This is a genomic window from Saccharopolyspora spinosa NRRL 18395, assembly GCF_000194155.1.
Classification (GTDB): Bacteria; Actinomycetota; Actinomycetes; order Mycobacteriales; family Pseudonocardiaceae; genus Saccharopolyspora; species Saccharopolyspora spinosa.
In genome coordinates this window covers 856974-1050364 of the sequence record NZ_GL877878.1, presented here as the reverse complement: position 1 = coordinate 1050364, position 193391 = coordinate 856974, and the positions used below count along the sequence as shown (strand labels likewise).

The 193391-nt window shown below is 69.3% G+C and carries 190 protein-coding genes, 1 tRNA gene, 14 pseudogenes and 1 riboswitch; of the genes and pseudogenes, 107 read left to right on the top strand and 98 right to left on the bottom strand.

The features are described from left to right. Positions 1–65 precede the first annotated feature (65 nt). Together SSPN_RS42530 and SSPN_RS0105210 are read left to right on the top strand one after the other, a co-directional pair. On the top strand, positions 66–512 hold the full coding sequence (locus tag SSPN_RS42530) for a siderophore-interacting protein (protein ID WP_010692737.1): 447 nt from the start codon (positions 66–68) through the stop codon (positions 510–512). Positions 513–637: 125 nt separating this feature from the next. After that, positions 638–1618, top strand: coding sequence for a sigma-70 family RNA polymerase sigma factor (locus tag SSPN_RS0105210; RefSeq protein ID WP_010692736.1), 981 nt, complete (start codon positions 638–640; stop codon positions 1616–1618). 16 nt (positions 1619–1634) lie between these two features. Here the strand turns inward: SSPN_RS0105210 and SSPN_RS0105205 are convergent, their stop codons facing one another. After that, positions 1635–1841, bottom strand: a complete 207-nt coding sequence (locus SSPN_RS0105205; RefSeq protein ID WP_010692735.1) for a hypothetical protein — start codon at positions 1839–1841, stop codon at positions 1635–1637. Between the two features lie 122 nt (positions 1842–1963). On the opposite strand from SSPN_RS0105205, the gene SSPN_RS0105200 reads away from it, so the two are divergent. The 5 genes from SSPN_RS0105200 (at position 1964) to SSPN_RS0105175 (ending at position 7043) form a co-directional block, all read left to right on the top strand. After that, positions 1964–2056, top strand: a tRNA-Sec gene (locus SSPN_RS0105200). A gap of 36 nt (positions 2057–2092) precedes the next feature. After that, a complete protein-coding gene (gene selD, locus SSPN_RS0105195) occupies positions 2093–3061 on the top strand; it encodes a selenide, water dikinase SelD (protein ID WP_010692734.1) in 969 nt (322 codons plus the stop codon). A gap of 295 nt (positions 3062–3356) precedes the next feature. After that, positions 3357–4511, top strand: a complete 1155-nt coding sequence (locus tag SSPN_RS0105185; RefSeq protein ID WP_029534988.1) for an LLM class flavin-dependent oxidoreductase — start codon at positions 3357–3359, stop codon at positions 4509–4511. Then, complete coding sequence (locus SSPN_RS0105180) at positions 4508–5875, top strand: NtaA/DmoA family FMN-dependent monooxygenase (RefSeq protein WP_010692732.1); 1368 nt, start codon at positions 4508–4510, stop codon at positions 5873–5875. Before SSPN_RS0105185 ends, SSPN_RS0105180 begins: the two co-directional genes overlap by 4 nt. A 25-nt stretch (positions 5876–5900) precedes the next feature. Next, entirely contained in the window at positions 5901–7043 is a 1143-nt protein-coding gene (locus SSPN_RS0105175; protein WP_044573395.1) for an MsnO8 family LLM class oxidoreductase, read from the top strand. Here the strand turns inward: SSPN_RS0105175 and SSPN_RS0105170 are convergent. Next, positions 7040–7783, bottom strand: coding sequence for an SDR family oxidoreductase (locus tag SSPN_RS0105170; RefSeq protein ID WP_029534987.1), 744 nt, complete (start codon positions 7781–7783; stop codon positions 7040–7042). The two genes, SSPN_RS0105175 and SSPN_RS0105170, sit on opposite strands and share 4 nt — an antisense overlap. Before the next feature lie 321 nt (positions 7784–8104). On the opposite strand from SSPN_RS0105170, the gene SSPN_RS59300 reads away from it, so the two are divergent. After that, positions 8105–8305: a hypothetical protein gene (locus SSPN_RS59300; protein WP_237710457.1), complete on the top strand. Its 201-nt coding sequence runs from the start codon at positions 8105–8107 to the stop codon at positions 8303–8305. A 501-nt stretch (positions 8306–8806) separates the two neighbouring features. Here SSPN_RS59300 and SSPN_RS50425 read toward each other — a convergent pair. After that, a complete protein-coding gene (locus SSPN_RS50425) occupies positions 8807–9181 on the bottom strand; it encodes a group II intron maturase-specific domain-containing protein (RefSeq protein ID WP_083821604.1) in 375 nt (124 codons plus the stop codon). A gap of 237 nt (positions 9182–9418) precedes the next feature. Here SSPN_RS50425 and qcrB point away from each other — a divergent pair, with 237 nt between their 5' ends. The 7 genes from qcrB to SSPN_RS42520 all read left to right on the top strand — a co-directional run bounded on the left by qcrB (position 9419) and on the right by SSPN_RS42520 (position 16012). Further along, complete coding sequence (gene qcrB, locus SSPN_RS0105160; RefSeq protein WP_029534986.1) at positions 9419–11083, top strand: cytochrome bc1 complex cytochrome b subunit; 1665 nt, start codon at positions 9419–9421, stop codon at positions 11081–11083. 36 nt (positions 11084–11119) lie between these two features. Next, complete coding sequence (locus SSPN_RS0105155; protein WP_010692726.1) at positions 11120–12037, top strand: ribonuclease Z; 918 nt, start codon at positions 11120–11122, stop codon at positions 12035–12037. A gap of 52 nt (positions 12038–12089) precedes the next feature. After that, positions 12090–13118 (top strand): CobW family GTP-binding protein, encoded by a 1029-nt coding sequence (locus SSPN_RS0105150; protein ID WP_010692725.1) that lies wholly within the window; start codon positions 12090–12092, stop codon positions 13116–13118. A gap of 67 nt (positions 13119–13185) precedes the next feature. Continuing rightward, positions 13186–14028 carry an SAM-dependent methyltransferase gene (locus SSPN_RS0105145; protein ID WP_010692724.1) on the top strand — a complete coding sequence of 281 codons (843 nt, stop codon included), beginning with the start codon at positions 13186–13188 and terminating at the stop codon, positions 14026–14028. Between the two features lie 86 nt (positions 14029–14114). Continuing rightward, entirely contained in the window at positions 14115–14627 is a 513-nt protein-coding gene (locus SSPN_RS0105140; RefSeq protein ID WP_010692723.1) for a mycothiol transferase, read from the top strand. Between the two features lie 40 nt (positions 14628–14667). Beyond that, entirely contained in the window at positions 14668–15150 is a 483-nt protein-coding gene (locus SSPN_RS0105135) for a DnaJ family domain-containing protein (RefSeq protein ID WP_010692722.1), read from the top strand. Between the two features lie 298 nt (positions 15151–15448). Beyond that, positions 15449–16012, top strand: a complete 564-nt coding sequence (locus SSPN_RS42520) for a winged helix-turn-helix domain-containing protein (RefSeq protein ID WP_010692721.1) — start codon at positions 15449–15451, stop codon at positions 16010–16012. On the opposite strand, the gene SSPN_RS57525 is transcribed toward SSPN_RS42520, so the two are convergent. Continuing rightward, positions 16000–16161, bottom strand: coding sequence for a hypothetical protein (locus SSPN_RS57525; RefSeq protein ID WP_010692720.1), 162 nt, complete (start codon positions 16159–16161; stop codon positions 16000–16002). The genes SSPN_RS42520 and SSPN_RS57525 overlap by 13 nt on opposite strands. Further along, positions 16151–16330 (bottom strand): hypothetical protein, encoded by a 180-nt coding sequence (locus SSPN_RS57520; protein ID WP_010692719.1) that lies wholly within the window; start codon positions 16328–16330, stop codon positions 16151–16153. The genes SSPN_RS57525 and SSPN_RS57520 overlap by 11 nt, the downstream gene beginning before the upstream one ends. A gap of 56 nt (positions 16331–16386) precedes the next feature. On the opposite strand from SSPN_RS57520, the gene SSPN_RS0105115 reads away from it, so the two are divergent. The 5 genes and pseudogenes from SSPN_RS0105115 (at position 16387) to SSPN_RS56420 (ending at position 20858) form a co-directional block, all read left to right on the top strand. After that, entirely contained in the window at positions 16387–16665 is a 279-nt protein-coding gene (locus tag SSPN_RS0105115) for a DUF6343 family protein (RefSeq protein WP_010692718.1), read from the top strand. A 285-nt stretch (positions 16666–16950) separates the two neighbouring features. Next, positions 16951–18120 (top strand): 4-hydroxybenzoate 3-monooxygenase, encoded by a 1170-nt coding sequence (locus tag SSPN_RS0105110; RefSeq protein WP_010692717.1) that lies wholly within the window; start codon positions 16951–16953, stop codon positions 18118–18120. A gap of 366 nt (positions 18121–18486) precedes the next feature. Beyond that, on the top strand, positions 18487–19614 hold the full coding sequence (locus tag SSPN_RS0105105; protein ID WP_203218557.1) for an ISL3 family transposase: 1128 nt from the start codon (positions 18487–18489) through the stop codon (positions 19612–19614). Between the two features lie 192 nt (positions 19615–19806). After that, positions 19807–20356: pseudogene (locus SSPN_RS42515) on the top strand (heme-binding beta-barrel domain-containing protein). 349 nt (positions 20357–20705) lie between these two features. Next, a complete protein-coding gene (locus tag SSPN_RS56420) occupies positions 20706–20858 on the top strand; it encodes an MYXO-CTERM sorting domain-containing protein (RefSeq protein WP_010692714.1) in 153 nt (50 codons plus the stop codon). A 94-nt stretch (positions 20859–20952) separates the two neighbouring features. Here the strand turns inward: SSPN_RS56420 and SSPN_RS0105090 are convergent, their stop codons facing one another. The 11 genes from SSPN_RS0105090 to SSPN_RS0105040 form a co-directional block, all read right to left on the bottom strand. Next, positions 20953–21156, bottom strand: a complete 204-nt coding sequence (locus SSPN_RS0105090) for a cold-shock protein (protein WP_010692713.1) — start codon at positions 21154–21156, stop codon at positions 20953–20955. A gap of 363 nt (positions 21157–21519) precedes the next feature. Beyond that, the gene (locus SSPN_RS42510) at positions 21520–22497 is read right to left on the bottom strand and encodes an ABC transporter substrate-binding protein (protein WP_044572585.1); all 978 of its coding nucleotides are present in this window, start codon (positions 22495–22497) and stop codon (positions 21520–21522) included. A 14-nt stretch (positions 22498–22511) separates the two neighbouring features. Next, entirely contained in the window at positions 22512–23300 is a 789-nt protein-coding gene (locus SSPN_RS0105080) for an ABC transporter ATP-binding protein (RefSeq protein WP_010692711.1), read from the bottom strand. Positions 23301–23334: 34 nt separating this feature from the next. After that, positions 23335–24102, bottom strand: coding sequence for an ABC transporter permease (locus SSPN_RS0105075; RefSeq protein ID WP_029534984.1), 768 nt, complete (start codon positions 24100–24102; stop codon positions 23335–23337). Then, the gene (locus SSPN_RS0105070; protein ID WP_010692709.1) at positions 24099–24920 is read right to left on the bottom strand and encodes an ABC transporter permease; all 822 of its coding nucleotides are present in this window, start codon (positions 24918–24920) and stop codon (positions 24099–24101) included. The genes SSPN_RS0105075 and SSPN_RS0105070 overlap by 4 nt, the downstream gene beginning before the upstream one ends. Continuing rightward, on the bottom strand, positions 24917–25636 hold the full coding sequence (locus tag SSPN_RS0105065) for a GntR family transcriptional regulator (protein WP_010692708.1): 720 nt from the start codon (positions 25634–25636) through the stop codon (positions 24917–24919). The genes SSPN_RS0105070 and SSPN_RS0105065 overlap by 4 nt, the downstream gene beginning before the upstream one ends. Then, complete coding sequence (locus tag SSPN_RS0105060) at positions 25633–27144, bottom strand: class I adenylate-forming enzyme family protein (RefSeq protein WP_010692707.1); 1512 nt, start codon at positions 27142–27144, stop codon at positions 25633–25635. The genes SSPN_RS0105065 and SSPN_RS0105060 overlap by 4 nt, the downstream gene beginning before the upstream one ends. 10 nt (positions 27145–27154) lie before the next feature. Then, a complete protein-coding gene (locus tag SSPN_RS0105055; RefSeq protein WP_010692706.1) occupies positions 27155–27568 on the bottom strand; it encodes a PaaI family thioesterase in 414 nt (137 codons plus the stop codon). Further along, positions 27568–28596: a zinc-binding dehydrogenase gene (locus tag SSPN_RS0105050; RefSeq protein WP_010692705.1), complete on the bottom strand. Its 1029-nt coding sequence runs from the start codon at positions 28594–28596 to the stop codon at positions 27568–27570. Before SSPN_RS0105050 ends, SSPN_RS0105055 begins: the two co-directional genes overlap by 1 nt. Before the next feature lie 40 nt (positions 28597–28636). Beyond that, positions 28637–29257 (bottom strand): VOC family protein, encoded by a 621-nt coding sequence (locus SSPN_RS0105045; protein WP_029534983.1) that lies wholly within the window; start codon positions 29255–29257, stop codon positions 28637–28639. A 189-nt stretch (positions 29258–29446) separates the two neighbouring features. Beyond that, complete coding sequence (locus tag SSPN_RS0105040; protein WP_010692703.1) at positions 29447–30067, bottom strand: L-threonylcarbamoyladenylate synthase; 621 nt, start codon at positions 30065–30067, stop codon at positions 29447–29449. 176 nt (positions 30068–30243) lie between these two features. Between SSPN_RS0105040 and SSPN_RS62480 the strand changes: the two genes are divergently transcribed. Together SSPN_RS62480 and SSPN_RS0105030 are read left to right on the top strand one after the other, a co-directional pair. Next, complete coding sequence (locus SSPN_RS62480) at positions 30244–30672, top strand: tripartite tricarboxylate transporter substrate-binding protein (RefSeq protein WP_083821602.1); 429 nt, start codon at positions 30244–30246, stop codon at positions 30670–30672. Positions 30673–30708: 36 nt separating this feature from the next. Further along, positions 30709–32628, top strand: coding sequence for an acyl-CoA dehydrogenase family protein (locus tag SSPN_RS0105030; protein WP_029534982.1), 1920 nt, complete (start codon positions 30709–30711; stop codon positions 32626–32628). Positions 32629–32818: 190 nt separating this feature from the next. Here the strand turns inward: SSPN_RS0105030 and SSPN_RS0105025 are convergent, their stop codons facing one another. The 3 genes from SSPN_RS0105025 to SSPN_RS0105015 form a co-directional block, all read right to left on the bottom strand. Next, positions 32819–34153 carry an MFS transporter gene (locus SSPN_RS0105025; protein ID WP_029534981.1) on the bottom strand — a complete coding sequence of 445 codons (1335 nt, stop codon included), beginning with the start codon at positions 34151–34153 and terminating at the stop codon, positions 32819–32821. A gap of 232 nt (positions 34154–34385) precedes the next feature. Then, positions 34386–36269: an AMP-binding protein gene (locus SSPN_RS0105020; protein ID WP_010692699.1), complete on the bottom strand. Its 1884-nt coding sequence runs from the start codon at positions 36267–36269 to the stop codon at positions 34386–34388. Between the two features lie 37 nt (positions 36270–36306). Continuing rightward, complete coding sequence (locus SSPN_RS0105015) at positions 36307–37482, bottom strand: phenylacetate--CoA ligase family protein (protein WP_203218558.1); 1176 nt, start codon at positions 37480–37482, stop codon at positions 36307–36309. Between the two features lie 228 nt (positions 37483–37710). Between SSPN_RS0105015 and SSPN_RS0105010 the strand changes: the two genes are divergently transcribed. The 12 genes and pseudogenes from SSPN_RS0105010 to SSPN_RS0104965 all read left to right on the top strand — a co-directional run bounded on the left by SSPN_RS0105010 (position 37711) and on the right by SSPN_RS0104965 (position 48292). Then, complete coding sequence (locus SSPN_RS0105010; protein ID WP_010692697.1) at positions 37711–38850, top strand: acetyl-CoA hydrolase/transferase C-terminal domain-containing protein; 1140 nt, start codon at positions 37711–37713, stop codon at positions 38848–38850. 24 nt (positions 38851–38874) lie between these two features. Continuing rightward, entirely contained in the window at positions 38875–39726 is an 852-nt protein-coding gene (locus SSPN_RS0105005) for a cyclase family protein (protein WP_010692696.1), read from the top strand. Next, entirely contained in the window at positions 39723–40907 is a 1185-nt protein-coding gene (locus SSPN_RS0105000; RefSeq protein WP_010692695.1) for a thiolase family protein, read from the top strand. Before SSPN_RS0105005 ends, SSPN_RS0105000 begins: the two co-directional genes overlap by 4 nt. Next, positions 40904–41020: pseudogene (locus tag SSPN_RS62475) on the top strand (zinc ribbon domain-containing protein); the annotation flags it as partial. The gene SSPN_RS0105000 and the pseudogene SSPN_RS62475, both read left to right, overlap by 4 nt. Before the next feature lie 12 nt (positions 41021–41032). Beyond that, positions 41033–41287, top strand: coding sequence for a hypothetical protein (locus SSPN_RS50415; protein ID WP_237710456.1), 255 nt, complete (start codon positions 41033–41035; stop codon positions 41285–41287). A 32-nt stretch (positions 41288–41319) separates the two neighbouring features. Further along, positions 41320–41718, top strand: coding sequence for an AtuA-related protein (locus tag SSPN_RS0104995; RefSeq protein ID WP_010692694.1), 399 nt, complete (start codon positions 41320–41322; stop codon positions 41716–41718). Beyond that, positions 41715–43091, top strand: coding sequence for an acyclic terpene utilization AtuA family protein (locus SSPN_RS0104990; protein WP_010692693.1), 1377 nt, complete (start codon positions 41715–41717; stop codon positions 43089–43091). The genes SSPN_RS0104995 and SSPN_RS0104990 overlap by 4 nt, the downstream gene beginning before the upstream one ends. Further along, positions 43084–43848: an enoyl-CoA hydratase/isomerase family protein gene (locus SSPN_RS0104985; RefSeq protein ID WP_010692692.1), complete on the top strand. Its 765-nt coding sequence runs from the start codon at positions 43084–43086 to the stop codon at positions 43846–43848. Before SSPN_RS0104990 ends, SSPN_RS0104985 begins: the two co-directional genes overlap by 8 nt. Beyond that, complete coding sequence (locus tag SSPN_RS0104980; protein WP_044572579.1) at positions 43845–44786, top strand: phosphate acyltransferase; 942 nt, start codon at positions 43845–43847, stop codon at positions 44784–44786. Before SSPN_RS0104985 ends, SSPN_RS0104980 begins: the two co-directional genes overlap by 4 nt. Then, positions 44783–45958, top strand: coding sequence for an acyl-CoA dehydrogenase family protein (locus SSPN_RS0104975; protein WP_010692690.1), 1176 nt, complete (start codon positions 44783–44785; stop codon positions 45956–45958). The genes SSPN_RS0104980 and SSPN_RS0104975 overlap by 4 nt, the downstream gene beginning before the upstream one ends. Before the next feature lie 96 nt (positions 45959–46054). Beyond that, complete coding sequence (locus tag SSPN_RS0104970) at positions 46055–47854, top strand: flavin-containing monooxygenase (RefSeq protein ID WP_044572578.1); 1800 nt, start codon at positions 46055–46057, stop codon at positions 47852–47854. 111 nt (positions 47855–47965) lie between these two features. Further along, the gene (locus SSPN_RS0104965) at positions 47966–48292 is read left to right on the top strand and encodes an SDR family oxidoreductase (RefSeq protein ID WP_010692688.1); all 327 of its coding nucleotides are present in this window, start codon (positions 47966–47968) and stop codon (positions 48290–48292) included. A gap of 442 nt (positions 48293–48734) precedes the next feature. Here SSPN_RS0104965 and SSPN_RS0104960 read toward each other — a convergent pair whose 3' ends face one another. Next, complete coding sequence (locus tag SSPN_RS0104960) at positions 48735–49385, bottom strand: TetR/AcrR family transcriptional regulator (RefSeq protein WP_010692687.1); 651 nt, start codon at positions 49383–49385, stop codon at positions 48735–48737. 37 nt (positions 49386–49422) lie between these two features. Next, the gene (locus tag SSPN_RS57515; protein ID WP_187764613.1) at positions 49423–50028 is read right to left on the bottom strand and encodes a PaaI family thioesterase; all 606 of its coding nucleotides are present in this window, start codon (positions 50026–50028) and stop codon (positions 49423–49425) included. 230 nt (positions 50029–50258) lie between these two features. Here SSPN_RS57515 and SSPN_RS61465 point away from each other — a divergent pair. The 5 genes and pseudogenes from SSPN_RS61465 to SSPN_RS0104935 form a co-directional block, all read left to right on the top strand. Next, positions 50259–50851 (top strand): annotated as a pseudogene (locus SSPN_RS61465) (aldehyde dehydrogenase family protein); the annotation flags it as partial. A 24-nt stretch (positions 50852–50875) separates the two neighbouring features. Beyond that, a complete protein-coding gene (locus SSPN_RS61460; RefSeq protein ID WP_272941748.1) occupies positions 50876–51535 on the top strand; it encodes an aldehyde dehydrogenase family protein in 660 nt (219 codons plus the stop codon). Positions 51536–51686: 151 nt separating this feature from the next. Further along, positions 51687–52874 (top strand): acyl-CoA dehydrogenase family protein, encoded by a 1188-nt coding sequence (locus SSPN_RS0104945; protein ID WP_249028315.1) that lies wholly within the window; start codon positions 51687–51689, stop codon positions 52872–52874. Positions 52875–52878: 4 nt separating this feature from the next. Continuing rightward, on the top strand, positions 52879–53901 hold the full coding sequence (locus tag SSPN_RS0104940) for a phosphotransferase family protein (RefSeq protein ID WP_010692683.1): 1023 nt from the start codon (positions 52879–52881) through the stop codon (positions 53899–53901). An 8-nt stretch (positions 53902–53909) separates the two neighbouring features. After that, positions 53910–54677, top strand: coding sequence for an SDR family NAD(P)-dependent oxidoreductase (locus tag SSPN_RS0104935; protein WP_010692682.1), 768 nt, complete (start codon positions 53910–53912; stop codon positions 54675–54677). 357 nt (positions 54678–55034) lie between these two features. Here the strand turns inward: SSPN_RS0104935 and SSPN_RS42495 are convergent, their stop codons facing one another. The 4 genes and pseudogenes from SSPN_RS42495 to SSPN_RS59285 all read right to left on the bottom strand — a co-directional run bounded on the left by SSPN_RS42495 (position 55035) and on the right by SSPN_RS59285 (position 57235). Then, positions 55035–55436: an HNH endonuclease family protein gene (locus SSPN_RS42495; RefSeq protein ID WP_010692681.1), complete on the bottom strand. Its 402-nt coding sequence runs from the start codon at positions 55434–55436 to the stop codon at positions 55035–55037. A 365-nt stretch (positions 55437–55801) separates the two neighbouring features. Beyond that, entirely contained in the window at positions 55802–56290 is a 489-nt protein-coding gene (locus SSPN_RS59295; RefSeq protein WP_237710455.1) for an MFS transporter, read from the bottom strand. A 154-nt stretch (positions 56291–56444) separates the two neighbouring features. Beyond that, positions 56445–56906: pseudogene (locus tag SSPN_RS62470) on the bottom strand (MFS transporter); the annotation flags it as partial. 194 nt (positions 56907–57100) lie between these two features. After that, complete coding sequence (locus SSPN_RS59285; RefSeq protein WP_010692678.1) at positions 57101–57235, bottom strand: acyl-CoA dehydrogenase family protein; 135 nt, start codon at positions 57233–57235, stop codon at positions 57101–57103. 392 nt (positions 57236–57627) lie between these two features. Between SSPN_RS59285 and SSPN_RS0104910 the strand changes: the two genes are divergently transcribed. After that, positions 57628–58170, top strand: coding sequence for a PadR family transcriptional regulator (locus tag SSPN_RS0104910; RefSeq protein WP_010692676.1), 543 nt, complete (start codon positions 57628–57630; stop codon positions 58168–58170). A gap of 51 nt (positions 58171–58221) precedes the next feature. On the opposite strand, the gene SSPN_RS0104905 is transcribed toward SSPN_RS0104910, so the two are convergent. Next, positions 58222–58677: a MarR family transcriptional regulator gene (locus SSPN_RS0104905; RefSeq protein WP_010692675.1), complete on the bottom strand. Its 456-nt coding sequence runs from the start codon at positions 58675–58677 to the stop codon at positions 58222–58224. Positions 58678–58726: 49 nt separating this feature from the next. Between SSPN_RS0104905 and SSPN_RS0104900 the strand changes: the two genes are divergently transcribed. Then, complete coding sequence (locus SSPN_RS0104900; RefSeq protein WP_010692674.1) at positions 58727–59578, top strand: alpha/beta fold hydrolase; 852 nt, start codon at positions 58727–58729, stop codon at positions 59576–59578. Between the two features lie 69 nt (positions 59579–59647). On the opposite strand, the pseudogene SSPN_RS50410 reads toward SSPN_RS0104900, so the two are convergent. The 3 genes and pseudogenes from SSPN_RS50410 to SSPN_RS0104885 all read right to left on the bottom strand — a co-directional run. After that, positions 59648–59761 (bottom strand): annotated as a pseudogene (locus SSPN_RS50410) (endonuclease); the annotation flags it as partial. Between the two features lie 49 nt (positions 59762–59810). Beyond that, on the bottom strand, positions 59811–60935 hold the full coding sequence (locus SSPN_RS0104890; protein ID WP_010692672.1) for an MFS transporter: 1125 nt from the start codon (positions 60933–60935) through the stop codon (positions 59811–59813). Positions 60936–60991: 56 nt separating this feature from the next. Then, positions 60992–61930 carry an LLM class flavin-dependent oxidoreductase gene (locus SSPN_RS0104885; RefSeq protein ID WP_010692671.1) on the bottom strand — a complete coding sequence of 313 codons (939 nt, stop codon included), beginning with the start codon at positions 61928–61930 and terminating at the stop codon, positions 60992–60994. A 576-nt stretch (positions 61931–62506) separates the two neighbouring features. Here SSPN_RS0104885 and SSPN_RS0104880 point away from each other — a divergent pair. Continuing rightward, positions 62507–63028: a lytic polysaccharide monooxygenase auxiliary activity family 9 protein gene (locus SSPN_RS0104880; RefSeq protein ID WP_010692670.1), complete on the top strand. Its 522-nt coding sequence runs from the start codon at positions 62507–62509 to the stop codon at positions 63026–63028. On the opposite strand, the gene SSPN_RS42485 is transcribed toward SSPN_RS0104880, so the two are convergent. From SSPN_RS42485 to SSPN_RS0104860, 4 genes are read right to left on the bottom strand one after another with little or no spacing between them, the layout of a single operon-like run. Beyond that, complete coding sequence (locus tag SSPN_RS42485) at positions 62992–63786, bottom strand: DUF2071 domain-containing protein (RefSeq protein WP_010692669.1); 795 nt, start codon at positions 63784–63786, stop codon at positions 62992–62994. The two genes, SSPN_RS0104880 and SSPN_RS42485, sit on opposite strands and share 37 nt — an antisense overlap. A 3-nt stretch (positions 63787–63789) precedes the next feature. Further along, entirely contained in the window at positions 63790–64830 is a 1041-nt protein-coding gene (locus tag SSPN_RS0104870; RefSeq protein ID WP_010692668.1) for a type III polyketide synthase, read from the bottom strand. Then, complete coding sequence (locus SSPN_RS0104865) at positions 64827–66026, bottom strand: acyl-CoA dehydrogenase family protein (protein ID WP_010692667.1); 1200 nt, start codon at positions 66024–66026, stop codon at positions 64827–64829. Before SSPN_RS0104865 ends, SSPN_RS0104870 begins: the two co-directional genes overlap by 4 nt. A 6-nt stretch (positions 66027–66032) precedes the next feature. Further along, positions 66033–66749, bottom strand: coding sequence for a class I SAM-dependent methyltransferase (locus SSPN_RS0104860; protein ID WP_029534976.1), 717 nt, complete (start codon positions 66747–66749; stop codon positions 66033–66035). 27 nt (positions 66750–66776) lie between these two features. Between SSPN_RS0104860 and SSPN_RS0104855 the strand changes: the two genes are divergently transcribed. Beyond that, on the top strand, positions 66777–67580 hold the full coding sequence (locus SSPN_RS0104855) for a UbiA family prenyltransferase (RefSeq protein WP_010692665.1): 804 nt from the start codon (positions 66777–66779) through the stop codon (positions 67578–67580). A 223-nt stretch (positions 67581–67803) separates the two neighbouring features. On the opposite strand, the gene ilvA is transcribed toward SSPN_RS0104855, so the two are convergent. Next, entirely contained in the window at positions 67804–69057 is a 1254-nt protein-coding gene (gene ilvA, locus SSPN_RS0104850) for a threonine ammonia-lyase IlvA (RefSeq protein WP_010692664.1), read from the bottom strand. A gap of 141 nt (positions 69058–69198) precedes the next feature. Here ilvA and SSPN_RS0104845 point away from each other — a divergent pair, with 141 nt between their 5' ends. Further along, positions 69199–69999, top strand: a complete 801-nt coding sequence (locus tag SSPN_RS0104845) for a universal stress protein (protein WP_337466315.1) — start codon at positions 69199–69201, stop codon at positions 69997–69999. Positions 70000–70005: 6 nt separating this feature from the next. Here the strand turns inward: SSPN_RS0104845 and SSPN_RS0104840 are convergent, their stop codons facing one another. After that, the gene (locus SSPN_RS0104840) at positions 70006–70404 is read right to left on the bottom strand and encodes a DUF5313 family protein (RefSeq protein WP_010692662.1); all 399 of its coding nucleotides are present in this window, start codon (positions 70402–70404) and stop codon (positions 70006–70008) included. Between the two features lie 58 nt (positions 70405–70462). Here SSPN_RS0104840 and SSPN_RS61455 point away from each other — a divergent pair, with 58 nt between their 5' ends. The 3 genes from SSPN_RS61455 (at position 70463) to SSPN_RS0104825 (ending at position 73016) form a co-directional block, all read left to right on the top strand. Further along, a complete protein-coding gene (locus SSPN_RS61455) occupies positions 70463–70597 on the top strand; it encodes a hypothetical protein (RefSeq protein ID WP_010692661.1) in 135 nt (44 codons plus the stop codon). 174 nt (positions 70598–70771) lie between these two features. After that, positions 70772–71338 (top strand): GNAT family N-acetyltransferase, encoded by a 567-nt coding sequence (locus tag SSPN_RS42480; RefSeq protein WP_010692660.1) that lies wholly within the window; start codon positions 70772–70774, stop codon positions 71336–71338. 172 nt (positions 71339–71510) lie between these two features. Next, a complete protein-coding gene (locus tag SSPN_RS0104825; RefSeq protein WP_010692659.1) occupies positions 71511–73016 on the top strand; it encodes an LCP family protein in 1506 nt (501 codons plus the stop codon). A 309-nt stretch (positions 73017–73325) separates the two neighbouring features. Here the strand turns inward: SSPN_RS0104825 and SSPN_RS62070 are convergent, their stop codons facing one another. From SSPN_RS62070 to SSPN_RS0104815, 3 genes and pseudogenes are all read right to left on the bottom strand, one after another. Then, positions 73326–73796: an MFS transporter gene (locus tag SSPN_RS62070; RefSeq protein WP_337466339.1), complete on the bottom strand. Its 471-nt coding sequence runs from the start codon at positions 73794–73796 to the stop codon at positions 73326–73328. A 170-nt stretch (positions 73797–73966) separates the two neighbouring features. Then, a pseudogene (locus tag SSPN_RS62065) lies at positions 73967–74491 on the bottom strand (MFS transporter); the annotation flags it as partial. A 37-nt stretch (positions 74492–74528) separates the two neighbouring features. Continuing rightward, entirely contained in the window at positions 74529–75059 is a 531-nt protein-coding gene (locus SSPN_RS0104815) for a Chromate resistance protein ChrB (protein WP_010692658.1), read from the bottom strand. Positions 75060–75197: 138 nt separating this feature from the next. Here SSPN_RS0104815 and SSPN_RS0104810 point away from each other — a divergent pair, with 138 nt between their 5' ends. The 5 genes from SSPN_RS0104810 to SSPN_RS0104795 all read left to right on the top strand — a co-directional run bounded on the left by SSPN_RS0104810 (position 75198) and on the right by SSPN_RS0104795 (position 79980). Then, positions 75198–75827: a carbonic anhydrase gene (locus SSPN_RS0104810; RefSeq protein ID WP_010692657.1), complete on the top strand. Its 630-nt coding sequence runs from the start codon at positions 75198–75200 to the stop codon at positions 75825–75827. A gap of 142 nt (positions 75828–75969) precedes the next feature. Further along, a complete protein-coding gene (locus SSPN_RS0104805) occupies positions 75970–78345 on the top strand; it encodes a wax ester/triacylglycerol synthase domain-containing protein (RefSeq protein WP_010692656.1) in 2376 nt (791 codons plus the stop codon). Beyond that, positions 78342–78998, top strand: a complete 657-nt coding sequence (locus tag SSPN_RS42470; RefSeq protein WP_010692655.1) for a DMT family transporter — start codon at positions 78342–78344, stop codon at positions 78996–78998. Before SSPN_RS0104805 ends, SSPN_RS42470 begins: the two co-directional genes overlap by 4 nt. Positions 78999–79027: 29 nt before the next feature. After that, positions 79028–79264 (top strand): hypothetical protein, encoded by a 237-nt coding sequence (locus tag SSPN_RS59265; protein WP_237710451.1) that lies wholly within the window; start codon positions 79028–79030, stop codon positions 79262–79264. Beyond that, positions 79255–79980, top strand: coding sequence for an SDR family NAD(P)-dependent oxidoreductase (locus tag SSPN_RS0104795; protein ID WP_010692653.1), 726 nt, complete (start codon positions 79255–79257; stop codon positions 79978–79980). The genes SSPN_RS59265 and SSPN_RS0104795 overlap by 10 nt, the downstream gene beginning before the upstream one ends. A gap of 10 nt (positions 79981–79990) precedes the next feature. Here SSPN_RS0104795 and hpnH read toward each other — a convergent pair whose 3' ends face one another. The 7 genes and pseudogenes from hpnH to hpnC all read right to left on the bottom strand — a co-directional run bounded on the left by hpnH (position 79991) and on the right by hpnC (position 87624). Further along, complete coding sequence (gene hpnH / locus SSPN_RS0104790; protein ID WP_010692652.1) at positions 79991–80992, bottom strand: adenosyl-hopene transferase HpnH; 1002 nt, start codon at positions 80990–80992, stop codon at positions 79991–79993. After that, positions 80992–81624: a phosphorylase family protein gene (locus tag SSPN_RS42465; protein ID WP_049887574.1), complete on the bottom strand. Its 633-nt coding sequence runs from the start codon at positions 81622–81624 to the stop codon at positions 80992–80994. Before SSPN_RS42465 ends, hpnH begins: the two co-directional genes overlap by 1 nt. A gap of 1 nt (position 81625) precedes the next feature. Continuing rightward, positions 81626–83484: pseudogene (gene shc / locus SSPN_RS42460) on the bottom strand (squalene--hopene cyclase). Between the two features lie 32 nt (positions 83485–83516). Then, the gene (locus SSPN_RS0104775) at positions 83517–84515 is read right to left on the bottom strand and encodes a polyprenyl synthetase family protein (RefSeq protein WP_010692650.1); all 999 of its coding nucleotides are present in this window, start codon (positions 84513–84515) and stop codon (positions 83517–83519) included. Beyond that, positions 84512–85846: pseudogene (gene hpnE, locus SSPN_RS50405) on the bottom strand (hydroxysqualene dehydroxylase HpnE); the annotation flags it as partial. The gene SSPN_RS0104775 and the pseudogene hpnE, both read right to left, overlap by 4 nt. A gap of 23 nt (positions 85847–85869) precedes the next feature. Next, positions 85870–86752: pseudogene (gene hpnD, locus SSPN_RS59260) on the bottom strand (presqualene diphosphate synthase HpnD). After that, positions 86716–87624 carry a squalene synthase HpnC gene (gene hpnC / locus SSPN_RS0104765; RefSeq protein ID WP_010692648.1) on the bottom strand — a complete coding sequence of 303 codons (909 nt, stop codon included), beginning with the start codon at positions 87622–87624 and terminating at the stop codon, positions 86716–86718. The pseudogene hpnD and the gene hpnC overlap by 37 nt, the downstream one beginning before the upstream one ends. 365 nt (positions 87625–87989) lie before the next feature. Between hpnC and SSPN_RS0104760 the strand changes: the two genes are divergently transcribed. The 11 genes from SSPN_RS0104760 (at position 87990) to SSPN_RS0104710 (ending at position 99428) form a co-directional block, all read left to right on the top strand. Then, positions 87990–89822, top strand: coding sequence for an AMP-dependent synthetase/ligase (locus SSPN_RS0104760; protein WP_010692647.1), 1833 nt, complete (start codon positions 87990–87992; stop codon positions 89820–89822). After that, entirely contained in the window at positions 89819–90457 is a 639-nt protein-coding gene (locus tag SSPN_RS0104755; RefSeq protein ID WP_010692646.1) for a TetR/AcrR family transcriptional regulator, read from the top strand. Before SSPN_RS0104760 ends, SSPN_RS0104755 begins: the two co-directional genes overlap by 4 nt. Positions 90458–90484: 27 nt before the next feature. Further along, the gene (locus tag SSPN_RS0104750; protein ID WP_010692645.1) at positions 90485–91294 is read left to right on the top strand and encodes an MlaE family ABC transporter permease; all 810 of its coding nucleotides are present in this window, start codon (positions 90485–90487) and stop codon (positions 91292–91294) included. After that, entirely contained in the window at positions 91294–92145 is an 852-nt protein-coding gene (locus tag SSPN_RS0104745; RefSeq protein WP_010692644.1) for an MlaE family ABC transporter permease, read from the top strand. Before SSPN_RS0104750 ends, SSPN_RS0104745 begins: the two co-directional genes overlap by 1 nt. Positions 92146–92147: 2 nt before the next feature. Continuing rightward, a complete protein-coding gene (locus tag SSPN_RS0104740; protein WP_010692643.1) occupies positions 92148–93359 on the top strand; it encodes an MCE family protein in 1212 nt (403 codons plus the stop codon). Beyond that, complete coding sequence (locus SSPN_RS0104735) at positions 93356–94357, top strand: MCE family protein (protein WP_010692642.1); 1002 nt, start codon at positions 93356–93358, stop codon at positions 94355–94357. The genes SSPN_RS0104740 and SSPN_RS0104735 overlap by 4 nt, the downstream gene beginning before the upstream one ends. Further along, positions 94354–95331, top strand: coding sequence for an MCE family protein (locus SSPN_RS0104730; protein ID WP_044572573.1), 978 nt, complete (start codon positions 94354–94356; stop codon positions 95329–95331). Before SSPN_RS0104735 ends, SSPN_RS0104730 begins: the two co-directional genes overlap by 4 nt. After that, positions 95328–96401 (top strand): MCE family protein, encoded by a 1074-nt coding sequence (locus tag SSPN_RS0104725; protein WP_010692640.1) that lies wholly within the window; start codon positions 95328–95330, stop codon positions 96399–96401. The genes SSPN_RS0104730 and SSPN_RS0104725 overlap by 4 nt, the downstream gene beginning before the upstream one ends. Continuing rightward, entirely contained in the window at positions 96398–97423 is a 1026-nt protein-coding gene (locus SSPN_RS0104720) for an MCE family protein (RefSeq protein WP_010692639.1), read from the top strand. Before SSPN_RS0104725 ends, SSPN_RS0104720 begins: the two co-directional genes overlap by 4 nt. After that, on the top strand, positions 97420–98631 hold the full coding sequence (locus SSPN_RS0104715; RefSeq protein ID WP_010692638.1) for an MlaD family protein: 1212 nt from the start codon (positions 97420–97422) through the stop codon (positions 98629–98631). Before SSPN_RS0104720 ends, SSPN_RS0104715 begins: the two co-directional genes overlap by 4 nt. A gap of 278 nt (positions 98632–98909) precedes the next feature. Then, positions 98910–99428 carry a hypothetical protein gene (locus SSPN_RS0104710; RefSeq protein WP_010692637.1) on the top strand — a complete coding sequence of 173 codons (519 nt, stop codon included), beginning with the start codon at positions 98910–98912 and terminating at the stop codon, positions 99426–99428. Between the two features lie 44 nt (positions 99429–99472). Here SSPN_RS0104710 and SSPN_RS0104705 read toward each other — a convergent pair whose 3' ends face one another. From SSPN_RS0104705 to SSPN_RS0104695, 3 genes are all read right to left on the bottom strand, one after another. Continuing rightward, positions 99473–100135, bottom strand: coding sequence for a TetR/AcrR family transcriptional regulator (locus SSPN_RS0104705; protein ID WP_010692636.1), 663 nt, complete (start codon positions 100133–100135; stop codon positions 99473–99475). After that, on the bottom strand, positions 100132–101022 hold the full coding sequence (locus SSPN_RS0104700) for an oxygenase MpaB family protein (RefSeq protein WP_010692635.1): 891 nt from the start codon (positions 101020–101022) through the stop codon (positions 100132–100134). Before SSPN_RS0104700 ends, SSPN_RS0104705 begins: the two co-directional genes overlap by 4 nt. A 115-nt stretch (positions 101023–101137) precedes the next feature. Continuing rightward, a complete protein-coding gene (locus SSPN_RS0104695) occupies positions 101138–102331 on the bottom strand; it encodes a dipeptidase (protein WP_010692634.1) in 1194 nt (397 codons plus the stop codon). Positions 102332–102476: 145 nt separating this feature from the next. Between SSPN_RS0104695 and SSPN_RS0104690 the strand changes: the two genes are divergently transcribed. The 14 genes from SSPN_RS0104690 (at position 102477) to SSPN_RS0104610 (ending at position 114959) form a co-directional block, all read left to right on the top strand. Next, a complete protein-coding gene (locus tag SSPN_RS0104690) occupies positions 102477–102731 on the top strand; it encodes a hypothetical protein (RefSeq protein ID WP_010692633.1) in 255 nt (84 codons plus the stop codon). A gap of 1075 nt (positions 102732–103806) precedes the next feature. Next, positions 103807–104439: an NUDIX hydrolase gene (locus SSPN_RS0104675; protein WP_010692630.1), complete on the top strand. Its 633-nt coding sequence runs from the start codon at positions 103807–103809 to the stop codon at positions 104437–104439. Between the two features lie 68 nt (positions 104440–104507). Beyond that, positions 104508–105476, top strand: a complete 969-nt coding sequence (locus SSPN_RS0104670; protein ID WP_044572569.1) for a DUF3048 domain-containing protein — start codon at positions 104508–104510, stop codon at positions 105474–105476. A gap of 9 nt (positions 105477–105485) precedes the next feature. Further along, positions 105486–106607: a CapA family protein gene (locus SSPN_RS0104665; RefSeq protein WP_010692628.1), complete on the top strand. Its 1122-nt coding sequence runs from the start codon at positions 105486–105488 to the stop codon at positions 106605–106607. A gap of 56 nt (positions 106608–106663) precedes the next feature. Then, positions 106664–107110: a TSCPD domain-containing protein gene (locus SSPN_RS0104660; RefSeq protein ID WP_010692627.1), complete on the top strand. Its 447-nt coding sequence runs from the start codon at positions 106664–106666 to the stop codon at positions 107108–107110. 460 nt (positions 107111–107570) lie between these two features. Further along, positions 107571–108056: an NUDIX domain-containing protein gene (locus SSPN_RS0104650; RefSeq protein WP_010692625.1), complete on the top strand. Its 486-nt coding sequence runs from the start codon at positions 107571–107573 to the stop codon at positions 108054–108056. 617 nt (positions 108057–108673) lie between these two features. Continuing rightward, positions 108674–109495 carry a CoA transferase subunit A gene (locus SSPN_RS0104645; RefSeq protein WP_010692624.1) on the top strand — a complete coding sequence of 274 codons (822 nt, stop codon included), beginning with the start codon at positions 108674–108676 and terminating at the stop codon, positions 109493–109495. After that, entirely contained in the window at positions 109492–110265 is a 774-nt protein-coding gene (locus SSPN_RS0104640; protein WP_010692623.1) for a CoA-transferase subunit beta, read from the top strand. The genes SSPN_RS0104645 and SSPN_RS0104640 overlap by 4 nt, the downstream gene beginning before the upstream one ends. Before the next feature lie 71 nt (positions 110266–110336). Then, positions 110337–111086, top strand: a complete 750-nt coding sequence (pcaH, locus tag SSPN_RS0104635) for a protocatechuate 3,4-dioxygenase subunit beta (RefSeq protein ID WP_010692622.1) — start codon at positions 110337–110339, stop codon at positions 111084–111086. After that, positions 111086–111658, top strand: coding sequence for a protocatechuate 3,4-dioxygenase subunit alpha (pcaG, locus tag SSPN_RS0104630; RefSeq protein ID WP_010692621.1), 573 nt, complete (start codon positions 111086–111088; stop codon positions 111656–111658). The genes pcaH and pcaG overlap by 1 nt, the downstream gene beginning before the upstream one ends. Then, positions 111630–112988 (top strand): 3-carboxy-cis,cis-muconate cycloisomerase, encoded by a 1359-nt coding sequence (pcaB, locus tag SSPN_RS0104625; RefSeq protein ID WP_187764614.1) that lies wholly within the window; start codon positions 111630–111632, stop codon positions 112986–112988. The genes pcaG and pcaB overlap by 29 nt, the downstream gene beginning before the upstream one ends. Beyond that, positions 112985–113746: a 3-oxoadipate enol-lactonase gene (pcaD, locus tag SSPN_RS0104620; protein ID WP_010692619.1), complete on the top strand. Its 762-nt coding sequence runs from the start codon at positions 112985–112987 to the stop codon at positions 113744–113746. Before pcaB ends, pcaD begins: the two co-directional genes overlap by 4 nt. Beyond that, positions 113746–114141 (top strand): 4-carboxymuconolactone decarboxylase, encoded by a 396-nt coding sequence (gene pcaC / locus SSPN_RS0104615; RefSeq protein ID WP_010692618.1) that lies wholly within the window; start codon positions 113746–113748, stop codon positions 114139–114141. Before pcaD ends, pcaC begins: the two co-directional genes overlap by 1 nt. 26 nt (positions 114142–114167) lie before the next feature. Next, a complete protein-coding gene (locus tag SSPN_RS0104610) occupies positions 114168–114959 on the top strand; it encodes an IclR family transcriptional regulator (RefSeq protein ID WP_010692617.1) in 792 nt (263 codons plus the stop codon). A 4-nt stretch (positions 114960–114963) separates the two neighbouring features. Here the strand turns inward: SSPN_RS0104610 and SSPN_RS0104605 are convergent, their stop codons facing one another. After that, positions 114964–115719: a FadR/GntR family transcriptional regulator gene (locus SSPN_RS0104605; protein WP_010692616.1), complete on the bottom strand. Its 756-nt coding sequence runs from the start codon at positions 115717–115719 to the stop codon at positions 114964–114966. 165 nt (positions 115720–115884) lie between these two features. On the opposite strand from SSPN_RS0104605, the gene SSPN_RS0104600 reads away from it, so the two are divergent. From SSPN_RS0104600 to SSPN_RS56415, 6 genes are all read left to right on the top strand, one after another. Then, entirely contained in the window at positions 115885–116619 is a 735-nt protein-coding gene (locus SSPN_RS0104600) for a (Fe-S)-binding protein (RefSeq protein ID WP_010692615.1), read from the top strand. A 17-nt stretch (positions 116620–116636) separates the two neighbouring features. Next, a complete protein-coding gene (locus SSPN_RS0104595) occupies positions 116637–118064 on the top strand; it encodes a LutB/LldF family L-lactate oxidation iron-sulfur protein (protein ID WP_044573374.1) in 1428 nt (475 codons plus the stop codon). Next, entirely contained in the window at positions 118061–118705 is a 645-nt protein-coding gene (locus tag SSPN_RS0104590) for a LutC/YkgG family protein (RefSeq protein ID WP_010692613.1), read from the top strand. Before SSPN_RS0104595 ends, SSPN_RS0104590 begins: the two co-directional genes overlap by 4 nt. Positions 118706–118786: 81 nt before the next feature. Next, positions 118787–119965: an acyl-CoA dehydrogenase family protein gene (locus SSPN_RS0104585; RefSeq protein WP_010692612.1), complete on the top strand. Its 1179-nt coding sequence runs from the start codon at positions 118787–118789 to the stop codon at positions 119963–119965. Between the two features lie 148 nt (positions 119966–120113). Beyond that, positions 120114–120326, top strand: coding sequence for a hypothetical protein (locus tag SSPN_RS0104580; RefSeq protein ID WP_010692611.1), 213 nt, complete (start codon positions 120114–120116; stop codon positions 120324–120326). A 121-nt stretch (positions 120327–120447) separates the two neighbouring features. Further along, complete coding sequence (locus tag SSPN_RS56415; RefSeq protein ID WP_010692610.1) at positions 120448–120615, top strand: hypothetical protein; 168 nt, start codon at positions 120448–120450, stop codon at positions 120613–120615. On the opposite strand, the gene SSPN_RS0104570 is transcribed toward SSPN_RS56415, so the two are convergent. The 3 genes from SSPN_RS0104570 to SSPN_RS0104560 form a co-directional block, all read right to left on the bottom strand. Next, the gene (locus SSPN_RS0104570) at positions 120616–121182 is read right to left on the bottom strand and encodes a GNAT family N-acetyltransferase (protein WP_010692609.1); all 567 of its coding nucleotides are present in this window, start codon (positions 121180–121182) and stop codon (positions 120616–120618) included. Next, positions 121172–122650 (bottom strand): APC family permease, encoded by a 1479-nt coding sequence (locus tag SSPN_RS0104565; RefSeq protein ID WP_010692608.1) that lies wholly within the window; start codon positions 122648–122650, stop codon positions 121172–121174. The genes SSPN_RS0104570 and SSPN_RS0104565 overlap by 11 nt, the downstream gene beginning before the upstream one ends. Before the next feature lie 120 nt (positions 122651–122770). Further along, positions 122771–123469, bottom strand: coding sequence for a GPP34 family phosphoprotein (locus SSPN_RS0104560; RefSeq protein WP_049887573.1), 699 nt, complete (start codon positions 123467–123469; stop codon positions 122771–122773). A gap of 305 nt (positions 123470–123774) precedes the next feature. On the opposite strand from SSPN_RS0104560, the gene SSPN_RS0104555 reads away from it, so the two are divergent. Then, positions 123775–125652 carry an ABC transporter ATP-binding protein gene (locus SSPN_RS0104555; protein ID WP_010692606.1) on the top strand — a complete coding sequence of 626 codons (1878 nt, stop codon included), beginning with the start codon at positions 123775–123777 and terminating at the stop codon, positions 125650–125652. 1 nt (position 125653) lies between these two features. Here the strand turns inward: SSPN_RS0104555 and SSPN_RS0104550 are convergent, their stop codons facing one another. Beyond that, on the bottom strand, positions 125654–126145 hold the full coding sequence (locus SSPN_RS0104550) for a MarR family winged helix-turn-helix transcriptional regulator (protein WP_010692605.1): 492 nt from the start codon (positions 126143–126145) through the stop codon (positions 125654–125656). A gap of 93 nt (positions 126146–126238) precedes the next feature. Continuing rightward, complete coding sequence (locus tag SSPN_RS0104545) at positions 126239–127228, bottom strand: PHP domain-containing protein (RefSeq protein WP_010692604.1); 990 nt, start codon at positions 127226–127228, stop codon at positions 126239–126241. Positions 127229–127313: 85 nt separating this feature from the next. Here SSPN_RS0104545 and SSPN_RS0104540 point away from each other — a divergent pair, with 85 nt between their 5' ends. Continuing rightward, positions 127314–128426, top strand: coding sequence for a tartrate dehydrogenase (locus SSPN_RS0104540; protein WP_083821599.1), 1113 nt, complete (start codon positions 127314–127316; stop codon positions 128424–128426). A 318-nt stretch (positions 128427–128744) separates the two neighbouring features. Here SSPN_RS0104540 and SSPN_RS62465 read toward each other — a convergent pair whose 3' ends face one another. The 4 genes from SSPN_RS62465 to SSPN_RS0104525 all read right to left on the bottom strand — a co-directional run bounded on the left by SSPN_RS62465 (position 128745) and on the right by SSPN_RS0104525 (position 132050). Next, positions 128745–128954 (bottom strand): histidine kinase, encoded by a 210-nt coding sequence (locus tag SSPN_RS62465; RefSeq protein WP_202798791.1) that lies wholly within the window; start codon positions 128952–128954, stop codon positions 128745–128747. Between the two features lie 24 nt (positions 128955–128978). Then, a complete protein-coding gene (locus SSPN_RS0104535; protein WP_010692602.1) occupies positions 128979–129746 on the bottom strand; it encodes an ABC transporter permease in 768 nt (255 codons plus the stop codon). 41 nt (positions 129747–129787) lie between these two features. Next, on the bottom strand, positions 129788–130735 hold the full coding sequence (locus tag SSPN_RS0104530; protein WP_029534968.1) for a S1C family serine protease: 948 nt from the start codon (positions 130733–130735) through the stop codon (positions 129788–129790). A 628-nt stretch (positions 130736–131363) separates the two neighbouring features. Next, positions 131364–132050 carry a GntR family transcriptional regulator gene (locus SSPN_RS0104525; protein WP_010692600.1) on the bottom strand — a complete coding sequence of 229 codons (687 nt, stop codon included), beginning with the start codon at positions 132048–132050 and terminating at the stop codon, positions 131364–131366. A gap of 295 nt (positions 132051–132345) precedes the next feature. Between SSPN_RS0104525 and SSPN_RS59255 the strand changes: the two are divergent. Further along, positions 132346–132492 (top strand): annotated as a pseudogene (locus SSPN_RS59255) (phosphotransferase); the annotation flags it as partial. A gap of 252 nt (positions 132493–132744) precedes the next feature. Here SSPN_RS59255 and SSPN_RS0104515 read toward each other — a convergent pair. Continuing rightward, a complete protein-coding gene (locus tag SSPN_RS0104515; protein WP_010692598.1) occupies positions 132745–133578 on the bottom strand; it encodes a class I SAM-dependent methyltransferase in 834 nt (277 codons plus the stop codon). Next, positions 133575–134492, bottom strand: a complete 918-nt coding sequence (locus tag SSPN_RS0104510) for an NAD(P)/FAD-dependent oxidoreductase (protein WP_010692597.1) — start codon at positions 134490–134492, stop codon at positions 133575–133577. Before SSPN_RS0104510 ends, SSPN_RS0104515 begins: the two co-directional genes overlap by 4 nt. Positions 134493–134545: 53 nt before the next feature. On the opposite strand from SSPN_RS0104510, the gene SSPN_RS0104505 reads away from it, so the two are divergent. Beyond that, a complete protein-coding gene (locus tag SSPN_RS0104505; protein ID WP_010692596.1) occupies positions 134546–135112 on the top strand; it encodes a helix-turn-helix domain-containing protein in 567 nt (188 codons plus the stop codon). Positions 135113–135506: 394 nt separating this feature from the next. After that, positions 135507–135632 carry a hypothetical protein gene (locus SSPN_RS61445; protein WP_272941725.1) on the top strand — a complete coding sequence of 42 codons (126 nt, stop codon included), beginning with the start codon at positions 135507–135509 and terminating at the stop codon, positions 135630–135632. A gap of 3 nt (positions 135633–135635) precedes the next feature. Here SSPN_RS61445 and SSPN_RS0104495 read toward each other — a convergent pair whose 3' ends face one another. From SSPN_RS0104495 to SSPN_RS42450, 4 genes are all read right to left on the bottom strand, one after another. Continuing rightward, positions 135636–139601, bottom strand: a complete 3966-nt coding sequence (locus SSPN_RS0104495) for a HAMP domain-containing protein (RefSeq protein ID WP_010692594.1) — start codon at positions 139599–139601, stop codon at positions 135636–135638. Between the two features lie 17 nt (positions 139602–139618). Further along, positions 139619–140275 carry a response regulator gene (locus SSPN_RS0104490; RefSeq protein WP_010692593.1) on the bottom strand — a complete coding sequence of 219 codons (657 nt, stop codon included), beginning with the start codon at positions 140273–140275 and terminating at the stop codon, positions 139619–139621. 143 nt (positions 140276–140418) lie between these two features. Then, positions 140419–140838 (bottom strand): CBS domain-containing protein, encoded by a 420-nt coding sequence (locus SSPN_RS0104485; protein WP_010692592.1) that lies wholly within the window; start codon positions 140836–140838, stop codon positions 140419–140421. 81 nt (positions 140839–140919) lie between these two features. Next, positions 140920–141876, bottom strand: a complete 957-nt coding sequence (locus tag SSPN_RS42450) for an FAD-dependent oxidoreductase (RefSeq protein WP_083821598.1) — start codon at positions 141874–141876, stop codon at positions 140920–140922. A 304-nt stretch (positions 141877–142180) separates the two neighbouring features. Between SSPN_RS42450 and SSPN_RS0104475 the strand changes: the two genes are divergently transcribed. Beyond that, positions 142181–143575 carry an IS1380 family transposase gene (locus tag SSPN_RS0104475; RefSeq protein ID WP_029534967.1) on the top strand — a complete coding sequence of 465 codons (1395 nt, stop codon included), beginning with the start codon at positions 142181–142183 and terminating at the stop codon, positions 143573–143575. A 265-nt stretch (positions 143576–143840) separates the two neighbouring features. On the opposite strand, the gene SSPN_RS50390 is transcribed toward SSPN_RS0104475, so the two are convergent. Both SSPN_RS50390 and SSPN_RS48620 read right to left on the bottom strand, forming a co-directional pair. Further along, positions 143841–144431 carry an ABC transporter permease gene (locus SSPN_RS50390; RefSeq protein ID WP_272941747.1) on the bottom strand — a complete coding sequence of 197 codons (591 nt, stop codon included), beginning with the start codon at positions 144429–144431 and terminating at the stop codon, positions 143841–143843. A 106-nt stretch (positions 144432–144537) separates the two neighbouring features. Further along, a complete protein-coding gene (locus tag SSPN_RS48620; protein WP_010692588.1) occupies positions 144538–144795 on the bottom strand; it encodes a hypothetical protein in 258 nt (85 codons plus the stop codon). 101 nt (positions 144796–144896) lie between these two features. On the opposite strand from SSPN_RS48620, the gene SSPN_RS0104460 reads away from it, so the two are divergent. Next, positions 144897–146402 (top strand): ArnT family glycosyltransferase, encoded by a 1506-nt coding sequence (locus SSPN_RS0104460; RefSeq protein WP_010692587.1) that lies wholly within the window; start codon positions 144897–144899, stop codon positions 146400–146402. Between the two features lie 3 nt (positions 146403–146405). Here the strand turns inward: SSPN_RS0104460 and SSPN_RS0104455 are convergent, their stop codons facing one another. Beyond that, positions 146406–147761 carry a PrsW family intramembrane metalloprotease gene (locus SSPN_RS0104455; protein WP_010692586.1) on the bottom strand — a complete coding sequence of 452 codons (1356 nt, stop codon included), beginning with the start codon at positions 147759–147761 and terminating at the stop codon, positions 146406–146408. Between the two features lie 169 nt (positions 147762–147930). After that, a pseudogene (locus tag SSPN_RS50385) lies at positions 147931–148514 on the bottom strand (aldehyde dehydrogenase family protein); the annotation flags it as partial. Positions 148515–149083: 569 nt separating this feature from the next. Between SSPN_RS50385 and SSPN_RS0104445 the strand changes: the two are divergent. Then, positions 149084–149317: a hypothetical protein gene (locus SSPN_RS0104445; RefSeq protein ID WP_010692584.1), complete on the top strand. Its 234-nt coding sequence runs from the start codon at positions 149084–149086 to the stop codon at positions 149315–149317. 54 nt (positions 149318–149371) lie between these two features. Here the strand turns inward: SSPN_RS0104445 and SSPN_RS0104440 are convergent, their stop codons facing one another. The 5 genes from SSPN_RS0104440 to egtA form a co-directional block, all read right to left on the bottom strand. Then, positions 149372–149710: a hypothetical protein gene (locus SSPN_RS0104440; protein ID WP_010692583.1), complete on the bottom strand. Its 339-nt coding sequence runs from the start codon at positions 149708–149710 to the stop codon at positions 149372–149374. A gap of 120 nt (positions 149711–149830) precedes the next feature. Continuing rightward, on the bottom strand, positions 149831–150802 hold the full coding sequence (gene egtD, locus SSPN_RS0104435) for an L-histidine N(alpha)-methyltransferase (protein ID WP_010692582.1): 972 nt from the start codon (positions 150800–150802) through the stop codon (positions 149831–149833). Continuing rightward, positions 150799–151551 (bottom strand): ergothioneine biosynthesis protein EgtC, encoded by a 753-nt coding sequence (egtC, locus tag SSPN_RS0104430; RefSeq protein ID WP_029534964.1) that lies wholly within the window; start codon positions 151549–151551, stop codon positions 150799–150801. The genes egtD and egtC overlap by 4 nt, the downstream gene beginning before the upstream one ends. Before the next feature lie 3 nt (positions 151552–151554). Then, a complete protein-coding gene (gene egtB / locus SSPN_RS0104425) occupies positions 151555–152892 on the bottom strand; it encodes an ergothioneine biosynthesis protein EgtB (RefSeq protein ID WP_010692580.1) in 1338 nt (445 codons plus the stop codon). 17 nt (positions 152893–152909) lie between these two features. Beyond that, positions 152910–154139 (bottom strand): ergothioneine biosynthesis glutamate--cysteine ligase EgtA, encoded by a 1230-nt coding sequence (gene egtA, locus SSPN_RS0104420; RefSeq protein ID WP_010692579.1) that lies wholly within the window; start codon positions 154137–154139, stop codon positions 152910–152912. A gap of 269 nt (positions 154140–154408) precedes the next feature. Here egtA and SSPN_RS0104415 point away from each other — a divergent pair, with 269 nt between their 5' ends. The 5 genes from SSPN_RS0104415 to SSPN_RS0104400 all read left to right on the top strand — a co-directional run bounded on the left by SSPN_RS0104415 (position 154409) and on the right by SSPN_RS0104400 (position 160378). After that, the gene (locus SSPN_RS0104415) at positions 154409–154999 is read left to right on the top strand and encodes a TetR/AcrR family transcriptional regulator (RefSeq protein ID WP_010692578.1); all 591 of its coding nucleotides are present in this window, start codon (positions 154409–154411) and stop codon (positions 154997–154999) included. Positions 155000–155179: 180 nt separating this feature from the next. Further along, entirely contained in the window at positions 155180–157270 is a 2091-nt protein-coding gene (locus SSPN_RS0104410) for an FUSC family protein (protein WP_010692577.1), read from the top strand. A gap of 182 nt (positions 157271–157452) precedes the next feature. After that, on the top strand, positions 157453–157674 hold the full coding sequence (locus tag SSPN_RS59250) for a hypothetical protein (RefSeq protein WP_010692576.1): 222 nt from the start codon (positions 157453–157455) through the stop codon (positions 157672–157674). Next, a complete protein-coding gene (locus SSPN_RS42440; protein WP_010692575.1) occupies positions 157656–158768 on the top strand; it encodes a pyridoxal phosphate-dependent decarboxylase family protein in 1113 nt (370 codons plus the stop codon). Before SSPN_RS59250 ends, SSPN_RS42440 begins: the two co-directional genes overlap by 19 nt. A gap of 137 nt (positions 158769–158905) precedes the next feature. Next, positions 158906–160378 carry an alpha/beta hydrolase gene (locus SSPN_RS0104400; protein ID WP_010692574.1) on the top strand — a complete coding sequence of 491 codons (1473 nt, stop codon included), beginning with the start codon at positions 158906–158908 and terminating at the stop codon, positions 160376–160378. A gap of 91 nt (positions 160379–160469) precedes the next feature. Here the strand turns inward: SSPN_RS0104400 and SSPN_RS61440 are convergent, their stop codons facing one another. From SSPN_RS61440 to SSPN_RS59240, 3 genes are read right to left on the bottom strand one after another with little or no spacing between them, the layout of a single operon-like run. Continuing rightward, positions 160470–160760, bottom strand: coding sequence for a POT-type proton-dependent oligopeptide transporter (locus tag SSPN_RS61440; RefSeq protein ID WP_010692573.1), 291 nt, complete (start codon positions 160758–160760; stop codon positions 160470–160472). Beyond that, positions 160739–161233 (bottom strand): POT-type proton-dependent oligopeptide transporter, encoded by a 495-nt coding sequence (locus tag SSPN_RS61435; RefSeq protein ID WP_272941724.1) that lies wholly within the window; start codon positions 161231–161233, stop codon positions 160739–160741. Before SSPN_RS61435 ends, SSPN_RS61440 begins: the two co-directional genes overlap by 22 nt. After that, entirely contained in the window at positions 161163–161882 is a 720-nt protein-coding gene (locus SSPN_RS59240; RefSeq protein WP_237710449.1) for a peptide MFS transporter, read from the bottom strand. Before SSPN_RS59240 ends, SSPN_RS61435 begins: the two co-directional genes overlap by 71 nt. A 269-nt stretch (positions 161883–162151) precedes the next feature. On the opposite strand from SSPN_RS59240, the gene SSPN_RS0104390 reads away from it, so the two are divergent. The 3 genes and pseudogenes from SSPN_RS0104390 to SSPN_RS0104380 all read left to right on the top strand — a co-directional run bounded on the left by SSPN_RS0104390 (position 162152) and on the right by SSPN_RS0104380 (position 165351). Further along, a complete protein-coding gene (locus SSPN_RS0104390; RefSeq protein ID WP_010692572.1) occupies positions 162152–162712 on the top strand; it encodes a TIGR03086 family metal-binding protein in 561 nt (186 codons plus the stop codon). A gap of 179 nt (positions 162713–162891) precedes the next feature. Further along, positions 162892–164314, top strand: a pseudogene (locus SSPN_RS42430) (hemolysin family protein). After that, complete coding sequence (locus SSPN_RS0104380; RefSeq protein WP_010692571.1) at positions 164311–165351, top strand: hemolysin family protein; 1041 nt, start codon at positions 164311–164313, stop codon at positions 165349–165351. Before SSPN_RS42430 ends, SSPN_RS0104380 begins: the two are co-directional and overlap by 4 nt. Before the next feature lie 85 nt (positions 165352–165436). On the opposite strand, the gene SSPN_RS0104375 is transcribed toward SSPN_RS0104380, so the two are convergent. Next, positions 165437–165817, bottom strand: coding sequence for a winged helix-turn-helix transcriptional regulator (locus tag SSPN_RS0104375; protein WP_010692570.1), 381 nt, complete (start codon positions 165815–165817; stop codon positions 165437–165439). A gap of 413 nt (positions 165818–166230) precedes the next feature. Here SSPN_RS0104375 and SSPN_RS0104370 point away from each other — a divergent pair, with 413 nt between their 5' ends. Continuing rightward, the gene (locus tag SSPN_RS0104370) at positions 166231–166812 is read left to right on the top strand and encodes a TIGR03086 family metal-binding protein (protein WP_010692569.1); all 582 of its coding nucleotides are present in this window, start codon (positions 166231–166233) and stop codon (positions 166810–166812) included. A gap of 274 nt (positions 166813–167086) precedes the next feature. After that, positions 167087–167560 (top strand): MarR family winged helix-turn-helix transcriptional regulator, encoded by a 474-nt coding sequence (locus SSPN_RS0104360; protein ID WP_010692557.1) that lies wholly within the window; start codon positions 167087–167089, stop codon positions 167558–167560. 65 nt (positions 167561–167625) lie between these two features. Here the strand turns inward: SSPN_RS0104360 and SSPN_RS0104355 are convergent, their stop codons facing one another. The 12 genes from SSPN_RS0104355 to SSPN_RS0104300 form a co-directional block, all read right to left on the bottom strand. Continuing rightward, positions 167626–168405 (bottom strand): energy-coupling factor ABC transporter ATP-binding protein, encoded by a 780-nt coding sequence (locus SSPN_RS0104355; protein WP_010692552.1) that lies wholly within the window; start codon positions 168403–168405, stop codon positions 167626–167628. Further along, positions 168393–169160: a cobalt ECF transporter T component CbiQ gene (gene cbiQ / locus SSPN_RS0104350; RefSeq protein ID WP_010692550.1), complete on the bottom strand. Its 768-nt coding sequence runs from the start codon at positions 169158–169160 to the stop codon at positions 168393–168395. The genes SSPN_RS0104355 and cbiQ overlap by 13 nt, the downstream gene beginning before the upstream one ends. 2 nt (positions 169161–169162) lie before the next feature. Continuing rightward, the gene (locus SSPN_RS0104345; protein ID WP_010692548.1) at positions 169163–169504 is read right to left on the bottom strand and encodes a PDGLE domain-containing protein; all 342 of its coding nucleotides are present in this window, start codon (positions 169502–169504) and stop codon (positions 169163–169165) included. After that, on the bottom strand, positions 169501–170172 hold the full coding sequence (locus SSPN_RS0104340) for an energy-coupling factor ABC transporter permease (RefSeq protein WP_044573369.1): 672 nt from the start codon (positions 170170–170172) through the stop codon (positions 169501–169503). Before SSPN_RS0104340 ends, SSPN_RS0104345 begins: the two co-directional genes overlap by 4 nt. A 177-nt stretch (positions 170173–170349) precedes the next feature. Continuing rightward, on the bottom strand, positions 170350–170619 hold the full coding sequence (locus tag SSPN_RS0104335; protein WP_010692546.1) for a hypothetical protein: 270 nt from the start codon (positions 170617–170619) through the stop codon (positions 170350–170352). Positions 170620–170785: 166 nt separating this feature from the next. Next, the gene (gene gcvP, locus SSPN_RS0104330; protein WP_010692545.1) at positions 170786–173680 is read right to left on the bottom strand and encodes an aminomethyl-transferring glycine dehydrogenase; all 2895 of its coding nucleotides are present in this window, start codon (positions 173678–173680) and stop codon (positions 170786–170788) included. Between the two features lie 174 nt (positions 173681–173854). Beyond that, positions 173855–173956, bottom strand: a riboswitch (glycine riboswitch). An 88-nt stretch (positions 173957–174044) separates the two neighbouring features. Further along, positions 174045–174617 carry a MerR family transcriptional regulator gene (locus SSPN_RS0104325; protein ID WP_010692544.1) on the bottom strand — a complete coding sequence of 191 codons (573 nt, stop codon included), beginning with the start codon at positions 174615–174617 and terminating at the stop codon, positions 174045–174047. Positions 174618–174856: 239 nt separating this feature from the next. After that, complete coding sequence (locus SSPN_RS0104320) at positions 174857–175333, bottom strand: bifunctional nuclease family protein (RefSeq protein WP_029534961.1); 477 nt, start codon at positions 175331–175333, stop codon at positions 174857–174859. Positions 175334–175696: 363 nt separating this feature from the next. After that, entirely contained in the window at positions 175697–176191 is a 495-nt protein-coding gene (locus SSPN_RS0104315; RefSeq protein WP_010692542.1) for an FHA domain-containing protein, read from the bottom strand. Between the two features lie 133 nt (positions 176192–176324). Beyond that, the gene (gene gcvH, locus SSPN_RS0104310) at positions 176325–176708 is read right to left on the bottom strand and encodes a glycine cleavage system protein GcvH (protein ID WP_010692531.1); all 384 of its coding nucleotides are present in this window, start codon (positions 176706–176708) and stop codon (positions 176325–176327) included. Positions 176709–176898: 190 nt separating this feature from the next. Beyond that, positions 176899–177612, bottom strand: a complete 714-nt coding sequence (gene clsA, locus SSPN_RS0104305) for a cardiolipin synthase ClsA (RefSeq protein ID WP_010692529.1) — start codon at positions 177610–177612, stop codon at positions 176899–176901. Between the two features lie 171 nt (positions 177613–177783). Next, positions 177784–178044, bottom strand: coding sequence for a hypothetical protein (locus SSPN_RS0104300; RefSeq protein ID WP_010692528.1), 261 nt, complete (start codon positions 178042–178044; stop codon positions 177784–177786). A gap of 333 nt (positions 178045–178377) precedes the next feature. Between SSPN_RS0104300 and SSPN_RS0104295 the strand changes: the two genes are divergently transcribed. Next, positions 178378–180258 (top strand): propionyl-CoA synthetase, encoded by a 1881-nt coding sequence (locus tag SSPN_RS0104295; protein WP_010692527.1) that lies wholly within the window; start codon positions 178378–178380, stop codon positions 180256–180258. A 10-nt stretch (positions 180259–180268) separates the two neighbouring features. Here SSPN_RS0104295 and SSPN_RS0104290 read toward each other — a convergent pair whose 3' ends face one another. Beyond that, positions 180269–180466, bottom strand: a complete 198-nt coding sequence (locus SSPN_RS0104290) for a hypothetical protein (protein ID WP_143539649.1) — start codon at positions 180464–180466, stop codon at positions 180269–180271. A 145-nt stretch (positions 180467–180611) separates the two neighbouring features. Here SSPN_RS0104290 and SSPN_RS0104285 point away from each other — a divergent pair, with 145 nt between their 5' ends. Next, entirely contained in the window at positions 180612–182198 is a 1587-nt protein-coding gene (locus SSPN_RS0104285; RefSeq protein WP_010692525.1) for a beta-N-acetylhexosaminidase, read from the top strand. Between the two features lie 62 nt (positions 182199–182260). Here SSPN_RS0104285 and SSPN_RS58205 read toward each other — a convergent pair whose 3' ends face one another. From SSPN_RS58205 to SSPN_RS0104255, 7 genes and pseudogenes are all read right to left on the bottom strand, one after another. Beyond that, entirely contained in the window at positions 182261–182506 is a 246-nt protein-coding gene (locus tag SSPN_RS58205) for a phosphopantetheine-binding protein (protein ID WP_010692521.1), read from the bottom strand. Between the two features lie 22 nt (positions 182507–182528). Further along, complete coding sequence (locus SSPN_RS42420; RefSeq protein WP_010692514.1) at positions 182529–183194, bottom strand: isochorismatase family protein; 666 nt, start codon at positions 183192–183194, stop codon at positions 182529–182531. A 34-nt stretch (positions 183195–183228) separates the two neighbouring features. Continuing rightward, the gene (locus tag SSPN_RS0104275) at positions 183229–184860 is read right to left on the bottom strand and encodes a (2,3-dihydroxybenzoyl)adenylate synthase (protein WP_010692513.1); all 1632 of its coding nucleotides are present in this window, start codon (positions 184858–184860) and stop codon (positions 183229–183231) included. A gap of 69 nt (positions 184861–184929) precedes the next feature. After that, a complete protein-coding gene (dhbC, locus tag SSPN_RS0104270) occupies positions 184930–186174 on the bottom strand; it encodes an isochorismate synthase DhbC (protein WP_010692510.1) in 1245 nt (414 codons plus the stop codon). A 33-nt stretch (positions 186175–186207) separates the two neighbouring features. Next, the gene (locus tag SSPN_RS0104265; protein WP_010692508.1) at positions 186208–186993 is read right to left on the bottom strand and encodes a 2,3-dihydro-2,3-dihydroxybenzoate dehydrogenase; all 786 of its coding nucleotides are present in this window, start codon (positions 186991–186993) and stop codon (positions 186208–186210) included. A 236-nt stretch (positions 186994–187229) separates the two neighbouring features. Next, a pseudogene (locus tag SSPN_RS42415) lies at positions 187230–188559 on the bottom strand (carboxyl transferase domain-containing protein). After that, positions 188552–190000, bottom strand: coding sequence for an acyl-CoA synthetase (locus tag SSPN_RS0104255; RefSeq protein WP_044573359.1), 1449 nt, complete (start codon positions 189998–190000; stop codon positions 188552–188554). Before SSPN_RS0104255 ends, SSPN_RS42415 begins: the two are co-directional and overlap by 8 nt. 202 nt (positions 190001–190202) lie before the next feature. On the opposite strand from SSPN_RS0104255, the gene SSPN_RS0104250 reads away from it, so the two are divergent. The 4 genes and pseudogenes from SSPN_RS0104250 to SSPN_RS0104225 all read left to right on the top strand — a co-directional run bounded on the left by SSPN_RS0104250 (position 190203) and on the right by SSPN_RS0104225 (position 192919). Beyond that, positions 190203–190913, top strand: a complete 711-nt coding sequence (locus SSPN_RS0104250) for a FadR/GntR family transcriptional regulator (RefSeq protein ID WP_010692503.1) — start codon at positions 190203–190205, stop codon at positions 190911–190913. A 194-nt stretch (positions 190914–191107) separates the two neighbouring features. Further along, positions 191108–191602, top strand: a complete 495-nt coding sequence (locus SSPN_RS0104245; protein WP_010692502.1) for a VTT domain-containing protein — start codon at positions 191108–191110, stop codon at positions 191600–191602. A 71-nt stretch (positions 191603–191673) separates the two neighbouring features. After that, positions 191674–192677 (top strand): annotated as a pseudogene (locus SSPN_RS42410) (catalase); the annotation flags it as partial. A 56-nt stretch (positions 192678–192733) separates the two neighbouring features. Then, positions 192734–192919, top strand: a complete 186-nt coding sequence (locus SSPN_RS0104225) for a hypothetical protein (protein ID WP_010692498.1) — start codon at positions 192734–192736, stop codon at positions 192917–192919. Between the two features lie 90 nt (positions 192920–193009). Here the strand turns inward: SSPN_RS0104225 and SSPN_RS0104220 are convergent. Next, the coding region (locus tag SSPN_RS0104220) for a transposase (protein WP_148271990.1) at positions 193010–193391 on the bottom strand (382 nt) is incomplete at its 5' end.

The window sequence follows — 193391 nt, the reverse complement described above, 5'->3', positions numbered from 1 at the left end:
CCAGAACATGACGACCAGGCCGAGTTGATCAACCCTCATGTGCGGAATGCCCGGCTAGCCACCTGGTGCTCGCCGGCGACGAGACCGCCGTACCCGCCGTCGCCGCGATCGTCGAAACGCTCCCGCCGTGCGCGCGCGGCATCGTCTGCCTCGAAGTACCCGAGGAGCACGACCGGCAGGACTGGCGCGTGCCCGACGGCGTCGAAGTGCGCTGGTTCCCCCGCCGCGCGGCACAGCCGCACGGCAAGCTGCTGGAGGAAGGCGTCGCCGCGGCGCTGGACGAACTGCACCCGCGAACGCTCGGCGGCGCGGCCGAACTCGACGATGTCGACGTGGACGTCTCGCCGTTGTGGGAGGTGCCCGAGGACACCGCCTCCCCCAGCCGCTTCTACGGCTGGCTGGCCGGCGAGGCGGCCGTGATCAAGCGCCTGCGCCGGATGCTGGTGAGCGACTACGGCATCCCGAAGCAGGCGGTCGCGTTCATGGGCTACTGGCGCGAAGGACGCTTCTGACGCTCGGCGAATCGGACCGTCCTGTCGGTGGTATCCGATACTGTGCCTTTCGACACCCCATCTGCCGGTCGGCGCAGTACGGGGCGTCCCGAAGCAGCAGCACAGGAAGCCGAAAGGGCGTAGTCATGGCCGCCACCACCACGGTCACCGACGATTTCGTCGCGCAGGCCGACCCGTACCGGCGGGAACTGCTGGCGCACTGCTACCGGATGCTCGGCTCGCTGCACGACGCCGAGGACCTCGTGCAGGAGACCTACCTGCGCGCTTGGCGCGGCTACGACCGGTTCGAGGGCCGGTCGTCGCTACGCACCTGGCTCTACCGGATCGCCACCACCACCTGCTTGACCGCGCTGGAGAACCGGAAGCGCCGGCCGCTGCCGACCGGCCTGGGCGGTCCCAGCGACCCATCCCGCGACGAGCTGGTCGAGCTGCCCGAGGTGCCGTGGCTGGAGCCCATCCCGGACGCCATGATCACCGACGACCACACGGACCCGGCGGCGATCGTCAGCGCGCGGGAGAGCACCCGGTTGGCCTTCATCGCCGCCCTTCAGCACCTGCCCGCCCGGCAGCGCGCGGTGCTGATCCTCCGCGACGTGCTGAAGTGGAAGGCCGCCGAGGTTGCGGAAGCACTCGACACCAGCACCGCCGCGGTCAACAGCTCCCTGCAGCGCGCCCGGGCGCAGCTGGACCAGGTCAAGCCGTCCGAGGACGACACCCGCGAGCCACTGACCGCTGAACAGCGGCGGATGCTGGAGCGCTATGTGGCGGCGTTCGAGGCCAAGGACATCTCCCGCATCGTGCAGATGTTCACCGAGGACGCCATCTGGGAGATGCCGCCGTTCACCAACTGGGTGAGTGGTGCCGAGCAGATCGGCGTGCTGGTCGACCTAAAGTGCCCGGCCGGCCCGGACGACATGCGGCTGCTGCCGGCCCGGGCGAACGGCCAGGTCGCCTTCGGCGTCTACATGCGCCAGCCCGACGGCGTGTTCCGCCCGTTCCACCTGCAGGTGCTCGAATTCGACGGCGCGAAGGTCAAGCACGCCGTCACGTTCTTCGACGTCAGCCTGTTCCCGTCCTTCGGGCTGCCCGACACCTACCCCCAGTGAGCGCGGCTGGCCGGGATCACCGCGGGCCGCGGCGCGTCGAACAGGCGTGCAATCGTTCTTGACACGTCAACGGCCAACGGCGTTGCGCCGCCTGCTTGTTCCGTTGGCGGTTGTCCCACCAGTGGTGCGTGTTCGCCTGCCCGCTCAACAGCACCAGCGGTTCGCCAGAACTCCGCGCCTGGTAGTAGATCTCGGCTTGGTCGGCAGTCTTTGCGAACGGCACGCCGACATCCTAAGATCGCCGACGCGGCACCAGCCGGAAGTCGCCGAGCTCACCGACGTTCGTCCACAAAGGACACCGTCGACCGGCAGGTGCGCGGGCGCACGCGGGGCTACAGTGGCGGCGGAGACGTATGGGCGCCTGGTGGCCCCCTCGGCCTTCAAAGCCGATGGCACCGAGCACCTCGGTGCGGCGGGTTCGATTCCCGTCCGTCTCCGCCTGTGGAGCAGGCTCCGACGTGCTGCAATGGGGACATGACCGGGTCCGAACCGATTCGCCTGACCCAGTACGCGCACGGCGGCGGCTGCGCCTGCAAGATCCCGCCCGGCGAGCTGGAGTCGATCGTCAGCGGCCTGGCCCCCGCCGTCGAACGGCCGAACTCGGACCTGATCGTCGGTCTGGCGACCGGTGACGACGCGGCAGTGGTGCGCGCCGACGGCGGGCTCGCGATCGTGGCCACCACGGACTTCTTCACACCTGTCGTCGACGATCCCTACGACTGGGGCCGCATCGCCGCCGCCAACGCACTGTCCGATGTGTACGCGATGGGCGGCACTCCGGTCCTCGCGGTCAACCTCCTGGGCTGGCCGCGCGGTGTGCTGCCGTTCGAGCTGGCCGCCGAGGGGGGCTGCCACATCGGCGGTGGGCACAGCGTCGACGATCCCGAACCGAAGTACGGCCTGGCGGCCACCGGCATCGTCGACCCCGATCGGTTGCTGCGCAACGACACCGCGCGGCCGGGCCTGCCGCTGTCGCTGACGAAACCGCTGGGCATCGGCGTGCTCAACACCCGGCACAAACGCACCGGGGAACGCTTCGAGCAGGCGATCGAGGCGATGACGACGCTGAACCGCGACGCCGCGGTCGCTGCGGTGCGGGCCGGGGTGGTGTGCGCGACCGACGTCACCGGGTTCGGTCTGCTGGGCCACCTGTTCAAGACCATGCGCGCGTCCGGGACCGCCGCCGAAATCGACGTCGCCGCCGTGCCGTACCTCGACGGCGCGCGGGACGCGGTGCGGGCCGGGTTCGTCAGCGGCGGCACCCGCCGGAACCTCGACTGGGTCCTCCCCCACCTCGATCCCGGTTCGACATCGGGAGAAGACCTGCTGCTCCTCGCCGACGCCCAAACCTCGGGCGGCCTGCTCGTGGTCGGCGAGATCCCGGGCGCGCCGGTGATCGGCCGGGTGCTGCCCGCCGGTACCGCGACGATCTCGCTGCGCTGAGCATTCCCCGCCCACATCGTGGGCAGTCGGGGCGATCCGTTGACGCTTACCCACGACGCTTCTAGCGTTCATGTCATGGCGCAGTCGGTGCAGTTGGTCACCAGGGACCACGTCGACCTCCTCCGGGTCACCTCCGCCGCCTGTCCGCGGCACTGAGCTCCCGAAGCCCCGCACATCATCCCGGCCTCTTTCGCCGGTCACCGTTCGCCGCCGGTTCCCGGCGCCGCTTCGCGAACGCTCCCCCACCTGACGATCCACTGTGGATTCGTCTTCGCGCGGCAGGAAGGACCTGCAGATGGCACCACGACCGAACCTGCACCTCGCGGTGGCGCTGGACGGCACCGGCTGGCATCCAGCCGCGTGGCGGGATGAATCCGCTCGCGGTGCCGAGATCTTCACCGCCGGGTACTGGGTCGACGTCGTGCGGGAAGCTGAGCACGGCCTGCTCGACTTCGTCACGATCGAGGACTCGCTCGGCCCGCAGTCGACCCTCGGCGACGGCCCGGACGACCGGACCGACCAGGTGCGCGGGCGGCTCGACGCGGGCCTGATCGCCTCTCGCGTCGCGCCCCGCACCACGCACATCGGCCTGGTGCCCAGCGCCGTCGTCACACACACCGAGCCGTTCCACATCTCCAAGGCGGTCGCCAGCCTGGACTACATCAGCGCCGGCCGCGCGGGTTGGCAGGTGCAGGTTTCGGACCGACGCAGCGAGGCCGCGCACTTCGGTCGGCGCGAGGTGGACCCCGCAGAGCTCTTCGACGAGGCCGCCGACTACGTCGAGGTGGTCCGCCGGCTGTGGGACAGCTGGGAGGACGACGCCGAGATCCGCGACGTCGCGACCGGCCGGTTCATCGACCGCGAAAAGCTGCACTACATCGACTTCGCCGGGAAGTGGTTCGACGTCAAGGGGCCGTCGATCACGCCACGTCCGCCGCAGGGCCAGCCGCTGGTGACGGCCCTAGCCGCGGAGGCCGCCGCGCACCGGTTCGCCACCCGCGCCGCGGACGTCATCTTCACCACCCCGCACGACGCAGAGCAGGCGCGGATCATCACCGACCGAATCCGCGCCGAACAACCGAATTCCGGGCGCGGCCCGCAGGTGTTCGGCGATCTGGTCGTGTTCCTCGGCGAACGCGCGGCCGAACGGAAGGACCGGCTGGACGAGCTCGATGGCGCGGTGTTCACCTCGGACGCCGCGGTGTTCACCGGAAGCGCGGCCGGACTAGCCGATCGGCTGCTCTCCTGGGCCGAGGCGGGGCTCTCCGGATTCCGGTTGCGGCCCGGCGCCATCCCGCACGACCTCACTGCGATCACCCGCGGCCTCGTCCCAGAGCTGCAACGACGCGGAGCCTTCCGCACCGCCTACGAGGCCAGCACGCTGCGCGGGTTGTTCGGCCTGCACCGGCCAGCCAGCCGCTATGCCGCTACCGCCGGAGGACACCTGTGAGCAAGCAGATTCACCTGGCCGCGCACTTCCCAGGCGTCAACAACACCACGGTGTGGAGCGATCCGGCTTCGCTGAGCCAGATCGAGTTCTCCTCGTTCACGCACCTGGCCCGAACCGCCGAGCGCGGGAAGTTCGATTTCCTGTTCCTCGCCGAGGGATTGCGGCTGCGCGAACACGCCGGGAAGATCTACGACCTGGACGTCGTGGGCCGCCCGGACACCTTCACAGTGCTCGCCGGGCTGGCCGCCGTCACCGAGCATCTCGGACTGGCGGGCACCATCAACTCGACGTTCAACGAGCCGTACGAGGTGGCCCGGCAGTTCGCCAGCCTCGACCACCTCTCCGGCGGCCGGGCGGCCTGGAACGTCGTCACGTCGTGGGATGCGTTCACCGGCGAGAACTTCCGGCGCGGCGGCTTCCTGCCGGAGGACCAGCGCTACGAACGCGCCGAGCGGTTCCTGCGCTCCGCGTGCGAGCTCTTCGACTCCTGGCGAGGCGACGAGATCATCGCCGACAAGGGCTCCGGGGTCTTCCTGAAAGACCCGCGGGCCGGCTCCTTCGCGCTCCGCGACGCGCACTTCGACATCGCGGGCCGCTTCAACGTGCCCCGCAGCCCGCAGGGCCGTCCGGTCATCTTCCAGGCCGGGGATTCCGATGCGGGCCGCGAGTTCGCCGCCTCGGCCGCTGACGCGATCTTCACCGGCCACGGAACCCTGGAGGCGGGCAAGGAGTTCTACGCGGACGTCAAGGGCAGGCTTGCCCGGCACGGCCGGTCCCGCGGCGAGCTCCTGGTGTTCCCGGCGACAACCGTGGTACTCGGGGACACCGACGCGGAAGCCCACGAACGCGCCGCGCACATCCGGCACCAACAGGTCAGCGGCCAGACCGCCATCCGATTCCTGGAACAGCTCTGGAACACCGACCTCGGCGGCTTCGACCCCGACGGACCGCTGCCCGAGTTCGATCCGGTGGTCGGCGCCGATGCGATCACCAAGGGGCGGGCCAGCTCCCGGCGACACCGCGACCCGATCGCCATCGCCCGGCGGTGGCGCGAAGTCGCCGAGGCCAAGCAGCTGTCCATCCGGGAGCTGATCATCGAGGTCACCGCCCGGCAGTCGTTCATCGGCACGCCGGAGACCGTGGCCGAGACGATGAACCGGTTCGTGCAGGAAGACGCCTCAGACGGCTTCATCCTCGTCCCGCACCTCACCCCCGGTGGCCTCGACGAGTTCGTCGACGCCGTGGTCCCGCTGCTGCAGGAACGGGGCGTGTACCGCACCGAGTACCCGGGCACGACGCTGCGCGAGAACCTCGGGCTGCCGCCAGGGGCAGACCCCCACCGCAGCACGAAGACCGCCTCATGACCGGGTCGGCTTGGAGGTCGCACTGATGCCCACCCCGCTGTCCGTCCTCGACCTGTCGCCCGTCCCGTCCGGGCAGACCTCGGCCGACGCCTTGCGCAACACCATCGACCTCGCGCAGCGCACCGAACACCTCGGCTACCGCCGCTACTGGGTGGCCGAACACCACCTCGTGCGCGGCGTCGCCTCCTCGGCGCCGGCGGTGCTGATCGCGCTGATCGCGGGCGCGACCAGGCGGATCCGGGTGGGTTCGGCGGCGGTTCTGCTGGGGCACCACCCCCCGCTGGTGGTCGCCGAGCAGTTCGGCACGATCGCCCAGCTGCACCCGGGCCGCGTCGACCTAGGGCTGGGGCGCTCCGGCCTGCTGCGCAGCCGGGAGCTGGTGCGCCGGTTCGCCGGTCCCGCCGACGGGCCGGCGCCCGAGGCCAAGGTGGTGGACGGGCTGCTGATCCCGCCCAAGCCGCGCGCGCTGGCCAGATCGGAGCGGTTCGTGGCGCGCATCGAGGAGCAGCAACGGCTGCTCAGTACCGGCGAGCCCGCGGAATCACCACTGGACTACCGAGCCCAGGTCGAGCAGATCCTCCAGTTCGTCGAGGGCGGATTCCGGTCCGCAAGCGGCGAACCGCTGCACGCGCTGCCGGTCGAAGGTGCCGATCTCGACGTCTGGGTCCTCGGGTCCAGCGCCGGGCAGAGCTCGGCCGCGGCGGGTTCGCTGGGCCTGCCGTTCGCGGCGAACTACCACGTCAGCCCATCAACGGTGTTGGAGGCGGTCGCCGCCTACCGGGACGACTTCACCGCATCCGCGAAGCTGGCCCGCCCGCACGTCGTGGTGTCGGCGGACGTGGTGGTGGCCGACACCGACGAGCAGGCCCGGGAGCTCGCCATCCCCTACGGGCCGTGGGTGCACAGCATCCGCGCCGGAGAGGGCGTGATCCCGTACCCCAGCCCGGCCGAAGCAGCCGAGTTCCCGTGGACAGTCCAGGCGCGGGAAATCGTCGCCGACCGGCTGGACACGCAGGTCGTGGGCTCGCCGGAGACGGTGGTGCGCAAGCTTGCGACGTTGCGCGACGCCACCGCCGCCGACGAGCTCGTGATAACCACGACCACCCACGACCACGCCGACCGGGTCCGCTCCTACGAACTGCTCGCCAAGGCCTGGCTGGAGTCCTAACCGCGTCCGATGAAGGGCATCGCGGTGGCGGTGATGGTCAGGAACTGCACGTTCGTGTTCAGCGGCAGACCCGCCATGTAGAGCACGGCGTCGGCGACGTGCCGGGCGTCGAAGGTCGGTTCGGGGCGCACCGAGCCGTCCGCCTGCACCGCGCCGGTGGCGATGCCCGAGGTCATCTCGGTGGCCGCGTTGCCGATGTCGATCTGCCCGCAGGCGATGCCGTAGGGCCGACCGTCCAGCGAGATCGACTTGGTCAGGCCCGTGATGGCGTGCTTGGTCGCGGTGTAGGCGACACTGCGCGGCCGCGGGCTGTGCGCGGAGATGGAACCGTTGTTGATGATCCGGCCGCCCTGCGGATCCTGGTCCCGCATGATCCGGAAGGCCTGGTGCGCGCACAGGAACGAGCCGGTCAGGTTGGCCTGCACGACGTCCTGCCAGTCCGGATAGGACAGTTCGCCGACCGAACCGGCGGTGCCGAAGGTGCCCGCGTTGTTGACCAGCAGGTCGACCCGGCTCCACGCGTCGCGCACGCCCTCGAACAGCGCGGCGACCGACTCCGGGTCGCTGACGTCGGTCGGTACCACTCGGGCGGCGGCGGAGCCCTGCGCGGTCTCCTGCAACGGCTCCGGCCGTCGGCCCGCCAGCGCCACCCGGTAGCCCGCGCCGAGCAGCGCCTGCGCGATCTCCCGCCCCACACCGGATCCGGCCCCGGTCACCACTGCGACTCGCATGTCGTTCATCAGCCCTCCCGTCGCGATTGCCAACGGGCTCATTGATACCTCACGCAGCGACCGCGCCCGGAAGCAACGATCGGTGACCCGACCATCCCCAGTGGACCTTCGACGGAGTTCGGACGGTTGGCGCGGGCCGCACCCGGGCACACCCATAACGTGCGCACTGTGCTTCTGGGGCCACCAGCTTCGCGGACCGCCTGGTGCTACCCGGCGTTACTCGCCACGCTCATCGCGGTTGCAGGCTGCGGCGAGCCGCCCGCGAATCCCCCGAACAGCGCGCCCGCCGCGTCGCCGCCCGTCGCTCAGGTGGCGGGAACGGAGGTGACGGTGCGCGGCGAAGTGCGGAACGGAGTCGAACACAGCTGCCTGGTCCTGAGCGCCGACGACCGGGAGTACCTGCTGGTGCACCCGCCGCCCGAGCTGCGTCCTGGTGTGACGGCAGTGGTCCGCGGCAGGATCGAGCCGGGCATGGTCACGACCTGCATGCAGGGAACCCCGCTGGTGGTGTCGGAAGCGCACACAGCCTGAGCGCCGCTCCACTAGCCAGTCGCCTCAGTCCAGACCGCGAGGCACCGAGACCCGACCAGCCGTGGTCCACTATCTCACCGCACTGAAGGCAGCCGCCGCACAACAACACCGACCCCACAGGTACCGACCGAGAACACTGAAGGGCGTCGTGGTTCGCCCGCCGGGCGCCGCTGTGCGGGGATGAGGTCCCGGAGGTGTTCGCGGTGTTGGGTGGGTAGGGCTCTACCGCCTGGTCGCGGTATTCGCCTGGGGTCCACTGTGGGCGGTGGGATGAACACCGGTCGCCGGTCTCTTATTTCGATTTCCCATCGCTGGGTGTGCAGGGTCCGGTGATGGTGACTGCAGAGCATCACCATGTTGCCCAGCTCGGTCGCCCCACCATCCACCCGGTGGGGATCGACCCCCGGGCGCAGTGTCCGGATTGCTCCGGGTCTGTTTCCCGGGGGTCGCCCTCCCGAACCCGGCGTGCGAGTTTCCCCGCACCGGGCTCTCCACAAGTCCTCAGTGGGCGAGTTCCGGTGTGGTCCACGGGGTTGGGATACGGATACCGCGATAACGGTATCGTTTGATCGTCATCCTGGTGGGTTCGTAGAGCCTGACCCCGTTGAATTCCGGTTTCCATCCGTTGTAGTAACGGCGGATGATACGGCGTTTGCTGGTTTTCGGATGTTTCTTCCCGAACCAGCGCCAGACCCGCCACCACATGTAGTTCTGCAGGTGGTTGTAGGCGGTGCTGGATGAGCCGTGCCGGAAGTATTGGCACCAGCCTCGGGTGATGGAGCCGAGTTGGCGGAACAGGCTGTCCGCGCTCTGGTGCGTGACCCCGGTAGGCGCCGTCCTGGTCGAGCAGGTAGCGGATGCGTTTCGGCGAGTCAGACGTCAGATGTCGGATGTATGTCGGATGTCGGATGTCCAGACCGCTATCGGGTCCGGCCGGAGCTGACAAGTGCCCCGGGCGAAGCAATCGGACGCCCATTCGGCTGCCGGGGGCCCACGGACGCAGTACGCTCGTAGCCGCGCAATGTCGTTTCGCCCAGCCGTTCGGCGGGAGTTCGCGGAACCGGCAGCACAGGATCCCCATCGGCGGCTCGGGACGCGGTGCCGGGAGCCGACATGAGCAGGTTGACGCAACCGACCAAGCCCGAGAGCAAACTGTTCCGGAGGATCCGCGACCAGGCGGACGAGGCGGACCAGCGATTCCGCCTGGCTCCCGGGTTGCGGCGACAGATCAGCAAGGTCTTCCCGTCGAACTGGTCGTTCCTGCTCGGCGAGCTCGCGCTCTACAGCTTCGTCATCCTGGTGCTCACCGGCACCTACCTCGCCTGGTTCTTCGACCCGTCGATGACCGAGGTGACCTACAACGGCGTGTTCAACAACCTGCGCGGCGTGACGATGTCGCGGGCGTTCGAGAGCACGCTCGACATCTCCTTCGAAGTCCGCGGCGGGCTGTTCGCGCGCCAGCTGCACCACTGGGCCGCGCTGATCTTCATGGCCGCGATCGTGGCGCACATGTTCCGGATCTTCTTCACCGGCGCGTTCCGCCGCCCACGCGAGGTGAACTGGACCATCGGCATCCTGCTGTTCTTCCTGGGCATGTTCGAGGGCTTCATCGGCTACTCGCTGCCCGATGACCTGCTGTCCGGCACCGGGCTGCGGATCGCCTCCGGCATCGTGCTCTCCGTCCCGGTCATCGGCACCTGGCTGCAGTGGATGCTCTTCGGCGGGGAATTCCCCGGAACCGAGATCATCCCGCGGTTCTACCTGTTCCACGTGTTCCTGCTGCCCGGCCTCATCCTCGGCCTGGTGGCGGCGCACCTGGCGATCGTCTGGTACCAGAAGCACACCCAGTACCCCGGCCCGAAGCGCACTGAGTCCAATGTGGAGGGCGTGCGGATCATGCCGGTGTTCGCGGTCAAGAGCACCGGGCTGTTCCTGATCATCACCGGCGTGCTGGCGATCATGAGCGGCATCTTCCAGATCAACGCGATCTGGAACTTCGGCCCTTACGTGGCATCGATGATCTCGGCGGCCTCCCAGCCCGACTGGTACATGATCTGGACCGACGGCATGGGGCGGTTGTGGCCGCCGTGGGAGGTCTACCTGGGCCCGTACATGATTCCGGCGGTGTTCTTCCCGCTCGTCGTCGGGCTGGGCCTGGTGTTCACCGTGGCGATCATCTACCCGTTCCTGGAGCGCAAGCTCAGCGGCGACACCGGGCACCACAACCTGCTGCAGCGACCGCGCGACGCGCCGGTGCGGACCGCGCTGGGCATGATGGCAATCACGTTCTTCCTGGTGGTGCTGCTGTCCGGGGTGAACGACGTCATCGCCTTCCAGTTCGGGTTGTCGTTGAACATGACCACCTGGGCGGGCCGGATCGGCGTGCTGCTCGCGCCGCCGATCGCCTACTACGTGACCTACCGGATCTGCCTGGGCCTGCAACGCACCGACCGCGAGGTCCTCGAGCACGGCGTGGAGACCGGCATCATCAAGCGCCTACCGCACGGCGAGTTCATCGAGGTCCACCAGCCGCTCGGCCCCGTCGACGAACACGGCCACCCCGAGCCGCTGCCTTACCAGGCCACCCCGGTGCCGAAGAAGATGAACCAGCTCGGTGCCGCCGGCCGGTCGGTGCCCGGCAGCCTGCTGATACCGGATCCGCGCGAGGAGACCGAGGCGCTCGACTCCGCCCGCCGCGGGGAGGCCGAGGAGGAGCGCGCCGCCAGGGAGGCCGAGGTCGAACTCCGTTCGGGCCGCCCGCAGGCGCCCGAACGGTGATCGGCGTTGTCCCGGCCGTTGCCGTAGGGTGCGCGCGTGTCCAATCGGGAACTGGTGGTGCTCGGCACGGCGAGCCAAGCGCCTACGCGGTCTCGCAACCACAACGGCTACCTGCTGCGCTGGGACGGCACCGGCTTCCTCTTCGATCCCGGCGAAGGCGCTCAGCGCCAGATGATCCACGCTGGGGTCAGCGCGCACGACATCGACCGGATCTGCATCAGCCACTTCCACGGCGACCACTGTCTGGGGGTGCCGGGAGTGGTCCAGCGGCTCTCGCTGGACCGGTTGCGGCGGCCGGTGCACGCGCACTTCCCGGCCGGCGGCGCCGGTTTCTTCCGCAACCTTCGCTACGCCTCAGCGTTCGACGAGGTCGTTGACCTGCAGGAGCGGCCGATCGAGCAGGAGGGCACGATCGCCACCGGCCCGTTCGGCAGGCTGGAGGCGGTGCGGCTGGACCACCGCATCGAGACGTTCGGTTACCGGCTGGTGGAGCCGGACAGCCGGCGCATGGCGCCCGAGCGGTTGGCCGAGTTGGGAGTGCGCGGGGCCGCCATCGGGAAGCTCCAGCGGGAGCGCACGCTCCGCTTGGACAGCGGCCGCCTGGTCGCGCTGGAGGAGGTCAGCGAGCCGCGCCCCGGTCAGCGGTTCGGGTTCGTGATGGACACCCGGCTGTGCGATGGCGTGTTCACCGTCGCCGACGGCGCCGATCTGCTGGTGATCGAATCCACGTTCCTGGACGAGGACGCGCGGCTGGCCGACGAGTACCGCCACCTCACCGCCGCCCAGGCGGCCCGGGTCGCCGCCGAGTGCGGTGTGCGCTGCCTGGTGCTGACGCACTTCTCGCAGCGCTACTCGGACCCGCAGCGCTTCCATGACGAGGCCGCGGCGGTCTTCGACGGCACGGTGGTCGTGGCCGAAGATCTGCAGCGGGTCCCGGTGCCGCGGCGCCGTTGAGGCGTGCCGATATGCTGCCGGGCGGGCAGTCATCGCGCGGAAGGCAGGTTCCTTGGTTCGGCAACCGATCCCGGTGGTCATCGTCGCGGGGTTCCTCGGAGCCGGGAAGACCAGTCTCCTGAACCACCTGCTGCGCAACCCGCAGGGTGCCCGGATCGGCGTCGTGGTCAACGACTTCGGGAAGATCAACATAGATGCGCTGAGCGTCGCGGGCCAGGTCGACTCCACCGTCTCGCTGGGCAACGGCTGCCTGTGCTGCGCCGTCGACGCCCGCGGGCTCGACGATCTGCTGGCCAAGCTCGCGCGGCCCGGCAGCGACATCGACGTGATCGTGATCGAGTCCAGCGGGCTGGCCGACCCGCGCGGCATGGTCCGGCTGCTGCTGAACAGCGCGAACCCCCGCCTCGGCTACGGCGGGCTGGTCGAGGTGGTCGACGCCGCGGAGTTCGACACCACCCGGCGGCGGCACCCCGAGATCGACCAGCACCTGCGCTTCGCCGATCTGGTGTTGCTGAACAAGATCGATCGCGTCGACGAGTCCGACCAGCGGCGGCTGGCGGAACTGGTGCGCGGGCTCGCCGACGGGAAGCCGGTCCTGCCGACCGACCACGGCCGCGTCGACCCGACGTTGCTGTTCGACCGCGAAGCGGTCCGGGAACGGCGGGACACCGCGCGCCAGCTGTCCTTCGACGAACTGCTGGCCGACCCGGTCGACGACTGCCACGAGCATCTGCACGCCGCGTACGAGAGCGTGGAGTTCACGGCCGACAGCCCGGTGGATCCGCGGGCGCTGATGCGGTTCCTGGACGACCGCCCGGCCGGGATCTACCGGATGAAGGGCCAGGTCCACTTCGGCGCGCCGGGCCACGGGCAGAAGTTCACCCTGCACACCGTCGGCGACTTCCTGCGTTTCCACCGCACGCGCTGGCGCCGGGACGAGCCGCGGCGGACCCAGCTCGTGGTGATCGGCTCTGGCCTCGACCAGGACCGGGTCCGCAGCGGCCTGACCGCTTGCCTGGGCGAACCGGACCGGTCCGACGAGCACAGCATGCTGGACGTGCTGAAGTACACGCGCTCCTGACCTTGCGGAAGCGGACTCGCGCGGGCAGCCTACAGACGATCAAGACGCGACACTGGGAGGGGCGGCCATGCAGGGCTATCCGGGGCAGGATCCCGCCCAGGCCGAGCTGTTCGCGAGCCTGGCCGGGGTAAACCGCAGCCGCGCCAATCCGGCCCGCATGTACGACTACTACCTGGGCGGGGCGCACAATTTCGCCGCGGACCGCGAGGCCGCCGACCGGGTGCTGGCGGTGCTGCCCGAGACCCGCACGTTCGCGCAGGAGAACCGGGCGTTCCTGCAGCGCGCGGTGCGGAACCTGGTCGAAGAGGCGGGCGTCAGCCAGTTCCTCGACCTCGGTTCCGGCATCCCGACCGTCGGCAACGTGCACGAGATCGCCCAGGGCCTGGACCCCGCGGCGCGGGTCGTCTACGTCGACCACGAGCCGGTGGCGGTCGCTCAGTCGCAGCGGATGCTCGCGGGCAACGACCTGGCCACCATCATCCGCGCGGACCTGCGGCACCCGGACCTCGTGCTGGGCCACCCCGACGCCCGGCGGTTGCTTGATCTCTCCCGGCCGGTGGCGGTGCTGATGATCTCCGTGTTCCCGTTCATCCCGGATGCCGATGACCCGACCGGGATCATCGCCAGTTACCGGCGGGCGTGCGCACCCGGCAGCTACCTGGCGCTGTCGCACAGCCTGACGCCGGAGTACTGGCCGGGCGAGGTCGTGGAGGCCATCGAGCTATACCAGTCCAGCACCCACCCGTTGCACCTGCGCAACCCGGAGCAGGTCGCGGCCCTGTTCGACGGCTACGAGATGGTCGAGCCGGGCCTGGTGTTCACCTCGGCCTGGCGGCCCGACCGGCCGGTCACCGACAAGCAGGCGCGGGAGAGCCGCGCGGTGGCCGGGGTGGGCGTGCTGCCCGGGTAGCGTCCACTGTGGATCTGCTGCCGGATCCCGGCGGCGGTCGTACCGTGGCGCAGACCGGTTCCGACTCGCCGACAGGAGCGTGCCGAATGTCCAGCGCCGAGGTGCTCGTCGATGCGTTCAGCCGAATCCGCGAAGTGGTGCACGAGACCGTCTCGGGCCTGGCTCCCGACCAGCTGACGTACCGGGTCGATCCGGAGGCCAACTCCATCGCCTGGCTGGTGTGGCACCTCACCCGGGTGCAGGACGACCACGTCTCGGACGTCGCCGAGGCGGAGCAGGCCTGGACCGCGCAGGACTGGCTGGGGCGCTTCGGGTTGCCGTTCACGCATGAGGACATCGGTTACGGCCACGACCCCGACGAGGTCGGCGAGGTGCGCGTCGACTCCGGTGAGCTGCTGACCGGCTACCACGACGCCGTCCACGCGCAGACGGTCGCCTTCGTCTCGGAGCTGACCGACGACGGCCTGGCCGAGGTCGTGGACGCCGGGTGGACTCCCCCGGTCACCCTCGGTGTGCGGCTGGTCAGCGTGATCGCCGACGGCCTCCAGCACGCCGGCCAGGCCGCCTTCATCCGCGGCATCGTCGAACGCACCGGATAGCGGGTGGCACCGGGGCAGCGCGGTGGCGGACAATCGCGTCATGACCGAGCGCAAGCCACCCGGTGTCACGTTCGAATCATGGATCGAGAAGCAGATCCGCACCGCCCAGGATCGCGGTGACTTCGACGACCTGCCCGGCGCGGGCAAGCCGCTGCCCGGTGCGGGCGCACCGCTCGACGACCAGTGGTGGGTCAAGGAGCACATCCGCCGTGAGGGGGTGTCCGGCGATGCCCTGCTGCCCACTCCACTGCAGCTACGCAAGGAGGTCGAGCGGCTGCCCGAAACCGTTCGCGACCTGACCACCGAGCGGGCCGTCCGCGACGTGGCAGCGGACCTGAACCGCCGCATCGTCGAATACCTCCGCGCACCGACCGGACCGCAGGTGGCCGTCGGACCGGTGCACGTCGACGACGTGGTGGCCCGGTGGCGCGCCGACCGGCCCGAGCCGCAGCGGAGCCCAGCATCCGCACCGAACGAGCCCGCACCGCGGAAAACCCCTTGGTGGCAACGCTTCCGCCGCTGATCCGGCCAGCCGTTTCCCACCTTTTGAACGGCTTTGACGGAAGTTGTCGCCGGTGCTTTGATCAATGTCATGACGCCTGGACCGCTGCTCGTGCAGCGCGCGCACATCGACCTGTTGTGGGTCGCTTCCGCGGCTTGTCCGCGCACTTGATCTCCCCTGCCCCGGCGTTGCCCCGCTGCTCGTCCGAGCCGCATGCCGCCGGGTTGCCCTCGCCTCGCCGGTGACCTGCCGCCGAGGTGCTGTTGTTCGCATCGGTGCCGGTGGACCCCGGCATCGCGATGAGACGGAGAGCTGTGCCATGACGCTGGAAGCTGCTTTCCGGGAGCCGGTGGGTCCGGAGTCCCCGGAGGCGCGTCCGCTGGAGGACGGTGCGGTGATCGAGGTGACCGCCCGGTTCGTCGTCCCGCAACGAGATCTCGCCACGCTGGAACGCGATTTCGCCCGGAAACTGCGCTCCTTGGCGGACGTCCCCGACCAGTCCACTGTGGAGATCCAGGCCAGGCCGGAGGCGCCGCGGTTGCGGTCGCTGCCCGCTCCGACGGAGGCCGCCCTGCGCATCCTGGTCGCCCCGCGCCGGGTGGTGCGGGCCGACGGGACGAACATCGACTTCACGCGGCTGGAGTTCGACCTGCTGCTGTTCTTGTGCGAGAACCCGGGGCGGGTGCACCGGCGGGGCTCGCTGCTCAACGCCGTCTGGCACCTGAACAGCACGCCGAGCACCCGCACGGTGGACGTGCACGTCCGGCGAATCCGCAGCAAACTCGGGCCGGACCTGGACCTGATCACCACGGTTCGCGGGGTCGGCTACCGGATGGATCGCACCACGGACGTCCACATCGAGCCCGACCCCTACGCGTCCTGAGCCCGCGACAGCTTCCGGGCGACGCTTTCGATTGCCGCGCGGTGGCCGCCGTTGTCGAGCACCGGGATGCTGCCGGGCCGGAACCGCGGGCCCAGCGGGATCCGTCCGAACGTCGCCAGCACCGACCAGAACCGGGAGTCACCGGGCACCGGCTCGTTCGTGGCGTACCGCACCGGCTTTCGGGTGGCCAGGCTGACGCGCGCGTGCGGCAAGCTCCACAGCGATCTGCACCACCAAATTGCCCGCGCCCACCACGACCACCTGCTGTCCGGTGCGGATCTCGAAGACCGAGGAGCGGGCGCGCAGGTACTCGACCACGTCGTCGCGAACCGGGTAGCGGTTCGGGTCGCCGGGGAAGCGGGTAGCCGGGAGGCGTGCCGAAGCGCAAGCGCGAGGACTACGAGCGAGGGCTGCCCGGCTACCACGACCCGATGGCTGGCTTCGCCGGAGCGCCCTACGCGCGCAGCGCCCTGACCCTGCGGCTCTGGCTGGCCGGATTCGGCGTGGTGTTCTGCACTGGTGCGGCCGTGCTGGTGTTCCTGTTCGTGCCGGAACTGGCCTGGCTGGGCTGGGCGCTGATCGTGCTGGCCGTGACCGCCCTCGTCGACTTCGGCTGGGTCGCCCACCGCAAGAGCCGCGGTGAACCCGGCTGATCCGTTTCGGCAAGGGTGTTGGCAAGCATTTGCGCGCCCTGGTCTTCCGGTAGGCGAACGGCACCTGCCGCGCAAGCATCGGCTGCCCACCCAGCTCGTCGTGCGCGGTTCGACCGGTCCTGCCGCTACGCGCTGAAACACCCTGTTCAGCGACGGGGTTTCCGGTGAACGGAAAGGGGCGTTCCTTCTCCACGGCTTTCCAATCGATGGTTGGGTTCGACCTGCGGCGGCGGTCACATCTGGGTGCACCGCCTTCGGCAGGGGCGTGGAGAAAGGAAACGGCTAATGCAGATCCAGGTCGGGATCGTCGGGGCGGGACCCGCGGGGCTGATGCTCTCGCACCTGCTGCACCAGCACGGCGTCGACTCCGTCGTCATCGACACCCGCAGCCGCGAGGAGATCGAGGGCACCATCCGCGCGGGCGTGCTGGAGCAGAGCTCGGTGGACCTGATGACCGAGACCGGCGTCGGCGACCGCGTCCGGCAGCTGGGCATGGTGCACGAAGGCATCGAGCTGCGCTTCTGCGGCCGTGGCCACCGCATCGACTTCACCGACCTCACCGGCGGCCGCGGTGTCACTATCTACCCGCAGCACGAGGTCCTCAAGGACCTGATCGCCAAGCGGCTCGCCGACGGCGGCGACATCCGCTTCGGCGTCTCCGGCGTGCAGGTGAAGGGCATCACCGGCGACGCGCCCACTATCGGCTTCACCCAGGACGGCGTCGAGCAGGAGCTGACCTGCGGGCTGGTCGCCGGTTGCGACGGTTCGCGGACCATGACCCGCTACCTCATCCCGTCCCCCGAACCCCGGCAGGACCACTTCCGCCAGTACCCGTTCGCCTGGTTCGGCATCCTCGCCGAGGCGCCGCGGTCCTCCGACGAACTGATCTACGCGCACCACCGCAACGGCTTCGCGCTGATCAGCACCCGATCCGCGACCGTGCAGCGGCACTACCTGCAGGTCGAGCCGAACGACAACGTCCACGACTGGTCCGACGACCGGATCTGGCAGGAGCTGCGCACCCGGGTCGACGGCGCGGAGATCAAGGAGGGCCCGATTTTCTCCAAGTCGGTGCTGCCGTTCCGCAGCTTCGTCTGCGAGCCGATGCAGCACGGTCGCCTGTTCCTGGCCGGCGACGCCGCGCACACCGTGCCGCCTACCGGTGCGAAGGGAATGAACCTGGCCATCGCCGACGTGCACGTGCTCTCCCGCGCCATGACCCGCTTCTTCGCCGCTGGCGTCCGCACCGCGCTCGACGCCTACACCGACACCGCACTACCCCGGGTCTGGCGGGCGCAGCACTTCTCGTGGTGGATGACGTCGATGCTGCACCGCATGCCGGAGGCCAGCGGCTTCGACCTGAACCGGCAGATCGCGGAGCTCGACACGGTCACCCGCTCCCGCGCCGGGCGCACGCTGCTCGCCGAGAACTACGTCGGCACCCCGTTCGACTGACCCCGGACGACGAACCGTTCCCGGTCCCAAAAGCCCGGGCCAGTTGCGTTTCCCGGACGAGCGGTGAGCGCCGCGCCGTCAGCCGACCGGGTCAACCAGCCCGCAGGCCGGGGCCGAACGTCAGTCCCTCTCCTCGGCTTTCCGTGGGTGTAAGTCGGCGAGGAGCAGACGGATTATCATTGCTTGGTAACGGAATGTGCGGGTGCGACCTGCGGGAATTAGGGCGCACGTGAGCGGCTAGGTTCGGAGGTTGCCTATACCATCCGTACCCGAAGGGCTCACGTGCGCGTTACTACTGTATTCAACCGGGTTCTGGCCTTGCCAGGGGCGTCTGTGGAGTCGGTGTCGTTCACAGATCAGGGAGTCGTGCTGGGGCTGCGGCGGCGCCGTCGGCTGCTGGTCTGCCCGTGCGGCCGTAAGCAGCGCGGCCGCTACGACACCTCCCGCCGCCGGTGGCGGCATCTGGACTTCGGTGCCTGCCAGGTATGGCTGGAAGCCGATATCCACCGCATCGACTGCCGGGGCTGCGGGCGGGTGCGTACCGAGGAACTCCCGTGGGCCAGGCCCGGTGCCCGGCACTCCCGTGATTTTGAGGATGTGATCGCCTGGCCGGCCCAGCGTATGGACAAGACCAGCGTGTCCCGGCTGATGCGGTGTTCCTGGGAAGCTGTCGATCGCATCGTCGGCCGGGTTGTGGTCGAGCATGTCGATGACGCGCGGTTGGAGGATGTCTACCGCATCGGTGTGGACGAGATCTCCTACAAGCGCGGCCACAAGTATCTGACCGTCGTCGCTGACCACGACACCCGGAAGGTCATCTGGGTCCAAGAAGGACGGGATAAGGAAGCCTTCGAGAAATTCTTCGACACCCTCGGCGACGAACGCAGCGAGCAGGTGGAGGCCATCACCATGGACGGTAGCGGCATCTACCGGCCGGTCGCCGAGGGCCGGGCCCCGCAAGCAGAGATCTGCATGGATCCTTTCCATGTCATCAAATGGGTCAACGAGGCCGTTGACCGTGCCCGTACCGCGCAGGCGGCTGAAGCACTCATCCCCAGCGCCCAATGGCGATCCACCCGCGCCGCCCTGCGTAAAGGTGCGGAGAACCTCACCGACAAACAACGCGACATCATCAACCAGCTACGCCGGACACGCTACCGGCTCTGGCGTGCCTGGGAACTCAAAGAAGAATTCCGCGACGTCTACCGCGTCATCGACCCCGACGAGGCCCGCACCTACCTGAAATCCTGGTGTACTCGAGCGCTCCGCAGCCGCATCCCTTCCATGCGAAACCTGGTCCAGCGCATCCGAAACCACTTCGACGCCATCATCGCCGCCATCGAACTCGGTCTCTCGAACTCCTTGCTGGAAGGCATCAACAGCAAAATCCGCGTCATCCAGCGCCGCGGCTACGGACATAGCCCCGAATCACTGTCCACAATGATCTACCTCTGCCTCAGCGGAATCACCATCACACTACCCACAGAAAGGTGAGGAGAGGGACGTCAGTTCGTTCGAAGACATCGACGGCGTTTTCGAACACGCCCTGGCGCGCAACCTGGACGGCCTCCACGCCAGGCTGCAACGCGGCTCCGATTCGGGGCAGCGATGTCCCTGACCGCTTGCCCGACGAGGAGATCGATCCGAGCGCGGAGGAATCCGCAACGGAACCTCTACCCTGCCCGCATGGGTTCTTCCAGTGAGCGCGCTCAGCTTCCCATTCCGGCCGAGACCACTGACCTGTGCTACGGGCCGCCGCTACAACGACGCTTGTGCCCCGCTGCGGGCGTTGGTCGGCGTGTGGCGCGGGGGCGGCGAGGTCGACTACCCGAGCATCGAGGGTCCGTACCGGTTCGGGCAGCAGGTCGCGATCTCCCACGACGGGCGGCCGTTCCTGCGCCACGAGGCGCGGGCCTGGCTGCTCGACGCCGAGGGCGACGTCCTTCGCCCGGCGGCGTGGGAAACCGGCTGGTGGCGTCCGCAGCCCGACGGACGCCTGGAACTGCTGATCAGCCACTGCACCGGAATCCTGGAGCTGTTCTACGGCGCGGCGTACCCGCAGCGCTGGGACCTGTCAACCGACACCGTGGTCCGCGCCGCAACCGCGAAGGACGTCGAGGCCGCGGCGCGCAGCTACGCGCTCGACGACGACGGCACCCTCCACTACGCCGAGAGCCGCGCAATGGTCGGCCTGCCCATGACCCCGCACGTCACCGCCCGGTTGCACCGCAGCTGATCTGATCGTCACCCCGGGGCTCGAGTTCCCCACGTGGCGGAAAGACACCTCCGATAAATACAGCTCTGCTGGCCGAGCGCGACCTCGACCCGGCCGACCGCCGGACCGCCATCATCCGGATCACGGAGGCGGGCCGCCGCAGGGCTCTGCAGGACCGGGGCAAGCGCGAGGCGTGGTTGACATAGGCGATGACCGGGCTGACCGACGTCGAACGGGAGCTGCTGGCGCTCGCGGCCAGGCTGCTGGACCGGCTCGCCGACTCCTGACACCGGCTTCTACGCGGGATCGGACCGATGCCTCGAACGACGCACGAATCCCCTCTAAAAAAGACAGCAGCGCTGAAGATCTGTTGCGATCGACGGACCTCAAGCCGGAGTTACCGGGCAAGTTCATCACCCCGATCGCCCTCGGCACGATCCTGCAACCGCTGAACTCGTCGATGATCGCGGTCGCGCTGCTCGCCGCCTCACTGGTCGGCCTGCTTCGCCGCCGACACGCCTGAACACGGGCGAAGGCCCCGCACCTGGTGGGGTGCGGGGCCTTCGCGAGCTTAGGGGCCGGCCCGGGATCCCGGTACCGGCCGGACAACCCGAAACTCAGACGATTCGGACGTCGCTGGCCTGCGGGCCCTTCGGGCCCTGGGTGACCTCGTAGGTGACCTTCTGGTCCTCGTCGAGGCTGCGGAAACCGCGAGCGTCGATCGCCGAGTAGTGGACGAAGACGTCCGCGCCACCGTCGTCAGGCGCGATGAAGCCGAAGCCCTTTTCCGAGTTGAACCACTTCACGGTTCCCTGTGCCATGTCTCTCTCCTTCTGGGAGCCGGTACTACTACAGGCACTCACACTGCGTGACCGCCTGGGTCGCGGATCTCGAACGGCGACTTCTCCAGCTACAACCAGATAGCAGCACGCTCGCATCACCATCCTGCGAGTGCGCGCGAACACGACCCCAGAAAAATACGACCGTCGTAGACACTACACGCTCGGCAGCGATCATGTCGTGTTGGTTTGCCCTGTGTGTCGCACGATCGAGCGAACTTCGCCAACGGCCGCCGGGACCACTCGCCGGTTCCGACGTTTCGCGATGGGCTCAGGAGAAAGAGCAAGGGCACCGCCGGGCGAATCTATCGCTCGAAGGTGCCCTTGAACTGGTGAATCCGGCGGTCAGTTGCCGGGCCCGGACCAGAAGAGCTCGTCCAGGTTCGGGGCCTTCTCGACGGCTCCGAACCTGACCGCGTAGGTCGCGTACTCTTGGGCGCTGGCGCGGTCGAGGCCCTGCGGGTAGGTCGGCAGGTTCGCGGTCGACACGATCTCCGGGTTGAACTTCAGGTTCGTCACGACCGCTTCGCGCGCCTTGTCGGGGTGCTCGGTGGCGAACCGGTTCGCCTCGTCCAGGGCGTCCGAGAATGCCTTGACGACCTCCGGGTTCTGCTTCGCGAACGCGCCGCTGGTGAGGTAGTAGCCCAGCGTCGCCTCGGGGCGGGCCTCGACGAAGTTGGAGATCAGCGGGGTGAACCCGGCGGCGAGGGCGGCCTGCACGTTCGGCTCGACCTGCCAGATGGCGTCCACGTCACCGCGCTTGAGCGCGTCGTTCATGTCCGAGTACGGCATCGGGGTGAACCGGATGCCGGAGACGTCCACGCCGCGCTTCTCCAGCGCCATTTTGATGCTCACCTCGCCGATGTTGTGCAGCGAGTTGACCGCGAGGTTGGCGTGGGCCAGGTCGTCGACCGAGCGGATCGGGCCGTCCGGCTTGACCAGCACCCGCGAGACGTCCTTGGCCGGGTCCGAGCCGGTGCCGCAGCAGTTGTGGATCAGCTTGATGTCCAGCCCCTGCTCGGCGGCCTGGAAGTCGCTGATCACGTTGGCGTAGCCGATCTGGTTCTCCTGCTTGATCGCCGCCGGGATCAGCGCGGCACCGCTGTCGGCGACGTGCACCGACACGTCGAGCCCGTGCTTGGCGAAGATGCCTTCGCTCACGCCCAGGTACAGCGGTGCGGCGTCGATCGTCGGGATGATGCCGACGCGCAGCGCGGTGCGGCCGTCGGCGGACTTGGTGAGTTCCGGCCCGCCGCAAGCGGCCAGCGCAGTCACCGCGAACAACGCGACCAGCGCCGCCAAGATCCTTGGAATTCCCCGCATGTTTCCTCTCCAACCTAGTGCGCGGACGCGGGCTCGGTGCTGTTGACCATCACCCTGATCCGGCTGAACACGTGCGCCCGCAGGCGGGCGAACTCCGGTAGCTCCTTGGTGCCGATCTGGTCCCGTTCGGCGGGCAGGTCGATCGGCACGATCTCGTCGATGCGGCTGGGGGAACGGCTCAAGATCGCCACCCGGTCGCTGAGGTAGACCGCCTCGTCCACGTCGTGGGTGACGAACACCAGCGCCAGGTCGGTTTCGTCGCGCACCCGCAGCAGCAGGTCTTCGAGGTCGGCGCGAGTCTGCGCGTCGACCGAGGCGAACGGCTCGTCCATGATCAGCACCTGCGGCCGGTAGGCGATCGCGCGGGCGATCGCCACCCGCTGCTGCATGCCCCCGGAGAGCTGCCACGGGTACTTCGACCCCGCCTCGGCGAGGCCGACCTGCGCCAGCGCGGTGTCGACGCGCTGGCGCCGTTCGGCGGCGGACAGCCCGAGGTTGCGCAGCGGCAGTTCGACGTTGCGCCGCACCGTGAACCACGCCATCAGCGAGCGCGCGTAGTCCTGGAACACCACCGCGAACTCCGGTGGCGGACCGGTGACCTCCTTGCCGTTGAAGCGCACGCTGCCTTCGGTGGGCTTGGCCAGCCCGGTGAGGCAGCGCAGCACGGTCGTCTTGCCCGCGCCGGATGGGCCGACGATGGTGAAGAACTCCCGCTCGCCGACGGTGAAGCTGACGTCGTCGACGACCCGCGCGGTTCCGGTGCGGGTGGGGAATTCCTTGGCAATGTTGGTTACTTCGAGCATGTCGTCCTCACCGGTGTCCGAAGTGCAGCGTTGCTCATAGCGCCCGCTCCGCGCGTTTCTCCCAGGGCAGGAGCAGTTTCTCGGCCAGACCGAACAGCCAGGTCAGGGCGAAGCCGAGCACCCCGAGCAGCAGCACCCCGGACCACATGTCGGTGATCCGGAAGGTGTTCTGCGCGTCGACGATGACGAACCCGATGCCCTGGTGGCTGCCGACCATCTCGCTGGTGACCGTCAGGATCAGGCTCAGCGGGATGGCGACCCGGATGCCGCTGGCGATGCGCGGGGCGGCCGAGGGCAGCACGATGTTCAGCTGCCTGCGCACGCCGGTGATGCCGTAGACGCTGGCGGTGTCGCGCAGCGTGGGCTCCAGCGAACGCGTGCCGTCCAGCGCGTTGAGCAGCACCGGCCACACGCAGCCCAGCGCGATCAGGAACACCTTCATCTCGGTGCCCAGCCCGAACAGCATCATCGCGAACGGCAGCAGCGCGGTGGCCGGGATGGCGCGGACGAACTCGATGCTCGGCGACAGCGCCCGGTGCAGCAGCGGGACCTGGCCGAGCGCCACGCCGACCACGATGCCCAGCACGACGCCGATCGCGAGCCCGCTGAGCAGGTTGCCGATGCTGGCGGCGATGTCGGCCCGTCCTTCGGCGGACAGCCAGTGTTCCCAGGCGGTTTCGAGGATCCGGCTCAGCGGCGGGAAGTAGACGCTGGTGGAGTTCTCGGTTGCCAGCCACCAGATCGCCACGGTGGCGACGGCACCGACCACGCCGAGCAATGCGGACAGGGTTCGTCGGTTCATCGCGAGCCCCGATTCGCCGCATCCCGGTTCGCATCGTCCCGGTTCGCCGCGTCCCAGTGCAGCAGCCGCCGCTCCCCCGCGGTCAGCCCGATGTTGATCAGCCAGCCGAGCAGCCCGGTGACGATGATGTAGGCGTACATCAGGTCGGGCGAGCCGCCGGCCCGGGTGAGGCTGATCTGCGCGCCCAGGCCCGGGACGCCGATGAGGATCTCCGTCGTGACGACCAGGATCAGCGAGGTCGCCGAGGCGACCCGGATGCCGGTCATCAGGTACGGCAGCGCCGAGGGCAGCGCCACCCAGCGCAGCGTTTGCACTCTGGTCAGCCCGTAGCAGCGGGCGGTTTCCGCGGTGACCCGGTCAACCGCTCCCGCGCCCGCCGTGGTGGCGACCAGCAGCTGCCAGAACGCGGCGAAGGTCGCCAGGAACAGCTCGCTCTGCTTGCCCGTGCCCAGCGCGAGCACCACCAGCGGGATCAGCGCCACCGACGGGACGGGGCGGAGGAACTCCACGATCGGTCGGGTCAGCCCGCGCACCCACCACACCGTGCCCAGCAGCAACCCGAGCGGCACGGCGAGCGCGGTCGCCAGCAGCAGCGCCACGAACCAGCCCTGCAGCGTCTGGCCCACTTGGGTCCACAGCTGCGCCCCGGCCAGCTCCGGCAGCAGCGCCGCCCCGATCTGGCTGACCGGCGGGAAGTAGTCCGCCGGGAGCACCCCGGTGCGTGTGAGGACCTCCTCCAGCACCAGCAGGATCACGACGGTGCCCGCGGCCAGCTGCCAGCCCGGCCGGGCGGTTCGGGCGGCGTGCACGGCGGTCATGACGATCCCCCGCGCCGTTCGGTCGCGTGCAGGCTGCGGGCGAACTCGGCCACCCGGATCTGCCGCACCCTGGTGAGGTGGTCGGCCATGATCTCGCGTGCCCGGGCCGGGTCGCGGTCGCGCAGCGCGGCTACCAGTTCGTGGTGCTGCTGCTGGCCTTTCGAGATCTCCGCCAAGTCGTGCACCTTCATCAGCGGGTTGTAGATCTTCTGCACGTCCATCAGCTGGTTGATCATCCGGATCAGCGTCCGGTTGCGGCTGCCGGCGCGCAGCGCCTCGTGCCAGCGCACGTTCGCGGCGAGGATCTCGTCGCCGATGGCGGTCTGCTTGTCGGTGTCGCCGTTGTCGATCGCGGTGCTCAGCGTCGCAATCAGCTCGTCGAGCTGCTCGGTGAGCTGCTCGAGGTGGGCCAGCCGGAAGTCGTCGCAGTCGGTGGCTGCCTTCTCCACGGCGGTGCACTCGAGCAGGATCCGGACGTCGAAGACCTCGATGATCTCCTCCGGGCTAAGCTCGTCCACGACGTAGCCGCGCTTCTGCTTGGTGATCAGGCCTTCCTGCGCCAGCCGCGCCAGCGCCTCCCGGACCGGTGTGCGGGACACGCCGAAGCGGGCCGCCAGCGCGGTTTCCAGCAGCAGCGTGCCCGGTTTGAGCTGCTGCTCCAGGATCAGCCTGCGGAGGTTGGCGTACTGTTCGGCGGCAGCGTCAGCGGTGCTCATGTCGCCCCTTCCCCGAGCAGTTCGGCCGCGCGACTGGTCAGCGCGTTGCGGTCGATCTTGTTGGTCGACGACAGCGGGAGCTCGTCGACGATCCAGACCTGGCGCGGGTGCGCGTACGGTTCGGCGTTTTCCAGCACGTGTTTGCGCAGTTCGTCGGGGCTGGCCTGGGCCGCTGGGCGGAGGCTGACGAACGCGACGGGTTTGCGGCCCTTGATCTCGTCCGGCACCCCGATCACCGCGGCTTGGCGGACGGCGGCGTGCGATTCGAGGATCTCCTCCACCGCCGCCGGGTAGACGTTCTCGCCGCCGCTGGTGAACATGTCGTCCTCGCGGCCGGTGAAGAAGTAGAACCCGTTGCCGTCGATGCGGAAGACGTCCTTCGTATGGTAGAAGCCGTCCGCGGTCACCGGGCTGGCCAGGTCGGGCCGCCGGTGGTAGCCGGTCATCAGCGCCGGGCAGCGGATCTCCAGCACGCCCTCGCCAGCGACGGCCGTGCCGGTCGAATCCACCAGCCGCAGCTCGACGTTGGGATCGGCCACGCCGACCGAGCCGTCCGGGGTGGGCAGGCCGTCCGGGTGGTCGGTGAACGCAACAGGGCCGGATTCCGTCGTCCCGTAGCCGAAGTGCAGCTCCGCACGCGGGAACAGGGCTCGCACGTCGTGGAAAAGCGCCTGCGAGGCGGGCGCGGATCCCATGAACACGTCGATGACGCTGCTGGTGTCCACAGTGGCCACGAGGTCGTCCTCGCGGAGCAGCAGCGCGAACATCGGCGGCACGCCGGTCACCCGGGTCACCCGGTGCTCCCCCACCGCCTGGAGGAACTGCCGCGCGGAGAACTTGGGCAGCAGCACCACGGTCGCGCCGACGCCGAACGCCTGCTGGCAGTTGGCCAGGGCATTCATGTGGTACAGCGGCGCGGCCACCAGGTAGCGGGCATCGGTGGGACCGGGGGTGCTCGCCCGCAGGCCCAGCACCCACAGGTGGCTGCGCTGGGAGAGCACGACGCCCTTCGGGCGACCGGTGGACCCGGACGTGTAGAGGATCATCGCCGGGTCTCCGGGATCGGGCACGACCGAGGCGAACTTCCCGTCGATGCGGGGCGTCCGCTCGATCAGGCCGTCGAGGTCCCACACCTCGACACCGGTGCCCGCGACGAGTTCGCCGCCGCGCGCGTCCGCGAAAACGGCCTGCGCACCGGCGTTCTCCAGCACGTACGCCACACCGTCCCGGGGCAGTTTGTAGCTGATTGGAACCGGCACCAGCCCGGCGCGTTGCAGCGCGTAGAACGCCACCAGCCACTCCGGGGTGTTCTCGCCGACGATGCCCACCGCGTCGCCCCGGCTCAGGTCCTGCCCCGACGTCCAGGCGGCGACCGCGTCGACGGCTGCGTCGAACTCGCGGTAGGTCACCTGGTGGGCACCGCTGTCGGTCACCGCGATGATGGCCAGCGAGTCCGGGCGGTCGCCGGTGACGACGTCGCCCTGGTTGCGGTGTTCGGAGTTGCTCATGTTCCTGTCCTCACTGCGCCACGGCGGACAGGAACGTGCCCCTGCCGATGGCGACGGTCTTGCCGTCCTGGTCGAGCACCTCGGCCTCGGCCACCGAAACCTGCCGGCCGGGCCGGATCAGCCGGCCGATCACCCGCAGGTCGCCGGGCAGCGCCGCGCGCAGGTAGTTGACGGTCAGGTCCACTGTGGGCACTCCGCGGCCGGTGGTGCCGGTCAGCGCCCAGTCGGCGGCGAGATCCAGCAGCGATGCCAGGATTCCGCCGTGCGTGGCGCGACTTTCGGGGTTGCCGATCCACTCCTCGCGCCAGCTCGCGGTCAGCTCGATGCGGTCCTTGGTCAGCTCGACGACCCGCAGGTCCAGCCACCGGTGGTAGGGGGCGGCCCGCAGCAGTTCTTCGACGTCGGAAGCGGTCAGCCCGGCCATCACTCGTCGCCCCACGGGTCGACGACGATCTTGCCGATGAACTTGCGGTCCTCCAGCCGGGCCAGGCCCTCGCGGGCCCGCGACAGCGGCAGCACCTGGTCGATCAGCGGCTCGTAGTCGCCGACCGCGACGCCGGCCAGCAGCGCGCGGAAGTCGTCGCCGGTGAAGCCGTTGGAGCCGATCACCTGGATCTCGAAGCTCCAGATGTAGCGCAGGTCCTCGGTCGGGTCGTAGCCCGCCGTCGCGCCGCAGACCAGGATCTTGCCGCCGAGCTTCACGCAGCGCAGCGTCGGCGCCCAGGTGTCCCCGCCGGTGTAGTTGATCACCACGTCGACGCCGGTGTCGTAGCTGTGGCGCTGCGGCTTGCCGTGGTGCTTCTTGACGTAGTCAAGGAAGTTCTCGGTCTTGTAGTTGACTACCTCGTCCGCGCCGATCGCCTTGAGTTTCTCGCCCTTGTCGTCGTCGCCGACGGCGGCGATCACATGCGCGCCGAGCTTCTTGCAGAGGATCACCGAGGCGGTGCCGACGCCGCCGGAGGCGCCGAGGATCAGCACCTTGTCACCGGCCTTGACGGTCTCCTTCGTGACGATCATCCGGTGCGCGGTGCCGTAGGCCACCGGCAGCGCCGCAGCCTGGGCGTACTCGACCTCCTTCGGCAGCGGGATCAGCTGCTCGGCCGACACCAGCGCGTACTGCGCGAGGCCGCCGTCGAGCGTCTCGCCCATCAGGCCCCGCTCCGGGTGGATCGGGTGCACCAGCACGCGGTCCCCGAACGACCAGCCGGTCACGCCCTCGCCCAGTTCGACGACGTCACCCGCCAGGTCCAGGCCGATTACCACCGGGAACGGGATCTTGATGCCCGGCATGCCGCGGGTGGTGAAGATGTCGTGGTAGTTGAACGACGTCGCCCGCACCTTGATCACGACGTGGCCGGGGGTGGCGGTGGGCTTCGGGTAGTCGTCGCGCAGGCGGAGCCGGTCGAGGTCGCCGTGGCCTTCCAGGACCAGTGCGCGCATCGTGTCGGTCATCGGTGGTGCTTCCCCGTCCGTGTTCGGTTTTCATGGCTGTTCAGCGGAATTCGACGAGCCCGTGCTCGCCGGAGACGGTGAGGGCGAGCCCGGCGGGACCGGTGTCCAGCCGCAGCGAGGTCCCGATCGCCCGCAACACCGGGCGCACCGCACCGGGGTCCGGGTAGCTGCCGGTGAACGACACCAGCTCCACCGCCGGCAGGCCGACGGCTGGCGAGGTCGTGGTGCCCCAGTCGATGAGGAAGGGGACGACGCCGTCCGGCAGCCCGTTCGGCTCGGTGAGGCGCCATTCGAGCAGCTCGCCCGAGGTCGTGCGGCGTTGCCCGGGGCCGACGGGGCCGATGTGCGCCGCGGCGGCGTATATGTCGGCGGGGTGCACGGCCCAGGCCGCGACGCGGGGTTCGCGCAGGGCCGCCAGGCCGAAGGTGAGGGCGTCGTCGCCGACCGTGCGGTCCGGGTCCGGGCCGATGATCTCCAGGTAGCTGTCGGCTCCGAGGCTGACCAGGTAGTTGCGGGTGCCGCGGTCGGGGTGCGCGCCGCCCGGGGCGGGCCGCACGCCGGTGCGGGCGGCGAAGTCGGCGACCGTCTCGTCCAGCGTCGGGGTCGCGATCACCACGTGGTCAAGTCGCGGCGGGATCGCCGGTGTCTCCTGCTCGCCCATCGGTCCGTCCTCCGCTCCGGGTTCGTCGCTGCAATCCTCGATCGCGAATGTGTACACGTCAAAGGTTTATGTATACGTTCCACGATGTGAACGTCGCCAACGTCGGATGCGAACTAATCCACTGGTCAGAGCAATGAGAAACGGCTCCCGCCAGATGGCGGGAGCCGTGTACTCGCGGTGTTCGGGGCGTTACTCGAAGCGAGAGGTGTCACCCGCGCCGCGGCGGATGATCTCCGGCTCGAGGCCGGAGAAGTCGATGACGGTGGTGGGCTCGGTGCCGCATTCGCCGGAGTCGATCACGGCGTCCAGGACGTGGTCGAGCTCGTCCTTGATCTGCCAGCCCTGGGTCATCGGCTCCTCCTCGCCGGGCAGCAATAGCGTGCTGGACAGCATCGGCTCGCCGAGCTCGGCCAGCAGCGCCTGCACGACGACGTGGTCCGGGATGCGCACGCCCACGGTCTTCTTCTTCGGGTGCATCAACCTGCGTGGCACTTCTTTGGTGGCGGGCAGGATGAACGTGTAGCTGCCCGGTGTCGACGCCTTGATCGCTCGGAACACCGCGTTGTTGATGATCACGAACTGCCCCAGCTGCGCGAAGTTCTGGCACACCAGGGTGAAGTGGTGGCGGTCGTCGAGGTGCCGGATGGACCGGATCCGTTCTATGCCGTCCTTGTTGCCCAGCTGGGCACCGAGCGCGAAGCACGAGTCCGTCGGGTACGCGATGAGCCCGTTGTCGCGGACGATGTCCACCACCTGGTTGATCGCGCGCCGCTGCGGGTTCTCCGGATGCACGTCGAAGTACTTCGCCATGCACCGAGCTTAGGATCACCCGCAAGTCGGGGACCACCGGCATGGCGGAGTCGATTGACCAGCGGGAATACGACGTCGACGCGGTTCGCCGGCCCACGGCCGGCTAGAGAGGCTCGCGGCGAGTTCGCCAGGATCCGGGCTGGGTAAGCGGAACTCGTGCGTGCGCCTTCGCCGGGATGCCCGCGCTTCAACGGCGATGCCGAGGCCGTCGTGACCCTGCCCGGTGCCGACTCCGGCGCTTTCTTCGGATCCTCCGGCGACGTGGTGATGTCGCGGATTCGCTCCGGCGAATTCCGGGCGCTCACCGTGGGTTCCGCGCAGCGCCTCAGCGCCAGCCGTACCTGCCGGACACACCGACGTTCACCGAACTCGGCTTCGCGGGGCTGACGCTGAGCGCCTCGACGTACGGCCTCATCGCGCCCGACGGCACGCCGCCGGAGATCACCAAGCGGCTTGAAGATGCCGCCGTCCGAGGTCGGCTAACGGTTCCGCGCAGGGCGTCGCCGATGCCAGCGGCGCTGCGCGCCGCCCGATCGGCTGACGCGCGGGGCAGCCACCCAGCCGTCGAGTGTTGCCGGTTACCGATCAGTAGTATCGTTATGTGACCGACATCACCAAGACTCGAACCGTTGGGGGCATCGATGACCACAGTGGACAGAAGTCGCGAGGTTCGGGTCGACGCCGCGCAGGCCCGGCAAGTGGCCGAGGAGGCCCGCGAATCCCGCTGGGACCGGCCAAGCTTCGGCAAGGAGCTGTTCCTCGGCAGGCTGCGGCTCGACCTGATCGACCCGATGCCCGAGGGCCAGAGCTCACCCGAGGGTGCGGCGTTCCTCGAACGGTTGCGGGAGTTCTGCGAGGCGGAGGTCGACGGACGCCAGATCGAACGGGACGCCCGGATCCCAGACGAGGTCATCAACGGCCTGAAGGACATCGGCGCCTTCGGCATCAAGATTCCCGCGGAGTACGGGGGCCTGGGACTGCCGGCGGTCTACTACCACCGGGCGCTAATGCTCGTCGCCACGGCCAACCCGTCGATCGGCGCGCTGCTGTCCGCGCACCAGTCCATCGGCGTGCCGCAGCCGGTGAAGATGTTCGGCACCGCCGAGCAGAAGCGGCAGTTCCTGCCGCGCTGCGTCCGCGAGATCACCGCGTTCCTGCTCACCGAGCCCGACGTGGGCAGCGATCCGGCGCGACTGGCCACCAGCGCGGTGCCCAGCGCGGACGGCCGGAGCTACACGCTCAACGGGGTCAAGCTCTGGACGACCAACGGCGTGCTCGCCGACCTGCTGGTGGTGATGGCGCGGGTGCCGCGCTCTGAGGGGCATCGCGGGGGCGTGACGGCATTCGTCGTCGAAGGCGACGCCGACGGCATCACCGTGGAGAACCGCAATTCGTTCCTCGGGCTGCGCGGCATCGAGAACGGCGTGACCCGGCTCCACGACGTCGTGGTACCCGCGGAGAACCGGATCGGCCGCGAGGGCGATGGCCTGAAGATCGCGCTGACCACGCTGAACACCGGGCGCCTGTCGCTGCCCGCGATGTGCGCCGCCGCCGCGAAGTGGTGCCTGCTGATCGCCCGCGAGTGGTCGGCGCAGCGGGTCCAGTGGGGTAGGCCGATCGGCGAGCACGAAGCGATCTCCGACAAGGTCTCCTTCATCGCAGCCACGGCTTTCGCCCTGGAGGCCGTGCTCGAACTCTCCGGCCGGCTGGCCGACGCCGACCGGCACGATATCCGCATCGAAGCGGCCCTGGCCAAGCTCTACGCCTCGGAAATGTCCTGGCTGGTCGTCGACGAACTGGTGCAGATCCGCGGCGGGCGCGGCTACGAGACGGCCGACTCGCTGGCCGCGCGGGGCGAGCGCGGGGTGCCCGCCGAGCAGCTCCTGCGCGACCTGCGGATCAACCGGATCTTCGAGGGCTCCAGCGAGATCATGAAGCTGCTGATCGCCCGCGAAGCGGTCGACGCCCACCTGTCGGTGGCGGGCGACATCATCGACCCGAAGGCAGACCTCTCCCGCAAGGCGCGCGCGGCCGCCCGCGCCGGTGGCTTCTACGCTCGTTGGCTGCCGACGCTGGTGGCTGGCAAGGGGCAGCTGCCGGGCGGTTTTGGCGAATACGGGCCGCTGGCCGAGCACCTGCGGTTCGTGGAGCGGGCCAGCCGGCGGATCGCGCGCCAGACCTTCTACGGGATGTCGCGCTGGCAGGGCAAGCTGGAGCACCGGCAGCTGTTCCTCGGCCGCATCGTCGACATCGGCGCGGAGCTCTACGCGATGAGCGCCAGCTGCGTCCATGCCCGCTCGGCAGGCCAGGACCCGTCGGCGGTGGAGCTGGCCGACGCGTTCTGCCGCCAGGCTCGCCGCCGCGTCGAGACGCTGTTCCGGCAGCTCTGGCACAACACCGACGCCGCCGACCGGGGCCTCGCGCGGAAGGTGCTGGACGGCCGCTACTCGTGGCTGGAGGAGGGCATCCTGGACGCCTCTTCGGACGGCCCGTGGATCGCGGAATCAACACCGGGACCGTCACAGCACGATAACGTCCGCCGGACCGTGCCGCGCATTTGAAAATCCACTGTGGACCGATTTCCGGGAACCGCACCGCCTGCCGCACGAACGCGCCTATTGACCACGAATCACTTCGGATGCCACCGCACCCCCGGCAGAAGCGCGACCAGTGGGTTCACCGATCTAGTGAACCCACTGGTCATAGCTCGATCGAGGCCACGGGTTTCAAGCGGTGCGCGGCCAACAAGCACTAATCGAGCAGCGGCTTCTTGGCGGTCTCGGACACGTAGAAGGAAGCGATCAAGGAGGGAAGGATCGTGATCATCAGGTAGAACCCGGGCGCTAGAGGACTTCCGGTCGCTGTGGTCAGGTAGGTGGAGACGTAGGGCGCGGTACCACCGAACAGCGCGGCGAGGAGACCTAACGTGGCCGCCGACGCGGTGAACCGGACGTTGGTGTGGAATCGCTCGAGGGCAGGCGTGAGGTTGTTCGCTTGCGCTGCGGCCGTGGGGATGGCGAGCAAGGTCAGGCCGCCGATCGCCAATGCCAGCTCGCCGCTGTTGAGAAGGACGAACGCCGGGTAAGTCAGCAGGATGAACGCGCCTGTGGTGAAGCGGAGCAGCATCCGCCGTCCGATCAGGTCGGAAAGCTTCCCGAAGATCGGAACACTGATCAGCTGGATGACTCCGGCAACCGCGATAATGGATAGAGAGGTCGCAGTGTCGAACTTCATCTCGCTTTTAAGGTAGGTCGGCATGAACGTCAGCAGCAAATAGAAGCTGACAAGGACCGGCATGTAGTAAGCAGCTGCGAAACCCATCTCCTTGAGGTTGCCGGCACCGCGCATGGCGGTGACCAACGGGTTGCGAGCTTCTCTCCCCTTTCGTTTGACCTCCTCGAAGCTCGGCGTCTCGTCCACCTTCAACCTGATGTACAGGCCTACAACGCCGATGGGCCCGGCGAGCAGGAACGGAATCCGCCATCCCCACGAATTCATCTCTTGCTCGGACAGCAGGCTGGACACAGCCGCGGAAACGAAGACGCCTGACAGGAGGGCGCCGGTCGTGGCGACCTGCAGCCAGCTAACGAGGAATCCACGGCGCTTGTTGGGAGCGTGTTCGGCGATGAAGATCGCTGCTCCAGCGATCTCGCCGCCCGCGGACAGCCCCTGCGCGAGTCGAAGCACCACGAGCAGGATCGGTGCCGCGATACCGATCGTGCGGTAGTCGGGTGTCAGCCCAATGAGCACCGTTGCAACCGAAATGGTAACAATGATTAAGGAAAGTGTGCGCCTTCGTCCGATACGGTCGCCGACTGGCCCCCAGACGAGCCCTCCGAGCGGTCGCGCGACGAAGGCGAGTGCGAACACCGCAAAGGTGCTCAGCAAGGCGATGGCCGGGGCGACATTGGGGAAAAATGTCTTGGCGATGATCGGGGCCATAGCCCCGTAGATCGCGAAATCGTAGTACTCCACGAAGGTGCCAGCTGTCGCCGACCCCACGACCTGTCGCAGCGAGCTGCCGCTTCCGGTGTCGCTGTCGACTTGGGAATGAGGGGAACTATCGAGATTCGGGGTTGTATTCATGACCTCTCCGGGGCATTGGTGGCACTCGAAACCATCGGCCGACCGATGTTTCCGAACGGATACGGTGCGTTGCGAAGAAACTACTTGACCTATTCATCGAGAATCGGCCACTGCGCTGCGAGCGGAGATCCTGTCGGCAAGTTATTCCTGCGGCGAAACAAGACTCGCCGCTATGCCGGTAAGAGAACGACAAAAGGCGACCGAGCGTGGAATCGGGGGCCAGCTTCTCGCCCTAACAGGTAGAAATAGAATCCGGTTTACTTGTCTCTGGAATCCTGGCGATGCGCGTTTCGTAGCTCTGGCGGACCCCTCGTTCGCCGCCACCCGCATCAAGGTCGAACGAAACGAGGTCGTCGGGCGAGTTGTACATCGTATCGATTAGCTGCGCATAGCGTCGCAGAACCTCTGCGCGGCGCAGTTTCATGCTGCGCGTCAGCTCCCCGTCCTCAGAGGACAATTCCTTCGGCATCAAGGCCAGCAGGGCGATGTTCTGGGTCTCCGTCTCGTGATCCGCGAGCCGATGCAGCTCGTCAGTAAGGAGCCGAATGACAGCCGATTCCTTGGCCAGCACGGCGTGGTCGGCTGAAACGGCATGGTCGGGATCAAGGTGGGAGGCCACCGCCGACGCGTTCAGCTGGACCAGCGCACCGATGCGCGGATCGTTGCCATGTCCGCCGATCAGTACGATGTTGCTGATGTAAGGGCTGCGCAGGGCGTTGATCTCGATGGGTTGTGGAGCGAAGCGGGTGCCATCGGGCAACCGCTTGATGTTGTCAACCCGGTCGTAGATGCGCAGGACCTGCCCGTCCCACTCGCCTGCGTCACCGCTGCGGATCCAGCCATCCGCGGTTAGGGAAAGGGAATGAAGATCGTCCCAGTATCCGGAACACGTTACACCACCAGAGATTTCGACCTCGTCGAGTGGCCCCACCCGCAGGGCGATGGGTTCATTGCCATAGGGCGAAGGGAGTGGATGTCCGACGTTGTCGAAGCCATCGCCGTCCCGGGTACCGGTCACGATGCCGACTTCAGCGAAGCCGTAGACGCTGCGAATGTTTAGTCCGATGTCGCTGAAGAACTCGAAAACCTCGGGGCTGAGCGAGCCGCCGGCACTGATGCCAGCCTTAACGTTGCCCAGTCCCAGCTCTTCGCGCACTTCAACGGCTTGCTCGCGCAAACGGACCGAATTCTCAAGGAGCTCCGCCGGCACTCGGGCCCGGATCTCCTCCCACTGTCGCGGCCCGAGGAATCGGAACCGCGCTTCCGCGGAAACGAAGTCGCGTTCGGCTGTGGCGGGGGACTCGGCGCAGGCGACGTTAAGCGGCAACGCTGCGGCAAGGGCCATTCCGCAGTACTGCTCGACCGAGAACGCGGCCGGCAGATAACTCAGGTAGCTATCGAAAGGATCAGCCTGGTAGAGGGTTTTGTACCGGTAGGCGATGTCGAGCACGTAGCGGTACGACCCGAGCACGCCCTTGGATTTGCCGGTCGTTCCCGATGTCAGAATGATGCAAGCGATATCGTCCAGGGTACAGCGGTCGATCCGGTCTTTGACTTCCCGGTCCGACCGCGAGCGGTATGCACGTCCCCGTTGGCGCAGCTCGGCGAACGTCACGACTCGATCGTCCGGGACGGGATCGGAGCACCATTGCACGACGGTGCGCAAGCCGATCTCGTCGGCGACCTGGAGCAGCCGCCGGGTTAGATCGGCTGAGCCCGCGAAGGCGACCGGCGCTTGGTACTCATCCAGCGTGTTGCGCATTTCCTCGACCGTCATCTGCTCGAACAGTGGAAATGAGGTCGCGCCAATGGCTTGCACCGCGTATTCGGAGACGAAGAACTCGGGCTCATTGCTGCCAAGGACGTAGGCGCATCGTGCGTCGCCGAATCCGAGGTCGAGCAACCCTGCCGCGAGTTCTGTCATCATCTCATCGACTTGCGACCAGCTCAGCGTTGCCCATTCGGTTGCTGTTCGGGTCCGGAATGCTGTGCGCTCCGGCCACCGTTGCGCGTTCCGGCGCACAAACTGCGGCACCGTCTGCACGTTCGCATCGTCGCCGGGATGAGCGAACGGGGCCAGGAGCGTCGGCGTCGCCGACTCGCTCGGCACAGTCATGATTGAGCTGCCCTTTCGTCTGATGTGGACACTGGAATCATTGGTTTTGGAAGGCTCTGCGGTCGCGAAGAAGCCCGGAACCGGATGGCAGTGAGTCGACGAAGCGGACGTCGCAGCGGATCCGCAGGGCGTCGGACACCGCAGCGGCGACCACCGGGACGTTGCCGCGATGAGCCCCCACGATGAGGACCTCGATGAGGTCGCGTCCTTCGGTGCGGTCGATGACGATGCAGTGTTCGTCTTCGATACCGAACTGGCCCAGCGTCCGTGTGACAAGCTGCGGGATAATGAACATGCCACGTACCTTCGTGATGTCGTTGGCACGTCCGATGATCCGCGGGATGCGGGGAGCCGGATTGCCGCAGGCGCACGGGTCCGTGATCAGCTCATCGATCAGGTCGCCGCTTCGCAGCCGGATGATCGGCATCGCCCTACGAGCGAAATCGGTGACCACGATCTCCGCCGGGTCGCCCTTTGCCGGCTCCTTGATGCCTCCGGTGGCTGGGTCGACGAACTCAATCAGCAGATCTCGACGCAGGTGCATGCCCTGGCCCAGTGCACATTCGTAGGCCACGGCACCGACATCGCCGACTCCGTAGAACTCGCGCGCCCACACGCCGTAACGCTCCTCGATTCGGGTCTTAGCGTCGGCGTCCCGTAGCTCGCCCATGATGACCGCTTTCCTCAGCCGATGCGGCCGGTCGCCCAGGACTTCCAGCAGGTGCTCGAGAAACGAGGGCATAGCCACGATCCCCGTGATTCCAGAGCGGCGGATGTGGTCGGCGTGCTGTTCGGTACCTCCTGGGCCGCCGGGAACCACGGCACAGCCCAGCGAGCGCAGGCCACGGTCGACCATGCTGGCTGCGATCACCCAGTTGTAGAGCAGCGTCTGGTCGACGATGTCCTCGTCTCCCAGGCCGCATGAACCGAGTGCCGCGCCGTATGCGGCTGCGACTCGGTCCATGTCTCCGGCCGTGTAGGGCATGTAGACCGGGCCGGGGGCCGCGAAGATCCACGCCAGCTCCGAGCAAGAGACCGAAAGGCGACCACCGAAGGGATCCTCATCGGTGACCGAGGCGATCAGGCGCTCCTTGTCCAGGAACGGGATCGTTTCCCAGGTCTGTGCCGTCACCTCTGCCGCGGAACGGTGCCACTCCGAGGCGTATGCGGATGTGGTGAGGGCGAGCCGCGCCATCTCCACGGCCCTGCACATGGTGTCCTCATTCGAGTGAGCCATATCCGCGAAACCTCCTGGCTGGTGGCGCCGTGGACACGGCCGCCCCGTTGCGATGTGAACCGTCGCGTGCATGTTAGGCACCTCACAAAACGACAGTCAACACTCTTGTTGAAAACTCTTCAACACACCTGTTGACGGCGGTTTGTTAGCCGCTCTACCTTGGGCTTCGACAAGAACGTCCCTCGTCGGAACGGGGTAGCAGTCATGACACGCGTCGTGCTGTGCGCCGAGGGCGCAGTGGAGCCGACCGCTGGAATCGAGCGCTACCTACACCGGTGGCCGCCGACCGCGGATGATCCGGTGCGGCTGCTTTTGGGTGTGCGGCGCACCCCTCTGCCTCGGTCCGTCGTGGAATCTCCACACGTGTCGTTCGCCTCCTTCGTGCCTGGCCGGGGGCTGCGGGCTGTGGGCGAGGTGGCGTACGAGCGTCTGTCATACCGCGAAATCTGCGGTCTGCTGCTCGACGGTGGACTCGACCTGGACGGCGTGGTGGTCGCGACCGGAGCGCAGGACGAGGCCGGGCGACGTCATCTCGTGGCGATCGACGGCTACTTGCAGCTGGCTGTGAACCGGGCGCGCCGAGTGGTGATCGAAGAGCACCCCACCGCGCCAGTTGTGGCCGGCAGTGCCTGGACGGAGCGCACCGACGACATCGTCCGCGTCCAGCCGGGACCCGCCACGTCGTTCGCCGCACTATCAGGCCAACCCGATCCGGTGAGCGCGGCGATAGCCGGCTATGTCGCTGGACTGCTACCGGACCGCGCGCACCTGGCGCTTGGCGTCGGCAGGGTCGCCGAGGCATTGGCGGAGATCCTTGCGGAGAGAGACGACTTGACTCTGGTCACGGGCGCGCTCACCGACGCGGCCAGGCGGCTCGATGCGGCCGGTGCACTCCTGCCCGATGCCTTGATCCAGGCCATGTCAGTGGTGGGCGACAGCGACCTTGTCGCCTGGGCCGCCACACACCCACGGGTGCGGCTCTCTCCGTCCACTGTGATCCATGATCCGGCTTGGCTGGGCCGGCACGACCGGCTGTTCACCGTGCTGGGTGCCCTGAACGTAGACACCGAGGGCAACGTTAACTCCGAGACGGCCGGCGCAAGGCTGGTCTCCGGTTTGGGCGGAGCTCCAGATCTCGCCCGGGGCGCAGCGCTAAGTCGCTGTGGCCAATGTGTCGTGGCTCTTCCGTCCAGGGATCGCGATGGCGCTTTGACCTTGCGCGCGACGGTGGAGGCTGTCTCGGTTCCCGGCCGGTTCGTGACTGCGGTGGTCACCGAGCGTGGCGTGGTCCGTCGTGAAGGCAATAGCGCCGGCTGGGAACGCCCGCTGCGCGAGATCTTCTGAGTCAACAGATCGGAGAAAACTGTCATGAATTCCTGGGGAACATGGGGCCAGGAAGACGAACGGGGAGCACTCAACCGCATCGACGCTGAGGCGACGTTGCGGGGTGTGGCGACGGTCCGAGACGGTAACGCCCTAACGCTGGCGATTCCGATCTCGGAGAAGTCCGTTCCATTTGCAGGCATGCGCACGCCACCCTTGCACATGATGGTTCGCGACGGGGGAGATTACGCTGCGGGGAAGGCCGAGACGGGCGGTTTCGGCTTCAGCGACGATTACCTGTTTGTGGCCTGCCACGGCACGACGCATCTCGACGCGCTGTCGCACGTGTGGCAGGACGGTCTGATGTGGAACGGCTTCTCTGCGAACGAGGTGACCAGCCGCGGCGCCCGTAGGTGCGGCATCGAGAAGACCGGCCCGATTGTCACGCGTGGGGTCTTCCTCGATTTCGCGAACTCCGGCAGCGATGTCTTCGGAATCGACGAGCTGACCGTGGCGCTCAACTCGGTTGGGATCACACTGCGTTCCGGCGACGCGTTGCTGATCCGTTCCGGCTGGTTGCGCCGCTGGCGCGAGGGCCACGCCAGCACCGACACGTGGCCCGGCCTCGGTGCCGAATGCGCCGAATGGCTCGACGAACAGGGCGTGAGCCTAGTCGGCGCGGACAACATTGCGGTGGAGCCATTTCCGTCCGGAGTCGACGAGGTTCAAGTTCCCCTGCATATCGCGTTGATGCGCGATCGAGGAGTGCATTTCATGGAGTTGCTCGATTTGGAGAAACTCGCCGAATCGGGGCGGCACGAGTTCCTTCTAGTCGTGTCACCACTGCCGATCGTTGGTGGCGTGGGCAGCCCAGTGGCACCGGTGGCCGTGCTGTGAGCGGCGCGAGGTCACGCACAGCCGTCATCTCGGGAATCGGGTCGGTAGCGCCCCTCCGGCAGTCCGGCCGCACCGCGCTCGACATGATCGCCGAGGCGGTCTGCGCTGCGCTGCGGGACGCAGACATCGATGCGGCGCGGGTGGGCGGAGTGGTCACCGAAGCGTCGATCACGCCTGGCATGGCGAAAGTGGCCGACGTGGCCGCCGCCACCGGGATGAGCGGACTCGCGATGACCGCTACCTCGAGCCCGACCGGCGCGGGCATCCTGCAAGCCGTCGGGGTGGCTGCGGCCGTGGTGGAGGCCGGGGTTGCCGATCACGTGGTGTCCTTCTTCGGGGTCGACTGGGGTAGCCGGCGATCGGGTGCAAACGACTACCACGCGGCGATGGACGCGAAGTCGGCGATCGAGCGGCCTGCCGGGTTCGCCGGTCCCCCGCTGTACTTCGCGACCGCGATCCGCCGGTATGCCTACACCTACGGCCTGCGAGACGACGAGGTCACTGACCTTCTCTCCGCCGTCGCGATGGCCGCTCGCGCCAACGGTCGGCTCCATCCAACGGCCCAGCAGACCAAGCCGCTGACTAGAGCGGACTACGACGGGAGCCCCTGGATCGCGACGCCGTTGCGGCGCGCCGATTGCTGCCTGCTCAGCGACGGCGCGGCCGCGGTCGTCGTATCCAACGCGGCGGCGGTCTCCGCCCGCGGTGGTCTCGCCGCAGTGCGCGCCTGGGCGTGGGCTCAGGACGAGTACGACGATGCCTCGTTCTACAGCCAAAGCGGGCTGCCCGAACTGGCTGCTGCCCGGGATGCGAGCGACCGTACGTTCACCAAAGCCGGTCTAAAACCACAAGATATCGACGTGGTCGAGTTATACGACTGCTTCACCCCTGCGACGGTGCTTCAGCTGGAAAGCGCTGGGTTCTGCCAACCGGGGCAAGCGCTCGGTCATGTCGCGGACAGGGCGTTGGAGGTAGGCGGGCGACATCCGGTGAACACCCACGGAGGCCTGCTCGCTCACGGTTACCTCCTCGGAGCCAATCACCTGGTCGAGGCGGTGGAGCAGATCCGCCATGAGGCTGGGCAGCGGCAGGTGAGCGACGCGGCACTGGCTTTCGTCGGCGCTGGCCCGGGGCGTCAGTACACCTCGCTCGTCCTCGAACGACAGGAGAACCGGGAATGAGCGATGCGTTGCGCGAATGGGTCGAAGGTCTGCACGACGGTGTCGTCCGGTTACCTCGCTGCACACGTTGCGCCACATGGAATTGGTACCCGCGGCCGGTGTGCCGCCGGTGCGGGGGGTCAGACGTGATCTGGCTGGAGGTCGGAAATGTGGGACACGTCCATACCTGGACCGAGGTGGTCCAGGCCGTCGACACCGTCGAGGGCCTCCGGACGCCGTATGTGGCGGCGCTGATCACTCCGATGGGAGCGCCGGACGCACGGATTCCGATGCTCGCCGCAGAATGTGCCCGGATTCCGGCTATAGGTGAAGAAGTGGCGTTCGAGGTGACCGATACCGCTGCCGGACGAACAATCACCTTTTGTCAACACACCCGTTGACGGTTGACCTGATGCTTCGTACAGTTCCAGACATGGCAGCTTTCAACACAGGCGTTGACTCCGGAATTCCCCTGCACCGGCTGGCGCAGGCACGCTCGGGCGACAAGAACGATGTCTGCGACATCACGGTCTTTCTTCCAACGGCCGAGCTGTACGCCGTCGTGGAACCCAGGCTCACGGTCGAGCGAGTCGCCGCTCACATGGCCCCACTGGCGTCAGGCAAGGTGGACCGCTACCTGCTCCCCAATGTCTGGGGGGTGAAGTTCGTTCTCCACGAGGCTCTCGGCGGTGGTGGTTCACGCAGCCTGCGGGGCGACAACCTCGGCAAGTCGATGGCCGCGGCCCTCCTGCTCATGCCGATCACCGGCGTACCAGACGATCTCGCACGGACCTCGCCGACTTACTACGGACCGAAGGAGACACGCCGATGACGACGCGTACGACCGTCCTTGCCGCGGGCCAGGCGTTCTACGGCGACAGCGCCCGCCCCGCCCGGCGTGCGCTGGAAACCACAGAGGTCGACTACATGGCCTTCGACGCACTTGCGGAGCTGACACTGGCCATCCTTGCGAAGGACCGTGCCAAGAACCCGGAACTTGGCTACGCCAAGGACCTGCCGGCCATGTTCGCCGACCTGCATCCCTTGGCCGCCGACCGAGGTGCGGCCTTGCTGTCAAATGGTGGTGGCCTCAACCCACTGGCAGCCGCGCGGGCGGTGGCCCGGGAATGCGCGAAGCGTGGCCACACCGGCGCGAAGGTGATGGCGGTCAGCGGCGACGACGTTCTGGAGCGCCTCGGCGATTGGCACGCCGACGGGGTCGATCTGCGTGACCTGGACACCGGTCACGCATTCGCCGACATGCCTACGAAGCCCCTGTTCGCCAACGTCTACCTTGGCGCCGACCCGCTGCTCCAGGCTCTGGCCGAGAACCCGGATGCCGTGGTGACCGGTCGGGTCACCGACACGGCCCTGTTTCTCGCTCCGCTCATCCACACCGGAGACGTGAACCCGGCGGTCTGCGACGACGTCGCCCGGGGGATCCTCGTGGGGCACCTGCTCGAATGCTGCGGCCAGGGCGCAGGTGGAAACTTCAGCGGTGACTGGTGGAACGTCGAGCGGTTGGAGGACATCGGTTACCCGGTGGCCGAAGTGACCGGCCGGGACGTCGTGATCACCAAACCCGAGGGCACCGGCGGCCGGATCAGCCGTGACACTCTCAAAGAGCAGCTGTACTACGAGATTCATGATCCAGCGCGTTACCTCACCCCGGACGTCACCGCGGATTTCTCCTCGGTGGAGCTGACCGATATCGGGCCAGATCGTGTCCAGGTAACCGGCGTCAAGGGTGCGCCGGCGCCGGAGACGCTGAAGCTCATCGCCGGGATCCCGGATGGTTACGTGGCGTCGATCTCGTTGCCCTTCTCCGCCCCATACGCTCTGGAGAAAGCAGCACGTGCGGCGGACATCGTCCGCAAGCAGCTGGAGATCGAGCAGATCCCGGTCACCGACCTGCACGTGGAGTACATCGGCGTCAACTCGCTTCTGGGCGGCGTCGCCGCCGTCCCAGCCGCGCGCGATATCAACGAGGTCGTCCTGCGGATCGCGGTGCACACCGAGACGGAGGCTCCAGCACGGGCGTTCGCCAAGCTGCTGCCTCCGCTGGCGATCAACTCCTACCCGTTCGTGGGCGGACTGCGCGGAGGTTCGGTTGTCAGCCAGGTGCTGCGCGAGTGGACCTCACTTGTGCCGCGCGAGTTGATGGACGATCTGGTCCGCGTCGAGGCGGTGACCTCCGATGAGTGACGGGCTTGTCGATGTCACGGTCGAAGGCAACGTTGCGAACGTGATGCTCCGGGACTCCGCGCGACGCAATCCGTTGAGCGACGCCATGATCGACGCGTTGACCACGGCACTGCGCACGAGTGAGGTGCATGCGGCATCGGTGGTGGTATTGCGCGGGGAAGGTGGCTTCTTCAGCGCCGGTGGCGATCTGGCGCAGTTCCACGCGAGTCTGACTACCGACGCCATGTCCGAATATGAGGCTACCGAGTCCTTCCGCGTCCTGTTCCAGGTACTGGAGAGCGTGCCCGGTCTCGTGCTGGCCGTAGTGGAGGGGAAGGCGCTCGGGGGCGGCTGCGGTCTGGCGGCCGCTTGCGATCTCGTGCTGGCACCCCACTCCGCCAAATTCGGCTGCCCTGAGATCAACATCGGTGCGTTTCCGATGGTGATCGTCCCACCACTCGTGCGCGCCATCGGCGCGCGGGCCACTCTCGCGCTCTCCGCCACCGGGACTCAGATCGACGCGACCGAGGCCAGAAGGCTCGGCCTGGTCACTGAAGTCTTCGTCGACGATGAATTCGAGGACGAGGTGGCCGAGTTCGTCAAAAGGATGGGTTCGCGCCCGCGCCACGCTCTCACCCTCGGCAAGGCCACCGTCCGCAGTGCGCAGACCTCCTCGTATGACGAGGGCCTGCTGATGGGAAGCGTCATGCGTGCGCTGGTGTTCGCCCAGCCGTCGTTCCACGACGGCGTGTCGGAATTCGTGGCGAGGACGCGATGAGTGAGCCTGGGTTGCCTCCCTTCGAATCGATCATCGCCGGGCTCACCGCACGCCCCTTGGCTCGGTGCGTTGTCGTAGCCCCGCACTCGGTGGAGGCCATTGCGGCAGTCGCCCAGGTCGTGGCCGAAGGTGCGGTACTAGATCTCACCGGTGACCGAGCCCGTATCAAGAACCTGCTAGCCGAGGCGGAAGTCGACGTGTCCGCTGTCCGGATCCATGACTCTGGAGATTCGGACACCGCGGTGGATCGCGCTGTGGATCTGATCCGCACGGGGGATGCGGAGTTCGTCGTCAAAGGATCAATTCCCACGGCGGACCTGCTCGGTGGCCTCCTTCGCCAACGCCTGCCCGGAAGGTCGGCGTGCGCGTCACACATATACGTCATGCAGCTGGAACAGTTTGGTGGCCGGACGGTTCTCCTGACCGACGCGGGGGTCAACATCGAGCCAGACCTCGCGACGAAGGCAGCGATCGTGGAGAACGCCCTCCAGTTGTACTCGGTCCTGTCGTCCGCGCGACCTCGACTGGCCGTCCTAAGCGCCATCGAGAAGGTGAGTACCCGCATCCCTGCAACCCTCGATGCGGCGGAACTACGTCTCATGGCCGAACGTGGGAAGCTCGGCGCGGTCGATGTCGACGGCCCTATGCCGCTGGACGCCGCGCTGTTCCCGGAATCGGCGGTGAACAAGAACCTCGCCGGCGAAGTTGCGGGACAGGCGGACATCCTGCTGGCACCTGACCTCAATTCCGGCAACCTCTTGGCGAAGGCGCTGGTCGGCCATCACGCCCCCGCTATGGGCGTCGTGCTCGGTGCAGGCGTGCCGGTCGCGCTGCCCAGCCGTGGCGACACGGTCGCCACCCGCCGCCACAGCTTCTACCTCGCCAGCCACCTGACACGGTCGGCCGCGACCAGCCCGAACGGATGTGACAGAGAATGAAGCACTGGAACGACTCACTCACCGACGACCAGAAGATGTTCCTGCGCACGGTCGCGGATGCCTGCTCTCACTTCGACGACGCCTACTGGAGCAGGCACGAGGAGGAGCACTGCTTTCCCGAGGAGTTCTTCAAGACGATGGCCGGAATGGGCATCGTCGGGATGCTGATTCCGGAGGAGTATGGCGGGGGCGGCGGTAGTCTGGAAGACGCCGCACTCGCGCTCCAAACCGTCGCCGCCAGCGGTGCCGGTCTCAACGGCTGCTCCGGGATACATCTGTCGATGTTCGGGTTCCACCCTCTCGTCATGCACGGAACTGAGGAACTGAAGCAGCGCTACCTACCCCAGGTCGCGGTGGGCGAAATCCACATCGCATTCGGCGTCACCGAGCCGAACGCGGGAATCGACACCGGACAGGTGTCCACCCGTGCAGTGCGCGACGGCAACGACTGGCGCATCACCGGCAGGAAGGTGTGGATGACCAAGGCTGGCTTTTCCGACGCCGCCCTGGTGCTCGCTCGCACCCGGCCTACCGAGGAGACGAAACGACCGATCGACGGACTGTCGCTGTTCGTCGTCGACCTCGACCGCGAGTACGTCGAGGCCTCCCCCATCAAGAAGATGGGCCGAAACGCGGTCGCCAGCTACGAGGTGGCCTTCGACGGGCTTCCCGTTCCCTCGAAGAACCTCGTCGGCGAGGAAGGACGTGGATTCCACGCCCTGCTGGACGGTCTCAACCCCGAACGCGTACTCGTCGCGGCCGAGGCGATCGGAATCGGTATTGCCGCGGTCGAGCGCGCCAGCCGCTATGCCGGCGAGCGCGTGACCTTCGGGCAGCCGATCGGTCAACGCCAGGGCATCGCGCACCCGCTGGCCGACGCCTACATGCAGCTCCTGGCTGCGAACCACGTCATGCTCGACGCCGCCCGCCGATACGACACCCGCCAACCGTGCGGGCTTCAGGCCAACACGGCCAAGTTCCTCGCCGGCCGGGCTGGCTTTTTCGCCGCCGACAGGGCAGTTCAGACACATGGCGGCTACGGCTACGCCAGCGAGTACACAGTGGAGCGTCTTTTTCGCGAAGTGCGCTTGACCCGGATCGCTCCCATTCCGGAGGAGATGATCCTCAACTTCGTGGCCGAGCAGGAACTGGGCCTGCCGCGGTCGTACTGACCCGCCGGAAGTGAGCTCGGTCGCCAAGAGTCGGCAAGGCCGGCTCATTTCTGTCCGAAATATCCGCGGAACCGTCCGTGAAGGAAGGAAAACGTGATGCAGCCGAAGGTCGACCCGAGCAACGTGGAAGAGGTGTTCGCCCACTGGCTCAAACGGTTCGGGGAATCCGTCGAAGACGGTGACCCAGCGGCCATCGCCGCCTTCATCGAGCCCGACGGTCACTGGAAAGACATCCTGGCGTTCACCTGGTCCTACAAAACCTTCACGGGACGGGACGAAATCGAGAAGGCTTTGAAGGCCACCCTGGACGACGTGAAGCCACGGAGTCTGCGTCTCTCGACTGACCGCGCCGCGCCCCGCCTCGTGCGCCGGTCCGCCCGGTCGGTCATCGAGGCCTACTTCGACTTCGATACCGAAATCGGGGCGGGAACCGGGTTCGTCAGGCTGGTCTACGATCCTGCGTCGCCGGGGAACCCGCTTGCGTGGATCCTGCTCACCACGCTGCAGCAAATCCACGGGTTCGACGAGAGGATCGGTGACCAGCGCCCGAGTGGGGTTGACTTCTCACATAGCTTTGCCAGCGAGAACTGGCTTGACGCACGGATCAAGGAACAACGTTTCGACGAACGTGACCCCGAGGTGTTGGTCGTCGGTGCCGGGCAGGCCGGACTCAGTGTGGCTGCACGGTTGAAGGCGATCGGTGTGGATGCCTTGCTGATCGAGCGCAATGAGAGAGTCGGCGACAACTGGCGGCAGCGTTACCACTCCCTGACCTTGCACAACGAGATATGGGCGAACAGCCTGCCCTACCTACCGTTCCCACCGACCTGGCCGACGTTCGTGCCGAAGGACAAACTAGCCGGTTGGCTCGAGTTCTATGCCGACGTTATGGAACTCAACGTCTGGACTGGCACCGAATTGCATGACGCCACTTACGACGAGCGGGCACGGACCTGGTCGGTGGCGGTAAGGCGAGCCGACGGCAGCACCCGAGAGCTCACAGTGCCCCATCTCGTGCTTGCGACCGGGGGCGTGAGCGGGGTGCCGAACATGCCTGCCATGAAAGGGCTGGAGAAGTTTCGCGGCGAGATCATCCACTCATCGGATTTCCGCAGTGGAACGGATTACGCCGGGCGGAAAGCGATCGTGTTCGGTACTGGCAATAGCGGGCACGACGTGGCGCAGGACCTCTATTCCAACGGCGCAGAGTCGGTGTCGATCGTCCAGCGCGGCTCCACCTGCGTGGTCAGCCTCGTGCCCAGCGGGACCTTGGTCTACTCGCTGTACTCGGAGGGGCCATCTGCCGAGGACATTGACCTCATCACAGCAGCCATCCCGTATCCGGTGCTCAAAGACACCTACCAGTGGCTAACCAAACGGACACGGGTCTTGGACCAGGAGCTACTCGACAAACTCGCCGCCGTCGGGTTCGAGACCGACTACGGCGAGGACAACACGGGCTTCCACATGAAGTACCTGCGCACAGGCGGCGGTTACTACATCAACGTTGGGTGTTCTGACCTTATCGCCGACCGAAAGATCAACCTCGTCCAGGCGCGTGACATCGCCACGTTCGACGAGACGGGATTGGTGCTGGCAGACGATCAGCGAATCGATGCCGATCTCGCCGTAATGGCAACCGGGTACCGCAACCTCCAGGAAGGAGTCCGGGGGTTGCTGGGCGACGAGATCGCCGACCGCGTCGGACCGATCTGGGGATTCGATGAGGACTACACGATGAGGAACATGTGGAAGCGCACGGCGCAACCGGGTCTGTGGTTCATGGGCGGCGCCCTGATGGACTGCCGCCTCCACTCGCGATTCCTCGCGCTTCAGATCAAGGCTGAACTCGAAGGAATCATGCCCAGCCGCTTGCCATTCGACGCCGCGCCCTGAGTCCGGATCGGTATGAAAGACATCCTTGGCAACACAGTTAATCGACTCGCTGACAAGGCGACACACATGTCTCGTGACAGGACAGTTTCCGCAAATTAGAGGAGAATTCTGATGGGACGGGTCGTCGGTCTGTGCCGCCTGGCGAACAAGCTGGGCCAGCACAACATCCGAGTCAACAATCTCCAGCCGACCGCCGTCAACACCAACATGATCCACCACGAGGGCGTCTACAAGCTGTTCTTCCCCGGAGAACCCAATCCCTCCCGGGAACAGTTCGCCCAGGCGTTCACCGCCCTCAACACGATGCCAGTCCCGTGGGTCGAGCCGGTGGACGTGTCCAATGCCCTCTTGTGGCTGGCTTCGGAAGAATCACGGTACGTTACCGGTGTCTCCCTGCCCGTGGATGCCGGGTTCCTGCAGAAGATCGGCGCTAGCTGATCTCGATTCCCGACGTTTTCTCCATCCTGAGCTAGGCTGGTCTGGGTGGCGCGATCTGCCGCAAAGGGCGAAGCTCGTTGTCCACCCAGATCAACCTCGGATCTCTGATGAGCTTCGGTGCTTTCGCCACCGACGACTGCGTTGTGCACCTTGACACTGCGATACCTGACGTAGCAGCGGTAGTCATTCCGTTGGCGTCGGATCCGTGCTCCGTTGCATCGACTGTCAGCCCCGCGGAAAGCGCTGCCGATACTGGCACATCTGCGCACCGATGAGGCTGGTGACCGGTGGCAAGCGGTTTCGCCATCAGCGTGGCCCGCGGTGTGTCGCTATGTCCACGACGCCGTAGAGCCGCGTGCGGATCAGGAACCGAGCCGGCGGGCGCTGCGCACTTCCCCACGCCTCCTCGCGCTCGAACTCGCCACAGAACGAGGAAGAAGGCTCACCGAACCAGTCCGCGTAGGACCATGTCGGCGAAGCCCTCGCCGATCTGGTCGGCGGAAACCGAGCCGCTGGGCTTGTACCAGTGGTGCGACCAGCTGATCATGCCGACCACGCCTTGGGCCGTGATCGTGACGGGCAGGGAGGAGGTAAAAAGCTTCTCATCGATGCCTTGCTGGATGACGTCCCGCACAGCCTGGAAATAGCGGCGACTCCAGTCGAGCATGCGGGCTTCCCATTCAGCGTCCGCGCCTGCCAGTCGCAACATGTCCTCTTGAAGATAGACGAACAGATGCGGATAGTTCGCGTCGTAGGAACGCATGAGCTCCACCAATATCGTGCGCAGCTTCGTCGCCGCGTCAGCCTCGCTGGAGCGCACCTCCTCGGCCATCTTGACGTTCGCCTGCACGGCATCCGCGATGACCATTTCGAACAGCTCGTGCTTGTTGCTCACGTAGTAGTAGAGTGTCGCACGGTCACTGCCGAACTCGGTCGCGACATCGTTGATGCTAGCGCCCTGGAAACCCTTGTCCCGGAAGACTTTGGCGGCAGCCTCGATCAAGCGGGCTCGGCGTTCGTCGTAGCCGTCTGACGGCGCCTTGCGCGCGTTTCTGCGCCGTGCCCCAATCCGGCTCGCCCGCCGCTCTGCCATTCTCAGCCTTCCTCTGGTCGTCTCGATGTGTCGTGGCCTACTGGGCGCTTACTGCAACAAACAGCCCTTCCGCATCCGCCAGGACTGTACCGTCGTGGGAGAGCTCGGCGGTTATGTACAGCTTGCGTCCTTCAGCACGATCTACCTTGGTCAGGATGTCGAGGTCCACGTCGAGCGGCACAAGACGGCGGTAGTTCACGTGCAGGAAAGCCGTTCGCGCGGGCTGACGTCCGTGGTTGGCAAACCGGCCGAGAACCTCATCGAAAAGCAGAGCGGTGACTCCGCCGTGCACAGCTCCACCATCTCCGAGGTGGATGCGCGTGAAAGTGACCTCCGCCGTCATTCGAACACTGGTCCAGGACGTCGTCCTGTAGGGCACCACGAGTGGATGCCCCCGACCCGGCAGATCCATTCGCGTACCCGCGATCTGACTTTCGTCCGATGTCGTGTACGAGTTGAGCCGTCCGGCGATCCGGGATACCTCGCCCGCGACTTCCGCCAAAACAGCCTCGGGTGCGTCCACTCCGGCGACGGCATCCAGGAGGCCTCTCGTCGCGGACAACAAGTGGGCGTAGCTGTCTCCACCACGGTGCAGGTCCAGCCCGGGTTTCCACCACGGGTGCGGCGGGATGTCGATGCTCACCACCCACACCACTCCTGTCGCGCTGCGCGCATCTCGTTCTCCATCCGATGTGGATCAGGATAAATGCTGCTCGATGGGCGTGTCAACGTCATAGTTGACAACTTTCCGGGCGGTTTCAACGAGGGTGTTGACAGGTGCGATGTAGCGCAAATAGCGTCGGCTCACCGACTGCGGGACGGCGGTCTGCCGGGTCCGAGCAACCCTCTCCGACGGAAAAGGTCGTAACGGCAATGACAATCAATGGTGACGTCTCAGCGTTGCTGCGGGCCGACATGGTGATCGGGGGCGAGCTCCGTTCCGCGAGCGCCGGGAGTTCGATCGACCACGTGAACCCCTCGACCGGAGCGCCTCAGGCTCCCGTCCCACTGGCCGGCGACTCGGATGTCGACGAAGCGGTGGCCGCAGCACGAAAGGCCTTCCACGCATGGCGTGCATGGACCCGGTTGAACGTCGGCGGGTGCTCACCCGCTTCGCGAATCTCCTCACCGAGCGCTCTGACGATTTGCACGCGGTGCCGGCGTTGGAGAGCGGGATTCCGATTTCGTACGCCGGAGTTCTCGTGCATAACTCGCTCAACTGGAAGGACTACGCCGCCAGCGCGGCCGACAAGCTCAGTGGCGAGGTCGTGCCCACCGAGCCTGGCGCAGCGTTCGACTACACGCTCGTCGAGCCCGTGGGTGTCGTCGGAGTCATCATCCCCTGGAACGGCCCAGTTGGATCACTGGGAATGTGCGCAGCTCCGCCGCTGGCCGCGGGATGCTGCGTCATCATCAAACCCTCGGAGCTCGCACCGTTCAGTGCGACCTTGTTCGCCCGGCTGGCCCTGGAGGCGGGTATCCCGCCCGGGGTGGTGTCGGTCGTGCAGGGTGCCAGCGACACTGGTGCTCTTGGTTGGCTGCTGGTCACGAACGGGCAGGCATGCACGTTGGCGTCGCGTTTCATCGTCCACCGCGACATCTACGACGAATACACCGAACGGCTGGCCGGCCTGATGAACGACCTCAAGGTCGGCGATGCAATGGACCGCTCGACGGGGATGGGCCCCGTCATCACGGAGGCTGCGGCGGATCGCATCATGGGAATGGTGGATCGAGCCAAGGGAGACGGAGCGACGCTGCTGGCCGGCGGCGTGCGCCTGGAGATGCCCGGATTCATGATCGCGCCGACCCTCTTCGGCGACGTCGACAACAGCAGTGAGCTCGGACAGGAAGAAGTCTTCGGCCCTGTGCTATCGGTGCTCCGGTTCGACCACGAGGACGAGGCCATCGCGCTGGCGAACAGCTCCCGGTACGGCCTCGCCGGCTACATCCACACCAACGATCTCAATCGGGCGTTCCGTGTGGCGAGCGCGATGGAAACCGGCAACATCTGGGTGAATGGCGGAGTGGCACCCGCCGCAGCCAACGCGCCTTTCGGTGGGTACAAGCAGAGCGGCCTCGGTCGCGTCGGCGGGATTTCAGGGATCCTCGAATACACCCGTACAAAGAACGTGCAAATCCGGTTCTGATGCTGGATCCCATCGGAAGCGGTTTCCGCTCGCGTGCGAGCGGAAACCCTTGATCTCACAATTCGCTCGTGCCATTCCTCCACCTCCACCGGAGCCATACTGAGTCGGAGCAGCTGTTCCGTCGCAACCCCTAGCATTAGCCACCGGAGGCATGATGACGGTTGACCTCACGCCCGCTCCCCCAGTGACCGACCTGGCCCAACGGACGGCCGAGTTCATTCGCGAATCCGTGATCCCTGTGGAGGAGCAATACCGAGGCGTCGTGCCATCGGACGATGTGCGGTCGCAGCTACAGCAGGCCGCGAAGCGCGCGGGGGTCTTCGCACCACATGTGTCGCCCGAATATGGAGGACACGGGTTGGACATGTGCGGCCGAGCCCAGGTGTTCGAACAAGCGGGTTACTCGCTGCTGGGCCCGCTCGCACTCAACATCGCGGCACCCGATGAGGGCAACATGCACATGTTGGAGGCCATCGCCACCGACGAGCAGAAGCAGCAGTATCTGCGGCCGCTGGCGGCGGGCGATGTTCGCTCGGCCTTCGCGATGACCGAGCCCGCGCCGGGGGCGGGCTCGGATCCCAGTGCGCTGACCACCCGCGCCGAACGAGTGCACGGAGGTTGGCGCATCGACGGCCGGAAGTGGTTCATCACCGGAGCAGATGGGGCCGCGTTCACGATCTGCATGGCCAGAACATCGGGCGCCCCGGGCGATTCTGGTGGTGCGACCATGTTCCTCGTCGACAACGACAACCCGGGCCTGAAGACGATCCGGCACATCGAAACCCTCGACGAAAGCCTCTACGGCGGGCACATCGAGCTCGTCTTCGACAACTGCGTAGTGCCGGACGACGCCGTGCTGGGCCAGGTCGACGAAGGCTTCCGCTACGCGCAGGTGCGACTGGGGCCCGCACGAATGACGCACTGCATGCGCTGGCTCGGAATCGCCCGCCGGGCACAAGATCTAGCCACGGCCAGGGCAGCAGAACGGCACCTGTTCGGGTCACGTCTGGGCGACCTCGGCATGGTGCAGCAGATGATCGCCGACAACGAGATCGACATCGCCGCTTCCCGCGGTCTGATCCTCCGAGCGAGCTGGGAGCTCGACCAGGGTCACCGCGCATCACAAGCGACGTCGATCGCCAAGACGTTCTGCGCGGAGGCCATCTGGCGGTGCGTCGACCGCGCGGTTCAGGTCTGCGGCTCACTCGGCATCTCAGGCGACATCCTGCTCGGCAGATTCCTGCGTGAAGTCAGGCCCTTCCGCATCTACGACGGCCCTTCCGAAACCCATCGCTGGTCGATCGCGAAACGAGCGCTCCGCCAGCACGAGCAACGGTGAGACGATGACAGACTCCACACTCGACGGTCTTGACCTCCCGGCGCTGCGGCAGTTCTTCGCGAAGGAGATTCCCGACTTCAGCGGGACACTGACGGCCACACTCCTACAAGGAGGACGCTCCAACCTGACCTTCCTTCTCGACGACGGCCGCCATCGCTGGGTGCTGCGCCGCCCGCCCTTGGGTAGCCTCACCCCGTCTGCCCACGACATGGCTCGCGAATACCGGGTCGTCGCAGCACTGGCCGCCAGCGATGTACCGGTCGCGAACACGGTTGCCTTCGGCGGCGAAGACGTTCTCGGGGTCCGCTTCTCCGTGGTCGAATATGTCGAGGGCACGGTCATCAGAACAGAAGACCAGCTCCGGACACTATCCAATCAAGACACCACTCGTTGCGCCCTCGCCCTCGTCGACGTCCTGGCACGCCTGCACGCCGTTGACCCGGCAGAGGTCGGGCTAAGCGACTTCGGACGCCCGAGCGGTTATCTCCAACGCCAGGTCCACCGCTGGTACGACCAGTGGCTCCGGGTACGCACCCGGCAGTTGCCGGACGTCGACAGCCTGCACGCCAAACTCGCCGCGACATGCCCGCCCGAGGGCGACACATCGATCGTGCACGGGGACTACCGCATCGACAACGTCATCCTCGCACCCGATGACCCGGGCACGGCACTGGCCATCGTCGACTGGGAAATGGCGACACTGGGCGATCCACTGGCCGACCTCGGACTGCACCTGGTGTACTCGGATCCGGCCTTCGCTCCAGTCCTTGCCGGATCAGCAGCATCGACCAGCCCCCGCCTCCCACCGGCCGAAGACCTGGCGGAGCGCTACGCGGCGACCAGCCGCCGCGACCTCAGCAAGCTCGACTTCTACGTCAGCCTCGGGTACTTCAAGATCGCCGTCATCGCCGAGGGAATCCACGCCCGATACCGCCAGGGACTCACCCGAGGTGCCGGGTTCGAGTCCGTTGGCCAAGCTGTTCCACCTCTCGCCGCCGCAGGACTACGCGCGGCGGCAACGCTCTAAGGACAGACATGACCAACGTCCTCAACCGGTTCCGGCTGGACGGCAAAGTCGCCGTCGTCACCGGGGCGAGCTCCGGGCTGGGCGCGGGGTTCGCCCTGGCACTCGGCGAGGCCGGAGCCGACGTGGTCCTTGCCGCCAGACGCACCGACCGCCTGAAACAAGTAGCACAGCAGATACGACAGCAAGGCAAACGCACGCTGATCAAGGCTGTGGACGTCGCCGATCCTGACGCGTGCGAGGCCCTTGCCGATGAGGCGGTGACCCACTTCGGGCGCTTGGACATCCTGGTCAACAACGCCGGTATAGGTACCGCCGTACCCGCAACGAGGGAGACACCGGACCAATTTCGCCAGGTCATCGACGTCAACCTCAACGGCGCCTACTGGGCCGCGCAGGCCTGCGGAAGGCGCATGAAATCCGGCTCCAGCATCATCAACATCAGCAGCGTGCTGGCACTGATCAAGTCCTACGCTCCCCAAGCGGCCTACGCCGCCAGCAAAGCAGGCATCATCGGCCTCACCCGTGACCTCGCGCAGCAATGGTCCGGCCGACGCGGCATCCGGGTCAACGCCATAGCACCCGGCTATTTCGCCAGCGAGATGACAGCAACCATCCCCGACGACACGCTCCTGCCCTTCATCCGCACGCACAGCCCGCTCGGCCGGCTCGGACTGCAACACGAACTCGATGCCGCTGTCGTATTTCTTGCCAGCGACGCCTCGTCCTACATCACCGGCACCACCCTCGCCGTCGACGGCGGCATGTCCGGGCACTGAGAAAATGAGCCGCAGGATGCGGCCCCACGGTGAGGGCGCGTCCTCTGGCTCCTTCTGGGTAGTGCGTCAGGCTGCGGAGGTCTCCGGGCGCAGCACGTATCGATGGGCATCGTGTTGCCGGGGGCGTCGAGACCGAGGATCTTGATTCCCCAGGGTCGTCGTGCAACTGGGTGTCGCACACCGTCGCGTCCGGCGTCGACAGCGGTCGCTGCTCTGCCTTGCCCGGCTGCGGCCTGTTGTACAGGGTTGGGGAATGTCTCGAACAACCCGCACGGCGCGTTGGGCAGCCGGAGGCGTGCACGAGCTCAGCACGCTCATCCCACCGAAGGGCGACAGCGCCTGACACCACGGCGGCGATCAGCCGCAGGTCGCGAGCATTTCTTGCAGCGCCTTCTGCTCCGGCTCGGTGATGGTCAGGTCGTAGGAGTGCTTGACCGTGATCCAGCTCGTCGCGTAGCTGCACCAGTTGGCGCGCTCGGGCTTCCACTGGGACGGGTCCTGGTCGCCCTTGCTGCGGTTGGAGCTCGCGTCGACGGCCACCAGCTGGGGCAGCTGCATGTCGTTGGCGAACTGCTCGCGGCGCTGGTCGTCCCATTTGTTCGCGCCGCTGCGCCAGGCGTTGGCCAGCGGCACCATGTGGTCGATGTCGATCGCCGACGGGTCGGTCAGCTGCTGGCCGTTGTAGGCGCTGGTCCACGTCCCCGACGTGGGCTCGCAAGCGTTGTTGGAGCGGACGTTCTGACCGTCCCGCGCCAGCACCGCCTCGCGGGTGTTGCAGTTCTTCCCGGCTTCCGGTTTCGTGATCCAGTGCTTGAACCGCTCCCGAACCGCTCCCGCGAGTAGCCGTCCATCGAACCCGCCGGGGCGACGCGGAGTTCGGCGAGCTGCTCGGCGGCGGGGCCGGTGGCGGATCCGGTGGCACCGCCCTGCGGGTCTAAGAAGCCGGACTCGAAAACCACCCACATCAGGCCCAGCAGCGCGGCCGCCACGACCGACGCCCAGACGGACTTCTTGGCAGCCATGCGTCTCTCCTGTTCGGGCGGCGGTGTCACCCGCCATTCGATCACCCAGCGCGCTCGCGGTTCACTCCGCCGGGTGGGTAATGTGTCCTGGCACACCGACGTTCAGCCGCTCGCCCCGGTTCGCGGGATGTAGCGGGGGATGTAGCGCACCAGCAGGCCCGCCCCCAGCAGGCCGAGCACTCCCATGCCCGCTCCGGCGAAACCGACGCCGACCAGCGCGGTCAGCCCGGACACGGTGACCGGCCCGACCGCTTGCCCGAAGTCCGCGGTGAACCGCCAGGCGCCGAGGAACGGTGCCGGACCGGGCTGCGGCGCCAGGTCCGCGCCGAGGGTCATCAGGATTCCGCTGCTGGTGCCGTTGGCCAGCGCCAGGAACACCGCGACGATCGCGAAGGTCGGCTCGTCGACCACCGCGAACAGCGCCAGGTGCCCGACCGCCAGTCCGGTCATGGCCGGCACGGCCGCCCAGATCCGGCCGAAGCGGTCCATGATCTGGCCGGATGCGTAGGAGAGCGCGAAGTCGATCCCGCCAGCGATACCGATGACGACCGCGGTCGTCGAGGGCGGCAGCCCGGTGGCGACCGCGACCATCGGCAGCACCACCATCCGGGGACGCCCGCAGTCCGCCGATCAGCGCGGCGCAGGTTCCCATCCGCACCAGCACGCCGCGGTGGTGCACCAGCGTTCCCACCAGTCCTTGGGGCTCGGGGATGACGGCCGGGTTCTCTGCGGTGCCGAGGTCTTCGGTGCACAGCAGCAGGATCACTGCGGCCAGGGCGAACGCGACGTGCAGCAGGAAGACCGCCCGCTTGTCGGGGGTCGCCACCAGCACCAGCACCGCCAGGAACGGGCCGATGAAGTAGCCCGCGCGGAACAGCCCGCCGAGCACGCTCAACGCCCTGGCCCGGTAGCGCAGCGGCACCGTCGTGGTGATGAACGCGTGCCTGGCGAGCGCGAAAACCGCCGTCGACAGGCCGACGAGGAACACGCTCGCGCCCAGCATCCACGGGCTCGTCGAGAAGTAGCAGCCGAGCAGGCCGAGAACCGACACGATCGCGGCGCCGATCATCGCCGTCCGCTCGCCGAGGCGGTGCACGAGCGCACCGCTGGGCACGTCGCCGACGAGCTCCCCTACCATGATCATGGCGCCGATCAAGCCCATCGTCCCCAGGCCAGCGCCCTTTTCCGCGGCGATGAGCGGGATCATCGGGATGATGGCACCCTCGCCGGTCGCGAACAGCAGGGTCGGTCCGAACGCCGCGAGCGCAACTTTCCTCAGCTCGAACGAGCGCTCACCCATCGTCCACCAATCTCCGAGTGAAGGGCACCTGCTGCCAACTTACTTGGCTGCAGGCGTCCTCCACGTGGCCGATCAGATGGCGAGGACGCGTTGTCCGCCACTCAGGCGGCGTAGCGTACGGCCGACTGGGCCTGCTCCCAGACGCTGTACATGTCCGCGCAGCCGTGCTTGACCGGCTGGTACCAGCCGATGGCGCGGCCGAACTGCACCCGGACCTTGGCGTACTCCACGGTCATCTCCCGTGCGTTCCATCCCGCCGAGCTGCTCGGCGGCGAACGCGACCACCGCGAGGTCCCGGGCTTTCCCAAGCGCAGCACCAGAATTCTTTGGGGACAACATGCCGGCTGGGACTGCGGGGAAGTCCAGCCGCGTGATCCGCCGGGTTGGGTCCAGCGTCCGCAACGGGGCAGCAGTTCCGCTTGCGCTTCGGTGTCCTCCAGCGCAAGCAGCAGCGCTGGCCTGGTCCAGGGGCTGATCAACGACATCCCGACCGTCGAAGATCTGGTGCAGTGCATCATCCGGGGAGGCCGCTGATCTGATCGGGGGACGGCTGGGCGGGGGATCGGCGCGACGAGCTGAGCCGACTATCGTCGGCGCTGGCGTTGGTGGCTGAGCTGAGGAGCGGTCAGTGTCGTTGGAGTACGCGATCCTGGTTTCCCTGCAGGAGCGCGCGGGATCCGGGTACGAGCTGGCGCGCCGGTTCGACAAGTCGATCGGGTACTTCTGGGCGGCCAGCCACCAGCAGATCTACCGGAGCCTGAAGCGGATGGTCGAGCTGGACTGGGTGTCCTGCGACGAGGTGGCGCAGGACAAGCGACCGGACAAGAAGGTCTACCGGGTCGGCGAAGCCGGCGCCGCAGAACTGGCGCGCTGGCTCGCCAAGCCGGTGGACCCGCCGACCATCCGCAACGAACTGTCGGTGAAGATCCGCGGCGCGTGCGTCGGCGACGTCGACGGGGTGGTCGAGGAGGTCGCCCGCCACCGGCAACTGCACAGCCAGCGACTAGCCGCCTTCCGCGCGCTCGAACGACGCGATTTCCCGGCGCCGGAAGGACTTTCCGGACAGCAGTTGCACCAACACCTGGTGCTGCGCGGCGGAATCCTCAGCGAAGAAGCGATGGTGTCCTGGCTGGACGAAGCGCTGACCGTCCTGCGCGCCGACCTGGGCTGAGCAGCGGCGACCGGAGCGACCCCGTCCACGGAAGGCCCCGGCCGATCAGCGTCATCCCGACCGGGCTTGGCGCTGGCCGGAAACCAGGGAGTCCATGTCGAGCAGGAAGCGCCGGATCGCCCGGCGCTCCGAATCGTCGTAGGACCGCATCCTGTCCACCACTTCTCCGATCAACGGTCCGAAGAACGACCACCCAAGCACGATGGCGCGTTCTTCCACGACCAGCTTCACCCTGCGCCGGTCGTCCGGGTCGCGTTCCCGCCGGACGTGGCCGAGACGTTCGAGCCGGTCGATCAGCGCCGTGACCGATGCGGAGTTCAGGCCGAGCCACTCCCCCAGCCGGCCCGGCGTCGCGGTCTCGCCCGCCCGGTCGGCGTCCAGCAGCGCGATGAGGGCGCGCAGGTCGGTGGGGTGCAGCCGGTGCGTTCCGGCGAATTCGGCGGCCAGCAGGTCGAGTTCGACGGTAACGGACCGCAGCAGATGGACCAATTCGAGTTCATCTTCCACCGCACCATGCTAATCTCTCGATCGTCGAGATATTCGATGAGCGAGGTAAATGATGGGCTTCCGGACCTCCCGCAGCGCCGAGGACTTCTTCGCCGCCTACGACGCGGTGCTGGCGAAGTGGCCGATCCCGGTCGACGGGCTCGACGTTCCGACGGCTTTCGGCAGCACTCGCGTGCACGCCTGCGGCGCACGGGATGGCAACCCGTTGGTTCTCCTGCACGGCGGCGGAGCCACCTCGACCACCTGGTTCGCCAACGTCGGCCAACTCGGCGAGCGGCACCGGGTCTACGCCATCGACCTCATCGGCGACCCGGGACGCAGCGTCGCCGACGGCGAGGCCGTCACCTGCGTCGGCGACCAGATTGCTTGGCTGGATGAAGTGCTCGACCACCTCGGCGTCGAGAAGACCGACCTGTGCGGGCATTCCTACGGTGCGTGGATCGCGCTGCACTACGCCATCCATTCACCCCGGGTGCGCAGGCTCGCGCTGCTCGACCCCACCGCGTGCTTCGCCCGCTGGAACCCGCGTTACCTGCTGCGCGCCCTTCCGATGCTGCTGCGGCCCTCACCACGGCGGACCCGGGACTTCCTGCGCTGGGAGGCCGACGGCACCGGCATCGATCCGGATTGCCTTGAACTGCAAGCACGCGGCGCCGACTTCCCAGCGGCCAGGCTGATCACCCGTCCCAACCCCAACCCGACGCGGCTGACCATACCGATGCTCGTGCTGGCGGCGGAGAACAGCAAGGCGCACAACGCCAACCGCCTGATAGAACAGGCCGAACGCTTGGTCTCCGACGTCCGGGCGGCGCTGCTTCCGGCCGTCGGCCACCATGCCCTACCTGCCGGGAACGCCGCTCGGCTGAACGAAATCCTCGTCGATTTCCTCGACGGCCGTTGAACGGTGAAGGGCATCTTCGGGATAAGCGAGTCGTCCGAAGTTGTCCTCCGCCTCGAAAAGTCCTGGCGGTCAACAGGTTTCGGCGACCCACTCCGGGTGGTCGATGAACGGGTCCCGGTTGTGCTGGAACTGGTCGAAGATCACCTGGTTGCGGCGCTGCTCCGCGGCGTCCGGCGGATCCTGCGGGTGGTGCACGTCGGTACGCTGGGAAAATGCCGCCGTTCCTGCCCCGTCAACCGGAGGATTGTTGCGGCCAGCAAACGACAACAACCGGAATTGTCAGTGCGAGCAATGCCGCCGGAAGCACGAAACCCAGCGCCGCGTCGTACCGGTACAGGCCGGTGAACGCCGCCGGAGCGGCCGACATCCCGAGGAACCGCAACGCGGTCACCACCGAGATGGTCCCGCCGTGCCCGCTGGGCCCGCCGGTGAGCACCGTGGCGTGGATGCCGACCAGGATCAGCTGCGCGCAGACACCGCCGACCGCCCAGGCCACCGCCACCGCAGGCAGGCACGCGACCAGCCCGATCGACGCGACAGCCAGCGCTGCGAACAGCAATCCGACGCACACGACAGCGCGCTGGCCGTACCGGTCCACTGCCCCGCCGGTCAACCTGGCCCCGATCGCCCCCGCCACGCCGTAGGCGGTGAGCACCAGCCCACGCGCGCCGGGGCTCAGGGAGAACGCGTCGTCCAGCCGGAACGAGACCAGGAACGGCAGGCCCGCCAAGCACGCCCAAGCGACGAAGGCGACGCCTCCAGTCCGCAGCACGGAAATCCGCCAGGCGTCCAGCAGCGAGGCGGGGCGCTGCGCCGCACCGTCGCGAGAATCCGCCGGCAGCGGGCTGATCGCCAGCCCGGCGGCGACCGCGGCGAGGCCGACGAAGGCCCACTGCCAGGACCCTTCCGCCGCGAGCCCACCGACCAGCGGTGCCGACGTCTGCCCGATCGCCTGCGTCGCGCCGTAGGTGCCCAGGGCCCGCCCCAGGCGCTCCTTCGGCGTGACGGCGGCGAGCTTGGCCAGCAGCAGCGGCGTAGTGAACGCGTTCGCGATGCCCTGCAGCGCACGACTGGTCTGGAAGAGCCAGAACCACGGTGCGAACGCGGCCAACAACGCCACGACGGCGTATCCGGCGTAGGCGATCCGGATGCTGCGGCTCATGCCCCACCGCTCGCCGAGACTGCCGGACACCAGCATGACGATCGCGAACGGCAGCAGGTAGACGGTCAGCGATGTCGCCGCGATGCCTTGCGACACGGCGAAACTGCGGCTCAACTCCGGCAGCATCGCCGAGACCACGCCGCCGCCGAACGGCCCGAGCAGTCCGCCGATGTGAAGCGCGACCCGAGCGTTCACCGATCTGCCGACCCCGAACGGCTTCCTGGATCGGCCGTCCGATGCCGGATCATCAACTACCGCCTCCCGAAGCGCTCCCGGTAGGTGCCGACCTTGTCCACGATCTCCTCCGGGCTGCCAGCGAACAGGCCGCCGGCGGCGATGTTGGTCTCCAGCGTCTGCCCCGCCGGTTCGTCGCCGACGCCGCCGTGGTCGCGGGTGGGGTCGCGGTCAGTCCACTGGGCCTCGTAGTACGGGCGCAGCGCGTCCCTCGCCTGCTGGGAGGTCTTGCCCACGAACAGCAGCCCGCCGGAACCCACCCGGGCCCGCGCCGGGTGGTGGCCGTAGGCTGCCCAGCGCTCTCGGTAGTGGTCGACGAGCTTTCCGTAGTTCTCCATCGGCTGGATCGCGTTGGCCACGAAGATCGGATCGCCGTACCTGGCCGCGAGGTCCGGCGAGGCGTGGCTGGTGGCGACCCCGTGCCAGACCGGCGGCGGGGTCTGCAGCGGTCGCGGCAGGCTGGTGACGCCGTCCAGCGGGGCGCGGAACCGCCCGGTGAACGTGACGTCCTCCTCCCGCCACAGCTGGTGCAGCAGCTCGTAGTGCTCGGCCTGCAGGTCCCACTGGTGCGCGCGGTCGTAGCCGAACATGGTGTAGGGATCGGCGGAATTGCCCTTGCCCACGATCAGTTCGAGGCGGCCGTGCGACAGGTGGTCGAGCGTGGCGTAGTCCTCGGCCACCCGCAGCGGGTCGAGCGTGCTCAGCAGCGTGACCGCGGTGATCAGCCGGATGCGGCTGGTCCGGGCCGCGATCGCCGCGAGCACCACCGGTGGCGCCGTCGCCACCGTGCGGCCCGCGTGGTGCTCGCCGAAGCCGAAGTAGTCCAGCCCCAGCGCCTCGGCGAACTCGGCCAGCCGCACGACGTCGTCGAAATGCCGGGTCGTCGACTGCGTTTCGCCGGTCAGCGGGTCCGGCTGCGTGCTACCCAGACTCAGGATGCCCAACTGCACGTCCACGCACCTCCACCCGGGTCACCGCCGACGGCAACCCGAGAAACCGGGAATTGGGATGTCCTCTTAGGACTTGATAGTTCGACGCGCTGGTTCGCGCGCCAGTCACCGGCGACAGGCCTGGCTGGCCACGCGGCGCAGATCGACGTGCCGGCGCCGGGTGAACGCGGTCATCACCAGGCGATCGTCGAGCGGGCTGCCACCGGTGTCAACCGCCGCACCGGCCGTCCCACCAGGCGGACTGGCGCACCGAAATCTGGCCCGGAGCTTGAAGGTTCCATGAACGGCGGGTGAAAAATGGCAAACGGCTTGGGAAAAATGCGCCCGAAACGGACATCCGGCACATCGTCGCAGACCAGCCGCCGATCCGGACGGCGTGAACGGGGCGCCGAACCGGCCGAATATTCTTCCCCGCCACAAGAACCAAAACCTATGGTCCAGACCACGGCTGAGCGCGGGGTCCGCCCGGCTGACCGGTGGTCGTCGGAATGTTCCTTCTCCCCTCCTCGGCCAAGTTCCACCCCAGCAACCGCCGGTCAGGCACCACCGACCTGACGAGGCGGTCTCGCCAAAGGAGCCGAGATGAACAAGAACCCGAAGCTCGCCGCCGCCGTGGTCGGTGCGGCGCTCGCCCCCTTCCTGATCACGATCCCGGCCGGCAGCGCCAGCGCGCACGGCTACATCGACTCGCCGCCGAGCCGGCAGGCCCAGTGCGCCGCCGGAACCGTTCCGTGCGGCGCGATCAAGCACGAGCCGCAGAGCGTCGAGGGCCCGAAGGGCCTGACCAGCTGCAGCGGCGGCAACGAGGGATTCGCGGAGCTCGACGACGACAGCAAGGGCTGGACCGCGACGCCGGTCGGCAACTCGGTGACGTTCAACTGGGCGCTGACCGTCGCGCACCGCACGACGACCTGGGAGTACTTCATCGGCGGCAACCGGGTCGCCGTGTTCGACCAGGGCGGCCAGCAACCGCCGTCGCAGCTGTCGCACACCGTCGACCTCGGAGGCGTCAGCGGCAAGCAGAAGGTGCTGGCGGTCTGGAACGTCGCCGACACCGCGAACGCCTTCTACGCCTGCGTAGACCTCGACGTTGGCGGCAAGTGACCGTTCGACCGGCGTTTCCGCGAAACCGGCGGGCCCGCGCCCCACACGGAGCCGGGCCCGCCGCGGCGTGACACCGGAGCGGGCAAGCCGAATCGAGCGTCCACTCTGGACGCGAACCGGACAACGGCTCGGCTCGGCGGGGCAATGCCGAACTCGCCCAGCAGCCCGGCGTCGTCGAAATCCAGCAGTTCGGCGGAATCCAGCGCCCAGGGCTCGTGCTCCACCGGGAATTCGACGGGCCAGCGGCGCCACGTCGAGAACATCCGCCAGCGCGCGGTGAGAAACCGGTCCGCGCTGGTCGGCACGACGCGCTCCCGGCGCTGGATGCGAATGCTCAGGCCAATGCCAGATCGCTCGACGCGGTAGGCAGTTTCGGTTGCGGTCAGCGAGCATTCGACCGCCGCGGACCGGTACGGAAGACGCCCCACCGCCCTGGCGAGACGCACGAATGCCGGATGCGAGGCCTCCAAGGAGAGGAACACCAATCCGCGGCGGCCGTGCTCGTCGACGGCGAAGGTCCGCACGTTGACCTCGGTGAACCGCATCCGCAGCGGACTGGTGACCACCATCCCCAGCCCGACCACGCCGACCCACGCCGTGCCGTCGAACAGGTCCGGCCGGGTACGCGGCGGCAGCACCGCCTCGATTTCCCGTGCCGCGCAAGGCCAATGCACGAACACGACGTCGCGCCAGACCTGACAGGTGAACGACCAACGCACCTGGTGGGGCGCGGCCAGCGTGATCGGTTCGAGTCCCATGACTCACATGATGACTTCCAGCAGCGCGGCGTAGAGCGTCAGTCCGGGGCCGAACGCCAGGGCCGCGATGTGGCTCCCGGGCCGGAGTTCGCCGCCGGCCCGGAGCTCTTCGAGGACCATCAGCAGCGTCGCGGAGGAGCAGTTGCCGCGCTCCGCGAGAACATCGCGCGACGGCTGAAGGGCCGAGGGCGGCAGGCCGAGGGTGTCTTCGACGGTGTCGAGGATGCGCGGGCCACCCGGGTGCACCGCCCAGCCGCGGATGTCGCTGCGCCGCAAGCCGTTCCGGTCCAGCAGGTCGTCGAGCACCGCGCCGAGGTGCCGGGCCAGCACGTCCGGCACCTGCGGCGAAAGCCCCATCCGGAAGCCGAGGTCGGTGATGTCCCAGGTCATGTGGTCGCTCGCGCTGGCGTCGGTGAAGGCGGCGATGTCGACGACCGCCAGCCCCGCCGAGTGTGGCTGCAGGACCGCAGCCGCGGCCGCATCACCGAAGAGCGCGTGGGAGACCACCTGCTGCGGGTCATCGGTCGGCGGCTGGATGTGCAATGAGGTCAACTCGACGGACAGCAGCACCGCGGCTCGCCCGTGCGCCGCGACGAAGTCCGCGACGCCGCCGAGGGCCGGAAGGGCCGCGTAGCAACCCATGTGGCCGACGAACAGCCGCCGCAGGTCCGGGCGCAGCCCGAGCGAGGCGGCGAGCTTGATGTCCAGCCCTGGCGTGCCGTACCCGGTGCAGGAGACGACGGTGAGCAGGCCGACCTCGTCGGCGCCGATGCCGGCGTCGTCCAACGCGGCGGCGACCGCCCGGTGTCCCAGATGCGGGGCTTCCTCGCTGAAGCGGCGCATCCGGGCCGCCGTGGACCAGCCGGACAGGTCCTCCTTGCTCGGGTTGGCCACCGTGTGCCGGCGCCGCACCCCGGCGCCCGCGAACACCCGCCGGGCGAGGCGGCTGGCGCGGAAATGCTCCTGGAAGAAGTCGTCCCACAGCACCTGCTGCTCGGCGGTGTCCGGCAGCGCCGAGCCGAAGCCGGCGATCAACGGCGTCACCAACGCGGCGACTCGCTTTCGTCGTCGGGGTCGCCGCCGAGCACGGCCACCCCGAGCCAGTCGGCGCAGACGTCGGAGGTCGCCGGTTGCAGCGCACCGCACCGCGCGTCGCGGTAGATCCGCTCCAGCGGATGCCCGCGCCGCGTCGCCGACGCCCCGGCGGCCTCCAGCACCGACGAAGCCACCGATGCCGCGGTGTCACCGGCGACCAGCTTCGCCCGCCACACCCAGCGGTTCGTCTCCGGCTCCCCCGGCCGCTCCGACACTCGCCGAGCCGCCTCCCGTACCACGGCGTCGGCCGCGGCGACCGCCGCATCCGCCCGCCCCATCCGGGAACGCACGGTCGGCAAGGTGTGCAGTCCGCGCTCGTGCAGGTGCATGCCGCCAACGCGCAGCGCCGACCGCGCCACGCCTACGTACACAGCGGCATACGACGCGACGAGCCACTGCGGCATCACCTGCGCCACCAGCAGCGTGATGCCCTCGATCCCGCCCAGCAGCGCATCCGCGCCGACCGACACCTCGAAGTGCACGTCGTGGCTTCCCGTGGCGCGCATGCCCATCGAATCCCAGGTCGGTTCCACCCGGATGCCGTCGCCGGTCGGGACCACGAAGTAGGACACCTTCGGCTCGACGGCGTCTACGTCCCGGGCGGTGACCAGGTAGGCGTCGGCATGCCCGGCACCGGAGACGAAGGCCTTGCTGCCGCTGATCCGATATCCACCGTCGCAGCGGCGGAAGGTGGTGGCGGTGCGCGACAACCTCGAACCCGTGCCCCGTTCGCTCATAGCCACCGCGTAGAGCGCGCCGCCGGCCGCCGCAGCGAGCAGCCGATCCCGCGCGGCGAAGCAGCTTTCCGGCGCGCCGAGTTCCCGCAGCAGTTCTTCCGGCGTGTGCGCCAGCGCGCCGGTGACCGAAGCGTGCATGTTGAAGATCAGCGCTGTCGAACCGGCCCCACCGGCCAGTTCGGCCGCGAACGCGGCGTAATCGGCGAACGATGCGCCGAACCCGCCCAGTTCCGCGGGAACCATGAGCCCCAGCAGGCTGCGAGCACGCAGATCGACGAAGTCCTCGCTGGGAAAGGCACCGGAGGCGTCGTAGTGCTGTGCGCGCGCGGCGATGCGCGGAACCAGGTCCCGCGCCGCTTCCTGCGCGGCGGCCGGTGAAAACGGTTCTACGACCGGGAACAGCGACAACAGCTCTCACCCCTTCTTTCGGCCGATGCCCTGGAACAGCACCGCTGTCGACGAGAACGGGACCATCCGAACGCCTCTCCCTCGGCCGGCGGCCCAGGTCAGCAGGTCCACCAGCGACGGACGCACCCCGCGCAGGGTCAGCGCGACGCCGTGCCGGGCCGCTTCGGCGATCAGCTCGCCGCGGTCGACCAGCAGCGCCGGATCGTGCACTCCGCGCACTGCCACGTGCGGCACGCGTTCGGCGATCCCGATCGCCACCACCCGGCACAGGGCCGTCGCCGCCAGCGTGTCGAGCACCAGCAGGCCCCCGGGCCGCAGCAACCGGCAGGCTTCCCCCACCGCGGCGGGCAAATCGGCCACGTGTTCCAGAACCTCCCCTGCCACCACGCAATCCGCGCACCCGTCCGGCAGCGGAACCGCGAGGACATCCCCAGCGACCGGCTGCACCCCGTGCTCGGCGGCCTGCCGCAACGCGGTCCGCGACCGATCCACACCGACGTGCCAGTACCCCTTTCCCGCCACGTGCGGGGCCAGCAGTCCCGCGCCGCAGCCGAGGTCCACCAGCACCGCTCCGGTGCGCGGTGCGGTGGGGACGAGCGCGCCGCGAGCGGCGGCGAGCCAGTGCAACATCGCGAAGACACCACGCGGCTGCCACCACTGGTCGGCGAAGACCTCGTACAGCAGAGGATCGTTGCGCCGCACGGTCCGGCCGGAGCGTGCCATGCGCTCCAGGCTGGCACACTCGGCCGGGTGCGGCATTTCGCAACCGCGTCCTCGCTGTTCCGGGCCTCGCACCCGGTGCCGGCGCTGGCAGTCACGGCGATCACCACCGGGCTCGCGGTGACCGTCGGGCGCGATGCGGGCGGCTTGGCCCTGACGGCGGCGGCGGTGTTAGCCGGGCAGTTGTCCGTCGGGTGGCTCAACGATCTGGTGGACGCCGACCGGGACGCCCGGGTCGGGCGGCGGGGCAAGCCGGTGGCGGCGGGCGCGATTTCCCGGCGGACGGCGCTGGTCGCCGTGCTGGTCTCGGCTCCGGCGGCCGTGGTGCTGTCGCTGCCGTTCGGCGCCGCCGCGACGATCGCACACCTCATCGCGCTGGGGGCCGCGTGGGCCTACGACCTCGGTTTGAAATCCGGTCCCTTTTCGGTGTTCCCGTACGCGCTGTCGTTCGGGCTGCTGCCCGCGTTCGTGATGTTCGGCGGCGGGCGGCCGCCGCCGGTCTGGCTCGTGCTCGCGGCGGCGTTGCTGGGTTCGGCCGCTCATTTCGTGAATGTGCTGCCGGACCTCGGTGATGACGCGGCCACCGGAGTCCGCGGCCTGCCGCACCGCTTGGGCGCGGCGCGGAGCACCGCGGTGGCCGCATGCCTGGTCCTGGCCGCGTCAGCGACGTTGGTGGACGTTTCATGGGTGATCCTGCCGCTGGCGGCGGCCGTGCTCGGTGCTGGTCTCGTGCTCGGCCGCCGCCCGGGTTCCCGCACCGCGTTCCACGCCGTCGTCCTCGTCGCCCTGCTCGACGTCGCGATTCTCCTGAGCACCGGAGCCCAACCCACCTGATCAAACACAGTGAACTATCCCTTGTGGACACCTCCGGCGAGGACGGCGAACGCGACCTGCTGTTGCAGCACCTGATCGACGACTGCAGGACCTAGCCCAGGCCGATGCCGGAAACTCCGCGTGTACCCGGAACCCGGGTGGGCCTGGGCGCGACCTTCACCATCAGCCTGCCGGCGACAACGCCTAACGGCGCAGCACCGCCCGGCACGCGGCAACAGCCAGATCAGACCAGGAACGAGAACAGCGGGGAGCCCGGGGAGACCTGCTCGATCTGCAGCGGGGAGCCCTTCATCCGCGTCAGCAGACCGTGCAGTTCGTCGGCGCGGTCGAGCTCGATGCCGACCAGCGCCGGGCCGGTCTCCCTGTTGTTCTTCTTCACGTACTCGAACGCGACGATGTCCTGGCCGTCGTCGAGCACATCGTCCAGGAAGTGCCGCAGCGCTCCCGGCTCCTGCGGGAACGTGACCAGGAAGTAGTGCCGGAGTCCTTCGTGCACCAACGAGCGTTCGACGACCTCGCCGTAGCGGCTGAGGTCGTTGTTGCCGCCGGAAACCACGCACACCACCGGTCCCCGGGGCGGGCGCACCAGCGGCAGCCGGGCCGCCGCGCTGGCCAGCGCCCCGGCGGGCTCGGCAATGATCCCCTCGGTCTGGTACAGCTCGATCATCTCGGTGCACACCGCGCCTTCGGGCACCGCCACCAGTTCGTCGACCAGTTCGCGCACCACGCGGAAGCCGGCTTCGCCGACGCGCCCGACCGCAGCGCCGTCGACGAAGGTGTCCACCGACGGCAGGGCGATCGGCCCGCCGTGGTCCAGAGCGGCGCGCATGCTGGCCGCCCCGGCCGGCTCGGCGCCGATCACCCGCACCTCGGGGAAATGCTCCTTGAGCCACAGCACCACGCCGGCCAGCAGCCCACCGCCGCCGACCGGGACGATCACGGTGTCGATCGGGCCGTCGTGCTGCTCCGCGATCTCCAGTCCGACCGTGCCCTGCCCGGCAATGGTCCGCGGATCGTCGAAGGGGTGCACGTAGACCGCACCGGTGCGCTCGCTGTCCGCTTTGGACGCCGCGCTGGCCTCGTCGAAGGAGCTGCCCGTGATCACCGGCTCGACCCATGCGCCGCCGATCTCGGCGATCCGCCGGCGCTTCTGCCGAGGCGTGTTCGCAGGCAGGTGCACCCGGCCCTTGATCTTCAGCTCGCGGCAGGCGAACGCCACGCCTTGCGCGTGGTTGCCGGCGCTCGCGCACACCACCCCGCGCTCGCGCTCGCCGGCGTCGAGCGAGGAGATCAGGTTGTACGCGCCGCGCACCTTGTAGGAGCGGCAGACCTGCAGATCCTCCCGCTTGAACCGAACCGGGATGCCAAGTTCGCCGGTCAGGCGGCTGCTCGTTTCCAACGGAGTTCGCCGAACCACCTGCCGCAGGCGGGTACCGGCGCGGAAGATCGCTGCGGGAGTCAGCTCATCGGACACCAACCGATACTAAATGCGCTGGTCGGCAAGCCTCCGTTCGGGTGTGTCGGCGCGGGGCCCATCGGCCCTACTACCGCACGCTGGCGGATGCGCATGGTGGTGCTGAGGGGGCGGTCGGAAATGGCCAGGACGAAGCAGTCGGTCGTGGTGGGAGTCGACGGTTCGGAATCGTCAGCGCAGGCGGCGCGGTGGGCCACCGCCGAGGCGACGCGGCTGGCCGTTCCGGTGCACCTGGTCGTGGTCAACGACGATCCGGCGCGGGAGGGGTTCGCCAAGCAGGCGGTCCGCGACATCGCCGAGCGCTGCCATCGCGAGCGGCCCGATCTGACGATCACCGATGAGGTCGCCGTCGGACACCCGGCCGAAGAGCTGGTCCACCGCTCCGAAAGCGCCCAGCTGGTCGTCGTCGGTTCTCGCGGGCACGGCGTCTTCCGGGACGTGTTGCTCGGCGCGATCAGCACTTCGGTGGCCGCGCACGCCCGCAGCCCGGTCGTCGTGGTGCGCGGTGACGCAGCGGCGTCAGGCCCGGTCGTCGTCGGTGTCGACAACTCGCCGGGCAGCCACGTCGCGGTGCACTACGCCTTCGACGCCGCGAACCGGCGGCACACCGGCCTGATCGCGGTGCAGGCGCTGCCCGATGCTTTCTTCACCGTCGGCACCTACCCCCTGCCCGACCGGCAGGAGATCCAGAACCGGGCCGACCTGCACCTCGCCGAACAGCTCTCCGGCTGGTGCGCGGATTACCCGGACGTCACGGTGCGGCGCGAGGTGGCCAACCAGCACCCCGTCGCGACGCTGTGCGAGGCCGCCTGGCAGGCCCAGCTGCTCGTGGTCGGTCACCGCGGCCGTGGTGGCTTCGCGGGACTGCTTCTCGGCTCGGTCGCCAACGGCGTCCTGCACCACGCACCGTGCCCGGTGGCGGTGATCCGCACCCGTGGCGGGTAGTTCGCGCTACGCCTGCGGCGGCTGGCGCCAGACGGCGCGGTACCGGTCGGCGGCCTCGGCATCGCGCTGCCTCCGAACCGCCGAGCCGTGGCCGGGTGGATAGCCGTAGCGGACGAGCCGCGCGTCGACGCTGTCCACCGCGCTGGTCACCACGATTCGACCCACCACGAGGATGCCCAGCAGCAGCGCGCCCGCGGCGATCGGCCACGACCCGCCCAGCAGTCCGAGCCCGAGGAACAGCGCGAGTCCCAGCGGCACGATCTGGATCAGGCCCCGGATCAGCACCCGCAGCACCCACGTCTTGCAAGTGGCGTCGCGCAGCACCCACTCCCGGTAACGCTCGGGGAGCTTGCCGCCGTACTGGTAGCGCAGCCACCGGGCGGGATTCGGGCGCTTCACTGGCATTCGCCCAGCCTACGGCCGGCTCCTGCCACGAGGATGTCCCGCGTGCAACACCCTGTCGATGCCCCGCATCGAGGTCTCCGAGGCCTACGCCCAAGAGGTCGCCGGCCACCCCGACATGATCGCGCTCGGCGAACCCCAAGACTGGGGCTTCGACGCCGCAGGCACCCTGCCCCCGCTGCGGGCCGATCACTGACCAGTCACTCCCCGGGTAGGCGCGTGCGTTGGCCCACCGGTCGGCGACCGCGCAAGCTACAGTTTATTTCAGTCGACACTGACGAAATAGATGTAATCGACAGAATGTCCGCCGACGTGCGCGAACTAGAATCAGGAGTGCTTCCCCCCAGCGTCGCCGAAGGCGAGGGCCGTCATGCAGTCTCCCCTGACAACCGACCGCCTGATCGTGCGCGACTGGACCACCAGCGACAGCGACGTGCAGGCCGCGCTCGCGCTCTACGGCCGCCCCGAGGTGACCGAGTGGCTCACTCCCGTCGTCGCCAACGTCGCCGATCTCGCCGCGATGCGCGCCGTCGTGCAGGCCTGGATCGAGTCGCAGCCGAACCTGGTGCCGCCCACCGGGCGGTGGGCGATGCAGCGCCGGTCCGACGACGTGGTGGTCGGCGGACTGGTGCTGCGGATGCTCCCGCCGTACGACCACGACCTGGAACTGACCTGGCAGCTGCGCCCGGAGGTCTGGGGCCACGGCTACGCCACCGAGGCCGCCTCCGCACTGCTGCGCTGGGCGTTCACCTTCGACATCGACGCGGTCTTCGGTCTGGCGCTGCCGGACAACACCCGCGCCATCGCCACCGCCGAACGCATCGGCATGGAGTGGGTCGGCGAAACGACCAAGTACTACGACACCTCGCTGCAGGTCTACCGCATCCGGCAGGGGGACCTGCCCAGCGGACCGACACTCGGCGCGCCCCAGGACTGACCGAAAATCCACTGTGGCCTTTCGCACCGTCCGCAGTGGACGAACATATCTGTTACGGTGCGTCGTCAGATCATCCGCTATCGGATGATCTGCTGAATGCCCTGGTGAGTGGGATGCTGAAGGCGTCACCGAGGTCCGAGCAGCGCCTGGGGCGCACCCGCCGGAGGTATCCGTGCCACCGCACCGCAACGCCCGAGCGGCCGCCAGCAGGCCCGCGAGCCGCCGACCCGCGGACCGCGCCCGCGCCAGCGCTCGCGCCGCGGTGACCGTGCTGTGCTGGTCGGTCCTGGCGGTGACGGGATACGCGTGGTCCAACTACCGGCACCTGCTCAACGGCCTCGCGACCAGCGACGTCACCGACGGGGCCGGGGCCGACGGGGCGACCGACATCCTGCTGGTCGGCATGGACAGCCGAACCGACGCGCACGGCAACCCGCTGCCCGAGAACGTGCTCCGGGAGTTGCACGCCGGGGCCAACGACGCGGCGCTGACCGACACGATCATCCTGCTGCACATCCCCAATGACGGATCCAGCGCCGTCGGGTTCTCCTTCCCCCGCGACGCCTACGTGCAGATCCCGGGCTTCGGCCGCCACAAGATCAATTCCGCTTACGGCAGGGGCAAGGACGACGCCATCGCCACGCAGACCAAGCGCGGCACCACCGACCCCCCGGAGCTGGCGCGGCTCGGCGGCGACGCCGGGCGAAAGCTGCTGGTGCGCACCGTCGAGCAGCTGACCAGCGTGTCGGTCGACCACTACGCCGAGGTCAACCTGCTCGGCTTCGCGCGGATCACGGAGGCCGTCGGCGGCGTCCCGGTGTGCTTGCTGACGCCCGCCCGGGACTCCTACTCGGGCGCGAACTTCCCAGCCGGGCCGCAGACGATCTCCGGCCCGGACGCGCTTGCGTTCGTGCGCCAGCGGCACGGGCTGCCGCGCGGCGACCTGGACCGCGTCGTGCGCCAGCAGGCGTTCCTGGCCGGGCTCACGCAATCGGTGCTCTCCGGCGGTGTGCTGGCCAACCCGTCTCGGCTGCGCGAACTGATCGGGTCGCTGCAGGAATCCGTGGTGCTGGACCGGGATTGGGACGTGCTGGCGTTCGCCGACCGGCTGCGCGGGCTGGCCGGCGGCGCGGTCCGGTTCACCACCATCCCCATCGAGAACGCCGACTACCAGACCCCCGAGGACGGCGACGCCATCCTGGTCGATCCCCGCAAGGTGAAGGCCGCGATCAGCAGCACGATCGACCCGTCGGCGGCCGAAGCCGGGCAGCCAGGCGAGACGAAGTCCCAGTCCCCGGCCGCGAGGGTGGACGTGCTGAACGCGACGAAGACACCGGGGCTGGCCCAGCGCGTGCGGACCGAACTCGCCAACCGGGGCGAACAGGTGGGCCAGGTCGGCAACGCGCCCGCGCGGACCAAGTCCGTGGTGCGCCACGGCCCGGAGGGCGACGCTGCCGCCAACCGGATCTCGGCGCTGCTGGGGGGCCTGCCGATCGAGTCCGACGAGTCCTTGCGCCGCGGCCGGGTCCAGGTGGTCATCGGCGACGACTACCACGGGCCGGCCGCGCCTGGCTTCGCGCCGCCGCGCGCCGTGCAGCTCGACGGGGCGCACCGGCAGCAGAACGCCGGTTCCAGCCCGGACTCGATAACCGCCAACGGCGTTCCGTGCGTCAACTGACCGGGAAGCGCCGGTGGTGAGGCGGCCCCCTCGCCCGTCTCACCACCGGCCAGCTCGACTGGTGGCTACCCCCAGTGAACAAACCGCCAGCCGGTGGGCCACATCGCGTCGCGCACGACGCGGGAGCCGCCCCGGTTGTCGGGTGTTCGCGAGGGCATGTCCGGACTCCGGACACCAAGCGAGCATCCCGTGATTCCGCGGCCGACCGCTCAACGGCCCCGACATCCACTCTTCGCCGAGGTCCGGGAACGAATCACCGCTCGACAACGATACGCCGCGATGGCGGTAGTTGCGAGATCAAAAAATCGCTCACCGGCGGCTCGCGGCGCCCACCCACAACGCCACGACCAGCACCGACAGGACGACCGCCAGACCGGTCAGGCCCCACCCCAGGGAGGCAGCGGCGGCGAGCACGCCGACCAGCAGCGGGCCGCCCGCGTCGCCCAGTTCGCGCCCGACCTCCGCCGATCCCATCGTCTGGCCAAGCCGCTCCCGCGGCGTCGAGGCGGCCAGGTGCGCGAAACCCAACGGTGTCACGACCCCGGTGCCGAAACCGATCGCAACGGCGGCCACGAGGACCCCGAATAGCCCGGGAACGACCGCGGCCACGAGCAATCCGGCCACCGCGACCGCTAGGCCGCCGGCCATGCCGGGCACATCGGGCAGCCGCCCCGCGTCGCGCGCTCGGCCCGCCCACGGCTGCACCAACGCCGCGGTCGCCGCGAGCACCGACACCGCCGCGCCGGTTGCCAACGGGCCCAGCCCACCGACCGCGCCCACCACCGGCAGGAACCCGACGCCCACCGCCAGCGCCGCCGTCGCGCCCGCCAGCGCCGCGGTCGGCCGCAGGAACCCGGGAGCGGCCAACCGGCGGGCCAAATCGAACAGGGTTTGGCGGGCAGCGGCGGCACCGCCGGCACGGCCAGCACCGCCCACGCGAGCACCGCGAGCGCGAGCCCGGCGAGCGTGCCGAAGAGCAGGTCGAACCCGCCGAAGGTGATCAGGACGCCGCCGAGGACCGGGCCGAGGGTGTACCCGAGGCCCTTCCACGCGCCGTAGCTGCCGAAGGCGCGGCCGTGCTGGGAGTCCGGCGCCAGCCGGGCGACCAGCGCCCCCGCGGCCGGGGAGAACGCGGCGGCCGCCGCGCCCTGGCCGAAACGCGCGAGACCGACCGCAGCCGGGTCACCGGCGAGGACGAACGCCGCCGAGGCGCCCGCGAACGCGAGCAGCCCGCCGAAGAGCACAGGTCGCGGGCCGATCCGGTCGGTGACCGCGCCGAAGACCGGCTTGAGGACCACTTCGGCGCCGTCGTAGACGGCCAGCAGCAGGCCCAGTGCCAGCAGGGATGCGAAACCCGTGTAGGCGCCCAGCCCGGCGGCGATGCTGTGCGCGCCGAAGGCGGTCACGAATCCGGCCGCGTAAAGCGGGAGAACCTGCCCGGCGCGTTGACCGGTCACCTGCTCGGTGCCGGACATCCGGCCACCTCCTCGTCGTCCACTTCGGCGCGTTTGGTCACATCTGGTGCAGTGCTTGGAAGACCTGCTCGGTGTAGTCGGCCAACCGGTCGGCGCAGTGCTGCAGCTGCTGCTGGGCCTCGGCGGCCGCCGAGGCGCCGAATACGTCGCGCGCTTTGAGCTCGCGGTACCAACGGCGCAGCCGCTCCAGGCTCTGCTCCTCCTCTTCCAGCTCGGCCATTGTCAGCTTGCCGTTGCGTAGTTCCTTGTCAATCTCGGCGTCGAACTTGCCGCAGTCGGCCAGGAACTCCGTCCACTCCTCCTGCCGCTCGGCCGTGAACATCTCCGTCAGCCGAGCTGAATCGGGTTCGTCGCGCCCGGTGGCAGCCAGCACCACGACCTCACCGGAGCCCCGCTCGGCGAGCTCGATGGCCCGCGCCACGCCGGCGGCGACGCCAGGCACGTCCGGGAGCGTCCAGGTGCCCTGGCCCAGCGAGAGCGCACCGACCCGGCGCAACTCGCGCCACACCGCCACGCGGTGCCGCGATGGCTGCGCGGGCAGCCGCACGACGAGAACCAGCCACCTCATCACCTGATCGTCCGTCACGAGGACAAATGTATCACGCGTTACATCGGACCTCTTGCTGCGCCGCGCGGCCGACGTGACCTACCCCATATGGGGGGCTGAGCGGCATCGCTTCGAACCTGCGTGCGGTAGTTTTTCGACATGTCGAATCCGCCGTCCTCGCCCGCCGAAGCCTACGAAGTACTGCTGGGGGGCAACCGCCGGTTCGTCGACAACGCCCGCCTGCACCCGAACCAGGACGCCGACCACCGCGCCGCCCTGGCTCCGGCGCAGCGGCCGTTCGCAGTCCTCTTCGGCTGTTCTGACTCCCGGCTGGCCGCCGAGATCATCTTCGACCAGGGGCTCGGCGATCTGTTCGTGGTCCGCACGGCCGGCCACGTCATCGGCTCCGAGGTGCTCGGCAGCATCGAATACGGCGTCGGCGTGCTCGGCGCGCCCCTGGTCGTGGTGCTCGGGCACGACTCCTGCGGCGCGGTCACGGCCGCGCGGGAAGCGTGCATCAAAGGCACCGCGCCGCACGGCTACATCCGCGACGTCGTGGAGCGGGTGACGCCGAGCGTGCTGGCTGCCCGCGCCGGCGGCGTCACCGAGGTCGACGACATCGTGGACGTGCACATCCAGCGCACCGGTGACCTGATGCTGGAGCGCTCCGCGCTGCTGGCCAACGCGGTGGCCGAGGGTCGCTGCGCGGTGGCCGGGCTCTCCTACCGCCTCACCGACGGCACCGTCCGGCTCGTCGGCAGCCACGGTCCGCTGCTGCCCGCGGACTGACCCCCCTCTCGGCACTCGGGATCCACTGTGGCCGCCTGTCGGCATCCACTTTGGACATCTCTGGGCACGGCCGCTCGGCCAGCCGATCCCGGTCGGTCACGTTAGCCTCGAAGGCACGGATCGGGCGAAAGGATCCAGCCTGGTGACCGTCCAGCCGCGTCGAGTGCTACTGATCAGCGCCACCATCGGCGAGGGCCACAACGCGACCGCCCGCGCCGTCGAGGAGGCGGCCCGGCGGGTGTGGCCGGGGTGCGAAATCGCCTGGTTGGACGCCTTGCGCACGATGGGCCGGTGGGTGCCCGCGACGTTCAACTGGATCTACGTCACCAACGTCGAATCCACGCCGTGGCTCTACGACTTCTTCTACGAGTCGCTGTGGCGCTACCGCTGGTTCGCCAACGCCTCCCGCCGGTTCGTCGGCGCGTGGAGCGGGCGGCTGCTGCGCCGGGCCATCGCCGAGCACGCCCCGGACCTGATCGTCTCGACCTATCCGCTGGGCACCGCCGGGCTCGACTGGCTGCGCCGCAGAGGCGGCCTGGACATGCCGGTGGCGGCGATCGTGTCGGACTTCTCGCCGCACCCGTTCTGGGTCTACCCCGAGGTCGACCTGCACTACGTGATGAGCGAGGCGAGCCTGCGGGCGATGCGGCGGGCGGAACCGGACGCCGTCGGCGCGGTCTGCGTGCCGCCGGTCGTGTCGTCGTTCCGGCCCGCCGACCGGGCCGCGGCGCGGCGGTCGTTCGGGCTCCCGGAATCCGGTTTCACGGTGCTGATCTCGTGCGGCTCGCTCGGGTTCGGTTCCGTCGAGCGCGCGGTGGATGCGGCGCTGCTGGCCGAGGGAGTCGACCGCGTCGTCGTGGCCTGCGGTCGCAACGCGGCGCTGCGACGGCGCTTCGCCGACCGCGCGGACGACCGGATCGTCGCACTGGGCTGGGTCGTTGACATGCCCGGTTTGACGGCCACCGCGGACGTGGTGGTGACCAACGCGGGCGGGGCCACGGCGCTGGAGGCGCTGGCCTGCGGGCGTGCCGTGGTGATGTTCGAACCGATCGCCGGGCACGGGCGCGCGAACGCCGAGCTCATGGCCGACGCCGAGCTGGCCGAGCTGTGCCTGCGGGAGAGCGATCTGACCGGGACGTTGCGCCGCTGGGCGGCCGAGCCGGACGAGCTCGCGCAGCGGGAACACCGGGCGCTCAAGCACAGCCAGGCCGCCGAGTTAACCGACCAGGTGGCCGCGCTGGCGCACCTGCCCCGCCACCACGGCCGCCGCCCGCTACGCCCGCAGGACGCGTTCTTCGTGTACGCCACCACCCCGGTCATCTCCCAGCACACCGGCGCGGTCCTGCACATGGAAGGACCGCAGCGCTCCACATCGGACCTCTGCGAAGCAATCGGTCGGCGAATCTCCCAACGTGCAGCGGGATTGCCGATGCTGACCCGACGGCTGATCGTGCGACGCGGTCATCGGCCACAGTGGATTCACAGCGACGCGGTCGACGCCGGTGATCACCTGCGGTGCCGCGAGCTGAACGGCGGGCAGAGCGCGGATCCGATCATCGAGGAGTTCTTCGGCACCCCGGTGCGCACGGATCTGCCACCGTGGGAGCTGCTGCTGCTCAACGACGCCGGCACCGGCCACGCCTCGTTGCTGGCGAAGATGCACCACGCGCTGGGCGACGGTGTCGCGGTGACCAGCACGCTGCTGCGGTTGCTTAGCGACGGCCCGCATCCGGCGACATCGCCGAGTCGCGCCGACCAGCCGTGGTACCGCCGAGCCCGGAAGGTCGCGCGCGGATTGGTGAGTCTGACGGGGGCCGGACCCGCGCCGACCAGCCGCCTGGCAGGGCGCAGCACACCAAACCGGTCGTACGCGGAGGTCGAGCTCCCGGCCGCCGAAGTGCGCGCCTGCGCACGCGCGCACGGGGTGAGCAGCACGGCGTTCCTGCTCGGCATGGTGGCCGAGGCGCTGCACCGGACGCTCGGCGACACCGCACCGGGCCAGCGGTTCCGGGTCATGGTTCCGCGCACCGCACGCACCGGGCGGGGCGGCGCGGGCACCGGCGTGCCCGGCAACCACACCGTTTCGCTGTCGCTCGACCTGCCGGTCGGGCCGATGGTGCCAGCTCGCCGCCTCGCCGAGGTCACCGCCGGACTTGCCGAGCCGGACCGCACCGGCCAGCCCGCCGCTACCAGCGCCGTGCTCGCGGCACTTGGCGTACTGCCCGCGCCGCTGCACGCTTGGGTCGTGCGGCAGATCTACCAGCGTCGCTTCTTCAACGCCGTGGTGTCCGTGATGCCGGGACAGCGTCGTCCGACCCACCTCGGCGAGACGCTCATCGCGGGGGTCGTGCCGGTGCTGTCGCTGGCAGACGGCGTGGGCGTGGCGATCGGCGCTGTCAGCTGGGGCGAGCGGATCGGGTTCGGGATCACCACCGACACCGGGCTGGCGCCGGAGGCCACCGAGCTCGCCGGTCACCTCCGCGACGCCTTCGACGAGCTGCGAGGAGACCGGCGGTGAGCGCGCAGGGCACCGTGCTCGTCGTGGCCGTTCCGGCGGCCGTCCTAGGTGCGGCCAGCTTCGGGCTGGCCAGCGCGATCCAGCACCGCGTCACCAAGCAGGTGCCGAAGGTGCGCACGATGAGCCCCCGCTTGCTGTTCGACCTCGTCCGCAAGCCGATCTGGGTGCTCAGCATCGGCACCGTGATCATCGGGCTGTCGCTGCAGGTGGTGGCGCTGGCCTTCGGCCCGCTGGTGCTGGTGCAGCCGTTGCTGGTGACCTCGGTGCTCTTCGGCGCGGCGTTCGCGGCATGGCTGGCGCACCGCAAGCTGGACCTGGTGCTGGCGCTGGGCGGGCTGGCCTGCGTCGGCGGACTGTCCGCGTTCCTGGTGCTGGGGCGGCCGTCCGGGCAGGGTAACGAGTTCACCGGGGCGTCGATCGTGCCGTTGGCGCTGACGCTCGGGCTGCTCATAGTGGTCTCGCTGCTGGCCGCGCGGTGGCTGCCCGGCGAGGTCGGGGTGATCGGCATGGCTGGGGGCACCGGCGTGTTCTACGTCCCCGCCGGTCTGATCAAGGTCGTGGCTGGGCACTTCCGCAGCGGCGGGCTCGCCGAGCCGTTTCACCACTGGTCGCTGTACGCGGTGTGCGTGATCGGGCCGATGGGGTCCTGCTGAGCCAGCAGACCTTCCAGCGAGGCCGGTTGATGTCGCCCCCGCTGGCCGTGATCACCACGGTGGATCCGCTGGTGGCGGCCGCGATCGGGGTGAACTGGCTGGGCGAGCGTATCGAGTCCTCCCCCACGATCCTGGTCGGCGAGGTGATCTCCGTCGTGGTGATCATCGGCGGGATCGTGGTGCTGACTCGCCGGGGCGAGCAGCTGCGCCGGGCGATGGAGGAACGCGAGCGCAACGACGGCACGACGGATTCGTCGTGGGGCTGACGGTGCGCGGGCGCACCGCGCTGGTGACGGGTGCGTCCTCGGGCATCGGCGCGGCGACCGCCGCCGAGCTGAGCTCGCTAGGGTGCCGGGTCGTGCTGGTCGGCCGCGACGAGCAGCGGCTTGCCGAGGTCGCCGAGCGCACCGGCGGCGAACCGGTGCCCGCCGACCTGACCTATCCGACCGGGCTCGACCGGGCCGCCGCGGCCGCCCGCGAGGTCGATCTGCTGGTGCACAGCGCGGGCATCGGCTGGGCCGGCGACCTGAGCGCGATGCCGCCGGAGCGGATCGAGGCCCTGACGGCGGTGAACCTGACCGCGCCGATGCTGCTGACCCGCGCGGCGCTCCCCGACCTGCGGCGGCGGTGCGGGCACGTCGTGTTCGTCGCCTCGATCGCCGTGGTGGGCGTGCCCGGCGAGGCGGTCTACTCGGCGACCAAAGCGGGCTTGCGGGCCTTCGGCGCGAGCCTCCGCAACCGCGACGGGATCGGCGTGACCACGGTGTTCCCCGGCGCGGTCCGCACGCCCTTCTTCGCCGGGCGACGCTACGACCGCCGCTTCCCGCGCATGGTCAGCCCGCAGGAAGTGGCCGCGGCTCTGGTGCGCGGCGTGGAGCGGGACGCGGAAGAGGTGTTCGTCCCAAAGTGGCTCATCGCGCCCGCCCGGCTGCAGGGCTTGCTGCCCGGCACCTTCCACCGCCTCGCCCGCCGCTTCGGCTGACTGCGGCCGGTCACCCGCGCAACGCGCGGATCGACTCGCGCAGCGAGCCCATAGTCGCCAGCACGGCGGTCGGTTCGTAGCCGCAGTGCGCCATGCAGTTGGCGCAACGCGGATCACGGCCGCGCCCGTAGGCGGACCAGTCGGTGTCGGCCAGCAGCTCCTGGTAGCTCCCCACGTATCCGTCGTTCATCAGGTAGCACGGCCGCTGCCAGCCGTACAACGAGTACGACGGGATGGCCCAGGCCGTGCACTGGAAGTCGACCTTGCCCTCCAGGAAGTCCAGGAACAGCGGCGAGTGGTTGAAACGCCACTTCTTGCGTCGCCCGTCGGCGAAGACCTTCCGGAACAGCTCGCGGGTCTCCGTCACGCCCAGGAAATGCTCCTGGTCGGGTGCCTTGTCGTAGGCGTAGGCCGGCGAGAGCATCATCTGGTCGACCCGGAGGTCGTTGTTGAGGTACTCCAGCACCTCGATGACCGACTGCGGGGTGTCGGAGGTGAAGAACGTCGAGTTGGTGGTCACCCGGAACCCGCGCCGCTGGACCTCCTTGACGTTGTCCACCGCTTGCGCGAACACGCCCTGCTTGCACACCGACTCGTCGTGCCGCTCCTCCAGCCCGTCGATGTGCACGGCCCACGCGAAGTACGGCGACGGCCGGAACTTGTCGATCTTGCGGGGCAGCAGCAGCGCGTTAGTGCACAGGTAGACGAACTTCTTGCGCCTGACCAGCTCGTCGACGATGAGCTCGATCTCGGGGTGCATCAGCGGCTCGCCGCCGGCGATGGAAACCACCGGCGCGCCGCACTCCTCCACCGCCGCGACGGCCTGCTCGACCGGCATCCGCTGCTTGAGCACGTTCGCCGGGTGCTGGATCTTGCCGCAGCCCGCGCAGGCCAGGTTGCACGCGAACAGCGGCTCCAGCTCCAAGGTCAGGGCGAACTTCTCGCGGCGCGCGAGCTTCTGCTTCACCAGGTAAGCGCCGACGCGGATCGCCTGGCGCATCGGAATGCCCATCAGGACACCTCCTCGGGTGCGGCGGATCGGATTTCGGGCGGGACGGTGCGATCCCGCAGGACGGTGCGGCCCCACCGCGGCAGGCACGAGCCGATGGCGTGCAGCCGGGCGAGCGCGGTCAGCGCGCGACCCGGCGTGCCGGGCCGGAGCAGCGGTTGCCGTGCGGTGTCCACCACGACCCGCACGACGCCGAGCGGACGTCCCGCTGCTGCCTCGGCCAGCAATGCCGACTCCATGTCGACGGCGAGCACGCCAGCACGGGCCAGCTCGGCACGTTGGGCGCCGTGCACCACGCGACCGGCAGTGGCGATCGGCCCGCGCCGCACCGGGAACCCGGCGCGGCGCAACTCCGCTGCCAACGACGGTGCCGCTGGGCAGCGCACGGTGCCGCGCTGACCGCGGAGCTCATCGGCCACGATCACATCGCCGGTGCATACCTCGGCGCCGACCCCGCCGGCGAGACCAGCGACGACCAAGACGTCGAAGTCCGCCCCCGCAAGCGAAGCCGCGCTGCGGGCGCTGCGGTGCCGCCCGTAGCCCGTGCGGCGCACGGTTCCAGGACCAAGCGCCTCCTGGAGGGCTCGGGCTTCGAGGCCCAACGGGGCGCAGACCAGCAGTCGCATCGCAGTCATCTCAGTCCCCAGCACGCTGGTACCGCCCGAGCGCGGTGAGCGGGAAGATCACCCGGTACAGGTGGTAGTTGATGTAGAAGTCGCCGGGGAACCCGGTGCCGGTGAACTGCGGTTCGTCCCAACCGCCGTCCACCCGCTGGGTGCGGGCCAGGTACTGCGTGCCGCGCTGCACCGCATCGGTGCCGTGCCGGCCCACCGCCAGCAGCGCCAACAACGCCCAGCCGGTTTGCGACGCCGTGGAATCGCCCCGGCCGATCCACTTCGGGTCGCGGTAGGAGCGCAGGTCCTCGCCCCAGCCACCGTCTGCGTTCTGGTGGCGTTCCAGCCACCGCACCGCCCGCCGCAGTGCCCGGTGATCGGGTTCGAGGCCCGCCCGGACCAGCGCCGGGACCACGGCTCCGGTGCCGTATACGTGGTTCGCGCCCCAACGGCCGAACCAGGACCCGTCCTTCTCCTGGTTGTCCAGCAGCCACTTCACGCCCCGTCGCACCACCCGATCGTCGTGCCCCAGCGCGGCCAGCGCCTCCACCACGTGCGCCGTCACGTCGGCCGACGGCGGGTCGATCACCTCGCCGAAATCGCAGAACGGCAGCTTGCGCGCCAGCGCCCGGGTGTTGTCGGCGTCGAAAGCGCCCCAGCCGCCGTCTCGGGACTGCATGCCGCGCAACCAGCGGACACCACGCTCGATGGCGCCACGCACCACCTCCCGGTCCGGGTGCTCGACCCGGTTCAGCGCGAGCAGCGCTTCGGCGGTGTCGTCGATGTCCGGGTAGCCGTCGTTGTCGAACTCGAACGCCCAGCCGCCCCCGGGCGGCAGGTTCGGGCGGCGCACCGACGCAGGAAATCAGTCGCCCGGCGCAGCGACAGGTGGTCGGCGGGCACCCCCGCATCGCGCAGCGCCTGCATGCCGAGCACGGTGTCCCACACCGGGGACTGGCAGGCCTCCAGCCGCCGCACCGGACCGGCCGGGGTCTGCTCGCGGATCAGGAAACCCTCCAACCCGGCGAGCCCGTGCCGCAGCACCGGGTGGTCCAGCGGGTAGCCGAGCAGGTGCAGCGCCAGCAGCGAATACACCCACGGCGGCTGGATCCCGCCCCAGGAGCCGTCGGCTTCCTGCCGCGCCACGATCCACTCCGCCGCGCGCAGCATCGCGTGCTTGCGCAGCCCCTTGAGCGGGCGTCGGTGGTAGCCGTGCAGAACCCGGTCCAGGGCGTGGAAACCGTACTTCCACGACCACTGTGGACGGACCTGCCCCGCCGCGCGTCCGGTGCGCAGTTCGCGCACGTCGATGCCGAGGTTGCGGCATGGTCGCAGCGTGCACACCACGGTCAGCGGGACGACGGTCTGCCGCGCCCAGCACCCCCAGTCCGATACGTTCAGCGGGAACCACTTCGGCAGCAGCACGAGTTCCGGCGGCATCGCGGGGAGTTCGTCCCAGGACCATTCGCCGAACAGCGCCAACCAGATCCGGGTGAACACCCGGGTGGCCTCCAGCCCGCCACACGCCAGGATCCAGTCGCGCGCCACCGCCATGTGCTCGGCGTCGACGTCGTCACCGGCGAGCTTGAGCGCCGTGTAGGCCTCCACCGTGGTGGACAGGTCGCCGGGTCCGCCGTAGAAGTTTGCCCAGGTGCCGTCGGGGCGCTGCTGCGAGCGGATCCAGCGGGCGGCCTGCTCGGTCTCGGTGGCGGTGCGGATGCCCAGGAACTGCCGCAGCAACAGGTCCTCGACGTCCATCGTCACGTTGGTCTCCAGCTCGCCCTTCCACCAGCCGTCGGGGTGCTGGAGGGAGAGCAGGTAGTCGCGGCCGGCGGCCAGCGCGGTCCGGGCATCGGCTCGCGCGCCGGACGCGGAAACCACTCCGGTGCGGATGGGCTGCTGCAACTGATCGGTCAAAGCTTCCTCCGTACGATGAACTCGGCCAGCTCGGTCAACGACTCGGTCGCGTCGCCATCGGGCAAGTACTCGTCGGCGGCGGCCAGCCGCCGCTCGCACTCCTGGCGGGTCCAGTCCGCCGAGCCGGCCCGCTGCACCATTTCGGCGGCCTCCTGCAGCTGGTCCTCGGTGAGCGGTTCGGCCTGCACGTACAGCCGGTGCAGCCGATCGCCGGCGGCGGTCCCGGAGCTCAGCGCGTGCACGACCGGCACCGACTTCTTGCGGGCTCGCAGGTCGGACAGCACGGGCTTGCCGGTGACGTCGGGGTCGCCCCACAGGCCGAGCAGGTCGTCGACGAGCTGGAAGGCCATCCCCAGTTCGGTGCCGTAGGCGTGCAGCCGGGCCACGGTTTCCCGCCGCGCGCCGACGTGGAGCGCGCCGATGGATGAGGCGCAGGCGAGCAGCGCGGCGGTCTTGTCGTGCGCCATCTGCAGGCATTCGTCGAGCCCGACCTCGGCGCGGCACTCGAAGTCCAGGTCGGCGGCCTGCCCGGCGATCAGGACGCGGGTCGCGATGGACAGCGACCGGGCCGCTGCCGCCGCATGGCGCGACGGCGATTCCAGCAAGATCTCGTTGGACAGCGCCAGCAACGCGTCCCCGGCGAGCAGCGCTGCCGGTTTTCCGAAGACGGTCCACGCGGTCGCCCGGTGGCGGCGGGAGGTATCGCCGTCCATCACGTCGTCGTGCAGCAGGGAGAAGTTGTGCACGAGTTCCACCGCGGCCGCCGCGACGACCGGATCCCCCGCGGTGGCAACGCTGCGCGCGGACAGCAGCACCATCGCCGGCCGCAGGGCCTTGCCACCACCACCGCCCGGGGAGCCGTCGGCGTCACTCCAGCCGAAGTGGTACTCGCACACCCGGCGGGTGTCCGGGTCGAGTCGGTCCACTGCGTTGCGCAGCACCGGATCCACCGCTTCCCTGGCGGTTTGCAGGGCTGGTGGCAGAACGGTCGTCATGCGGTCACCTCCACGCCGTGTTGCGAGCGCTGGTCCAGATCCACTACCTCGGCGGCGCGGGTACCGCTGAGCACCGCTCCCTCCGTCGTGTCGGGCCATCCGGTGGCGGTCCACGCCCCGGCGAGCACCAGGCCGGGCACCGCGGTGCGGGCCTGCGGCCGGAGCGCGCCGGTGCCGGGCGCCTGCCGGAAGGTCGCGCTGGGCTCGCGGGTGACGAAGAAGTCGAGGACCCGCGCGCTGCGGGCGTGCGGGAAGACCTGCCGCAGCGCGGGGATGAACAGGTCGTGCAGGTAATCGGTGCGCGCCTGGACGTGCTTTTGGGCGGCGGAAAGCGAGACGACCAGGTACTGCCCGCGGGGTGCGCCCGAGATGGATGTCCGGTCGAAGACCCATTGCACCGGGGAGTCCAGGACAGCGGCCATCTCGAGGCTGGTAACCGGCCGGTCGTAGAGCACGTGCACGTTGACGATCGGCGCTGCGGACAGCTTCGCCCACGTCGCCACGCCCGGTATCGGGAGGTCCGCCACAAGCGTCGCCGCCGCGCGGTGCGGGACCGCGACGACGACCGAGTCCGCGGTGAGCACCGATTCCCCGGTGTTCTCGCGCACCGGGACCTGAAAACCCTCGCCGGAGCGGCGGATCGCCCGAGCCTTGCAGCGGAGCCGGATGCCGACACCCGCTTCCAGCAACGTGCGGTGGGCGGCTTCGCCATGCAATTGTCCCAGCGGCACCTGGGGAATCCCGATGTCGGCGCTGTCGGTGGTGTCCAGCACGCCGAACCGGAACACCTTGGCCGCCAACGCCATCGACGCGTCCGCGGGCTCGGCGTTGAGCGCCGCCAACGCCAACAACCCCCACAGCGCATCGACGGCGCGCGGCGACTCGCCGCGCTGCCTCAGCCACTGCCCGAGGCTGATGTCGTCCAGCGCGGGGTCGGCCGGATCGAGCCGCCGAAGCGCCAGCGCGGTGCGCGCCACCCGCATCCGTTCCGCCGCGGTCAGCATCCGGTACCCAAGCAGCGTCGGGGTCAGGTGTGCCGGTGCCGGGAGGTTCCAGCGGCACAGCACCGAAGCCTGGCCGCCGGGGCTGAGCACCGGGACGTGGAACCGGGATTGCACGCTGATCGAGTCGGCGACGCCGAGCCGCTGCAGCAGGCCGGTGTAGGCGGTGTAGCAGCGCAGGAAGACGTGCTGCCCGGTGTCCACCACGAGGTCGCCGCGCACGAAGGAGTAAGTCGCGCCGCCCAGCCTGGGGCGCGTCTCCAGCAGCTCGACCTCGAATCCCAGTTCGGCGCAGCGCAGCGCCGCCGTCACCCCGGCCAAGCCGCCGCCGACCACCACCACGCGCCCCCGGCTCACGGTGCCATCCCCGCCAGCGACCGGGCCGCGACGCCCGCCTTCCGCCAGCCGGACAGCGAGGTCCGCACGCGGGTCGGCGGCGATGCGGGCCAGCAGTTCGTGATAGATGCCCGCCATCGACGCGCAGCAAGCCCGGCTGCGCCGGTCGAGCATCGGCAGCAGCCGAAGCCCTTCGGCGTACCACTGCTCGGCGCGGGCGGCCTGGAATCGGATCAGCCGGTCCCACCTCTCCGGGTCCTCGGCCCGCCCGTTGCCCGGCTCCAGCCGAACGCCGAACCTCTCGAGGTCCTCGGCAGGCAGGTAGACCCGCCCGGCCAGCTGGTCCTCCTGGATGTCGCGCAGGATGTTGGTCAGCTGCAGCGCGACACCGAGCGCGTCCGCGCGTCGCTCGGCCGTGGGCGGGTCGATGGTGCCGAACACGCCCAGTGACAGCCGCCCGATCGATCCGGCCACGCAGCGGCAGTAGTTCAGCAGCTCCTCGAAGGTGCCGTAGCGCACGCCGCGGACATCGGCCTCGCAGCCGTCGATGAGCTCGTCGAAGGCCGCCAGTGGCACCGGCAGGCGCGCCGCCGAGTCCGCCAGCGCCGCCAGCACCGGGTCAGCGGCGCCGATGCTGGCGGCGTGGATCGCCTCGCGGGCCTGCTTCAGGCGCCGCAGCTTCTCCTCGCGCGGCAGGTCGCCGTCGCCGATGTCGTCCACGCGGCGGGCGAAGGCGTAGACCGCCGACAGCGCCCGCCGCTTCGGGCCGGGCAGCAGCCGGATCCCGTAGGAGAAGTTTCGCGCCTGTTCCCGGGTGATCTGCTCGCACTCCAGGTAGGCGTCCCGGATCCGGGCCCAATCGGTCACCAGATGCCTCCCAACACGTACAACCGCCCCCATTCGGCGAAGGTTCGCCCCCGCCCCGGCCGCACGTCGAAGCCGAGCGGATCGTGCTTCGCCGCTGCGAACGCGGCCGCCGTGGCACGTCCACCCGCGACATAACCGGCTACCGCTATCCGGGCCATCCCGGACAGCTCCCTGACCAGCGGTGCGCCGGCGTCGAGCATCCGGCGCGCGCGGTCCACTTCGTACTTCACGAGCCCGCAGAGCATCGTCGAGGCGCGGTCGGCGACCAGTTCCGGTTCCTCGCAGCCGAAGCGCTGCATGTCGTCGGTCGGCAGGTACACCCGGTCCTGGCGGTAGTCCTCGGCGATGTCCTGGCAGTGCTCCAGGATCTGCAGCGCGCTGCAGATCCGGTCGGACAGCGTGATCAGCGCGGGTTCGGCCCGCCCGAAGACGTGCAGCACCGCTTCCCCGACCGGGTTCGCGGACAGGGCGCAGTAGTCGAGCAGGTCCGGGAAGCTGCGGTAGCGCCGCACCTGCTGGTCCTGCCGGTTGGCGTCGATCAACTTGACCAGCACCTCGTGCGGAATGGCACACTCGGCGACCGTCGGTGTCAGCGCACGCAGCATCGGAATCCGAGCCGTTCCCTGGTAGGCGCGCTTGAGATCGATTTCGAGGAAGTCGAGCAGCGCCGCGCGGTTGCCGGGAGCCTCGTCGCCGGCGTAGTCGACCAGCCGGAAGAAGCCGTACAGGGCGTGCAGGTGCCGCCGCAGCCCGTGTGGCAGGATCCGGGCGGCGACCGGGAAGTTCTCCGACCGCATCCGGGCGAGCACCGCGGCACTCCGCGGAAAGTCACCCGAACGTGGCATCCCGTCCGAGTTTTCGGAATCCCCGCCGGACATCGCGCTATCAGGCAGCGACAAGACCATCGAACCCTCCTCCTATCCCCGCCGACCAGGAGGCGCATTCGGCATCGTATGAGCCCCCATGCGGCACCGCAGGGCGAGCAACGACGCGCCGAGTTTTCCCATGATTCGTAACGTTGTTCGACCAGCGGAGCGCCGTGGTCTACATAGGACGCAGGGACGATCACCACAGTGGACCGGGCGGGGCCGCCGAGCCCGCTCCGACCGAACTGACACGACGTCAACAATCCGCCGGTCATAGCCGCTCCGGCACCGATTCCCCTGCGCCGACAATCGGGTGGCGTGCATTGACATCCGAGCAACAACCCAAGACCGTTGTCCGCACTCTCCCAGGTCCGCCCGTTGGTTCGCGACGAAGGGAACGCAACGTGACGACAGCAGAGCAGGTCCATGCCGCCGTCGAGGGCCTGACCATCACCGAACTCCTCCGCCGCAACGCCCGCGACCACACCGACCGGCCCGCGCTCACCACCGGGATCGGCCCCGGCGCCACCACCCTCAGCTGGTCCGCGCTGCGCGACGAGGTCGCCGCCGTCACCAGTGGGCTCTCGGCACACGGCCTCGGCCGCGGCGACCGCATGCTGATCGCCATGCCCAAGCGACCCGAGCTCTGGGCGTCCGACCTCGCCGCCGCCCACCTCGGGGCGATCTCCTGCACGCTCTACGACACGTCGACCACCGACCACATCCGCTACATCGCCCGGCACAGCGCGGCAGCGGTGGTCGTGCTGGAGGGTGCCGCGCAGTGGGCCCGGTGGCGCCCGATCATCGACGACCTGCCCGACCTGCGCACCGTGGTGGCGCTGGATCCGTCGATCATCCCGCCCGGCGATCCGCGCTTCGTCACGTACGCGGACCTTCGCGGCAGCGGCGATGTGGGGGATTTCCGCGACACCTTCGAAGAACTCACCGACGCCACGGCCCCCGACGAGGCGCTGTGCGCCGTGTACACCTCCGGCACCACCGGCGACCCGAAGGGCGTGGTGCTCTCGCACCGCAACGTGATCCACCAAGCGGTCATGCAGGACTTCCTGGTGCCGGCGCCGGAGCACCCGCGCTCGGTGTCGTACCTGCCGATGGCGCACATCGCCGAGCGGATGCTGAGCATCTACCTGCCGATCTGCACGGCGGGCCACGTCACGATCTGCCCGGATCCGGCCGCGTTACTGCACAGCCTGGTGGCGGTCCGGCCGCACGGACTGTTCGGCGTGCCACGGGTTTGGGAGAAGATGGTGGCCGGGCTGCAGGCCAAGTTCGCGTCGCTGCCCGAAGACCAGGCCGCGCTGCTCCAGCAGGCGCGGGCCGTGGCATCGCAGGTGTTCCGGCTGCGGGCTCGGTGTGCCGAGGTCCCGGCCGAGCTGGCGGCGCAGTTCGAGCAGGCCGACCCGTTCCTGAAGCAGATCCGCGCCGCCATCGGGCTGGACGCCTCGGTCCAGAACTTCAGCGGTGCGGCACCCGTTCCGGTGAGCGTGCTCGAATTCCTCGCCAGCATCGGACTTCCGGTGTACGAGGTGTGGGGGCTCAGCGAGACCAGCGGCTGCGCGACCGTGAGCACAGCGGAGGCGTTCGCGTTCGGCGCCGTGGGCGCGGCCGCGCCCGGGATGGAAGTGCGGTGCGCCGACGACGGCGAGCTGCTGGTGCGAGGTCCGGTGGTCTTCCGCGGGTACCTCCGCGCGAATGGCGGCTTGGACGACGCGACGGACGCCGACGGCTGGTTCGCCACCGGCGACATCGGCCGGGTCGACGAGCGGGGCCTGGTCTGGGTCACCGACCGCAAGAAGGAAATCCTCATCACCTCGGGCGGCAAGAACATCGCCCCGACCCGGGTCGAATCGCTGCTGCGGGCCCACCCACTGGTCGGCCAGGCGGTCGCGATCGGTGACCGCCGGCCGTACGTCACGGCGCTGGTCGTGCTGGACGAGGAGGCCGCACCGGCGTGGGCGAAGGCGCACGGCATCGACGCCGTCGACCCCGCATCGCTGGCCGCGCATCCCGCCGTGCTGCGCGAGGTCGACCACGCCGTCGTGCAGGCGAACAAAGCGTTGTCCCGCGCCGAACAGGTCAAGGCGCACCGGGTGCTCGGCGTCGCCTGGACCGCCGAATCCGGCGAGCTGACCCCGAAGCTGAGCCTACGGCGGCGGGTCATAGCCGAACGCTATGCCGCCGAGATCGACCGGCTCTACACCGAATCCCGGCGATGACCACACCCGCCAAGCGGCAGCGGCTGGCACCGGACCAGCGGCGGAAGCAGATCCTGGCGGTCGCCCGGCGGCTGTTCGGCCAGGGCTGCTACTCGTCGGTGTCCACATCGGACATCGCAAGGGCCGCAGGGGTGGCCCGGCCGCTGATCAACCACTACTTCGGCGGCAAGCGCCAGTTGTACCTGGAGGTCGTCCGGCAGATGCTGGTGACGCCCGTCTCCGTCACCGAACACCTGCCGCGCACCAACCCGCAGGAGCGGATCTCGATAGTGGTGGACCGGTGGATCGACGTAGTCGAACACAACCGGGAGATGTGGCTGTCCGCGATAGGCGAGGGCATCGGTCTGGACGAGGACCTCGACCAGGTCCTGCTGGAATCCGACGAGGTGGCCGCCGACCGGGTGCTGGAGGCGGCGATGATGACCGACGTCGTCGAGGGCCGCGAACAGCTGCGGGCGATGATCCGCGCCTACGGCACGATGCTCAAGGCCGCGTCCCGCGAATGGCTGGTCCGCGGCACCCTCAGCCGCGGTGATCTGCACATCATGCTGACCCGGTCTGCCTTGCACCTGCTGCAAGACGTGTACCCCGCGGTGCGCGAGCAGGCCGGCCCGAACGCTCGTCCGAGGTCCTGAGCCGACCCGACCTGGAGGGAGCGTTTCGTGTACCAGGGCTTGCCCACCGCCCGAGGTCCGATCGGCGACGCGCTGCTGCAGACCGGCCTGCTGCTCGATTTCGCCGTGCGCACCGCGGCGGCCGGTTTCCGGGCGGTGTGCCGGGCGCGCTTCGGCTGGTCGGAATTCCTGCAGCAGGCCTCGTTCCTGGCCGCCGTCACCACGCTGCCCGCGCTGCTGGTGACCATCCCGCTAGGCGTGGTGGTGGCGCTGAACGTCGGCTCGCTGGCCGGGCAGCTCGGCGCACAGGGCTACGGCGGGGCGGTGGTCGCGTTCGTGATCGTCGGCCAGGCCGCCCCGCTGATCTGCGCCCTGATGATCTCCGGCGTCGGCGGCTCCGCGATGTGCTCCGACCTGGGCGCCCGCAAGATCCGCGACGAGATCGACGCCCTGGAGGTGATGGGGCTGCCGGTCGTCGAGCGCCTGGTGGTGCCGCGCGTGGTGGCCGCGGCCGTGGTGAACACCCTGCTGGCGTGCATCGTGCTGCTCGTCGGCATCGCCACCACCTTCCTGTTCCAGATGTGGGTGCTCGGCGACGCGCCGGGCGCTTTCCTGCGCACGCTGACGCAGTTCTCCCGGGTGCCGGACTTCGTCGTCGCGCTGCTGAAGGCCGCGGTGTTCGCGGTGATCACCGCGGTGGTGTCCTGCTTCAAGGGGCTGACCGCCAAGGGCGGGCCGGGCGGCGTGGCAACCGCGGTCAACGAGGCCGTGGTGATCTCTTTCGTGCTGGTCTTCGTCGCGAACACGGTGATGACCGAGCTGTACCCGGTGCTCGTCCCGGCGAAGGGGGAGTACTGATGGCGCTGCCGCCGGCAGTCACCCGGTTCGCCGCAGCCCGACTCGGCTCCATTGTGGACGCTCTGGCGGCGGTGGGGTTGCACTTCACCTGCTACCTGCGGGCGATCGCGGCGATCCCGCACGTGCTGGGGCGGCATGGGCGCGACGTGGCGCGGCTGGTCGGCGAGATCAGCCTCGGTTCGGCGTCGCTGCTGGCCGGCGGCGGGACCATCGGCGTGGTGTTCGCGATGTCTTTCGTCTCCAGCACCCAGGTGGGCTTGGAGGGGCACCGCGGCCTGGACCTGCTGGGACTGTCGCCGATGACCGGGCTGGCGGCGGCGCTGGTGAGCACCCGGGAGATCGCCCCGCTGGTGGCCAGCATCGCGCTCGCCGCGAAGGTTGGCACCGGCTTCACCGCGCAGCTGGGCGCGATGCGCATCTCCGAGGAGATCGACGCGTTGGAGGCGATGTCGGTGCGCTCGCTGCCGTACCTGGTGAGCACCCGGATGGTGGCGGCGTTCCTGTCGGTGATTCCGCTGTACTTGGTGGGGCTGTTCGCCTCCTACCTGGCCACCGGGGTCGCGGTCGTGTACCTCAACGGCGTTTCCGAAGGCACCTACAACTACTACTTCCGACTGGTCCTGACGCCGGAGGACGTGCTGTTCTCGCTGCTCAAGGCCGTGGCGTTCGCGATCGTCGTGACGCTGGTGCACTGCGCCTACGGCTACTACGCCGCAGGCGGCCCGGAAGGCGTCGGGAAGGCAGCCGGCCGCGCGCTGCGCACCAGCATCGTCGCCATCACCATCGCCGATGTGCTGCTGAGCATCGCGTTCTGGGGCTTGCGACCGACGCTACCCGCATTGGGGATATAGCGATGGCCAAGCCGCAACGATTACCCGCGCGTCGCCACAACGCGCTGGCCGTTCGTGGATTCGCCGCGCTGCTGGCGCTCTTCGTCGCCGCGGTCGCGACCGTACTCGGCGGCGCCGGACTATTCCGGTCGGACCCCGAGGTCACCACGGTGTTGCCCGCTGCCGCCGGGCTGGTCCGGCCGGAAACACCGGTGCAGTACCGCGGTGTCCGCGTTGGGCGGCTGGCCGATGTCGACCCCGGAATCGGCGGTTCGCGGCTGACACTGCGGCTGGAGTCCGACAAGCTGGTGGACATCCCGGGGGATGTCCGGGTGCGGCTGATGCCGCGCACCATCTTCGGCGACCAGTACCTCGACTTCACCGTTCCCGAAGCGCCGAACGGAACCGAACTCGTTGCCGGGGCGGAGGTTCCGGCTGACGACTCACGCCCGACGATGCAGCTCTACCACGCGTACACCCGCCTCTACCAGCTGGTCGAATCCCTGCAACCGGCCCGCCTCCAGACCGCTTTCTCGGCTCTAGCCGAGGCATTGCGCGGCCGGGGCAACCAGCTCGGCAGCGTGCTCGACGATGCCGCGCAGCTGGCCGGGAGCCCGCCGTTCGACAACCTCGGCGAGCACTTGGACACGTTCTCCGCGCTCAGCGCCGACCTCGCCGCCGCCGCACCGGATGCGGTGCAAGCCCTGGACAACGCCGTCGCGCTGTCGGGCACGATCGTGCGGCGCAAGCAGGCGATCGGCGACCTCCTCGGCGCGGGCCTGGCGCTGACCGACCGGTCGCAGCGGTTCGTCGACGAAAACGCGCAGCGCATCATCCGCATCGTGCGCGCCACCGGCCCGGTCGCCGAGGTCCTCGGCCGGTACCCGCACGCGGTGCGCGACGGTGTGGATGCCCTGGACGCATTCCTGGACGGCGCGAATCGCGCTTTCTCCACCGGGTTCTTCAAGATCCGCATGGCCGGCACCCTGGACCGCCCCTACCCGTACTCGCCCGCGGACTGCCCGCGCTACCCCGGACTCGACGGCCCCAACTGCGGCACGCGGCCGCCCGAAGGGCCGATCGGTCCGGTGGGCGGCAGCCCGCAGGAACTCGACGCGATGCGGCAGTTGGCGCCCCTGCTGCCCACCCCGCCCGCTGCTCCCCCGCCGTCGCCTGACGTGCTCGGCCTCCTGCTGGGGCCGGTGGTGCGCGGATCGGAGGTCGTGACGCCGTGACACGAACCCGCTCCGCGCACGTCCGACTCGTCGTTTTCGTTGCCGTGTCGGTGTTTTCGGGCATCGTCGTGGTGAACACGCTGACCGACCCGATGACCCGGCGCTCGGTGACCTACCACGCGGTGTTCACCGACGTAGCCGGGCTGCAGCCGGGCAGCGACGTGACCATCGCCGGGGTCCGGGTCGGGGAGGTCTCCGAGGTCACCGCACACGACGGACTGGCTCAGGTGTCCTTCGACCTGGCCGCAGAACAGCGGATTCCCGCCACCGGACTGGCCGTCATCCGCTACGCCGACCTCACCGGCGCCCGCGCGCTGTCGCTGACCCCGGGGCAGGGTGGGCCGCCGCTGGAACCCGGCGCCACGATCCCGGTCGAGCGCACCCGCCCCGCGTTCGATCTCACCGCCCTGTTCAACGGGTTCAAGCCGCTGTTCAAGGCGCTGGAACCGGGGCAGGTCAACCAGCTGGCGGCCGAGATCGCCGCGGTGTTCCAAGGCGAAGGCGGCACCGTCAACGCGCTGCTGTCGCGGATCGTCTCCCTGACCGCCACGCTCGCCAGCCGCGACGAGGTGATCGGCGAAGTCGTCGACAACCTCAACGCCGTGCTGGGCACCATGAACCGGCGGCGCGAGGAGCTGCGCGCACTCCTCGACGGGCTCGGCCGGTTGGCTTCCGAAACGGCCGCCAGTCGCGGGCAGATCGCGGCTGCCATCGACAGCGGTTCGGCGGTGGCCCACTCGCTGGCGAAGCTGCTGGGCGACGTCGGGCCCGGCCTGTCGCGCGATGTGCGTTCCGTGCAGGAGATCACCGCGATGCTGGTGCGCAACCAGCAGCAGATCGACGTTGCCGTGCAGGAGATGCCCGCGTTCCTCGACACCCTCGACCGCGTCACCGGCTACGGGTCGTGGGCGAACGTCTACCTCTGCAATCTGAGCGTCCAGGTCGCCGGTGATCCCGTCGACCTCGGCGTGGGCCCGCACACGGAGGTGTGCCGATGAGGAAGGTGCTGGTCAACGGCGCGATCGGCGCGGTCGTGGTGCTGCTCCTGCTGGCCGGTTCGATCGCCGTGCCCCGCGTGCTGTTCCTGTTGCGCACCAACGAGTACCACGCCGAGTTCGGCAACGCCGCCGGGCTCGAGGTGGGCACGCAGGTCATGGTCGCCGGGGTGCCCGCGGGCCGGGTGACCGAGGTAGCGCTGGCCGGGGACCGGGTTCGCGTCTCGTTCCGGCTCGACGACGCGCATTCCCTGGGCCGCGACACCCGCGCCGCGATCAAGCTGCGGACCGTGCTCGGAACCCGTTATCTGAGCGTGGAATCCGCCGGTCCCGCACGGCTCTCCCCCGGTGGAACCATCCCGTTGTCGCACACCTCGGTGCCCTACAGCCTCGACGAGCTCCAATCCGCCGCGAAATCCACCGCCGAAGGCCTGGACCTGCCCCGGCTGCGCGCCATGATCGACGCCGTGGACGAGGTTTCGCCAGACGATCCGCAGCTTCTCGGCAACGTGCTCGACGGCATCGCCACGGCCTCGGCGATCGTCGGAGAACGTGGCGAGCAGATGCAGGAACTGCTGCGCGGTACCCGAATGCTGACCACGACGCTGGTCGAGCAGCAGGACACGCTGGTCACGTTGCTCGGCGACGCGCAGCTGATCGTCGACACGCTGCAACAACGCCGGACCGTCATCCGCCAGCTCAGCACCGACGTGCACACCGTCGTCGACCAACTGGAGCGGCTGCTCCGGGAGAACCGGGACGTCCTCGACCCGCTGCTGGCGGACCTGCACGCCCTGACCGATTCGCTGGAGCGCAACGACCTGGCCATCGACGAGAGCCTGCGCCGGCTCGGCCCGGCCAGCCGATACCTCGCCAACGCCACCGGGAACGGCCCGTGGGGCGAGGTATCGGCGCCGCTGGGTCCGGTCCCCGACAACGTGCTGTGCGTCGCCGGACTGTTCAAGAGGTGCCGATGAGCCGCAGAACGCTGATCGCATGCATCGTGCTGGTCGCGCTCGTCACCGGCGGCTGGTTCAGCGTGCTCGCGCCTCGCCCCGGACTGGAAGTGTCGGCCGACTTCAGCTATGCGGACGGCATCTTCCCCGGCAACCGGGTCGCCATCCTGGGCGTCGAGGTCGGCAGGGTCGAATCGGTGCAGCCGCAGGGCGCGACGGTGCGGGTGCGGGTGCGCATGCCCGCCGACACCGCGCTGCCCGCCGATGCGCAGGCATACATCATGAGCCCGGCGATCATCAGCGACCGCTACGTCGAGCTCGGCCCCGCCTACACCGGCGGCCCCCGGCTGACCAACGGCGCGGTGATCCCCGTGCAGCGAACCCACTCCCCCATCCGCTTCGACCAGCTGTCCCGGTCGCTGGACTTGCTGCTGGCCGCCTTCGGGCCCTCCGGCGGCGATCCCGGCGTGCTCGACCGGCTGCTGCGCAGCAGCGCGTCGGCGTTGGACGGGCAAGGCCCGCGGATTCGCGATGCGATCACCGACGTCGCCCAGGCCAGCGAGGTGCTGGCGGGCGGCAGCGGCGATCTCGGCGCGGTGCTGGACAACCTCGACCGGTTGGTCCGGGTTCTCCTCCAGCACCGGGACGCAGTCGACTCGCTGGCTGCCTCGACCGCCCAGGCGGGCGCGGACTTCCAGGCCCAGCAGCAGGAAATCGGCGATGCCATCGGCAAGCTGTCCGCTGTGCTGGTCGCCGTCGACGACCTCCTGCGGCGGCACGGCGAGAAACTCGGCGGCGACGTCTCCCAGCTCGCCCAGTTCGCCGGCACGCTCGCCGAACGGCAGCGGGAGCTCGCCGAAACGCTGGACACGATGCCGCTGGCGATGGACAACTTCGACCGCGCGATCACCGACGACGAACGCCTCCGCATCCGGCTGAACATCTCCACCAACCTCAGCCAGTTCGACACCACCGCGCAACTGTGCCGCCAGCTGCCGCTCCCGCTGTGCACTGGCGCGGGGATCACCAACCCGATCCCGTTCCCGCCGGACATCGAACCGCTGCGCGCGATACTCGGGGGTGGCCGGTGAACCGGTCCGCGCCCGGGGTGCTCGCTGTCGTGCTGCTGACCAGTTCGTGCGGGCTGAGCCTGCAGAACCTGCCCGTCGGCAACGGCACGTCCGGGTACCAGGTCACCGCGGTGTTCTCCGATGTCGGGCAGCTGCCGAAGGGCGGCGCGGTGCGGCTCGGGCAGGCCGTGGTGGGTCATGTGTCGGCCATCGGCACCCAGGACTTCCGTGCCGTGGTGGAGCTCGACATCGACCGGGACGTCCGGCTGCCCGCCGGCACCACCGCGCGCCTGGAGCTCGCCTCCCCGCTGGGCGAGGAGTTCGTCGTCCTGCAGCCCCCGTCCACATTGGAGGGCGAGTCGCTCGCCGACGGTTCGGTGATCCCGATCGAGCGGACCTCCCGCGGTCCGGACATCGAGAACGCGCTCGCCGCGGTCGGCACCCTGCTCAACGGTTCCGGCCTCGACCAGGCCCGGACCATCGTCACCGAGCTCAACACCGCGCTCGACGGCCGCGAACAGCGGGTTCGCGACCTGCTGGGGCAGCTGGAGCACATCCTGGCGTCGCTGAACCGGCACCGCGCCGAGATCACCGGGCTGATCGACTCGATGCACGCCACCTCGCAAGACCTGGCGGCGAGCCAGACCACCCTGGACGCGGCGCTGACGCAGGTGCGGCCCGCGATCGACGCGCTGCTGGCCGAACGCGAGCGGTTCACCACACTGCTGGCCAACACCGCGGATCTGAGCGACGCCACAACGGCCCTGCTGGACCAGACCGGCGAATCCCTGACCCGCCAGGTCGAGCAGTTCCGGCCGGTGCTGGCGGACCTGCAGTCGCTGGACGGAAACCTCGGCACCACCGTGCAGTCGCTGCGCCGGTTCTCGGGGCTGTTCCAGCAGGCCACGCCAGGCGATTACCTGCTGTTCAACGGCACGCTCGACGTCCCCGGCACCGTCGTCCAGCTGCTGGCCCCCGGCACCCCGATGCCGCCGCCCGGCCAAGGCGGCGTGGGCTCCATCCTGCGAGGAGGCACCCGATGAACCGCCGCCGCGCCACAGCACAAATCGCGCTGTTCCTGGTCATAAGCATCGCCTGCGCCTACTACGTGGTGACGAACGTGGCTGGCCCGCAGGCGCTGCGCGAACCGGTCCGGGTCACGATGCGGATGGCCGACAGCAGCTCGATCACGCCGACCTCCCAGGTCACCTACCGGGGCGTAGTGATCGGCACCGTTTCCGACGTGCGGATCGACCCGGGCGGCGGCGGGGTTTCGGTGCGGCTGGCGTTGAACCCGGACGTCCGGATTCCGGCCGCCACCAGGGCGGTCGTGAGCATGGCGACGCCGCTGGCGCTGCAGACCGTCGACCTGCAGCCCGCCGGCGATACCGGCCCGTTCCTGCGCGACGGCAGCGTCATCGCACCGGAGCAGACCGAACGGCCCATGCCGCTGGAAACGATGCTGGTGCACTTCACCGAGCTCAGCGAGCAGCTGCGGCCGGAGGACGTCGCGACGGTCACCGATGCCCTCGCCACCGGGCTGCAGGGCGCCGGCCCGGAGCTCACCCGCATCCTGGACAACTCCGCGACCCTGCTGAAGATGCTGCGGGAACGGCAACCGCAGCTGCAACGCCTCGTGGACGGCACCCGGACGTTGATCGGCCCCGGCGGCTCGCAGGGCGAGCGGATCCGCGACCTGGCGGCGGGCCTGCGCTCGCTGAGCGACCAGATCCGGCAGCGCGAACCGGACATCAACCGGATCCTGGACATCGCGCCAGGCACCGCCCAGCAGCTCGCCGACCTGTTCGCGCGCAGCGACCCGGCGGCTACCGCGCTGCTCGGAAACCTGGTAACCACCAGCCAGATCGTCACGGTCCGCTCGCCCGCGATGGAACAGCTGATCATCTCGCTGCCCGCGGCGCTTTCCGGGCTGGGCGGCGTGGTGCACGGCGACACCGCGGACTTCTACCTGGTCGGCACCCAGGGCCCGGTCTGCGCCACGCCGGCCGAACGCCGCTCGCCCACCGACGTGACGCCTCGCCCGGCCGGGCTCGACTGGAACTGCCCGGCCGACCAGCCGAACCTCGGCCCACGACCGGCGATGACCACCTACGACCCGGCGACCGGCAACACCCCGGCCGGCTTCCAGCTCGGCTCGCCGGGCGGCCAGGGCACCGTGCTCGGCCGTGAGTTCCGGGCACTCGATTCCACCGCAGTCGGGTCGGGAACTGGAGTAGTGAATGATCACTGACGTTAGGGCCGAGGGCCTTCGTGCCGCCATATCCAAACGTTCCGCGCCCCTTACGCCGGGGAGTCCTTCACGACTGCACCTCCACGATCTTCACCGCTTCCCTGGCCTTCGCCCTTTCTGCTCTGGGCTCGGTACCCCCTCGCCCCACCCACAAACAGACAGATCAGCAAACGACGCGGCAGGCTTCACTTCACGTCACGGACCGCTCGATTGCATTCCGTCGTCAACCACTCATCAGATCAACCACCAATCACTACTGGACACACAGGAGTCCGCTGATGACCGACACCGACACCGAACCGGCCGAACAGGAGACCAGATCCCGGCGGCGTCCTAAGCCGTTGCTCGTGCTCGTGCTGGTGGCCGCGGTCCTCGGCATCGCCGGCTACCTCGGCGTTCAGCTGCACCAAGAACGGGCGGCGGCCGATGCTCGCACTAGGGCGTTGGAGTCGGCCCGGACTTACGCCACCGATCTGTCCACGTACGACTTCAACGACCTGGACCGGAACTTCGCCGCCGTCACCGCGAACTCGCACGGCCAGTTCGCCGAGCAGTACAAGCAGATCAGCGCCAGCCTGACCGAACTGATCAGGCTGAACCGGGCGGTCTCGCAGGGTTCGGTGCTGTCGGCCGGGATCGTCGAATCGGATCAGGACCGGGCCGTGGTGGCGTTGTTCGTCGACCAGCAGATCACCAACGTCAACAGCCCGCAGCCGCGAATCGACCGCAATCGCATGCAGATGACCCTGGTGCACGTCGACGAACACTGGCTGATCGACGACATCGAACTGCTCTGAATTGTTCCCGGCTCATTTCATACGGCGGCGCGGGTAGCGGAACCTCAGACGCCGCCTCGACTGGGGATCCCCGAATTGCGTATGACCGAGGAGCTCCAACCGGCGATCACGGGGACCAGGTGGGCGCGAGCGAAGGCTCGGGACCGCGCGTCGTCCTCCGCCGGGATGCAGCCGTGCGGAGTGAGCAGCATCGAGTGAGCCAGCCGCACAAACACCTCCGCGACGGGCTCGGGGTCGAAGCGCCGCAGCCGACCGGCCTGCTGATGCCGGCGCAGCTTCTCGGCCAGGTAGCTGCGGGCGGCCGCGAGCACGGCACCGGCGTCCACGGTCAACGCCGGTAGCGCCGCCGCCGGTTCGAGCGTCAGGAGCCGGTTCAGCAGCGAATGCGCGCGCAGCCCTGTGACGACCGCGACGAAGCACTCCACGGTCTGCTCGGCGGGGTCCTCGATGTGGTCGATCCGCTCGTCCAGCCAGGCCATAAAGCCCCGCACCTCCCGCAACAGCACCGCCCTCACCACCGCGTCCCGGTCCGGGAAGCGCCGGTACACCGTGGCGCGCCCGAGCCCGGCGCGGCGGGCGATATCGCGCATCGTCGTCCGCTGGATCCCGATGTCCTCGAACGCTTCCCGGGCCGCATCAAGCACTCGATCATCGGCGGGTTCCGAGAACGGGCGCTGCAAGGCGCCTTCCAACGCACCGGGTGTCACGTGGCCACCGGGCAGGTCTGCTTCGCCCGGTGCTTGGCTCGGTAGTGGTGGAACGAGTCCGGCCCGAGGTCGGCGATCTCGTAACCGTCCGGATAGGACATCGGACCGGGCCCGACCGGGCGGGTATCCGGCCGGACCGGCCCCACGCGCACGAGCTCGGCGCGCACCTTCAGCGCCGCCTCGGCGGCCTTTCGGCCGACGTTCCCGACCTGCGGGAAGCCGAAGGCGGTCAGCAGGTGCGGCTCCATCAGGAACCGCGCCGCCCGCGCCACGGCCGGGGACAGCAACCGCGGATACCAGGAGCCGAACAGGTCCAGCGTCGCGTCGGCGACCCGGCGGCCGCCCGCGTCGAATGCGAAGTGCTCGCGCTCGTAATCGTCAAACAGCCGCTCGAACTCCGCGTAGGTCTCCGGGATTCCAGAGAGCTTCATGCCCTCACCGAGCCGCCGCATGGTGTTGGTCAGCGCCCGCACCTCGCTCGGGTGCAGCTTCCGCCAGCCGAACTGCTCGATCCACCGCACCGGCGTCACCACGAACGTCGACAGCGTGTAGGCGTAGTCGTCGTTGCTGATCCGGTACCGGCCGTGGATGGCGTTGAGTTGTTCCAGCGCCTGCCGCCCGCGGTCGCTGGTGGTGCCCCAGTGGAAGATCTCGTAGAGGACGAGCACGGTGTCGTCGTAGCGCTTCTGCGCAGACCGGGTGAATTCGCCGGTGCGGTCCAGCAGCCGGCCGATACGGGGTACCGCGTAGGTTCGGAACAGCGCGAACTCCAGGGCCTTGGTGATGTCCCAGGGGAATTCGTACTCGGCGAGCAGCCGGTAGATCTCCTCGCAGTCGCGATCGGGATCGAGCGCGAGGATCCGCTCCAGCCGGTCGAAACGCCTCATTGCGCAAGCACCTCGTCTCGCGTGTTCGATTGCCGCGACCGTAGCGAGCGGTGAGACAGCTGGTCAACAACCGTCTCACCGTCTCGCCCGACCGGCCTAGCGGATCAGCTCCGCATCAGCCGTCCAGCTGATCGATGGTCGCGATCGAGGGGCGTTCGGTGCGCTGGAGGTCGCGGGCCACGTCCTCCGCGTCGCGGAGCACTCGCACGGTGTTGTGCCAGGTGAGCTTGGCGAGGTCGGCCTCGGACCAGCCCCGGGTGATCAGCTCCGCGATCAGGTTCGGGTACCCGGCGACGTCGTCCAGGCCCTGCGGGGTGAAGGCGGTGCCGTCGTAGTCGCCGCCGACGCCGATGTGGTCGATGCCCGCGACCTCGCGCATGTGGTCGAGGTGGTCGGCCACGGTCCCGGCAGTGGCCACCGGCCGCGGATTCGCGGCCTCGTACGCCCGCAGCGCCGCCAATGCCTCGGGCGTCGTGTCCAGCGGGTCGAAGCCCTGCTCGCTCTGCACGTCCTGGGCCCGCCTGCTCCATTCGATCGCCGCAGGAAGCACGAACTTCGGCACGAAGGTCGCCATCGCGACGCCGCCGTTGGCGGGCAGCGCGGCCAGCACGTCGTCAGGGATGTTGCGCGGATGGTCGCAGACGGCCCGCGACGAGGAGTGCGAGAAGATCACCGGGGCTCGGGTGGCGCCCAGCGCGTCCCGCATGGTGTCGGGGGCGACGTGCGAGAGGTCCACCAGCATGCCCAGCCGGTTCATCTCGCGCACCACCTCGACTCCGAAGCGGGTCAGGCCCTTCGCGGCCGGTTCGTCGGTGGCCGAGTCCGCCCACGGCACGTTGTCGTTGTGGGTCAGCGTGAGATAGCGGACGCCCAGTTCGTGCAGGACGCGCAAGGTGGCCAGCGAACACGCGATGGAGTGACCGCCCTCGGCACCCATCAGCGAGGCGATGCGGCCGTTGGCGCGGGCGGCCTCCAACTCGTCGGCGGTGCGCGCGAGCTGCAGGTGTTCCGGGTAGCGCGCGACGAGGGCGCGCACGCAGTCGATCTGCTCGATCGTGGCGCTGACCGCCTTGTCGCCCTGGTACTCGGCCTTGACGAAGACCGACCAGAACTGGCCGCCGACGCCGCCGGCGCGCAGCCGGGCCAGGTCGGTGTGCAGCCGCGCCGACTGGTCCTGGGCGATGTCGCAGCGGTCCAGGTCGTAGCCGACCTGCTCGCGCAGCGCCCAAGCCAGGTCGTTGTGCCCGTCGATCACCGGGTGCTCGGCGAGCAGCGCCCGTGCCCGAACCAGCGCGGCTTTGTCGGTCATCTCCGCCCCAATCTCCCGAGATCATCCCATCGGGCGAACCCGATGCGGCGAGCATATCCGGCGTCGAACGGCCCCAGCCGCCACGCGCATCGGCGCCGCCACTGATCGAATCGACGAATCCCGTCACTGGCCGCACCATCAAGCAATGGACCACATCCCCAGGCAGCAGGACGGCAACGATCTGCCCACGGTGCTCGCCGAGTACGGGCACCTGGCGGCGCAGTTGCCGAGCGCCTCCCGCCGCCGCGCCGAGGCGCTGCGTATCCGCCTGGCGGAGCTGGACGTACTGATCGACGAGCACATCGCCCGCCTGACCCCGCACCCGTTTCCACCCGGCGCGGAGGACCAGCCCCGGAATGGCCACCCGGGCATCGACCGCCAGGGGGTCCACGGCGCGTAAGACCTGGGGCGGATCACAAGCCCGGCGGGTTGAGCTCGCGGCGCCGTCCTGCAATGTGATGTTGCGGACGGCCGCGCCCGGTCCGGCGGTCAGGAAGGTCGACTCGTACGGCGTGGTCACCTCGTCGCGGGTGGCGATCACGTGGTAGTCGACGCCGGGCACGGTTTCGCCGTCGGCGTTGACGTCGGCCAGGAACTCCGAGCCTGCTGCATCGCGGCCTCGCTCAGCCCCAGCTGCCCGACGCCGAGCAGGCGCAGGTGCTCCACACCACCAACCCAAAACCCCCGAAAACACGCGAACGAAGCGAACGGCCCGTTCATGACACCTATCGACCCAAACAGTCCGTTCGCTCCACACCACCAAACCAAACCCCCGAAAGCGCGTGAACGAAGCGAACGGCCCGTTCATGACACCTATCGACGCGAATAGTCCGTTCGCTCCACACCGGTCACACCAGTTACACCATCGCCGCACAATGCGTTCCCAAACAGCCACTCCAGCACCGAGAAACACGCACGGACCGCGCCGGGACGGCACTTCCGCCACCTGCCGTCCGTGCGCAAGTGGTCGCCCCCGCGACGATCACGGCACCTCATAAGCGAAACGCGGCCACAAGCCAAGCCCGGCTGCAGATCAACTCGAAACAGACCCCCAAAACGACGCCGGACCAAAAGCGCCGGATCAGCGAACGCCAACAACCCGCCGATTCCCCGGCTCGGGCTCCAGCACGAAGTCGCACCCCGCGGTCCGCCCCGGCCGTACGGCAACCCGATCCACAGCCGGGTGCATCCCCGGCGCGGAAACAACCACGGTGGCGGATCGTGCTCGCCTCGCGCGCCTTGGAGGCGGCGTTGGCCGACGGGCTCGCGCAACGGCTCGGCCGGGACCACGACGACCGCTACGCCCGCCTGCTGTCATCCCTCGCAATCACCGCGATACGCAGCTCCACCAGTCCTGGCACCTGGCCGAACCCGGCACCGACCTGTACGACTTCCTGGACGAGGCCTTCGACTGCTGGGACGCGGCCTGCCACCTGGCTGATCCGCACCCGGCACCGCCGAGCGAAAGGACCACGATGGGCGACCACCTCGCGGCGTTGCCGCCCCAGCCCGATGGCGCCAGGCAGCAGATCGCCGATCGTCTGGACCGGTTCCGCACCAGGCGAATCCCGCTGCTGGGCCGCCGGGCGGCGGCGGTCGCTATCACGCTGGCCAGCGACGGCGGCGAGCTGGGCGTCTGGCTGACCCGCCGAGCGGCGACGCTGCGCGCCCATGCGGGGCAGTTCGCGCTGCCCGGCGGCCGCCTCGACCCCGGCGAGGACGCCCGGCAGGCCGCGCTGCGCGAACTGCGCGAGGAGCTCGGCGTTACCGCGCGGCCGCAGGACGTCCTCGGGCAGCTCGACGACTACGCGACCAGGTCCGGCTACGTCATCACGCCGATCGTGGTGTGGATCGGCACGGCGCCGGAGTTGTCGCCCAGCCCGGACGAGGTCGCGCGGGTCGACCTGGTGACGCTCACCGAGCTGGACGTCGCGCCCAGGTTCGTGGCGATCGCCGAATCCGACCGGCCCGTCATCCAGCTGCCGCTGCTGGACACCCTCGTCCACGCCCCGACGGCGGCCGTCCTGCACCAGTTCCGCGAGGTCGTCCTCCACGGCCGGGACACCCGGGTGGCCGACCTGGAACAGCCGGTCTTCGCCTGGCGCTGACCGCGTAGCCGCAGAAGTGACCCCGTTGTGGGCGTAGCCTGGAACTCGGAGGGATTTCAGGAGAAACCATGCGGCGCAGGCACATGCGCGAGCTGTTCGCAGCGGCGCTAATCCTGCTCGCGGTGTTCGGCACGGCCGCCTGTGGCCTGTTCTCGACGCCGCGCGCCGGGTACCCCTCGCGGCCGGAATCCCCGCCTCCCGCCACCACCGCCCCCGCCCCCGCTCCGCCGCCGGGCCCGGCCGTGCTCGCGGTGAAGATCGACAACGTGCCCGAAGCCCGGCCGCCGGTCGGCATCGGTGCCGCCGACGTGGTCTACGTCGAACCGGTGGAGGGCGGCTACAGCCGCCTGCTGGGGATCTTCGGATCGCACCAGCCGCCGAAGATCGGTCCGGTGCGCAGCGCCCGGGAGACCGATGCGGAACTGCTCCCCCAGTTCGGGCACCCGACGCTCGCGTATTCCGGCGCGGCGCCCGAGCTCCTGCCGCTCATCGCGGCGGCACCGGTGACCGACGCCTCCGACGCGCACCAGCCCGCGGCCTTCACCCGCGACGGGTCGCGGCCCGTCCCGCACAACCTGTTCGTCGACCCGTCGAAGTTGCCGCCCGGCGCGCCGTGGCCCGGCCAGAACCAGCTCACCTCCGGCCCCGCCCCTGGTGGGGGGATCCCGACGGGCCACTACGAAGTCACCTTCCCGTCCGCGACCGTCGGCTTCGACTGGTCAGCCGGGGAGCAGCGGTGGCTGGTGTCGATGGACGGGGCCCCGTACGCGGCCGTCGACACCGGCCGGCTCGGCCCGCCGACCGTGGTGATCGAGCGGGTCAAGGTCCGCGAGTCGGCGATCCACGACGCCGCGGGCAACCCCTCGCCGATCGCGGAGACGGTCGGCAGCGGCCCGGTCACGGTGCTCCGTGACGGGCAGGCGTTCAACGGCACCTGGTCCCGGCCCGGACCGGACGCAGCCGCCACCTACACCGGGCCTTCGGGCGAGGCGCTGCTGCCAGCGGCCGGTCAGGTGTGGATCGTGCTGACGCCGTGAGGGGGCGGGATGGATTTGATCCGGCTGTTCCTCTGCGGAGACGTGATGCCCGGCCGTGGCGTCGACCAGATCCTGCCGCATCCCGGCAATCCCGTCCTGCACGAGCACTACCTGCGGGACGCGCGCAGTTACGTCGCGGCGGCCGAAGCGCGGAATGGTCCGATCAGCAGCCCGGTCGGCTTCGGCTGGCCCTGGGGCGGCGCGCTGCGCGCGCTCGACTCGGCCGCGCCGGACGTGCGGGTGATCAACCTCGAATCCAGCATCACCGGCGGCGGCGAGTTCGCCCCGGACAAGGGCGTGCACTACCGGATGAACCCGGCGAACGTGGATTGCCTGCGCGCCGCTCGGCCGGACGTGTGCAGCCTGGCCAACAACCACGTCCTGGACTTCGGCCGCCGGGGACTGGCCGACACGCTCGACGCGCTGTCGGGGGCGGGCCTGCGCTGGGTCGGCGCCGGGCACGACGCCGACGAAGCGCACCGGCCGGCGGTGGTCGGCACCCCGCACGGCCGGGTCGTGGTCTTCGGCTACGGCGCCGAGTGCAGCGGCATCCCGGCGAGCTGGGCGGCGACCGCGAACCGGTCGGGCGTGAACTTCTTGCCCGACCTCTCCGATCGCTGGGCCGCCGAGATCACCGGCGAGATCCGGGAGCGGACCCGCCCCGGCGACATCGTGGTCGTCTCGCTGCACTGGGGCACGAACTGGCAGTACCACGTCGGCGCCGACCAGGTCCGCTTCGCACACCGGCTGATCGACGGCGGGGTGCACGTGGTGCACGGGCATTCTTCGCACCACCCGCGGCCGATCGAGATCTACCGCAACCGGCTCGTGCTCTACGGCTGCGGCGACTTCATCGACGACTACGAGGGCATCCCCGGCTACGAGCAGTACCGGGACGACCTGCGCCTGCTGTTCTTAGCGTCGCTGGCCCCCTCCGGCGACCTCGTCGACCTGCGCATGCTGCCGATGCAGGCCAAGCGGATGCGCCTGCACCCAGCCTCGGCCGCCGACGCCGAATGGCTGTGCGCCACGTTGGCCCGGATCAGCGCAGGTTTCGGCACTTTCGTGGCGCTGTCGAACAGAACGCTGCACGCGAGCCGCCGCCCGAGCGCATCACCGGCGCAGCGCTGAGGTACGGTCCCGCATTGTCCATAAAGGACGACCGATCCGAAGGAGCGCCTCCCGGCATGGCCCGCACCGACGTCGCCCCGGCGCGCACGCGCCGGATCATCCGGATGGACCAGAGCGCGGCGCGGCAGCACCCGCCGCGACGCCGCCGCGGCTACACGGTCCGCTTCGACATCGGCGGCGTCACGGGCCACCTGACCACCAACGCCTACCCGGACGGCAAGCTCGGCGAGGTCTGGGTGAGCGTCGACCAGCAGGGCAGCCCGCTCAGCGGCTTCCTGGACAGCTTGTCGGCCGCCGTTTCGCTGGGCCTGCAGCACGGGGTACCGCTGGAGAAGTACGTGGCGAAGTACGCGGGCATGCAGTTCGAACCGCGCGGCCCGGTGACCGACCCGGACATCGAGTACGCCCACTCACTCCCCGACTACGTCTTCCGCCGCCTCGCCCTCGACTACCTCGACGCCCCGACCTGCGCAGAATTGGGCATCCGCCGCGAATCTCGTTGACCCGCCGCGCTGCCATCGGCGCTGATGATCTCGTACGACGCCCTGATCAGCCAGGGGCAGTTCGTGCACGGCCAGCAGGCCACGCGTACCGGCGATCTCGTCGCGACCGCGCTCGCCGCGACCAACGGCTAGTGCGTCGACCGCGTCGGTGGCGCGTTGCTCACCGGTGTGTGGCCGCGAGCCGGATCGGTGGAACCGTCGTGCAGGCCGGACGGCCGGGCGGGCGTTCATCGACCATCGACGTGGACCCCCCCGCCGCGTCCGCCTCGTCGGCACCACTTTCCGCACTCGCGGCGACGCCGAGCACGCCCGCATCGCGGGGGACATCAGCTTCCGGCTGCTACCCGCGGTCGTAGACCGGCCGATGATTTCGGTTGAGCCGCCGCGCGGCGAATGGGGGATTCCGCTGGTTCCTCGGTTAAGGTGATCCTTTTCACCACCGTGGAAGGGACCTGCAGCGATGCCCAAGTTCACCTGGCACACCAGCGCTGTGTCCGAGGGCCTGCCGGTGCGGCAGGTGTACGGGTTCCTGTTCGTCCCGGACGGGCGGCTGCTGATTCGCCTCGACGGCAACAAGCACTCTCTCCCGGGCGGTCGCCCGGAGCCCGGCGAGGTCGAGTACGTCGACATCCTGCGCCGGGAGACCCTGGAAGAGGTCACCGTCGACATCGGCGAACCGCACTACCTGGGCTACCAGTGCGTGGACGACGGCATCTCGCCGTACGCCCAGGTCCGGATGGCCGCGCTGATCACCACCGTGCATCCGTCGGAGCCCGACCCGGACAGCGGACGGATCTACCGGCGGCTGCTGGTCCACCCGGGCAAGGCCGGCGACCTGCTCGCCTGGGGCGAGACCGGTTACCAGCAGGCGGCCGCCGCCGCCGAGGCGGCGGTCAACGTCTTCGACCTGCCCTGCTCCGACCTGCCCGAGACTGGCTACCTCTGACGCGCGGACGCGCCGCAGTCGGGGGAGCCGCGTGACAGGCTTGCGGGTGCGAGCTCTGGATCAAGGAACCTGGCCCGACTTCGCTGAACTGGTCGACAGGCATAACGGTGTGTGGGGCGGCTGCTGGTGCATGGCTTCCACTCCGAGGGCGTGAGCCCTACGAAGACGCCGCGCAGAACCGGGCCAGCAAGGAACCTCGAGTGCGAGAAGGGCGAGCTCACGCCGCCCTCGTGTACGACGGCCCGACCTGCGTCGGCTGGTGCCAGTTCGGCTTCTTCACCGACAGAAAGTGCCGGCGGTGGGGCATCGCCTCCGCCGCGCTAAGCGGGGCCCTGCACGAGATCGCGCGTCTCCGTCGTTCCTCCACAACGGCACGGTGTCGATGTTCGAGGGACTTGGGTTCAGCCGGACCCGTCGCCTCGGCAAGCACCGCTGGGTTGTTAACAGGGCCGTGCACTGAAGCCCGCCCGAGGGTGACGACCTCTCCCGCGCTCTGCCCATTTCGGGGCCTCCGACCTGGCGAAACCATGATTCGTCCTTGACCCGTGCCGTCGCACTGCCGTATCGTTCGCAGAAAGCACATATGTTCACTATGCGCACAGCGAGGAGTGGTCAGGGTGGCACGCATCCTGCAGCTCGACGAGGCCATCGCGGAGCTGGTCCATGACGGCGACGCGGTGGCCCTGGAGGGCTTCACCCACCTGATCCCGGTCGCGGCCGGGCACGAGATCATCCGCCAGCGCCGCAAGGACCTGACCCTGATCCGGATGACGCCCGACATCGTCTACGACCAGCTGATCGGGGCGGGCTGCGCGCGGAAGCTGATCTTCTCCTGGGGCGGCAACCCCGGCGTCGGCTCGCTGCACCGCTTCCGCGACGCCATCCAGAACTCCTGGCCGGTGCCGCTGGAGATCGAGGAGCACAGCCACGCAGGCATGGCCAACCGCTACGCCGCCGGCGCCAGCGGGCTGCCCTTCGCCGTGCTGCGCGGTTACGCAGGCACCGACCTGCCCGAGCAGACCGACACGATCAAGACGATCGAATGCCCCTTCACCGGCGAGCGGCTGGCCGCCGTGCCAGCGGTCAACCCGGACGTCGGCATCATCCACGCCCAGCAGGCCGACCGGGCGGGCAGCGTGCAGATGTGGGGCATCACCGGCGTGCAGAAGGAGACCGTGCTGGCCTCGGCCCGTTCGCTGGTCACCGTCGAGGAGATCGTCGACGAGCTCACCCCGCGCCCCGGTGCGGTCGTGCTGCCCCAGTGGGTGGTCACCGCTGTCGCGGAGGTCCCCGGTGGCGCCGTCCCGTCCTACGCGCAGGGCTACTACGAGCGCGACAACGCCTATTACCAGCAATGGGACCTGATCGGCCGGGACCGCGAGCAGTTCGAGAGCTGGCTGGAGACCGAGGTCTTCGGGGCCGAGAGGAGTACCCGATGAGCTCCCCCGAATTCACCGCCGACGAGATGATGACCATCGGTGCGGCCCGGTCGCTGCGCGACGGCGCGGCGTGCTTCGTCGGCATCGGTCTGCCCAGCACCGCGGCGAACCTGGCTCGGCGCACGCACGCCCCGAACCTGGTGCTGATCTACGAGTCGGGCACGCTCGGCGCCAAGCCCGGTCGGCTGCCGCTGTCCATCGGCGACGGCGTGCTGGCCGACACCGCCGACTCGGTGATCAGCGTGCCGGAGATTTTCAACTACTGGCTGCAGCCCGGCCGCATCGACACCGGATTCCTCGGCGGCGCGCAGGTGGACCGCTTCGGCAACATCAACACCACCGTGATCGGCGGAGACTACGCGAACCCGAAGGTCAGGCTGCCCGGCGCCGGTGGCGCCCCGGAGATCGCCGCGTCCTGCGGCGAAGTCCTCATCGTGATGCGGATGAGCCCGCGCAGCTTCGTGGAGAAGCTCGACTTCATCACCTCGGTCGGCTACGGCACCGCCAAGGGCGATCGGGAGGCGCTCGGCCTGCGCGGCCGGGGCCCGGTCAAGGTGATCACCGACTTGGGCGTGCTGGAGCCGGACGCGGATACCTGCGAGCTGACCCTCACCCAGCTCAGCCCCGGCGCCACGGTCGAGCAGGCCCGGGAGGCGGTGGGCTGGCCACTGAAGGTCCTCGACGAGCCGACCGTGCAGCAGACCCCGACCGAGACCGAGCTGAAGGTGCTGCGGGAGCTCAAGGCGACCATCGCCGGAGGCACCGAATGACCGATGTCCACGGCCGGGGACTGGCCGTCGTCCCGCATGCCTGACAGCTTTGAAGCAGAAGGAGTGCTGCGATGACCACTCATGAGACCCGGTCGCCGGGCGGGCTGATCCTGCCGCAGTACGGCAGCGACGACCAGTCCCACCCGGCGCTGAACACCCCCGAGTACCGCTCTACCGCGCTGCGCTACCCGAAGCAACCGCTGCAGTACTTGCCCCAGTACCTCACCGAGGTCACCGGGCCGCTGCTGGGCCAGGACCGCTGCGGCGAGCACGACCACGACCTGACGGTGCAGCACGACGACGAGCCGCTGGGCGAGCGCATCATCGTCGGCGGCCGGGTGCTGGACTCAGGCGGCAAGCCGGTGCCGAACACGCTGGTCGAGATCTGGCAGGCCAACTCCGCGGGCCGCTACCGGCACCAGGGCGACCGGCACCCGGCGCCGCTGGACCGGAACTTCTCCGGCAGCGGCCGGTGCATGACCGACTCGGACGGCAACTACAAGTTCATCACCATCAAGCCCGGCGCCTACCCGTGGCGCAACCACGACAACGCGTGGCGCCCGGCGCACATCCACTTCTCGCTGTTCGGGCAGGCCTTCACCCAGCGGTTGATCACCCAGATGTACTTCCCTGGTGATCCGCTGTGCTACCAGGACCCGATTTTCAACTCGGTGCGCGACGAGCAGGCCCGGGAACGGATGATCTCCCGCTTCGACCTCGACACAACCGTGCCGGAGTGGGCGCTGAGCTACAAGTTCGACATCGTGCTGCGGGGCCTGGAGGGCTCGGTGTTCGAGGACGAGGAAGAGGAGGACGACTGATGGCTGCCACCAATCCCCCGGCCACCACGCCGTCTCAGACGGTCGGACCGTTCTACGCACTTCCCGGCGGCATCCTCTGGGCCGACGGTCCCGAGGTCGTGGCGGACGGCAACCCAGGCGCATTCGTGCTGCACGGGCGGCTCACTGACGGCAACGGCGATCCCATCCCGGACGGCCTGGTCGAGATCTGGCAGGCCGACGAGCAGGGCCGGTTCGACCACCCCTCCGACCCACGCCCGGAATCCTCGTCGTGGCAGGGCTTCGGCCGGTGCCCGACCGACGCCGACGGCGAGTTCTGGTTCCGCACCGTGAAACCGGGCCCGCTGCCCACGCCGACCGCCGAGACCGAGGCCCCGCACATCGACGTGACCGTGCTGGCCCGCGGCATGCTCAACCGGGTGGTCACCCGCGTCTACTTCCCCGACGAGGAGCAGGCCAACGCGGCCGACCCGGTGCTGTCCGCAGTGGAACCGGCGCGCCGGGGCACGCTGGTAGCGGCGGCCGACGACCGCGGCTACCGCTTCGATATCCGGGTTCAGGGCGATGACGAGACGGTCTTCTTCGCGATCTGACGGCCTGTTCGGGCCGATGTTCAGCACGCCTGCGGCGACCGGGCGGACCAGCAGTTCCGCCTGGTTGCAGGCGATGCTGGACTTCGAGGCGGCCCTAGCCTCGGCGCAGGCCAAGGCCGGGGTCATCCCGGCTGCGGCCGCCGAGGAGATCGGACGGTACTGCCGGGCCGAGCTGTTCGACGCCGACGCCATCGCCGAACGTGCGGTGTCGTCGGCGACGCCGGTGATCCCGCTGGTGCGCGACCTGACCGCGCTGCTCGGCACCGAGGCGAAGCCGTACGTGCACCGCGGCGCGACCAGCCAGGACGTGATCGACACCGCCGCGATGCTGGTGGCGCGCGACGTGCTGGGCCTGGTCATCGCGGATGTGCGGGCTGCAGCGGACGAATGCGCCCGGCTGGCCGAGCAGCACCGGCACACGGTGATGATCGCCCGCTCCCTGCTGCAGCAGGCGCTACCGACGACGTTCGGCTACCGCTGCGCGGGCTGGCTCACCGCGCTCGACGAGGCCACCGCCGTGCTCGACCGCGTCCGTGGCCAACGGCTTGCGGTACAGCTCGGCGGCCCTGCGGGCACGCTCGCCTCGCTCGGCCGCGACGGCGTCCGCGTGGTCGAGCTGCTCGCCACCGAGCTCGGGCTGGCCGAACCCGTCGTGCCCTGGCACACCGACCGAGCCCGCATCGCCGAGCTCGCCGGGGCGTTGGGCACCGCAGCCGGAGTGCTCGGCAAGATCGCCCTCGACGTCGAACTTCACGCGCAGACCGAGGTCGGCGAGCTCGCCGAAGGCAAGGCAGGTGGTTCTTCCGCCATGCCGCACAAGCAGAACCCGGTGTCGGCGGTGCTGAGCACCGCCGCGACCCGACGGGTGCCCGGCCTGGTGGCCACCCTGCTGTCGGCGATGCCGCAGGAGTACGAGCGCGCCGCCGGCGCCTGGCAGTCCGAGTGGGAACCGCTGACCGAACTGCTGCGGCTGGTCGCCGCAGCGGCCGCGCAAACCCGGCAGTTGCTGGCCGGACTTCGCGTGCGCCCCGAGAAGATGGCCGCCAACCTCGACCTCACCCGAGGGCTGATGATGGCCGAAAGCGCCACCGGGCCGCTGATGACCAGCCTCGGCCGCACCGAAGCGCAGGACCTCGTAGCCCGGCTGTGCCGCCGCGCGGTGCAGGAGGGCACGACGCTGCGCGCGGAACTGCTGGCCGATCCGCAGGTGCGGGCGGTGCTTTCGGAGGCCGAGGTCGTCGCGGCCACCGAACCCGCCGACTACCTCGGTGCCGCCCCCGCCTTCATCGACCGTGCTCTGGCCGCACACACCGAATTGGAGAACCGGTGAACGTGAACTACGAGCTGACCGGACCGGACGGTGCTCCGGTCGTCGTGCTGTCCAACTCGCTTGGCACCGACCTGACGTTGTGGGACGAGCAGGTTCCGGCCCTGGCGCAGGAGCTCCAGGTGCTGCGATACGACCAGCGCGGCCACGGCGGCACTACCGGCAAGCCGGGTCCGTACACGCTCAAGCAACTCGGCGGTGACGTGCTGGCGTTGCTGAACACGCTCGGCATCCGCCGGGCACACTTCGCCGGGGTGTCGCTGGGCGGCATGACCGGCATGTGGCTCGCCGAGAACGCACCGGAGCGCATCGACCGGCTCGCGCTGATCTGCACCTCCGCCGACCTCGGCCCGGCGTCGATGTGGCGGGACCGCGCCTCGGTGGTGCGCAACAAGGGCACCCAGGCGATGGTCGAGCCATCGCTGCCGAGGTGGTTCACGCCGGAACTGGTCGGGCGGGCCGACATCGTCGAGAAATTCGGCGGCATGCTAGCCGCGGCCGACGACGAGGGCTACGCGGGTTGCTGCGAGGCGATCGCCGACATGGACCTGCTGCCCAAGCTCGGCGAGATCACCGCGCCGACGCTGGTGTTCGCCGGTGCAGAAGACCCGGCCACTCCCCCGTCGCACGCCGAGCAGATCGCCGCGGCCGTCGCGGGAGCCCGGCTGGAAGTGCTGTCCCCGGCGGCGCACCTGGCCAACGCCGAACAGCCCGAGGCCGTCAACCGGCTGCTGCTGGACCACTTCACGAGGAGCCTGTGATGCCCGACCGCCTCGACGACGAAACCCGGCACGCGAAGGGCATGCAGGTGCGCCGGCAGGTCCTCGGCGACGAGTACGTGGACCGGGCCAACGCCAAGATCACCCCGTTCACCGAGGGCTTCCAGGACTTCATCACCCGCTACGCGTGGGGCGACCTGTGGAGCGGCGACGGCGTCGACCGGCAGACCCGTAGCTTGCTGACGCTGGCGATACTGGCGGCGGTGGGCTGCGAGGACGAGTTCGCGATGCACGTGAAGGCCGCCCATCGCAACGGCGTCCCGCCGGAGCACATCCGCGAGTTGCTGATGCACGTCGCGATCTACGCCGGGGTGCCCCGAGCGAACAGCGCCTTCGCGATTGCTAATACGATCCTCGGCGAAGAGCAGCCCGACTGACCCGAGACCAAAGGAGACCAGAGGCCGTGTCCGACACGAGCGGTTACGTCCAGTCGCTGGCACGCGGGCTCCTGGTGATCCGCGCGTTCAACGAGTCCCATCCGGAGATGACGCTGTCCGAGGTCGCCCGCGCGACCGGTATGTCACGCGCGGCGGCCCGCCGGTTCCTGCACACCCTGGTGCACCTCGGCTACGTATCGACCGATGGACGGGCCTTCGCGCTGACCCCGCGCGTGCTGGAGCTGGGCTTCGCCTACCTGTCCAGCGTGTCGCTGCCGGAGATCGCCCAGCCGTACCTGGAGCGGCTGGTGGTGGAGGTGCACGAGTCGGCGTCGGTGTCGGTGCTGGACGGTCCGGACATCGTCTACGTCGCCCGCGTGCCCACCTCGCGGATCATGACGGTGTCGATCAACATCGGCACCCGGTTCCCCGCCTACGCCACCTCGATGGGCCGGGTCATCCTCTCCGACCTCGGCCCCGCCGAGCTGGACGACTACCTGTCCGAAGTAGACCTGGAGCCACTGGGCCCGCACACCATAACGACTCCGGCGGAGTTGAAGGCCGAGCTGGCGCGCATCCGCGAGCAGGGCTGGGCGCTGGTGGACCAGGAGCTGGAGGCGGGCCTGCGCTCGATCGCGGCCCCGATCCGGGACCGCTCGAACCGGGTGGTCGCGGCGGTGAACATCTCCTCGCACGCCTCCCGCAGCAGCCCCGAGGACGCGCGCCAGAACCTCCTGCCACCGCTGCTGGCGACCGCGGCCCGGATCGGCGCCGACCTCGCCGTCGCACCGACCTCCCGTGCCGTAGGGCGGGGCTGATCGCCTACGCCAGGTCCGGCGCACAGCCGTTGCGGTAGAAGCCGCGGATGTGGCGTTCCATCTGCTCCTCGGCCGCGGTGGCGTCGCCGGCTTCGAGCGCCTGCTGGATCATCCGGTGGTCGTGGCGCAGCCCGTCGGCGATCGGGAACCACTCCTCGCCCAGGTCGTCGAAGGCTGTCAGCAGCGGTCGGCGCATCGACTCGCGGATCGCGATCGTCATGTCCGCGACCAGCCGGTTGCCGCCTGCCTCGGCGATGGCCACGTGGAACTCGGTGTCCAGGTCGTTGAACCGCTCGCGGCCGCAGCCGGGGGCATCCATCGCGTCCAGCAGCTTGCGCAGATCTTCGAGAACATCCGGGGTGGCGCGCTGCGCCGCGTTGCGCACGCTCTCGCATTCGAGCATGATCCGCGCCTGCACGACGTCGGCCAGCGGGAAGTTCGCCAGCGCGACGTGCAGCCGGAGCAACCGCGTCAACGCCTGGCTCGGCAGCGCGGCCACCGTGGTCCCGGAATCCGGGCCGGTGCCGACCGCCATCCGAAGCACGCCCTGGGCTTCCAGCGCGCGGAACGCTTCGCGCACCGCCGCCCGGCTCACGCCGAGCATCTGCGCCAGGTCCCGTTCCGGGGGCAACCGGTCGCCGACGTGCAGCTGACCGCTGACGATCTGCTCCTCGATCCGCTCGATGACCAGCTCGTAGGTGCGCGTCCGGGCGACCGGCCGCCAACTGCCACCCTGCTCATCGGTTCCGAACCCGGACAATCCAACCCCTTTTGCGAGACACCACCAGCAGCGCTCCATGTTACCGCCAAGTTACCGCGAAGTCTTTGGTACGACCATAGAATGGTCTACACTGCTGCGGTCCGGCTTGCTGTCGCGGATGCTTCCGAAGTGCCCGCAGCAGCCCGAGCGAAACGGAGGACGCGGATGAGGGTTGCGTTGTTCGCGACCTGTCTCGGGGACGCGATGTTCCCGGCGGCACCCAAAGCGACGGTGCAGATCCTGGAGCGGATCGGCTGCGAGGTCGAGTTCCCGGCCGCGCAGACCTGCTGCGGGCAGATGCACACCAACACCGGCTACCGCAAGCAGGCGGTCTCCTCGGTGCGGACCTTCGTGGACGCCTTCGGCGACTATGACGCCGTGGTCGCCCCGTCCGGATCGTGCGTGGCTTCCGTGCGCCACCAGCACGCGATGGTCGCCGACGGCGACAAGCGGCTCAGCCGCGCCGTCGCGCGGATCGCGCCGCAGGTCCACGAGCTGTCCGAGTTCCTCGTCGACACGCTCGGGGTGACCGACGTCGGCGCGTACTTCCCGCACCGGGTGACCTACCACCCCACCTGCCACTCCGCGCGGCTGCTGCGGGTCGGCGACAAGCCGCTGCGACTGCTGCGCGCGGTGCGCTCGCTGGAGCTCGTCGAGCTCCCCGCGGCCGACCAGTGCTGCGGCTTCGGCGGCACATTCGCCCTGAAGAACCCCGACGTTTCGGTGGCGATGGGCGCGGACAAGGCTCGCCACGTCCGCGAGACCGACGCGGAGGTGCTCTGCGCCGGAGACAGCTCGTGCCTGATGCACATCGGCGGGCTGCTCTCCAGGCAGCGCTCCGGGATCCAGGTGATGCACCTGGCCGAGATCCTCGCCTCGACGGAAGGAACCGACCGGTGACCGGCACCTACTTGGGCATGCCCGCCTTTCCGCAGGCCGCGAAGCGGGAGCTGGCGAATTCGCAGCTGCGGCACAACCTGGCCAACGCCACCTCGACAATCCGGCACAAGCGCGCCAGCGTCGTCGGCGAGCTCGACGACTGGGCGCAGCTGCGCGAGGCCGGGGCGGCGATCAAGGCGCACACGCTTTCCAACCTGGACAACTACCTGGAGCAGTTCGAAGCCGCGGTCTCCGCCGCCGGCGGTACCGTGCACTGGGCGCGGGACGCCGAGGAGGCCAACCGGATCGTCGTGGACCTGGTGCGGGCCACCGGCGAGCGCGAGGTCGTCAAGGTCAAGTCGATGGCCACCCAGGAGATCGAGCTCAACGAGGCACTGGAGGCCGCCGGGATCGACGCCTGGGAGACCGACCTGGCCGAGTTGATCGTCCAGCTGGGACACGACACCCCTAGCCACATCCTGGTGCCCGCCATCCACCGCAATCGCGCGGAGATCCGGGAGATCTTCCAGCGCGAGATGGGCAAGGTCGGGGCGCCCGCGCCCGCGGACCTCACCGACGAGCCCGTCCGGCTGGCCGAAGCCGCGCGGCGGCACCTGCGGGAGAAGTTCCTGCGCGCCAAGGTCGCCGTCTCCGGGGCGAACTTCGCGGTGGCCGAGACGGGCACGCTGGTGGTCGTGGAGTCCGAGGGCAACGGCCGGATGTGCCTGACCCTGCCGGAGACGCTGATCAGCGTGGTCGGCATCGAGAAGCTGGTGCCGCGCTGGCAGGACCTGGAGGTCTTCCTGCAACTGCTGCCGCGCTCCAGCACCGGCGAGCGGATGAACCCCTACACCTCGACCTGGACGGGGGTCACCGCCGGCGACGGTCCGCAGTCGTTCCACGTGGTGCTGCTGGACAACGGCCGCACCAACGCGCTCGCCGACGAGATCGGCCGCCAGGCGCTGCGCTGCATCCGCTGCTCTGCGTGCTTGAACGTGTGCCCGGTGTACGAACGCACCGGCGGCCATGCCTACGGCTCGGTGTACCCGGGCCCGATCGGCGCCGTGCTGACGCCCCAGCTGCGCGGCACGACGTCCGAAGTGGACAAGTCGCTGCCGTACGCGTCGTCGTTGTGCGGCGCCTGCTACGACGTGTGCCCGGTCGCGATCAACATCCCGGACCTGCTGGTGCACCTGCGCACCCGCGTGGTCGAGGAGCACGATTGGCGGTCCAAGCCGGTGGACGCCCTGATGAGCCTGGCGTCCTGGGTGTTCGGGAACTCGAAACGGCTCGCCGCGGCGGAGAGGCTGGCGTCGCTGAGCCGACTCGTCGTGGGCCGCAAGGGCACCATCGGCCGACTACCCCCGCCGCTGTCGCGCTGGACCGATGCGCGCGACGCGCCGGCCCCGGCAGAGGAGTCCTTCCGCGCCTGGTGGGAACGCACCCGAGGGGGTAATTCGCGATGAGCGCTCGGAATTCGGCGCGCGAGGCGATCCTGGGCCGGGTGCGCTCGGCGCTGGCCGGGACCGATCGGCTGCCGGCCGCGGGCATTCCCCGCGACTACCGCGCCGAACGCCCGGTGGCCGACCTGGTCGGGCTGTTCTGCGAGCGGGTCGCCGACTACCGGGCCGCTGTGGACCGGGTCGGGCCCGGCGGGCTGCCCGCCGCGATCGTGGCCGCCGCGCACGCCGTCGGCGCCCGCCGCGTGCTTACCCCAACTGGGGTACCACAATCGTGGTGCGATGCGTTGCGCGCGGAGTTCGAGCTGGTTGACGGCACGGGCATCGGCACGACCGAGCTGGAGCTCGTCAACGCGGTGATCACCACGGCTGTGGTGGGCATCGCGTCGACCGGCACCATCGTGCTCGACCACCGCCCCGGCCAGGGCCACCGTGCGGTGACGCTGGTGCCGGACGCGCACATCTGCGTCGTCGAGGAGTCCCAGGTCGCCGACGACGTCCCGGTCGCGCTGCACCGACTGGACCCGGCGCGGCCGATGACCTTCATCAGCGGACCTTCCGCCACCAGCGACATCGAGCTCAACCGGGTTGAAGGCGTCCACGGTCCCCGGACCCTCCACGTCCTGGTCACCCCGAGCCCGGGCTGAGGCAGTTGCGGACTAGGCCTCCCGCCCAGGTCGCGGTCCGTGCACACTGATCACCAAGATCAGTGATTCTGGAGGAGCCGCATGGGGACCGACGAGCGGGCGGATCTCGTCGAGCGGGCGGCGGCGCTGCGGCCGCTTCTGGAACAGCACCGGGCCGAGGGCGAGCAGGAACGCAGGCTCGCCGACCAGTCGATTGCCGCGCTCGACGAGGCCGGCCTGTTCCGCGTGTGGGTGCCGCGCCGGTTCGGCGGCCTGGAAACCGACCTGTGCACCGTCATGGACGCCACCGCCGAGGTCACCCGGGGCGACGCCGCGGCGGGCTGGCTGGTCCTGATCCTCGGCTGCGGCGACTGGCTCACCGGCCTGTTCCCCGACCAGGCCCAGGAAGAGGTCTTCGGCACCGACCCGGACACCAAGGTTTGCCAGGTGCTCGCGCCGAAGGCCGCCGCCCGGCGCGTCGACGGCGGCTGGGAGGTCAGCGGCAGCTGGGCGCCGGCGTCCGGCTGCCTGCACGCCAGCTGGGCCATGCTCGGCATGTCGTTACCGGAGCACGGCCATGAACCGGCCGGCGCCGCGTTCGGCCTGATCCCGATGAGCGAGTTGCGCGTCAAGGACACCTGGTTCACCCTCGGCATGCGCGGGACCGGCAGCAACCTGCTGATCGGCGAGAACGTATTCGTCCCCGACCACCGCGTGCTGCGCCGGGAACCGGCGACGCGAGGCGTGTTCCCGCGCGAGCTCAACGATTCCCCGCGCTACCGCACCGCCCTGGTCCCAACGCTGGCCACCTTCCTGATCGCCCCGCTGATCGGCATGGCAGAGGAAGCGCTCGCGCACGTGCTGTCCCAGGCCGACCACAAGGGCATCGCGTTCACCAGGTACAAACGCCAGCGCGATTCGACCGCGTTCCAGCTGGCCGTGGCGGAGGCGGCGACGAAGATCGACGTCGCGCGGCTGATCGCACACCGATCGGCGACCGCGGTGGACGGCCACGCGCTGTCCGGAACCCATCCGGACTACCTGGAGCGCGCCCGGCTGCGGCAGCACTCCAGCTACGCGGTGCGGCAGTGCTGGGAGGCCGTCGACGGCCTCGTCTCCGCCTACGGCGCGGCGGCGCTGTCCGAATCGGACCCCCTGCACGCCATCCTGCGCGACATCCAGACCGCCAGCCGGCACGCGCTCGCGCACCCGGCCAGCAACGCCGAACACTTCGGCCGCGCGCTGCTCGGCGTCGAACCCAGCATCACGGAGATGATCTGACGATCGACTTCCCGCCAGATCACACGATTCAGTGACAGCCGGAACCGAGTTCCGCGCGCCGCTGTCGAAGCAGTGTCGTCGCCGATCGAGGCGCCGATCACGGCAATGTTGGTCGAGGGCAGTACTTGGTCGAGCGAAGGAGATTCGCGTGGCAGAGATCCGGGTACGGCTGCGCGGTGGACCGGAGGACGGTCACGAGGTCGCCGTTTCCGCGGACGCGGCAGGCAAACCGGTCCCGCGCATCACGTTGCCCGCGCGGGCGCGCAACGCCCAGGCCGTGCCGCCGCTGCTGATCTACGAGCGCGGCCGGAAGCGACCGGACGGAACCTGGGAATTCAACTACGTCGGCGCGGAGACCTGAGCGTCGCGACCGGGGCGGTGCGCAACATGGGCGCGATGCTGGGACAACGGCGCGTTCCGCCGAGAAGCAGCAGCCGCTGGACATCATCCGGTCCACGACGGTCGCGGCCGACCTGGTACGGATGCCCGGCCTGATCAGTACCCTCGCCTCCGGCGCCAACGCCGACTTGATCGTCCTGGACACCGACCCGCTGGCGGACATCACGGCCTTCACCAAGCCCCAGCGCTTGGTCGTGCAAGCGGGCGAGATCGTCCACCAGACCACCGGATTCTCATCAGGCCATGCGTGATCACTGGGCGGGGCGCCACATCGGGTAGAGGTGGGGGCCTTCGTCGGGGAGCGTTATCGGAGCACCGAGGAGTTGGAAGCCCAGGCGAAGGTAGAGGTTTCGGCTTCGGGTGCTGCTTGCCTCCAGGTAGGACGGTAGGCCGTCTGCGTCCAATCGACGGAGGGTTTCGCCGAGTTCCCGGGAACCGACACCGGTGCCCTGCACTGCGGGATCGACACCGATCAGGGCCAGGTACTCGTGAGGTTCGCGGGGGTGGCGTTCCGCGCTCATGGCTGCGAACTCCCGAAACCGGTGCGCGCGGCGTCCCGCCAGCTCCAACAGGCGTTGGACGCCTGCTTCGTCGAGCATGTCCGGCGCTCCGGTGCGCGCCGAGAGCCAGACCTGGACCGCGAGATCGTCCTCGCTAGTGATCACTCGACCGGCCGTTGCGGTATGCGCTAGCACCATCGTGAACCACTCGCGGTACACGTGGTGGCGATGCTCCTGGTCGGGTAACAGCCACTGGGCGAAGGCGTCGTCGCCGAAGGCCCGCAGCAGCGTGCGCACCCGCTGGTTCTCAGTGGACATCCGTCGGCTCCTTGTCCATCTGGACCGTGGTGGCGCGGGCACCCATGCCGATCCGCGCGTACGCCTGCGGTCGGGCCCGCTTCAACACTGCTCCCCAAATCGCGCCGAGCACCAGCACGACCAGGAAGCCCAGCGGCAGGATCCAGGCCGCCGAGTCGCCGTCGTCCACGCCGAGCACGGTGCCGAACGACGCCACCGTCAGGAACAGCACCACCGCGAGCAGCAGTGCGGCGAGTGCCGGTGCGACGGTGGTCCGCCATCTGCCGTGCCCGTGGTCGCGCTCGCGGATGAAGTAGCCGACCACCGCAACCGAGGTGAGCAGGACCAGCGTCAGCACGCCGAGCGCGCCGAGCGAAGCTCCCCAGAAGAACAGGTAGGTGATCGGGTCCAAGCCGGTGATCGCCACCAACGCCACCATGACCACCGCGATCGCGGTGGTGGTCACCGAGCCCGCCGCCGGGGCCGAGGTGCGCGAGCTGGTCGTCCCCCACCAGCGCAGGCCGACGCCTTCCCTGCCCAGCGCGAAGAAGTACCGGGCGCAGACGTGGTGGAACGACAGCGTCGCGGCGAAAAGGCTCGTCACGTACAGCGCCGAGCCGATGGTCACCACCGCGCCCGGCAGCCGCTCCCCGGCGAGCACGAAAAGCAGTTCCGTGGAGTGGGTTCCGGCCTGCGAAACGATGTTGCCCGGGCCGGTGGCCACCGTCATCGCCCAGGTCGACAGCGAGTACAAGCCGCCGATGACCACCAGCGAGATGTAGGTCGCGTAGATCACCGTGCGCGGGCTCTTCGCTTCCTCGGCCAGTACCGTGGAGTTCTCGAACCCGATGAACCCGGTGAAGGCGATCACCAGGATCACCCCGGCCGCGCTGGTGATCAGCTGGGCGGGGTTGAGCGTGTCCAGCACGACGCCGGCTTCCGACGGCGCTGACACGAACGTCGCGTCGAAGATCAGGATGATCGCCACCTCGGCGAGCAGCAGCACGCCCAGCACGCGCCCATTGACGTCGACGCGCAGCACGCCGAGCAGCGCGATCACCGCCAGGCCGACGGCGGCGAGCAGCCACCACGGCACCGAGACACCGCTGACCTGCCGCACGAAGTCGGACGCACCGACCCCGAAACCTCCGGCCAGGCTGGCCAGGATCATCAGGTAGGAGACCAGCGCGACGCCACCGGCCGCGGTCCCGGTCACCCTGCCCAGCCCCTTGGCGACATAGGCGTAGAACGCGCCCGCGTTCTCGACGTGCTGGGACATCGTCACGTAGCCGATCGCGAACAGCCCGAGGACCAGCGCGATCGCCAGGTAGCCCAGCGGGATCCCGGTCACCCCGGACACCGCGAACCCGCTGACCGCGCCGCCGCCGACCACCGTTTCCGGCGCCGCGGCCGCGACGGTGAAGAACACGATCGACGTCACGCCCAAGCGGGCGCGAGCCAGGGCGGCGGACACTTTGGACGGTGGCAACAGCTCGCTCCTTACGAGGTAATAGGTTCTCGTTGCGTGGTGGTGCGAATTCCGCGCTTGGCGCCTCCCGGCGCCACGGTGCCGTTGAACGGCCGCGACCTCCCAGTTAGGCCACGTCGCTTAGTGCCTCGGGGTGATCGCGACCTGCCCGCGGGCGGCACTGACCTCGTTGATCAGGCTGCGCAGCGCTCCCGGGATGCGCGGCTCCCAGGACTCCATCCGGTACTCGCCCTGCCGCGCGATGTGCTTGGGGAGCCGGATCTGGCGCAGCACCCCGGTTTCCCGCAGCAGCAGCGCCAGGGAGATATCGGCGATCCGGGAAGGGATGGTGATCATGCCGCTGCCGCCGGCGGTTTCGACGCTGGTGAACAGCACCTCCAGGTCCGCTTCCGGCTTGCTGGCGCCGTCCTCGGCGAACTGCCACGCCGCGGCAGTACCGCCGCGCCAGCCACCCGACACCGGGACCTCCCGCAGCACGTCGATGATGGTCAGCCGGGCGCGCACCTTCTCGGTGGCGGTCTGGCCCAGGTACTCCAGCCAGGTCCGCATGTCGTGGCCGGACTCCTGGCGGACCTCCCGCAGGATCGTCCAGGACAGGAAGTCCGGGCAGCGTCCCTTGCCACTGGGCCGGACGCTGGGGGTCACCGCGATCTCCTCTTCCAGGATCAGCTCCGCCAGCAGCGCGCCGGCGCAGCCCAGCGCCACCAGCGCGCCGTCGACCCTGGCGGAGAGGCGCTGCTCACCGGTGTGCGCGGCGAGGAAGAACCGGTCTGCCACGCGCAGCGGGATGCGCGTGGGCTCCTGCCCGGAAACCGTCAACGGCCACCCCCGGCCGAAGTGCCGATCAACACGCGGTCGCTCCCGTCCGACGCTGCGCCATGCCCTGCCAGTCAGCCCCCGAGTTCGGACCGTGTCCGAATCAGCGCACAGAGTAACGTACGTGAAGCGCTGTTAAAGATCACCGTCCGGAGCGGCACCGGTCCGAGGCGGCGCCGTGGCCGAATCGTTGCGGCACCAGAACGTCCGGGCGGGAATCGAAGCTCGTCCCGCAGCGTTGACTTCGACTTGACTTGAAGTTTGAGGATGGTGCTAGACCTCGAACCCGGTTGAAGGGGACTGTGACCATGACGGTGAGCTGGGAGACCATGCGCTCCTTCGCCAGTGACGGATCCGTGACCAGGCAACGCCTGTCCCCCGGCCTGGCCAGGCGCATCCTGCGCTACGCCAAGCCCTATACCCGCGACATCGTCCCCTTCCTGACGCTGGTGGCGTTCGCGGCGGTACTCGGCATCGTCAACCCGCTGCTGTTCAAAACGATCATCGACGACGGGATCGTGCCGCAGAACATGTCGGTGGTCGTTTGGCTGGCGGTGGCGGTTGCGGGCGTCGCGCTCTTCGAAGCCGCGGCGTCGCTGCTGCAGCGCTGGTACTCCGCGCGGCTCGGCGAGGGGCTGATCTACGACCTGCGCTCGGAGGTGTTCGACCACGTGCAGCGGATGCCGGTGGCGTTCTTCGTGCGGGCGCAGACCGGCGCGCTGGTCAGCAGGCTCAACAACGACGTCATCGGCGCGCAGCGGGCGTTGACCAGCACCCTGTCGTCGGTGGTGTCCAACGTGCTGAGCCTGGTGCTGGTGCTGGCCACCATGTTCACCCTGTCCTGGCAGATCACCCTGATCGCGCTTGCTCTGCTGCCGCTGTTCCTGCTGCCGGTGCGGTGGATCGGGCGGCGGCTGCAGCGGGTCACCCGGGAGCAGATGAAGGTGGACGCCGAGATGAGCTCGCTGATGACCGAGCGCTTCGGCGTCGCCGGGGCGATGCTGGTCAAGCTCTACGGCCGCGCCGACGAGGAATCCGAGCGGTTCTCCCGGCGGGCGGCACGGGTGCGCGACATGGGTGTGGTGTCGGCGATGTACAGCCGGGTGTTCTTCGTGGCGCTGACGCTGCTGGCGGCGCTGGCCACGGCGGTTGTCTACGGGCTCGGCGGCGGGCTGGTGCTGGCCGGGGCCTTCCAGCTCGGGACTCTGGTGGCGTTGGCGACGCTGCTCAGCCGCCTGTACGGGCCGCTGACCGCGCTGTCCAACGTGCACGTCGACGTGATGACGGCGCTCGTCAGCTTCGACCGGGTCTTCGAGGTGCTGGACCTGCGTCCGATGATCCAGGAGAAGCCGGACGCGAAGCCGCTGCCGGCCGGAGCGTCCGACGTCGAGTTCGACGCGGTCTCGTTCCGCTACCCGGCATCCAGCGAGGTTTCGCTGGCGTCGCTGGAATCGGTGGCGCGGCAGGACAATGCGCCCGCGCACGACGTACTGCACGACATCTCGTTCCACGCCGCCCCTGGCCAGACGATCGCGCTGGTCGGCCACTCCGGCGCGGGCAAGACGACCATCACCAACCTGGCCGGGCGGCTCTACGACGTCGATTCCGGCGCGGTGCGCATCGGGGGTGTGGACGTCCGCGACACGTCGCTGGCCTCGCTTTACGCGACGGTCGGCGTGGTCACCCAGGACGCGCACCTGTTCCACGACACGATCCGCGTCAACCTCGCCTTCGCCCGGCCCGGCGCCACCGACGAAGAGCTGGTCAAGGCGCTGCGGACGGCGCAGCTGGGACACCTCGTCTCGTCGTTGCCGGACGGGCTGGACACCGTCGTCGGCGACCGTGGCTACCGGCTCTCCGGTGGGGAGAAGCAGCGGATGGCGATCGCCCGGTTGCTGCTGAAGGCGCCGCCGATCGTCGTGCTCGACGAGGCGACCGCGCACCTGGACTCCGAATCCGAAGCGGCCGTGCAGAAGGCGCTGAAGACGGCGCTCTCCGGACGGACGGCGCTGGTCATCGCGCACCGGTTGGCCACGATCCGCGAGGCGGACCGGATCTTGGTGGTCGCCGAGGGCCGCATCGCAGAGGAGGGCACGCACACCGAACTGCTGGCTCGCGGCGGTCTCTACACCGAGCTCTACCGCACCCAGTTCGCGCAGCAGGACGACGCCGACGAAGCCGCGTGAGTCAGCCCTTCTGCGGCGGGGCGGTGGTCAGGCTGCCTTCGGGGTCCAGGTGGGCGAGCACGGCGGCGCAGAGCTCGTCGAGGTGGCGCACCTGGGTCTCCGAGAGGCCGTCGAAGATCAGGTCGCGCACCTTGTCCACGTGACCTGGGGCCGAAGCGATGAGCTTCTGGTAGCCGGCTTCGGTGAGCTCCGCGACGTTGCCGCGGCCGTCGCCGCACGCGCGGTGGCGGCGCACCCACCCCTGCTGCTCCAATCGGGCGACCACGTGCGACACCCGGGACGGCGAGGCGTTGGACCGGGCCGCGAGATCGCTCATCCGCAGCGCGCGTTCGGTGTCCTCGCTGAGCATCGCCAGCACCCAGTAGCCGAAGTGGGTCAGCCCGGCGTCCCGCTGCAACTGGGCGTCCAGCGCGGCCGGAACGACGGTCATCAGGGCGGCGAACTTCCGCCAGGCGCACTGCTGGGTGTCGGTCAGCCATCGCGGTTCAGTCACCCTAACAGCATACGCCGAGAGTATTTGAGCATTCAAATACCATGCGTGACCAGCATCGCCTGCCGGGAGGATGTTAGCTACCGCGGCCCGCACTCACCGCCGGTCCAGCAGCTCTTCCGCGGTCCGGGTGTTGATCACGAGATCGGCGGGGATCCCGCACTCCTCGGCCCGCGCGCACCCGTAGGACAGCCAGTCCAGCTGGCCGGGTGCGTGCGCGTCGGAATCGATGCTGAACAGGCAGCCGGTGTCGCGGGCCAGCCGGATCAGCTCGCGCGGCGGGTCGAGCCGGTCCGGCCGCGAGTTGATCTCGACCGCGACGACGCTGTCCCGGCAGGCCTCGAACACCGCCACGGCGTCGAATGTGGACTGGGGCCGCTTCCTGTCGCCGATCAGGCGTCCGGTGCAGTGCCCCAGCACATCTACGTGCGGGTTGGCCACCGCCGCGCACATCCGCCGCGTCATCGCCGGCGCCGCCATCCGCAGCTCGGAGTGCACGCTGGCCACCACGATGTCCAGCTCCGCGAGCAGATCCTCGTCCTGGTCCAGCGCGCCGTCGGAGAGGATGTCGACCTCGATGCCGGTGAGGATGCGGAACGGCGCTAGGTGCTCGTTCAGCTCGGCGACCACGTCCAGCTGCTGGCGCAGCCGCTCGGCGGACAGGCCACGGGCCACGGTCAGCCGGGGCGAATGGTCGGTGAGCACCATCCACTCGTGCCCGAGGGCCCGGGCGGAGGTGGCCATCTCGGCTATCGGGCTGCCGCCGTCGGACCAGTCGGAATGCGTGTGGCAGTCGCCGCGCAGCGCCTCGCGCAGCTGCTGCCCTTGCGCCGGAACGTCCACTTCGGACCGCAGGCGCGCCAGGTACTCCGGTGTTTCGCCGCGGTGCGCGGCCTCGATCACGGCGGCGGTGGTCCGGCCGATGCCCTCCAGCGCGGTCAGCCGGCCGGACGCCACCCGTTCGTCCAGGTCCGCGAGGTCGTCGACGATCGCGGCGGCGCGGCGGAACGCCCGCACCCGGTAGGTCGGGGCGCCCTCGCGCTCCAGCCAGAACGCGATTTCGCGCAGTGCCCGTGTCGCATCCACGTCGTCCTTGTTAGTCGCCGACCGGCCTTCGCGCCACCGGCGATTCTCCGTGGGGTCTTGGCCGCGGACGGGCACGCGGCGTTAGATGGCGGCCAGAAACCGTTCTTCTCGACGAGGCGCGAGGTGCAGAGTGCAGCAGTACGAACTGGCGGTGCTGCCCGGCGACGGGATCGGCAACGAGGTCATGCCGGAAGCGTTGCGGGTGCTGGACGTGATCGGCGCGAACTACGGCGTGCGGTTCGACTACCGGCATTTCGACTGGAGTTGCGAGACCTACCAGAGCACCGGGCGGATGATGCCCGCCGACGGGCTGGACCGGCTGCGCGACCACGACTCGATCCTGCTCGGCGCGGTCGGCTGGCCCGGTGTGCCCGACCACATCTCGCTGTGGGGTCTGCTGCTGCCGATCCGCCGCGAGTTCGACCAGTACGTCAACCTGCGGCCGGTGCGGCTGCTGCCGGGCGTGACCCCGCCGGTCCGCGACAAGCAGCCCGGTGACATCGACTTCTGGGTGGTCCGGGAGAACACCGAGGGCGAGTACTCGCAGCTCGGCGGCCGGCAGGGCGAAGGCACGCCGAACGAGATGGTGCTGCAGACCGCCGCGTTCACCCGGCGCGGCACCGACCGCATCATGCGCTACGCATTCGAGCTGGCCCGCAAGCTCGGCAAGCCGCACGTCACCTCGGCGACCAAGTCCAACGGCATCTACTACTCGATGCCGTACTGGGACGAGCGATTCGCGGCCATTTCCGCCGAATACCCGGAGATCACCGTCGACCAGGACCACATCGACATCCTGTGCGCCCGGTTCGTGATGTCGCCGGAACGCTTCGACGTGGTGGTCGCCAGCAACCTGTTCGGCGACATCCTGTCCGACCTGGGGCCTGGCGTTACCGGCACGATCGGGGTGGCGCCGTCGGGCAACATCAACCCGGAGCGCACCTATCCGTCGACGTTCGAGCCGGTGCACGGCTCGGCGCCGGACATCGCGGGCCGGGGCATCGCCAACCCGATCGGCCAGATCTGGTCGGCGGCGATGATGCTGGACCACCTCGGCTTGCCGGAGGCGGGCGCGGACGTGGTTCGGGCCATCGAGCAGGTCCTGACCGATGCCTCTGCGCCGCGCACCCCGGACCTCGGCGGCAAGGCAACCACCGAGGACCTTGGCAAGGCCATCGCCACCGCACTGCAGGGCTGACCTATCGTCCATGCCCCTGATCCCGTTGCCCCGGCCGGGGTTCCGGTCCGCCGCGCGAAATCCGTCGTCGTCGATCTCCACCCGCACATCATGATCGGAATACCTGAGCCGCACGAAAGCCGTGCGCGCGTCGGCATGTCGTGTCACGTTCGGGAGCGCTTCCTGCACGATCCGGTACCCAGCGACGTCGACCTCCGGCGGCAGCGGCCGGACCTCGCCGTCGACCTCGGTGCGCACCGCGAGCCCGGCGGCCCGGCCGCCTCGACCAACTCGTCGAGGCGGCCCAGACCGGGGGCGGGAGCGGTCGGCGCGGCCTCGTCAACCTGTCTTTGCTGGCCTGCTTGATGGACACCAGTGTCGGTTCGGCCTGCCCTGGATCGGCGTCCAGGCGGTGCAGCGCGGCTTCGCCTGCACGTTGATCAGCGAGATGCGGTAGCCCAGCACGTCGTGCAGCTCACGCGCGATGCGAACCGCTCGTCGCTGGCGCGGCGGCGTGCTTCCTCGTCCTTCTCCCGTTGCAACGGCCATCGCTGGCGGAGCGTCATGACCGCGTCATGACCGGAAGAACAAGTGCGTACCGGACCGGGTCAGCAGGCCGCGCGCGACGATCTCCAGCACGACCAGGATCGCCACCGACTCCACCGCCAGCAGCGCCACCAGCACGTACAGCTGGACGATCCCGGCCTGGATCGGGGTGGCACCGCCGAGCAGCATCCCGATGAACGCGCCCGGCAGCGTCACGGTGCCCACGGTGCGGGTCTGGTCCAGTGCGGGCACCAGGGCGCTTCCGGCCAAAGGCCGGGCGATCTCCAGCCGCGCCGCGCGGTCCACCATGCCCAGCGCCAGCGCCGCGTCCACCTCGCCGCGCCGCTGCTGCAGCTCGTCGAGCAGCCGCCGCCCGGCCAACGCGGTCGCCACCAGCGCTCCGCCGATCAGCTGCCCCACCAGTGGAATCAGCACCAGTCCGGTCAGCGGGACGGCACCGGTGACGACCAGCACCAGCACCGCTGGCGCGACTCCGGCGGCGATCGGGAGTCCGGCCCACAGCCACGTGCGGTCGCTGGTGATGCGGCGCCCGGCGGTATGGGCGGCGATCGCGAACATCAGCGCGATGAACACGGCGGCCAGGGCGGTCCACCTGACGATGTAGGCGATCAGCAGCGAGACGACAAGCAACTGCACCGCGCCGCGCAGACCGGCGAAAAGCACGTCGCGGTACCGGGCCAGCCCGCCGAGGCCGGCCACCGCAGCGGCGGCGACCAGCAGCAACGCGATGGCTACGCCGAGCGCCGGGGTGACCGGGATGGATGCAGAGGGCATTGTCCGACTCTAAGCCGCCGCGCGGACTCCGCCCCGGTCGGTCAGCGTGGGCTGTCGAGCAGTTCCACGGGCTCCGCGATCACGTCGACCAGCGCGCCGTTGCGGGTGACGGTGATCTGCAGCGGCCGCCCGATGGCTTCGGCGAACATCAGCCGTTGCAGGCCCTGCGCATCGCGCACCGGGCTGCCGCCCGCGGTCAGCACGAGGTCGCCGCGGTGAAGCCCGGCCCGGGCCGCCGGGCTCTGCCGGACCACGTCCACGACCCGCAGGCCGGCGTCCTGTCCAGTGCGTTCGGCCAGCTCGTCCGGCAGCGGCGCCGGGATCGTCACCAGGCCCAGGAAGGCGCGACGGACCCGGCCGTGCCGGACCAGCGAGCCGATGATGCGGCGGGTGGTGGCGTTGATCGGGATCGCCAGACCCAGGCCGACCCCGGCGACCGCGGTGTTCACGCCCACGACCACGCACCGCGAGTCCGCCAGCGCGCCACCCGAGTTGCCCGGGTTGAGCGCGGCGTCGGTCTGGATCACGTCCTCGATGATCCTGGCGGCGTTGCCGCTTCGTGCGGGCAGCGACCGCCCGAGCCCGCTGACCACGCCCGCGGTGACCGAACCGGCCAGCCCGAGCGGATTGCCGACGGCGACGACGAGCTGCCCGACCACGAGTTGGTGGCTGTCGCCGAGCTGCACCGGTGGCGGGGTCTCGCCAGCCGCGCGGACCACGGCCAGGTCGGAGAGCGGATCCGTACCGACGACCGTGAACGGGGCGCTGGTGCCGTCGGCGAAGCGCGCGGTGCCGCCGGTGGCGCGGCCGATGACGTGCGCATTGGTCAGCATGAAGCCGTCCGCGGTGAACACCACCGCCGACCCGGCCGCGTCGCCCCATTCACCGGACGAGTGCAGGCTCGCCACGCTCGGCGTGATCGCCGAAGCCACGGCGGCGACCGTCCGCGAGTAGGCGTCCAGCCCCACGAACCGCTCTCCCGAAGCCATCTCGGCCTCCAACCGGAATGTCGTGGTTATTGCGCAACGCCGAGCGCGCCGCGCTAATTCCACGCCTCCAGCGACCCGTTGACATCGGTTGTCCAGCCACCCGCACTGCACATCAACTTGCATGCAGCGTTGCATCCACCTGCTTCCAAGCGCGGAAGGACGCCAGATGACCGCTCCCGTTGGTGCGCTGGCTGCTCGACGGCAGCCCGACGATCGATCTCACCGCGCTGCACGCAGCAGCCCGGACTGCATCGCGTACAGATCTCGTTCGCCAACTGCGGAGACGGGCCGATCCTCGGGGGGAAACCCCGGGCAGGCGTTCGTCCACTGTGAACGTCCGGCCGGGCGCCCACTCGCCGAAGGCGGCCGAGCGGGGCAGCGCCACGCCGGCCCGGTCGCGGAGCAGGTCTCGGACCGTGATTTCACGGCGTTGCCGGTGGCTCGCGTCGACATCCGCGGCGAACCGCGCGCCACGTGGCGGTCGCCCACCGAGCACGACAGGTGTTCCCCGCCCTCGCCGATCGGCCACACCGCGAGCGGGCCGGGCAGCGCCAACGCCTCCGCGACCAGCGAAGCCGCGCGCCGCGCGCCGCGCGGTGGGGTTCGTCACGCCGGCGATTGCCCGCGCTCAGCCTTCGGCGTTCTGCTGCAGGTAGGTCTCCCGGGTGTGCTCGGTGTGCTCCCGCATCAGCTGGGCCGCCCGGTCGGCTTCGCCCTTGCTGATCGCGTCGATCAGGGCCGAGTGCTCGTCCCAGGACTTCTTGCCCCGGGACTTGGCCACCGGGGTGTGGTACCAGCGGGCCCGGCGGTCCACCTGGGCCGCGAGCTCAACGAGGATCTTGTTGCCGGACATTTCGGTGATCCGGGCGTGCAGTTCGGCGTTGGCCACGACCACTTCCTCGGTGTCGTCAGCCTTGAGAGCCTGGACGCCGCGCTTGTAGATCTGCTTGAGCTCGGCCACGCCCTCCTTCGTCGAGTTCAGCGCCGCGAGCCGGGCCGACTCGCCCTCCAGCAGGCTGCGGACGCTCAGCAGCTGGTCGGCCTCCTCCGGGGTGGGGCCGTGCACGAACGCGCCGTAGCCCGGCCGCAGGTCGACCCACTCGTCCTTCTTCAGCCACTGCAGCGCCTCGCGCACCGGCTGCCGGGAGACGCCGAGCAGTTCGGCGAGTTCCTTCTCCACCAGGTGCTGACCGGGCTTGAGCTCGCCGGTGATGATCAGCTCCAGGATGGCTTCGTAGACGGTCTCCCGGAGCGGGACCGGGCGCGCGACCTGGCGCGCGGCGATTCCTTGCGGCAGTTTCGAGGTCAACGACATGCGGTCAACTCCGGGGCTGGGTCAGGTCCGACCGACGGGCCTGGTCGGTTCGTGCGCTTGCGGCCGGCTTCTTCGGCGGCCGTTTTGCCCGATGGCTTTAGCATACAGTATGCGATCATCTCGAGCTTGTTGAAGCGCCACGCGTCCGATCGGTGCCCGCCTCGACCGCAGCCGCGCTGGGCGTGCCGACCGCTGCCGGTCGGCATCTTCCGTAGTTGGTGGACGAAGCCGGGCCCCGCCCGACCGGCTCGCCGCGAGACACCAGGTCCGGGCCGAGTCGACCCACGCGGGCTCAATGCGGTGGTCGGCACGCGCCAGGTCTTGCTGGCACGCCCACCTGAAGCGCGAGCACCTGCTCGTCGACGAATCCGGTGCGATTCCCGGCGTACTGGACTGGACGGACGCCGATGTCGGCGATCCGGCAGCGGACGTCGCGAGGCTCGCCATCTCCGTCGGAGCACCCGCCGCCGCCCGCGTCGCCGAGCAGGCCGGTCACGACGAGGCCGCTCGCGCCCGAGGCCTCGTGCTCGCCCGTTGCGACACGCTCAGCCGGCTCGACGATCGCCTCAACGGCGACGACGACAGTCCGGAACCGTTGCTGCGCAACCAACTCGCCCGTGCCTGGCAACCCACCCCGTTCGATGATGGCGCCCGTGCGCGTTCCGGGCTGCTACCCGAAGCGCGCATGGGCGCATCAGGATCGGGGCTTGCGGCCGAAGTGCACGGTCTTCGCGGTCAGCAGAAACAGGTCCGGCCGCCGGTCGATACCCGCTGGGTCGGCCGGGTCCAGCAACCTGTCCAACGTCGCCAGGTCATCCGCATCCAGGGAGTCCGCGAGACCCCCGCGCTGCCGTTCCAGCACCCTCCGCGCGAACCGCCTCGGCCCATCGGTCAGCGGCGCGGGGTGGTCCACGAGGAAGGTCTTGGCGCGTGCCTCGGTGAGCCCCGCGGCGCGCAGCATGCCCGGCCAGTCTTCGGCCACCGTGATGGATCCGGGCAGGTCGGCCCGCATCTGGTCGAACCGGTCCGCCATCGCCGCGTCCAGCCGGAACTGCAGGCCGGGACGTCCGAAGCCCAGGTCACGCGGGAGCCACCGGGTCGGCAGGCCGCCCTCGACTATGGCCAGCACGCCGCCGGGCTCGAGCAGCCCGGCCAACCGGTTCAGCGCGTCCTGCTGATCGCCGACGTGGTGCACGACCTGCCCCGACCACACCAGGTCGGCCGGGGTCAGGTCGGCGAGCCCGGCCGGGAACTCGGCCACCTGGGTCCGCAGCCGCACGCCGAGCCGCTTGGCGCGTTCTTCGGCGCGCGCCAGCAATTGCGGCGTCCCGTCCACCGCCGTGACCTCGGCTTGCGGGAACACCGCCGCCAATTCGCAGGCCGCGACGCCCGGCCCGCTGCCGATGTCCAGAATCCGCTGCGGTGTCAGGTGTGCCAGCTCGCCGAGAGCTCCCTGCACATACGCGCTGTGCGTCTCGCCTTCGAGCTCCAACAGGTCGGCCATCGCGGCCCAGTCGATGTCGTTCACCGTGCCACCTCCAGCATGTCCGCTTCGATCAGGTCCCAATTCACCGCGGCCGCGGCCTTGGCCCCGCCCGCCGCCGCGTTCACCACCTGGGCGCGGGGGTCCACGACGTTCCCGACGGCCCACACCCCCGGCACGCTGGTCAGCCCGCTCGGGTCGACCCGGACCCAACCGTCGTCGCCGAGCTCGCAGCCCAGTTCCGACAGCACGGTGTCGTTGGGTACGAAACGGGCCGGCACGAACAGCGCGGATAACGCCTCTATGGTCCCGTCCGCGAGTCGCACGCCGCGCAGCTCGTCGTTCTCGACCACCAGACCGCTGACCTCGCCGTCCACGATCCGCACGCCGCGGGTGACCAGCTTCGCCCGGTCTTCGTCACCGAGGTCCTCGGCGAAGAACGCCAGGTCTGCGGACCACTGCCGCGCCAGCAGGGCCTGGTGCACCGCCCCCGGCTGCCAGCCGAGCACGCCGAACGGTTGGTCGCGGACCTCCCAGGCGTGGCAGTACGGGCAGTGCAGCACGTCCCGCCCCCACCGTTCCCGCAGGCCGGGAACGTCGGGGAGCTCGTCGCGCAGTCCGGTCGCGACGATCACCCGCCGCGCCCGCACCACGCCGTCAGCAAGCTCGACCTCGAAACCGTCGTCATCGCGGCGCACGGCACGCACGTCGCCCGCGACGACCCGGCCGCCGTACCGCTCGACCTCCTCGCGACCTATGGCCAGTAGCTCCGACGGCGGCGTGCCGTCCCGCGAGACGAACCCGTGCACCTGGTGCGCGGGCGCGTTCCGCGGCCTGCCGGAGTCGACCACCAACACCCGGCGGCGAGCCCGCGACAACACGAGTGCGGCGTTCAGCCCGGCGGCCCCACCGCCGATGACCAGTACGTCTTCCACGTTCGAACTCATGACACCGACCATGCACGCGGTCGCGACGACTTGACAAACCTTGTTGCTGTTTCTGCAATAACAGGATGCAGGACGTACTCGCCGCCGTCGGGCCGCGGCTCAGGACCATCCGCCAGCAGCGCAACTGCACGCTCGCGGCGCTGTCGGAGAAGACCGGGATCTCCGTCAGCGTGCTGTCGCGGCTGGAGTCCGGGCAGCGCAAGCCCAGCCTCGAGCTGCTGCTGCCGATCGCGCACGCCCACCAGGTGCCCCTGGACGAACTCGTCGGCGCGCCGCCGGTCGGCGATCCCCGAGTGCGGCTGAAACCGGTGCGGCACGGGGACATGACGGTCGTGCCGCTGACCCAGCAGCCCGGCGGCCTGCAAGCGTTCAAGATGATCATCGGCACCGACCGCAGCGAACCCGAGCCGCGAACGCACGAGGGCTACGAGTGGCTGTACGTGCTCGGCGGCAAGCTGCGGCTGGTGCTCGCCGAACACGACATCGTGCTCAAGGTCGGCGAGGCCGCCGAGTTCGACACTCGCCTGCCGCACTGGTTCGGCAGCACCGGGGAAGCGCCGGTGGAGCTCCTCAGCCTGTTCGGCCCGCAGGGCGAGCGCATGCACACCCGCGCGAAACCCCGCGACCGGTAGGCCCGACCGCACCTCCGATCGCGTGCTTCTCGTCGCCCCGGCGGCTTGCCGCGCCGACCGCGGGCTCAACCGTTCCCGGCCGCCGCTGCCGAATCTCCCCGTAGGAAGCGGCACGGTTGCCCCGAAGTCCTCCGTCGAACCGCGGCGCTACACCTTCACGCTGCTCAACGCCTCGGACTCGCCCGTGGCGGTCGCAACAGTGCCGAAAGACCCTGAAGTGTGACTTCCGTCTTCGGTTCGGGGCGGTCGGCGCTGCGGAACCGCCACTGGCGGCACACCGGCCCCGGCCGCCCCAGCCGTTGCGGAATCGGCAGGTCTGGCCCGCCGACGGGTCTTCCACCTGCGGTTATCGTGGTCGGCAATAGGCTGCGAGCTAGCACAGTTGGGAACCGACATGGCTGATCCACACGGCACCGACCACTTCGACGCGACCTTCTCGCGCGACCTCGCATGGGCCCAGAAGCTGCGCGAGCAGCTGGCCGAGATGCCGACGATCGAAGAGCCAGAGCAGGTCGACTGAGCCTCATCCCTCTGCTTCGGGGGCGCGTCCCGCCGGCAGGTGCTCGGCGAGCAGATCCAGCAACTTGTTGACGTCGACCGGTTTGCTCATGCACTCGGTGGCCCCGGCCGCGATGCTCGCTTCCCGGTCGCCCTTCATCGCCTTCGCCGTGATCGCGATGATCGTCAGGTCCCGGTAGCGCGGCATCTCCCGGATGATGCGAATCGTGGCGTTGCCGTCCATCTCCGGCATCATCACGTCCATCAGCACGATCATGATGTCACCCTGGTGCTGCAGCGCGTTGAGCCCGGCCAGCGCGTTGTCCGCGTGCACCACTTGCAGACCGTGTTGCTCCAGCAGCAGGCGCATCGCCTGCACGCTCCGGTAGTCGTCGTCGACGACGAGCACCTTCTCCCCGTTGAACTGCAACGACGCGTGCTCCTCCAGCTCCTCGACGTGCAGCATGTGCTGGTGGCCCTCCTGCCGGATCAGTTCGGTGGACCTCATCGGCGGGTCGATGCCCTCGGCTGACACGTCCAGGCTGGACTCCGCCGTGCTCGGCACGCATCCGCGCGGCGGGCGTTCCGGCACGGCAACCGGCCCGGGCGCGGGCTCGGCGACCGGCTCGACCGGCTTGGCCATCGACGGCTCCATCGGCAGGTACAGCGTGAAGGTGCTGCCCCGCCCGGGCTCGCTGTCCACCTGGAGCTCGCCGCTGAGCAGGGCGGTCAGCTCGCGGCTGATGGACAGCCCCAGACCGGTCCCGCCGTACTTTCGCACCGTGGTGCCGTCCACCTGCTGGAACGCCTCGAAGATCAGGCTCAGCTTGTCGGCGGGGATGCCGATACCGGTGTCGCGCACCGAGAACGCCAGCCGCCGCCGGGCGTGGCGCAGGCCCTGGTCGTGCACCTCGCTGGGCTGGGCCGGGCGGACCCGCAGCTCGACGGCGCCCTTGTCGGTGAACTTCACCGCGTTGGACAGCAGGTTCCGCACGATCTGCTCCAGCCGGTTCCGGTCGGTGCGCACCGTTGGCGGCACCGAGGGCGCCACGGACACCCTGAAGTCCAGCCCCTTGTCCGCCGCCAGCGGCTGGTACAACGACTCCATGTGCGCGGCGAGGTCGACCAGCTCGACGTCCTCCGGCAGCAGGTGCATCTGCCCTGCCTCCACTTTGGACAGGTCCAGCACGTCGTTGATCAGCTGCAGCAGGTCGGTGCCCGCCTGGTGCACGGTCTTGGCCAGATCCACCTGCTGCGAGGTGAGGTTGCCCTCCATGTTGTCGGCCAGCAGCTTCGCCAGGATCAGCACGCTGTTCAGCGGGGTGCGCAGCTCGTGCGACATGTTGGCCAGGAACTCCGACTTGTAGGCGGAGGCCTGGGACAGCTGCCGGGCCCGTTCCTCCAGCTCCTGGCGGGCCTGCTCGATCTCGATGTTCTTCAGCTCGATGTCCCGGTTGCGGCTGGCAAGCAGCGCCGCCTTCTCCTCCAGTTCGGTGTTGGAGCGCTGCAGCTCGGTCTGCTGCTGCTGCAGCTGCTCGGAGCGCGCCTGCAGTTCCTTGGCCAGGTGCTGGGACTCGGCCAGCAGCGCCTCGGTGCGCGAGTTCACCACGATCGTGTTGACGTCGACGCCGATGGTCTCCTTCAGCCGTTCCAGCAGGTCCAGGTGCACCGGGGTGAACTTGTTGACGGACGCCAGCTCGATGACCGCCAGCACCTCGCCCTCGAACAGCACCGGCACGATCGCCACGTCCGCGGGCGCGGTTGCGCCGAGCCCGGAGCTGATCCGGACGTAGTTCGGCGGCACGTCGGTGACCAGGATCGACTTGCGGTCCGCCGCGACCTGCCCGACCAGCGACTCCCCCAGCTCGAAGCGCAGCGGCGGGCCGCCGGCGCGGGCGCCGGGGCGGCCGTAGCCAGCGGTGCGCTCCAGGATCGTGCGGTCGTCCTCCCCCAGCCGGCGCAGGAAGAACGCGCCGTACTGGGCCGACACCAGCGGTGCCAGTTCGGTCATGATCAGCTGGGCGAGCGCGTCCAGGTCGTGCTGGCCCTGCATCAGCGCCGAGATCCGGGCGAGGTTGGTCTTCAGCCAGTCCTGCTCCTGGTTGTCCTTGGTGGTCTCCTTGAGGTTGTTGATCATCGCGTTGATGTTGTCCTTGAGCTCGGCGACCTCGCCGGAGGCGTCCACGGTGATCTGGCGGGTCAGGTCGCCTTCGGTGACCGCGGTGGCCACCAGGGCGATGGCGCGCACCTGGGTGGTGAGGTTGCCGGCCAGCCGGTTGACGCTCTCGGTCAGCCGCCGCCAGGTGCCGGAGACGTCGGCGACCTCGGCCTGGCCGCCGAGCTTGCCCTCGGTGCCGACCTCGCGGGCCACCCGCGTGACCTCGGCGGCGAATGCGGACAGCTGGTTGACCATCGTGTTGATGGTGGTCTTGAGCTCCAGGATCTCGCCGCGGGCGTCCACGTCGATCTTCTTGGACAGGTCGCCGCGGGCCACCGCGGTGGTGACCTGGGCGATGTTGCGCACCTGGTTGGTCAGGTTGCGGGCCATGATGTTGACGTTGTCGGTCAGGTCCTTCCAGGTCCCCGCCACGTTGGGCACCCGCGCCTGGCCGCCGAGGATGCCCTCGGTGCCGACCTCGCGCGCGACCAGCGTGACCTGCTCGGCGAACGCGCGCAGCGTCTCGACCATCCCGTTGATCGTCTCGGCCAGCGCAGCGACCTCGCCCTTGGCCTCCACCATGATTTTCTTGGACAGGTCACCGCGGGCCACCGCGGTGGTGACCTGGGCGATGTTGCGCACCTGGTTGGTCAGGTTGCGGGCCATGATGTTGACGTTGTCGGTCAGGTCCTTCCAGGTCCCCGCCACGCCGTGCACCCGCGCCTGGCCGCCGAGCTTGCCGTCGGTGCCGACCTCGCGGGCCACTCGCGTGACCTCGTCGGCGAACGCCGACAGCTGGTCGACCATCGTGTTGATGGTGTTCTTCAGCTGCAGGATCTCGCCGCGGGCGTCCACGTCGATCTTCTGCGTCAGGTCGCCGCGGGCGACCGCGGTGGCGACCTGCGCGATGTTGCGGACCTGGACGGTGAGGTTGTTGGCCATGAAGTTCACCGAGTCGACCAAGCCGCGCCAGGTGCCGGCCGCGCCGGGCACCTCGGCCTGACCACCCAGCCGGCCCTCGCTGGCCACCTCGCGGGCCACCCGCGTGACCTCCTCCGCGAACCCCGACAGCTGGTCGACCATCGTGTTGATGGTCTCCTTGAGCTCGCGCGTCTTTCCGGAGACCTCGACGGTGATCTTGCGGGTCAGGTCGCCGGCCGCGACCGCCTTGGCGACGTGCGAGATGTCGCGCAGCTGCCCGGTGAGGTCGGCGGCCATCCCGTTGACCGAATCGGCCAGGTCTCTCCAGGTGCCGACCAGGCCGGGCACCTGCGCCTGACCACCGAGCTTGCCCTCGGTGCCGATCTCCCGCGCCACCCTGGTGATCTCCTGGGCGAACAGCGACAGCTGGTCCAGCATCTCGTTGACCGCCGTGCTCAGTCCTGCCAGCTCGCCGGGCAGCGCCGCGTCGGCCGCGCGGCGCGGCATCCGCTGCGACAGGTCGCCGCGGGTGAACGCCCCCAGCACCCGGTTGAGCTCCGCCATCGGCGCCAGCAAGGTGTTGGTCATCGTGTTCACCGAATTCGCGGCGACCGTCCAACCGCCGTGCGCGGAGCCGTCGAAGTCGATCTGCGGGATCGGCCATTCGCCGCGCTCCGCGGCGGCGCTGACCCGCTCCAGCTCGCCGACCAGGAACTGGTTTCGCTCGGCGAGCTCGTTGAACACCGTGGCGACCTCGCTCGCCAACCCGCCACCGGAAAACACCAGGCGACGGCGGAAGTTGCCGTCCCGCAGCTCGCGCAACCCGATCACCAGGCGCAGCAACGCATCCTCACTCACCGGTTGGGCGAGATCCAGCGCCGCGGACGGCACGTCCGGTGGCTGTGACGACATGACGACCTCCGCCCCGGTCAGCGCTTGCCGCGCGAATCGCGGTCCAACCGCAGTTCGGTGGCCAGCACGGCCGCTTCGCTGCGGTGCCGCATGGCCAGCTTGGCCAGCATCTGGGATACGTAGTTCTTGATGGTCTTCTCGGCTAAGAACATGCGGTTGGCGATCTCCCGGTTGGTGAGCCCCTCGCCGATGAGTTCCAGCACCTGCCGCTCGCGCGCGGTCAGCTCGCGCAGCGGGTCGGTCTGCTGCTGCTCCCGGCGCAGCCAGGACAGCATCGCCTCGGTCTTCTTGGGGCTGAGCAGCGACTGCCCGGTCCCGGCGGTGCGGATCGCGGTGACTAGTTCCTCGCTGACCACGCCCTTTAGCACGAACCCGGCGGCGCCGGCCATGATCGCGTCCATCAGGGCGTCGTGGTCGTCGAAGGAGGTCAGCATCAGGCAGCGCAGCTCGGGCAGCTGAGACTGAAGCTCGCGGCAAAGCTCGACGCCGTTGCCGTCCGGCAGCCGCACGTCCAGCACCGCGACGTCCGGGTTGGCCTTCGGCACCCAGGCCAGCGCTTCGGCAACCGTGGCGGCCTCGCCGACCAGTTCGAGGTCCTTCGCGGCCCCAACCAGGGCCGCGATGCCCCGCCGAATCACATCGTGGTCGTCGACCACGAAGACGCGTGTGGTCATCTGATTTTCCCGCCCCCTTCGCCCCGGATTCCTAGGGAGGGCACTGACCAGGATAAATAGCGCCTCTACTGGCCGCTGGCCAGAACCCGCCGAAGGCGGCGACCAGCCGGCACCCGGCGGCAGCCGGGCACCGGTCTCGGGCATCACCTCGCCGCGTAGATGCTCTCCACGAAATGCGCCAACTGCTCCTCACTGAGGTGCCGGGCCAGGTCGGCCTCGCTGATCATGCCGACCAGCTTGTGGTCGGCGATGACCGGCACCCGCCGGATCTGGTGCTGCTCCATCATCGACAGCACCTGATCCACGTCGGAGCCGGCGTCGACCCAGTGTGGCTTGCCCTGGGCCAGTTCCCCGGCCCTCATCTCGGCTGGGTTGCGGCCTTCCGCGCAGCAACGCAGGACGATGTCGCGGTCTGTGATGATGCCGTGCAGCCGGTCGTCCCGACCGCAGATCGGCAACGACCCGACCTTGAGGTCGCGCATCATCTGCGCGGCCGTGTACAGGCTGTCGTCCTCACCGATGCACTTCGCCCCTGCATGCATGATGTCGCGCGCCGTGGTCATGGCTGATCCTTTCGACTGCGGTGCTGAGCTGCCCTCGCACTACCCGCACCGGTCCCCCCCGAAACCGCACGCCGATCAGCCTTATTTCCGCAGCGCAGGGCCCGTGGGCGTGTCGAGGCGAGATGACACCCGGGCACGCTCACGGCCCTGACCAGGCGAAACCATCCAGATGAGGACTGAGGCGGGTGAACGCGTCCGGCCGCACCGGCTCCGGGTGCCGGCCCGGCAGCATCTGCCGGACCGCGTCCGCGATGGTGCGGATCTCGTCGAGGCTGAGCCGCCAGCCCACCGCCGCCGGTTCCGGCACCGGGTGCGAGGTGACCGCCGGGCGACCTTGACCATGACACCATCCACTGTGCGCGTTCCGTAGACGTGCGCCCCACCGGAGTGGTGGATGAAGATCGGAAAGCGCTCGGGCCGGTAGTCGTCGATGGCCTCGGTCCCGAACCAGCTGAGCAGGACCCGCCGCTGCTCCACCAAACGGCGGTCAGCGGCCTGGGCAGGAACCGCGACGCCCACGAGCCCGCACACCACGACTTCGCCGACCTGATGCGTGCCGCCAAGGGTGTGCACCAGAACGCTGTCGCCGTCCTCGACGATGCCGGTGACCTCCGTGTAGCGCAGCACCTTCGCCCCGGCGCCTTCGGTCACCCGGGTGGCGCTCAGCAGCGCCTGCTCGCAGCGCAGGAAACCTGCCTGCTCGTCGAGCACCGCGACCTCGCCGTCGCGCAGCCGGTGCCGCGGATACCGTTGGGCGACTTCGCCTTTCGACAACACCTCGCCCGCGACCCCGGTCTTGCGGACGCTGTCGACCAGCCCGCAAATGTACTCCTCCGCCGGGTCGCCGATCGCCTGACCGCCGCACTGCGTGAGAATGCCGTCCCCGATTCCGCTTCGAGCTCCCGCCACAGCCGCAGCGAATCGCGCAGCAGCGGCACGTACTGCGTCTTCGGCGTAGGCGAGCCGGAATAGGCGCGACTCGCCGCCCACCGCGCCGCGGTCGTGGCGGGGGCGCGAACTGCTCGAAGTCCAGCACATCGATGCTCCGGCGCGTCAGGTGCCAGGCGAGCGTGCTGCCGATCGTGCCGGTCCCGATGATGCCGACCTGGGCGTCGAGGTTGCTTGCCGTCATTTTCTCCGCCACTGTCCGTGACTTTGCACCAGCTGGCGGGCGGGGTCCGGCTCGGATGAATTAGAACGTATATTCCCGGATCCACCGGTGTTGTGGTGAAAGTTTGTGCGGGCGGGGGTCGTGTCGTGGTGGGGCAGATGCCCTCTGGCCTGGGATGATTGTTCTTTGTGAGAGAGACAATCGGTTCCTGGATGAGAGGGCATCTGCTGGATGCAAGCATCGCATAGTGCCGGCGCAGTGTCGGTGAGGTTCGATGATCCGAATCTCGTGTCATGTGTGGGATTGGTACCGGTGATGCGGCTGGCCGAGCAGGTCGGTGTGGCTGATCTGGCTCAGCAGACGGTGAAACTGTCGCCGGATGTGGGGTCGGCGGGGGCGAATCCCGGTGTGAAGGTGTCCTCGATCGTGGCGGGGATGGCCTGTGGTGCGGACTCGTTCGAGGATCTGGGTGTGATCCGTCACGGTGGCATGCCACGGTTGTTCGACGGGATCCGGGCGCCGTCGACACTGGGCACGTTTCTGCGTGGGTTCACCTACGGGCATGTGGCGCAGCTGGAGAAACTCGGCAGGCTAATACTGGAACGCCTGGCCGGGCGGTGCGGGTTGTTGCCGGAGGCCGATGAGCTGGTGTTCGTCGATATCGACTCGAAGATCAAACAGGTCTACGGGGCGGGTAAACAGGGCTCGGCGTACGGGTACACGAAGGTACGGGGCCTGAACTATCTGATGGCCACGATCTCCACCCCTACCGCGGCACCGGTGGTCGCGGCGACCCGGATGCGGGGCGGTAACGCCAATTCCGCCCGCGGCGCGGCGACGCTGATCACCACGGCGATCACCACGGCCCGGGCGTGTGGTGCGACGGGGACGATCGTGGTGCGGGGTGATTCGGCGTTTTTTACCGGCCCGGTCATCGCCGCGATCCGCAACGCCGGGGCGTATTTCTCGGTCACCGCCAAACACACCGCGTCCGTGAAGGCCGCGATCGCCGGGATCGGCGAGGACACATGGCAGACCGTGCGTTTCAACCGGCCGGTCTTCGACGACCGCGCCAAGCGGTGGATCCATGAGGGCGAGATCGCCGAAACGACACTGGAGGCGTTCACCAACGTCACCCAGAATCCCGACCGTGCGGTCACCGCCCGGCTGATCGTGCGCCGCACCCGGATCACCACCACCGATGCCACCGGCGAGTTGTTCCCCGTCTGGCGCTATCACGCGGTGTTCACCGACTCCCCGCACGAGCTGCTCACCGCCGAGGCCGAGCACCGCGGCCGCGCCGGGACGATCGAGCAGGTCTTCGCCGACCTCAATGACTCCGCCGCGGCCCACCTGCCCTCCGGGCAGCTCGCCGCCAACGGCGCCTGGCTGTCCCTGGCCGCCCTGACCCACAACCTGATGCGCGCCGCGGGCAGCCTCGCATCGCAGTTCCACGCCAAAGCCCGCACCGCCACCCTGCGGCGGCACCTCATCACGATCCCGGCCCGTATCGCCCGCTCCGCCCGCCGCATCGTGCTACACCTCCCCGCCGGCTGGCACTGGAAACAGGCCTTCACCAGCCTGTTCACCGCAACCCACTCCCCGCCGACCACGGCCTGCCCCTGACCACACCCGCCCACAAGGCGCCGACCGGAGACCGCAGTGGATAAGCCGGACCACCAGGCCGGCGGACCCCGCACACCCACCACCAGCATTATTGATCAACACCCCCCCAACCTTGATCAACAACCCAAACCAAAACCAATTCGGTGGATCCGGGATATTGAATCCAAGTCTGGTTTGGCCGCAAAACCCCCAGCGCGAGTCATCGTGCCTGTGGGCGACACGAAGACTTGCACTCGAACTCAGAGGTCCTTTGTGGACGGATGAGTCAGTATTCGTGCATGAACCGGTCGAACGCGGCGTTGGCCGCGCCCCACTCGTGGGTGATCAACTCGGTCGGCACGCCCGGCCGGGGTTCGGCGTCCACGGTGACGACGAACCCCGGCTCGGAAATCCGGCGGCGCAGCTGCACCAGGCATCCGCCGGCGGAGCGGCCGAACCGCTCCCCGTTGTCCTTGGACTCGACCTGTCCCGGCTTCAGGGCGGACGAGTCATCGTTCGGGTTTTCCGCCATGCGCCCGTTGTAACCCAAACCGGCGGCCCCGGCACGGCGTTCAGCGCTACGCCTCCGCCCCGAACAGCCGCGCCCCGCCCACGACGCGCTCGATGACAACAGCCGCCACCGCCCCGCGAACAGCACCACCAGCCTGCCGGCCGTGGTCACCGCGGGATCGTAGTTGTATTGCAGGTAGTTGAAGATGTGCACCGGCTGCGTCTGCATGTCCGTGGTGACCACGAACAACGCGACCGTGAGGTCGTCGAACGACGTGATCAGCGAGAAGAACGCGCCGACGATCAGCGAACCCCGCAGCGCGGGCAGCGTGACGTGCCAGAACACATTCGGCGGCGACGCACCGATGACCTGCGGCTGCGCCCTCAGCCGAGCGGTCCAGGCCCGCTAGCCCGGCGAGCACCCGCCGAACGGTGTAGGCACGGTCAGCATCAGGTGCGCCAGAGCCGCAGCGTCACCGGGCTGGACACCAGGCCAAGCTGCGCGAGCCCAGCAACCCGATGCCGAGCACGATCGCCAGCCCCGCGCCCAGCCCGAGCAGCGTGGACACCGCCGCAGCGGCAGCCGCGACGCCGAGGCTGAGCGCGAACGAGCTCAGGAACTCCAGGCTGTGTAGCAGCTCGACGTACCAGCGCCAGCGAAAGGGTGTACGCGAGGAACCAGTGCCCGACACCCTGCTGACCGGACCCGCGTCGTCTGGCAGTGCCGACACTTCCCGGCGTTGTCACACTCACGGCCCCGCGCCCAAGATCGACGCCATTCCCCTGCCGCTGCGACTAAAATCCCCGCGAACGCGCAATGCACGGGGAGCAAATGTCCACAAATTCCGGAACCACCCTGGACGCGGAAACCACGGACCGCATTCCCCGCCCCCTCGCACCGTTCGCCCGCACCCCGGTCCTGACCGTCGCGGCGCTGGTCGCAGGGCTGCTGATGGCCCTCACAACGAGTTACGGCTACGTCACCGACGAGCTCTACTTCCTGGCCGCCGGAAAGTACTACCCGGCTTGGGGATACATGGACCAACAACCGCTGGTCCCCCTGCTCGCCGCATTCCTCGACCGGATGTTTCCCGATTCCCCGTTCGCCTTCCGGCTGCTCCCAGCCGTGGCAACAGCACTCGGTGCGATCATCACCGCCCTGATCTCCCGAGAACTGGGCGGGAACCGGAAAGCCCAAGCCCTCGCCGCGACGGCCTATCCGCTGTCCCCGTGGATCCTGCTCAACGGGCACTGGCTGACGGCGTCCACAATGGAGCTCCTCCAGTGGACGGCGATGCTCTGGCTGCTGATCCGCTGGGCCAGGCTGAGGCACGGCGGAATCACCCGCGACCGGCTGCTGCTCGGAATCGGCCTGCTCACCACCCTCGCGGTACAGACGAAGTTCCAGGTGGTCGTCCTGGTCACGGCACTCCTCCTGAGCATCGCGTGCACCGGACCCAGATCCCTCTTCACCCGGCCCATGCTGTGGCTGGCCGCCGCGATCCCGCTGGTCACGGCTATCCCAACGCTGTGGTGGCAAGCCGCGAACGGCTGGCCCGCCCTGGACATGAGCTCCGCGGTCAACAGCGAGAACGACCGGCTGTTCCTGCTGCCCACCGCCCTCCTCTACGCCGGTCTGGTGGTGGGCGCGGTGTCCTGCTGCTACGGCCTCGTCCGGCTCCTGCGAGCCCCGGAGCTGGCCCCGTTCCGGTTCCTCGGCTGGGGCACGACCGCGGTGTTCCTGTTCTTCCTGGTAGCCGGCGGCCGTCCGAACTACGTCGCGGGCCTGTTCGGGCTGCTCTTCGCCGCGGCGGCCACCGGGCTGCAGCGACACTCTGGGAAGCTGCTGTGGCCCGCATACCTGCTGTCGGCGGTCCTGCCACTGGTGGCGCTGCCGATCTACCCGCTGGGATTCCTCGCCCGCCATCCCGAGTTCCCCAGCTACGCCCGCCTCTACGAGACCGGCTGGCCGGAGCTGACCGAATCCGTCGCCCACGCATACCGAGCGCTACCGGCCGAGCAGCAGCGCCGCACGGTGATCGTCGCCGAGAGCTACTACCTGGCCGGAGCTCTCGACGTCCGCGGCCGGAAAGCCGGCCTGCCACGCACCTACAGCCCGCACCGCGGCTACTGGTTCTTCGGTGCACCACCGGACGACGCCGACACCGTGCTGTACATCGGGAAGCAACACCCGCTGGCCGACCACTTCGGACAGTCGCGCGAGCTCGGCGAGATCGAGACCGGCCTGGTCAACATGGTCCAGAGCAACACGATCACGCTCTACCAGAACCCGAAGCAGCCGTGGCACACGCTGTGGCCGCAGATCCGCACCATGTGACGCTCAGCGAGGTCCCCAAGGCCCGCCGGGCCGAGGGCCATTAGGGCCCGGCGGCTGCGGCGGATGCCCCGGCGGACGGTGCCCGCCGGGCGGGAACCCGCCGGGCGGCGGGCCACCGAAGCCCGACGGGCGCGGCTGGTAGGTCGGCAGCTGGCCCGATGCCAGCTGCGCCGGTGGTGCGAAAAAGCCGGACCGCTCCTGCCGCGCCCACGGCGGCGGGGGCGCCTGCGGCATCCGCCGGAAGAACGCGTCCCGCGCAGTCCGCATCAACCCCAAGATGGCCTCCCGCCTGGCGAAGAACTTCTCCGGCGGGATCGTCTCCTTCTCCGCGTGCGCGTGCAAGAGTGCCAGTTCGGTTGCCGCCAACTGATAGTCACCCATCGCCCGCGCCCCGTTCGCGCCCGCCTGCGCGCGCGCCCAGTGCCGGGCCTTCCGCCGCCCGGCGAGGCTGCCGAGCATCTGCACGTCGTTGGGCTGCACCAAGCCGCTCGGGATGTAGGCGGGCAGGTACTTGCGGATCAGGTGCACCAGCCGCTTGCGGTCCAGCACCACGACCACGACCAACGCGACCAGCACCAGGAAATCAACCAGGTACGCCACCACCATGCCCAGGAAACCGGCGAACGTCAGGCTGCCGTTCCACAGCGCGTGCAGGAAGACCGCGCCGCACCATCCGCCGACCACCGCGAAGAACCGGCCCGGGCCGCGGTGCGTCGCGGCGTAGGCGACGCCGAGCCCGGTCATCGCGGTGTAAAGCGGATGCCCGAGCGGCGCGATCACGCCGCGGATCAGCACCGTCCCCCAGATCTCCCCGGTCTCCGCGCCCAATCCCTGCATGTAATAGAGGACGTTCTCGACCAACGCGAAGCCCAGCCCGCACATCCCGGCGTACACGATGCCGTCGGTCGGCCCGTCGATCTCGTGCCGCCGCACCCACAGCAAGTACAGCAGCAGCGCACCCTTGAAGCTTTCCTCGACCACCGGGGCCACGACCGACACCGTGATCACCGAAGCGACCTCGGCACCCAGCGCCGGAGCCATCAGGAGCTCGCTGCCGGTGTTCACGATCAGCGCGCCGATGATGGCGACCCCGGCACCCCAGCCGAAGGCCAGCCACAGGCTGAGCTGCGGCTCCGGCTCCAACCTGTCGATGAGCAGGATCAGCGCGATGAGCACGACCGCGGTCGGCAGCGCCAGCGCGGTGCCGATCACGACGTTCACCGGCCCGCCCTGCAGCAGGTAGAAGGCGAGCGCCAGCAGCAGGCAGAAACCGGACACCACCAGGCCGATGATCAGCGCTATCGGCGCGCGGTTGGAGCTGCGGCCTTCCAGGACGGACCGAGGACTGAGTGCGGGCATGCCCGCGAGCGTAAGAGATGACCTCCGGATCTGCCCCGAGGGGTGTTGTGCTCCACGTCCGGTTTGACGTCGTAGTCGCCCAGCCGCACGCACAACACCACCCACATCCCGGCGGCCTGTTCTTACTCGGTGGGCAGGGCGATGAAGGGCCGCAGCGACGTGTGGTCGCGCGCCCGTCCACCACCAACTCGGCGCCCGCCTCGACCGCAGCGTCCACAAAGGACGTCACGCGGTCCCGGTGGGCGGCGGTGACCAGCGGGCCCATGTCGCAGTTGCGCCGACCGTCACCGACGCTGAGCTTGGCCATCCGCTCGGCGATCTTGGCGACGAGCTCGTCGCCGACCGGGTCGACGGCGACGACCGCGGAGATGGCCATGCACCGCTCCCCTGCCGAGCCGAACCCGGCGGACACCGCGGCGTCGGCGGCCAGGTCGAGGTCGGCGTCCGGCAGCACCACCATGTGGTTCTTCTCCCCGCCGAGCGCCTGCACCCGCTTGCCGTTGCCAGTGCCGGTCTCGTAGACGTACCGCGCCACCGGCGTGGAGCCGCCGAACGACACGGCCCGCACCGTCGGGTGCGCCAGCAGCGCGTCGACCGCGACCTTGTCGCCGTGCACCACGTTGAACAGGCCGTCGGGCAGCCCCGCCTCCTGCCACAACTGCGCGATGAGTTCGCCGCCGACGGATCCTGCTCGCTGGGCTTGAGCACCACGGTGGTGCCGCAGGCGATGGCGTTGGGCACGAACCAAAGCGGCGCACACAGCCCGGTTCCGAGCCCCCGAAGTTAGTTCGCCAGGACTGAACCGCATGCCTGCGTTGCGAAGCAACTGCACCAACCAAAACACTCGCGGCCACCACGCTCATCCCGAGAAAGGTGCCGTGGTGGCGGGTGTAGCCTGAGGCCGCTGGCCGCGCACCAACGGCACCTCCCCCCAGTGGCTGTCGGTGCGTGGCCGGCTTCGGCGAGATCACCGCGGAGAAGAACGCAACGCCAGTTGATTTCTCGCGCAATCACTTGCTTCGCACAACGGACCGTCGGCTCCCTGATGACGGTGCGTGCGCGCCGACCCGGTTCACCCCCAGTTCAGGTGAAGGGTCGATCATCTTCCCAGGAGATCGTTGGGCTGAATGGGTCATGCCCGCCCACCGCACGTCACGTGTCGCCCGTGCGCCAGTCCCGTTCGCGGAGGTGGGGAAGATGTTCCGATCCAAGGACCACCGGCAAACTGCCGAACACCAGCAACGCCAGCGCGATGGCGGACCGATCGACACTCCGCGCGGGGATGTCGTTCCCGTGGCCGGACGACTCGACGGGAGCGCCTCATGAACGGCACAGTGGTGGTGCGCTTCGCGTTCGGGGTGGTAGGCGAATCCCGCCGCCAAGCGCACCTCTCGACCGCCCCTGAGAGCGGCCTCCCGGAGCACTGGCTGACGTTCTGCGGCCTGGAGATACCCGCGACCGTCGCCGAGGTGTCCACGAAACTTGCCGGCATGCCGTGCGTGGGCTGCCTCAGCTACCCCGGCGGCACCGCGAGCACGCTCCCAGGTTCGCCATGACAACACGAACCGCACCTGCCCGGAGACCGGACAGGTGCGGTTCGTCGAAGCAGATCAGCGCGAGAACGTCACCGATCGCACCTTGACCCCAGCCGGGGCGCTCTCGCCGGGCCGCAGCACGTAGAACACGTCCGTGGCGCAGCTGTCGTCCAGGTAGACGACCGCCGTGGCGTCGGTCCGGTTCTGCACCCGGTAGGCCGGGACGAACCGGTTGGGCAGGTCGAGCCGGTGGCAGAACCGCCCGGCCGGATCGAAGAGCCCATCCCGCTGGACCGCGCCGGACCGGTCGAACGAGTAGATGAACTCGCCCTGCGCCGCGAGCGCGGAACCGGGCAGCGTGAGCAGCAGACCGGCCGTACCGAGAGCCGCGGTGACAATTGCGCGTAGCCGCATCGAAATCGTCCCTTCTTCGGAAAAAACGGACACTACGCCGCAATAGTCGTGCGCCCGGCAGCACGCGCCACCCTGATCACCCGCTGGTGGGGTGATCACCGGCGGATTCACCGATCGGCCCTACCGCGCAGCGGCCAGGGAGAGCGCGAAATCCGCCGCGTCGTCCAGCCACCAGCGGTGCAGCTCGAAGCCTGCCACCGCGAGCTCGTCGCGGACGCGATCGTGCCGGAACTTCGCCGAGACCTCGGTGCGGATCTCCTCGCCCTCGGCGAAATCCGCCGTCAACCCCAGTTCCGGCAGCCCGACCCGCATCGGCCGCTGCGCCCGCAGCCGCATCTCGATCCACTCATGCTCGGCGTTCCACAACGCCACGTGCCGGAAGTTCTCGGGCTCGAAGTCGGCGCCGAGTTCCCGGTTGAGGACCCGCAGCACGTTGCGGTTGAACTCCGCGGTCACGCCCCGCGCGTCGTCGTAGGCACGGACCAGCCGGTCGGGGTCCTTCACCAGGTCGGTGCCCAGCAGCAGCCACTCCCCCGGCCGCAGCGCCGCGCGCACGGCGGCGAAGAACCGGGCGCGCTCGGCGGGGAGCAGGTTCCCGATCGTGCCGCCGAGGAACGCGACCAGCCGCTTGGCGCCCGCGTTCAACGCGGAGAGACCGCTGGTGAAGTCGTCGACGACGCCGCGCACGTGGAGTTCCGGGTAGTCCAGCGCGATGGACTCCACCGCGGCGCGCAGCGCGGAGCCCGAGACGTCCAGCGGCACGAACCGCTCCAGGGTTTCGTTCTTGCGCAACGCGTCCAGCAGCAGCCGGGTCTTCTCCGACGAACCGGACCCGAGCTCGACCAGGGTGGCCGCGCCGGTGATCTCGGCGACCTCCAGGGCGCGCTGCTGGAGGATCTGCTGCTCGGCCCGGGTCTGGTAGTACTCCGGCAGGACCGTGATCTGATCGAAGAGGTCGCTGCCGACGGCGTCGTAGAACCACTTGGGCGACAACCACTTCGGGCTGTCAGTCAAGCCCACGCGGACCTCGGTGCGCAGTTCGCGGGCCGCGTCTTCCTCGGTGAATCGGACTACCAGTTCCGGCTCGCTCATCGCTCTCCTTCCGACAACGACGACACCTGCACGTTCTCGGTGTCCGCGACGAGCAGGCACCGGTCCGGGACCTCCATCCAGCCGGTGTCCGCGCCGAACGGCTCGGAGGCCACCGCCACCGCCGTCTCGGTGCGGCGCACCCACAAAGAATGCGTCCAGGTGGTGGCAATGAGCCGGGTACCGTCGGAGAGCAGCAGGTTCAGCCGCGAATCCGGCGCGGTGGCGACGACCTCGCCGACAAGCTCCTGCACCGCCTGGTCCGGCTCCGCCCCCTCGACCAACCGCTGCCGCAGCAACGCCCACAACAGCGCCGAGTCGGTCGACGCATCCAGAGTCAGCAGATCCACGACTTCCACTCGGGCGGCCAGTTTCGCCAGCGAATCGGGCCAGCCGGTGACCCGGCCGTTGTGGCTGAACAGCCAGGTGTCGTCGGTGAACGGGGCGCACGCGCCAGGCACCACTGGCATCCCGACGGTCGCCGAGCGGACCGCCGCGACAACCGCGCCGCTGCGCACGTCCGCGGCGACCTGCCGGAAGGATCCGTCGACCCACATCGGAACCGCGGCGCGGTAGCTGGCGGTGGAGCCGTCCGGCCGGTACCAGCCGACGCCGAAGCCGTCGGCGTTGACCGTGCCGCCGCCGCGCATGTCGTCGGGCGCCCACGCCTGCTCCAGCAGCGAATGGTCCGGTTCGAGCAGCAGTTCCGCCAGCGACACAGCTGGCCCCAGATACCCCAGGTGTCGGCACATCGGTCAGTCGCGCTCCCCGCGTCGTGGTGTCCGGGCGCACCGGAATCCGGCGAAGACCTGCCGCCGGATCGGGTAGTCCCAGTTCCGGAAGGTGCCGCGGCACGCGGTGGCGTCGGTGCCGAAGGAACCGCCGCGCAGCACCTTGTAGTCGGCCCCGAAGAACACCTCGGAGTACTCGCGGTACGGGAAGGCCGAAAAGCCTGGATATGGCAGGAAATCCGTCGCCGTCCACTCCCACACGTCGCCGATGAGCTGCCGCGCGCCGCACGGCGCGGCCCCGTCCGGATACGCCCCGGCGGGTGCCGGTTGCAGGTGCCGTTGGCCGAGGTTGGCGTGTTCGGGCCGCGGATCGTCGTCGCCCCACGGGTACCGGCGGGACCGGCCACTGGCGGGATCGAAGCGCGCGGCCTTCTCCCACTCGGATTCGGTGGGCAGCCGCTTGCCCGCCCACGCCGCGTACGCCGCGGCTTCGTGGAAGCTGACGTGCACCACCGGCTCGTCCGGCGGTACCGGTTCGACGTGGCCGAACCTGCGCCGCAGCCACCGGTCGCCGTCGAGGCGCCAGAACCGCGGCGCCCGCAGCTCGGCGCGTTGCCGGTACGCCCAGCCCGCGTCGCTCCACCAGCGCGGATCGTCGTACCCACCGGCGTCGATGAAAGCCAAGTACGCGCCGTTGGTGACCGGCGTGCTGTCGAGGTAGAAGTCGTCGACGTGCACTTGGTGCGCCGGTCGCTCGTTGTCCAGTGCCCAGGGTTCCGCCGAAGTGCCCATCGTGAACGGCCCGCCGGGCACGAACACCTCGGCCGGGAGCGCTGCGGCACCGGGCGGCGGCGGTTCCGCGGTGAGGGCCGGTGGCCCGTCCCGCAACTGGTGGGTGGCCAGCATCGTTTCATCGTGCTGCTGCTCGTGCTGCACGATCATGCCGAATGCGAAGGCGTGCTCGACCAGCCGCCGCCCCCCGAGTGGAACTCGGTCGATCAGGTCGAAGACCTTCGTACGCACCGTCCCGACGTAGTCGCGCGCCTCGGCCGGCCCCAGCAGCGGCAGTTGCGGGCGGTCGGCGCGGGTGTGCTGGAAGGCGTCGTAGAGGTTGTCGATGTCCGGGCGGATCGCCGGTGCGCCGCCGACATCGCGCACCAGCCACAACTCCTCCTGGCTGCCGATGTGCGCCAGGTCCCAGACCAGCGGCGACATCAACGGCGAATGCTGTTTAACGAGGTCCTCGTCGTCGACGGCGTCGGTCAGCACCGCGCTGCGCTCGCGGGTGCGCGCCAGTTCGGCGGCCACGTGCGAGCGCAAGTTCGATATCCCCAGATCGGCCAGATCTTGCGTGCTTCCCACCGGTCACCTCCGGTTCTTCAGCGTTCGTCGGCTGCAGCGAGCCGCTTCGCCACGAAATCCGCCAGCCGGTCGGGCAGTCCCGGCGGGCTGTCCAGATCCTGCAAGTGCCGGCACGCCAGGCCGAAGACATCGCGGGCGGTGCGCGCCAACGCCCGGTCCCGCAGGCCGTGCCGTGCGGCGTGCACCCAGCGGCCGACCGCCGGTGACGCCACCGAGAGCACCTTGTCCACCGTGGATTCCTCGCGGAACAGCGCGATCAGCGCCCCGGCGGGCAGCATCCAGTCCTGGCCGGGCTGCGCATCGAGGTAGCGAACCTCGAAGTAGCCGCGCGGCCGCACCGGTGGGAACACCGTGGACAGGTGGTAGTCGAGATCGTCGCGGGTGGGCCGATCCGGCAGCGCGCCGTGGATCCACTCGGCGAAGCTGACGCCGCTGGGCGCCGTCCAGTCGCCGTTGTCGCGGCGCTGGCACACGATCGCGGTGTCGAGCACCCGCTTGGCCCAGCCGGCGGCCGGGTCGACTGTGATCGGGCCGGGCCGGGTGCGCGGCGGATCGGTGCGCAGCAGCGCGCGGGTGCGGGTGGATACCCAACCGGTGCGTTCGCCGAACAGCATTGGCGAGTTCGCGAACATCGCCATCATCACCGGCCCCAGCGCGTGCAGCGCAGCCCAGCGAGCGGCCACCCGGTCTGGTTCGCCGGCGTCGAGGCAGACCTGCACCCCAGCGGTGCTGCACATCATCAACCGGCCGTCCAGGCCGATGCGATCGAAGGCGGTTTCCATCGCGGCGTAACGCGGGACCTGCAGGATCCGGTTCGGGTACCGCCACGGGTCGGTGCCCTGGTCGCCGAGTACCAACCCGGCGGCGCGCAACCGGCGCTCGACGTATTCGGCGTCGGCTGCGACGACTTCGAACAGCGACCGCATGGACGTGGTGGGAAGGCTGGAGACCTCGACCTGGCCACCGGGTTCGACGGTGAGCACGGAGCCGTTGGGCAACTTCCGCCGCGGGCTGTCGGGGACCAGGGAGCGCGGGGCGTGCGGGCCGAGCGCGGCGATCAGCGTCGCCGGGTCGAGCGTTCGGGTCGGGTCGTCGGAGTGGTGCACGGTCCATTCGAGTTCGACGCCGAGCAGTCGCGGTGGGCCGTGCTTGAAGCACACCGACGCCACGTAGGCCTCCGCCTCGGCCCGGGTACGGACCCGGGAGGACGGGAAGTCAGCGGCTGCAGGATCGGTCGAAACGGGCAATGTGATCACCTCCTGTAATTTGCCGGTTACCGACGCTACCGCTCCCCTCTGACGTCCGCGACCCTTGTTCTTGATCCCGACAACTGCTACGAGAACGGGAAATGTCGTTTCCCCGCCCCCCTTTTCCCGAATCGCGACCGGCGCACGAGTAACGACTCCGCTGGGTGTGGCGACCATACGATTCGGAAGGTCCCACCAGGGGGTGGGACAGCGCAGCAAAACGTACGTACGGATTGCAATGTGGCGGCCGGACCTGGGACGATCAGACCATGCCTCGGGTCAGCCAAGACCACCTCGACGCCCGGCGCCGTCAGATCCTCGACGGCTCCCGGTCGTGCTTCGCACGCTTCGGCTACGAAGGCGCCACCGTACGACGGCTGGAAGAAGCGACCGGACTGTCCCGCGGCGCGATCTTCCACCACTTCAAGGACAAGGAATCGTTGTTCCTCGCGCTGGCCGAGGACGACGCGACCCGGATGGCCGACGTGGTCGCCGAGCAGGGGTTGGTGCAGGTGATGCGCAACCTACTCGACGATCCCGCCGACGGCGGCGACGCCCCCGGCGTGGACTGGCTCGGCGCCCGCCTGGAGGTGTCCCGCCGGCTGCGCACCGACGAGGAGTTCCGGGCGCGCTGGGCACAGCGCTCCGAGCAGTTGACCGCGGCCACCCGCGCCCGCCTGAAGTGGCAGCGCGACGCCGGGAACCTCCGGGACGACGTCGACGTGGACGTGCTGACCGCCTACCTGGAGCTGGTACTGGAAGGTCTCCTGTCGCACCTGGCGATGGGCCTGCCTGCCGCGCACCTCGGCTCGGTGCTGGACCTTGTCGAGGAGAGCGTCCGCCGCCACCGCGGCGGCTGAGGGCCGGGTCGGTGCCCTCGAATCGGCGCTCCAGCTCCCACCGCCGCGGGTTTCTCAGAGGTCGTCCCGTGAGCACGGCCGCTCGGACTTCCCGGAGTTCAGGCGGCGTCCGAGGTTCCGCTGCTCGTATCGCCGTGCAGAATTGAGTTCGGAGACGAGGGCTAAGGATCGGTGCGGCGCATGTGGAGCGAGTGGTGGAACCGCTTCCTCGCTTCCGACCCATCCCTGCGCCGACTGCGCACCGCAGCTCGGGTGACGTTGTCGGTCGCGCTCGCGATCGTGGTCATGCTGCCGCTGCTCGCGTGGTGGGGGCAGCCGCTGCCGCTGGCGATGATCGGCGCGGTGGTGGCGATCAACTCCTCGCTCGGCGTCAACGACCCGGACCGGCGACAACAGCAGATCACCAACCTGCTGATGCCGCTGCCCGCGGCGGTCGCGCTGCTGCTGTCGATCCTCACCGCGCCGTGGCCGCTGCTGCACAGCCTGCTGTTCCTGGTGGTGATCTTCGCGGCCACCTACATCCGGCGGTTCGGCCCGCGGTTCTTCCCGCTGGGCATGGTCGCGTTCATGGGCTACTTCTTCGCGATGTTCCTGGGCCCGCAGCTGCCGCAGCTGCCCGCGCTGATCGCGGCTGCAGTCGCAGGGGCACTGTCCGCGTTCGTGATGCGGTTCGTGGTGCTGCGCGACGATCCCGAAGGCGTGCTCGAACGCGGCCGCCGCACGCTGCTCGCCCAGGTGCACGGCCTGCTGCACGCGGTGCGCGACGTCGCCGAGCACCCGGATTCGACGCAGCGCCGCCGTGAACTGCACAACCGCTCGGTCCGGCTCAACGAGACCTCGCTGATGCTGGAGAACACCGTAGGCCAGCTTGACACCCTCGACGAGGCCGGCCGCGAGCTGCTGCGGCAGCGCATCCTGGACGTCGAGCTCGCGGCCGAGAACCTGCTCACCCCGCTGATGCGACTGGTCGACCACCCCAGCGGCGGCGACACCGTGCCGCACGCGATCCGCGCGCTGCTCGCGGTGTTGCGTGCCGAGCCGGAGGAAATCCGGGACGCCACCCGGCTGGTCGCCGAGCGGATCGAGCAGCAGGGTTCGGTGGAGGTCGCGATGGCGGTGCGGCGGCTCGGCGCAAGGCTCGCGGAACTGGCCGACGCGACCGGCGAACTCGGCGGGGAGCGCCAGGTCGAGGAAGCACCGGAATCGGCCGAGGAACCGGAATCGGCCGACGGCGAAGGCGAGACCGGGCTGCAGCGGCCGGAGCTGCGGATGGCGATCCAGGTGACCTGCGCGACGGCGCTGGCGATCATGTTCGGCCAGCTCGTGTCCCCGAACCGGTGGTACTGGGCGGTGATCACCGCGTTCGTAGTGTTCATCAGCACCAACAGCCGCGGCGAGCTACTGGTCCGGGCGTGGCAGCGCACCGCGGGCACCATGCTCGGGGTGGTGACGGGCATCCTGGTCGCCGCGCAGATCGCTGGCAACACCCCGGCCGAGATCGCGATGATCCTGGTCTGCGTGTTCCTCGGCTTCTACTTCGCGGGCTACTCCTACGCGGTGATGACGTTCTTCATCACCACCTTGCTCGGCGCGCTCTACGGGATGCTCGGCACCTTCGACGTGGCGGTCCTGGAGGAGCGCCTGTGGGAGACGGCGGTCGGCGCGGCGGCGGGTGTGCTGGCGGCGGTGTTCGTGCTGCCCACCCGCACCCGCACCCTGGTCCGCGACAACATCCAGGACTTCCTGCTGTCGCTGCGCGACTTCCTGCGCGGCACGGGCACCGAGATCAGCGAGCAGGCCACGGCCAACGGGCTGCAGGAGTCGATGCGGGAGCTCGACGACGGGCTGCAGCGGGTGATCAACAGCGCGAAGCCGCTGACCAGCTACCGGCTGCGCTCCCGGCGAAGCCAGGTCCAGCGGTCGGTGGCGATGCTCAGCGGCTGCGCCTACTACGTGCGCAACCTGGCGGTGGCGCTGTCGGCCACTGTGGACATGGTCGACGACGACACGCGCAACCGGCTTTCCGAACTGCTTTGGGCGCTGGCCGACGCGGTGGAGTCGATGACCGACGAGGCCCAGGTCAGCTTCGAAGCGGCGATGGCCTCGGCGCACCACACGGCCGACGCCCTGCACGACATCGCCGAATCGCTGACCGACGGCCCCACTTCCCTGCACCGCAGCATCCGCTGGCTCGACCGCACCACGCAGGTCGTCGAAGACCTGGCCCGCGAGCTCGGCGCGGCCACCTCCGACAAACAACAGGTCGGCTGAGCTCTCGCTCGAACCGGCGATCACCCGGTGGGCTGAGCGGCGATCCCGCGCGTCCACCATTCGGGGTTCGCGATGCCGGGGCCAGTCCAGTCGATCCGGATCTGACCGCGACATCGCGCGCCCAGGTCGCTACGTTCGCTAGTGGCTGCGCACCAGGACGGAACCACTTCTAGGACGTTGCATTGCACCCGAATCTCTCCGCCGACCTCGCCCGGTTGCCCGAGCTGCTCGACAGCGCCCGGCGACACGCCGTCGAGGTGCTCTCCGGGCTCGCGGACCGGCCGGTCGCGGTCCCGCCCGAACCACCGGAACCGACTCCCCTGCCCGACGCGGGCGCCGGAGCCGCCGCCGCGCTAGAGCGGTTCCAGGTGCGACCCCGGCCGCTGTGGCGGGCGACTGGCTGACCAGCGCTTTCGACCAGAACGCGGTGACCGGCAGCGACTCGTCTGCGCTGGATCTGGAACGTGAAGCGGTCGGCTGGCTGCGAGAGTTGTTCGGGCTTAGCACGGCGCACGCCGGCGCGTTCGTCACCGGCGCGACGATGTCGAACTTCGTCGGCCTGGCCATCGCCCGCGAATGGGCTGGCGAACGGCTCGGGATCTCGGTGTCGCAGGACGGCGTTGCGGCGCTTGGGAATCTGCCGGTCCTCTCGGGCAGTCCGCACTCCAGCGCCTACAAGGCGCTCGCGATGCTGGGTCTGGGGCGCGGTTGCGTTCGCGAGGTCGCCACGCTGCCGGAACGGGAGGCCGTGGATGTCGACCGGCTCACCGCCGAACTGACCGCGCTGGACGGTCGGCCCGCCGTCGTGGTGGCCAATGCGGGCACCGTGAACACCGTGGACTTCGACGACTTGCGGGCGATCTCGGCGCTGCGCCAGCGGTATCCGTTCTGGTTGCACGTCGACGCGGCCTTCGGCGGGTTCGCGGCGCTGTCCCCGCAGCACGCGGACCTGGTCGCCGGGCTCGACGAAGCCGACTCGGTGTGCGTGGACCTGCACAAGTGGCTGAACGTGCCCTACGACAGCGCGATCCAGTTCACCCGCCGCCGGGACCTGCAGCTGCGCATCTTCCAGAACTCGGCGGCATACCTGGGAATGCCGACCGACAATCCCGACTTTGTGCACCTCACCCCGGAAAGCTCGCGCCGCCTGCGCGCCCTACCGGCCTGGTTCACGCTCGCCGCCTACGGACAGCAGGGCCACCGCGAGGTGGTCGAGCGCGACGTCGCACTGGCACGCGATCTCGGCGACCGCATCGCCGAGATGCCGCACCTTCGGCTGCTGGCCGCGGTGCGCTTCAACGTCGTCTGCTTCACCCTCACCGAGGCGCCCACTGCGGAACGGGTCGCCGCGCTGGCTCGCACCGTCACCGAATCCGGAGTCGCATTCCTCACCCCGACCGTCTACAAGGGAACGCCCGGCCTGCGGGCGGCTTTCAGCAACTGGCGCACCACAGACGCGGACGTCGTTCGCGTCGCGGATGTCCTGCGGGCGGCGTGACCCGGAATCGGCCGGGGGACACGGAGTTTCGCTGCCGGGTACGGAATCGGATCAACGACTACGCTCCGTTCGAGCCCGATCCCATTCCGTGAGGAGACGCATGTGAAGCGTTCGATCGCACTCGGTCTAGGACGGCGGTGCTGCCCGGCACCGCCGTCACCGGGGTGATCGCCCAGGCCGCGCAGGGCCTGCAGTTCGGTGCGTGTCCGGAGGACATCAGCCAGCCCTACCCGCAGATGCAATGCGCCAACGTCGAAGTGCCGCTGGACTACGACGCCCCCGACGGCGAGAAGCTGCAGCTGCTGGTCTCGAAGGTGCCCGCGCGCAAACCCGAGGCCCGGCGCGGCTCGCTGCTGGTCAACCCCGGTGGTCCGGGCGGCCCGGGCATCGCCTTCGCCGGTTCGCTGTCCGGCAGGCTGCCCGCCGAGGTGCTCGACTCCTACGACCTGATCGGGTTCGACACCCGCAACACCGCGCACAGCAACCCGATCATCTGCGTGGACCCGGCGGCCTTCTGGAAGAACCCGCTGCCCGACCCGGACTCCCCGCAGACCCGGGAGCAGAACTGGCAGCGCGCCCAGGAATACGCCGACGGCTGCCAGCAGCACGCCGGCAAGTACCTGCCGCACTTGAACACCCCGACCAACGCCCGGGATCTGGACCGGATCCGGGAAGCGCTCGGCGAGCAGAAGATCAGCTACCTCGGCTACTCCTACGGCACCTACCTCGGCGCCGTGTACGGCCAGCTGTTCCCGGAGCACGTGGACCGGATGGTCCTGGACAGCGCGGTGAACCCGGACACCTCCGAGGTGTGGTATCGCAACAACCTCAACCAGAACATCGCCGCGCAGCTGCGGCTGGGCCGCTACTTCGACTGGATCGCCCGGCACGACCAGGTGTTCCACCTCGGCACCGACCGCGCCCGGGTGCAGGCCGCCTGGGACGGCATCCAGGCCGAGCTGCGCAAGACCGCGCGCGGCAAGCTAGGCCCGTCGGAGTTCATCGACATCACATTCATGGCGCTCTACGGCGAGAGCAATTGGACCACGCTGGCCGAGGCGATCGCCGACTTCCGCCTCCGCAACGACGACCACAAGCTCATCGCGCTGGTGTCCACCAAGGATGCGGCCGCAGAGAACGAGAATGCCATCTACAACGCCGTCGAATGCGCGGACGCCCCGTGGCCGAGCAGCCGCCGCGAATGGGAGCGCGACTCCGCCGAGCTGGCCGCCAACAACCCGCTCGGGGCTTGGTACAACAGCTGGGGCGTCGCCCCGTGCCGGGTGTGGCACGGTCCCCGGCAGCAGCCGGTGAAGATCACCGGCGAGGGGCTGCCGCCGCTGCTGGTGTTCAACTCGGAGTACGACGTGGCCACCCCCTACGCGGGCGCCGTGGAGATGCATCGATCGCTGCCGTCCTCGGTGCTGGTCACCGAGAAGGACGCGGGCAAGCACGGGGTGTGGGCGCTGGCCGGCAACGCCGACGCCGACCGAATCGGCACCGACTACCTGGTCAACGGCGTGGTGCCGAGCGGGAACGTCAGCGTGCCGGGCCACCCGGACCCGGACCCGAAGAACCCGGGGGCCGCCCGGACCTTCGACCTGTGCTGAGTCCGTCGCCGCGAGAAGGCCGGTCCCGAGAGCGTGGGGACCGGCCTTCGCCCGCATGCCCTGGTGGTCCGCTAACGAGCCTGGAAATTCCCTAGTTCACGCCGTGCATGTAGCGCTTGATGCTCTTCGAGGCGAGCAGCAGCAGGACAGCGCAACCGATCGTGGCCACGCCAACGATGCCGAAGTAGACCTGCTGGTTGTCCACCGAGTACAGCTTCACGACCTGCGCGCCCAGGCCCTGCCCCATCGCCGGGGCCAGGAAGTACAGGCCCATGATCTGGGAGGCGAAGACCTTCGGCGCCAGCTTGGTGCTCGCCGAAAGGCCGACCGGCGAGAGCATCAGCTCGCCGACGGTCATGATCACGAACACCAGCGCGAGCATGATCGGCAGGTGCTTCTCGTCGCCGACGACGAACTTCGACAGCACCACCCAAAGGACGAGACGCCGACGAAGAACAGCCCGCCGACGAACTTCTGCGGGGTAGACGGCTGCCGCTCGCCGAGCTTCGTCCACAGCCACGCCATCACCGGCGCCAGCAGGATGATCGCCAGCGAGTTGATGGACTGGAACCAGGAAGCCGGGATCACGAAGCCGAGGATGTTCAGGTCCGTGTCCGCCTCGGCGAGGTTCGCCAGCGTGTTCGGCTGCTGCTCGAACAGCAGGAAGAACAGCGCGGTCGCCAGGAAACGCGGGATGTAGGCGATCAGCCGGTCCCGCTCGATCTTGGTGATCTGCTTGCTGGAGAGCATCACCACGAAGTAGACGATCGGCAGCACAGCCGAGCTAAGACTGATCAGGTTGACCAGGCCGTCCAGACCCAGCACGCCGCTGACCGACAGGCCCACCAGGACCACGACGAACACCGCGGCGAGACCGGCCGCGGGCCAGCACCCGGCCCTTGTGCCCGGCGGGCAGCGGGTTGACCGGTGCTCGCCCGGCCGAACCCAGGTTCTTGCGCCCGAGCATGTACTGGACCAGGCCTAGCGCCATGCCGACGGCCGCCGCACCGAACCCGGCGTGCCAGCTGACCTTCTCGCCGAGGGTGCCGACGACGAACGGGGCTAGGAACCCGCCGAGGTTGATGCCCATGTAGTAGATCGAGAACCCGGCGTCGCGGCGCGTGTCGTTCTCGCCGTAGAGGCCGCCGACGAGGCCCGAGATGTTCGGCTTCAGCAGGCCGGTGCCGATCACCAGCAGCACCAGCCCGAGCACCACCGTCGCGACGCCGCCGGGCATGGCCAGGCTGATGTGGCCGAGCATGATGACGCAGCCGCCGTAGAACACCGCCCGCTGGGCGCCGACCACCCGGTCCGCCAGCCAGCCACCGAGGACACCGGTCATGTAGACCGAAGCGCCGTAGACGCCGACCACAGACAGCGCGGTCGACTCGGGGATGCCCAAGCCGCCTTCAGCGACCGCGAAGTACAGGTAGTACCCGAGGATCTCTCGCATGCCGTAGTAGGAGAACCGTTCCCACATCTCGGTGAAGAACAGCGTCGACAAGCCGCGCGGGTGCCCGAAAAGCCCCGCTGCGGTGCGTCCGCAACCGTGGGTGTGGTCACGATCACACCCTCTCTTGTTTGACCTGGCGGCGGTAGCCGCTCGGCGAACCCGCGGCAGGTTAGGGCTCACAGAAGTGGCCCAGACCACCGGGGCGTAAACCCGCCGCGGCGCGGATGCCGCGCGCACCCCGATCCGGCCACACTGGACGCCTGGCCAGGGATTTCGCCGCCACCACTGGACGTCCCGTGACCGAATTCACAGGAGGAATCATGCAGCTGTTGGACGCGCACCGCAGGGCCACGACGGAGTTCGACAACCGGGTGGGGCACATCGGCGACGACCAGTGGGACTCCGTTACGCCCTGCGCGCAGTGGTGCGTCCGGGATCTGGTCAACCACCTGGTGTCCGAGCAGCTGTGGGCGCCGTGGCTGCTCGACGGCGCCACCCTGGACGAGGTCGGCGACCGCTTCGACGGCGACGTGCTGGGTACCGACCCGGTCGGCGCGTGGCGGGAGGCAGCCGTGGCGGCCCGGCGCGCGTGGGACGAACCGGGGGCGACCAGCGGTGAGGTCAACGTCACCGGCGGCGTGATCCCGGCCGAAGACTACGGCTGGCAGATGACGCTGGACCTTGCCGTGCACGCCTGGGACCTGGCCCGCGGCATCGGTGACGACGAACGGCTGGATCCGGCGCTGGTGGCTGCCGTGCACACGGTGTTCGCCCCGCAGATCCCGGCTTGGGAGGGCATGGGGATCTTCGCCCCGCCGCGACCGGTGGCGGCCGACGCCGACGAGCAGACGAAGCTGCTGGCACTGCTCGGGAGATCGTGATGATGTTGCCGCCGCCGAATCTGCGACGGACACGTATACTGGCGTCGTATTTTTCCGGATTTCCGTCTAGGAGTGACGTCTTCAGTGCCTGCGGCACAATCCCCAGAGGGCAGTACCGAGCCGGGACGTAGTCCCGGCTTTTCGCAACTGGTGGCCGATGCCCCGTTCTGGGGTGGTCGGTGATGGACATCCTGTTGGCCGTTCTCGGCCTTGTTTTCGTTGGCGTGTTGACGTTGGGCACCGGGTTGGCGGTTGCCGCGGAGTTCTCGCTGACGTCTCTGGAACGCAGCACGGTGGACGCGCATGTGCGTCAGGTCGGTGACCGGCGTGCGAGGGCGGTGCAGAAGGCGCACCGGACGCTGTCGTTCCAGCTTTCCGGTGCCCAGGTCGCGATCACGTTGACCACGCTGGTCACCGGGTACGTGGCGGAGCCGTTGGTCGGTGACCTGATCCGTCCGGGGCTGACCGCGCTGGGGCTGCCCGGTGAGGTGGCCGGGGCGGTGTCGCTGACGCTGGCGATCCTGCTGGCCACGACCCTGTCGATGGTCTTCGGGGAGATGGTGCCCAAGAACCTCGCCATCGCCCGCCCGCTGTCCACCGCCCGTGCCGTGTCGGGCTATCACGCCCGGTTCTCGCGGGTCTTCCGGTGGCTGATCGACGCGATGAACAACAGCGCCAACCGGGTCGTGCGCCGTTTCGGGATCGAACCCCAGGAAGAGCTCCGATCCGCCCGTTCCCCGGAAGAACTCGGGTCGATCGTGCGCTCCAGCGCCGAACACGGAACGTTGGACGCGTCGACGGCGCAGTTGCTCGACCGGTCGTTGCGGTTTGGCGACCGCACCGCCGAGGAGTTGATGACCCCACGCGTCCGCGTGGAGTCCCTGACCGCCGGCGACAGCGTGATGGACCTGCTCGACGTCGCCCGCCGCACCGGGTTCTCCCGCTTTCCGGTGCACGGCGGGGATTTGGACGAGATCCACGGCGTTGTCCACGCCCGCCGTCGCCCGCCGCACCGGGTTCTCCCGCTTTCCGGTGCACGGCGGTGATTTGGACGAGATCCACGGCGTTGTCCACGTCAAGCAAGCATTCGGCGTCCCCGCCGAACGCCGCGAAAAGACCCCGGTGAGGTCGCTGGCCCGGCCGGTGCCAACCGTGCCGGAGACATTGGACGGCGACGCGCTGCTGAACCGGCTGCGCGGATCGGGGTTGCAGTTGGCGGTGGTGGTCGACGAGTACGGCGGTAGCGCGGGCATCGTGACCCTGGAGGACGTCGTCGAGGAGATCATCGGCGACGTCCGTGACGAACACGACCGCCGCGAAATCGCCGCTGTTCGGCACATCGGCGACGACAACTGGATCATCTCCGGAAGACTGCGCCCGGACGAACTGGCCGAGGCCACCGGATTCGCCATGCCCGACGGGGACTACGAGACCGTCGCCGGCTTCGTGCTGGCTCGGCTGGGACGCATTCCCGAGGTCGGCGACCACCTCACCCCGGACGGCTGGCGGCTGGCCGTCACCCGGATGGACCGCCACCGCATCGCAGAACTGCGCCTCACCCACCAGCCGACGCACGCCGAAGCCGTGGAGGAGGTTCGATGAGCGACGGTTTCGCGATCGTGCTGGGTGTTGTCCTGTTGCTGCTCAACGCGTTCTTCGTGGGCGCGGAGTTCTCCCTGCTGTCCTCCCGCCGGGACCGGCTGGAAGCACTGCTGGCCCAAGGCAAAACCCGCGCCCGAGTGGTGATCAAAGCCAGCCAGGAAGGCTCGCTGATGCTCACCAGCGCCCAACTCGGCATCACCCTCTGCTCCCTGGGCCTGGGCCGCCTCGGCGAACCCGCCGTCGCCCACCAACTCCAAACACCCTTCACCACCCTCGGCATCCCCGACACCATCACCCACGCCGTAGCGTTCACCATCGCACTAGCGATCGTGGTCGTACTCCACGTCCTCGTCGGCGAAATGGTCCCGAAAAACCTCGCCATCGCCGAACCCGAACGACTCGCCCTCTGGCTGGTCCCACCCCTGGTCGGCTTCGTCAAACTCGCCCGGCCACTGATCGCCGTGTTCAACATGATGGCCAACACCGCGCTCCGCCTACTACGCGTAGAACCCAAAGACGAACTCGACACCGCCTACACCTCCGCCGAACTCGCCGAACTCCTCGTCGAATCCCGCCGCGAAGGCCTCCTCGAACAATCCGAACACCGCCGACTCGCCCAAACACTGTCCTCAGTGGAACACACCGTCGCAGACGTCCTCGTCCCCCTACCCGACCTCACCACACTCCCGCAACACCCCACCCTCGGCGACGTCGAACAAGCCGTCGCCCACACCGGATTCTCCCGATTCCCCCTCCGCCGCGACGACGGAACACTCACCGGCTACCTCCACATCAAAGACGTCCTCGACCAAGCCGGACACGACCCCACAACCCCCATCGCCCCCACCCGCATCCGACGACTCCCCACCGTCCCCGCCCACGCCCGCCTCGACCACGCCATGACCTCCCTACGCCGCACCGGCAGCCACCTCGCCACCGCAACCGACACCACCGGCCAACCCATCGGCATCGTCGCCCTCGAAGACCTCGTCGAGGAATACGTCGGCACCGTCCGCGACGCCACCCACGTGCACTGACGACCGGGAGCGCTTTTGGGTGCTGCAGCGTCAGAAAGCACTCCCGGGCCGCGAGATCCTCGACTGGGCCACCCAGCCGGTGCGATTACCCTTCGTCGACGGCGGCCCGGGCGGCGAGGATGCGGTTGACGTTGCGTTCGGACCAGTCGGCGATCGCTTCCACCGGTCCGCGCAGGGAATGCCCGAGGTCGGTCAGCTCGTAGGTCACCTTCGGCGGCACCTCCGGGTACACGGTCCGGATCACCAAGCCGTCGCGTTCCAGCGCGCGCAACGTCTGCGTCAGCACCTTCGGAGCCACCCCGCCGATGCCGGTGCGCAGCTGCGTGAAGCGCATTGGGCCGTCAGACAGCAGCGTCACCACCAGCACCGTCCACTTGTCCCCGATGCGGTCCAGCACCAGACGGGTCGGGCAGTTCGGATCCGTCAGCTTCCCGCGCTTGAGGATGCTGTCCTCGCTGGTAACCACGAGGTACCTATAACACGTTCGAGCAGTCGATTACAACTGGTTACTTAAGGGCTGGGACTTGCTGCGCGCCGGCCGACGCTACGTGTTCTACAGCCGAACCGACCTGGCCGAGGCCCTGCTCGTCCAGTCCAGCTGATCAACGCTGGTAGGGTCTTTGTCTCCGTGCGGTCGCCCGCCCGCACTTCGGGCCCAGTGCGATGGGTGAGCGCGAGGAACACCACGACTGCGGACAGTGGTAGGGCTCCCATGACCACGCCCATCGGCAATGCCGTGCCGGGTGCCCGCCGATCCCACGAGCGGCGCGGCGAGGGCACCGGCGAGGAACTGCCAAGCAGCGGGCGGGGCGGGCGATGAGAATCGGCCGACGGAGGTGTCTTTTCCACTGAAGCAGCACGACCGCGAAGGAGTCCCGAATGACCGATCTGCCCGACCTGAAGCCGGCAGCACGGCAGCTGGCGAGCCTGCTGGAGCGCGTTGCCGACGAACAGCTCGCCGCGCCCACGCCGTGCACCGAGTACACCCTCGGCGACCTGATCGACCACGTCGGCGGGCTGTCGCTGGCGTTTACCGCAGCAGCCGCGAAGGACTTCTCACTGACCGGCGGAGGACCGTCCGGGGATGCCGCCCGGCTTCCCGACGACTGGCGCACCCGCATCCCCGAACAGCTGGCCGCACTCGCCGAGGCGTGGCGGGAGCCGGCTGCGTGGGAGGGCATGACGCAGGCCGGCGGTGTCCAGCTGCCAGGCGCGGTCGCGGGTAACGTCGCGATGAACGAGCTGGTGGTGCACGGCTGGGACATCGCGAAGGCCACTGGGCAGCAATTCCGGTGCGACGCGGACTCGCTGAAGGCCTCCCTGGAATTCGTCGCCATGTCGGCCACTCGGGACCGCAGCCCCGACAGCCCCTTCGGCCCACCCCTCGAGGCCTCCCCGGAAGCCACGCCGCTGGACAAGCTCATCAGCCTCACCGGCCGCGACCCGGCCTGGCAGGCATGAAACACCCGTGAGCACTTTTCGGCGCTACAGCACCGAAAAGTGCTCACGGTTCGTCAGTTTCAGCGGCCCCAGAAGGGTTTGCCCCACTCCGTCTGTTCGAGGAGTTGGCGCTTGAGCGGCTTCCCGCGCGGGTTGCGGGGCAGCGGGTCCGCGCGCACCACGAAGTACTGCGGCACCTTGAAGTCGGATGGCCGGTCAGGTGAGCGCAGAGCCCCTGGATTCGCCGGTAGTTCGTGATACGAATCATCGGTTTGTTCGGTGGTAAATTGGGCGAATGGGCAAGACCTCAGGTGAGGCGATGGGGGTCGTCACCGCGCTGGTGCGTTCCGCTTTCCTCGTGAATGCCGTGTACGCCGGATCGAGTCGCGAATACGGGCTGACACCACAGCAAGGGCAGCTGCTGTGCGTGCTGATGGCGCAGCCGTACGGCATGGGCGAGCTCGGCGCGATGCTGGGACTGGCGAAATCGAGTCTCACCGGTCTGGTGGACCGGACCGCCCAGCGCGGCCTGGTCCAGCGCGAGGCGGATCCGGAGGACGCGCGCGCGATCCGGGTCGCCCTCACCGCAGAGGGCCGCGATCTCGTGGACGAGTTCTACGCCGAGACCTGCCGCAGGGTCGAAAGGCTGCCGGCCGGCCTCAGCGACACCGACCGCAGCGCACTCGCGGACCTGCTGAGCAGGGTGGTGCTGGGAAACGAGGTGCCAGTGGTCTTCCTGGAGCCCGCCCCGGCCACGCACCAGCGCTGAGGACGCCTAGCGATCCCGGAAAGCCCGTCACCGCAGAATGCGGGAACCAGTAACGGGCGGCGAGGTCAGGGAATCCGGAAGCCGTAAGGGAGTTCGAGGCGGTGCGCGGCCAGCAGTTCGGCGTTGGCCAGCAGTTCCGCGGTTGGACCGTCCGCGACCACCGTGCCGTCGTCGATCAGTACGCTGCGCGGGCACAGCTGCAACGCGTACGGCAGGTCGTGAGTGACCATGAGCATCGTGCCGCCCCAGGCCAGCAGCACCTCGGCCAGTTCGCGCCGGGCCACCGGTTCGAGGTTCGACGACGGCTCGTCCAGCACCAGCAGCTCCGGCTGGCACGCGAGCACCGCGGCCAGCGCGACCCGCTTGCGCTGACCACCGGAGAGGTGCAGCGGCGAGCGGTCCGCGTGCTCAGCCATGCCCACCGCGTCGAGCGCCGACCGGACGCGTTCCGCCAACGCCGCGCCGCGCACCCCGAAGTTCGCCGGGCCGAACGCGACGTCCTCGCGCACGGTCGGCATGAACAACTGGTCGTCGGGGTCCTGGAACACCAGCCCGACGCGGCGGCGGATCTCCTTCAAGTTCCGCGAATCCACCGGCAGCCCACCGACGTGGATGCTGCCCGACTCGGCGCGCAGCACGCCGTTGAAGTGCAGCGTCATGGTCGTCTTGCCCGCGCCGTTGGGGCCGAGCACCGCGACCCGCTCCCCCCGTTCGACGCGCAGGTCCACGCCGGTCAGCGCGCGGTGGCCGTCCGGATAGCGGAACGCCAGCCCGGAAGCCTCCAGCGCCGGGGCGGAATCCGACTCGGCGGTGCGCTCCGGCAGGGATTCGGTCAGGCGGTCCACAAGGCGACTCCCAGCACGACTGCGGCGACGGCCGGTGGCGCCATGCCCAGCCACCACGCCGCCGATGATGTACGGCGCGATTCTCCCAGCTCGGGCATCGCACCCTGCCAACCCCGCGACACCATCGCCAGGTGCACGCGCTCGCCGCGCTCGTAGGACCGGATGAACAGGCTCCCGATCCCGCGCGCGGTCGCGCCGATCTGCCACAGGAACCGCGGATCGTGACCACGGCAGATCCGCGCGACCCGCATCCGCTTGGCCTCGGCGACGATCACCTCGGCGTAGCGCAGCATCAGCGTGATGATGGTGATCAGCAACCTGGGCGCGCGCAGTCGCTGCAGGCCGACCACCAGCTCCCGGGGCGCGGTCGTGGCGGCCAGCAGCAGCGACGTGGCCAGCCCTAGCGTGCCCTTCACCAAGATGTTCCAGCCCGCCAGCAGCCCCTCGGTGGACAGCGCGAAACCCGCCACCTCGGTCGTCGCGCCGCCCGCGGTGAACGGCAGCACCAACGCGAGCACCACGAACGGCACCTCGATCAGCAGGCGACTGGCCAGCCAGCGCGGCGGAACCCGGGCCACCAGCGCCAGCCCGAACAGCAGCACGGCATACCCACCGAAAGCCCAGAACACCTCGCGCGGCGTCGCCACCACGCACAGCACCATCAGGAAAGCCGCCACTATCTTGACCTCGGGCGGCAGGCGGTGCAGCGCCGAATCGCCGGGAAGGTGCAGCGCGCTGGCGTGGCCGGCACCCACCGCTATTCGCCTCCGGTCCGGCGGCGCAGGCCCCAGAACAAGCCACCCGCCGCGCCCAGCGTGACCACCGCGCCGATCACGCCGGCCACCCCGGTCCAGCGGCCATCGCCACCGACGGTGTAATCCGCCAGCGGACCGCCGGCCAGCGCGTGGTCCTGGGCGTGCTGCGCGATGCACTGGCCGTCCAACCGCTCGCCCTGGTCGGTCTCGACCACGGTGCAGCCGCGCTGGGTGACCGCGTCCAGGCCGTCCGGGGCGGAATCCGCGAAGTAGGCGACCCCGCCCGCGATGACGAGGATGAACAGGCCGAAGACCAACAGGAAACGCCGACGCGGCGCACTCATCGCACGTTCTCCTTCATCTGCTTCCCGATGCGCAACAGGTGGACCAGGTCCGGTCTGGCGGCTGCCACCGCACCCACCGTGGCGGCCGTGATCACGCCCTCACCGATGCCGATGAGGCAGTGCACCCCGACCACCGCGAGCGCAGCGGTGCCCGTGCCGTAACCGGCGGCGCCGCCGAGCGCGTACTCGATGACGAAGCCGCCAGCGGCGGCGACGGTGTTCACCCAGGCCGCGACGAAAGCAGTCACCAGCAACCCGGCGCGGCTGCGCAGCGCGAGGCGGCGCAGCGCGAGCGCGACGAGGTAGCCGACGACGGTGCCGATCAGCGCCATGTTGGTGATGTTCGCGCCCAGCATGGTCAGCCCGCCGTCGGCGAACAACAGCGCCTGCACCACGAGCACGATCGCCACGCACAACGCGCCGACCCACGGCCCGGCCAGGATCGCCGCCAGCGCCCCGCCGAGCAGGTGCCCGCTGACGCCGGGCAGCACCGGGAAGTTGATCATCTGTGCGGCGAAGACGAACGCGGCCACCAGCCCGGCCATCGGCGCCGTCCGGTCGTCCAGGTCGGCCCGCGCCTTGGCCAGCGCGACCGCCAGCCCGGCGATCGCCACGACCGCGAACAGCAGCGCCGTCTGCGCGCTGAGCAGCCCGTCACTCATGTGCATGGCGAGCGTGGTGGTCTGCACGACGTATTCCCTCCCGACCTGAGCAGTTGCGCATCGAGAGTAGTTGCCGCAATGCCGCTATCACCAGTATCTGGCAGGAGTCCTAGGTCGCAGTTCGGCACGAAAAAACCGTCGACCCGGGCAAAACACCCGGGCCGACGGTTCAAGTCCCTTCGGTCAGTCGCGAACGGCCAGCGCCAGTTCCCCGTTGGCGTCCCGCTCGGCGTCCAACACCTTGTCGCCGAGCAACGTCGCGACCTGCGATTCGAGGAACACCCGCACGCCGGATTCCTCGATCACCTCGTCGCCGTCCTGCGGTTGGTCGGCGATCGACGCCTGCAGGCCCTGCTCGGCCGGCGCGATGCGCAGGCCGGAACCTTCCGGAGAGTCGCCGCCGACGAGGACGAGCTTGATGACCTCCGCCGCGCTCTCACTGATGGTGAGCATTGCTCCACTTCCTCTCGGAGCCGGTCAGGTGAGGGGGCCACCGTGTCACCCCGCCCGCACCGCACGCAAACCGAACCCGACCGAGCGTGTCGCGCACCCACCCCGAACGCGGACGCGCCCCCGGCCGCAACAGCGGGCCGGAGGCGCGTCCACCAAAAGACGTCCCTCACGCCTGGTAGGCGTCCAGGGGCGGGCAGGAGCAGACCAGGTTGCGGTCGCCGCGTGCCCCGTCGATGCGGCGCACCGGCGGCCACACCTTCACCACATCGGTGCCCAGCGGGTAGGCCGCCTCCTCGCGGGAGTACGCGTGGTCCCAGTCCTTCGCCAGCGAGGCCGCCGTGTGCGGGGCGCCCACCAGCGGGTTGTCGTCGGCCGGCCACTGCCCGGCGACGACCTTGTCGATCTCCGCGCGGATGGCGATCATCGTCTCGCAGAAGCGGTCCAGCTCCGCCAGGTTCTCGCTCTCGGTCGGCTCGACCATCAGCGTCCCGGCCACCGGGAACGACATCGTCGGCGCGTGAATGCCGTAGTCGGCCAGCCGCTTGGCGACGTCGTCGACGGTAATTCCGCTGGTCTTGCTGATCTGCCGCAGGTCGAGGATGCACTCGTGCGCCACGAAGCCGCCCTTGCCGGTGTAGAGCACCGGGAAGTAGTTGTTCAGGCGGCGGGCGACGTAGTTGGCGGTGGCCACCGCGGTCAGCGTCGCGCGGCGCAGGCCGTCGGCACCCATCATCCGCACGTACGCCCAGGAGATCGGCAGGATCGAGGCGCTGCCCCACGGCGCGGCGCTGATCGGGCCGACGCCGGTGACCGGTCCGGCTGCGGGCTGCATCGGGTGGTTCGGCAGGAACGGCGCCAGGTGCTCGCGCACGCCGATCGGGCCGACGCCCGGCCCGCCACCGCCGTGCGGGATGCAGAACGTCTTGTGCAGGTTCAGGTGCGAGACGTCCGAGCCGAACTTGCCCATCCGCGCCAGGCCGATCAGGGCGTTGAGGTTCGCCCCGTCGACGTACACCTGGCCGCCCGCGTCGTGCACCAGGCCGCACACCTCGCGCACGGTGTCTTCGTACACGCCGTGCGTCGACGGGTAGGTGACCATGATCGCGGCGAGGTCGTCGGCGTGCTCGGCGACCAGTTCGCGCAGGTGCTCAAGCTCGATGTTGCCGGCGTCGTCGCAGCGGACCACGATCACCCGCATCCCGGCCATCACGGCGCTGGCGGCGTTGGTGCCGTGCGCGCTCGCCGGGATCAGGCACAGGTCCCGGTCGGCGGCACCACGGCTGCGGTGGTAGGCGCGAATCGCCAGCAGCCCCGCGAACTCGCCCTGACTACCGGCGTTCGGCTGCAGGCTCACCGCGTCGTAGCCGGTGACCTCCGCCAGCCAGGTCTCCAGGTCCTTGACGATCGACAGCAGCCCCTCGGCGTCCTGCGCGGGCGCGAACGGGTGCAGCGAACCGAACTCCGGCCAGGTGATCGGCTCCATCTCGGCCGTCGCGTTGAGCTTCATGGTGCACGAGCCCAGCGGGATCATGCTGCGGTCCAGCGCGATGTCCTTGTCCGACAGCTGCCGCAGGTAGCGCAGCAGCGAGGTCTCGGAGCGGTGGGTGTGGAACACCGGGTGCGTCAGGTACTCCGAGGTGCGCTCCAGTGCCGCGGGCAACGCGTCCGGCGTCTCGATGTCGAGTTCGTCGGTGTCGCCGCCGGTGACGCCGAACGCCTGCCACACCGCGGCCAGGTGCGCCCGCGTGGTGGTCTCGTCGCAGCTGATGCCGACGTGGTCGGCGTCCACCCGGCGCAGGTTGATGCCGCCCCGGCGGGCCGCGGCGACAACGTCGTCGGCTTTGCCCGGCACCCTCACGACGACGGTGTCGAAGAACTCCCGGTGCAGCACCTCGACGCCGCCGCGGCGCAGCTGCTCGGCGAGCACGGCCGCCATCCGGTGCGCGCGGGTCGCGATGGACCGCAGCCCGGCTGGGCCGTGGTACACGGCGTACATCGATGCCACGACGGCCAGCAGGACCTGCGCGGTGCAGATGTTGCTGGTGGCCTTCTCGCGGCGGATGTGCTGTTCGCGGGTCTGCAGCGCCAGCCGGTAGGCCTGGTTGCCGTCGGCGTCGACGCTCACTCCGACCAACCGGCCCGGCAGCTGCCGTTCGAGTCCCTTGGCCACGGCCATGAATCCGGCGTGCGGGCCGCCGAAGCCCATCGGCACCCCGAATCGCTGGGTGCTGCCGACCACCACGTCCGCGCCGATCTCGCCGGGCGAGCGCAGCAGCGTCAGCGCCAGCAGGTCGGCCGCGACCACCACCTTCGCGCCGCGCCGGTGTACCTCGGCGATGATCTGCTCCTGGTCGCGCACCGCACCGGAGGCGCCCGGGTATGACAGCAGCGCGCCGAAGAACTCGCCCTCCGGCAGCGCCTGCGCGCCGGCGGACAGGTCGGCGACGACGACCTCGATGCCCAGCGGCTCCGCGCGGGTCTCGATCACCGCGATGGTCTGCGGCAGCGTGTCTGCGTCCACCACGAACCGCGGCGACTTCGACCGGCCCGCGCGGCGCAACAGCGTCATGCCCTCGGCCGCCGCGGTGGACTCGTCGAGCATCGACGCGTTGGCCACCGGCACCCCGGCCAGGTCGGCCACCATCGTCTGGAAGTTCAGCAGCGCCTCGAGCCGACCCTGCGAGATCTCCGGCTGGTACGGGGTGTAGGCGGTGTACCAGGCCGGACTCTCCAGCACGTTGCGCAGGATCACCGGCGGCGTGACCGTGCCGTAGTAACCCAGCCCGATCATCTCGGTGTGCGGGCGGCAGCGGCGCGCGAGCTCGCGCAGCTCGGCCAGCGCCTCGGACTCGGTGGCCGGCTCGGGCAGCGCCAGCTGCAGGTCGCCTTCCCGGATGGTGTCCGGCACGGACTTCTGACCCAGCTCCTCCAACGAGCCGACGCCGATCACGTCGAGCATGCGCGCAAGCTCGGCCGGCATCGGCCCGACGTGCCGGTCGGCGAACGGCGTTCCGTGCTCCAGGGCGGCCAGTGGAATGCGATCGTGGGTCACGTCGGTCATCGCCAAACCTCAATCGTCGCGGTGGACAAAGGGCGGCAGAACAGCCAGAACTGCCCTGCTCTCCCCCTCTGTCACTGTCCGCGAAGCGAACGCCTGAGAGCTTCACCCGGGAACCGGGCTTGCACCGTCGGCGGGATGCACCACAGCCGTGGTGCATCCTCTTTCCAGAGGCATCTCGCCCGTGCGGTCCAGGTGGCCTGAGAGGTTGTTGGGGAGGTTTGCTCCTTCGGCGCCGACCACGGCCGAAGCCGGGCCGGACTCTCCCGCACGGGGTCGGCGATGTGCCGCAGTTTACCCGATCAGGGGGATCGAGCCGACCCGCGAGGTCACCGGCCGCACACCACCCGTCCGGGGTCGGCCGCGATCAGCCCGTCTCAGCCTGCCGGTCGCGCCGGCGGCGGGACAACTCGTCGTCGACCGGCGGCACCAGCTCGCCGCCGTCGGCCCGCTCGGCCGGGAAGTCGTGAATGGTGCCGCTGATCTCGCGCATCGCGCCGCTGACGGCGATGCCGAACACGCCTTGGCCACCCTGCAGCAGGTCGACCACCTCCTCGGCAGAGGTGCACTCGTAGACCGTCGTCCCGTCGCTGAACAGCGTGAGCCGGGCCAGGTCCTGCACTCCTCGGTTGCGCAGGTGATCCACCGCGACCCGGATGTTGTGCAGCGACACCCCGGTGTCCAGCAGTCGCTTGACCACCTTGAGCACCAGGATGTCCTTGAACGAGTAGAGGCGCTGCGAGCCGGAGCCGGCGGCGCTGCGGATGGACGGGCCGACCAGCTTGGTGCGCGCCCAGTAGTCCAACTGGCGGTAGGTGATGCCGGCGATCTGGCAGGCGGCCGGACCCCGGTAGCCGACCAGCTCGTCCGGCAGTGCGGCGTCGGGGAACAGCTCGCCCTGCTCCGCGGCAGCAGCCCGGTTGGACGCTTCCTCGACCACGCCTGCCTCCCCTCGTCCGGCACGAAGCCGACAACGACGATCACCAGCTCCCGGACCTCGCGGTCCGGGGCCGCGAACACCGCCCAGCGGCCGAATCACACCGGGGCAATTCGCGTAAGTTCGACGGTATGCCTGCCCCGCGGGGAGGTCAACGCGACGCGCGGGCACCCGGACGACCCGGCCCCCGCCTGCAGCACGCGGGCGGGGGCCGGGATGTCTCGTCGGGTCGATCGGCAGGCTCAGGTGTCCGCGCCGCGGAAATCTTCCGGCGACACGGAGTCGAGGAACTCGCGGAACTTCTCGACCTCATCCTCCTGCTCGTCCGGGATGATCAGCCCGGCCTCGTCCAGCACCGATTCGTCGGCGTGGATCGGCACCCCGATGCGCAGCGCCAGCGCCACCGAATCGCTCGGCCGCGCCGAGACCCGCACATCCCCGTCGAACACCAGCTCGGCGAAGAAGGTGCCGTCCTGGAGATCGGTGATCCGGACCTGTTCAAGGTCTCGTCCCAAGGCCCCGATGACGTCCTTCAGCAGGTCGTGGGTCAGGGGTCTCTGCGGCCGCACACCCTGCTGCTCAAGTGCGATGGCGGTCGCCTCGACCGAGCCGATCCAAATCGGCAGGTAACGCTCGCCGTGCGCCTCGCGCAACAGCAGAATCGGCTGGTTTGCTGGTAGTTCAACTCGCACGCCGACGACGCGCATCTCGCTGCTCATCGTCACATCGCCTCCTCCAGCGCGCCGAAGCGTGACATCCCCGTCGAGGATCGCGCACCGACGCCTCCGACGCTACCCGCGTTGCGGCGGACACGCCCATCCCTTTAGCGGTCTGGTCGACCACCGAATTCGCGACCTTCCTGCCGGTGCATCTGGCCCGAACCGCTGGCTGAGCTCCTTATCGAGCATTACCAGCACGATACACCGCCCACCGCCCAATTGGACCGGTGGAAAGAGGACCGCTACAACATGGAAACCGGTTGCGACGTCGGGAAATTCCCCGCGCGAGGATGCAATTGATCTCGGCTGCGCAGTACCTTGACGCGCCAGCGGGGCGACCGACAAGTCGTTCCCAGGGCGTCCTCAGCGGGCGCCTGGGCCCCCATCGATCGGACCAGTAAGGAACACCAGCCGGAACTTCCCGATCTGCACCTCGTCACCGTTGGCGAGCACCGAGGTGTCCACCGGTTCCCGGTTGACGTAAGTGCCGTTCAGGCTGCCGACGTCTACGACCACGAAGTCGTTGCCCTCGCGCCGGAACTCGGCGTGCCGACGGGAAACCGTGACGTCGTCGAGGAAGATGTCGCTGTCTGGGTGCCGTCCAGCGCTGGTGGTCTCCCGGTCCAGCAGGAATCGCGACCCCGCGTTGGGGCACTCTCGGGGCTTTCCGGCTCCGAGAGGAAGGGCCTGCACCAGCAGGGCGGACCCTGCGGGCAGCGCATCCACCCCGGATGCGGCGGCGGGCTCCGGGGACGCACTCTCGGTGCTTTCCGGCTCCGAGAGGAAGGGCCTGAAGACCGAGGTGGTCTCCGGTGACTGCTCCGGCGGAACATCGCCGTGGCCGGGGAATTGGCTCACCTGAGCTCTCCTCTACGCGGATAGATCGTGCCAAGTATGTGCACAACGTACCGTGCAGGTACAGGCACGGAACGCGGGACTCCCGACATCTTCCTCCAGGACCCCGACAGTCCGACGATCTTGCCTGGTCGGATCAGGATTCGATCAGCTTCTGGTAGGCCTGAGCGTCGAGCAGGGCGTCCAGCTGGGCCGGGTCGGCGAGCTTGAGCTCGACCATCCAGCCGCCCCCCAGCGGCGCCGAATTGACCAGCTCCGGTTCGTCCTCCAGCTGGTCGTTGCGGGCCACCACCTCGCCGGTCACCGGGGCGTAGATCTCGGAGACGCTCTTGGTCGACTCGACCTCGCCCATCGACTCGCCGGGGGTGACCTGCTGGCCGAGTTCCGGCAGCTGCACGAACACCACGTCGCCCAGCTGCTGCTGGGCGTATTCGGTGATCCCGATGCGCACCGTGTCGTCGGCGGTGCGCTGAACCCACTCGTGCTCTTCGGTGTACTTGATCTCGTCCGGGGCCGCCACGTGGTCCCGCCTTCCTCGTCCGCTGGTGCTGTGGATCACCGGCCACGAGGTTCACGTGATCGGCTCGGCGAGCGTATTCACCACGCGGCACAGGCCGCAAGGCGACCCTTGAGTCCATGACGCACCAAGGGCACCTCCTGCCAATTTGCTCAGCTGGAGGTGCCCTTCGCGCGGGACGACCGAACGGTACTCAGACCGGTTTGGCGCGGGCCTGGTGGACTGCCGCCACCACCTGCCCGAGGTAGAGGATGCCGGCCCACAGGTAAAGGGCGCCGCCCCAGCAGGTGAAGGCGTAGGCGATCGGGCGCACCACATCGGACAGCGGGAAGTCCTCCTGCACCAGCAGCAACAGCGGGAACGCGTACATCAGGCAGAAGGTCGCGGCCTTGCCGAGGTAGTGCACGTCCGGCGGCTCGTAACCGTGCCACCGCAACACCGGTAGGCACAGCGTGAGCACCACGTCGCGGATGACGAGCGCGGCGGCGACCCACCAGGGCACCACGTCGCGCAGCACGAAGGCGACCAGGGTGGCGACTATGTAGAGGCGGTCGGCAGCCGGGTCGAGCAGTTCGCCGATGCGGCTGTACTGGTTGAGCCAGCGGGCGAGCTTGCCGTCGAGCCAGTCGGTAATGCCGCTGATCACCAGCACCAAGAGCGCGAGCAGGTCGGCCTTGGGGCCGAGCAGTAGCCAGAGGAACACCGGCACGCCGGCCAGCCGGATCGCGCTGAGCAGGTTCGGCAGCGTCCACCACGGGTCGGCCCACACCCCGGCGGCCGCCTCGCGGATCCGGGCTATGCCGGGATCGGGGCGTCCGGCTGCGGGTTCCTGGCCAGCCGGGCCGGCGTTCATCCCGCCGTCTCCGCTCGTGGTGTTCTCCGTGGTGCGCTCAGCATCCTGCACCACGAGCCTCCCCTGAATGGTTATGCGTCCCGACCCCGCTTCGGACGCAACTTGTGCATACCGACCAGATCAGGGTCTCACATTCCTCGCACAACACACTTGGCGGCCGGGCTCCCGCGAAGCCGGTCGATCGGGCTGCTCCGCGTGGCGGGAGCCGTCGGCCACCGGCGCGGGCTAGGCCTGCCGATGGCTCCAGCCGCGGCGTCGGAGGTCCGCATCGGTGAGGAACCGGGCCCGACCTCGGTCGTCGACACCCGCCCAGCGAGCCCCGGTGGACCCTTCGCGAACGTAGGAATGGCCGCCGCTCCACACCACGCTGCACGGCGCGGTGGGCAGTTCGGCTGACGAGCTGCGCGCGGGTTCAACCCCGGCGGCAGCGGCCTCGGCGGGCTGGGCGGCGAATGCCTGTGAAGACAGGGCCGGTTCCGTGCTCATCGTGGTAGCACCTCCGATTCGGTTGTCGGCGAGATGCGCCGTGGTGTTAGCCCGATCATCGACTTCGGATTGATTGTGTTCGGCCGAGCACGCTCTGTCGCGCCGATCCGTCCACCCAGCGCCAAACGGACACGTTGTGTCGCCGAAGGGCATCCGGGTATCCGAGCGGCGCTCAGCGCGGCCGAAGTCCGGTCACCGCTCGTCTGATCGACAGTGTTTCGGTTGTGACAAAAGCGTTTCGCACATCGCTACGGGTGACCCTGGCGCTACTCCACGTTGTGCGGTAGGACCACAGGCAACATCGCGGCGCAGGAAGCGGGAAGGAATGTGGTCATGGGTGCGTATGCCGAGGCCTACCGGCGGAGTCTGGCCGACCCGGAGGGCTTCTGGCTCGACGCGGCGGCCGCAGTCGAGTGGGAGCAAGTACCCTCGCGGGCCTTGGACGCCGCCGGGAACCCGTTCTTCCAGTGGTTCCCAGACGGCGTCCTCAACACGTGCTTCAACGCGCTGGACCGGCACGTCCGCGACGGCCGCGGCGAGCAGACGGCGCTGATCTGGGATTCGGCGATGACCGGCGAGGTGGGCCGCTGGACCTACCGGGAGCTGCTGGACCGGGTGGCGCTGTTCGCCGGTGCGTTGCGGGCGCAGGGCACCGAGCAGGGCGATCGCGTCGTGATCTACATGCCGATGATCTCCGAGGCCGTCGTGGCGATGCTGGCCTGCGCGCGCATCGGGGCGGTGCATTCGGTGGTCTTCGGCGGCTTCGCGCCGAAGGAGTTGGCGGCGCGCATCGACGACGCCCGCCCGACGGTGATCGTCGCGGCGTCGTGCGGCCTGGAGCCGAACCGGATCGTCGAGTACAAGCCGATCGTCGACGAAGCGCTGCGGATGACAGAGCACCAGCCGAAGCGGGTGATCGTGTTCCAGCGGGAGCAGGCCCGCGCCGAGCTCGGCGAGCGCGACGTGGACTGGCAGGACGCGCTGGCGCGGGCCGAACCGGCCGATTGCGTGCCGGTGAAGGCCACCGATCCGCTGTACGTGCTCTACACCTCGGGCACCACTGGGCGTCCGAAGGGCGTGGTGCGCGACAACGGCGGGCACGCGGTCGCCCTGCGCTGGTCGATGGCCAACATCTACGACATCGGGCCGGGTGACGTGTTCTGGACCGCCTCGGATGTCGGCTGGGTGGTCGGCCACTCCTACATCGTCTACGCGCCGCTGCTGACCGGGGCGACGACCGTGGTCTACGAGGGCAAGCCGGTGGGCACGCCGGATGCGGGGGCGTTCTGGCGGGTCATCGCCGACCACCGCGTCAAGGCGCTGTTCACCGCGCCGACCGCGTTCCGGGCGATCAAGCGGATGGACCCGAACGCGGAGCTGCTGGCCGCCCACGACACCACGAGCCTGAAAACGCTGTTCCTGGCTGGCGAGCGGCTGGACCCGGAGACCTACCACTGGGCGTCGAAGCAGCTCGGCGTGCCGGTCGTCGACCACTGGTGGCAGACCGAGACGGGCTGGCCGATCTGTGCGAACCTGCGCGGACTGGAGCCGATGCCGGTCAAGGCGGGATCACCGACCGTGCCCGTGCCCGGCTACGACGTCGTGGTGCTGGACCAGGCCGGGCAGCCGCTGCCGCCGGAGACCGACGGTGCGCTCTGCATCAAGCTGCCGCTGCCGCCAGGCACGCTGCCGACGCTGTGGGGCGCCGACGAGCGGTTCCGCGAGTCCTACCTGTCGCGCTACCCCGACTACTACCTCACCGGCGACAACGGCTACATCGACGCCGATGGCTACGTGTTCGTGATGGGCCGCACCGACGACGTGATCAACGTCGCCGGGCACCGGTTGTCGACTGGCTCGATGGAGGCGGTGCTCGCGGCGCATCCGGCGGTCGCCGAGTGCGCGGTGATCGGGGTGCACGACTCGCTGAAGGGCCAGGTGCCGCGCGGGTTCGTGGTGCTGAAGTCAGGTGTGGACATCGCCGAGGAGACGCTGCGCGACGAGCTGGTCGCAGCGGTTCGGGCGCAGATCGGGCCGGTGGCGGCGTTCCGGGACGTGGCGGTGGTGGACGGGCTGCCCAAGACCCGCTCCGGGAAGATCCTGCGCAAGTCGATGCGCGAGATCGCCGACACCGGCGACACCAAGGTGCCTTCCACCATCGAGGACCCGGGGGTGCTGGACAAGCTGCGGCCCGCGCTGCGCGGCGAGGGGTAGGCGCGAGGCCTCAACCGCCCCGCCGGTCCCGCCCGACCTCCTCCAGCGCTTGGAGAACGGCGGTGATCGCGGGTTTCGCGCGGCTGCCCCGGCGCACGCAGGTCAGGCCGAGGGCCGTCGGCGTGCTGCAAGGTCTGGAGCCCGCGACCGGCGCCGCAGCGGGTCTGCTGCTGACTCCGTCCCAGGTCGTCGCGCTCGGTTGCGTCACCGCGGCATCCATCGGGGCGGTGCTCACCCGGGCTTGTTGGGGCTGGCGACCGCTCGGCATGCCCGATACGCCCAGTTGGAGGCTGCCGGTTCCAAATTTGGTCTATACCTTCATGGGGTCGTTCCCCGATCATGGAGCGAGACACATGACCAGACCGCCCCTACCGACGGCTCGCAAGGCAGCGCTCGCCGTCGTGGCGGGTGCGCTGCTCACCGGTGGGCTCGTAGCGCCCGCCGGCGGTGCACCAGCAGTGGAGAACACCGCGATGGAAAACATCATCCCCGCCCCCGAGTCGGTGCGGCCAGCCCCCGGAACCACCTTCGAACTGACCGGGCAGACCTCGATCAAAGCCGCCGGCGAAGCCGCCGAGGTCGGCGAGTACCTGGCCGGAATCCTGCGTCCGGCCACCGGATTCCCGGTGCCGGTCGACCAAGGCGCGCTCGGCTCCGGCGACATCTCGCTGGCGCTGGACGGATCGCCTGAGCTCGGCCCGGCCGGGTATCGACTGCAGGCGGCCGACGACACCATCGGCGTACACGCGACCAGCGTCGAGGGCCTGTTCAACGGCGTGCAGACGCTGCGCCAGCTGCTGCCCGCCGCGATCGAGAGCCCGGCCGAGCAGCCCGGACCGTGGACCGTGCCCGGCGGCGAGATAGTCGACAAGCCCAGGTTCGAGCACCGGGCCACGATGCTCGACGTCGCGCGGCACTTCTTCACCGTGGACCAGGTCAAGCTCTACGTCGACCAGATCGCCCGCTACAAGATCAACTGGTTGCACCTGCACCTCACCGACGACCAGGGCTGGCGGATCCAGATCAACAGCTGGCCGCGGCTGACCGAGCACGGTGGCAGCACCGAGGTCGGCGGCGGACCGGGCGGGTACTACACGCAGGAGGACTACGCGGAGATCGTCGAGTACGCCGCGTCCCGGCACATCACCGTCGTGCCGGAGATCGACATGCCCGGCCACACCAACGCCGCGCTCGCCTCCTACGCCGAGCTCAACTGCGACGGCGTCGCGCCGCCGCTGTACACCGGCATCGAGGTCGGCTTCAGCTCGTTCTGCGTGGACGAGGAGATCACCTACCGGTTCGTCGAAGACGTCGTCCGGGAGATCGCGGCGATCACCCCCGGGCCGTACCTGCACATCGGCGGCGACGAGGCGCACTCGACCACCGACGAGGACTACAAGCAGTTCTTCGAGCGGGTGATCCCGCTGCCCGCCAAGTACGGCAAGACCGCGCTGGGCTGGCACGAGTACGGCAAGGCGGCGCCGGAGGGCGACTCGGTGCTGCAGTACTGGGGCACCGCCGACGCCGACCCGTTGCTCACCGATGCGGTCGCCCGGGGCAACAAGATCCTGGCCTCCCCGGCGAACAAGTCCTATTTGGACCACAAGTACGACGAGAACACCGAGCTGGGCCTGCACTGGGCCGGCTACATCGAGGTCGCCGACGCCTACAGCTGGGATCCGGGCAGCTACCTTAAGGGTGTGCCGGAGGAGTCGATCCTCGGTGTGGAGGCACCGCTGTGGTCGGAAACCCTGGAGAACTCGGACCACATCGAGTTCATGGCCTTCCCCCGGCTACCGGCCATCGCCGAACTCGGCTGGTCCCCCAAGTCCGCCCAGAACTGGGAGTCCTTCAGCCAACGCCTGGCCACCCACGGCCCGCGCCTGGCGGCGTCAGGCATCGACTACTACCGATCCCCCCAAATCCCCTGGCAAGACTGAGTTGTTGAGCAGGTGGAGGGCACCTTCGACCGACCACGCCGGTCAACGGTGCCCTCCACTCGTCACTCCCCCGTGACGGCCTTGGGTTCGAGGACCGCCCACCACTCCGCCAGGGTGGGGCGCTCGGCGAGATCGGCGAAGGTGATCTGGATGCCCAGGCGGCGCCAGTTCTCCACCAGCGACATGATCCGCACCGAATCCAGGCCCCAGTCGATGAGGTTCTCCTCGTCGGTCAGCTCCGCCGGGTCCTCGTACAGCAGCTCGGCGACCTGCGCCCGCACGTCTTCCAGCGTCAACTTCTGCGACATTCCCGCGCTCTCCCCAAACTCGTCAGGCCACTTCGGACTCGTGCGGCACCAGCGACCGCCCAAGCGCCGCCGAGGTGTCCACCACGGCGCACCGCTTGGCCGCGTAGTCCAGCGCCATCCGGTGCTCCTCCAGCGAGAAGTCCGCGACGGCGTCAGCGGCCAGGAACGCCTGGACGTCCTGCTGGAACGCCTCGGCCGCGGTCATCAGGCAGCCGATGTGGGCGTAGATCCCGGTGATGATCAGCTGGTCGCGGTTCCAGTCCCGCAGCAGCTCGCGGAGCTCGGTGCGCTGGAACGCGCTGTAGCGCCACTTCGCCATCAGCACGTCACCGGCGCCGGGCGTCAGCTCGTCGATGATCGCCTCCTGCGTCGGATCGGCCACCCCCGGCCCCCACCACTCCAGCTGCAGGCCGCGCTGTTCCGGCGTCTGGCCGCCGGGCTGCGCGCAGTACACGACCGGCACGCCGGCCGCGCGGGCGCGCTCGCGCAGCATCCGGATGTTCGGCACCACCTGGTTCAGCGGCTCGCTGTTGCGCAGGTAGGCGTTGACGAAATGCCGCTCCATGTCGTGGATCAGCAGCACCGCGCGGTCCGGGTCGGGCCGCCAGGCAACCTTGTTCTCGGGCAGCTCGTCCTGCTTCGGCAAGCGGTACGGTGCGATGGCCGGAAGCGCCACCGTCTCCCCCATTCTGTCGTCTGGACGTTCTTCTTGCTGAACCGGGTCACCCTCGGCGCTTCAGCTCCGGGACCAGTTCCCGGGAAATCGCCTCGCGCAGGTCGCGCTTGCTGACCTTGCCGACACCGGTCTGCGGGAACTGCTCCACGAACTCGACGCGATCTGGCACCTTGTAAGCGGCCAGGCCGCGCTCGCGCACGAACTTGATCAGCTCGCGCGCCTTCGGCAGGGTTCCGCGCGGCACGACGAACGCGCAGGTGCGCTCGCCGAGGTAGTCGTCGGGCATGGACACCACCGCCGCGTCATGCACCGCCGGGTGAGCCAGCAGGTGGTTCTCCACTTCCTCGGCGGCGATCTTCTCGCCGCCGCGGTTGATCTGGTCCTTCGCACGGCCTTCGACGACCACGTTGCCTGCCGGAGTCAGCCGCACGACGTCGCCGGTGCGGTAGTAGCCGTCCGGGGTGAACGCCCGCGCGTTGTGCTCCTCCGCCCGGTAGTAGCCGCGGATGGTGTACGGGCCGCGGGTGAGCAGGTGCCCGGTTTCACCCGGTGCCACCGGGTTGTCTGCGTCGTCGACGACCAGCACCTCGTCGTCCGGCGAGATCGGGCGGCCCTGCGTGGTGCGGATGACGTCGTCCGGGTCGTCGAGGCGGGTGTAGTTGACCAGGCCCTCGGCCATGCCGAACACCTGCTGCAGGGTGGCGCCGAGCACCGGCCGCACCCGTCGCGCGACCTCTTCGCTGCACTTGGCCCCGCCGACCTGCAGCACCTCAAGGCTGGACAAGTCGTGCTCGGTGTCCGCAGCGGCGTCCAGCCACACCAGCGCCAGCGGCGGCACGGCCGCGACGAGCGTGACGCGTTCGCGCTCGATCAGCGGGAACACCTCGTCCGGGCTGGGCCTCCGGGCCAGGACCACGCGGCCGCCCGCGTGCAGCACGCCGAAGGTGCCGGGCGAGCTCATCGGGAAGTTGTGCGCGATCGGCAGCGCACCGAGGTAGACCGTGTCGGCGGTGACGCCGCAGATCTCGTTGCTGGCGCGGAAGGAGTAGATGTAGTCGTCGTGGGTGCGGGGGATCAGCTTCGGCACACCGGTGCTGCCGCCGGAGAGCTGCAGGAAGGCGATGTCGCCGGGCCAGGGTCCGGGCAGCTCCGCCGGTTCGGCGTCCACATCGGACAGGGCGCGGAACTCGCCGGGCTCACCCGCGACCAGCACCTGCAGGCCGGGGACCTTCGCGACCACGTCGGCCGCCAGCTTCCGGTGGTCGAAACCGGCCTCCACGTCGACGGTGATGTAGGCGGCGGCCTCGCTGAACTCGCAGAAGTAGGAGATCTCGGTCAGCCGGTGCGAGGGCAGCGCGAAGACCGGAACGGCGCCGAGGCGGAACAGCGCGAAGCACACGTCGAAGAACTCGGCGATGTTCGGCAGCTGCACCACGACCCGGTCCCCCGCACCGATGCCCAGTCCCCGGAGCCCGGCAGCTAGCCGGTCGGCCCGGACGTCCAGGTCCCGGTAGGAGATGTGCCGGTCGCCGTCGACGACGGCGACGCGCTCGGGGTGTTCGGCGGCGCGTTCGCGCAGCATTTGCCCGAAGGTGTAGCCGCGCCAGTAACCGGCGGCCCGGTAGCGCTGCACGAACTTCTCCGGCCACGTGGGGCAGCCGGGTAGCGACGGGGTCATGCTCTCCCTCAGAGGCAGGGTTGGAAGCCGGATTCGCCTTCACCGCGGCGAAGCGGCCGGACGAGGCCTTCAGACATCCTGTTTCAGGCCCATCGCGGATAGGGCGGTGCGGAACTTCGCGGAGGTCTCGGCGAGCTCGTCGGCCGGGTCGGAGCCCGCGACGATGCCCGCGCCCGCGAACAGCCGCATCGATTCGTCTTCGATGTCGGCGCAGCGGATGGCGACCACCCACTCGCCGTCACCGGCGGCGTCGCACCAGCCGACCATGCCCGCGTAGTAGCCCCGCTCGAACGGTTCGGTCTCGGAGATGACGTCGCGGGCGCGTTGCAGCGGCGTGCCGCACACCGCGGGGGTGGGGTGCAGCGCGTCGGCCAGTTCCAGTGAGGATGTCGTGGGGTCGAGGAGTTCGCCGGTGATCTCGGTGGCCAAGTGCCACATGGCGGCGGTGCTGATCACCGACGGCGCGGGCACCTTCAGGTCTCGGCAGTACGGCCGCAGAGCTTGCCCGACCGCGTCGACGACGGCGGCGTGCTCGCGGTGATCCTTGTCCGAAGTGGACAGCTCGGCGGCGCGCCGCTGGTCTTCTACCGGGTCGGCGCTGCGCGGCCGCGAACCGGCCATCGGGTTGGACCGCACCCGCGTGCCGCGGCGGGAAACCAGCAGTTCCGGGCTGGCGCCGAGGAATGTGCGCTGAAGCGGGGGCTGCGGGCCGAAGCTGTCGCGGGTGCCGTCCTCGCCGTGCCGCGGCAGGTCCACCGCGAAGGTGTAGCTGGCGGGGTCGGCCAGCGCGAGGTTGCGCAGCACGTTGCGGACGTCGATCGGTTCGCCGGCGGTCAGCTCCAGGGACCGTGCGAGGACCACCTTTCTCAACTCGCCATCGGCCATCCGCCGCAACACCCGGCTGACGCCGCGCTCGTACTCGGCGGGCGCGGGCACCGGGCGGACTGCGCAGTCCAGCGTGCCGCTGCGCGGGGTCTGCGGCACCACGACGTTCAGCGGGGCGGCCCGGACGACCTCTTCGGGCAGCACCAGGTGCGCGGGCAGGCTCTCGCCGAACGGCACGGCCCCCACCACCAGCGGGTTGCGGCGGCCGAACTTCGTTGCGCGCTGGAGGAAATCCGCGACCCTCCGGGGTAATTCCTCGCGCGCGCAAAGCGTCTTGGGAACGGTCGCGGAAACCCCGCGGGTCAACAGCACGCCGTGCGGAGCGGAGAAGAGGAACGACGAACCGACCTCGTACGCCGCCAACAACCGGGCCGCTTCGTCATCCGCAACGACGTCGATGCTGTCGATCTCGGTGTCCATCGTGGTCATGGCAACCTTTCCAGGTTCGCGGCAGGCGTGTTGTTAGGCGCGCAGGGTCGCGCCGCCGTCGACGTACAGGTCGTGCATCGTGATGTGCCCTGCCTGATCCGAGGCCAGGAACACGACTGCGTCGGCGATGTCTTCGGGGGTGGCGAGCTTGCGCAGCGGGATGCCGGCCTTGAACGTCTCCGGGGCCCCGGCGATGACGCGCTCGGCACCACGCTCGTCCTCCCACATGCCGCGCTGCATCTCGGTGTCGGTCGAGCCGGGCGCGACGACGTTGCACCGGATGCCGTACTCCGCCAACTCCAGCCCGAGGGACTTGGTGAACAGCGTCGCCGCGGCCTTGGAAGCGGCGTAGGCGGACATGCCGTGCCTGGGCACGCCGGCGGCGTTCGAGCTCACCGTGACGATTGCGCCGCGCTTGCGGCGGATCATGTGCTTGGACACCGCGCGGGACAGGTTGAACACCCCGGTGGTGTTGACCGCGAAGGTGCGGTGCCAGTCTTCGTCGGTGAGCTCCTGCACAGTGCCGACCTGAAGCACGCCCGCGACGTTGGCGAGAATGTCGACGGGGCCGTGAGCGCTCTCGACGCGTTCCACGAGTTCGTTGACGGTGGCGGCATCCGCGACGTCGGCTCGGTAGGCGTGGACCGCGTGGCCCTTGCCGGTCAGTTCGGCGGCGACGGTCTCGGCCTGCTCGCCGTCTCGGTCCACGGCCGCGACGGTGGCGCCGAGTTCCGCGAGCGCGGTGGCCACCGCCGCCCCGATGCCCTGGGCCGCGCCTGTCACGATGGCGACCGTGCCGCCGATCCCCGTCCGGTTCATCGCGCCCTTCTGTTAACTCAGGCAAGCCTAACCTTTGTCAAGCGGGCCTGAGTTTAGAACACGCACGTGCCCAGATCGTCCCTCCATCGAGGTGGCATTGATCACCAGGGGCAACGCCTTGTCACGGCGCGCTTCTCGTACGTGGCCACCGGGCCGATTTCGCGTGGAATCGCCATCCGGCATGCGTGGCGAACGCCGATTTCGCGGGGAATCGCGGCCCATTCGACTCGGGCGGGTCAGCGCGCGATGCCCTGGACGAAGCCCAGGTCCAGGAGGTCCTGCGGGCGCAGGCGCAGGAGTCCGGCGAGTTCCGGCACTTCTGCCGGGTCGCGCTTGAGGATCGCGGCGCTGGATTCCGGTGCTATCACGGCGAAGTACGCATCCGAGGTGATCCAGGTCCGCTCCGGGGCGGCCAGCGCCAGGGCACCGCCCGAGCCGCCCTCGCCGACGACCAGCCGGCACCCGCGCGTCGGCGACCGCGGCGAAGACCTCCGCGATGGCCGGCCCGATGGCACCACGTTCGGCCGCCGCGTCGTTGGCCGCGCCCGGGGTGTCGACCAGCGTCAGCACGGGGATGCCGAGCTGGTCGGCGAGCCGGATCAGCCGGGCCGCGGTGCGGAACCCGGCCGGGGTGTTCGCGGTTCCCGTCTGAGCGGCGAAGGCGATGGTGTGCCTGTCGTGGTCGCCGAATCCGCAGATCATCTCGTCGTCGTGGCCACCAGCCCGGTCCCCGCTGATCTCGAAGCGCCGGGCGAAGTAGGCGTCCAGGTAGGCCCGGGCGCGCGGCCGGTCGGCCGAGCGCGCCCGCTGCACCGCGTCCCAGCCTGTCGCGGGCAGGCCGCCCGCGGTCAGCGCGGCCGGGACCGGGGCGGGTTCGGCCGGCCAGACCAGATGCTGCGGGTGCAGCAGCGACACCAGGTCCGCCAGCACGTCGGGCAGTTCAGCATCGTCTACGACCTGGTCGACCTGGCCGTCGGCGAGCTTGCCCTCGGCGTGGAACGCCTCGCCGTTCTCCGCCGCGCTGCGCACCCGGCTGCCGCCGAAGGCGACCGCTGCGCCTGACGTGGCCAGCACGACGTCGGCCGCTGCCGCCAGCGCCACCCACATGCCGCCGGTGGTCGGGTTGCGCAGCACCGCGACGTGCGGGATCCGGTCCTTGCGGGTCAGCAGGCACGCCCGCGCGATCTTCTGTAACTGGCGCAGGGCGCAGATCCCCTCCTGCATGCGGCTGCCGCCCGAAGCCACCAGCGAGATCACCGGCAGCCGGAGCTCTCGGGCCTGTTCGAAAGCCGCCACGATGCGCGCCCCGGACGCCTCCCCGACCGAGCCGCCGAGGAAGTCGAAGGCGAAGGCGACGAGCACCGCCTGCCGCGACCCGACCCAACCCCGCCCGCACAGGACCGACTCGTACGCGCCGGTCCGCACGGTCGCGCTGGCGCGCTGGTCGTCGTAGCCGGGCCAGCCCAGCGGCCCGTCCGCTGCCGACGGCCCGGCCGGGGGCTCGAACTCCTCGAACCCCCGGCTGATCGATTCGACCAGCGCGCGAGCCGCGGAGTGTTCAGCCATGCTGCAGCGCTTTCTTCTGCACCTTGCCCATCTCGTTGCGCGGCAACGCGTCCAGGAACCGCACCTCGCGCGGCCGCTTGTGCGGGGTGAGCAGCCGCGCCACGTGGTCGACCAACTCCTGATCGGCGACCTGCTGGCCGGGCACGCGCACGATCCAGGCGATGATCCGCTCGCCCAGGTCGGCGTCGGGCTCGCCGGTGACCGCGACCTCGGCGACCGCCGGGTGCTCCAGCAGGCAGTTCTCGATCTCGCCCGCGCCGATCTTGTAGCCGCCGCTCTTGATGATGTCGGTGGCCTTGCGGCCGACGATCCGGATATAGCCGTCCGGCGCGCGGGTGGCCACGTCACCCGTGCGGAACCAGCCGTCGGTGAACGCCGCGTAGGTGGCGTCCGGCCGATTGAGATAGCCGCTGAACAGGTTCGAACCGCGCACCAGGATCTCGCCGACGGTCTCGTCGTCGCTGGCGATGATCTCCTCGCCCTGCTCGTCGACGAGTTTGAGCTCGACCCCGGCGAACGGGCGCCCCACGTAGCCGGGCCGGCGGTCGCCGTCGGCGCGCACGCCGCAGTTCATGATCGTCTCGCTCATGCCGTAGCGCTCCACGACCCGCTGCCCGGTCAGCCGCTCGATGCGCTCGTGCTCGACCGCGGGCAGCGCCGCGGAACCGGAGACCAGCAGCCGCGCCTTGCCGACCGACCGCCCGATCTGCCGGTCGCGCTCCGCGTCCTCGGCCAGCCGGTGGTACATGGTCGGCACGCCGAACATCATCGTCGCGGACCCGGCGAGCTCTTCGGCTACGGCGGCGGACGAGAACTTGCCCAGGTGGTGGACGGTCCCGCCGAGCCGCACCGGGCCGAGCGTGCCGAGGATCAGCCCGTGCACGTGGAACAACGGCAGGGCGTGCACCAGCACGTCGCGTTCGGTCCACTCCCAGGCCTCGGCCAGCGCGTCGAGGTTGGCGCGGATCGCGCGGCGCGGCAGCACAACGCCCTTCGGCGGCCCCGTGGTGCCAGAGGTGTAGACGATCAGCGCGGGTTCGTCCTCGCCCGCCTCCGGCGGCAGCTCACCGCCGCGGACGCTGAGGTCCACCTCGTGCACCGGCACGTCGCCGAGCCCTTCCGGGCGCTGGAAACCGGGCGGGGTCAGCAGGAGTTCCGGCTTGCTGTCGCCGAAGATGTGCGCGAGCTCCCGCTCCCCCACCTTGGGGTTGATCGGCACCACCGCGACGCCCGCGCTCAGCCCGCCGATGACGGCCGCGCAGGTCTCCGGCGTGGCGGTCGCCCAAACCGCGATCCGCTTCGCCGTCCCGACCCTCTCAACGATCGCGGCGGCAACCTCCGCCAGCTCCCGGTAGTTCAGCGCGCGCGGACCGAACCGCAGCGCCTCCTTCTCGTCGGGCTTCCGCAACTTGGGGAACAGCACCTGCCCCACGCCGGCCATGACCACCTCCACGCTCCTCAATGTCCCGCCCGCGGACCCGCGATGCCCGGCGAGCCGGAAGCCGACAGTGGTCCACTGGCTCGACCACTTTTGCGCCGATCCCGACAGCACGTCAAGGCAGTGTGGCAAAATTGGCTCATCCACTCGGCCAGATGGTCGGTGTTAGCCTGCTCACCACTGACTCCCGGCCTGGAGGAACCCGGTGTCCGAAGCCCTGCGCCCGCTCGCCCGCCCCCGCCTGTACGAGCAGGTGGTGCAGCGGCTGCGGGAGCACGTGGCGAATTCGGGCCTGCGCGTCGGCGACCGGCTACCGCCGGAGCGGGAGCTCGCGGAGCGGCTCGGGGTCAGCCGGGCGTCGGTCAAGCAGGCGATCGTGGTGCTCGAAGTGCAAGGCCTCGTCGAGGTGCGCCACGGCGGTGGCACCTACCTTCGCCGTGAGTCGCTGGACGCGGAACCGGTCGCCGACCTGGTCGCGCGCAAGCGCCGCCTGCCGGAGGTTCTGGAGGCGCGGGAGGCGCTGGAGACCAAGCTCGCGGAGCTGGCCGCGCAGCGGCGCACCGAAGCCGACCTCGCCGAGATCGACGCGGCGCTGGCGGACATGCGCCGCGAGATAGCCGAAGGCGGGCTCGGCAGCGAGGGCGACCGCCGGTTCCACGCCGCGATCACCGCCGCCGCGCACAGCTCGCTGCTGGGCGACTTCATGCGCACCATCGCCGCGGAGATCGCCGAGAGCCGCCAGGAGTCGCTGCGCCAACCCAACCGGCCGGGCAAGTCGCTGGCCCAGCACGAGCGCATCGCCGAGGCGATCCGGGCGGGCAACCCGCGCGCGGCGGTCACCGCCATGCGCCGCCACCTGCAAACGGTCAGCCGGGTCCGCCTGCTCTCCTGGGATCCCGACGCCGAACCCAGCTGATCCGGTGACGAGTGAGGGCGTCGATGACCCGATAGCCGGGTCGTGGCGCTCCGACCTCGAAAATCCGCCCGGATGGGTCGCGGCCAGGGGTGGGTCGGTAGGCTCTGGCGGGCCTGTTCCAGCAGCTACGGAGCTTTCGACTTGATCCACCATCCGGGTCCGCAACGCGGGCGTGCCGACGGACGGGTGGTCCGGTGATCGGGTGGTTGCTGGCCACCGCGGGCACCGCCGCGCTCGGCAGCGTGTTCCCGCTGGTCAACATCGAGCTCTACCTGCTCGGCGTGGTCTCCACCGTGGACGGCGTCAGCTGGTGGGCGTTCGGACTGGCCGCGGCGGTCGGCCAGGTCATCGGGAAGACGCTGTTCTACCTGACGGGCAAGGGCGGCTTCGCGCTCGGCGAGCGGTTGCGCAAGCGCGTCGAGGCCAAGCGGCGCGGCAGGTGGGCCGCCTGGTTCGAGAAATTCCACCAACGGACCGAGGAACGCCCAAGGTGGGGACTGGGCGTGCTGTGCCTCAGCGCCGTCCCCGGCATCCCGCCCTACAGCCTGATGTGCTTCCTCTCCGGTGCGGCTGGCATTCCGCTGATCGGCTTCCTCGTCGCGAGCCTCGTCGGCCGCTCGCTGCACTTCCTGATCGTCGCCGGCGCGCCGGAACTGCTACACTGGCTCCCCGCCGCGCTCGGCTCGTAACCGGCATACCGGTAGGGACGACCGCGAACCCATTGGGGCGATTCAGCCGACATCGAGGTAAGCCAGCCGCAGTGGAAACCGATGCGCACGACGCCAAACAACGACAGCTGGACCAGGCCTGCCAAGACGTGACCGACACCCGCTGACCACCCAGCAGGGCGTGCGCGTCGACCACATTGACGACGCGCTGGGCGCCGGTGAGCGCGGCCGACGCTGTTGGAGGACTTCCAGGCCCGGGAAAAGATCACCCAGTTCGACCACGAGCGGATCCAGGAGCGAGTGGTGCACGCGCTGCGCGGGCGCCTACGGCCACTTCCAGCCGTACGACAGCAGCCTCGCCGAGGTCACCAACTCACGGTTCCTGACCGACCCGAGCCGCCGCACCCCGGTCTTCGTGCGGTTCTCCACCGTCGCGGGCTGGCGCGGCTCCGACGACACGGTGCGGGACGTGCGCGGATTCGGCACCAAGTTCTACACCGACGAGGGCAACTACGATCTCGTCGGCTACAACATGGCTGTTCCCCGACTTCGTGCACGCGGTGAAGCCCGAGCCGGACAACGAGATGCCGCAGGCCTCCTCGGCGCACGACACGTGCTGGTAATTCGTGGGGCTGCAGCCGGAAACCCGGCACATGGTCATGTGGCTGATGTCCGACCGCGCGCTGCCCCGCAGCTACCGGATGATGCAGAGCTTCTGGGTGCACATCTTCCGGCTGGTCGACGCGCACGGCCGCGGGCCGTTCGTGAAGTTCCACTGGAAGCCGCTGCTGGGCAGCCATTCGCTGGTGTGGGACGAGTGCCAGAAGATCGTCGGCAAGGATCCCGACTACAACCGCCGCGGCTTGTGGGAATCGATCGAGGCCGGGCAGCAACCGGAGTACGAGCTAGGCGTGCAACTGGACGATGAATCCCGGGAATTCGACTTCGCCTTCGACCGCTGGACGCCACCAAGATCATCCCGGAGGAAATGGTGCCGGTCCGACCGGTGGGCAAGATGGTGCTGGACTGCAACCCGGACAACTTCTTCGCCGAGACCGAGCAGGTCGCCTTCCACACCACCAATGTGGTGCCGGGCACACTTCGTGGCCGAGGCCTACAAGCACAACAAACCGGTGGCGGCCAGCGACGAGCATGAGCTGCTGCAACGGGCCGGGATCGCGGAAGCCCAGCGGCACGACCGGCGTGGTCACCGAACTCGGTGTGGTCATCGCCGCGCACACCGGCGGCGCGCTGCCGGAGGGGTTCATCGCGGAGTTCGCCACCGCCCTCGGCAAGCACCGCGTGTGGGCGCGGGACGCCTCGGCGGTGCCCGCCTGACCCGGCATCGCGGCATCATCACGACGCGTGAGCTGAAGCGAACGGACTGTTCGCCCGCTCTATCGAAGTGAACGGATGCTCCTATAGATGTCAAGCGGCGGGTGCAAGGGGGTTTTGGGTGACTTGTGTGGTGGTCAGGGCGTGGTAGACCTCGCGGGCGACGAATCGTTTGAGGCAGCGCATGATCTCTTTCTTCGAGAGTCCTTCCTTGGTGCGGCGTTGGACGTAGGCGCGGGTGCGTTCGTCGTGGCGCATGCGGACCAGGACGATGGTGTGCAGGGCGTTGTTGGCGGCGCGGTCGCCGCCGCGGTTGAGGCGGTGGCGGTGGGTGCGGCCGGAGGACGCGGGGATCGGTGCGGCCGCGGTCAGGTGCGCGAACGCTGCTTCGGAGCGCATGCGTTCGGGGTTGTCCCCGGCGGAGGTCAGCAGCTGGCCGGCGGTTTCGGGGCCGACGCCGAACAGCTCCAGCAGT

Coding starts and splice junctions, on each gene's coding strand:
- SSPN_RS42465 (WP_049887574.1), bottom strand. CDS start 81,624: ATGACTGCGATGCGACTGCTGGTCTGCGCCCCGTTGGGCCTCGAAGCC.
- pcaB (WP_187764614.1), top strand. CDS start 111,630: ATGACGAGACGGTCTTCTTCGCGATCTGACGGCCTGTTCGGGCCGATG.
- SSPN_RS0105020 (WP_010692699.1), bottom strand. CDS start 36,269: ATGACTGTGCCGAGCGAGTCGGCGACGCCGACGCTCCTGGCCCCGTTC.
- SSPN_RS0104840 (WP_010692662.1), bottom strand. CDS start 70,404: ATGCCAGTGAAGCGCCCGAATCCCGCCCGGTGGCTGCGCTACCAGTAC.
- SSPN_RS0105140 (WP_010692723.1), top strand. CDS start 14,115: ATGTCCAGCGCCGAGGTGCTCGTCGATGCGTTCAGCCGAATCCGCGAA.
- SSPN_RS0104445 (WP_010692584.1), top strand. CDS start 149,084: ATGAACGGCACAGTGGTGGTGCGCTTCGCGTTCGGGGTGGTAGGCGAA.
- SSPN_RS0104740 (WP_010692643.1), top strand. CDS start 92,148: ATGGCCAAGCCGCAACGATTACCCGCGCGTCGCCACAACGCGCTGGCC.
- SSPN_RS0104660 (WP_010692627.1), top strand. CDS start 106,664: ATGGCCCGCACCGACGTCGCCCCGGCGCGCACGCGCCGGATCATCCGG.
- SSPN_RS0104935 (WP_010692682.1), top strand. CDS start 53,910: ATGACCAACGTCCTCAACCGGTTCCGGCTGGACGGCAAAGTCGCCGTC.
- dhbC (WP_010692510.1), bottom strand. CDS start 186,174: ATGACCACGATGGACACCGAGATCGACAGCATCGACGTCGTTGCGGAT.
- SSPN_RS0105175 (WP_044573395.1), top strand. CDS start 5,901: ATGCCCACCCCGCTGTCCGTCCTCGACCTGTCGCCCGTCCCGTCCGGG.
- SSPN_RS0104810 (WP_010692657.1), top strand. CDS start 75,198: ATGTCGAATCCGCCGTCCTCGCCCGCCGAAGCCTACGAAGTACTGCTG.
- hpnH (WP_010692652.1), bottom strand. CDS start 80,992: ATGGGCATTCCGATGCGCCAGGCGATCCGCGTCGGCGCTTACCTGGTG.
- qcrB (WP_029534986.1), top strand. CDS start 9,419: ATGAGCAGGTTGACGCAACCGACCAAGCCCGAGAGCAAACTGTTCCGG.
- SSPN_RS0105210 (WP_010692736.1), top strand. CDS start 638: ATGGCCGCCACCACCACGGTCACCGACGATTTCGTCGCGCAGGCCGAC.
- SSPN_RS59265 (WP_237710451.1), top strand. CDS start 79,028: ATGTCGCCCCCGCTGGCCGTGATCACCACGGTGGATCCGCTGGTGGCG.
- SSPN_RS42480 (WP_010692660.1), top strand. CDS start 70,772: ATGCAGTCTCCCCTGACAACCGACCGCCTGATCGTGCGCGACTGGACC.
- SSPN_RS0104695 (WP_010692634.1), bottom strand. CDS start 102,331: ATGACCGACAAAGCCGCGCTGGTTCGGGCACGGGCGCTGCTCGCCGAG.
- SSPN_RS62480 (WP_083821602.1), top strand. CDS start 30,244: ATGCCCGCGCTTCAACGGCGATGCCGAGGCCGTCGTGACCCTGCCCGG.
- SSPN_RS42420 (WP_010692514.1), bottom strand. CDS start 183,194: ATGGGGGAGACGGTGGCGCTTCCGGCCATCGCACCGTACCGCTTGCCG.
- SSPN_RS0104345 (WP_010692548.1), bottom strand. CDS start 169,504: ATGAGTGCGCCGCGTCGGCGTTTCCTGTTGGTCTTCGGCCTGTTCATC.
- pcaG (WP_010692621.1), top strand. CDS start 111,086: ATGGCTGCCACCAATCCCCCGGCCACCACGCCGTCTCAGACGGTCGGA.
- SSPN_RS0104710 (WP_010692637.1), top strand. CDS start 98,910: ATGACCGACACCGACACCGAACCGGCCGAACAGGAGACCAGATCCCGG.
- SSPN_RS0104300 (WP_010692528.1), bottom strand. CDS start 178,044: ATGAGCACGGAACCGGCCCTGTCTTCACAGGCATTCGCCGCCCAGCCC.
- SSPN_RS0105170 (WP_029534987.1), bottom strand. CDS start 7,783: ATGAACGACATGCGAGTCGCAGTGGTGACCGGGGCCGGATCCGGTGTG.
- SSPN_RS0105145 (WP_010692724.1), top strand. CDS start 13,186: ATGCAGGGCTATCCGGGGCAGGATCCCGCCCAGGCCGAGCTGTTCGCG.
- SSPN_RS42510 (WP_044572585.1), bottom strand. CDS start 22,497: ATGCGGGGAATTCCAAGGATCTTGGCGGCGCTGGTCGCGTTGTTCGCG.
- SSPN_RS0105055 (WP_010692706.1), bottom strand. CDS start 27,568: ATGGCCGGGCTGACCGCTTCCGACGTCGAAGAACTGCTGCGGGCCGCC.
- SSPN_RS61445 (WP_272941725.1), top strand. CDS start 135,507: ATGGCTGATCCACACGGCACCGACCACTTCGACGCGACCTTCTCGCGC.
- SSPN_RS0104535 (WP_010692602.1), bottom strand. CDS start 129,746: ATGCCCTCTGCATCCATCCCGGTCACCCCGGCGCTCGGCGTAGCCATC.
- egtC (WP_029534964.1), bottom strand. CDS start 151,551: ATGTGCCGACACCTGGGGTATCTGGGGCCAGCTGTGTCGCTGGCGGAA.
- SSPN_RS0105025 (WP_029534981.1), bottom strand. CDS start 34,153: ATGAATACAACCCCGAATCTCGATAGTTCCCCTCATTCCCAAGTCGAC.
- SSPN_RS0104265 (WP_010692508.1), bottom strand. CDS start 186,993: ATGAACCGGACGGGGATCGGCGGCACGGTCGCCATCGTGACAGGCGCG.
- SSPN_RS0104990 (WP_010692693.1), top strand. CDS start 41,715: ATGACGACGCGTACGACCGTCCTTGCCGCGGGCCAGGCGTTCTACGGC.
- SSPN_RS0104940 (WP_010692683.1), top strand. CDS start 52,879: ATGACAGACTCCACACTCGACGGTCTTGACCTCCCGGCGCTGCGGCAG.
- SSPN_RS42485 (WP_010692669.1), bottom strand. CDS start 63,786: ATGGGACTCGAACCGATCACGCTGGCCGCGCCCCACCAGGTGCGTTGG.
- SSPN_RS0104970 (WP_044572578.1), top strand. CDS start 46,055: ATGCAGCCGAAGGTCGACCCGAGCAACGTGGAAGAGGTGTTCGCCCAC.
- SSPN_RS56415 (WP_010692610.1), top strand. CDS start 120,448: ATGCCCGGCCTGATCAGTACCCTCGCCTCCGGCGCCAACGCCGACTTG.
- SSPN_RS0104965 (WP_010692688.1), top strand. CDS start 47,966: ATGGGACGGGTCGTCGGTCTGTGCCGCCTGGCGAACAAGCTGGGCCAG.
- SSPN_RS0104320 (WP_029534961.1), bottom strand. CDS start 175,333: ATGAGCAGCGAGATGCGCGTCGTCGGCGTGCGAGTTGAACTACCAGCA.
- SSPN_RS0104975 (WP_010692690.1), top strand. CDS start 44,783: ATGAAGCACTGGAACGACTCACTCACCGACGACCAGAAGATGTTCCTG.
- SSPN_RS0104380 (WP_010692571.1), top strand. CDS start 164,311: ATGAGCGACGGTTTCGCGATCGTGCTGGGTGTTGTCCTGTTGCTGCTC.
- SSPN_RS59295 (WP_237710455.1), bottom strand. CDS start 56,290: ATGGTCGCGGTCGCCACCGGGCTGCCGCCCTCGACGACCGCGGTCGTC.
- SSPN_RS0104490 (WP_010692593.1), bottom strand. CDS start 140,275: ATGACCACACGCGTCTTCGTGGTCGACGACCACGATGTGATTCGGCGG.
- hpnC (WP_010692648.1), bottom strand. CDS start 87,624: ATGGTCTTGTCGCTGCCTGATAGCGCGATGTCCGGCGGGGATTCCGAA.
- SSPN_RS0105110 (WP_010692717.1), top strand. CDS start 16,951: ATGCAGATCCAGGTCGGGATCGTCGGGGCGGGACCCGCGGGGCTGATG.
- SSPN_RS0104670 (WP_044572569.1), top strand. CDS start 104,508: ATGCGGCGCAGGCACATGCGCGAGCTGTTCGCAGCGGCGCTAATCCTG.
- SSPN_RS0104440 (WP_010692583.1), bottom strand. CDS start 149,710: ATGCGGCTACGCGCAATTGTCACCGCGGCTCTCGGTACGGCCGGTCTG.
- SSPN_RS0104700 (WP_010692635.1), bottom strand. CDS start 101,022: ATGAGGCGTTTCGACCGGCTGGAGCGGATCCTCGCGCTCGATCCCGAT.
- egtD (WP_010692582.1), bottom strand. CDS start 150,802: ATGAGCGAGCCGGAACTGGTAGTCCGATTCACCGAGGAAGACGCGGCC.
- SSPN_RS0104415 (WP_010692578.1), top strand. CDS start 154,409: ATGCCTCGGGTCAGCCAAGACCACCTCGACGCCCGGCGCCGTCAGATC.
- SSPN_RS0104745 (WP_010692644.1), top strand. CDS start 91,294: ATGGCGCTGCCGCCGGCAGTCACCCGGTTCGCCGCAGCCCGACTCGGC.
- SSPN_RS0104540 (WP_083821599.1), top strand. CDS start 127,314: ATGGCGGCCAGAAACCGTTCTTCTCGACGAGGCGCGAGGTGCAGAGTG.
- SSPN_RS0104945 (WP_249028315.1), top strand. CDS start 51,687: ATGATGACGGTTGACCTCACGCCCGCTCCCCCAGTGACCGACCTGGCC.
- SSPN_RS0104525 (WP_010692600.1), bottom strand. CDS start 132,050: ATGTCGTTGACCTCGAAACTGCCGCAAGGAATCGCCGCGCGCCAGGTC.
- SSPN_RS0104755 (WP_010692646.1), top strand. CDS start 89,819: ATGACCACACCCGCCAAGCGGCAGCGGCTGGCACCGGACCAGCGGCGG.
- SSPN_RS0104860 (WP_029534976.1), bottom strand. CDS start 66,749: ATGGCACGCTCCGGCCGGACCGTGCGGCGCAACGATCCTCTGCTGTAC.
- SSPN_RS0105060 (WP_010692707.1), bottom strand. CDS start 27,144: ATGAGCAACTCCGAACACCGCAACCAGGGCGACGTCGTCACCGGCGAC.
- SSPN_RS0104815 (WP_010692658.1), bottom strand. CDS start 75,059: ATGAGGTGGCTGGTTCTCGTCGTGCGGCTGCCCGCGCAGCCATCGCGG.
- SSPN_RS0105090 (WP_010692713.1), bottom strand. CDS start 21,156: ATGGCACAGGGAACCGTGAAGTGGTTCAACTCGGAAAAGGGCTTCGGC.
- SSPN_RS0104590 (WP_010692613.1), top strand. CDS start 118,061: ATGAGCGCTCGGAATTCGGCGCGCGAGGCGATCCTGGGCCGGGTGCGC.
- pcaH (WP_010692622.1), top strand. CDS start 110,337: ATGACCACTCATGAGACCCGGTCGCCGGGCGGGCTGATCCTGCCGCAG.
- SSPN_RS0105185 (WP_029534988.1), top strand. CDS start 3,357: ATGGCACCACGACCGAACCTGCACCTCGCGGTGGCGCTGGACGGCACC.
- SSPN_RS0105065 (WP_010692708.1), bottom strand. CDS start 25,636: ATGAGCACCGCTGACGCTGCCGCCGAACAGTACGCCAACCTCCGCAGG.
- SSPN_RS0105050 (WP_010692705.1), bottom strand. CDS start 28,596: ATGACCGACACGATGCGCGCACTGGTCCTGGAAGGCCACGGCGACCTC.
- SSPN_RS0105030 (WP_029534982.1), top strand. CDS start 30,709: ATGACCACAGTGGACAGAAGTCGCGAGGTTCGGGTCGACGCCGCGCAG.
- SSPN_RS0104340 (WP_044573369.1), bottom strand. CDS start 170,172: ATGCACATGAGTGACGGGCTGCTCAGCGCGCAGACGGCGCTGCTGTTC.
- SSPN_RS0104285 (WP_010692525.1), top strand. CDS start 180,612: ATGACCAGACCGCCCCTACCGACGGCTCGCAAGGCAGCGCTCGCCGTC.
- SSPN_RS0104650 (WP_010692625.1), top strand. CDS start 107,571: ATGCCCAAGTTCACCTGGCACACCAGCGCTGTGTCCGAGGGCCTGCCG.
- SSPN_RS0104495 (WP_010692594.1), bottom strand. CDS start 139,601: ATGTCGTCACAGCCACCGGACGTGCCGTCCGCGGCGCTGGATCTCGCC.
- SSPN_RS0104730 (WP_044572573.1), top strand. CDS start 94,354: ATGAGGAAGGTGCTGGTCAACGGCGCGATCGGCGCGGTCGTGGTGCTG.
- SSPN_RS0104675 (WP_010692630.1), top strand. CDS start 103,807: ATGGGCGACCACCTCGCGGCGTTGCCGCCCCAGCCCGATGGCGCCAGG.
- SSPN_RS0104980 (WP_044572579.1), top strand. CDS start 43,845: ATGAGTGAGCCTGGGTTGCCTCCCTTCGAATCGATCATCGCCGGGCTC.
- SSPN_RS0105045 (WP_029534983.1), bottom strand. CDS start 29,257: ATGGGCGAGCAGGAGACACCGGCGATCCCGCCGCGACTTGACCACGTG.
- SSPN_RS62465 (WP_202798791.1), bottom strand. CDS start 128,954: ATGGCCGTTGCAACGGGAGAAGGACGAGGAAGCACGCCGCCGCGCCAG.
- SSPN_RS0104255 (WP_044573359.1), bottom strand. CDS start 190,000: ATGGCCGGCGTGGGGCAGGTGCTGTTCCCCAAGTTGCGGAAGCCCGAC.
- SSPN_RS0105010 (WP_010692697.1), top strand. CDS start 37,711: ATGACACGCGTCGTGCTGTGCGCCGAGGGCGCAGTGGAGCCGACCGCT.
- SSPN_RS0105135 (WP_010692722.1), top strand. CDS start 14,668: ATGACCGAGCGCAAGCCACCCGGTGTCACGTTCGAATCATGGATCGAG.
- SSPN_RS0104475 (WP_029534967.1), top strand. CDS start 142,181: ATGCAAGCATCGCATAGTGCCGGCGCAGTGTCGGTGAGGTTCGATGAT.
- selD (WP_010692734.1), top strand. CDS start 2,093: ATGACCGGGTCCGAACCGATTCGCCTGACCCAGTACGCGCACGGCGGC.
- SSPN_RS0104485 (WP_010692592.1), bottom strand. CDS start 140,838: ATGACCACGGCGCGCGACATCATGCATGCAGGGGCGAAGTGCATCGGT.
- SSPN_RS0104585 (WP_010692612.1), top strand. CDS start 118,787: ATGGGGACCGACGAGCGGGCGGATCTCGTCGAGCGGGCGGCGGCGCTG.
- SSPN_RS0104530 (WP_029534968.1), bottom strand. CDS start 130,735: ATGGCTTCGGGAGAGCGGTTCGTGGGGCTGGACGCCTACTCGCGGACG.
- SSPN_RS0104960 (WP_010692687.1), bottom strand. CDS start 49,385: ATGGCAGAGCGGCGGGCGAGCCGGATTGGGGCACGGCGCAGAAACGCG.
- pcaC (WP_010692618.1), top strand. CDS start 113,746: ATGCCCGACCGCCTCGACGACGAAACCCGGCACGCGAAGGGCATGCAG.
- SSPN_RS0104570 (WP_010692609.1), bottom strand. CDS start 121,182: ATGTCCACTGAGAACCAGCGGGTGCGCACGCTGCTGCGGGCCTTCGGC.
- SSPN_RS61455 (WP_010692661.1), top strand. CDS start 70,463: ATGCCCCGCATCGAGGTCTCCGAGGCCTACGCCCAAGAGGTCGCCGGC.
- SSPN_RS0104275 (WP_010692513.1), bottom strand. CDS start 184,860: ATGACCCCGTCGCTACCCGGCTGCCCCACGTGGCCGGAGAAGTTCGTG.
- SSPN_RS0104600 (WP_010692615.1), top strand. CDS start 115,885: ATGAGGGTTGCGTTGTTCGCGACCTGTCTCGGGGACGCGATGTTCCCG.
- SSPN_RS0104410 (WP_010692577.1), top strand. CDS start 155,180: ATGTGGAGCGAGTGGTGGAACCGCTTCCTCGCTTCCGACCCATCCCTG.
- SSPN_RS0105080 (WP_010692711.1), bottom strand. CDS start 23,300: ATGCTCGAAGTAACCAACATTGCCAAGGAATTCCCCACCCGCACCGGA.
- SSPN_RS0104295 (WP_010692527.1), top strand. CDS start 178,378: ATGGGTGCGTATGCCGAGGCCTACCGGCGGAGTCTGGCCGACCCGGAG.
- SSPN_RS0104665 (WP_010692628.1), top strand. CDS start 105,486: ATGGATTTGATCCGGCTGTTCCTCTGCGGAGACGTGATGCCCGGCCGT.
- SSPN_RS0104510 (WP_010692597.1), bottom strand. CDS start 134,492: ATGGTCGGTGTCATGAGTTCGAACGTGGAAGACGTACTGGTCATCGGC.
- SSPN_RS0104640 (WP_010692623.1), top strand. CDS start 109,492: ATGAGCTCCCCCGAATTCACCGCCGACGAGATGATGACCATCGGTGCG.
- SSPN_RS0104775 (WP_010692650.1), bottom strand. CDS start 84,515: ATGACGACCGTTCTGCCACCAGCCCTGCAAACCGCCAGGGAAGCGGTG.
- SSPN_RS61440 (WP_010692573.1), bottom strand. CDS start 160,760: ATGCTCGCGCTGGTGTTCGTGATCATGACCGTCGGCGAGCTGATGCTC.
- SSPN_RS0104460 (WP_010692587.1), top strand. CDS start 144,897: ATGTCCACAAATTCCGGAACCACCCTGGACGCGGAAACCACGGACCGC.
- SSPN_RS0105040 (WP_010692703.1), bottom strand. CDS start 30,067: ATGGCGAAGTACTTCGACGTGCATCCGGAGAACCCGCAGCGGCGCGCG.
- SSPN_RS0104505 (WP_010692596.1), top strand. CDS start 134,546: ATGCAGGACGTACTCGCCGCCGTCGGGCCGCGGCTCAGGACCATCCGC.
- SSPN_RS0105075 (WP_029534984.1), bottom strand. CDS start 24,102: ATGAACCGACGAACCCTGTCCGCATTGCTCGGCGTGGTCGGTGCCGTC.
- SSPN_RS0104555 (WP_010692606.1), top strand. CDS start 123,775: ATGACGGTGAGCTGGGAGACCATGCGCTCCTTCGCCAGTGACGGATCC.
- SSPN_RS0104335 (WP_010692546.1), bottom strand. CDS start 170,619: ATGCTCACCATCAGTGAGAGCGCGGCGGAGGTCATCAAGCTCGTCCTC.
- SSPN_RS0105070 (WP_010692709.1), bottom strand. CDS start 24,920: ATGACCGCCGTGCACGCCGCCCGAACCGCCCGGCCGGGCTGGCAGCTG.
- SSPN_RS0104595 (WP_044573374.1), top strand. CDS start 116,637: ATGCCCGCCTTTCCGCAGGCCGCGAAGCGGGAGCTGGCGAATTCGCAG.
- SSPN_RS0104880 (WP_010692670.1), top strand. CDS start 62,507: ATGAACAAGAACCCGAAGCTCGCCGCCGCCGTGGTCGGTGCGGCGCTC.
- SSPN_RS59285 (WP_010692678.1), bottom strand. CDS start 57,235: ATGACCGTGGAGTACGCCAAGGTCCGGGTGCAGTTCGGCCGCGCCATC.
- SSPN_RS0104725 (WP_010692640.1), top strand. CDS start 95,328: ATGAGCCGCAGAACGCTGATCGCATGCATCGTGCTGGTCGCGCTCGTC.
- SSPN_RS42520 (WP_010692721.1), top strand. CDS start 15,449: ATGACGCTGGAAGCTGCTTTCCGGGAGCCGGTGGGTCCGGAGTCCCCG.
- gcvP (WP_010692545.1), bottom strand. CDS start 173,680: ATGACCGACGTGACCCACGATCGCATTCCACTGGCCGCCCTGGAGCAC.
- SSPN_RS0105015 (WP_203218558.1), bottom strand. CDS start 37,482: ATGTGCAGGGCCGTGGAGATGGCGCGGCTCGCCCTCACCACATCCGCA.
- SSPN_RS0104995 (WP_010692694.1), top strand. CDS start 41,320: ATGGCAGCTTTCAACACAGGCGTTGACTCCGGAATTCCCCTGCACCGG.
- SSPN_RS0105005 (WP_010692696.1), top strand. CDS start 38,875: ATGAATTCCTGGGGAACATGGGGCCAGGAAGACGAACGGGGAGCACTC.
- SSPN_RS0104690 (WP_010692633.1), top strand. CDS start 102,477: ATGGACCACATCCCCAGGCAGCAGGACGGCAACGATCTGCCCACGGTG.
- SSPN_RS0104370 (WP_010692569.1), top strand. CDS start 166,231: ATGACCGATCTGCCCGACCTGAAGCCGGCAGCACGGCAGCTGGCGAGC.
- SSPN_RS0104455 (WP_010692586.1), bottom strand. CDS start 147,761: ATGCCCGCACTCAGTCCTCGGTCCGTCCTGGAAGGCCGCAGCTCCAAC.
- SSPN_RS0104900 (WP_010692674.1), top strand. CDS start 58,727: ATGATGGGCTTCCGGACCTCCCGCAGCGCCGAGGACTTCTTCGCCGCC.
- SSPN_RS0104360 (WP_010692557.1), top strand. CDS start 167,087: ATGGGCAAGACCTCAGGTGAGGCGATGGGGGTCGTCACCGCGCTGGTG.
- SSPN_RS58205 (WP_010692521.1), bottom strand. CDS start 182,506: ATGTCGCAGAAGTTGACGCTGGAAGACGTGCGGGCGCAGGTCGCCGAG.
- SSPN_RS42450 (WP_083821598.1), bottom strand. CDS start 141,876: ATGTGCTGGACTTCGAGCAGTTCGCGCCCCCGCCACGACCGCGGCGCG.
- SSPN_RS0104225 (WP_010692498.1), top strand. CDS start 192,734: ATGAGCTGCTGCAACGGGCCGGGATCGCGGAAGCCCAGCGGCACGACC.
- SSPN_RS0104985 (WP_010692692.1), top strand. CDS start 43,084: ATGAGTGACGGGCTTGTCGATGTCACGGTCGAAGGCAACGTTGCGAAC.
- SSPN_RS0104390 (WP_010692572.1), top strand. CDS start 162,152: ATGCAGCTGTTGGACGCGCACCGCAGGGCCACGACGGAGTTCGACAAC.
- SSPN_RS0104715 (WP_010692638.1), top strand. CDS start 97,420: ATGAACCGCCGCCGCGCCACAGCACAAATCGCGCTGTTCCTGGTCATA.